Genomic DNA, 230,686 nt, shown 5'->3' on the forward strand with positions numbered 1-230,686 from the left:
CGGCGGCGGCTACCCGACCAGATTCAGCTATTCGCTGACAGCGGAACTTAAAGCGGTAATGGCCGACCCCTTGAACGAAGGCGCGACGTACTGGTTTGTGCCGTGGGCTTACGACCTGGCGCAGAACCGGGAATTCGGGGCTAACACCGGCGATCCGGCGCTGGAAACGGATATCCCGGCAACGGTGGGCACGCGTATAAATTACGACAATGTCCCTCCCGCTGCCAGAATAGTCGTTCCCTACGACGCCAATAAGGGCGGCATAAGGTCGCTGCCTTCCATTTCCGGCACGGCGCTGGACGGCTACCTGAACTCAAAAGTGCAGATAGCCATAAAACAGTACAGCCCGACCCCGTACTGGTTTGACGGCACTGGTTTTTCGTCGGCTCAAAGCGACCCGAACTGGATAAATATAGTCAGCGGGGCAAGCGGTTTTCTGTCGCCGAACGCCACCTCCTGGATTTACTCGCCCGCCGCTTTGGCCGGCGCTTTCGCTTCCGGCTATAACTACCTTATACTGGTCAGGTCGTCGGATGCGGCCTCTAATATCCAGACGGTGTTCGATAATGACATCTCCTCCATGGTGGTCAAAATAGATAAAAACGCGCCCACTTCCGCTATTATCCTGCCGCTTAGCGACGCGGACGGATACAGCGGCCGCTACCAGGGCGCGCTTATAGGCCAGACAGCCACCCGGTTATCCGGAACGGCTGTTGAGAACCCCGTCGGTGCCGGTTTGCTTGTTTCCAGCATCCCGGCGACCAACAGCATATATATACGGCTTTCGTATCTTTCAAGCCCGGATACCTATTACTGGGACGGCGGAGCTTTCAACAAAACCATTTCTTCTGACTCTGTATCGGCCTGGCGGAACACCACGGTCGGAGGTTCTTTCCCGACCTGGACCTGGAACTATGTGGAGGCCAACATCGCATGGGATGCGAGTGACAGGGAATATACCCTTGAAGTAAAAGCCATGGACGACGCCCGGCTGTCCGACGACTCAGGCCTTGGTAATGTGGAAACGTGGCCCTACACCGCCACGCGCAAGTTCATAGTTGATAGTACACCGCCCACGGTGGGCATAACCACGCCGACCGTCAACGCCCTTACCGCGCTTGACAAGATATACGGCACGGCGGCGGCCGATCCCGCGGGGCATCAATACACGAAGGTGCGCATTTCCACGGGCACGCTTTCTTTCACAAGATACTGGGCCGGTACCGGAACGGGCTGGGTAACGGACCAGAATACGTGGCTTAACACGGTCCGGCAGGGGAACACCTCCTGGTATTACACGGTCGACCAGCCTATGTTCAGCGACGACACGATCTACACCGTGGAAGCCCGCTCGCTTGACTGGGCCGGCAACATGTCCGCCGTTTATTCCACTTCCACCTTCACCTACGATACGACGGCTCCCGCGGTTTCGGTCTCTTATCCGCTTGCCGGGGTGGTTTATTCGCAGATAAAGCTTTCCACGCCCATAGCCGGAAGTTCAAGCCAGCCGGGCCAGTCTTCGCCGTTCGCGCTCGTAAGCACGGTGGCGGTGCAGATAACCCAGAACCCCGGCGGCGCGGAAACCTGTTATAACGGGGCTGGAGGCTACGGCGTGTGCCCCATCTGGCTTGCGATCAACGGGGGGAGCCTGGCCAACTGGCAGTATAACAGCGCGGCGCTGAGTTTCACGAACGACAAACAGTACCGTGTGGACGCCAAGGCCATTGACTACGCGGGGAACAGCTCCGTAAATTCCGTGACATTCGCCTATGACATTGACAAGCCCACTTCCACCATAGTCTATCCGCTTTCCGGCGTAACTACCGGGTTTAGCCAGCTGACCGGCACGGCTTCCGATGAGCGCGTCGCCGTGCGGAATTATGAGGCGTCGCTGGGCACCTACACGATAAAAGTGGCCATAAAGCGCGTTAACGCTCCCGCCGGCTGGTGGAACCAGACCAGCGGTAATTTCGGCGCGTCAAACCCCGTCTGGTACGAGGTTTATAACGCCACCAACACCAGCGGCGGCTACCCGACCAGGTTCAGCTATTCGCTGACAGCGGAAATTAAAGCGATAATGGCCGACCCCTTGAACGAAGGCGCAACGTACTGGTTTGTGCCGTGGGCTTACGATCTGGCGCAGAACCGGGAATTCGGGGCGAATACCGGCGATCCGGCGCTGGAAACGGATATCCCGGCAACGGTGGGCACGCGTATAAATTACGACAATGTCCCGCCCACTACCAGAATAGTCGTTCCCTACGACGCCAATAAGGGCGGCATAAGGTCGCTGCCTTCCATTTCCGGCACGGCGCTGGACGGCTACCTGAACTCAAAAGTGCAGATAGCCATAAGAAAATACGACTCAAACCAATTCTGGTACAATGGCGCGGGCTTTAACCAAAACACCACATACTGGATGGATGTAACAAGCGCGGGAGGCAGCTATCTGTCGCCGGCCGCCACTTCCTGGATTTACGCGCCTGCCACTTTAGACTCCGATTTCGCTTCAGGCTATAACTACCTGATACTGGTCAGGTCGTCGGATGCGGCGGGAAATATACAGAACGGATTCACCGATAATATTTCCTCCATGGTGGCCAAAATAGACAAAGCCGCGCCCACTTCTGTTATCGCGAGGCCCTTTAACGACGCTGATGGGTACAGCGGCCGTTACCAGGGCGCGAATATAGGCCAGACAGCCGGTTCCACCCTGTTATCCGGCACGGCGTACGATAATCCCCCGGCCCTGAATTCGGACATACAGAACGGCTCGGTAACTATACGGCTTTCATATCTGACGGGTACGACGACTAATTACTGGAACGGCGCCGGTTTTACCAATAGTACTTCCTCGGAAACATTCTGGAAAGTCGCCTTGCTCAGCGGTTCCGCCCCTAACTGGACCTGGACCTACATGACGGATATCGCCTGGGCGGCGGGCGACTTGGAATACATACTTGAAGTAAAAGCCATGGATGACGCCCGGTTGTCCAATGATGCCGGAGGCGGTAACTGGGAAGTGTGGCCCTACACCACGCGCAAGTTCATAGTCGACGATACTCCCCCCGCGGTAGGCATAACCACGCCGACCGTCAACGCGCTTAAAGCGCTTACCGGGATATACGGCACGGCCAACGCCGCCCTGGCCGGCCACCGGCTGACCGAAATCCGCATTTCCACAGGCACGGGCGGCAACACCAGTTATTGGAACGGTTCCGTCCCCGGCTGGACAACCGACAACACCTGGAATACTATAAATCCCCAGTTTACCTACCCGACTTCCTGGTATTATGCCGTCAACCCGGCCATGCTGAAGGACGATGTGGCCTACATGGCGGAGGCCCGCGCCACGGACTGGGCCGGCAATGTTTCCGCCGTTTACTCCACTTCCACCTTCACTTATGACGTGTCGTCTCCGGCTGTTTCGGTCTCTTATCCGCTTGACGGGGTGTTTTATTCGCAGATAAAGCTTTCCACGCCTATAGCCGGAACTTCAAGCCAGCCCGGCCAATCTTCGCAGTTTGCGCTCGTAAGCACGGTGGCGGTGCAGATAGTAAGAAGCCCGGGCAGCGGCAGTGAGGCCTGTTTTAACGGCACAACATTTGTCGGCTGTCCCCAGTGGGTCCCCGCGCAGGGCCCGGTTGCCGGCTGGAGTTACTCAAGCGGCAATCTGTCGCTCTCAAACACTACCCAGTACCGCATAGACGCCAAAGCCGCCGACTTCGCCGGCAACGTTTCGGATCTCAAGTCCGTGACCATAATCTATGACATAGAAAAGCCCACTTCCACCATAACCTATCCCCTGGCGGGCTATACCACCGGCTTTACCCTGATAAGCGGTACCGCGAGCGACGAGCGCTACGGCGTCAGGCAATATAACGCCAAACTTTCAAGTTACACGGTTAAAGTGGCCGTCAAAAGAATTGACACGGCCCGCTGGTGGGACGGCTTCGACTTCCCCAGCTATGTCACCAATCCCATCTGGTATGAGGTCACTAACAGCACCAACCCGAATCCGAACCAGTTCGTTTACAATCTGCCGGCCAACCTTATTTCCTATATGTCCGATCCGGCACATCAGACTGCTAGCTATCTGCTGGTGCCGTGGGCTTATGATCTGGCGCAGAACCGCGAATACGGCCCGAACACGGGCGAGCCGCTGAACGCGGACATACCGGCGGGCGTGGGCACGGTTGTCGCCTTTGACAATGAAATGCCGCACTCCTATATAACCGCGCCCTCCATCGCCAGGTACAGGACCCTGGCGAATATTACCGGCACATCAGGCGACAATGCGAAGGTGGTTGAGACCCGTTTGACGATTTTCAATACGACCCTCAACGAATATTACGACCCCGCGCTGAACCCGCCATGGTCCGTGTCCCCCAAGACGGACAATGACGCGCCGTGGCTGGCGGCGCAGCAGTCCCTGTACCAGAGCTCGTCTTCCTGGACTTATAATATACAGGATTCCACCTGGACCAGCGGAGCCTCTTACCGTGTCAGGGCGCGGGCAAAGGATGCCGCCGGCAACTACGACACCGTTTATACCACGGCCACTTTCCTTTTTGATAATCAGGCGCCTGTTTCCACCGTCACCGCGCCGGCTGACGGCAGTTACATTAACACCCAGGCGGACACACTCTCCGGCACCAGCTACGACCCGGGAGCTTCCGGTGTCGCCGGCCTGAACTTTTACATCATCCGCGACGACGGCCGGTACTTTGACGGCGTCAGCGGCTGGAACGTGAACCCGCAGCCGATAGGCGCCAACGCCCCGTATAATAACTGGAGCTGGCCCCTTACCGCCGCGCTATACAACGGCAACGACGGCCGGAGGTTTACCATACAGACCAACGCGACAGATCTCGCGACAAATGTCGAGGGCTACGGGGTCAAGGCGTCTTTTGTCTATGACATTACCAGCCCCACCAGCGCCATAAGCTATCCCTATAACAACGGCTCCATAAGCCAGACCGGCAAAATAACCGGCGGTTCGTATGACGCGCCGAACGGTAAAGTGGATGATGTCTTGGTAGGGATCAAAGAGCTCTCCGGCGGCGCCCATACCGGACACTACTGGGATAGTTCCATTTCCAACTGGCCGGCGGCGGCCACCGTCAACAGCGTCGTCTCCTACGGGACTTTGAGCCCGTCGGCCACCTGGTGGCAGTTGAACGCCGCTCCCTGGGAGGCGGGCGTGACCTACGAAATAAATGCCTATGCCAGGGACAAGGCAGGCAATTACCAGCTGGTTTACGCCACGGCCACAAATGTACAATCCAACTTTACGAAGCCGTCCTCAAGCGTTACCTGGCCTTTGAACGGCAACGTTCTGTCGGCCGAACTGAATGTGGTTTCCGGTTCGGCTTCAGCCACCGCGCCGAGCATACTGGATAAAGTCAGGGTATCCTATTACAAGGTCAGCCCTCCGGCCGGTTACTGGAACCGCGCCGCCATGCTCTGGAATTCCCCGACGGAGCTCTTCTACGACGCCAGTTTCCCCAACGGAGTCGATGGCGGCGTCTGGCTGGCCACCGGCATTTCCACGCCCAGCTGGGTTACCTCCTCTGGCCAGGCTATTGATTACCGGATTTTCGCCAAGGCGGTCGACCAGGCCGGAAACGAGGTGGACAAACCGGCGTCGCCCGGCCCGCTGAGCTCCTACATACAGTTCACGCTGAATCCGCCGCCGCCTGTTACGGGTATAACAACGCCCAACACCGCGATGCCGCATTGGAAGCTTTCGCCTATCCCCCAGATAATAGGCACGGCCGTCTATTCCACCACCGTCCAGCTCCGGATAGTGGACTATGGCCCGAACCTGGTTGAGGGCACGGGCAACGATGATGTGGCCTGGAACGGCGCGCAATGGATATCCACCGGCTCCTGCGTCGATTCCTGCTTCGTGGGAGTAAATACCGTGTGGGACGGCTATTCCTGGGCATGGAGCATACCTTCCGGCTGGAATAACAATCGTAAATACAGGGTCGTCTCAAGAGGCAGAGACCTGAATGTGGGAACTTGGGAGGTCCCGGGGATCGGGAGAGAGTTCATAATTGATCCAACGGCGCCTGCCTCAGGCATAACCGCCCCCGGCACAACTTATTTGAAAACGCTGTCCGCCCTTTCCGGAACGGTTTCGGATACGGCGCCCGGCACTGTGCAAAGCGCGTTTTTCAGGGTAAAAAACGCGGCGATGAACTATTGGAACTGGCAGGCCTCCACCTTTACCGCGCTTGGCGCCAACACCGATCTGCCGGCTACGCTTTCCTGGGACGATGTGCTGAAGACCGGCACTGTGGGCTATACCACCGATTATTTTCTGAACGGGAGCGCCTGGGAAAACGACCATAGCTACACGGCTGAGCTTTATGTGACGGATAAGGCCGGTAATCTCGGCTCGGCGGTGGCGGCGGCGTTCACTTTTGACAGTTCCTCGCCCACGGCGAGGATACTGGTTCCCTACGACGCCAACGGGAGCGGCATAAGATATCTTCCGTCCATATCCGGCACGGCTTCCGATAACAAAGGCAACAAGAGCGTCTATGTGGCCGTGCAGCAATTAAGCAGCCCGCCAATGTGGTATAACGGAACCTCATTCGCCGAAAATAACCCCGTGTGGATATCCGTGACGGATAACGGCTGGCTTTCGCCCTCCGCCACTAGCTGGATTTATGCGCCGCCGGGCTTTGACGCACAATTTACGGCCGAGCCGAACGGTACTAAATATGTGATACTCGCGTACGCCGCCGACATCGCGGGCAATGTTCAGGATATCTTCAACGCCGGCATTTCCTCTACGGTCGTTACGATAGATAAATATCCGCCTTACTCCGCGATAACTTTTCCGGCCGACGATCTGGACGGCGTGCACGGCCGGTACCAGGAAGGCAAGGTCGGCAAATTAGCGACCTCAAGCCGTTTCTCCGGCTCGGCCTCCGACATCCATTACCTCGTGAACAACTCCACTGTGGCGGATGTCAGCGTAAGGCTTTCATATCTTCTGAACGGGGATACTTACTACTGGACGGGGCTGGACTTCAGTTCCTGGACCGTCACTTCCGCCACCGCCTGGAAGCCGGCGTCGATAACCGGTTCGGCTCCGAACTGGGCCTGGGATTATCGCAACGATATAAACTGGCCGGCCGGCGACAGGGAATATAAACTGGAATCAAAAGCCATGGACGATTCCCGGCTTGCGGATGACACCGGCAGCGGCAACCAGGAAAACCCGTCCTCAAGGGGAGTGAACGTAAAATACTTTATTATAGACAACTCGGCCCCGTCCGTGCTTATCACCACCCCGTCCGTAAATGTGCTTAAAGCGCTTACCGGGATATACGGCACGGCCAACGCCGACATAGCGGGGCATCAAAACAGCCAGGTGCGCATTTCCACCGGCGCCGGCGCTTTCACAATGTATTGGGACGGAGCGGCGGCGGGCTGGACAGCGCAACCCAATACCTGGAATAACGCGGTCCGGCTGGGGGACACTTCCTGGTCTTATACGGTCGACCAGTCAATGTTCAAGGATGACACGGTATACACTATATCCGCCCGCGCCCTGGACTGGGCCGGCAATATTTCCGCCGTTTATTCCACTTCCACTTTCACCTACGACATTACCGGGCCGCTGGTTCAGATAAACACCCCCATAAACGGCGCCACTTACTCCCAGGTGCGGCTCTCCACTTTCTCGGGACAGGCTTTCAATAACCAGAGTTCGCCTTACACCGGACCAAGTACCGGCGCCGTGGCCCTCACCGACATTACCGACCCCGCCTACCCCGCCTGTTTCAACGGGACCTATTTCATCCTCTGCTCCGGAACTTTGTGGCTGCCGTCGCAGGGGACGTCGGTGGCTAACTGGTCTTTCCTTGTCCCGGATAGCAATTTCACAAGCGACCACCAGTACAAATATGAAGCCCGCGCCTTTGACATAGTCGGCAACCCCTCCGGTATTTCAAGCGTGATAACCCAGTATGACCTGTATGCCCCCACTTCCACCGTAATCGGGACGGGGGGCAGCTACATTAACGCGCTTACCCAGATAAGCGGCACGGCCTCGGATGAGCGTTACGGCGAGAGCACCTACGAGGCCGGTCTGGGCACTTATACCCTGAAGGTAGCGCTCAAGCTTAAATCCGGCGGCTGGTGGAACGGGGTCGGCAGTTTCGGCGGCGCCTACCCCATCTGGTATGAGGCGGCGGTGGATACCTCTCCATACATCCAGGGAGCCGCGGTGGTTAACTGGAACTGGAACGTGCCGGCCAACATTCAGACCGCGATGAGCGGCATCGGCACTACGGATTATCTGGCCGTTTCCTGGTCTTACGATCTGGCGCAGAACCGGGAATTCAATTCTCCCCCCGGTGTAGACCCCACTACGGTGCCGGGCGGGATCGGCAGCGTGATAAAATTTGACAATGAGCCTCCTTTAGCGGTTGCCACAGCGCCCGCCAATAACAGCTACCTTAATTCCGTAGACACATTATACGGTACCGCTGTCGATAAGGGGGTTGTGGACAGGGTGTATGTGATGGTCAAAGCCAGGGGAGCTTTTAACCAATATTGGAACGGCACCTATAACGGCGATCAGGGGGATTGGGATTATGCTCCCACCACCAAGTACACCCACTGGAACGCCGCCACTTATGCGGGCGGCGCCTGGTCCATACCCCTGCCGCCGCTCACGCCTGTTGACAATTCAAAGATCTCGGTCTGGGTCAGAGCGGTAGATACAGCCGGCAACTGGATGAATATCCCGACTAATCCCCAGTTTGACGGCAACCTGAAAGCCGACGGGTCAACCGCCCAGTTCTTCACGTTTGACCGTACCATACCTTTAACTTCTATTACCGTTCCCGTGTCTTATATCCTGGCCAGATCAACCGGCATTATAAAAGGAGAAGCTCACGATGGAGGCAACGAACCGAGCGGCGTCAACCGCACTAAACTGAGATTCAGGCGGTCAGGCGACGCGTACTGGGATTTCAACAACAACAACTGGCTGGCCGCCCCGAATTTCTATGACTCGGATACTTTCTCGTCGCCGGAGTGGACCAAACTCGTCAACCAGGCCGCCTTTGAGGACGGTTATCAGTATTACATCAACCACTATGCCGTCGATCTGGCGCAGAACAATATTTCCGGCGCCTATTTCTCAACTTTTACTTTCGTGGTGGACTTCACCACGCCGTCCTCAAAGATAACGTTTCCCGCGCACAACAGCTTCCTCGCCTCGGTCCCGGCCATTACCGGCACGGCGGACGATTCGGCGGAAAATCTGCATCCCGGCTGGCCGCCGGAACGGAGTTTTGAATCGGGCATAAGCACCTCGGCTACGGCGGTCGAGCTGGCCATGCAGCGGCTTTCGGACGGCAAATGGTGGAATGGCGCCGGCTTCCTGAACGGCACAAGGCAGTGGTACAAGGCCGATTTCACGGGCGTCTCTTCCGGCACCTGGAGTTACGGCCTCGCCGCCGGGGCCATACAGGACGGAGCCACTTATTACGTGATGTCCAGGGTGGCGGATATAGCGGGCAATCTCCAGAGCGACTATACGACCAACTACTTTACCTTTGACACCACCCCGCCGGTCGGCCTTTCCACTGCGCCCTCCTCCTCCGCCGGCCACGTGATCGGTGTCCCCGGCATCTACGGTACCGCCCAGGACTCTTTGCCGGGCCAGTTAAGAACCTCCGGCGTGGTGCTGATGTCGATCATAATGAGCACCACCCCCGTACAGTGCTATGACCCGGTCGTTAATCAGTTCACGACGGACTGTCATGTCACCGGGGCGTACCCGGGCGACAGGATATGGTTCTCCACCGGCGCCACCGCCAGTCCCGCGGGGCAGCCGGCGGCCTGGAGCTTTGATACCTCCCAGGTGCCCTGGATAAATGAAAGGTTTTACGATATCATAGCGCTGCCCATTGACGCCGCGGGCAACCAAAAAAGCTTCTGTGTCAACGGCATACTGAATCCCTGCAACACGCCGCCCGCGGACATTAATTTTTACCTTGAAACTCCGCCGGCCCTTGTCACTATTAACACCCCCGAAGGATACGATGGCAAGAACTTCATGGCCAGCAACATCCATTCGGTGGGAGGCGGCGGCAGCACTTCGCTCAGGAAGGTGCAGCTCAGGATAAAGCGGCTCAAAGAACCGGTTGCCTGGTGGTATGAGAACGGGGCTGATAAATACTGGCAGGACAGTGATACTTCCACGATGATTTCTTATAACGGCAGCGCGTGGAGCCAGAACCTGTCCGGCGTCGATGCTTTCACGGTGGACAACGCTTCCTACACCCTCTCGGCCTTCGGCTATAACGAGATAGGGGTGATGGGCACTCCGGGCGCCGCGCTCACGATCATCATAGACAATACCAAGCCCGTCGGCACTATACTCGCGCCGAATAAACCCTATGTAAACTCCCTTACTTCCATAAGCGGCACGGCCACGGACCCCAGCAGTATCTCCTTCCTGCCTTCCCTGCAGAAGGATTACTCCGGCAATGTCTTCGTGCGGTTTAAGGAGTTGGACTCGCTCCGTTACTGGAACGGCTCGTCTTTTGCCAACGGCATCTCGGATATTGAAACCGATTACACAACAGCCAACATAGTAAACTGGTCCACCGCCCCCGCAACCCTGAACGGCGCGCTCAAGGACGGCAAAAACTACATGGTCTATCTTAGACCGAAGGATAAAGCCGGGAACATTGAGACGGACGAGAACCAGATGTCCCACTATCAGATCCTGTTCGATACCACGCTGCCGAGCGCCTCGTTTACGTATCCGACGCCAAGGAAGATATTAAGGAGCCTTGATGCCATTACCGGCGCGGCCTATGATCCGATAGGTTCCAATACCCCCAACAGCAAATCCGATCTGGACCGCGTTGAGCTGCAGATGTACTATCTGATGTCGGGCGGGCAGCCTAAATACTGGGATGGAACGTCTTTCAACACCAACTTCTCCTCGTTTAACGTCGTTTCCGGCACCGACACCTGGAGCTACTCGCGGCCGAACTTTAACACGGGCGCCTTCAGCACCGGATATTTTTACGTGGTCCAGGCGCGGGCGGTGGACAAAGCTTCAAATTATCAGAACGGCTTTACGGACAACATTTCCTCCATGACCTTTATCTGGGACAGAACGCCGCCCTCCACCACGATAGTGATGCCCGCAAGCGGGGGAAAATACAAACCCTCGAACCTGGACGGCGGCTCGGCCCTGAACGGCGCCGCGGCCGACGCTGTGCTGCCATTCGCCCCCGACCAGATCAACAGGGTGCAGCTCAACCTGAGCTACCTGGAAGGGAACGACACTTATTACTGGGCCGGTTCGGCCTGGAGCAACCTCGTTTCCTCGGACACAGCCTGGCAGAACGCGCTCGGCGCAGCCGCCTGGAACTATTCATTTAACGGAAGCATGCCGCAGGAATGGGTTTCGGACAGGAACTATACGCTGATGACAAGGGCCTTTGACAAGGCCGAGCCGATGGACGCGAACGGCGGAAACATGCAGGACCCCCCGACTGTCCAGAAATTCGTTGTGGACGGCACGCCGCCGGTCTCAAGAGTTTCCGCGCCCGCGGACGGCAGTTTCATACAGCACACGCTTTCCCAGATATCGGGAACCAGCGCGGGGGGCCTTGCCGGATTGCAGGCGTCCGCCTCATTGGGCCTGAAACTGCGTATTTACTACATTGACGACGCTAAAACATATTATTCGTCCGGGACGGCGCTGGACTGGAGTTCCAGCACGGTATTCAATCTGCCGCTTGAGTATTCGGAGGTCGGCTCCTCTACCAGCACTATTACCTGGAAGTATCCGCCCGTTGGTTATAGCATACCCGTCTTTCCCACCAATAACCATGTTTACTACTTTGGCATAGCCGGCCTTGACGCGGCTGGCAACCAGGAAAGCTTCTCCTCTATGTCGGTGACCACGGACTTCAACTATCCCACCATCACCATCTCCACTCCTATGGCCGGCACCGGCGCTTTCTACAGCGACGCGCGGCCCATTACATCGATCACCGGCAACTCCGCCGACGCGCCCGCCGGCATAGTGCCTCCGATAACGGCCGAGATAAGCCAGCTTCAGGCCGACCAGACCCTGGAAACCAAATGGGACGGCGCTCAGTGGAGCGTGAAGCCGTCCACTTTCCTGATAGTGAATTCCATAAATCCCTGGGATATCCCGGCGCCTTCTCTGACGACGAACAAGCGCTACCGGGTAGTGCTGCGGTCGGTGGATAATGCCGGAAACCTTACCCCCACGGACTTATCGGCCGGCACCGTATTCCGGGACTTTATATACGACGTCAACAAGCCGTCTTCTTCCATCCTCGTGCCCAGCCTGGCGTATCATAACCTGGCGCAGATAACCACCCTTTCCGGAACTTCGGCGGAATGGGTCAGCAAGTCCGCCGAAGCGTATTCGGGTCTCAATTACGTGGAGATGCAGATAGTGGACCACACGGGCTCCGATTACAACTATAACGGCGCCGGCAGCTTTGACGGAGGGGATAACTGGCTCAGGCCTGATATAACCTACGGTGATAATCCGCCGCCCGACAGCAAGTTCGGCGTAGTGCTGCACCGTACGGCCTCGTGGACCTACGGGGGAGGGGCCAACGGCTGGCCGCCGGCCGCCGCGTTGAACGAGGGGTCCCTCTATAAAGTAAGGGTCAGGGCCATTGACCGCGCGATGAATCTGGAAAGTCCTTATATGGAGAAGCAGTTCACTTATGATAATTCGGCGCCTACCACCACGGTCACCATGCCCGGAGCTTTCGCCTATACCGCCATGCCGGTCATAAAGGGCGATTTTACCGAACCCGTGCCTTTGGCATCTGGCCCGAACCCCGGAGACGGGATACAGATCGTGATCATGCAGAACAGCGGCGGCTATTACTGGGACGGCGCCGACTGGACAAAAACCGGTTTCACGGCCGCCAACTGGCTGAACGCGACGAATATATATGCCTCTTCCTGGACATACGTAAATGCCACCCTTGCCAATGTGTTTAATACGCTGTCCCAGTCCAAGATCTTTACCGTTTACGTGAGGGGCAAGGATGTCGTGGGCAACCAGAACAGGGCGGACACGGTCCCCACGGCCGGAGGCGTCACGTTTACAATGGACCGCTTTATTCCTGTGTCCAATTCCACGTATCCCGCCGTGGGCGGGGGGCCCGTGGTTTATCTGAACGCCCCTATTTCAAACATAGCCGGCACTGCCCTGGATGTCGACAACGGCATTAACGCGTCAGGATTAAACAATGTCTATGTAAGGGTGAGGCGCTTTGACGCGCTTGGCACTCCCTGTTATTTCGACTCCTTTGACGACAACTGGGTCGCGGATAATGCTTTGTCCGACTGGATGTCCCAGGACGCGGGGTCGCTGACCACATGGATAAAGAAAATACCTTCCGGAGATTTCCAGGGGGTGAACCACGGAACCTGTTATGACGGCGGCGACAAGGGCAACGGTTTCAGGTTTGAAGTCCAGTCTTACGCGCGGGACAACACTCAACCCGCGCCCGGGACAGGCGGGCCCAATACCGAAGTCGCCTATTCCACGGCGGTTTTCGTGCTGGACTATTCAACTCCGAGCGCGGGAATGTCCGTGCCGTCCCACCTCAGCTATTTCAAGAGTTTATCCTCTTTGTCCGGCACGGCGCTGGACCCCAAGATCTTCAGCAACGCCATACCGAGCGGTCTGAAGACCATCTGGGTGGAACTCTCGGATACCGGCAGGACGCCGAATCAGTATTGGAAATTCGGTTCCCCCGGCTCGTGGCAGACAGGGTACAGTTCGGGCGCCATAACGGCTTCTTCCAACTGGACCGTGGCGGCGTCTTCTCTGCCCGTCAACGCTCCCGCGGGCGCCAATACCTGGGCGCTGGGCAGGTCCAGTTCGACTTTTGTCATTAAGGTGAAAGTGCAGGACGCCGCCGGCAATTATTCCGATTTCAATTTCAACCAGTCCACCGTCACGCTGGACCTGGTGCTGCCGGTTTCCAGCGTCACTACGCCTACGCCGGACAATGGCAGTTTTATCTCCGTTCCCCTCATCTCAGGCACCGCGTCGGACCTTACGCTGGGCGTGCCTATAGCGGATATTTCCGCCGTGCAGGTGAGGATACAGCAGGATCTCGGCGCGGGCCAGGCTTCGGACTGCATGGACACGCACGCCAACGGGTATTACTGGAACGGCTCCATCTGGCAGCCCTCGGAAGTCTGGCTGGGAGTCGACTCATACGATTACGGGACGGATATCTGGAACATGAACTTTTCCGCAGCGGTTTTCAATGCCCAATGCTGGTATATCGTCACCACAAGCGCCACGGACAACGCGGGCAACGCCCAGTCCGCCGCCGCGCCCGGTTACAGGAGGTTCAGGTTCTCTCCGCCGCCCGCCGCCACCGGTATAATGGTGCCCGGCCACATGCGGTATCAGAAGAGCCTTACGGGTATAAGCGGCACGGCTAATTCGGATACCAAGAGTATCGCGCTTGATTTGAGGGATCTGAACAACAACTCCTACTGGAATTTCAACAGCAGGTCCTGGCAGGTAAGCTACAGTTCCACGACCCTTACCACGATCCCGGGCAACGGCAACTGGAGCTATACCAATACCGCGAGTCTGCCGCCATTTCAGGAGAGTGCTGCCGGTTACAATTTCAAGTCCACGGGCTATAATTTATGGGGCGTGGCCGAAACGCCCTACATCAGCAAGGTCTACTTTGACATGACCGCGCCGCTTGCCTCGGTCATGACGCCCGACTCCGGGAAAATGTATTACAACGCCATTCCCGTATTGTCCGGCACGGCTATGGACCCGCCGGGAATCACGCCGCCCGCCGCCGGCATTTATAAGGTCTGGCTCCAGCTGCAGGCCCTGAACGGCGACTTCACGAACCGGTATTGGGATAACGAGGCATCCACTTTCACGGCCGTCTGGAACCAGGCTGGCAGTACGGCCGCGTATTACGGCTCCACCTGGGAATACACGGTGAGTTCTCCCACGGCGGCTTTAATAAACGGCGTGCGGTACGCCGCGAGCGTCAAAGCTTCGGATACGACTTACGCCGACGGCTTCCTTATGGGCACGGAATCCGAGCTGACCGGGGAGAATTATTTTAATTTTGACATCACGGCTCCCACCGCCACGATCACTTCCGTCTATAGCGGGCAGGTAAGGTCGGCGGTCTCAGTGGGCTCGGGCACTATTAAGGAGGACCTGGTTCTTTACAACGCGGCCAACGGCATTCCGGCCGGCGCGCAGATACAGTCCATAAAACTGCATATAAAAGATAATAACGCCAACAGGTACTGGACCGGCTCCGAGTGGAACGATACGGACCCCACGGTTTCAACCCCGGCCGCGGTCTATCAGTCTTCCTGGGTCGTTACCGCGGTTTTGCCGGCCGCGTACTGGCTGGATAACAACAGCTACACTATGTGGGCCGAGGCGCTGGACAAGGCCGGCAATCTCCAGGCTGGTTTCACGGATAACGGGTCTTCAGTCACGTTCACCATGGATAAAAAAGCGCCGCTTGCCGTGATAAACACGCCGAAGGCGAATATAAACATATCCTCGCTGGAACTTGTGAGCGGCACAGCCAACGATCCCAATCCCGCCACCAACTCCGGCATAGCCGGCGCGGGCAATGTGCAGGTGCAGATATACTATGGGGATATATCAGACCCTTTCTATTACGACGGCTCGTCGGATTTCTCCGACCAGATCAGCGGCGGAAGTTCCTGGTGGCCGGCCACCGGCTGGACGGCTTTGAACGCTTCTTCCGGCACCTGGGTTTACGCGCCGCCAAGCCTTGCCGCGGCCGTGGCCAAGGCCGGAGACAATATATACACGGTAAAGGTGCGGGTACAGGATAACGCGGTACCGACGCATAACCCCTACCCGAGCCTCCTGGCTAATGTGGTCACTAACGCCAACATCGTGTATGACGTTACGCCGCCCGTCTCAAGGGTGACGGCGCCCAAAGACAATGCCATAATAAAAACGAATGGCCTGAAATCCATTACCGGCACCGCGCTGGACAACCTGGCCGGCATCTCCGCCGAGGGACAGATAGAGGTGAGCATCTGCGAAAAAACCCCGGGGAATTTCTGCTGGGACGGGCTCGGGCTGGGTACTTTCACGCTGACCTCCGAGGCTTTCCATCCGCTCAGCGTGCAATTGCAGGAGGCTTCTTACAATGTGGCGGACGCGAAGTGGAGCTTTACGGCGCCGTACTGGAGCGACGGCTACACTTATGTGATAAAGGTGCGCGCCTCGGACAATGTTACTCCGCCCAACATCGAGACGGACATTCCATCTGTCACGTTCACCTATGATACTACGCCGCCCGAGGCGGCCATAACCTACCCCTTTAATTTGCCGGATCCCCGCGGCAAACTGAACGCGCTGGCCGCGGTTTCCGGCACCGCCTTCGATCGATTCGGCGTAAAGTCCGTTTCCGTCTCGATGCAGGAGGACGACAGCGGGCTCTGGTACGATACGGACACCTCAACTTTCGACTCCGTCACCCATAAGTGGATCGGCGCCGTCTTATCGGGCGCGGGACCGAACTATACCTGGAGCGCGGATGTGCCTCCTCTGACCGACAACAAGAACTATAACATCCAGGTTACCGCAAATGACCAGGCCGGCAACGTGTTCACGGCTCCCTCTAACGTGGTGGTGCTTTACGACATTTCCCCGCCGGTGTCCAGGGTCTCGGCTCCCCAGGCCAACGGCTTCGTGAAAAGTCTCGCGCTGATAACGGGCACGGCGCAGGACGTCAACTCCCACCCGTCAGGCGTAGTCGGCACACAGCTCACGATACGGCGCGACGCCCCGGGCTTCGAATATTGGAACGGGTCTATCTGGGCGCCCTCAGAGGCCTGGCTGAACGGCGCGTCGGGGTCTCCCTGGACAAAGGACACCCAGCTGCCGCCGGCCGATAATCAGGACGACGGTCTGCAGGACGGGCGCCTTTACACCATGCAGACGCGGGCTTATGACGTGGCGGGCAATACCGAGACGCCCACGGCCTTCAGTTCTTTTGTTTTTGATGTTTCAAGCCCGACGATCACTATAGCCCGGCCGCTTAACAACAACCGCTATAATATCACCGGCAAACCTCTCGTTCTCATCACAGGCTCCGCGGGCGACGTTTATAGCGTCAAGTATCCGTGGGTAAGGATCCACGATCAGCAGCTAGACGCATACTGGCTGGACGCCGCGGGAGACTGCCCCGGGGTAACGCTTCCATCCTGGGTCCAATTCTACAACAACTGTCCGGGTTACCCTGAAATATGGAATGTGGCGCTGGGCTCTGCCCCCGGCGGCGCTTTCAACTGGAGCTACGACTCATCCGGAGTTCCCTGGCCGGACAGGGACAATACTCTGAGCGTGGAAGCGAAAGCCATGGACGAGGCCGGCAACTATCGCATAACCAGTTCCATCTTCAGTTTTGATAAGACGCCGCCCGTCTCCATGATACTTTATCCGCCGACGGACGGCGTTCACTATTCTTCCATGACCGAGATAAGCGGCACTTCAAAGGACTTAGGTTCTCAAATAAGCAACGTCACGATCAAGATGTGGTATCTGAACGGCCCGGACACGTATTACTGGAGCCCCGTTGTTTCGGGCGAAGGCAAGCACTGGTCCAACACTGACGCCGGGTGGTCGTCCATCGCCGGCGCGCCCGGCCCTAAAGGCGGTTCGGATCCCTGGTCCTATTCCATTGATTTCACCGATCCGGGCGAAGATGTATTCGCCTGGAAGCAGGGCACTCACGACGGACTTAACGGCAAAACTTTCCATATACTGACCAAGGCCATTGACGCCACCACGAACGAGCAGGTTGACTTCAGCAGCAGCACCAGGACCTTCGTGTTTGACAATGAGCCGCCGTTGTCGGCGCCCGAACAGCCTGGCCAGGGCATGGCTTATAACTCGCTCACTTTTATTTACGGCACCGCCGCGGACCCTGTAAGCGGAGTCGCCAACGCTCAAATATCCGTCTTAAGCCAGGACGAACCGGGCGGAGCCATGTATTCCTCCGGCTTTGGCTTCACTTTACCCGGCGAGTATTGGATACCGCTTGACAACCTCTATCCTTCTTCCTGGACTTACACGGCGAGCCAGATGCCCTTCGAGGATCAAAAGCATTATATAGTCAAATCCTCGGCCACCGACGCAATAGGGAATGTGCAATCCGCGGTGGGACAGTCCAGATTCCTGTTTGACACGACACAGCCGCAGTCCTCGCTGGTATATCCCGCCAATACCATAGTCTACGAGGATACCGAGCTTATTGAGGGAAATTCCTCGGACCCCGGCTTTAACAGCCAGGACATATACAACAGCACCGGTTCCGGCGTTCATCCGACCCAGGCCTGGCAGAAAGGCAGCGCGGAGATAATGGTGTTCCGGGATACCGCGCCTTACATGGGCGGTTCGGGGCCGCTTGACTTCGGTAAAGGAAAAGGCTGGGACGACACGGGTTACTTCTGGGCCGGCTCCTCCTGGACAGCCGCTTCGGAAGGGCCGAAGTGGGTCCAGGCGAGCGCGCCGGGCAGCGCGGGCAACTGGCAGTATGAAGGGCTTATCTGCGCCGACGACGCCGCGCGCGCCGCCGGTACCTGCTGGGTCCGGGGCAAAGACCCCTACGCCGCCTGGGTAAGGGCGACGGATAACGCGGGTAACCAGCAGGATAATATCAGCATGGGCCCCAAGTTCTATATCGCCGCCACCGCCAAGAGTTTCCTTGTGACCGTGGAGAAGACCAATATCAGCGCCGGCGAGATAGTCAATATGACCGTGGAAGCCAGGGACGCCGAGAACGGGACCGGCTATACGGCAGCCAGTTATCAGAGCACGGTGACTTTCCATATTGACCTCCCCACCGACGGGCCGGAGGTGATGGATGATGATACCTTCATTGACGAGACCCACGGCCTGCCGCAGCAGTATAAATTCCCTGACAGCAAATACGGTGTTTCGACTTTCCCGATACGGCTCAGGAAGAACGGCTCCAGGAACCTGTTCGTGGTGGACAAGGACAACGCGAACATACACGGCGCCGTTGTCGTAAATGTGGGCCCCGCCGCCGCCGACAGACTGCAGGTGATAGCCGACTATGACGCCGGCGAGCTGCCGGATCCCGGCAGTCTGGCCGGCAAAAAGGGCGCCCCAAGGAGCATACCCGCCGGCACCAATGTGTCTTTCCTTGTCCAGGCGACGGACAAGTACTGGAACCTGGTGGTGTCCTCCGCCGTGCACGCCTTTGTTTCCGATACGGATCCCAATAACGATACGGCTTCCCCGGACGGGTTTGTCGATTTCGTGGGCTCCGCCACCATCTCCCGCACTTTCTATTCCGCCGATCCCGCCGGCTGGCACACGATCGTAGCGGGCCAGGGGCTTTATCCCAACCTGAACAACCCGTCCTCCGATGTGCCGATAACCCCCCTGTCGGCCGACCGGCTGGTGGCGCTGCTGCCCGGTGAAAGCCGGGTGCAGGGCAAGTTCGACGTGCCGCCTTTCGGCAAGAGCGGGACGCCCTCCGACCTGCTGGCGGGAACTCCCTTCGCGGTGGCCGTTTACGGGACGGACAAGTACTATAACACCGATCCCGCGGCCGGATTCCAGGTTTCCGCCGACATAACAACCGACCCTTACGACATAAACCCCGCGCAGCAGAACCTTGTTGCGGGCTCCACCGCTTTCATCTTTACGCCCGTGGTGGCTGCCGCGCACACCATAAAGGCGGAAAGCTCCGCCCTGCCGTCCGCCACCTCGGCATATTTCACCCCTAACCCCGCGACGGTCTGGTGGAATATTCCCGTGAAACTGCATTTGCTGGCGGGAGGCCAGTCCGGCGACCCTGGTAAACCGCCTTATACGGCCGATCCCGCTACGGGAGGCAGAAGCGGCTCCGTAACGCCGCTTAAAGCCGGCGTGTACACCAGTATGACCGTAAACCTGGTGGACGACTACTATAATGTGGTGAAAGGAACGACTCCTTTTATGAGCGTCTCCTCCAATACCCCGGTGGTTGAGATGTCTTTCCTGAACGACCCTTATATCAAAGCGTGGGGGCTGGCCTCGTCTGTCTTCCAGCAGGGCCTGGTGAACGGAACTACCATCTTCACTTTCGCGCCCGCGACCAGGAACCAGGGTGCCGGGCTCTCCGTGCAGGTTGCCGACACCGGAGCCACCAAATTCAGCACTGATACGGTCGGCGGTCTGATAGTGGCCCCGAACAAACCCGTGGCCCTTCAGCTCCTTGTGCCGCCGGAAACGGCGGTTGAGGGCTCTCTCACGGGTAAATCCGCCAGTGCCGCCGGACCGCTGACGGCCGGCACCAACTACAGCATTGAGGTGCGTTCGGTGGACGCGTACTGGAACTTTGCATCCGACACCAGAAAGGTGAAGCTGACATCGAATGACGTCTATGCCAGCACTAAACCTGCCACGCCTTTGAACAACGGCGTGGCCATCATTTCCTTTATCCCCAGCGCCGCCACCTCAAACCTGGTGATCAACGCCGTTGACGAGGGCCTGTCGCCTCCTAATCTTGACTCGCAGACTGACTCGGGCGTGACAGTCAACCCCGGCGCGCCCGTGAAAATGATGTTTGTCCTGCCGGACCAGTATCTTGTGCCCGGTAAGACCACGGAGCCTTACGGCGTGGCCGGCGACATTTCCACCCGGACGGCCGGCGTTTATTTCAACGTCGCGGTTTACGCCGCCGACACGCGCTACAACCGGGTTTACGGAGTGAACAAGAGCAATATCAGGGTCACGTCGGACGATATGTTCGCCAGTTATATAGGCGACTTTGACATGACGGACGGCAGCGTTGCGGTCAACAACATCAACCTGAGGAGCGCCGGCCCGGCGATCATCACGGCCACGGACCTGAGCGGCTCCGACCCGTACCTTGTGGGCGCCCTCAGTTCCGAATTCGTTCTTAACCCGGGCAATCCGACCAGGCTGCGCGCCATGGTGCCCGGCGAAAGCAGCGTGCCGGGCGACAATCTGGGCAACGGCCGGAGCGGCACCTCCACGGGCCAGAAGGCCGGCTACCCGTTCAACGTCACGGTTGATATTACCGACGCTTTCTGGAACCTGACCCCGGGTGCCAGCCAGGAAATACGCCTTGTTTCGGACGACCATTACACACAAATCAGCCCTTTATCGCAGGTCATCATCGGGTCCGGCACCTTTATGGTCACCCCGGCGCGCACGGGAGACAACGTCCTGCGCGCGGAGCTGGTGAACGCCGTTCCTCCCTGGGGCCCGACGTTGGCGCCGGATCTGGCCACGACGGTAAATGTGTCGCCCGGAGACCCTGTGCGTCTGCTTCTGTTGATGCCGGGGGAGGATTTTAACCAGGGCTTGCTCCCGGGCACGGGCACGGGCAAGGTCGGCGCCGCCAAGGACCAGACCGCCGGCGCCAGCTTCGGGGTGCGCGTAGGCGTTATTGACGCGTATTCCAACCTTGTGCCGGGCAGGCCCCTTGACGTGAAGGTCGGCACGCCTTCTGATAAATATGCGCCCGCTGTCAGCACGGCGCCCATAAACACCGCCGTCGGCTACACCGACCTTATGTACGTAAGCATGCGCACTGCGGCCACCCATTACCTTACCGCCACCGACTACGGACACTCCGGTATTTCGGACGACACGCAATCTTCCACTTTTACCGTCATCCCCGCGGCGCCGGTGGGGCTGCAGTTGCTGGTGCCCGGCGAAACGGCTGTGCCCGGCTCGGGCGTTTACCCGGCTGGGGGAAAGATGGTTTCCGTTGACACCCGGACTGCCGGAGTCCCTTTCAGCGTGACCGTCAACCTGGTGGACCCGTACATGAACCTTTACAAGGGGTTCGCAAAAGGTCCTACGGTTTACGTGAATACCTCGGACCTGTACGACATAGAACCCTCAAGCGCGATACTGAACCAGGGGACCGCGCAGATGCCGGTGACCCTGGTGACCCGGTCAGCGGCGTCCTCTCTGAAGGCTTACCCGGTCAGCGCCGCCGACAATTATGTCTGCAGCGGCAATGCCCCCGACAGCATCTGCCGCAATGACGACGCGGCGGCAAAGTCTTTATTCAAGGTTTACACCTCAACCGGTGTGCGGCTTGAGGTGGTGCTGCCGGGCCAGTCGCTGGTGGAAGGCAAATGTAATGTCAGCCCGCCCTGCCTCGATCCGCTGATTTCCTGGCCCGGGCGCAGCGGCCCTCCTTCCATTCACGTTATAGGGACAGGCGCGCTGTACGCGAGCGTTTACCTGACGGATATGTATTACAACAAAGCAACATACCTTTCCGGCGCGGCCCAGGATACTTACCCGCCGGCCATGATGCCGGAGGTGAAGCTTTCGCTGCCGCAGGACCCCAAGGCTGTCCCGCCGGCCGCGCAGACGCTGTTTGACGGCCTCGCCGTGTTCACTGTTGACGCGCGGACCTCTGTAAGCTCCTACACCGTAGTGGCGGCCACGACCGCGTTATCGGCCGCTTCCTACACAAGGGGGGTTTCCACTCTCACCGTCCAGACCGGACCCGCCACTCACATGGTTTACGTGCTGCCCTCCACCACGGTCGTGGCCGGCGTACCCTTCTCAGCCACGCTCTATGTTAAAGACGCCTTTGAAAACAACTGCGATACAGGCCCGAATGTCTACCTTGGAACAGCCATTTTTGACCTGGTGGCCTTGGACGACTTTAACCAGCTCCCTAGCCTTTTATCACAGACGACCAATTTTATTCCTTCTGATCTGGGCGTTAAGAACCTTCCCAACTGGTTTACCATGCGCAAGGCCGGGATAAATACTCTGGGCGCCTATGACTCGCTGGAACCCGACGTCGTAAAGGTCTCGCCGCCGGCGAATATTTTTGTCCTGCCCGGGCCTCCCAGCCTTTACCGCGTTGTCCCCGATACCAACATAGAAGTGCCGGCCGGCACAAAAGTCTCGCCCGGGCGCCAGACGCTGACAGCGCAGCTTTCCGACATCTACGACAATCCGATTTCTTCGGCCGGGGTGCCGGTTTACATTTCCATATCCGAAGTTTACGGCTCCACCGGCACGCTGCTGTACAAGAACGGGTTCGACTGGTTTGATATGGGCGTTTCAACCCTCATGTACACCGACGATTCAGGCCAGGTTGGCGTTTCCACTCAGGTCGCCTACATGGTTTCCAGCCACTCTGGCGACTGGGCGCGTATATGGATGGGAACGACCACCGTTACCACCGACCCCGTCGCCTACACCCTGGACCTGGCCGCAAAACAGAACCTCAGCGGCAAGTTGACCACCACGGGCGGCGGGCCTTCCAAGCTGCTGTTCATCTCCAGCCAGCCGGCGGCCACGGTCGGTATACAGGAGAGGGACGGCATCGGAGCCTTCTTTACGATAGAGCGCCGCGATGACTTTGACAATCTTACCAAGCAGGAGGAGACCGACATTCCCCTCACGCTGCCGGACGACCAGTATACGATCCATACCGACCTGGGCCGCATCCGGGGCACCACCACCAATTACGGAGATTACGGCTTCCGCAACATCGGGAACGACCATTTCATCATCCTGGCCAGCATAATGCCAAGCCAGACGCAGGTGTCTTTCCGCTACCATGACAGGACCTCCTCTTATTCCGGAGTGTCCCCGTCCTCCAATACTTTTGAAGGCGCCCGTCCCGGCTACTGGCAGATACAGGCCGGGAAAGGTACCATGCAGATCGTACACCAATTGCGCATGGACCCCATGGAAATATCCAAGGTCTCTTTCAACAACCAGCCCAACACGCTCGTAGCGGGCAAGGTTACCGACTTGCTGGACGTTGTGCGCTATTTCAAGCCTGAGTTGAGGGACAGGTTTGACAACCCCTCAGTGGCCACCGAAACGGTCCGCGTGCAGCTGTCCACTTTCACCCGCCAGGCTTCGGCGCTGAACGATTCTTTTGCTTTTTCGATCTCCAGCCTGACGCTTCCCGGATTGCCGGTGTTCGATTCACCTGTGACTTACCTTGACATTCCGCTGGACGCTTATGCGGCCACTTTCTATTATCTGGATACCACGGCTTCCGGGGTCTACGCTTCTTCCGTGCCTGTAAAGCCGATAATAAGTATCGAGGCGCAGGACCATACCGACTGGACGGCTTCAACCCAGTCCGTTACCGTGCTCCCCGACCAGACTCGCAAGGTTAATGTCACAAAGAACGCCGGCCAGACCATAGTAGCCGGGACGACTTCCCAGATGTTCGTGGTGGCCATAGAGGACCAGTACGGCAATCCTACGCCGCTGGTGGCCGGGCAGGAAGACTCCGAAGGGGCCGGCGTGGCCCTGAAGCTGGATTCTGATTCCCTGGGCCGCGTCACCTTCTCATCGCCGGATGTCTCCAGCTTTACGGCAAAGCCCGGCGTCGCTAAGATGGCGCTGGGTGAGTCCGCGACCAGCTTCTACCTGATAGATACGCTGGTTTCCGCGCCTACCCACACTCTCACCATAAATTCGGTGGTGCCGCAGGGCTGGGAGCCCGCCGTTTCTTCTTACACGATAATCGCGGCTCAGCCCGACCATTTGCTGTTCTACACCCAGCCGCGCCGCCTGGTGGCCGGCACCACCGTGCAGTACCAGGATTACGCGCATAACATTACCACGCCGACCGTAATAACCATGGTGCTCAGGGACCGTTACGAAAACACAACTACCACCGATACCACAACCATGGTGCGCTTCTCCGCCGCGCGCAGCAGCACGTACGGCGGTATAGACGCGGCGAAACCCGTGCAGTCCGGAGGCAACGGCTGGCAGCTGCTCAAAACCAATCCGCTGGACTTCGAAATCTATTCGGGCCGGTCCTATGCCGACATCTATGTGTGGGATACCCAGGTGGGCACGGCTACCATAATGGCCGACACTTCGATCATCTCCACCCAAGGGGTTACTGAGGCAACGCTGCCGCGGGTAACGCAGGACCAGTACATAACTCCCAACGCCGCGTCCTATTTCACGCTGCATCACACGTACACACTGTCCACCCCGCTGCGCGTGAATATCGCCGGCTCGGTGACGATGCGCGCCCGGGATAGTTTCGGAAACATCGCCACCGGCGACGGTATAAACGGCAAATACTATACCGGCAAGATAAATATGGGCACCAACTCCACGGGGTCCGCGGATCTGCGCGACGGGTTTAATAAGACCACTGATTACACTTTCGTGACGGGGGACCGGGGCGAGCGCCAGCTGCGGCTGATGGACACTTTCGTGGAAAGGCTGAAGGTCAGCGTCTGGGACTATTACAAGTCGACGACGACCTACGGCTACACGGGGGACGGCGCCCGCGGCCTGCCCGTGGGTTCGGACCCGGACGTTGAACTGTCGGGCCTGGTAGTAATTCCCACCGACCTGGCGCCCGAGGACCCGGTGCCTTCGGTCAAGCAATCAATAGGCCTTACGCGGCTTTCCCTCTACCAGGGTGACGGAGTTACGAGCGACACCCCGTCGCCCGTGCCCATGCTGAGGCTTACCATGAAGACCTCGCCCGCCGGCTCCCCGTCCGCCTATCTGCAGTCCATTCTGGTAAAGAGCTCCGGCACTTTACCCTACTCGGATGTGGCGGAGGCCGGGCTTTACGCCGATAACCCCGTAAACGGACAGGTCGGAATCTTTGACGGGGAAAACACGCTTGGCGGGCCTCTGACCGACATATTCATCTCAAGCGGCGTTTACGACACGGGCCTCATGGGCTGGCATTTTGACGATCTTAATATAAAGCTTTCCACCGCGGTGCTGATCTCAAATACCCCGAGGAATTTCTTCCTCACTGTGCGCATCTCCACCGGGGCCACCACGCCGCGGAATCTGGCGCTTATCGTGGAGAATCCGACCAGTGTGGTGCTGGTGTCGACTTACGTGGGCGTGGCCGCCAACAATTTCCCAATATTCACCTCCACCTCGCCGGTGCGGAACACTCCCGCCAAGGTGCATATTAAAGGCACCGATATAAGCGCCTGGTGGCAGCCCACGGTGGGCGGCGTCCTGCTCGAGCCGGACCAGTATCCTTACGTTGAGCAGGGACTGGAAAGAGCCGGCATGCTGAAACTGCAGGCCTGGACGGAGGGCTTTGTGGCCACACTGAAGTCCTTCCGGATAATAAAAACCGGCTCCGGTCTGGGCTCCGACCTGTTGAGCGTGAGGGTTTTCCTTGACGCGTCCGGCACGGGCGACGATGCCTGGACGCTGGGTGACGGTATCTTTAATCGCAGCATTGACAAGGAAATTACCGATCCCAACAACCCGCCTGTTTCCGACCCGTCGGATACGGAACTTTTCACGCTGCCGCTGAGCAACGCCGGCATGGACGGCAACATAACCATTTCCACCAGGACCTACTTTGTGGTTTATGAATTCGCGTCGGACGCGGTGCCTTCCCCGGCGGCGCCCGCGGCCCCCATAACCCACGGAGCCAGGCTTGAAACTTCGGGCGTGGGCCTGACCGACGGCGTGATAGTCGCCTTCAGCCCGATCGCTTCCTCGACCGTGCCGCTTTATGCCACCGGCGATGTCGTGTATCTGGCGGCTATGAACAAGGCTGATCCGAATAATTTCTCAAAACCCACATTTGTGACTCAGAATGACGTCAACAAGGCCATAGCCAGGCTTACGATGCAGATAGGCGTGCCTAACGGCTCCACCTTTAAGGGCTCCGCCGTGTGGACGGGACTTAAGCTTGACAGGTGGATAAACTCGTCCGAGAACGGCGGCGACCCCTCTAAATGTTCAGGCGGCGCGCCTCTTTATAATAAAGCCTCCGACGTTAAAAAGATAGACGTGTGGTACGATTCGACCGGCGACGGCCTGCTGGAAACAACCACTACCGTAAAGGACACCGAAGTGCTGCTTGTGGGCGCGAAGAACAGAGTATTCCCTACCGGCGTCCTGGCTTTGCCGTTAGCGCCTGATAGCGGCGCCATAAAAGTGCTGGATATACAGAAATTCTTCCCTTCCGACACCACGTTCCCCATGGCGCCTGGCAGGCTTATAATCAACGACGCTCAGAGCGACCCGGCGCTGAAAGAGGTGGTATATTACTCAAGCGTGAACGTGATTACGAACACCTTTAACGGCCTTACAAGGGGCGCCGAGTGCACCACGGCGCTTAGCTGGTCTTCAGGTACCGTAATATCGGGCCAGGCCATACTGCCCCTTAAAGGCTTCGGCAGCACGCTGGACGGACAGTCTCTGTTCGTTACTCCCAAGGACTACTTTATCACCTACGACATAGATCCGCTTGCCACGGTGGATAATTTAGCCAATCTCGGCCTTTCCATCAGAAGCACCGATTATTTCACCATAAAGGCGCCAAAACAGATGAGCACCTATAATATCGGTCCGAGCCTCTCCGTATCGCTGGTGGGCAAGGTTAAAGAATACGCCGATAAAGTTACGATAAACGCCATCGATACCACCATGGGCGATACTTTGCAGCAGAAAAAGCTGAACCAGCCGATAATTTCGCTTACCGCGAAGACGGATACAGCGGACGCCCTGTGGCGCTGGCTGATCGTTTTCGCCACAGGCGCCGTGGTAGAGGACGGTACCGCAATGAACGACGTGGATGCGGTAAAGGTTTGGTATGATTCCGACAACAACGGCCTTCTGGGCGGCTCCGATGTTCTGATAGGCTCCGGCACTTTCGGAAACACCTCTTATGGCCCGCTGGCTGCCAAAGTGTATATCAGCACGACGGCGCGCCTGCTGAGCGAGTCGCAGGCGCAGGTTGACAATGTTTCACAGCGTTTCTTCATTACCTATGATATGAAGGATTCCGCCTTGCCGAACGACGCTTACGGCCTTCCGAGGTATATCGGCGCTTATTTAACTGCGGAGTCTTTCCCTATGGGAAGCCCGTCAATGGATGACGTAGCAAGGGACGCTTTCTCATGGCCGAACTACTACGACACGGGCTCGCCGCTGCCCTTCACCTCCAGGATGCGCGCCGTAATATCGGCTCCAAGCGTGGTCACGGTGGAGTCCAGGCCGATATTCGCATCCCCGCTTTCGCAAAATACGGCGGCGCCGGTTCTCGCCCAGGACATAGCCACTACGGGGCCGAGCGGGGACCCGGCATGGGTTATAAGTTCCACCGCCGGCCTTAACTCTTCCGGCTATTGCGTGGTTGACAACGAGATCATCCATTACGGCGACACCACCGCCGGCGCGCTCCTCTATGTGGAAAGGGGGCAGTTCGGCTCGGTGATGGTGAAGCACAGTTCCGGAGCCGTTATCGGAACCGAGGTTTTCCAGGGGACTGTAAACTGGCCGATGCTCAAGTTGACCGTGACTACCGACGGCTATGGCGTGCGCTGGCAGGGCGTTAAACTTAAAAGGCTTCAGCCTGACGGCGGAACTTCCGAACCTTCCGACGACCTTAACGGTTACGACTCCGATGTGAGTGAGGTAACTGTGTGGAAAGATAATGGCAACGGGATCTTTGACCGGGACCCGGCAACCGGCCAGAACTACACCGATACCGTGATCGGCCGCGGACATTTCGGCGTGAGCCCCGACCCGGTGGGCAGGGTCACCATAAGCGTCGTAGACCCCGCCCTCAAGGGACAGCCCTACGTGGTGGTAAGCGCCACGTCGACGGTGTTTTTTGTCTCCCTCAGCGTGGACAGGGCCGCCAATTTCTCGCATATAGCGCTTACGCCGCCCAACTCCGTCACGGGCGTGGAAGTGCCCGGTGTAACCAGCTTTATATTCGGGCCAGAGGGTGCCGGGCACACTTCCTATTTCCCGTCCCCGACCCAGAGCCAGGTGCAGGTGCTGCTGCCCGTGTTTAACACGATAACAATGGAGCCGGACGACGTTTCGCCCGTAACCGTGACGCAGAACGACAAGAACGTGGGCTTTCTGGCCATGAACATGTATGTGGATAAAACCTCCGCCAAAGTTCAGGCTCTGCGCGTGAACAGGACCGGCACGGCCAACGATTCAGACATAGACCTGGTAAAGGTGTGGAAAGACTCCAACGGCGACTGCCTGCTCAGCGCGGTGGATGTTTCCACGGACGCTTCCGGCCTTTATCCGAACCTGATGTCTTACGGCAATGAGGCGTTCTCCGCCGGCACGGTCAACCTGACGCTCAAAAAGCCGCTGTTCGTAACAACGGCGCCGGCCTGCTTCTTTATCACTTACGATGTGGCGCAGTACGCCAGCGTGAAAACCACCATGGGGCTGAAGATCCTGTCGGCTTCGGATATGACGATCGGCGTGCCCAATCAGATCATCTTCTCCACCGGAGCGATCACCGCGCAAAGAACGGTCGTGGAGGTGGGCTCAAACATGGACCTGGGCGCCAACGACGTGGCCTCCGAGCTGGTCGCGCAGGGAGGCGCGGGTCAGGCGCAGGAGGGAGTGCCCATGATAAGGTTTAACCTTATTACCGAGGCGGGCAGCGCCCGCTGGTCGGGTATAAAGCTGCAGCGCACCGGCGCCTCTAACGACCCAGGTTCGCCTTTCGCCAAGAACACGGACGTTAAATTCGTGCATATTTTACAGGACTCGAACCAGAACGACGCGCTGGATGTGAACGATACCGATATATCCAGGGCGGAGGCCGCGCTTGAACTGCCTTTTAAGAACACAGACACGGCCTCGGCGGCCGTGCCGTTCAAGCTGGTGGTGGACTCAACTGTCGGCTTCCCGTCTTCGGGCAGGCTGTATCTTGACAACGCCGAACTGGTCACTTATTCCACCGCCGGGTATGACGCGGTTTCGGGGCATCCTTACTTCAGCCTTATCTCTCGCGGAGACATACTTGGCGACCTGCCTACCCCCGTTATTACCCACGACAAGGGCTCCAGCGCGGTGAAGGTCGATCTTTATGACCAGATCAACCCCCTGAACACCCAGCTGCAGATCCAACTGTCGCAGGTGCAGACGATCTCGCCGCTGGCTCAAACCTATTTCGTGAGCTACGACGTGGGCGAAACAGCCGTGAAAAGCAACAAGATAGGCGTCAGTATAGGGGACAAGTCCTGGCTGACCGTCAACACGCCGCATGATGTGGGCCCCTGGGTTTATCAGGGGATCACAAAACTGCTTCCCAAGGGCACGGGTACGGATATCTATCCTTTCAGTTCAAGCCTGGTGCCCATAAAGTCCCTGACGCTCGGCGTTTCCGCCAACAGCATAGCGCCCAAGGCCGCAGAACGCAACACCCAGAATGTGCCGGTGCTCACGCTTGATTTAAAGTCCCTCTCCGACTATGTGAACATCGGCCAGATACACCTGTTCCAGAACGGCACCATAAGCACCGATACCGCCGGCATGGGCGACGGGGATATCTCAAAGATCTCGCTTTGGAAGGACGACGGCGACGGAGCGTTCTCTCCGATGGCGGACTCGCTCATCGGCTCGGTGCAGCATTGCTCTTCCTGTTCTTTCAAGACCGGCGCGACCATAAATATAACGGACGGGAAGCTGCCTTATATAACCGTGGGAACCACTACTGTCATCGTGCATGTGGTGGTTTCCATAGGGAACACCGACATGACCGGCGCGAGCACTCTGGGCCATCTGGCCGGCATCTCGCTGAATTCTTTCTACGATATTAAGGGACCCAACGGCTGGAGCCTTGCCGCCGGGCAGAACTATACCGACAAATTCCCGCTGAGTTCGGGGCTGGTGCTTGTATCCCCCTCGGTCATCCCGCTGACGCCCGTTTATAAAAAAATAATGGTCACCGCCGCCGGCTACCCGGCCTTCGCCTCCATGACGGTGCAGGGCGCGCTGGTGCTGGGCGCCAACAATATGCCCCTGGCCGCGGACAACATGCCGTGGATATACGCCTCATCGTACACCAAATGCGGCCCGTCCGAGCCTCTTATGGACATAAACGGCGACGGAAAGCCGGACAATTTTGACTTCTTCGGCACCGGCAAATGCGTCAATATAAGCCTGACCAACACGGGTATGCCCTCGTTTGATATAGACGGCGACGGTATACTTGACTATGACACCAACAATGACTATATTTCGGATAAAATATTTGACGACGGGTCGGGCAAGCCGCTTTACTTCATAGGCGATAATGTGCAGAACTCAAGCCTGCTGCTGCCCGTTTCCGACATGGGCGCCCTGCCCTCGGCCTGGGCGTCCAAAACCACGGAGCTGTCGGCCATGTGGAACCCGGCTTCGGGCCCCGTGGCGTCCTATGAGCTGACGCTGGGCGGAAATTATTCGGATCCGACCGGCATGAAAGGCTCCTGGCAGCCGGTAGGAGATATCCTTTCCGGCACGGTCAGCAATGTGGCTCTTTCGCCCGGACATTTTACGCACCTGACCACCCGCATAGACGTTAATTCTTCCAGTTTCACGGTGGCCTCAACCGAGGGCTTCGCCCAGGAAGGCCTTGTTTATGTCGGCAATGAAATAATGTCCGTCACAAAGATCGACGCGACTTCTTTCAGAATAGACACGCGCGGCGTGCAGGGCTCGTTTAAAGGGCCGCACACCGCCTGGGGGGAGACGGTCTCCGACAGGGGTTATGTGCTCTCGGTAAGGGGCGTGACCGCGTCCGGCGCTTATATCCCGAGCGAGGCGGGCGCGCCGCTCATGATTTACCGCATAGACACCTCGGCGCCTACCGTGCCCGGTATCCCCGCACCCCAGGTGCCCAAGGGAACGGCTTCCGGCCCCGTTTTCTCGCTTAAGTGGGGCGCCTCGCAGGATAACGAGTCCAATGTGATGTCGTACGAAATTCAGGAGCGCGAGGGAACGAACTCCGTGTGGAAAACCATAGCGGCCGTGCCGGGCTTCAAGACCGGCGGCGCTGTAAACAATGTTTTCAGCGTGGGAGACGTCATAAATCCCGGCCAGAGCCCGACATCGCATCAGCCGGGAAAGTATTACACTTACAGGGCGCGCAGCTGGAACTTCGCCGGTCTGCATTCCGACTGGTCCGGCGCGTCGGACCCTGCCGGCGTTACAATTGACATTGAAAAGGGCCTGTTCGGCGCTTTATATAATGATCAAAACGGCAAGCCTGTTTATGTTTCCAATTATCCGAATCCCGTGGACACCAGAAAGGGCGGTGTGGAGGGGAAAACAGCCATTACCTACGCCTTAAACGACAATGCCGAGGTGTCTATAACGCTTTACGACCTGCTTGGCTATGTGGTTAAAGAGTATCATTTCTCAAGCGGTTCCGACGGCGGAAAACTTGGACCCAATTTCGTTTTGTGGGATGGTAAAAACGAGCTTGGAGGCTTTGTGTCAAAGGGCGGTTATATAGTGCGTGTGAAGGCCTCAAGCCCCAAGGGAAGCAAAACCATACTAAGGAAAGTGGGAATAATACATTAAAGGCAGGGGTTGGGGGCTAGCGGTGAGGGGGGTATAAGGAACTCCTTCCCTAAACCCCTATACGCCAGCCTCTATCCGCTGCTATTGACATGTCAATGGCCTGGGCCTTGACAAATGGTTTATACATGCTATACTATGTATGAGAGCAAAAGTGTAACTAATTTGTAATAGTGCAATGTTACGATAATAGCAAAGCCGGCCAAAGCCGGCGGCGCAAAGCCAAGACCCGCTAAGTACGGCGGGGGTCAGGTTGCCGAAAACGATGAAACGCATAGTATTTCATATACTTGCCCCGTCTGGAATATGGGCCGTTGTAAAGCGCATTGAGCGCTTGGGCCTTTCCACGGGGCTTTTTGTTTCCGTCGGCGCCCTGGAAAAATTCTCTTTCTCCCTGCTCTTTCTTGCCGCAGCCTTAAGCTTTCAGCCTTCAGCTTTGCTGGCCCAGGGCGGCGGACAGCCCGGCCAGTTCATGTCTTACGGCGCCGGCGCGCGCGGGCTTGGCATGGGCGGGGCGTTCTTCGCCGTGGCCGACGACGCCTCGGCCTCTTACTGGAATCCGGCGGGGCTTACGCTTCTTGAGCGCAGTGAATTCACCGCCATGCAGGCGACCATGTTCTCCGATACCACGCTTTCTTTCTTTACCTACGCCCATCCCACCTCCACCAGGGGCACCTGGGCCGTGAGCATGACGCAGATTAAATCCCTGGGTTTTGAAAAAATTTCCATAACGGCAAATCCCGGCGGCGACGAAATAATAGACATAAAGAGCCTCGGCTCTTTTGACAACATGGAGCGCGCCATGGCTTTCTCGTGGGGCCGCGATGTGTCCGACAAGCTTTCCTTCGGCATCATGGCGAAAAATATCACCCGTTCCCTTGACACTTCAAAAGACTCTTTTAACGCAATAGACATCGCCATGATGCAGAAATTTTCCCCAACCTACAGGATGGCGATAGGTGTGCAGAATGTGTTCTCAATGGCATCCGGCGACACCGAAGACAAACTGCCTCTTACCCTGAAATTAGGCCAGGCGCTCAGCCTTTTTAAAGGCAGCCTGCTGTTCGGCCTTGATTTTATCAAACCGCAGAGCTCCGCAATGAACTGGCGTTTCGGAGGCGAGTACTGGCTTATGTACTGGGCGGCTTTGCGTTTCGGCGTAATGGGCGCGCCCGGCATTCAGGAAGCCGATTTCGGAGTAGGCATAAAGTACAAGAGCCTGGGCTTTGACATATCGCAGGGCATTCATGCGCTCGGCACCACCACAAGGTTCTCGGTTACCATGCGCATGGGCCAGTCCAATAAAACCAAGCACGACAGCGATGTGCGCACGATAGTGCGCCAGGCTATGCAATACTTCAAGGCCGGTTATTTCACAAGGGCCATAGAGAAGCTTAAGAACGCCATAGACTCCGATCCCGGCAACATGGAAATAAAACGCATGCTTATACGCTTGAGCGCCGCCGTGGACTATGTGCCCGACGCCACCGGCGTCGAAGAAGTGCCCACGCTCGCCCGGCGCGGCATTATCGCTTATGTGGACGGCAAGGATCTGCACAATGCGGTCAATATTCTGCGCCACGCTTTCAACAAAGACTCCAAAAACGACCACCTGCTCTCGCTCCTGAATATGGTGGAGAAAGAAGCCGGCGTCACCGAACTTTCCCGTAAGCCCGAGGGGCCGGAAATATTCACCTACATAGACCAGCGCACCTACGACGCCCGCCAGGCCATTTATGACGGGAAGTACGACCTGTCCATGAAACGCGCCCAGGATATACTTGAACTTGAGCCGAATAATGAAACCGCTCTTGAAATAATGGGCAGTTCTTTCTATCTGATGAATCAGAAAGATAAAGCCAAGGTGATGTGGGAAAAAGTGTTGGACATCAATCCTGATAATAAGATAGTGAAAGAATTCCTACAGCAGATAAAATAACGGCAGGGGCAATAACTGCAGGGGTTGGGGGCTGGCGGCTAGGGACAGAAAATATTATAAGGAACTCCTTCCCTAAACCCCTAATCCCTAGCCCCTATACCCTATCACTTGTTCTATTTTTGCAACGATTCTGCAATAAGGTAAAGGTAAAATAGTATTGCTATGCGCAGATCACTGCTTGCAATTATTCTGGCGGTCCTGGCCGTCCATCGCGTTTTTGCCCAGGCTAACACGCCCGCCGCCGTACCGGATACCATGGGTGTTTCCCTGATGGAGAAGCAGGCTTCTCTCCGGCTGGAGGTGGAAAGTAAAATAAAAAGCGAGATCCTTGATCCGATCATGGGTCCCGGCAAGTCCTTCGTTTTCGCCGATGTGGAGATGGAAGTGGTCTCAAAAAAGTCGGAACAAAACACAGAGGAAATGGGAGCTATTCAGAAATACAAGGAGAGGGGGGCAAAAACCGGAAGCACCGATACGGATTTTATATTACCGGGAATTCCAAGACAACCGGCTGTTACGGGGGCAGACAATGCCCGCCCGGAGGCCGCGCGGGGCCAGCAGACGCAGCAGCAGAAGGGCATACAGCAGGTGCGCTACGGCCTTGAAACCGACATCACCCGTTTTCAGGTGACCGTTATCCACGATGAGACCGTTTCCCCGGAAAGCCTTAAAACCGCCCGTGAGCGCGTTGACGATTTCCTGATACCTTACAAGATCCACGGCCATGACGCCGCCACGGTCGTTTTCAAACCCACCAGGTTCAAGAGTTATAATATCCTTGAGGATTTAAGGCGCCCGGGGGTTTATCTGCCGCTCCTCTACGCACTGCTTTTCCTGCTGATGCTGCTGTTTCTTTTCGGGCCCCTTTGGGGTTTTTTCAGGAAATATATAAAGGCTATCCTTGCAAAGCCGGGCGCCGAGGTCAATATTGACCAGAAAATGGAAGAAGGCGGCGGCGGCGGCGAAAAAAACGACGCCACTGAAGAAGGGCATCAGCAAATTGACATGAATTTTCTCCAGAAAGAGGAGGAAAAAAAAGATGAAGAGGATGAGCTTATGAAAAAATTTGAGCCGTTTACTTATTTAACCGAGGAAAATCTGAAAAAACTCGTCTATTTTTTTCTGCTTAAAAAGGAAGACCCATGGGTTATAGCGCTGGTATTAAGCTACTTGAAGCCGGAACTTTCCCGTCAGGCGCTTTCCATGCTGCCGCTTGAAATGCAGTCCAGGGTGGCTCTTGAAGCGCTGACCGTGCGTCAGGCCAAGCGCGAGCAGATAGAGGCCATAGACAAGGATATACGGGAAAACGTTGATTTTGTGATGGGGGGCATAGAACGCCTGGCCAAGATGCTTGAGGACAGCGATGCCTTCACCAGAAAAAACATAATAGAGTATCTCAAAACCCAAAAACCAGATGTTTACGAAAAAATTAAAAAGATAATCCTTATATTCGAGAATCTGATCAGTTTCACCGATAAGGATTTGCAGACCATAATAAGGAGCGTGAGCAACGAAGACATAGCCAAAGCGATTTATAAAGCCGATCCCCAGCTGGTGAATAAGTTCTTCGCCAATATGTCGCAGGGCGCGGTCAATGCCATAAAGGAGGTAATGGAATACTCAGGTGAAATCAGCCCTACTCAGGTAGATGAGGCCCAAATGAAGATTTTGGACGCCGTAAAAAGCCTGGAGGCCGAGGGAAAGATAAGCGCCCGCCAGCAGAACACCCAGGAGGTTTATATCATAGACAGCGATGAAGTCGCCTCCGGCGAACAGCGCAGGCAGAAATTGAAGAGTATCGCCCCTGATGTAATTGAAGCCCGGCCGCCTCAGGGACAGGCTTCGAACCCGGAGGAGGCTCAACAAGCGGCTCAGTATCTGTCGGCCGGAATTGAGTTATACAACCAGGGAAAGCTGGCCGAAAGCCTGCAGTATTTTGAGTATGCCTCAGGACTCAACGCCCTGGACGCCCAGATCTGGCAGTGCCTGGGCACGGTTTATTACGCCCTGAACAGAATGGACGAAGCTATGCGGGCCTATGAACGCTACGCTTCACTCTCAAACGACCCGGCCGTGAATGAATGGCTGGCCGGGTTTAAGCAGCAGGCGGGGAAATAACGCAAGCCTGAAGGCTTGCGCGCCATAAGCCATATGCTCTAGGCCATAAGCTATGTGGCTGTTCCAGCCGCGCCATAGGCCGTAAGCTTTTAAGGAGTTCTTTACAAGCCTATGGCATATGGCGTAAAGCTTATGGCAATCCTGTCCACAGCCTGTTAACAATTCTTTAACCTTAGTGCAATGTCGGATTTATAGAATATGGGTGTGGAAGTGAAGTCTGAAATTATATTTCAGCGCCTGCAGGCTTGTAACTTGTAACGGGAACTAATTCTATGGACGACAGTGAAAAGAAACCTCCAAAACCCGGCATACCGCCTTTGCCGCCTGGAATTTTAAGGCCCGGCCTGCCTTTACCCCAGCCGGGCGCGCGTCCGGCCCCGGTCGGCGGCTTGGGGCTGCCCAACCCTTTCGCTCAAAATTCGCCGCCCCAGTTCCAGAGCGCAGCCGCTTACCCCGATGCCCGCGCGCAGCAGGCCGCGAGCGAATCTGCGGCTGAAACCGCCAGAATGAAAGAAGAAAAAGATAAGCTCGAAAAAAAGATTTTAGAGATGGAAAAGCTGCTTTCCCAGGAGAAAGAGCGCGCTCTTTTAGCCACCCTTAAAAACCAGCAGGATGAGACGCTCTCTTCAAAAGTGGAATCTTCCCTCAAGGATATACAGGACCGCATGCGCCGCGATAAGCGCGATCAGGAAGTGGAGGAGGAACGCCTTACTTTTAAAGGCAAGATAAAAGAGCTTGAAACCCGCCTGATGCAGGAGCGCGAAACCTGGATGCAGAGTCTTAAAGGGCAGGTGGCCGAGCGCGAAACACAGGGGCGCGACGTGGAAGGACATTTTATTTACCGTTTGCAGGAGATGGAGCGCCGCTGGCTTGACGAGAAAGCGCAATGGCAGAAGGAAATTTCAAGCCGTGAGGACGCCATCCGTTCGCTCAAGTCCTCGGCCGAGCGGTTGCGTGAAGTCGAGGACGAATTCCGCAGCGTCAGCCTTGAAAAATCCCTGGCTGAAAAGGAAATCTCAAAGCTCCGCGACGATGTCGCGCGCGCGGAAAGAGAAAAAGCGTCCATAGAGTCCTATATCAAGGCCATGCCGGAGAAGGAGCGGGAACTTGCCGAACTGAGAAGCGAAGCCGCGATCTTGAAGATGAAGGAGGAAAGGACGCACAGCGATTTTAAGCATCAGGAAGAAAAATACCTCCTTGAAATAGAAAAGCTGCAGCGGGAGCTGGGCGGCCTCTCCGACAAAAAAAATTCGGAAAAAACGGAGGAACTGAGGGCGCAGATGACCCGCCATGAGGCGCTGCTCCAGGAAAAAGACAAGACCATAGCCGAAGTTTCAGGCGACAAAGTGCGCGCTATTTCAGAGATGCTGAAAATAAAGGGTTTCGTCTCAAAAGTGCAGGCGATAAATGCGGTGCTTGACAAAGAAAGAGGACAGCTGCGCATTGAAAAGATGCAACTGGCCCAGAACATGGCGGCCCAGCTTGAAGAGATCAAAAAACTGCGGCAGGAGCAGGAACTTTTCAAAGCGTCCCACCACGGCGAGATCGAGGAATTTTCAAAAAAATACAGCGAGGACATCGAAAAAATTAAAACCGGAATGGCCTCGGAGTTCGCCCGCCAGCATACCGAGAAAATAGCCGAACTTTCCCGCAAGCAGGCCGAGAAAATAGCCGAACTTTCCCGCCAGCGGGACGAGAAAATAGCCGAGCTTTCCCGGCAGCGGGACGAGAAAATAACCGAGCTTTCCCGCCAGCAGGACGAGAAAATCGGGAAGCTTACACGCGCTCATATGGAAGAGATGTCTTCTTACGCGGCGAAATGTCAGGCGGATCACGACTTGAAACTTTCCGAGTTGCGCTCCAGGCTTGAACGGTCCTCCTCCGATTTTAAAGCCCAGATCGAGGCCGAGTATGCGGCTAAATTTAAACAGCTCAAAGAGCTTGCCGTAATTTCCGAGGGAGAGAAAACACATCTTGAGATTGAAAACCGCAGGTTCTCCGAGAAGTTCAATAATTTTGAAAGGGTCGCCGCTTCAAAGCAGGAAGAACTCGCGGCCAAAGCTGAGGCGCAGTACGGCGCGCTGGCTTCACAAAAGGCCGAATTGGAAAAATACGTCCGCGCCTTTGAAAACGAAAGGTCAAAAATGGCCGGAGACCTTGCCTACGTCAAAAATCAGCTTGAGGCCGAAAGGTCAAAAATGGCCGGAGACTTTTCCGCCGCCAAAAGCCGGCTTGAGGCCCTTGCCGCTCAGAAATCCGCCGCCGAGGCGGAACTCGCCCGGCTTTCAGGCCAGCTCAGGACGGAAAGCGCCAATCGCGCCGGTTTTGAGGCCGAGATGCTTTCGCTTAAGAACAGAGTCCGTGACCTTGAACAGGCCGCCGCTGAAAATGAGAGCCTGTTCGCCTCCGAACGGGATAACGCGGAGGCTATGAAGACTGCCGCCCGGGCTCAGCTTGCGGATTGTGAGGCCAAAATCGCGGAGCTTTCAGGAGAACTGGAAAAATATAAGGCGGTTGAAAGTTCTCTTGGTTCCAGGCTCAAGTGGGCGATTAAGGGTAAGACAAGCGAATAGCAAATAGTGGCCGGCGATTAGCGAATAGTCGTAAAGCATCTCTTGATCTATTTCGCTACTTCCCTGATTCGTGATTTCACTATTCGCTAACCCCCGCCTCTTTAAGTATAATTATTAAAATGATCAAGCTTAAAAAACTTAACGGTTTTGAAATTGTGGTGAACGCCGAGCTTATTGAGAGCGTCGAGGCCACCCCCGATACCGTGATAAATCTTGCCACCGGCAACAGGTTCATTGTCAGGGATTCCGTGGATGAGGTGGTGGCCAGGGTGGTGGAATATAAAAAGAAGGTCTATAGTGAGCGGAAAGTGATAAATCCCATAGAGGGATTTGAAAAGAAGTAATGTAAGTTTGCGAGTTGTGAGTTGTGGGTTAGGAGTTAAAAGATCCTGAACTCTTAAACTCTAAACTCATAACTCTAAACTTACAACTTCCCGGAGAATTTATGGATATAGCCACAATAAGCGGAATAATAGTTTTTCTCGGTTTCATTTTAGGCGCCGTGTATAAACAGGAAGGCTTAGCCGGCTTCAAACCGTTCATGAACCTGGAGGCTTTCCTTGTTGTCATGGGCGGAACTTTTTGCGCCATTTTGGTGAATTATCCGCTTTCCGCTGTTATAGGTGTGGGCAGGGTGCTTAGGCAGGTGCTGACTTCCAAGGGCGAGGATACCTCGCGGCTGGTTTCCACCTTCGTCACGCTTTCCCAGAAAGCCAAAAAGGAGGGGTTCCTGGCGCTTGAAGGGGATGTGAAAGCCCTGGACAATGATTTTTTAAAAAGGGGAGTGCAGCTTGTTATAGACGGGGCGGATCATGAATTTATAAAGAATATGCTGGAAACCGAGCTGGATTTTATAAGGGAACGCCATAAAGTGGGACGGGAAATTTTCAACGCCCTTGGCACTTACGCCCCGGCTTTCGGCATCATAGGCACGGTGTTGGGTATGATACTGCTGCTTGCCAACATAGACGATGTAACCCAGGTCCCGCGGCGCATGGCGCTGGCGCTTTCGTCCGCTTTCTTCGGCCTTGGGGCCGGTTACTGGCTTTTTCTGCCCATGGCCGGAAAACTCAAACACCGCTCCGAGGAAGAGCTTTTCGTCAAAGAAATAATCATAACCGGCGTGCTCCTTTTACAGAGCGGCTCCACGCCCAGCGTGGTGGAAGCGAACCTGAAGGCTTATCTTGACCCTTCAAAACGCGCCGCTGTGAAAAAGGAAGCTAAGCCGTAGCGGAGAATAATATTTTATGTCGTTAAAAGTCAGGGGAATGATCCCGGAAGATGACATCCGTGTGGCGCTAATAGGCCATCCCGCGCCGCCCTGGCTGGTAAATTACGCCGACCTGATGACTGAGATGGTGTGCTTTTTCGTCATTCTTTACGCCCTGTCCGCAGCCCTTAACAAGGAAATGCAAAAAGCCCAGAAGGATATAACGGAAATGATGAAGAATGGCAATATACAGGGCCAGGTTAAAATGGATAAAGAGGGAATGCGCATTACCCTTGAAGAGCAGGGTCAGTTCGCTTTTTTTGAAAGCGGCCGGAGCGAAATAACCGACAACATGCGCTCAAAGCTGGACAAAATAGCCCCTGTGCTTAAAACCCTCGCCGCCAAGCACGATATAATAGTGGAGGGCCATACCGATAACATCCCTATCGGCGCCAACGGCGCCAAACAATTCGCCACAAACTGGGAGCTTTCCACCGCCAGAGCCACCAGCGTGGTGAGATATCTTCTCAGTTCGGATTTTCCGCCCAAAAGGATGGCCGCCATAGGTTACGGGGAGTTTCATCCCATTGCCGCAAACGATACTGAGGAAAACCGCCGCAAGAACCGCCGGGTGGTGTTTTTAGTGAAAACCGGCCCGTACATTGACGCGTCGCCGGAAACTCCCGGGATAAAGCCCGCGGTTCCGGCGTCAACGGTGCTCACTCCCGAACAAGCGCCGTCCGGCGAGGCCAATGAGCAAGCCCCGCCGGGTGCAGCCCCCCAGTAAGCGCGGAGCGGGCTCCGGCAAAGGGAGATAAATGGTGTTTTCTAAGCGTATGGCCGATGGCTTATGGCATACGGCGGTAAGTTAACCGACAGGCGGCGAGAAAATGAAAAACTTCTTCAAATCAGCGGTTTTAATCGCGGCGTTTGCCGTGAGCACCGGATGTTTCGGGGGTCTTCAAGCCCTCAAGGTCACTGATTTTACCGATCAGAGGGTAACTGACCTTTCCCTTACCAAAAAAGTCACCGGCAAGCATGAGTATATTTTCTTTTCCACCACCAAAATGGGAGTGTTCCTGGATGGCAGTATACAGGGGATAGTTACCGACTATCTGGGCAATCCCATAGAAGGCGTGACCGTGAAGATCATCCCTGAAACGGGAAAAAAGGAGGGAGGCAGCGCCGACGTTTTTGCCGTCACGGAGGAAAATGCTAATTCATATATCAATCTTTCTTTCACTCCGGGTATAAGCGACACAATGGGTCTTTATAAGATACATTTTTCCCTGCCGGTGGTGGATAACGAGGTGGATCTGAGAGGCAAGATAGTTTATAACCCGGGCTGGGACCAGCAGAAAATAAATTTAGGGAAAGCCTATGAGCCTCAAGCCAAGGATACTCCCTTTCGCCTTTACTACAACCTGAAAACCGGTTTTCTGGCGTTTGCCGAGGGCGTGCGTAAGATAATAATGCAGCCCGTGGGCGAGGGCGTAGGCCGTATGCAGGTTTTGCCCGGCGCCAAGGCGCCAGTCGAGGTCATCAAGTCTAAGGAGGATGCAGCCCCTGCCCCGGCCGCCGGAAAGGCGGAAGAGGACCTCTTCAAGGGGTTTGATTTCGGACAGTAAAACAAGCCATAAGCTTTAGGCCATAAGCCATAGGCAGAAAAGTTGCCATAAGCTATAAGCCGTATGCCATATGTAATATGCTTTTTAAGAAGTTTCCTTATCGCGTATAGCCTCCGGCATAAGGCTTATGGCGGGTACGGCTCATTAAGGCCTATGGCTTCCCATCTATGAAAGTTGCCGTCGCTATGTCCGGGGGGGTTGATTCCTCGGTGGCGGCGGCTTTGCTTAAACAACAGGGTTTTGAGGTTATAGGCCTTACACTTCGCCTTTTTCACGAGACCGGCCGCGGCGGGATTGCCTGCTGCGGCGGAGAGGCGTCCGTCCTAAGGGCGCGCGGTGCCGCGCACGCTATAGGCATAAGGCATTATTTTAAAAACGCCCGGGAACTGTTCTCTAAAAAAGTTATAGACAATTTTGTGAGCGTCTACCTTGCGGGCGGTACGCCGAACCCCTGCGTGGAGTGCAACCGCCATCTTAAGTTTTCGTATCTTTTTGACCTCGCGCGGGACCTCGGGGCCGGGGCGCTCGCAACCGGGCATTACGCCCGTATTGAAAATGCCGGGGGGGGGCCGGCGTTGCTGCGGGGTCTTGACCCGCTTAAAGACCAAAGCTATTTTCTCTATTGTCTTAAGAAAGAGCGGTTGGGGCGAATACTCTTTCCGCTTGGAGCCATGGCTAAAACCGAAGTGCGCGCGCTGGCCGCCAAACTGGCGCTTCCCACTGCGGCTTCGGCGGAGAGCAAGGATATTTGTTTCGTCACGGAAGGAAATTATGACGCCTGGCTTAAGAAAACAGCGGGAATAAAACCGCGTAAAGGCTCCGTGCTTGACCAAAGCGGAAAAGTGACGGGTTCTCATCTGGGTTTTTTTAATTTCACCGTCGGCCAGCGGAAAGGCCTTGGCGTTTACGGGGCCGAGCGCCTTTACGTGACGGAAATAAGGCCGGGTTCAAATGAGGTGGTTGTGGGGCCGCTTAAACTGGCGCATAAATCCGTCTTCACAATCGCCTCGGCAAACTGGCTGGCCGAAGCGCCGCATCCGGGCGCCCGCCTTTGGGCTCAAATCCGCTACCGCCACAAACCAGCCGCCTGCAGATTTAAAAAAGAAGATAACGCGGGGCTGAAATTTATTTTTGAGGAGCCGCAGTTCGCCGTTGCAAAGGGTCAGTCCGCCGTGTTTTACGACGGAGACAGGGTTCTGGGCGGGGGGATAATAGCGGGGAGCGAATAGTGATCAGTGATTGAGTGATTAAGTGATTAAGCAAGAGATTCAGTAACTAAACGGTAGTTTCAAAACTAAATCACTATTTACTCAATCACTTAATCACTGGGCTAATCCGCCTAGATTCAAGGAGATATTATGAAGAGAAAAATTATCGCTGTGATTTTCGGCGGCAGGTCGCCGGAGCATGAAGTTTCCATAGAGTCCGCAAAGACTGTCTGCGCCGAGCTTTTAAAAGGCGGATTCCTGCCGAAACCTGTTTATATCACAAAGCGGGGCGATTGGCGCCTGGCAAATTACCAGGTCCTTAAGCGGGGAGGAAAACCCGCCGGCGAATTTATTGAGCCTTCTTTTAAGGAGGGTTGTTTTAAAACGGAGAGCGGCGCAAAATTGAAGCCCGCGGCTGTGTTCCCGATAATCCACGGCGCTACGGGCGAAGATGGCAAGTTGCAGGGCTTGCTTGAGCTTCTGGGTATGGCATATGTCGGCTGCGGGGTCATGGCCTCGGCGCTCGGTATGGATAAGATTATTTCAAAAAAACTCGCCGCAGACGCCGGGGCGCCGGTCCTTCCTCATATAATTGTCCGCGCTTCGGATAAAAACCGTATCGGGCCGAAACTCAAAAAAGCCGCGGGACTCGGGTTTCCTCTTTTTGTCAAGCCGGTGACTTTGGGCTCTTCGGTGGGCATACGCAAAGTGAAAAAAGCGGCCGCGCTTAAGGCCGCCGTAAACTTCGCTTTCCGTTATGACACGGCCGTGATGATAGAAAAAGGGGTGGATTACGCCAGGGAGATAGTTTGCGGAGTGCTTGGGGAGGGCGCCGGCGCGCGTGCAAGCGTGTGCGGGGAGGTTCGTCCTGTCGGAGGCCATGAATTTTATGATTATGAGTCAAAATACCTGGATGAAAACGGCATGGAGTTTAATCTGCCGGCCGCGCTTTCAAAGAAGACGGCCGGCAAGCTGAGGGGGCTTTCAACGGCGGTATTCGCGGCGCTGGGCTGCCATGGGATGGCCAGGATCGATTTTCTAATGGACCCGAAAAATGAAAAAAAATTTTATTTTTGTGAGATAAACACCGTTCCGGGTTTCACCTCGCACAGCCTTTATCCGAGGCTCTGGGCCTCCACGGGTCTTGCGCCGGCGGAAACGGTTAAAAAACTGGTTGAGCTGGCCATTAAAAGGCAGGCACAGCAGTCACGACTGAGCACCGACAGGAACACAGGCGCACAGGCGCACAAGAGCACAAGCAAAAGGATCTGATAATCTGATGATTTGAGAGTTGGGGGAACTGCAGTTGCTTCGGGTGCTACAAAACTTCAATGGTGGTTTCTTGCTTCTTACTTGTGCCCTTGTGTTCTTGTGACTTGTGCTCCCCTCTACTTCCCCGTGTCTTCCTCGTCCACATATTCGTATTCATCCGCCGGCGCGGCCTGCTTTTGCGCCGCCTGTAAGTGTTGTTTCGGAGTTGTGGCATGCGTACGGACCGGTTTAGCCTGCCGTTTATTCTTTGCGGCCCTGGCTTTCGGCTGCTTTTTTGACGCAGAGGCCGCTACCAGAGCTTCCATGCCGGCGTTGCCGGTGGTGTCCAGCGGCTTTACGTCGTTTCGTTTGACGTTTGCTTTATAAGTGAAGGCAAGCTGGGACTTTCCGTTTTTGGAAGGAACTACGGCGGAGATCTGATAATATCCTTCGGTTCCGGTGAAGTTACCTTCCCACTCCAGTTTTTCCGAATCCCATCCCGCTTTCGCGGCCTCCTGGCGTATGGCGTTTTCAAGGGTTAAGCCCCCCGGCCGCAGGGTGTAGTTGCGAATGAAATAAATCACCTCGGGAGGGACAGCCTCCACTTTTGCCTGTGAAGTCTGCTTCTGCGCAGTGTCACCCTGGGTATGTTCTGCGTCCGTGTTCAGATTGGCGCCTTCCGTGCCCGTGCTCAGGTTGGGGCCTTCGGCGCCCTGCGGAGCCTGATCCTGGCCTGTGGGGAACTGGGCGGTTTGAGCGTCCTGAACGGCCATTTTTGTGTTCGCGTTATGGTTCGTCAGAAATGGTATGGGAAAAGGGATGTATTTTGTCGCGTCAAATATCTTCTGCTGCTTAAGTACGAAAACAGCGACAAGCGCTATGGCCGCTATCAGGAGCAGTGTAGTTATCAATCTGAAAAGTTTGCCGAAAAAACTCCCTATTCTTATTTTTTTTCTGCCGGTATCAACAATCGCCGGCTTTTTTTCTTCTTTTTTGGATTCTTCGGTCTTTGCATTTTCCTGCGCCGGAGGTTTCCCTACACCGAATACGGAGTCTGAGTTCTTCTCTATTGTGACGGTCTGGTTTTCCTGCGCGGGAGCGAAATTCCCTCCGGGCGCCAGTGAGACCCCGTCCTGCCGCGTGCCGGAGGATAGTGATATTTTTATATCTGAAATCTCGCTTTCAAGTAAACTCAGCCTGCCAAGCAGATCGCGCTGGAACTGGCTGTTGTCAATTGAGGCCAGCACTGTGCCCATTTGTTCAAGTTTCTGCTTTAGCGGTTCCAACTGGGAATTAAGTTCCTGGCGGGTCAGGGTGTTTTCGTCGAAAGTGTGTGTTTTGGACGGGAATGTTTCACCTCCCGCCTGATCGGCCGCCGCGGGAACTTCTTTGGGCGGCTCCGCGACTGAGGCGCCAAAACTTATATCGGCTGCCGGCTTGAAATTTTTAAAAAGTTCTTCCGAGTTTTTTATTTCAGCGGGGGGGGGGGCCTGCTCTTCGGCGGAAATAGCGTCGGCCCTTTTGCCTATCTGGGAAAGCGTCAGCGGGTCAAAACTGGCGGACGCGTTCCTGGCCAGCTCCGTGACCGGATGCTCAATTTTCCCGTCGCTTTTAAGCGCGCCAAAATGGCTCACCTCTATGTTCATGTTTTCCAGAGAGCTTGGCGGGGGAGCCGCGGGTTCAAACGAAGACGCGGCCAGCGGTTTTAATTTTACCGCCTCCGGCGCCGTCGCCGCCCGGCTTTCTTCCTGCGCGGGCAAGCCGGAAATACTTCTGCCGTCGGACCTCTGTATCTCTCCGGCACCGGGGACAGCCGGCTGCTCTTCCGGAGCCGTGCTAAGCGGGTCGGGAACTAAAGATCCTCTCATGGTCATCCCGAAGGCCGGCGTACTCTGGGGTAGAGACGGGCTCTTTACTCCACCACCCGCTTGCCCCTCGCTTTTTCCGACAGGGCCAAAGTGCGGGGCTTGCCCGGCTTCGGCGGGCCCTTCCGGCCTTAAAGTGGGCGGCGGGGTTAATTGGGCCGCGAAATTGCCGGCCGGTTCGGCAGACGGGCTTCGGGACTTCAGGGCGCCTGAAGCGGAAAAATTCAGCATAGCCGAAACTTCGGGGTAAGTGGACGCCTCTTTCCAATCCTCGGTTTTTTCCCCAACCGGGGTTTGCGGGCAGATAAGAGAAGAAGCGCCGAAGTTCGGAAGTTCTGATAATTTCTCTTTTTCAAAAGGGCCGAGGATCTCATTGTTTATGTATGCCCAATATTTCATAAATGCCTTCCTAAATCTTTGATCGCTTTTCGCTTGCTTTAAGACCTGAAACTTGCAACTATCCTTATCTCTCTGCTCTATTCTGTCTTCAGCGGCTGTGCAAAGGAAAAGAAACAAAAAATCAAGATATCTGCCTGAACCGTCTTTAAATTCTAATCCAGTCGTGTTACGGAAATAATAACTTATAGTTAAATTATTATACAATGTAACAGGATTTACCTTATAAGGGGCAGGGACTAGGGATTGGCGACTAGGGGTTTAGGGAAGGAGTTCCTTATTCCTTCAGCCTCTTCCCACTACCCTGGCTGCCAGCCCCTATCCGCTGCCACTGTAATATGGACATAAAGACCATACGCGTTCTTATTTATTTTTTCCTGGCGGTTATCGCCGCTTTCACTTTTTTTATTTTTCTTAACGCCGTGGGCGCCCGTGCGCCGGCCGGCGCCGATGCGCTCGCGCAATCCGCTATGGCAAACGCGCAGTACAGCTTTTCCCAAAAAGAGGCGCTGCCTGTCCCTGTGGCGCAGCATTTTTCCAGCTCAAGCGTGAGGGCCGAGGGCGCCATAATGATAGTGCGGGAGAGTAAATTTCAGGGGGTGGCTGAGCCTCCGAAAAGCGGCATGGAAATGTTAAACGAAATGTCAGGCGCGAACAGGAATAAAATTCAGCCCATAGCCCTTGAAGACAGCGACCTTGAAAGGAAAATAGTTCCTCTGGAGGAGCAGTCTAAAGCTCCGGGTTTGGCGGGTTCGTCGGTGCCAGCTCTTGGCAAGGCCCCAAAGGGAGGACTTGCCATGATAAAGGCCCCGGCGGGCTACGAGCTGTTTACCAGTTCGGAAACATGGGCCGCTTTCGCCGGTTCCCATAAATGTGATCCCGTTAAGGCTGATTTTTTAAAGGAAAATGTGCTGATTTTGGTTTCGCTTTCTGATTTTCCAAGCGGCATTTTCAAAATAACGGCTTTGAAAAATGAAAAAAAAGAGCTGGTTGTGCGCTATAAGGTGGATCCTTTTGCCATGTCGGTCTCAAACAAAGAGGGCACGCAGCAAGCTTATTCGGCCATACCTGTCCCAAAGTCAGGCCGCCAGGTGCGACTTGAACAGGTGCCTTAACGGCAGCATATAGGGGCTAGCGTACAGTGGATAGGGAAGGAGAGGGGCTGGTGGCTGCAGAAATAAGAAACTCCTTCCCTAGACCCCTATCCGCTAACCCCTAGCCACTATAGTATTTAGATCTTTTTTCTAAAGAATCCCTTCTTCAAAGGATCTTCTTCGAAGCCCACGCGCCTCATATAGGCGGAATGTTTGAGCGAGCCGCTTAAAGCGGTGAAGGCTGCGTAGCCTCTGAAAGTTTCAGCGTTCTGCGGCCTGTTGAACAGGTAACGGGCGCTTTTAAGGTCCCTGTAATCTTCCACTACGTAATCCAGGTGAACGCGTATATCAGGGGTTTCTACGGTATAAATGAACAGGCCCACAGGCAACAGGTTCCTTAAAATAAAAACACATCGCGGATTTTCAACCGCTTTAAGCGAGAAATCCGGGAAGAAGGCCCAAATATCTTTGGCGTGATAGGCCAGGAAATTTTCAAGCAGGCGGTCGGAGGGGGGTACATCCATAAGCTGGAAAATGTCTTTACGCGCGCGCAGTTGGATCAGATAGTAAAGATCCACCCCGGCTATAAAAAGATTCACAGTCAGCACCGGCCAGGCTCCCGCCAGAAAACCGTAAAGTGAAAAAATGGCCGCTCCAAGAAAATTAAGCAGCCGCAGCCTCCATACATTGCTGGTTAAAAGAGACACCGCTATCAGCGCCGAGGCCAGATAACCGATAATTTCAATCATATAATAACGGCAGGGTATAGGGTCTAGCGTATAGGGAATAGGGATGGAGTTGCCGATTTTCTTTCCCTAGCCGCTATCCGCTGGCCCCTATCCTCTGCTGTGTGTTGCCAGTTTTACGGCGAAAAGCGCGGCCCCGATCATGCCCTGCGCATCGGCCAGGCCTTTTCCGGCTATGTCAAAGGCGGTGCCGTGTGCGGGCGAGGTGCGGATGAATGACAGCCCCCAGGTCCAGTGCACGGCCGCTTTCTTAATCCCACCACCTGCTTCAAATTGAAGATTTGCCTTCGGCAAATAAGCAGGTGGTGGGATAAGTCCGCAGATCTTTAGCGGGACGAGCGCCTGGTCATGGTAAAGACAAAGCACGCCGTCGGCCTCTCCGTTTAAATGCTTTTCCCAGGCCGTGTCGGAGCCATAAGGGCCGAGGACTCCGAGTCCCCGGGCTTTTAGCTTTCTCAAAGCAGGCAGTATTACCGTTATTTCCTCACGCCCCAGCAAACCGCCGTCTCCGGCGTGCGGGTTCAGCGCGCAAACGGCCACGCGCGGCCTTTTAATTCCCAGGCGCTTCAAAGCGCCGGCAAATAACAGGGCCTTCTGTTCAATGAGGAGGGGTGTTATCTTTTTTGGCAGATCTTTGAGCGGCAGATGTTCGGTTACAAGGGCGGCGTTTATCGCTCCGCGGGAGAAGATCATCAGCGGTTCTTCATTTTCAAGGGCTCTGAAAAGATCTGTATGTGCGAACTGCCGCGCACCCGCCATTTTCCACGCAGCTTTACATATCGGCGCCGTGACTAAAGCGTCAAAGGCGCCGGTTTTTAACAGTTTCCATGCCGCGAGCACCGCTTTATATGAAGCCAGACCCGCCGCAGCTGTCGGGCGCTTTTTTGAGAGGTCAAGACCCGGAGCGTCCACGGCAAGCATCGGGCAAAGTTCCGGACTCCAGCCCGCTCCGACTAAGGCGGACGAGTCTCCCGCAATAAAAAGCTCCGCCGCCGCTCTGAGGGAGGCTGAACGCGCCGCTTTAACGGCGATCTCAGGGCCGATGCCCAAAGGATCGCCCGCGGTAATAAGAAGTTTGGGTTTCAAAGTAATGCCGTGATTAGTCGCAAGTCTCAAGTAAACTTTCATTCTTCACTTGTGTCCTGTGACTTGAGACTTGCAACTGACTAGACTTGTGTCTGGCGGCGCACCGCGCCGCTAGTTCGCCGCCTGCGGCTTTTTGTTTTCCAGGAAAATTTCTATTTTAGCGTCCTTGCGCAGGTCTTTCAGGTAGTCAACCATAGCCTTGGCGAAATTGCCCTGGGCTATTATCTGGCCGAGGTCGTCTTTTACTATATCGTAATTCAGCTTCTGCTGGGCCCGTTTCTCGTCAAGCCGGAGGATGTGGTAGCCGAACTTGCTCGCCACCGGGCTTGAAATTTCTCCGACATTCATCGTGAAGGCCTTGCTTTCCAGTTCCTTGGGCAGAAGGCCCTTAAGGGCGTAGCCCAAATCCCCTCCTTTTTTAGCGCTCTCGGGGTCCTGGGAATATTTCTGGGCGGCGTCCTCAAAATCAAGCCCGCCGTCCAGCTCTTTTTTTATTTCCTCCGCCCTTGTAAGAGCTGCCGTCTTTTCGGCAAGCGTCGGAGCCGCCTCCAACTTTATAAGTATGTGGCGCAGGCGCACGCGCTCGGCCGTTAACTCCCTGAAGCGCTGGGAAACGGCTTTCAGGTCCTGCAGGGCGTCTTCATCCATACCTTTCAGGGAAGCGGTGTCATCTTTCAGAACGAAGTTTATATTATCGAAGTACTTCTTTACATCGCCTTCCGAAGGCATTTTCACCTTCGGCCTTACGACATCATCCACCAGCTTGCGCACCATGAGCTGTTTTTTTATGCGCGCGCTGAATTCCTCAAGCGTGATCCCCTCTTTTTTCAGTTCGTCGCGGAACGCCGAATCGGCGTTTTCCTGGCTCAAGGGCGTGCCCGCCTCATCTTTTGAAAAACGGGTTTTTATTTCATTTAAGCCGTTTTCCAGCTCACGGGGATAGACCTTTATTTTCAGGTTTTCGGCTTTTTGCCTGAGAATAGCCTCGTCTATCAGCTTATCCAGGGTCGCTTTGTCTATCTGGGCGTCCGCGTCTTTCTGGAAGAAAAAATCAGGCATCATGGCGCGGTACTGTTCTATCAAAGCGTCTTTGGTCTTGTTGTATTCGGACATCAGAACAGGTTCGTTGTTAACCTTGGCGGCCAGCCCGTCAAGCTCCTTCGCCAGCGCCGGAGCCGCCATTGCCGCCGCGGCAAGCGCGGCAGCCGCACTATTTATAATTTTCATCTAAAACCTCCACTTTAATTTTGGATTGGAATTCGTTCAGGTAGGCGTCAAATTTCTTTTTCTCCAGGATCCGCTTTATACGCTCTTTTGCCTCGCTGCCGCCTGCTTTATCCTGTGAGATCTTTTTAAGAATGTGGTAACCCAGGCTGGTTTTAACCACGCCCTGCACTTCACCTACGCGCATTGTGAAAGCCATATCCTCCAATTCCGGTATAAATTCCCCGTACATCACCGGCGGCAGACGGATGTTTTCCTTGTCCATGGAGTATTCCTTGGCTGTCCTGGTGAAATCGGCTCCGGCTTTCAGTCTCTTCATGGTTTTTTCGGCTTCTTCCGAATTGTCAAGGATAATGTGGTCCACCACTATTTTATAGGGGTATTTTTGATAGTACGCTTCAGCCTCGTCATCGGTAACCTTAAGTTTGTCGGAACGCAGGCTTTCAACCCACATCTTAGTGAGGGTAAAGTCTTTGTATTCGCCGAGTTTCGCCCGCATCTCCAGTTCCATTTGTTTCACGCGAGCTTTGTATTCGGCTGAATCGGCGACGGGGGATTTCCTTGCGGCCAGCTCGAGCAGCTTTTCATGTATGAGTATGTCCAGAAACTGCTTGCGGCCGGGTTTAGTGGCCAGATACTGCTGAGCGTTCGGGCTTATTTCCATAAGCTTCTCATTAACATAGCTTTCGGTAAGCTTTTCGGAGCCTACCCTTGCTACAACCTTGTCTCCCTGCTTTGAGCAGGAGGCCAGAAACAGCGTTGAAAAGATAAACAATAGGATGGTTTTCATACCTTAAATTTAGCATTTTAAGGCTTATTCCCGCAATTCAAGGAACATGCGAATAACCGGCGAATGAGAGGATATGCGAATAAATGCGAAGACGATACCGATAGACCGTATAGATTTGAAGAAGTGTTCGTGTTAATTCGCATGAGCCGTTAATTCGCATAAAATTCGCATGGGCTACTTTTGATATAATTATTGGCGATGACCCCACCACCTTTTTATGCGCTGAAAGCGCATGTTGAATTTAAAACCTCATGCGAGCGACCTCCGGTTGCTAAAGAGGTGACGGGGTGAAATTTTTGTCCCGCCTTTTCGATTATCTTGACGGCCTTTCGGCGCGCGCGTTGGCGCTTAGAGCGCTGTATATCGTGGGCGTCTGCTCGGCTGTCGTTATTATCGCGGCCTCGCTGATGATGCGCAAGATCGTTTCCGATATCCCATCCATAGACAAGCTGGACGAATACACTCCGTCGCTCGCCACCTATGTTTATGATGTCAATAACCAGATCATAGCCGAGTTCTCGGTGGAAAAGCGGGCCATCCTTCCGCTTTCAAAGATCCCCGTGGATATGCAGAACGCGGTCATAGCCATGGAAGACCAGAATTTCTTCCGTCATTGGGGTATATCCCCGCGCGGTATTTTACGCGCCCTGCTGCGCAATATTCTGCATCGCCGCAGCGCCCAGGGCGGCTCCACCCTCACCCAGCAGCTTTCCCGCGGCATCTTCCTCAAGCCGGAAAAGACCGTTACCAGGAAGGTAAAGGAGATCTTCCTGGCGCTGCAGATAGAGCGCAATTTCTCAAAGCCTGAAATACTGCAAATGTATTTAAACCAGATTTATTTCGGCAACGGCGTTTATGGCGTGCAGTCGGCCGCCAAACTTTATTTCGGCAAGGATGTCGGGGAAATGACCCTTGCGGAATGCGCGCTGCTTGCCGGCGTCATACCTTCTCCTGAGCGCTACTCCCCTTTTAACAGCCCGGAAAAGGCGAACCAGCGGCGCCAGCTGGTGCTTCAGCGTATGCTTGCCGAGAAATTTGTAACTTCAAAGGAAGTGGAGGAGGCGCTTAAGGCCCCCATTCCTCAGTCCAGGTCCACTCTGTTTTCAAGCCACGCCGCCTATTTCGTTGAGAACGTCCGCCAGCAGCTTGAGCCTAAGTACGGCATAGACCAGCTTTGGAAGGGCGGCCTTAAAATTTACACCACGCTGGATCTGTCCATGCAGATTCCTGCCGAAGATGTGATGGAAAAATATCTTTCCAAATACGATCAGGACTCATCTAAACAGAACCCCCCCGATCCGGCTGCCGCCGCCGCCCCCGCGGTTTCCTCAGTCAGCCTGCAGGGAGCTTTTGTCATATTGGATGTCAAAACAGGGGCCATAAGGGCCATGGTCGGCGGCAGGAATTTCCGCGACAGCAAGTTTAACCGCGTTACGCAGGCGGCCAGGCAGGCGGGTTCCACTTTCAAGCCGATGGTATGGATGGCCGCGCTTCAAAACGGCTACACCCCGTCGACCATAATCCAGGATTCTCCGATGGCCTATTATTACGACGGCAAGGATTGGCGTTTGCTCGAGGGGGCGACGGACCAGTACTCCATAAACATGGCTATCCAGCCTTTTGCCGGCAATAAAGATTTTAAAATCTGGGTGCCCAACGATTTCGACGATAAATTCCTGGGCAGGGTAACGCTTCGCCGCGCGCTTGAACTTTCAAGGAACCTGGCTTCCATATACCTGGTTACGCGCATCGGGCCCACACAGGTGGTGGATGTCGCTCACCGCGCCGGCGTAAAGCGCAATTTGGACGCCGTGCCTTCCATAGGCCTTGGCACCTCGCTCGTCAGCCCGCTTGAAATGGCCAGCGCCTTTTCCACTTTCGCCAACGGCGGCATTCACACCGAGCCTTTTTCCGTGCTTAAGGTGGTTGATAACCAGGGCAAAATTCTGCAGGAGTATGTGCCAGAAGAAACAGAAAGCTTTTCGCCCCAGCTTTCGTATGTGCTGGTAAACATGATGAAAGGCGTGGTGCAGCGCGGCACCGGCTCCTACGCCAGCCGCCTCAAGCGGCCCCTTGCCGGCAAGACCGGCACCAGCCAGGAGTCAAAGGATATGTGGTTTGTAGGAATGACGCCTGATCTGGCGGCTGCCGCCTGGATGGGTTACGACGACTTTATATCACTGCCCATGAAAGACTGGACCGGCGGCGGAACTGTGGTGCCATGGTGGACCGAAGTAATGGAAACCGTGCTTAAAGACCAGCCTGTGAGAGATTTTCCGGTGCCTGAAGGCATAACTTTTGCCACCATTGACCCGGAAACCGGTAAACTCGCTCTTCCAACCTGCAAGAAAAGGCTTCTGGAAGCCTTCATCAAAGACACCGAACCACAGGAATTCTGCGATGCGGCGCACTAACGGCAGGGGTTAGCGGATAGCGGTTAGAGATTAGGGAAGGAGTTTCCTTATTCCTAACCGCTCGCCCCTAGCCGCTATATGCTATCCAATATATATTCTCGGTATTCGCGCGTTGGCGGCTGTGCGCCGCACATGAAGGGATACCGGCGCGCCTACTTTCGCTTCAGGTATGTTTGTAACGTCAAGCAGGCTGTGGGCTATGCCGCATTTGCCAGCGAAGAAAGCCTTTTTCCCGTTTATCAGGCCCCAATAGACAAAACCGGCCGTTATTTTGATTGAGCGTTCGGCGGGTTCCATGGTAAGGCCATCCGAGTAGCCCGCCGGTATGGTGGCCACGGTCATGTTTTTTGAAGCGGCGTAAGCGCTTGAGTAGCCTACAGATTCGCCTTTTCTCACTTTCCTTACTGAAATTATCCTTGAGTAAAACTTCCAGGGCCGTTCAAGGCCTTTTATGGGCGGGCCTTTTGCTTTTTCCCGGTAAACATCCGTGGGATAAATACCGTAAATCAGGTTGCCGACGCGCGCCATGTCCAATTGCCAATGCGGCAAATCGCAAAGAAGAGCGCTGTTGGCGGCGTGCAGTTTAATACCGGGAAAAATGGCCTTTGCTTTAATTCCAAGCTTCTGGAACGCCGCAAGTTTTTCTTCCGCCTCGGTCATATTTGTCCTGGGAGCGTAGGCAAGGTGGGTGGAGAGGGCGCAGGGGCGGACTCTTTTAAAACCGGCGGCGGATGCGAGAAAAGCTCCTGATTCGCCCGGGCGCACTCCCCAGCGGCCAAGTCCTGAATCTATGTCTATGTGATAGGGGTAAAGGCTAGAGCCTGGCGCGCTTCGGTCCAGGGCTTTTATAAAAGCGAGAGAGTCCGCCGTGGGAATAAGGCGGTTCTTTATTATTGTCCGCGTTTCTTCGGGAAGGGAGGGAGCCAATAAATTTATTTCCGCCCGGGTCAGAGCCCGCCTTAAAACAGCGCCTTCGTCGGCGGTAAGCACACCCAGGCAGTCGGCGCCGCTTGAGAGCGCCGCGCGCGAAACCGCTTCGGCGCCGTGTCCGTAGCCGTCGGCTTTTACCACCGCCATAAGCTTTACGCCCGGCTTCAAAACGCGTTTAACGGCGCGAACGTTATTTTTGAGAAGTTTAAGGTCAATTTCGATCCATTTAAGCATAGGTTAACTAACAGCGGATAGGGGCGAGCGGATAGAGAATTAGGGATGGAGTTGTTCTTTATCTGTTTTAAGACGTTATTTACAGCTAACTCCTTTGCTATTCTCTATTCGCTATTTCGCTAATCCCTGCCGTTATTATATCATTTAGGTATGGATTTCACGGTTGTAAAGGGCGCTCCCAATGTCGGAGCCAGGGTATGGTTCCTCCTTAAAGAAATGCAAAAGGAGCCTTTATGTATGTTTCTGCTCACAAGTGAGGAGGAACTGCAGCTTTATTCCAACGCTTTTCAGTCGCTGGCCCCGTTTGCCGGACATCTGCCTGATTACGAAGTGGTTTTATGGTCTCAGTTGCCTGAGGTTAAGGCGCGCGCGTTGAAAACCATTTATGGCGGCGCGGCCGCCGGTAAAAAAATATTTTTTATTTCTTCGGTTGAGGCTTTTGGCGATAAGCTGCCTTCCCCTGACTCTTACAAGGCGCTTGGCTTCAGTTTTAAAACAGGCTGGTCTTATTCAAGGCAGGAAATGCAGAACCGGTTCTTGAAAGCCGGCTACCGCCGCGTATCGTTCGTGGAGGAACGGGGACAGTGCGCTTTCAGGGGCTCGGTGGTGGATTTTTTCGCGCCAGATCTCGAAAAGCCGGTGAGGCTTTTTTTCACGGACTCGCTTGAAAGCATAAGATTTTTTGAAATAGACACCCAGCACACCTCGGGCTTCCTTGAAAACGTAAGCGTGGCTCCGGCTTCCGCCGCCGACGCCTCGGTCAGTCCGGCCTCCCTTATGGACGGGGGCTGGAAGTTTTTCGCGGATTCGCCGGTTCCGCCTGAGGCTCTGGCTTTTGAAACCCCCCGTGCCGGCGCTTTCCGGTTTGCCGCTCTCCCGGATGGCGGCGAGGCGCTTGATTTCGGAGCGGTAAAAAACCTCAACTTCAATTCCGACACGGCATTGCTCGCGGGCGAACTTGCCCGGCTTAAAGCGAAGGGCCTGGCAACAACTTTATTCTGCCTTAACCGGGGCGAATCGGAGCGTCTTGCGGAAATGCTATCCGAGCATGGCGCGGGCGGACAGACCAAAATAACTTTGGGCTATCTGGAAGAAGGTTTTGTCCACCAGGGCTCAAAGGCGGCCTTCATCACCTCTTCGGAACTTTTCAGGCGCAGTTACAGCCTTGGCCCCGCTTCCGGAGCGCCGAAGGCCAAATTCTACAAGTGGACCGATCTTAAAATAGGGGATTTTGTGGTGCACGAAGACTACGGCGTGGGCCGCTATCTGGGCGTGAAAAAAATATTTTACCGCGGCCCCGGCGGCGAAGAAGTGGAAGACGCCGACTGCCTTTCCATTGAATACGCCAGAGGCGACAAGCTGATGGTTCCGCTTTACGAATTCGGCCGGGTGCAGAAATACCTGAGCTCGGAGGGTAAGACGCCCAGAGTGTCGCACATGGACACCAAAACCTGGCACGAACTGAAGAACCGGGTTAAAGCCGAGGTCCAGACTTTGGCAAGAGACATACTTCGCCTTGAGGCTGAGCGCGCCGCGCTTAAAACCGAAGGCTTCGCCGGCGGCGGACATCTTGAAGAAGAATTCGCGGGGGCATTCCCTTTTGAGGAAACCCCGGACCAGCAAAAAGCCATAAATGACGTGCTGGGCGAAATGGAAGGCACTCTTCCCATGAACCGGCTGGTGGTGGGGGATGTGGGTTTTGGAAAGACCGAAGTGGCCATGCGCGCCGCCATGCGCGCGGCGCTCGCGGGCAGGCAGGTCGCTGTGCTTGTGCCCACCACCATACTGGCCGACCAGCACTTCCGCAATTTTTCAGGCAGGTTCAGGGAGTTTCCGGTGGTGATAAAGGTCATTTCCCGCTTTGAAACCAAAGCGTCGCAGAAAAAAATACTGGAAGAGCTTTCCCGCGGCAAGGTGGATATTATAATCGGCACCCACCGGCTTTTGCAGAAGGACGTGAAATTCTCCAATCTCGGCCTGCTTATAGTGGACGAAGAACACCGCTTCGGCGTGAAGGACAAGGATACCGTTAAAAGCATGGCCAAAGGCGTGCACGCCCTGATGCTTTCCGCCACCCCCATACCGCGCACGCTGTATCAGTCGCTTTCTTCCCTTAAAGGGATGTCCGTAATTGAAAGTCCGCCCGTGGGGCGCCTGCCCATTTCCACCGTTGTGCGGCCTTACGATGATAAGACCGTAATTGACGCCGTGCGCTACGAGCTTGCGCGCGGCGGGCAGGTTTATTATGTGCATAACCGGGTGCGCACCATAGAGACAAAGGCTGCGCAGCTTAAAAAACTTATGCCGGAGCTGCGGATCGCCGTGGTGCACGGCCAGCTGCGCGCGGAAAGCGTTGAAAAGCATATGTGGGATTTTTTGAATAAAAAATACGATGTGCTGCTTGCCTCCACAATTATAGAGTCCGGACTTGATATACCAAGCGTCAATACCCTGCTGGTGGAAAATGCCCACGAACTGGGACTCGCCCAGCTTTATCAGCTGCGCGGGCGGATAGGACGGGAAAAGCAGAAAGCTTACTGCTATCTTTTTTACCCGACATGGATGAATAAGAAAGTAAATAGCGAAAAGCGAATAGCGAATAGCGTGGAGGGGACAGTAGACAATGTAAGAGAGAGGACTGTTCCCCGCCACCTGTCACCTGAGACCGTCATTTCCGAAGATGCCGCCAAGCGGCTTGGCGCCCTTGAGGAGTTTACGGAGCTTGGCTCGGGTTTTCGTCTGGCCATGCGCGACCTTGAAATCCGCGGCGCGGGCGAGCTTCTGGGGGTGCGCCAGCACGGTTTTATTAATACTATCGGTCTTGAAATGTATATAAAACTCCTGAACGGAGAGATAAACCGCCTTAAAGGGCGTGAGGACCCGAGGCAGGTGAGCGAGCCTAAAATAGATCTGCTCATCCCGGCTTTTATTCCGGAGGATTATGTGGGCGACGAGATGGAGCGGCTTAATTTTTATAAAAAACTGCTGAATGCCGGCGAAGACCAGGTGGATAAGACGCTTTCCGGCTTTGAGGATATTTCGGGGCCGGCCCCGGTTCAGCTCAGAAATCTGGCGGAAATAATAAAACTGCGCAAAAAACTCGGCCGCTGCCTGGTGCGCTCGGTAATGCAGAAAGAGGGGGAAATGGAAATATTGTTCCTTCCGGGGGCGCAGGTCAGCGCCAAGGCGGTCAACAAATGGCAGGAGCTTTTCGGGCCGCGCATTACTTTTTTGCCGTCGCGCCTGGGCGACGGCCTGCGGATAAAATTCTCCGGCGGCCCATTGGAACTGCTTAACCAGGTGCTTGCCGCTTAAGGCGGGGAAAGTTTTTTACGGCCTGAAAAAAGCCCGATGACAACCGCCAGAAAAGTCAGAATGGATATCAGCGAGCCTATCGTAAACGCTACGGGCTTGTAACTGAATTTTATGGTATGCGTTCCCGCAGTGAGATCCGCGGACATGAATGTGTTTTCAAACGGCGCTATAGCGGTTTTTTTGCCGTCCACTTCCAGGTTCCAGCCTTTTGAATAAACCTCGGACCATATTAATTTTGTCTTTTCGTCTAAAACGGTTTTTGCCGTTAAACCGCCGGAGGACGGCATTGCGACGTCTTCTATTTTGCAGTTTTCCTTTTCGCAGAACAGCCACTGTTTTCCCGAAGGCCTGAATTTTATCTTTATGGCTTGCGCCGCGGAATACAGATCTATTTCATGGCTGCACGCGGCAATGTCAAGCAGCCGTTCCCGCTCCGGCCCGGAGGAAGCGCTGATGCGTTCATTATAAGCCGCGGCCGAAGCCAGCCGCAGCGGCTGATAACTTTTAACTTCCGGCAGCCCGAACGCCGTGCCGTAAGAAGGCATAAGGATCTCTTTGATCGTGCCATAATCGCTTTTTTCAAGGAGCATTTTCGATTCGAGGGCGGCTATCAGTTCCTCGGAATGAAATATCCGCTGTCCGGGCCCTTTCCCGCTGAAAACCGAAACCATTCTCGGTTTTTCTTCAAAAAAAGAAGGGTACGCCCAGGCTGTTCTGTTAAGCGTTCCGTGCAGCGCTATTTCAGCGGTCAGCAGGCCGAAAATAATGAGCCTGGTTCTCCCGCTTTTCAGCATCACAAGACCCGCTCCGCCAAGCAGCGCTGAAAACACCGAAGCCGGGAAAAGCCAATGCGCCGGGAACCTGAAAACGGTTATTCCCGGGATAAAACGGTATGCCGGATTGAATTTCCCGAAGCACAGCAGGAGCGACACGAAAATTCCGGCCGCAAGCCACCGTTCTTTTCTGCCGCCTTTGACGGCTGCGTAAATTCCGAGGGGAACCGCCGTGAAAAAAGGATAAAAATACATTACCGCCGGATCACCGGAAATATCCGGCGCGAAGCGGAACCAGAAAGGTATAAATATCTGTTTTAAAAGCTGCAAAGGCGGGACAGAATACTCAAATGCCGTTGTTTTTGCCAAAAAAAGCCCCCGCATTGACTCTGAAAGCATTTGAAGAAAAGGAAGTATCTGAAAAGCCGCCAGCGCCAGGAAAATAATAACCGCCCCTGAAAGGCACAAAACATATTTCCTGCCTTTTGCGAGCGCTGTGGCGGACATTAAAATAACGCTTATCAGAAAATACGGCGGAAAACCCGCAAGCCATTGCATTGTGAGCGCTATGCCGCAGGGTATGGTTTTCCGTTCAAGAAGCAGAAAAAGGGACAATGGAAGCCATGCGGCTGAGGCAAAATATGTCGGCTGCGTCGCTTTTGCCAGGAAAAAGCCTCCGAAGACGAACATGGCGGCCGCCGCGAAAGCTTCTGTTTCGGGGCAGGCATAGAGCTTTTTGAATAAAGCCCTGAAGGACCAGAAGGCGAGTGCCGAATGAAAAAATATCCAGAGCTTCATAAAAGTCCGGAAATCCCCGAACCTGAACAGTTGGAACAGGGGATAGGTAAAAAAATTCTGCGGATCGGCCAGAAACGGCTCACCCATGTTCGAATAATAATTCCAAAGCGGAAACGTCAGGCTTTCCGCGGCGCCTTTCGCCAGTTTCCAGTGCGGATAGTAGAAGGTCAGCATATTCCCGTCAGCGGGTATTAAGCCGCCAAGTAAAAGAGGATGCCAGCAGATAAGGGCCAGAAGAAAGAATCCGGCGATAACGGCTGCCGGTTTTTTCAATGAGTCTCTCATTGGAAAAGGATACAATATTTGTGGCCAAATCGGTGTTTTGCGATATGGAGCCTGCTTGCCGCGCGTGATTTCTTTGCCCATGATTTATAGGCATGGCAGACAGCTTTTTTGCGTGCTATAATATAGGTAGCGAAATAGCGAACAGCGAATAGCGAAGTAGCAAAATAGGCCTTAATCACTATTCGCTAGTTGCTATTCGCTAATCGCTGCAGTAAGATTGGGGGCGAATAGGTTCGACGTTAACTTGTTCTGTCAGATCAGCAGGCCATGGTTGACCAGGCCATGTAAAACAGGGTCAAAAAAACAAAAGCCAACTCCAACGAGATGGCCTGGGCGCACGCTTAAGTGTGCCTCGCTCGCAGACTGCCGCCCGCGCGGAATGTAGAGCGTTACAATGCGGGATGCTGTCTTTTGGGGCGCGCTTCGTCCCTGGAAGGCAAAAGACAATACGGAGCTTGTCCGGTACTTGCCGCCCTGAGCTTAGTCCGGACGAGACACATTCGGGGCTAAGCCTGTAGCGGTTCTGACAAGCGGTTGACGGACCCGGGTGCGAATCCCGGCGCCTCCATAATTTAAAAAGGGCAGAGTGTTGTGACACCTGCCCTTTTTAAATTGTGACTATTGTTGGTTGAAGTTATCCCCGAAGACGGATGCGGCGGAACTGTTTAAAATTTAATAAAAAAGCCCCGCTTTTTGTATTATAGCGAGAGGGAAATGTTTTTGCAAATTTTAGGCGGTTGAAAGCTTAAAGTCTAGGGATAACTTACAATAAGTGCCCTTATGTTGCCTACAGATTAAGTCCCCCCGGCTTTTCGCCGCTTTCTTTCGCTATCCGCCCCTTATTTATTATAAAATTAAAATTGAAAATGAAAAATGATAGGGCGTTGAATCTGTTGGTCGCTTGCGGGCTTTTTGCGGCTGTCTCCTGGCTGCTGTTCGCCCACGGGCGCTATTTTCTATGGATCTTTCCCGCCTACGGGGCGGTTTTTCTGTGGTTTTCCTGGCGCCCTGAAAAAGAGATAAAATTTGTTTTTCTTTTCCTGGCCACGGCTGCCGGCTTCATTATGCCTAAGCTTTCTCCGGAAGCCGATTCCCTGTCCGGCGCCGCGCTGACGCTTGCCGAAATACTCTCGCTTTGGCTTCTGTTTTACGCTCTTTCCAGCTCGGAAAGAGGCAGGGCCTCAAAGCGCGAGAAAATTTCGGCTGCACTCGCCAAGGCCAGCGAGCGGGAAAAAAATCTGCGGGAAGAACTTCAGCGCTATTGTGAACACAGGGAAAGTCTGCTGGGTAAAATAAAGCTCCAGGAGGAGGTCGCTGTTTCCATAAGGCAGATGGCTTCCGCCTCCGGCGCCGCGGAAATAAAGCTGGCGCTGGAAGCCAGAATGAAAAGTGTTTTCGAGGGCTGCGATTCACGCCTTGATTCCGGGGCTCCTGTTGATTTTCTTGAAACCTGGGTGATGGAGCGCAAAATCCCGCTTTTAGTGCGGAATTCGCAGGAGGAAACCCGGTTTTCCCGCGCGCTGTTCGCGCCGTCGCAGCGTTCGCTGATGGCGGTTCCTCTTTATTTTTTCGGTTCCGTGGACGGATTTCTGCGCGTTTCCTCGCCTGAACCCGGCCGTTTTGCGCAGGAGGACCTGCGCGCGGCCGAGCTTTTGGCGACTTTCGCCAGCGTGAGCATGGAAAATATTTATCTTTTTGATAAAGTGCGTGAACTGGCCATAAAAGACGCCTTAACCGGGCTTTACACCCACCGCGCTTTTCAAAGCAGGATAGATGAGGAAATATTGCGCTCCGCCCGCGCGAAAGCGCCTTTTTCGCTTGTGATGGCCGATATAGACCACTTCAAGTCCTACAACGACAATTACGGCCATCAGGCCGGCGACGAAGTGCTGAAGGCCGTCGCGGAAGTTTTTGCGTCGGGAGTGCGCGATATAGATTTCGTGGCCCGTTATGGCGGGGAGGAATTCGCCATAATATTTACCGGCGCCGACAAGCTGCAGGCCGCTGAAGCGGCGGACCAGCTGCGCAGGCGCCTTGAAAGCCGAAAATTCTCCTTTAACGGCAGGCCCTCAGGGGTAACGGCCAGTTTCGGCGCGGCCCAATTCCCGTCCGACGGCGCCATAGCAAGCCAGTTGGTGCGCACCGCCGATGAACGTCTTTATAAGGCCAAAGAAGATGGCCGCAACAGGGTGGTGTATGAATAAGGCCGGACTTCTGGCTGTCCTGGTCGCTTTTGCCCCGCTTGTTTCCTATTTTTTGGGCCGCTTCAACAATTATGCCGGTTTCGCGGCCGGAACTGTATGGCTTTTTGTTTCCGGTTCTCTGCTGTTCGCCGCCGGGGCGACAGCCGGACCCTCCATGGCGCTTTGTCTTTGGAGTTCGGCGGCTCTTTTTCATTCGCTGCTGTTGAATTCGGCAAAAGAGCGGGCGCCCGAGGCTATGACGGGGAAATTAGCGGAAATTAAAAAGCTTGAAAAATCTCTTGCCGGGGAAAAGGCCGCCCTGGCGCTCGCCTCCGGCTCCGAAAAAAAAGCCCACATACTCTATTCCACCATAAAGCTTTTGTCGGAGACCGTTTCCCCTGAAAATGCCAGAAGCAGATTTTCCAAGTATCTGGCGGATTATTTCGAAACAGGGGATTTCGCTTTTTTCCTTGAGGATCTGAATTCCGGGGACGCGCCCATGGAACTTTTTGCCTCAGGCGGAAATAATTCCGGGCTCAATTCCTGGCAAAAACTGAGCGCCGCTTTAACCGCCGCCGGTAAAGACACCCGCTCGCCCTGTGTTCTGGCTTCCCCCGCGCCCTATGTCTGCGTGCCGGTGTCCAATTCCGGAGAGACGCTCGGTTTTTTCGCTTTCAGGCCGCCTGAGGGCGCGGCGCCTGAAGACTCGCTCGCCGCTTCGGCCAGGTTCGTTTCCGAGATCTCGTTCGCCGTGCAGCGCATACAGCTTTTCCGCCGGGTGGAGTGGCTTTCCCTGACGGACGGGCTTACAGGGGTGGGCCGCCGTAACGCTCTGGATGACAAGATGAACGAGGAAATACGCCGGGCGCTCGCTTTCAAAACCACGCTTGGCTTTATGATAGCCGACATTGACCATTTTAAGCGCGTAAACGACATCTACGGCCACCAGTTCGGCGACGCGGTGCTGAAGAAAGTGGGGGAACTGCTGAAAGACGGAGTTTATGAAACCGACTTCGTCGGCCGCTACGGCGGAGAAGAATTCGGCATTGTCCTGCCCAGGGCGGACGCAGCCGGCGTTCTCAGGAAAGCCGAAGCTCTGCGCCTGAGGATAGCCGGGGAAAATTTTCAGTTGGGCTTTGAAAGTGTTAGAATAACGGTGTCCATCGGAATAGCCCATTTCCCGCGCGACGGCCGCAACGCATCAGAGTTGTTTGCCAAAGCCGATGCCGCGCTTTACGCCGCCAAGGAAGGCGGCCGCAACCGCGTTGTGGACGCGGGCAGTGTATAACGGTTGTTCCAACTGCGCCATAAGCCGTATGCTTTAGGCCATAAGCTGTATAGGAAATTACTTAAAAGCGTATGGCATATGGCGTAAAGCTTATGGCAGCCTGTTGCATTAACTTTGTTTTTTGGAGGATTAAATGGAAGACCCCAACATAACCAACCCGACCCCTGCTCCGGCCCCGATTCCTTCCGCGCCGAAGCCGGCGGCGGTTTCGCAGACCAGGATATGGTTGAAGGCAGTGGCTTTGCTTTACGCTGTTTCGCTGTTCGCCGCTTTTACGGTAATCTCAAGGGCCGACACCACGAAAAAACTCAAATCCAAGGATATGGATCTTTCCGGGCTTTCCAGCCTGATGGCGGCCAAAAAAGACGCGGTGGCCGTTATCCCCATTTACGGGGTCATTACACAGAGCGATTCCTCAAGGGTATGGGAGCGCGGCAGCCAGCAGATAGCCCGTAAAATTAAGACCATGGCCGATAAAAAAGAGGTTAAGGCCATACTGCTTGACATAAACTCGCCGGGCGGCTCGGTCGGCGCCGTTCAGGACATATATTCCGCTATCATGAGGGCCAAAAGGGAAACAAAAAAACCTTTTGTCGCCAGGTTCGGGGATGTGTCGGCTAGCGGAGGCTATTATGTGGCAAGCGCCTGCGATAAAATAGTGGCGCAGCCCGGTACCATTACGGGTTCCATCGGTGTTATTTTCAACGCCAGCAACCTGGAAGGCTTGTTTAAAAAAATCGGCGTCAAAAGCGAAGTGATAAAATCCGGCAAGTTCAAGGATATCGGCTCGGTATCAAGAGAAATGACTCCGGAGGAAAGGAAGCTTTTGCAGGCCATAATAGACGATTCTTACTCCCAGTTCGTGAACGCCGTGGCCGAAGGCAGAAAAATGCCGGTTGAGAAAGTTAAGCTTGTCGCCGACGGCAGGATTTTCAGCGGGCGTCAGGCCGTTGATGAAGGACTGGTGGATTCTTTGGGCGATCTGCCGGATGCCCTGAATCTCGCCGGCGAGCTTTCCGGCCTCGGCAAAAATCCGCGCATTATACGGGACACAGACCCTTTTGAGCAGTTCTTTTCCATGATGGACTCAAAATTGTCTTTTTTCGGCTCGGCTAAACTTGGAGAAGCGTTGAATATCTCCCCTAAACTTGAATTCCGCTGGTACGGGATATAGCAGCGGATAGAAAATAGCGATTAGCGAATAGGGAAGGAGTTCTTTATGAATTTTTTTGGCACACTTTCGGGGTTGGTCGATTCCACCAAAGAAACTCTTGAAAACCCCTCCGGCATTGATTTCGCCCGGCCGGGGCTTGCCGGTTATGCCGTGGGGACATTGAGCATATTTGTTTTTTTCAGGATGGGAGCGCTCGTGCCGCCCGGTTTTTTTTCTCTCCTGTCGCTCTTTGCGGCGGTTTTGGCCGTTAATTTTTTGTTTGCCGGCGTCATCCATCTTTTTCTTGAAATGACGGGCGCACCCGGCAGCGCGGGCAGGCTGTTTTCTCTTTTTGGAATAGGGGAATTCTTCTGGACATTGCTTTTGCCTTTCGGATTCCTGGGCAAGCTCGGCTATTTAAATTCTTTTCTCTGGTTTTCGCTCTGCTTTCTTTTTGTTTTTTGCGCCAGGATAGAGTTCATCAGGCGGCTTTATTTTGTTTCCCGCAACAAGGCTCTGCTCGCCGTCTGGCTGCCGTACGCGGGCGTCGCAGCCGCGCTCACGGCCTCTTTCATATACGCCATAGTCTGGCTGGTCTGGCTGGTGGTTTGATAGGCTACAGGCTGAAGGCTGAGGGCTGAAGGTAAAGGCGTATAAAATACAGACTCTCTGGTATTCAATCTTGAATCTATGATCTTTTTCTTCTATCGTTCCTTCAGCCTATTCGTATAAAACGATGTCCGCCGCGCCTGTTGCCAATTCCGAAATAGCCCGGCTTTTTAACGAAGCCGCCGTGCTGCTTGAACTTTCAAACGAAAACATTTTCCGCGTCAGGGCCTATCAGAAAGCGGCCCTGATAATTGAAGGCCTTACCGCAAATGCCGCGGAACTCGGCCCGGAAAAGCTGACGGCTATTGACGGCATAGGCAAAGGCGTAGCCGGGCATATAGCCGAGATCGCCAAAAGCGGCACTTTCCGGGACCTTGAGGTTTTGAGAAAGAAATTCCCGCGCGGCCTTATTGAAATTTTAAAAGTGCAGGGCATAGGCGCTAAAAGAGCCAGACTTCTTTACGAAAAGCTGGGAGTGGACTCGCTTGAAAAACTGAAGGCGCTGGCGCTTAAAGGAAAGATCCGCGCTCTTGAAGGCTTTGGCGCCAAGGTTGAGGAAAATATCCTTGCCGGAGTTCAAAGCCTTAAGGCGGCTTCGCCGGAGCGTATGCTTTACTGGCCTGCCAGGCAGCTCGCCCTTAGCCTGCTTGAACGCCTGGGCGCCCTCGGCGCAGAAAAAGCGGTTTACGCCGGCTCTTTGCGCAGGGGCAGGGAAACGGTGGGCGACCTTGACCTGCTTTGCGCGGGCAGACCCGACGGCGCGCTTACAGCTGAATTTTCGAAATTGCCCGAGGCGGCGAAGGTTTTATCCCTGGGTCCCACAAAGGTTTCCGTAATTCTTTCCGCCGGCATTCAGTGCGACCTGCGCGTGGTGCCGCCGGAAGGTTACGGAGCGGCGCTCAATTATTTCACCGGCTCAAAAGAGCACAATATTATTTTGCGCGAGCTCGCGCTTAAAAAAGGCCTTACCCTGAACGAGTACGGTCTTTTCCGGCTGGAAGACAAGGAGCGCAAACGCCCTGTGGCCGCCAAGACCGAGCAGGAAATTTACTCCGCTCTGGGTCTTAAATATATCGCGCCTGAATTAAGGGAAGGCCGCGGCGAAATTGAGCTGGCGCTCAAGGACAAGCTGCCCAGGCTGGTTGAGCTGAAAGATATAAAGGGCGACGCGCATAACCACACCAGTATTTCAGACGGAAAGAACTCTATGTCCGAGATGCTCGAGGCGGCCAAAGCCATAGGCTATGAGTGGATCTTCCTTGGCGACCATTCAAAATCGCTGGGGGTCGTTCACGGCATGGATTACAAAGAATATCTGTCCAGTAAAGCCGGACTGCTTGAAACTGCAAAACGTTTTCCCGGGCTTAAAGCCGGGCGCTCCATAGAGATGGAGATAGACAAAAAAGGCCGGCTGGAATTTTCAGACGGGGACATAAAAGATGTGGACCTGGTGGTGGCTTCGGTGCATTCCTCCATGCGCCTCGGCGAGGAAGAAATGACCGCCAGAGTCGTTGCCGCGATGGCGAACCCCTGCGTGGACGCAATTGCCCATCCTTCGGGACGCCTGCTGAATAAACGCGAGCCGTACAAAATAAATTACGCCGCGGTTCTTGAGGCCGCCCGCCGCTATGGAACGGCTTTGGAAATAAACGGCCAGCCCGAGCGGCAGGATTTGACGGATGTAACAGCCAGAATGGCTAAAGAGGCGGGGCTGAAGCTTTTACTTTCAAGCGACGCTCATTCGGCCGCCCAGCTTGCCTACATGGAGCAGGCGGTTATTGTGGCCCGCCGCGCGGGCCTTACAAAAGAAGATATTTTAAATTGCCTGTCATTCGAGGATTTTTGCGGATGGATCCGCGAACGAAGGGCCGGAGCAAGAAAACTGCCATAAGCTTTAAGCCATAGGCCATAGGCTATAAGGAACTCCTTAAAAAAAGCCTACGGCATATGGCGTATGGCATACGGCAAAAATTAGTTCTTTTTAAGGAACAACTTATGTCCAAAATACCCCAGATCAAAGAATACCAGGGCCTGCCGGTGGTAACGGCGGAAAAAATGAGATACCTGGATAAAATAGTCTCCATGGAATATTCCATGCCGGAGCTAACGCTTATGGAAAACGCGGGCGCCGCCGTGGCCCGTGAGGCGCTTGCTTTCGCCAAAGCGGCTCTTTTAAAGGATGCCGCCGGTCTGAAGGCCGCTGTCTGCTGCGGGCGCGGCAATAACGGCGGCGACGGGTTAGTGGCGGCGCGCTATCTTAAGGCCGCCGGCGGCGTGCCTGAGGTTTTTATAGTGGCCCCGTCCGAGCGCGGCTACGGCGAGCTGACGGTAAAAAATATTGAGCGGGCTAAAGCTGAAGGCGTAAAAATAACGCTTTTGGCAAAAGAAAATATAGAAAGTCTGGCCGGGGAATTCTTAAAGGCGGACATACTGCTTGACGCTCTTTTGGGGGCCGGCTCGGTAGGCAAACCCACAGGTCCCGTGCGCCGGGTGATACAGCTTATGAACAAGAGCGCCAAGCCTATAATAGCCGTGGATATCCCTTCGGGCTTGAGCCCCGATACCGGCCATCACAGCGGGGTTTTTATAATCGCGAAAGCCACTTTTACTCTCGGTTTCGCCAAATCCGGCCTGATGGCCGCTCACGCCCAGCCAAATACCGGCGAAATAAAAGTGCTGGACATAGGATATCCCAAAGAATTGGTTGAAAAGGCGAGGGGATAGGTTAGTAAATGTAGTTCTTTTGGATTTCCTTTTGGAATTAGATGGCGCGGGTGGCGGGGGAGCTGGATAAGGCCGTCTGTTGCGCATAGCGCTTGATACGGCACGTCCATAGGCCAGCAAAACCCTCCGGAGCCCGACGCTTGCGTAGCGCGGAGGGCGAGGATGGGAAGGGCGGGCACGGTGTGCCCGACCCTGTTTTTGCGTTCCAGTCCCCCGACAGGACCCGCAAACCCCGTCAACAGCTACCCACGCTAAAGTCGGAAGACCCATACATGAAAAAGGCAAAGTGCAAAATGTAAAATGCGGGTATTAAGGGACAACTTACATGCAATTCTTTAACGAAAACACTATTTATTTTCTGGTAGTGGACCGGTTTCTTAACAGCGACCCTTCTAACGACAATTGCCGCAACCCGGAGGCCTTTGACGCCGCGCAAAAAGACTGGTGCAAATACTGGGGCGGCGACCTCGCCGGCGTTATTGACAAACTGGATTACCTAAAAGAGCTGGGCGCCTCGGCTCTGTGGCTTACCCCGCTGTTTGACCAGGCCGACGGACTGGTGGATGTGGAGGGGCGCGGCATAGCGGCTTACCACGGCTACTGGGCCAAGGATTTCAAGCGGATGGACGAGCATCTGGTTTCCAACCAGGAAGACATCAGGGTCTTCGCTTCACATGATACTATTCTTGACCGTCTGGCCGCGGCCATGCACAAAAGGGATATGAAGCTGATACTTGACATAGTCTGCAACCATTCAAGCCCGGCGCATAGGCCGGACGACGGCGGGAAAGTGACGAAAGGCGAGCTTTACGACGACGGCGAACTGCTGACTTCCTACGAGAACGACACGCTCGGCTGGTATCACCGCAATGGCGGCGTCACCGACTGGAACTCGGCATGGCAGGTGGAGAACGAGGAACTCTGCGGCCTGGCGGATTTCAACGAGTCAAAGATCGGCTACCGGACCTATATCAAGGAAGCCATGAAACTCTGGGTGGACAAGGGGGCCGACGGCCTGCGCGTGGATACCGTAAAGCACATGCCGCTCTGGTTCTGGCAGGAATTCGTTTCGGACATGCTTTTCCACAAACCGGAGCTGTTCATTTTCGGGGAATGGTTTCAGGGAGGGGCGAACGACCCTTTCTCCGTGCATTTCGCGAACGCCAGCGGCATGGGTATGCTGGATTTTTCGCTCCAGAACGCCATCGAGTCATGCCTGGCGAAGAACGCTGACGGCGGTTTTTGCTGTATTGAGGCGGTTTTTAAAAAAGACGCCCTTTTCAACAATTGCCACGAACTGGTCACTTTCGTAGACAATCACGACATGCCGCGGTTTTTGTCGGTGGGGGGAACGCCTGAACGCCTGCGTCTGGCGCTGGGCCTGATTATGACCTGCCGCGGCACGCCATGCATTTATTACGGCACCGAACAATATTTGCACAATGATACCAACGGCGGCGCCGATCCCTATAACAGGCCCATGATGGAGCGCTGGGACGCAACAACTCCCGCCTTCAAATTAATAAAAGCTCTTGCGCAGGTGAGAAAAGAAAACCTGGCCGTGCAAAGAGGCAGCCAGCGCGTTAAATCAGCGTCGGAAAATATTTACGCCTATACCCGCGTTTACCTGGACAACTGCTGCCTTGCCGTTTTTAACAAGGGGCCGGCCTCTGAAGTTACGCTTGAAAATATCGAACTGCCGGATGGCGTTTACACTGATGTTTTAACGCAATCGCCCGCGCGCGTGAGCGGGGGGAAAATTGAAAAACTAAGGCTTGAAAAAGACTCTTTGCTTGTTTTCTCGCGCGCGGCCGCGCCGTCGGACGGACACACCCTGATTGTCACGTTCATGCTGAACGGCTTTAAAACGGCCTGGGGGCAGAAAATTTTTGTAACCGGCAACTGCCCCGAGCTCGGAAATTGGGATCTGGACAGGGCCTTCCCGCTTGAATATATAAATGACAACCTGTGGATGGAGGGCCTGCCGCTTAAGCACCCTCCCGGCGCAAGCGTGGCTTATAAGTTCATAGTAAAAAGTCCGGACGGCGCCGTTCTCTACGAGGACCGTCCCGCGCATGTGCGCCGCCTGCCCCCTGAGGGCGGCCTGCTTTTAAAGCACGCCTGGGTTTGAAACGGACTTACTGAGGCCTGCATAAATAATGTCCGTGTTGGAGGCTTGGATTTGAGATGAATGCGAGGCGCGACGAACGAGCATACCGGGGGTCTGTGAGCGAGGAGCAACGAAGCAGTCGCTCAAAGGCAAGCCTCCCTTTCCCTTTGGGAAAGGGCCGGGCGCTTTTGGGCTGCAACTGCGTCACTCGTCACTTACATAGCCCCGCTATGCGCGCTCCTCGTTCCTTGTTTCGCTTCAAAATCAGCCCGGCCAGCGCGGACCTTATTTGTGCAGGCCTCAGTAATCGGCCTGTGCGCCATCCAGTGCTTTTTAGGTTTCCCGATTTATACTATAATTGCGGTATGACTATTTTCTCAAGATCCCTTGTGTTGTGCATATGTGCCTTTCTGGCCGCGCGGTCAAGCGCGGCCATGTCGGGTGAAGCTTTGCGCCAGACCGCGGAGTCCGGCTTAGAGCAGGCTATTGCGGCCGGGGCGTTTGAATCAGCTCCGCCTTCCGCTGTGCCCTCCGCCCAGCCGGCCGGTTTCTCCGGGACCGTGGACTGCTACAAGGCGGCAAGTCCGCTCACGAAGTACCCTCCCCTGCTCTGCGCCGGCGCTAATTCCACGGCCCCGGCCGACTGTTTTTCCGCCGCCAAAGATCTGACCGGCTATCCCGCCATGCTTTGTTCAGGCGCCGTTTCGAACGCTCCCGTGGATTGCTTCAAGGCCGCCAAGGACCTGACCCGGTTTCCGGCACTGCTCTGCGCGGCGGCACGCGATGCCGCGGCTCCAGCCGTCTGCTTTAAAGCGGCAGGTAATGTGACCCAGTATCCGGCTCTTCTCTGCCTGGGAGCGGCCTCCAACGCCCCGATAGACTGTTTCAACGCCGCCAAAGACCTGACGAAATATCCGGCGCTGCTCTGCGCCAAAGCGGCCGACCTAGCGCCGGTAGACTGTTTCAACGCCGCCAAGGGCTTGACCGACTATCCGGCTCTTTTGTGCTCGGGGGCGGCGACGCTTGCGCCGATAGAATGTTTCAAGGCCGCCAAGGGCCTGGCCCAGTATCCGGCGCTGCTTTGTTCCGGTGCCGCCTCTAATGCCCCGGTGGCCTGTTATAATGAGGTCAAGGATGTGACTAAGAACCCCGACCTGCTCTGTTCGCCTAACGGCGTTCTTAAGGGCGTAACACTCGACAAAATAGACCCGTCCTACCAGAAACCGTATCCGTTCCCTTATCCGCATCCGTATCCGTTCTGGTTCCCGTTCCCGGACCCCAATGTGGATCCCAGCCAGCCTCCGCCCCAGCCTCCCCATCAAGGCAGGGCGGCGGCGGATATCGTTCCCTGACCGTTTAAATCATCCGTTTACAGGCAAAAAACAACCCGACAGACCTTCTGTCGGGTTGTTTTGCTATACTTGGAAAAAGGTGTCAGGCGACTTTTTGGCGTATAAAATAAGGAGAGAGTATGAGAAACTTAACCGTTCTAATGATCGCCCTTTGGTTTACGGGATCAACAATCCCGGCGCGGGCCGGAGACCTGAACTGCCGCACTTACTGGAAAAATTCGCTTTCCGGCATGAAAGCCTACACGGACTGCAGCGATGACCCGTACTACACGCCATTCGAATCGGATGGAATATCCTGGTTTTACGGCTTCCGGCGCATGAATAAGTTCTGGGATGACAAAAAGGCCGACCTGCGCTACAACAGGGAGCTTTTCCTCAAGACCGGTATGACTCCCGTGGAGGTGGACGGGCTCATGCGCGCAAGGGATGCCGGCGCGGCCGCGCCGGCCGCAATGGCTCCCGACAAGATAAACCTGGACATGGCGGCTCTGGCCTCCAGCGAGCTTTTTGTGTATTCCTCTACAGCGGCGCAAAAAAGCCTGACCGACCAGTATTACGCCGTCCTCATGGCCCAGCCTCAGATGGCCGCGAAGACCACCGACAAGGACAAATCCGAACTTCGCGAACGTCTGGCAAAGCTTTCGCCGGATCTGGCGCGCCTGCGCGGGATACTGGATTTGTTCGTCTCCACCGAGACCCCGCGCCTTAGCGCCGCCCTTGACGCCTTCAAGGCCTCTAATACCGGCGCGAAAGAAACCGCGCCAAACGTCTACACGGCCTCAAAAGAACAGGAAGCGGCGCGGCTGACGGTAACCCACCGCTTTCTGGAGGGAAAGCTTATCTCCGTTATGCTGTCTTTTGCCCCGCTGGCCAATTCCTGGGTAGAACTTGAGCAGCTGCGCTTGTTGTTGAACCAGAAATACGGCTGGCCGCTATCCTGCGCCGCCGGAGAACATAATGAAATTTCCTGCAGGTGGGAAGATAAGGATGGCAATGCCGCGGCCATAGGAAGCCTCGTTTCCGCGGAAGGCGTGAGCGAGATAACTGTTACCCTGATATCAACAAAAGCTATCGCAGACCTTACGGGAAAACCCGGCAAAGTTTGAATATGGAAAGATAGTATAAATTTTGACAAAAAGGCAGGAGCCCTTTTATATCTTGTTCCGGCACGCACATATCACTCTGATATTTTACTGCTATGCCCTTCCCAGTCTATCCTCATCAGCCCGTCCTTGCCGGCGTATAATATCCCTGAAGCGAGTACGACTGTATGCAGCCTCTTAAGGGGATACCCGGACGAGCTGTATTTATCCGCCAGATCGGTTTCCGCGCGCGCAAGTTCTACGCGGCGGCCGTCGGGCTCAAGTCTGAACAAGGCCTTGCCGTCAAGGAACCAGACGCTTTTGCCGTCGGTTTTTACTATGTCAATGAGGACCTGCGCGCCGCCCGGCCGGCCGGTTAAAGTTGACTCGGGCATGGGGGGCAGAGGTTTTCCGTCCGGAGAAAGCGCGTAGAAATTAATGCCGCCGCCCACCCCCGTTATTACCACCGAACCGTCCGGATTTACTGTGAACCCGGTGAACACGTCGTTGCCGGAATTCCAGAGTTTTTCCGCTTTGCCCGCGCGGCAGAGATAGACCGAACCCGTCTTTCCGTTCTTTGACAGCGCAAGAAAAGACCTTTTATCGTTAAGGCTGAAAGCCGGGAAAAGCCCGTTGTCTCCGCCAAATGCCCCGGCCTCTCCCGGAAGAACGCAAACCGTACGCTCTTTTTTCCCGTCCATGGCCACAATCGCGCGCCCTTTCCCGCCGGGGTAGGCATAAAGGCCTGAGGCTTTCCTGATGTCCTTAAAGTTTTTTTCCGCCTCTTTATTGTTTTCGCTGAGAGTTTTCCACAGCGGCTTTTCCATGCCCGGCGTAAGCCGCGCGTAGGAGAACCGATCACCGCGCTCGCTGTATATCAAAACCGTGCCATCCCCTGTGTCAACCGGATAAGGCAAATGTTTAATTCCCAACTCAATGATTTTTATCTTCCCTTCGGGGCTGCGGCTTAACAGCCTGTAACGGTCCGGCGGCGCGGTTCCGTCGCGTCTATCCAGGCTGTCTTCAGGAACAGAGAGGTTTTCTATTGTGACCCATAATGTGCCGTCCCTTGAGATTGAGTACTTGCATGGCATTACAGGAGGAGGAAAAGGGTGAGTAAGAAGACTGAGAAATCCCCTTGATCCCCCGTTAAACAGGGTTTCCCTGCGGCCTTCCGCGTTTATAGCGTATAAACTTCCGCTTGCCGGACTTTGTGCCAAGGCAAGCGGGCCGCAGTAAGGCCGGCTTTTGATCCAACTAAAGCCTGTAGAGGAAGTCGGTTGAGTGAATTTTCTGTATTCAGACACGGTCATTGCGGTGTATACCATGCTGATAAAAAATGGCGAGAGAAGCAACAGCGCCGCGGGGACGCTTCCTTTGGCGATAGCCGATTTGCGGTCAACCGCGCGTGAGAGCGGTACCAGTGCCGCAGCGGAACCTGCCGCTCCCAGCGTGAACAGAATGGAAAGAAGATACTTATAATTAACGTCGACAACCGACATTACCACGCGCATCACGGAAGCGCTGATAAGAGGCGAGGAGACGATTATTATCCAAACCACACCCGTCAGCGCGCCCTTAAGCGTGTCCTTTGTCAGCAATCCGGCGGCGAAACAGATTATAGTAACCTGCAACAGCAAAGACGTGTAGAGCGTATAGGACGGCAAACTCGGCCTGTAGGGCAGATACATAATAGCCAGCATGGAAGCGACCACGGGAAGGACCGTGATCAGAGCGGCAAACATTCGTTTGACACCGGACACCGGATAAAGAAGTTCGGCTTCACGGGAATATTCAGAAGCCGCTTCGGCTCCGAACGACGCCCCAAGCATTGCGGCGGAGCCCGGGATCCCTATTATTGACCATAGGCTTTTCAATATTCCTTTATGGAAACAGAACCCCGCTAACTTAAGCAGATTTTCATTAAGTGTGTTTTCGAGACTTTCGCGGAACAGCAGCGAAAAAAGCAATACTGCAACCAGAATGGCTATCGCAATGAGTTTTTTCCGGAAATAAAGCTTTATAAGCGCAGTCATAACTCCTCCCTGGTTCCCGAAAGGAGTAAAGTGAATGCTTCAGCCTCGCTCATCCTTTCGCTTTGAACGCTTTCAAAAATTTCAAGCCCTGAAAGTGTTTTAAGGCCGCTCTCGCCGATGACGCCGAAAATCTTCACGGGCCCGTCTTCTGATATAAGCCGCGCGTACGGAGCGCCCGCAACGGCCGCCGCGCCGGGCCTGACCCTGGCGGTCACGCGGTAAACCGAGCTCCTCAGCGTGTCTCCGTCGTAAGTGCTTTGCACCGAACCGCGCGATATTAGCGCGAGCCTGTCTATTATCCCCATAAAGTTTTCCATTGTGTGCGAGGCCAATATTATGGTCTTATCGGCCGAAACAAGTTCGCCTATAAGCCCCTCTATTATCTTTTCCTTAACCAGATAATCCAGCCCCGAATCGGCTTCGTCCAGCAGAAGCAGGGACGGGTTATGGGAAACCGCGCATATCCAGGCGAGCTTCGCCGTTTCGCCTTTGCTCATTCCCTGTATTTTTCTGTCGAGGCGCAGCCCCAGCTTGGCCGCGGTTGAAACGGCTTTTTGCATATCCCATTTTTTATATATCGCCGCGCGGAGTTTCAGGGTTTCCATCACGCTCATAAAATTGTGGAACGAGGGCCTTTCCGGCACATAGCCGATATCCTGTCTTATGCTCCCGCTGCCGTCGGGCGAAATCCCGGCCGCCTGTATTTCGCCCGAGTCGGGGTCCAGCATGTCAAGTATCAGTTTGAAAAACGTGGTTTTGCCGGAGCCGTTCCTGCCCAGCAGCCCGACGACTTCCCCGCGGGCGGCGGTGAAGTTGAGGCCGTCCACCGCTTTTTTCCGGCCGAAGGACCTGGAAAGACCCTTTACGCTTAGAATATCGGGGTTCATTTGACCCTCCTTTTCAGTTCGGACATGGCCGCGTCTATGTCCGTCCAGGAAAATCCGTTCTCAAGCGCGCTTTGGACCGCGGACTCAAGCAGCGAAGCTATTTGCGCGCGCGCGTTTTTTGAAATTTCAAGCGCCCGGCCGGAAATGCAGTTTTCCTCGCCGCGGCTGGAGTCAAAGAACCCTTCGGCTGAAAGCTCCCTGTAAGCCCTTGCGACGGTATTGGGGTTCACTTTTATGTCTAAAGCCAGCTTCCTTATAGATGGGGCCTGGTCGCCGGGCTTCAGCAGGCCTTTCCCGACCAGGCTTTTAAGCCCCAGCTTTATCTGGTCGTATATCGGCATCCGGGAGTCAAAGTTTATTTTTATCATAACTGTATTACCTTACTAGTACAGTGATAGTATAGCAGGACTTCCCGGTTTTGTCAAGGGCTTATCCCGGAGCGCGGTTTTTTGTATCATAATCTCAGCGGCGCAAAACATCCTCATTTAAGGATATATAAAGGAATATATGGATAACCTCCGGGAGATCATTAATTATCTGGAAGGAAAAAAAGTCCGGTTCGCGGACGCGCGGGAACATCTTTTCCGCGAGCGGGAAATTTTAACGGAAGATTTGCGCGTGGAACAGATAACCGAACAGAATGTTTCCGGCGTTGGAATAAAAGTGCTTTATGAAAATGGCTGGGGCTATGCTTCCACCAGCAAGACGGACCTGGCCGCTCTCAGAAAGACCGCCGACAAGGCGCTGGCTTTGGCCAAAAGCGCCGACAGATCGGCGACAGGGACCGTTGAACTTGCCGCGGAGCCCAGGCATGTCGCGAAATTCGCGACAAAAATAAAAGAAGACCCGTTCGAAGTAAACGTAAGCGATGCCGTCGGCGTCCTCCTTCAGGCCGGTGAAACGATACTGAAAGGGAAGGATGTGATCAAAGCTAACTCCCACCTTGTTTTCAGGAACATGGCGAAGAAATACGCCAATACGGAAGGCTCCCTCATTGAAACCGACGTTTATACAGTGCTCCCGGAGATCGAAGCCCTGGCCAGGGTGAATGGCGAGGTAAAATCACGCCATTACTGGCCCGCCCCCATGAACGCCGGCTATGAATATTTCAGGGGACTGGATTTCATAGGCAACGCCGAAAGAATAGCCGCGCAGGCCCGCGAACACTGTTTTGCTAAACCCTGCGAAACCGGCCCGGCCACGCTTATACTTGATCCGGAGCATCTTTCCCTTACCATGCACGAGTCCGTGGGCCATCCGACCGAGCTGGACCGCGTCCTCGGCTATGAGGAGTCCTGCGCCGGCAGAAGTTTCGCCACCATGGAAAAGCTTAATAATTTCAAATACGGCTCCGATCTTGTCAACTTTATCGCGGACAACACCCTTGAGGGGGGGCTCGCGAGCTGCGGCTACGATGATGAGGGCGTTGAATGCCAGAAGTGGCATATGATAAAAGACGGGGTGCTGACGGGATACGGGGTGAACCGGGAACTCGCTCACAAGATGAAGATGGAGCGCGCGAACGGTACCACACGGGCCACCAAGTACTGCGATGTCCCCATCACCAGAATACCGAACCTGTATCTTGCGCCCGGTACCAAGCCCCTCTCCGTTGAAGAACTGATAGCGGACACCAAAGACGGGATATACATCGAAGGTATGGGTTCGTTCAGCATAGATCAGATGCGGCTCAATATGCAGTTCGGCGGGGACGCTTTCTGGGAGATAAAGAACGGGAAAATCACGGGCATGCTGAAGAACGTCGTTTATAACGCGCTCTCCTACGAGTTCTGGCGCAGCTGCGACGCGATAACCGATGAAAGGTTCTTTAAACGGTCCGGGTTCATAACCTGCGGGAAAGGCGATCCCATGCAGCTGGCCCAGATGACCCATGGCGCAAGTCCCGCCAGGTTCAGGAATATCATGGTAAGGAGGGCAAAATAATGAAAAGAACTGATTTAATAATAGAAAAGATATTAAAAAAGCCCGTAACGGACCATGTAGTCATAGGTTACGGAAAAAGCGAGACGCATCATATAAGGTTCTCGAACAATTCCGTGAACAGGGAGAACCTGTTCAAGCTGGAGGAGGAGGTAAAGGTTGAAGTCGGCTATGACGGCAGGACCGGGTCATACAGGACGAACGATCTTTCGGAAGACGGCATAAAGCACGCGGTGAAAAAAGCCTATGAGGCGGCTAAGCTCCTGCCGAAGGACCCCGAATACATGCCTCCCGTGACACAAGGCGAGGCGGAAGCGATAAAGCATTTCAGGCCTGTCTTCGGGAAACTGACCGACAGCAAAAAATACGGCATTCTCCGGCACGCGTTCAAGGAGCTTAAGGAAGCCGGTTTGAATTCCGCCGGAAGCTTTTCCACGAACCCTTTCACGGCCGAAGTCTATAACAACAAAGGCGTGCATGTTTCGCACAGCAACTGCAGCTCGGCATTCACGCTTACGGCCATGACGGAGAATTCCTCGTTCAAGGATTCTCACATTTCAAAGGACTTTTCCGACTATGACGGGGAAGCGTTCCTCTCGAATGTTATCAGCCGCGCGCGGCTTTCTAAAAACCCCGCTTCACTTGAGGCCGGCAAATACACCGTGGTGCTGGGGCCGGCGGCCGTGGAAGAGCTTCTTATTATCTTCCTCTGGTACAATATGGACGCGAAAGCGATAGACGAAGGCCGTTCAGCCTTATCAAAAAGGCTGAACGAACGTATCGCGGACGAAGCGATACATATTTATTCGAAGCCGGACCACGAAAAAGTCAGCCTGTCGCCGTTCTCTCCGGAAGACGCCATGCCTTATATCGGCTTCGATATGATAAGGAACGGCAAACTGGCGAACCCCTGGCACTCCAGGTATTACGCCAAAAAGAAGGGAGTTCAGGCTACGGGCCGATTCCCTGCGAACATCATTTTCCAGGGAACGGATAAACCCATCGCCAGTCTTATTTCCAACGTGGAAAACGGTCTGTACGTCAACAGTTTCTGGTATATCCGGCTGGTCGACCTGATGGACGGCATTTTTACCGGCATGACGAGGGACGGAGTTTTCAGAATAAAGGACGGGAAAATCGCGGGGAGCGTGAACAACTTCCGCTTCAACCAGAGCGTTTTCGACATGTTCCGCAATACGGCCGAGATCGGGAAGGAAAAAGCAATGATCTTTAGCTCGATACCCCCGATAACGGTCAGGGATTTCAACTTTGTCAGCAAAACTGAATTTTAAAAAACCTTTTGACTCTCGAAAGGTTTTTTGTTACAATAATACCTGTTACCTAAAACCTTAGAGCTGTAATCTTTGAAATAAGGTTTGTTTTTATCATAAGGCCGTCGCGTTCTTTACGAATACGGGCGGCCGGTCCTATAGGCGGAGCGGCCTAAATTCCCTCCGACTGCGGACTTTATAATAAAAACAGGAACAAAAAAGAAGTTCGATGGAAGAACCGGAAGCCATGTCGGCCCCGGTCCGGTGTTCTTGTCTATTTTCAGGTAAATATTTTTTAGGAGTTGATCATGACAGAAGAAAATAAAAACGCAGCCGAGCAGCCGCAGACCGAGCCGGAGACCAAAGCGCAGCCCTCCGAAATGCCCGCGGGATTTAAGTTCCTTATAGGCCGCAAGATGGGGATGACCCAGATGTTCGATGCGGCCGGCGAATTATTCGCCGTGTCGGTGATCCAGGCGGGCCCCTGCCGCGTGATGTACACCCGTACACCCGAGAAGGACGGCTACAAGGCTATCTGCCTGGGCTTCGGCCACATGACCGAGAAAAATGTAAATGCCGCCAGAATGGGGATCTTTAAAAAACTTGACATAAAGCCGGTACGCAAGTTCAAGGAATTCCGCGTGGAGGATATCTCCGGCGTGCAGGCAGGGCAGACGGCCAGCCTGACCGCGCGTTTTGCCGCGGGGGAATATGTGGATCTGCAGGGCGTGTCAAAGGGCAAGGGCTTTGCCGGCGGCATGAAGCGCTATAATTTCCGCGGCGGGCCGGCTTCCCACGGCGCATCCGACAGGGAAAGAGCGCCGGGTTCCATCGGCTCGCGGCGCTCTCTCGGTCGCGTACTGCCCGGCCAGCGCATGGCGGGACATATGGGCGTGGATACCGTGAGCATGCAGAAGATAAAGGTAATAAAGATAATTCCAGAAGAGAATATAATGCTTGTGAACGGCAGCGTCCCGGGGGCGGCGGGCAGCCTGGTTTATATCACGAAAACCGTAAAGAAAACGCCTAAACCGCTGGTACTGGTCCCCAAAAAGGGCAAACAGGCGGCAGCGAAGGCGGCCCCCAAGAAACCGGCGGCGCCGGCTAAAAAGTAACAGGAGCGTCCAGGATAAACTATGGAAACAAAACTTTTAAATCTAAAAGGGCAGGAAGTGGGCAAGTATGAACTGCCCGAAGTTATATTCGCGCGTAAAGCCGATCCCTATTTCCTTTACGAGGCGGTAAAATACTACCTGGCAAACCGCAGAAGCGGCACCGCTTCCACCAAAACCCGCGGAGAAGTTTCAGGCGGCGGCCGCAAGCCCTGGAAGCAGAAAGGCACCGGCCGCGCAAGGTCCGGAACTATCCGCTCTCCGCTGTGGCGCAAGGGCGGCGTGGTGTTCGGCCCAAGGCCCCGCTCTTACAGGCAGGACATGCCCGCGGAAAAACTGCGCCAGGCCCTTATAGACGCGCTTTCAGCCATGCATGCGGCCGGGTCCGTGATAGTGGTTGACAATTTAACCATGGAGCAGCCGAAAACCCGCGAGCTTCAGGCTATATTCTCAGCCCTTAACCTGGGCTCAAAAAAAGCGCTTTTCGTGCTTGACAAGGCCGATAAGAACTTTACCACCGCTTCACGAAATCTGGCCCATGTCAAATGGTGTCTCGCCGCCGATCTCAACGCCTATCAGGTTATGAGCGCCGGCAGGCTGGTTTTTACATCTGCGGCTTTAAACTTTGTGAGCGCAAAATTGGCCGTTTAATGCGTACCGTGCCCGTTACGGCGCTTACGCAAGCCCCGCCCTTTTGGCAGCAGCAAAAGGTTAATAGGTTCACTTCGGTGGTAGAGCCTGAAGTGTGCCCCAAAAGAGCGGGGCAAGTCTTGAAGGAGGATCAATATAATGAGCAGAGATTTTACTGATGTGCTTATCACCCCTATTCTAAGCGAAAAAAGCATGATGCTTAAAGATAAAGAGAACCGCTATTCTTTCCGCGTAAACCCGCTGGCCAATAAAGTGGAAATAAAAAAGGCCGTCGAGGCGCTTTTTAAAGTGAAGGTTGAAGCGGTTCGCACGGCCAATATGCCGGGCAAGATGCATCGCGTGGGCCGTTCGGAAGGCAAGCGGTCGGATTGGAAGAAGGCCGTGGTAACGGTCAAGACCGGCCAGAAAATTGACATGACGGACCTGCCGAAATAGGACAGACAGCAGTTAACTTAGGAGACAATATGCCAGTTAAATCTTTTAACCCTTATACCCCTTCCAGAAGAACTATCACTATCAGTGATTTCTCCGACATTACAAAAACCGTTCCGGAGAAAAATCTTACCCGCGGTCTGCGGAAAAACGGCGGGCGCAACAATACGGGCATGCTTATGGTGCGCCACCACGGCGGCGGCCATCGCAGGCTGTACCGGCAGATGGATTTTAAACGGGAAAAATTCGGCGTGCCGGCCAAAGTGGCCGCTATTGAGTACGACCCCAACCGCAATGCCCGCATAGCCCTTCTGTTTTACGCGGACGGAGAGAAGCGCTATATACCGGCGCCTCTGGGCCTTGGCGTGGGGGCTTCAGTGGTAAGCGGACCCAAGTCCGAAATACGGCTTGGCAATGCCCTGCCGCTTTTGAACATACCTGAAGGCACCTTTATTCACGCTATAGAGATGATTCCCGGCAAAGGTGCCCAGTTCGTGCGTTCCGCCGGCACGCAGGCCCAGCTTATGGCCAAAGAGGGCGATTACGCGCTGGTAAAAATGCCTTCCGGCGAAATAAGGAAGATACTTATAGGCTGCATGGCCACCATCGGCCAGGTGGGTAATTTTGAGCACAATACGATATCTCTGGGCAAAGCCGGCCGCTCCCGTCACCTGGGCGTTAAGCCCACGGTCAGAGGCGGCGCCATGAACAATGTCGACCACCCGCTCGGCGGCGGACGCGGCCGTTCCAAGGGCAATAATGTGCCCCGGTCACCTTGGAACCAGCCTTCCAAAGGCTACAAGACCAGGACCAAGAAAAAAATATGGGGCTGGATGATAGTACAGGACAGGCGCAAGTCCCAGATCAGCGCGTCGTAAAGGCCGGTGTAAACCGGTTACCGGTAACCATTAACCGATCTACCGGTCACCGATTACTGATTACCGCAGTTTAAACGGAGGTTTTTTAAAATGAGCAGATCTTCAAAAAAAGGCCCTTTTGTCGACCCGGGGGTCCTTGAAAAAGTGCAGAAGATGAGCCTGGCCGGAGAGAAAAAACCGATAAAAACCTGGGCCAGGGCCTGCACTATAACGCCGGAGTTTATCGGACATACTTTTATGGTGCACAACGGCCGGAAATTTCTGCCTGTTTATGTGACCGAGCGCATGATCGGGCATAAACTGGGAGAGTTTTCTTTCACCAGGCAGTTCAGAGGCCACGGCGCTTCGCATACGAAGGACGCCACAGACTTAACTTAATCGGGAGGAATGAGGAATTAAGCGAATAGCGAATAGCGAACAGCGAATAGGGAAGGAGTTCCTTGAATACGCTTGCCGCCAACCGCAGACCGCTGACCTCTATTTAAACTATGGATGCTATTTGCAAACTGAAATATCAAAGATACGGCCGCAGAAAAGTGGGACAGCTGCTTGACCAGATAAGGGGAAAATCCCTTTTTGAAGCGCAGCAGATACTGTCCGCCATACCGATGCGTTCCACCGAACTGGTGGGCAAAGCGGTCAGGTCGGCCGGCGCCAACCTCGCGGTCAAGCTTGGAAAAAGGCTGGACCTGAAAACTGTGTGGGTAAAAACCGCTTTCGCGGATCAGGGCCCGATGAAAGCCCTGAAAAGGGTGCAGCCCGGGCCTCAGGGCCGGGCCATGCCTTTCAAGAGGAAAATGTGCCACGTAACAGTGACCGTTTCGGATACCAAGGAGGCTAAGAAGAAATAGTGTAGAGCGTGGAGTGTAGGGTTTTTAGAGAACTTCTCTAAACTACGCTAAACCATCTAAACTGTCTTTTAAGATAACTATGGGACAAAAAATTCACCCCCGGGGAATGCGGCTCGGATACATTCAGGACTGGCAGTCAAAGTGGTTCGCCCCCAAGAAAATGCCGGAGCTTATAGGCGAGGATTTTGAAATACGAAAAATGGTAAGCGAACGTTTCCAGCTGGCTTCGGTGAGCTGGGTGGACATTGAGCGGGCCGGCCCTTACCTTAAGCTTACCATACATACCGCCCGCCCCGGGGTAGTTATCGGACGGCGCGGCGCCGACATTGAAAACCTTAAAAAAGACATTGAGGCGCTTACCAAACGCAAGGTTTTCGTCAATGTTTCCGAGATCAAGATAGCGGAAATGGACCCGCGCCTGGTGGGCCAGTCAATAGCCCAGCAGCTTGAAAAACGCATTTCTCACAAAAGGGCCATAAAGCGGGCCATGGAGCGCACCATGGCCTCCGGCGCCCTCGGTATAAAAGTGCAGGTGGGCGGCCGCCTTGGCGGATCTGAAATAGCGCGCCGGGAATGGTTCCGCAAGGGCCGGGTGCCGCTGCAGACCCTGTCCGCCGACATAGATTACGGCCTTACCGAGGCTTACACCGTAATGGGAAAGATAGGCATTAAAGTGTGGATTTTCAAAAAGCTGTTCTTCGCCAAGACCCCGCGCGAGCTTATGGAACAGCTTAAAAAACTTGAGGCCGAGCATCCGACCGAAGTGTCGGTGATGGACGAAGCCGCCGCCGCCAAGCGCGCGGAACCCGCCGAGAACGAGAATAATAAACAAGGAGAATAATTTTCATGCTGATGCCTAAAAGAGTGAAATACCGGAAGACCCATTCCGCGCCCCGCATAAAGGGCAATACCAAGGGCGGCGCGGAGCTGGTGCACGGCGATTACGGGCTGAAGGCCATGGAGCCGCGCTGGATAACGGCCCGCCAGATAGAAGCCTGCCGTGTGTCCATAATGCGCTATGTCAAGAAAAACGGGAAAATGTGGATACGCATTTTCCCCGACAAGGCCGTTACCAAGCACCCGGCCGAAACCCGCATGGGTAAAGGCAAGGGCGCTCCGGACCATTGGGTGGCCGTGGTAAAACCGGGCCGCATTATGTTTGAACTGGAAGGCCTTGATCTGGCGACAGCCAAGGAAGCCATGACGCGCGCAAGCCATAAGCTGCCTATCCATACCAAGTTCATCACCAGGGAAGATTAAGAAAGTGCAAAATGCAAGAGATAAATGGAGTTCTGAACTTATGAAAAGCAAAGAAAGAGAACATTTAAAGAACCTGTCTGTCGACGAGCTGATGGTACAGGGCAGGGATATTGAAAAACACCAGTTCCAGATCAAATTTAAGCGCTCATCGGCGCCCCTTGAAAACCCGCTGCAGATAAGGACCGCGCGCAGAAAAGCGGCCTTAATAAAAACGCTGCTCAGGGCCAAAGAACTGGCGGCCGCAAAAACAGCCGCGGAGGTGAAAAAACAATGAAAGAGAACGCGCCCGAACGACCCAATAGGAAAATTTTCCGCGGAGTGGTGGTTTCAGACCGCATGAACAAGACCCGCGTTATCAGTGTGGAAAGAACGCTGCATCACGCCGCTTACGCCAAAACCATGAAGCGCAACGCCAAGTATTACGCCCACGACGAAGGCAACGAGTCGCATGAGGGAGATACTGTGGAAATCATGAGCACGCGCCCGATGTCCAGCCTTAAACGATGGCGGATTTCGCGCGTTATTCTGAAGGCCGCGAAGTAATCTGGAGAAATTATGATCCAATTAAGAACGATACTGAATGTGGCCGACAATTCAGGAGCCAGGTCTCTTCAGTGTTTTAAAGTTCTGGGCGGAAGCACCCGGACCTACGCTTACCTTGGCGACGTAGTGGTTTGTTCGGTCAGGGATGCCATTCCCCACGGGGCGATAAAGAAAGGCGATGTGGTAAAAGCCGTGGTGGTCAGGTGCACCAAGGAATCCCGCCGCAAGGACGGCTCGTATATAAGGTTCGACGATAACGCCGTGTGCGTGATCGACGAAAACGGCGAACCAAAGGGTACCCGCGTCTTCGGACCGGTGGCCAGGGAACTAAGGGCCAGAAATTATCTAAAGATCGTTTCTCTGGCGCCTGAAGTTATTTAAGGGCGCGTAACGGGCTAATAAAAGGGCAAAGCTATGCTAAAACTGAAAAAGAAAGACACTGTCGTAATACTTATCGGAAAGGACCGCGGCAAGAAAGGCGAGATAAAGGAAATAATTCCCGGTGAGGACTCCGTCAAGGTGGTGGTGATGGGAATCAATATAGTTTCCAAGCACAAAAAAACCACCAAAGACCAGCCGGGAGGCATCCACAAAATCGAAGCCCCGCTTGATATTTCAAATGTCCAGCTGATTTGCCCCAAGTGCGGCAAGCCCGCCAAAGTGAAGATTTCAAATACGCCGGGCGCCGGCAAAATGCGCGCCTGCAAAAAATGCGGAGAAGTGATAATTTAAGAGGTGATTCACAAATGGCTAAAGAAAAAGAATCGGTTGAACAGGCTCTGCCCAAAGACTACAGGGCCCGCTTGAGCGAGGTTTACACGCGCAAGGTAGTGCCGGAACTTATGGCGGCATTAAAACTAACCTCGCCTATGGCTGTGCCGAAGCTGACAAAGATAGTGGTTAATATCGGAGTCAGCGAGGCGAAAGACAATATACAGCTGCTTGAACAGGCGAAAGAGGACCTCTCTCTCATCGCCGGCCAGGCCCCCCAGATACGGCGCGCGAAGAAATCCATTTCAAACTTCAAGCTGCGCGAAGGCATGCCTATCGGCGTGCGGGTGACGCTGCGCGGCATGCGGATGTATGAGTTCCTTGACCGTTTCGTTTCCATCGCCATGCCCAGGATACGGGATTTCCAGGGGATGGATCCGAAATTCTTTGACGGGCGCGGGAACCTGAACGTGGGCTTAAAAGAGCATCACGTTTTCGCGGAAGTCAACACCGAGAAGTCGCCCAAGGCCAGGGGTATGAACATAACTTTTGTCACTACCGCCGGAGACAATGAAAAAGGCAAGGCGCTGCTGGAGCATCTCGGCATGCCTTTTAAAAAACCGGCGCTCAAGACTAAGCAATAAGGCGACCGCTTTGGATAATTCAAAGGAGTAGATATGGCAACATACGCTTGGATGGCGAAGATGCGCAAACCCCAGAAGTTCTCCACGCGCTTTCGGAACCGCTGTCAGATATGCGGCAGGCCGCGCGGATATTACCGTGATTTTGGTTTGTGCAGAATATGCCTGAGGAAAATGGCCCACGAAGGCCTTATCCCCGGACTTAGAAAATCCAGTTGGTAGTATTACGGCAGCACATAGTGAATAGCGAAGTAGCGAATGAAAACAGAAAAAATATCAAAATCCGTGTTTCCGGCCCTATTCGCTATTCGCTGACCCCTGTTCGCTAACGATTTGGTTTTTTGAAGGAGAAAAAAATGGATCCCATATCAAACATGCTTACTTCCGTAAGGAACGCCGTGGCGAAAAAAAAGGAAAGGGTGGATGTGCCGTTCTCGAACATCAAGGTCAATATAGTAAAAGTCCTCAAGGACGAAGGTTTTATCTCAAATTACAAGGTGCTTGACCCTAAAACCGACAAAACCCTGGACAGGCGCGGAGTGATACGCATCGGTCTTAAATATACGCAGGATAAGAAGCCGGTAATCGTGGGCATCAGGCGCAGTTCAAGGCCGGGCTTGCGCATATACCGGCCTTACAGCGAAATCCCCAGGGTTAAAGCCGCTTTCGGCGTTACTATCGTTTCAACTTCAAAAGGCATTTTAACCGGCGATCAGGCGAAAAAAGAAAAAGTCGGCGGCGAGGTGCTTTGCCAGGTGTGGTAGCTAACGGCAGCGAATAGCGAATAGGGGTTAGCGAATAGCGAAGGAAATTAAGAATAGCTTTAAGAGGTAAAAAATATGAGCAGAATCGGAAAACAGCCTATTATTGTTCCTGAAAAGGTCAAAGTCCGCGTTGAGAACAAGAAGGTTTTTATAGAGGGTCCGCTGGGTAAGCTTAACTACTCCCTGCCGGACGGCATAAATGCGGCCGTGGCGGGCGGTAAGCTTACTGTTGCCGTGGATGCGGGCGCCGAGGGAAAGTCCGCGCTTTTCGGCACTTCCCGGGCCAGGATAAATAACATGGTTACCGGCGTTTCCAAGGAATTTGAAAAAGTGCTTGAAATAAACGGAGTGGGTTTTAAGGGCGCGGTGGAAGGCTCAAAAATTACCATGCAGCTCGGCTTCTCTCATCCCGTTATACTTGATATACCGCAGGGCATTAAAATGTCCTTTGATCCAAAACAGGTCGTGCTCACCATAAAGGGCATAGACAAGGAAGCCGTCGGCAACATCGCGGCCCAGATAAAAAGGATTAAAAAACCGGAACCTTACAAAGGCACCGGCATAAAATATCAGGGCGAGCATATCATCCGCAAGGCCGGAAAGACCGCGGCTGGAGCGAGCGCGGGAGTCGGTGGCGGCGCCGCAGCCAAGAAATAATCTGGAGATACCATAATGATAACCAAACAGGAAAGATACCAGTTCCGAAAAGACCGCTCAAGGAAAAAGTTGCTTGAGGGCGGTATCAGGCGGCCGCGCCTCAGCGTGTACAGGAGCGACAAATACATTTACGCCCAGGTCGTGGACGACCTGAAAGGCGGCACTTTGGCCGCCGCTTCAAGCCTGGAGAAGGAATTAAGAGATAAGACCAAGTCCGGCAAGAGCGTTGCAATCGCCAAAGCGGTCGGTTCGCTGCTGGCAAAAAGAGCCATTGAAAAAGGCGTGAAAGAAGTCTGTTTTGACCGCGGCGGCCGAATTTACCATGGCCGCGTAAAAGCCCTGGCGGAAGCCGCCCGCGAAGGCGGGCTGAAGTTTTAAGACGCTGGTAGGCCGGTATGCGGGTAGGCTGGTATGCCTACCAGCCTGCAAGCCTACTCGCCTACTAGCTCGTTAATCAGGAGAATCCAGAATGCTTAAAAATCAGAAACAATTAAGAACCGAGAAGGAACTCAATGCCGACGGCTTACCCAAGGCCGAGGCTCTTGCTTTTGAAGCGGCCCCGGAAGAAAAAGCCGTGGTGGTGGCCGTCAACAGGGTTACCAAAGTGGTCAAGGGCGGAAAAAGATTTTCTTTCAACGCCCTGGTAGTGGTAGGCGACGGCATGGGCACTGTGGGGGTCGGGCTCGGCAAATCGAACGAGGTCCAGTCCGCCATCCAGAAGGCCACTTCAGGCGCGAAAAAAGAAATGTTCACTTTTCCTATTTTGGATACAACTATTCCCCATGAAATTGAAGGCCGCTTCGGAGCCGGGCATGTATGGATGAAGCCCGCTGTGGGCGGCACCGGACTTATAGCCGGCGGCGGAGTGCGCGCGGTGCTTGAGGCGGGCGGCGTGCGTAATGTGCTTACAAAGAACCTGGGGTCCAGAAACGCTTTCAACACCGTTTACGCCACACTGGACGCCCTTAAACGGCTCAAAAGCAAAGAGGCCGTGATGAAACTGAGGGGCCAGTAGGAGCAGCGGCTAGAGGCGAGCGGATAGCGGATGCGGAAAATGAAAAATTAAAGTTTTTAAAATCTGTGTTTCCGCCCCTATTCGCTATTTGCTGACCCCTATACCCTGAACGATTAGACTTTACAAGGAGATAAAACTATGGTCGGTTTAAACAATTTACGGCCCAAACCGGGCTCAGTGCGCAGAACCAAGAGGCTTGGTACGGGCAGCGGTTCGGGACACGGCCAGACTTCCACTAAGGGCCAGAAAGGCCAGAGCGCCACCGCCGGCGGCACCAAACGCAGCGGCTTTGAGGGCGGCCAGATGCCGCTGTCGCGCCGCATTCCGAAGAGCGGGTTTTCCAACAACAAGTTCAGGGTCGTCTGCGAATGGGTGAATGTTTCTTCGCTTGATAAATGTTTTGACAACGGCGCCGAAGTGACGCCGGAGGCGCTGGTCCTGAAACGGCTGGTCAAGCATACAAAGCGCGTAAAAATTCTGGGCGACGGGGAGCTTAAGAAATCGCTGAAGGTCTTCGCGCACGCTTTTTCCGCGTCCGCCAAAGAAAAAATAGAGAAGGCCGGCGGCGCCGCCTCTGTGATAGCCGCGGCGGTCCCGGCGGGGAAATAAATGCAACAATTAGCCGATATCTTTAAAATTCAGGACCTTAAGAAAAGGATAATCTTTGTTGTGATAGCGCTGGCCGTTTACCGGTTGGGCGCTTTTATCCCGATACCGGGCATTAATGTCGCGGCCCTGCAGGCGCTTTTCAACGCCAACAAGGGGACGCTCCTTGGTTTTCTGGATATTTTTTCCGGCGGCGCGCTGGGGAGATTTTCCATTTTTTCAATGGGCGTAATGCCTTACATTAACGCTTCCATCATTATGAGCCTGGTTCAGGGCGCGCATGTATTCCCTTTCCTTGACAGGCTGGCCAAAGAAGGCGGTACGGGACATAAAAAGATAATACAGTACACCCGCGTATTTACCCTGTTTTTAGCCGCTTTCCAGTCGCTCGGCCTTACCATAGCGCTCACCAAAATGTCCGCGGGCGGAGGCCCCACCATTGTCAGCAACCCTACGTTCACATTTTACTTCGTCACCGTGCTTACTCTTGTCACAGGCACTATTTTTGTAATGTGGCTGGGTGAGCAGATAACCGAGCGGGGTATCGGCAACGGTATTTCGCTCATAATATTCGCCGGTATCGTGGACAGGCTGCCCGGCGCCGTGATGGACATGATAAAGCTGATACAGATAGACGAAATGAGCATTCTTTCCGGACTGCTTATAGTCGCGACGGTGCTGGTTATTGTCGGGTTTACTATCTGGGTTGAAACCGCCCAGAGAAAAATACCGGTGCAGTACGCACAGCGCATGGTGGGCAGAAAAATGTACGGCGGAGCAAGCACTTTTCTGCCGCTCAAAGTCGACCAATCAGGCGTTATCGCGGTTATTTTCGCCGTGTCGCTTTTAAGCGTGCCCTACACTATAACGCAATTTAATCCCGGCGCCCCCTGGGCGCAGAAAGTGATGTCCTTCATGAACCACTCAAGCCTGGTATATCAGCTGTGCTACGTGGCGCTCATCATCTTTTTCTGCTATTTTTACAACTCGGTGAGCATTAACCCTAAAGATCTGGCCGAGAATATGAAAAAATGGGGCGGTTTTATACCCGGTATACGGCCCGGTGAACAGACGGCGTCTCATATCGAATGGGTGATGAACAGGATAACGCTCGGCGGCGCGCTTTTCGTTTCCGTAATAGCGGTGCTGCCCGACTATTTGCGGGCTAAATTCAACGTGCCTTTCTATTTCGGCGGGACCTCGCTTTTAATCGTGGTGGGCGTGGCGCTTGACACCATAGCGCAGACGGAAGCCCACCTCATAATGCGCAACTACGAGGGTTTTTACAAGAACTCAAAAATAAAGGGCCGCTGGTTCAATGTGGGCACTTAAGGGAAAAATATAGAATACGGAATTTTAAATTCTATATTCCGACCTTTTGTGTTCTGGACGGACTTTACATGAATATAATTTTGCTGGGATATCCCGGTTCCGGAAAAGGAACCCAGGCCAAGGTTCTCTCCCAAAAATTAGGGCTTATGCATTTCTCCACGGGTGACATCTTTCGCGAGGAAATTTCAAAGCATAGCCCGCTCGGACTTGAAGCGGCGGGCTATCTTTCGGGCGGCCGCCTGGTGCCGGATAAACTGGTTTTGGACCTGATAAAGAGCAGGCTCGCCGCTGAAACGCGCGGCCTTTTATTCGACGGGTTCCCGCGCACTGTGGAGCAGGCGCAGGTCCTGGACGAGTATCTCTCCTCGAGAGGACTGGCGGTGGACATGGTTTTTTTTCTGGACCTGCCGGAACAGGAAGTCGTTTCGCGTCTGGGCGCGCGGCGTACCTGCGTGAAGTGCGGCATGATTTACAACCTTCTTACCAGCGCGCCGGCGAAAGAAAATACCTGCGACGCCTGCGGCGGGGCGCTGGCGCTCAGGGAGGACGATAAACCGGAAGTAATAAAAAAGCGCATTATGGTTTACAGGGACCAGACCGAGCCGCTTCTCGCCTATTACAAGGGCAACGGGGTTTTTTCAGAGGTTAAGGCGGACCTTGCCCCGCAAGCCATAACCGGACAGATTCTTTCTTCGCTTAAAACCGGCTTACATGGTTGAATTAAAGACTCCCGCCGAGCTTGAAAAAATGCGCACGGCATCGGGCATCGTGGCCTCTACGCTCGCTCTGCTGAGGGGAAAAATAAAACCCGGCGTTTCAACTTTGGAGCTTGACCGTTTTGCCGAGGCTGAAATAAGGCGGCGCGGGGCCCAGCCCGCGTTCCTCGGTTACAGGGGCTACCCGGCCACGCTTTGCGTTTCCATAAACGAGGAAGTGGTGCACGGCATTCCGAACGCCGCCCGCTTGATAATGGAAGGCGATGTGGTCAGCCTTGATCTGGGTGCTGTGTGGGAGGGGTTTTACGGCGACGCCGCCATAACCGTGGCGGCGGGCCGCGTGAAACCGGAGTTGGCTAAATTGCTTGAGGTTACGGAAGCGGCGCTTTACCGGGCGCTTAAAACGGTCAAAAGCGGGATTCACATCGGAGACGTTTCACATGCCGTGGAGGAATATGTCGTCCCAACCGGCATGGGCGTGGTGAGAGAGTTCACCGGGCACGGGATAGGCAGGCATTTGCACGAGGAACCCTCCATTCCTAATTTCGGCCGGCGCGGCACCGGCGTGGTTCTAAAACCCGGCATGACGCTTGCCATAGAACCCATGGTTTGTCTTGGAACCGCGGAGGTGGTAATAAAAAACGACGGCTGGACGGCCGTTTCCGCAGACGGGTCCTGCGCCGCGCATTTTGAACATACCGTAGCGGTTACGGAGGACGGCTGCGAAATACTAAGCCTAAGTGAGGGAGGACAGTAATAGTTTTGTATAATATAAACATATGTCAGAAAACAGCGAAAAAATAGAACTTGAAGGGATAGTGAAAGAGTCGCTTCCGAACGCCACTTTCAAAGTTGAGATCGCACCCGGAAAAACCATCCTTGGGATAATTTCCGGCAAAATGCGCATCAACCATATAAAGATTCTTCCCGGAGACAAAGTCCGCCTTGAATTGTCGCCCTACGACCTTTCCAAAGGCAGGATCGTTTACAGGGGAAAATAGAGGTATCCAGATGAAGGTAAGAGCAAGCGTTAAGAAAATCTGCAACAAATGCAAGATAGTTAAAAGAAAAGGCGTAGTCAGGGTGATTTGCACCGATCCCCGGCATAAACAGCGGCAGGGTTAGTTTTACAGCCTGAAGAACTTCAGCGCTTCAGTTCTTCAGCGCTTCAGCACTGAGTTTAAGGAGAATATATGGCAAGAATAGCTGGAGTGGATTTACCGAGGGAAAAAAGAATTGACATCGCCCTCGCCTATGTTTACGGGATAGGCCGGCCCATGGCCAGGAAGATTTTGGAAGGCCTGAAAAACCAGATAGACCCCACGACCAGGGTAAAGAATCTTACTGAGGATCAGGTGGGGCTGCTCAACTCGCTTATCTCAAAGGAATACAAGGTGGAAGGCGAACTGAGGCGCGAGGAAACCGCGCACATCAAGCGCTATGTGGAAATAAGCAGTTATCGCGGCTACAGGCACAGACGCAATCTCCCTGCCCGCGGCCAGCGCACCAAGACCAACGCCAGAACCCGCAGAGGCAGGAGAAAAACCGTGGGTTCGTCTTCAAAGGCGCCGGCGGCGGCGGCAGCCAAGCCCGCGGCGTAAAAAAAGCGCTTAAGCGCTTCAGTTCTGATTTATCCTCAGGAGGATTTGAAAATTATGAGCGAAGAAAAAAAACCGCAGAACGACCAGGCCAAAAGGCCGGAACAGGGAAAACCGCAGAGCGGCATCCCCTCATCAGCTGACGGCGCCAAAGGCCCCCGGCCCGCCGGCGCGGCTCCCGTTGGGAAGGGCGCGGAGAAACCGCAGGCCAAACGCCGCTATCGCAGCGTGCCTTTCGCCCGCGTTTACATCAACTGCTCTTTTAACAACACCATCGTCACCATTACCGACGAAAAAGGCGGGGCCATCGCCTGGTCGACATCGGGCAGTAACGGATTTCGGGGCACCAAGAAGGGAACGCCTTTCGCGGCCCAGATCACGGCCTCAAAGGCCTGCGCCAAAGCCGCCGAATACGGCGTGCGGCAGGCGCAGATTTTTGTGAACGGCCCCGGCCCCGGCAGAGAAACCGCAATACGCGCCATAGCCGCCAGCGGCATACGCGTGGTGTCCATAAAAGATGTTACCGGCATCCCGCACAACGGTTGCAGGCCGCCCAAGGCGCGGAGAGTGTAACAACAACAGCGGCTAGAGGCGAGGGGTTAGTGTATAGGGTTAAGAAATTTCCTTCCCTAACCCCTAATCGTTATACGCTATACGCTGATTTTTACGGAGGTTAAATGTCCAGATATACGGGTCCAAGTTGCAAAAAATGCAGAAAGGTCAGCCAGAAGCTGTTCCTGAAAGGAGTGAAGTGTAATACCAACTGCATTGTGGATAAGCAGAAACAGAAGAAAGACAAAAAATTTTCGTCGGGAGCCGGCAGAAACAAGAAATCCGACTATGCCGTTCATCTGAAGGAAAAGCAGATAGCGCGTATGATGGCGCAGGTAGGTGAAGCGCAGTTCCGCCGGTTCTTTGCCATGGCCTCAAAGGACAAGGGTCAGACCGGAGCGGCGCTTTTGCGCTTCCTTGAAGTGCGTCTGGATAATATAGTGAGGCGCCTCGGTTTTGCGGTATCCATGAAAGCGGCCCGCCAGCTGGTTAATCACGGCCACATTAAAGTCAACGGCAGGAGGGTGGATATAGCGTCGTGTCTGGTCAAGCCCGGAGACTCAGTTTCAATAGACCCGAAGGCTTCCCAGACGCTGCTTGTAAAGCAGGGCCTTGAGAACGCGCAAAAAACGGCCCAACGCCCGAGTTTTCTGGCCTGGGACGAGACCACGCTTTCCGGCAAGCTCGTGCGCTGGCCGGACAGAGCCGAAGTTTCCATACCCGTAAATGAACAGCTCATTGTTGAGTTCTATTCCAAATAATCAGGAGGTTACCAACGCATGCCTACATTTTCAAAACAGCTCATCATTCCTGAAGCCTTAAGCCTTGAGGAAAAAAGCCGGACCGCGAATTATTCCAAATTCACCGCTGAGCCCTATGAAAGGGGTTATGGCCACACCATCGGTAATTCGCTCAGGCGCATCCTTCTTTCAAGTCTTGACGGCGCCGCGGTGGTGGCCGTGCGCATCAAGGGTGCCCGCCACGAATATTCCACCGTCAACGGCGTTGAGGAGGATGTTATAAACATACTCCTGAACCTGAAGAAACTCCGCGTGCGTCTTCACGGCGAAGGGCCGGAGACGCTTCTTATCTCGCTTAAGGGCAAGAAAGAAGTTAAAGCCTCCGATATACGCGAAAGCGCCAATGTGGAGGTAATAAACAAGGACCTCGTAATCGCCCATGTCGAGGCCGGCGCCGAGTTCGAAGCGGAACTTGAGATCGCAAGGGGTGCGGGATATCTCACTTCCGACGAGATCATTTCAGGAATGACTCTGCCGGCGGATTTTATTCCGATGGACGCTTTATTCTCCCCGATAGAGAAAGTGCATTACACCGTGGAAAATGCCCGCGTGGGACATAAGACCGATTACGACAAATTGGTGCTTGAAGTGTGGACCGACGGCACCATTACTCCGTCCGACGCGGTGAACAAAACTGCCGCGCTGCTCCGGCGCTCCATCATCCCTTTCCTGCCGAAAGAAGAGGCCGCTGCGGAAAGTGTTCCTGAAAAAAGCGAAGAAAGCACCGCCGGTTCCGGCGAGCTTAATAACAAGCTGGAACAGGGTGTGGATATGATAGAGCTCTCCTCCAGGGCGTCCAACTGTCTTAAGGTGGCGGGTATCCGCACCATAGGCGAACTGGTGAATAAATCCGAGAATGATCTGCTCGCGGTGAAAAATTTCGGGCAGAAATCGCTTGACGAGATCAAAGATAAGCTCAAAGAGATGGGGCTTTCTCTCGGTATGAAGGAATAGCGGCGCAGCGCGCCGCTGGTCACAGGTCACAAGCAAGAGAAGGACACAGGACAAAGGATCTGCAATCTTATGATAAAGAATCTCGGACACAGAAAACTTTCCAAGACCGGCTCCCACAGGAAGGCGATGTTTTCAAATATGGCGACCAGCCTTCTTCTGCATGAAAAAATAACCACCACGGTGCCTAAAGCCAAGGAATTGCGCCGGGTGGTGGAGCGCGTTATCACCGACGCCAAACATGGCCGCACACTGGAAGTGCGCCGCGCAGTGCGCAGCCGCGAAGTTTATAACAAGGTGCTTGAAGTTATAGCGCCGCGCTATAAGGAACGCCCGGGCGGATTTACCAGGATATTAAGGATCGGCGTAAGAAAAGGCGATGCGACCGAAATCGCCATGATAAAACTGGTTGATTAGGAAGAGATTACAGCGATAACAGAATGATTACGGTGATAATGCTCCGAATAAAATCGCCGATTTTTAGGTTATAATGTTCGACTATTTTTTCAGCCTTTTTTCAAACGATATAGGCATTGACCTGGGCACTGCCAACACGCTGGTCTATGTCAGGGGCAAGGGCATCGTGCTGCGCGAGCCGTCAGTGGTGGCCATAGACAAGAACAGGCACAGGGTGCTGGCGGTGGGTTCGGAAGCTAAGCTCATGCTCGGGCGCACGCCCTCGCACATCGCGGCGGTGCGGCCGCTGAGAAACGGTGTAATAGCCGACTTTGAAGTTACCCAGGAAATGATAAAGTATTTTATCCGGAAAGTTCACAACAGGCGCAGCCTGCTGCATCCCCGTATCGTCATAGGCATCCCCTCAGGCATCACGGAAGTTGAAAAGCGCGCGGTGCAGGAATCCGCCGAGCAGGCGGGCGCGCGGGAAGTTTTGCTCATAGAAGAGCCTATGGCCGCCGCCATCGGTTCCGACCTGCCTGTTTCAGAGCCTCACGCAAGCATGATCTGCGACGTGGGTGGCGGCACCACGGAAGTGGCCGTTATATCGCTTGGCGGCATGGTAGTGGCCAAGTCCCTTGACGTGGCGGGCGACGAGATGGACGACTGCATAGTGCAGTACTTCAGGAGAAAGCACAATTTAGTCATAGGAGAAGCGACCGCGGAAGAGGTAAAGATACAGATAGGTTCGGTTTTTCCTCTGAAAGAAGAAAAGACCATAGAGGTCAAGGGCAGAGACCAGGCAAAGGGCCTGCCTAAAACAATTCTTGTTACTTCAGAAGAGATACGTCAGGCTCTTATGGAGCCTGTGCAGCTTATTGTGGACCTTATTAAGCAGGTACTGGAAGAAACCCCGCCCGAGCTCTCCTCGGATCTGGTTGACAGGGGTATGGTGCTTGCCGGCGGGGGCTCGCTGTTGCGCGGCTTCCCCGAGCTTATCAGGCAGGAAACCGAGTTGCCAGTCCACAGAGCCGCCGACCCTTTAAGCTGTGTCGCCCTTGGCTGCGGGAAGTATTTGGAAGAACTGGACAAGATACAGCAGAAACCCGATTTTTTTAAGTCCTACCGGAACGATTAGCCCGGCGCTCGCGCCGGGTTTTTAATGCCGTTTTCCGGGGCTTGTTTTCCTCCAAACACGGGCGTTTCTGCGTTAAGTCAGGGGCGCCGTTATGAACAAAGAAAAAGACATGGCCAATTACGCTGTGGTCTTTTTTGTCTTTTTGTCGGCCCTGCTGCTTATTTTTCCTTCCTCAAAAATAGCCCACAGCGCGCGTATTATCGTAGGTTACAGCCTTAATCCGTCTCTTCATTACGGCTCAAAATACGAGTATTACGCGCGCAATGTGCCGGAAAATTTTCTGGCGCTGCTGCGCACCGATCAGGAAAACCGCGCACTGAAAGATAAAATAAAAGAGCTTGAAATTTACCGCCAGAGCGCGGCCGCGGTGTTTGACGAAAACGCCCGTCTTTCCTCGGCGCTCGGGCTTTCGGGCCGCCTGCCCTGGAAAGGCGTATGGGCCCGGGTCATAAATAAGGACCCTTCCGACTGGTACGGGTCTTTTTTTATTGACAAGGGGGCCAGGCAGGGGGTGGAGCAAAATGATATGGTCCTTGGGTTTGAGAACGGCCGCGCGGGGCTCGCGGGGAGGATATTTGAGGTTTCTCCGGACTTTTCAAAAGCGCTGCTGGTAACCAACGATCTGTCTTCTGTCATCTGCTCTCCGGAAAAAGGCGGTTTTACGGCCCTGGCCGAAGGCAAGGGAACCTGGCTTTTAAAAATGAATTATGTTCCGGAAGATTCCGCTCTGGCTGCCGGAGCCGAGCTTTTCACCTCGGGCGGCGGATTGTTGTTTCCCGGGGGAGTGTATCTGGGGCGCGTTATAAAAGTTTATCCAAAAGAATCTTTCATGAATTTTATTACGGCGGATATAACGCCCGCGGTCAATGTGAACAATCTAAGGGAAGTGCTCGTAGTCAAGCGGAATTCTCCGTACAGGGAAGAGAAAAGAAAATGAGATATTTCGGCGATGCCCTGCTGTATCTTTTAACCGGAGTTTTTTACTGGTGGTGGACGGGGCATTTGTCGCTTTTCGGCACGGCCCCTAATTTTATTTTTCTGGCGGCGTTGAGCGCGGCCGTGATGGCCCGCCCGGTAAAAGCCATAGCTTACGGTTTTTTTCTTGGCCTGTATCTTGACCTGCTGGGGACCAATATGTTCGGAGCTTACGCGCTCACCTATACATTAATGGCTTATTGCGTATATATAGTGAAACGGCATTTTGACATGTCCGCCCCTTTCGCCCAGCTTGTCACGGCGCCGGTTATGTCGGTGGTCTGCATGCTGTTTTATCAGGTTTTGTCGCTTTCTATGGCTAAAATCAATCCCCTGAGCCTGAAAATTTTTTTGGTTGAGCCTTTCCTGAACGCAGTCGCAGCTCCCGTCGTTTTTTATGTTTTTTCCCGGCTGAAGAGGAAGTTCGAGATATTATGATTGCAGCATTATGCGAGGGGCGAGGAGCGAGGGGCGAGAGGTTAGGGAAGGAATTTTTGATTTCCCTAACCGCTAGCCCCTATCCCCTTTCGGGGATCGCCATATGATAGATCGCCAAATATCGCAGGAAAGGCTTGATTACCTGTGGATACTCGCCTATGCGGCGGCCCTGGTATTTTTGCTGCGCCTTATAAACCTGCAGGTGCTCATGGCTTCCCATTATCGCGAAATAGCCGAAAAGAACCGCACCCAGATCATAGCCCAGACGGCGCCCCGGGGGCGTATTTTCACCTCGGACGACGTCGCCATGGCAACCAGCAAGCCGTCTTTCAGCCTTATATACTTTCCCGGTCAGTTAAAAACAAACTCAGAGATCGATGCCCTTGCTTCGGGACTTTCGCGTCATCTCGCGATGTCGTATGAAGATCTGCGCAACACGCTTTATAGAGCCGCCCGCAGGGAAACGCCGGTGCGTCTGGTGGAAAATCTTTCCTCCAAAACCATGTTTTCTCTTTCCGAGCTGAAAACCATTTATCCCGGAGTGGACATCATAGTCGAAGCCAGGCGGTTTTATCCCTTCGGCTCCAACCTGTGCCACCTCATCGGCTACATAAGCAAGATGGATGCGCGCGAGTGGAGTGCCCGCGGCAAAGATAAAAACTATTTCATGGATTCCCGCGTGGGGAAGACCGGTCTTGAGAAGATTTACGAAAAAGAGCTCAAGGGCCGGGACGGCGGCATTTATCTGGAAGTGGATTCACGCGGCAAGCTCAGCCGCATCCTTGAAAGCCGGAAATGGGTGCCTGGCTCGGATGTCTACCTGACCATAAACTCAAAAGCCCAGGCGGCCGCCGAGGCGGGGCTTGCCGCGTCGGCCACCGGCAAGGGGGCCGTGGTGGCGCTGGATCCGCGCTCCGGGGCGGTGCTCGCGCTTGTTTCAATGCCGGAGTACGATCCAAACATGTTCGTGGCTTACCAGGATGAGCGCGATCAGGGGAAGCTGAAAAATCTTCCTGAATTCAATGTCGCTTTACAGGGCGCATATCCGCCCGGCTCGCCCTTCAAGATCATTACCTCGGCGGCATTGCTCGAAACCGGAAAGGTTTCTGTCTCCGAAACTTTTAATTGTCCCGGCTATTACGACGCCGGCAGCAGGGTATTCAAGTGCTGGCAGAAAAAAGGCCACGGACGAGTCGCTTTTTTGGCCGGTCTTGCCAATTCCTGCGATGTCTATTTTTATAACGCCGGCCTGCGTGTGGGCCCGCTTAGTATAGAAAAAATGGCCCGGCAGTTCCGGCTGGGGCTGCCCACCGGGATACCGCTGCCCGACGAGAAAGCCGGTAATGTTTTCGGCCCCAGCAGGAGGGCCGCAAAAAAAAGCTACTGGTTTATCGGCGATACTTTAAATCTTGCCATCGGCCAGGGCGAGACGCTGGTGACCCCCATACAAATGGCGCTTTTAATGTCCGCGGTGGCAAACGGCGGGATTTTTTACAGGCCCTATTACGTGGACAAAATAGTAAACGGAGAAGGGGAGGCTCTTTACCGCGGCCATACCGAGGAACTGAGCCGCCTTAATTTTAAAAATTCCACCTGGGACCTGATCCATCAGGGTTTAAGGCAGGTAGTGGATGAGGGTACGGGGCAGGTCGCCAAAATAAGCGGCATTGAGGTTTACGGCAAAACCGGCACCGCCCAAAACCCGCAGGGCAAGGACCATGCCTGGTTCGTGGCGTACGCCTCTTTACCAGGCCAGCCGGCCGAAGTGGCGGTTTCGGTGCTGGTGGAGCACGGCGAACACGGCGCCAGCGCCGCCGCGCCCATAGCCAAAGCGGTGATAGAAGCTTTGTTTAAGAATAAGCTGCCCTCAAAGACTTATTCCGCGCCCGATCCAAACGGTAAAACCGGGCCGGAGGCTCCGGCCGGGACAGCGCCGGAAGTTGATTAAATATGATATTTATCCAGCAGGCAGCGCTGAAAAAAAGCCGTATGGACTGGACGCTTTTTATTTCCGTGCTAGTGCTTCTCACTGTAGGCACGGTGGCGATCGTTTCTTCCGTGGCCGTTCTGCCCCAGCAGGCAAAGATAGTGAGAACACACTTTATAGCGCTGCCGCTCGCCCTTATCGCGTTTTCCGCGGCATGGAGCCTGAATTACCAGATTTTCCAGGACCAGTGGAAATTCGTTTACGGCCTGGTGCTCCTGTCGCTTGCGGCGGTACTGCTGTTCGGCGTGGTGGATAAGGGAGCGCGCTCATGGTTTCACCTGCCTTTGTTTTCGGTGCAGCCTTCGGAATTCGCGCGCATAGGTCTGATACTCGTGCTTGCCAATTACCTGGATAAGCGCATTTCAAAGATCCAGGAACTTCCCGTGGTTCTGGGGGCTTTCCTGCTGGCGCTGCCGGTGTTTTTTCTGCTGATAAAGCAGCCGGATTTTTCGGCCATACTGATAACCCTGCCCATAATACTGATAATGCTTTTTGCCGCGGGAGCCAATATTTCCCATCTCGCGATCATACTCGGTTACAGCTTTATTTCAGGCCTTTTCCCGGTGCTTTGGGCGCTGATAAATATGAACCCCGAACTGCTGGACAGTCCGCTGATCAATTATTTTTATCACCTGTCTGATTTCGGCTGGAACGCGTTGTTTTTCGTGGCCGGAACGGGGCTTGCGGCGTATCTGCTGTGGCTGCTTTCCATTAAACTTTATTCGAACATCTCAGGGGTTTATTTCGCGGGAGCCGCCTTGGTCATCTCTTTAGGGTTTCTCTCCGGAGTAATGGTAAAGCATCAGATGAAAGAATACCAGCAGAAGCGCCTTGAGGTTTTTCTATCGCCGGAGGCTGATCCGCGCGGCGCCGGATATAATCTCCTGCAGGCGCGCGTGGCCATAGGCTCCGGCGGCATATTCGGGCGCGGTATTTTTTCCGGCACCCAGTCCCGCCTCGGGTTTGTGCCGGAGCGCCACACTGATTTTATACTGGCTGTTATAGGTGAGGAAATGGGTTTTTGGGGGATGGTGCTGGTGGCGGGGCTTTACGTGCTTGTGCTTCGCCGCATAAAGCTGGCGGCGGGGCTGGCCCGCGACCGCTTCGGTTACCTTGTAAGCTGCGGTATTTTCGGCATGTTTATGGTGTATTTCTTTATAAATTTCGGCATGCTTTTGGGACTTATACCTGTGATGGGAGTGCCGCTGCCGCTGTTGTCTTATGGCGGTTCAAATATGGTCGCCACCCTTATGGCGGTGGGTATAGCGCAGTCCATTTACGCAAGGCGGTATACTTTGGTTTAAAATGTCAGTGATTAGACAGTGGATAGTGGAGAGTAGATAGTGTAGAGAACATAATGGAACTCCTCAAACGCTCTACACTCTCAACTCTACACTCTAAACTATAATTTGGCTTTTAACTCTTATGGAAAACGGCCCCAAGTCCCGGATACGGCTTAAATTCGCACGGCTCAAAGAGGCAAGTTCACTTACCCATTTGGAGCAGATAAGGGCGTTTCGTACAATAGCTCTGTCTTGCGGGCTTAAGTGCCGGCCCGCCAAGGTCGGCAGGAGTGCGGCGCCTAAAATGTCGTTCGGGCCGGCCATTTCCGTGGGCTATGAGAGCACATGCGAATATGCAGATCTTTACCTGGAGGAATTTGTAAAAGCCGAAACCGCCGGCGAAAAGGTGGCGGCACTCGACAGCGGCCGCTTCAGGCTGCTTGAGGCCAGGCGTATTCCCATGTTTTTCCCGTCCATAGAGGCGGGGGTGAACGCAGTCGAATACCTGCTTGAGGGCGGCCTGCCGGATGGATTTTCCCAGGGCGCAGTGGACCGCTTCCTGGAACTTAAAAGCGCAGTTTACGAAAAAGTAAAGCCCTCGGGCGAGAAGAAGTCCGTGGACGCCCGGCCTCTGGTGATCGAGGCCGTGTACGAACAACAGCGGGGGGCGCTGAAGCTTGTGCTGGCGCTGGGACCGGGGCGAAATATCAAGCCTGAGGCCGTGCTAAGCCTTATGGCGGGCGGCCCGACGGTCCCTGCGCGGATAGTGAGGAAGGAATTACTCTGGTTGAATTCCCAAGGCGTGCTGGAGGTTTTTTAGAGGAGATTACAGCGATGGTGAAGAGATGGCCGCAATAAGTAAAGGCTGTCCTGCTCCTTGTGTTTTGTTATCGCCGTGATCTATGCAGCAATCGCTGTGATCAAGTTGTATTATAAGGAGAATGGAATTTATGAGCAATGAAAACAAGATAAACAAGGAAATATTCGCCAATACGTCTTTTGAAGAAACGCGCATAGCGATACTTGACGACGGCAAGCTTTCGGAACTTTTCTGGGAGCGGCGCTCCAGTTCCAATATAGTGGGCAACATTTACAAGGCTGTGGTGGAAAATGTGCTGCCCGGCATTTCAAGCGCATTCATGAATATCGGCCTCGAAAAAAACGCCTATATCTATATTTCGGACGTGTTGGGCGGGCAGAGGGATCCTATAGACCGGCTGCTTAAAAAAGACCAGGAAGTGATGGTGCAGGTGACTAAAGACGCCATAAGCACCAAGGGCATGAAAGTGACCATGGATGTTTCCCTGCCCGGCCGTTATCTGGTGTTGACTCCCTTCCAGGAATTCGTGGGCGTGTCGAAGAACATAGAAAACAACGAGGAGCGCAAGCGGCTGTCGGAGATAATCAAAAAAATAGCCGAGAGCAATAATCTGGGAAAAAACGGCTGCATCGTGCGCACCGAGTCCGAGGGAGCGAGCGAGACCGAACTGGAAAGGGAATTGAAGTACCTCATCCGCCTCTGGGACGGGGTTCAGAAAAGATTTGAAACTTCAAAGCCGCCCTGCCTGCTGCATAAAGACATAGACCTGACCCTGCAGGTGGCCCGCGACATATTCTCCGATGACGCCTCAATTTATATGCTGGACAACAAGGACGATTTTCACAATGTCACGGATTTCGTTTCCAAGCTTTCGCCAGGCCTGAAGGAGCGGGTAAAGCTGTATGACGCTAAAACGCCCATATTCAAGGCGTTCAATATCGAAAAAGCCATTGAAGAGCTGCGCAAAGTAAAGGTGGAACTGGCCAATGGCGGCAGCATCATCATACAGGAAGCCGAATCGCTGTGCGCCATAGACGTGAATACCGGCCGCTACACCGGTTCCAAGTCGCAGGAAGAAACTGTCACCGCCACCAATATTGAAGCCGCCCAGGAAGTGGCCAGGCAGCTGCGCCTGCGCAATATCGGCGGCATCATAGTGATAGATTTCATAGATATGAAAAAGGCCTCGAACCGGCACAAGGTGGTGGACACCCTTGAATATGCGGTCAGGCGCGACCGCGCAAAGATCCGTATACTGCCCATAACCCGCCTGGGGCTGGTGGAAATGACGAGAGAAAGAAAAAGAGAGAGCACTTTCAGCCTGCTTACCGAGGAGTGCAAGGAATGCCACGGCTCCGGCCGCGTACTCTCAAGTGAAAGCGTCAGAATAAAGATCCAGCGCGAAATACAAAACCTCACCCTTGGCCGGCCGGGCGGAAACCTGCGCGTGGTGGTGCATCCGCTGCTTGTGGATATACTTAAAAAAAGGCAGGACATGATGGAAAAAAATGTGCATCGCAGCATAAAGATTTTTTCCGACCCGCAGCTGACCTGGGAGGATTACAGGATAATATTGGAGTAAGAAATGTGAATAGCGAATGGCGAATCGTAAATATCGAGAGGTGTATTTTTATGCTAAAACGGATAATGTTTTGCATTCTTGCGGCGGCGGTATTGTGCGCACCGGCGTGGGCCAGGATGGATGAAATTTCGTACATGAAGAACGGGGTTTACTCGGGCAAGATAGGAACATACAGCCTGGGAGGGAAGCTTTACCTGGACGCGTCAAAGGCTTCCAAGCTGATCGGAGGCAAAGAATATTGGTATCCCGTTTCCGGGCGGCTTATGCTGCAGATACGGGGCAGTAAAGTGGTGTTCGCGATTAAAAACGACGTCGTTTCCTTAAACGATGAGAAAACGGTGTTCTCAAGTCCCATGATAGTGCGCGGGGGCAGGGCCTTCCTGTCCATGGACTTCTTCGTTTCTAAATACTTCGCCAAAGCCTTCGGTTTCGCGCTGAGCTATAATCCGGGCACCGGCGTTCTGTCGGCTCAGCGTAAGATCAACATCACTTCCGTTAATTATTTCTCCTATCAGGATAAAACCAGGGTGGTGGTTTACATGGAGGAACCTCTTGGCTACCAGACTTCGCAGAAAGAAAATAATTTATTCGCCATCACCGTGCCGGAAGGCGTTATAGCCTCGGAGGAAAAAATAAATATAGGCGACGGGGTGGTTAAAACCGTGGACCTTTTTCAGGAAAATAAAATGGTCCGCATCGTGATAACCCCTGACGATAATTTCGGCCATCCGGCTTCTTTCAGACTTTCAAATCCTTCGCGCCTGGTTTTTGATATAACCAAGGCGGAGCATTCGGTGGCCCAGTCCATAGGGGCGCCCGGCGGCGCGCCGGCAGGTCCCTCCATGGCCGGGCAGGTCCCGCTTGAAATAAGCCCCGACACAGCTACCGCAGAAGGGGAAGCTCCCCGGGGTTTTGCCGTTTCCACGCAGGCGTCACAAGTAAATATTCCGGACAGGATGGTGCTTGAGAAGACCGGCACCAAGAGAATAGTGATAGACGCGGGCCACGGCGGCAAGGATGCCGGCGGCAGAAGGGCCTTCGGTCTCAAGGAAAAAGAGATCAACCTGCTGGTGGCAAAGGAACTTTATTCCCTTTTCAGTGAAAACCCCATGTTTGACGCGCTCCTTACCAGGACCTCCGATATCTTTATACCGCTTTCCGAGCGCTCCCGCATCGCCAACGAGTTCAAGGCTGATATTTTTATTTCCATACACGCTAACGCTTCACGGGACAGGCGGGAGAAGGGTTTTGAAGTGTATTTCATGTCTGAAAAAGCTTCAGACCCCGGGGCGGCCGAAGTGGCGGATTTTGAAAACTCCGTGATCGGCCTTGAAGACGGAGAGCAGCGGCCCGACCCCGCGTCGCTGCTGCTGCATTCGCTCGCGAGAAATGAATACGTAAACGAGGGCAGCAAGCTTGCCGGCCTTATTTCAAAGGAAATGGAAAAAAGCACGCCGTTCTCAAACCGCAATGTCAAGCAGGCGGCGTTTTACGTCCTGCGGGGCACCTACACGCCGGGGATATTGGTGGAAATCGGCTTTATGAGCAATCCGCACGACCAAAAAAACATGAATGACAAAAAGATCCGGGCAAAAATGGCCGCCGCGATATACAAAGGAGTGCTGAAATACGCGGAAATGAAAGGCTGGAAATAGATGGGATCAGGAATTAAAGATTAGAGATTAGGTACAATAAACTTACATCACTTGATCCTTGCGGCAGGGAGTGAAAAGGGATTGATTTATGAGCGGTAAAAGCAATGATCGGGCCATTGGCATTTTTGACTCCGGCCTTGGGGGGCTTACAGTCTTCAAAGCGGTAAGAAAACTGCTGCCGGAGGAAAACCTTGTTTATTTCGGGGACACGGCAAGGGTACCTTACGGCACCAAGTCAAAGGAAACAGTAATAGCTTTTTCAAAAGAAGTGGCCGCCTATTTACTGTCAAAGGATATAAAATTGCTTATAGTGGCATGCAATACGGCTTCTTCGCTCGCTCTCGCGGAGATAAGGAAAATTTCAGAGGTTCCTGTGATCGGCGTTATAGAGCCGGGGGTAAATGAGGCCCTTGCCGGGTCACGTCCGGTTGCGGACCGCGCGTCAGGGGCGGAGCAGGCTGTTCCCGCGAAACGCGTTCTGGTAATAGGCACTTCCGCCACCGTGAACAGCCGGGCTTACTCTATTGCCATTAAGAAAAAGGACCGCCGTATTTTCACCGCTGAAAAGGCCTGTCCTCTTTTAGTGCCGCTGGCGGAAGAGGGCTGGTGTTCAGGCAGTATAGCCGCCTTAGCGGTTGAAAAATATCTTGGCCCGCAGAGAAAAAAACATTTTGACACCGTGATACTCGGCTGCACGCATTATCCGCTGCTTAAAAAAACCATTTCAGCCGCGTTTGGCTCCGAAGTGAGGGTTGTGGATTCGGCCATGGCCGCCGCCCGGGGGGCGAAGGCGATGCTTGAGGCTGAAGGCCTGTTTAGGCATCCAGCCGCCAGTTTCGAAACAGGGAAGTTCCTCCAGCGCCGGGCCATCGGGCGCGGGGGGCATGCCGTAAAGGGCAGAAGCGAATTTATAGTCAGCGACGCGCCTGAAAAATTCAAGGCCCTGGCTTTAAAACTGCTTAAAATAAAAACAGGCAATGTGAAAGTAAAGCGGTTTTGATATAACCGCTCACTCGAGGGGTTCTTAGGAGGTAACATGAAAAAGTATTTGTTCGCAGCTGCAATGCTTCTCTGTGCCGGAGGGCTTAGCGCCCGGATTCCGGGCGCGGAAGTAGTTCCCGGCCCTCGGACAGGGCGGGAAAAACAGAGCTCCGCGTCCAAACAAGCGGCAGTCCCCGCATACGCCGCTCCCAGTCAAAGCACGCGGGGCCGGATAGTAGTCGCCCAGGTCCCGGCGGCTCCTGATGCGGCAAAAAAATACCAATCGTCCGCTTCGGCCGCCAAAAAAGAGGCCGCAAAAGCCGCCGAGCAGGACAGCGAAGAAGCCGGGGTAATGATAGACTCTAAATCGGAAGATACAGAAAGCGACGCGTCTCCGTCTTCCTCCATGACCGGAACCGAGCGCCAGGAGGATGTGACCTTCGCTTCTTATATTCCATCTTCATACGGCCAAATGAAGGGCGTTTTGAATGAGCAGGGTCGCAGTGTGCTGATTTTTGAAAACGAAGAAGGGATCCTCAGTTTCGTGCAGGTTTCAGTGGGAAAAAAATCGGTCGCTTGGAAATTGCTGGCAAGAGTAGCCAGAAGCCAGGAATAAAGCTGGCAGAAACAACCCCCGCACTTTGGCGGGACCCTTTCCGACAGATTTACCCACAGGCGGACACCGCTATGCTCCTTCGTCGCGCCTTGCATCCGGCTCAAATATGGGCCTCCAAATGTGTCTATTATTTTTTAACGAGCCCTTAATGCTAAAATATATTTAGCGGGCCGGCCCGGGGGTAGAGGTTCCGGTTCCGTCAAGAGGTGTTTATGAAGAGAAAAGATCTTGTAAGGTATCTTATGCAGAACGGCTGCGAGCTTTCGCGGGAGGGCGGAAAGTATTCCGTCTTTTCAAACCCGGTTTCAAAAAAGGAAGTTCCCGTTACCCGCCACACTGAAATAGCGGATTTCACGGTTAAAAAAATATGCAAGGAACTGGGCCTGCAGCCTCCGCACTGAAAGGTTCTTTTTTAGCGGCCGGCCTGATCCTGTGCGGCGCCTGCGCGTCGGCGCGGCTTGACATTATACAGGTGGGGCCATGGTCTGAGCCGCACAGTTGGAAGCAGGTTCCCGTTTTTACCTCCCGCGAGCAAACCACCCGGCCATGGGGAGGGGTGGCTATTATCCACAGCGACAAAATCCAGGCCAGCGACTCCAACAGCATAGAACAGCGGAAGATCAAGGCGCGGAAAATGGCCGCCGAAATAGGCGCTGACGCCATAATAATCACCATGGAATCGGTCGCATCGGGGCCTGAAATGGGAGTCTATCAGGCTCCGGAAGTTTACTTAAGCGCTCTCGCCATTAAATATGTCACAGTCGTTTCCACTGCCACCCAAAAATAAAATCCGCGTCGCTTACGATATTTCCGAAGCCGGACTTTGGCGCCACCGGAGCGTGGTAATAGACCTTTTCCGGTTTTCAAACACGGTTTGCGCGCTTCTTAAAAGCGGCCGCCGAGATGTGCGCGTTTACTCAAGCCCCGCTCACGCCATAGCGGTCGGAAAAGTGGAGAAAAAATCCGATCTGTTTTCGGAAATTGACTTGGGGCCGGATGTTGTCAGGTATGACAATTCGCCATATACCGCTCTTTACTCTTCCGACAGTTCACGACCGGCGCTGGTTGTGACCAACTCAGGGTCGCCGGCGGTTATGTCGCTGGCATTCTCAAAGGAGATTTTGATCGGCTGCTTTGCCAACGCCTCGGCGCTCGCCGCATATTGCCGCGCAAATCCCATGCCTACTCTTATAGTGCCGGCCTGCCTTTATTATGACAGGGCGCATGTTGAGGATTTCATCTGCGCGAGGTCGCTCGCGGAAGAAATAGAGGGAAAGGATTCTTTCCCCGGCGCGCTTGAGGAGATACATAAAAGCGGCAGAATTATGGACTTTATGGCCCTGCGGCCCGAAACCGGGAAAAGGGATATTGAAATAGTTTTAAAAAAAGACGCTATGAATGTTTTGCCAAGAGTAAAAATAATGGAGGCTTACGGAGTGGTGGAAAATGCGGCATTAGCACTGAAGAGCTGAAGCTCTGAAGCGCTGAAGTTACGGAGGGAGTGAAGGGCTGAAGTTTGGAAACCTGTAAGTTTTTTTCTTCAGCTCTTCAGGCTTCAGCGCTATAGTTAGGGTTTAATTATGAAAAAGAAAGCTGTGGTGCTTTTTTCCGGCGGGCTGGACTCAACCACGGCTTTGTGCTGGGCGCTTGACAAAAGCTATGACTGCCGAGCGGTTTCTTTTAACTATGGTCAGCGGCATTGCCGGGAAAACGAGAGCGCGCGTAAAATTGCCGGACTGCTTAAGGTGCCGCTTCATGAAATACGCCTGTCTTTCCCGTGGCTTAAAGTCAGCTCGCTGGTCGATTCAAGCCGGAAACTTCCGGATACCGGGTCTTCAAAAATAGGCGGCGGAAAAATACCCGGCACCTATGTCCCGGGCAGAAATCTTGTTTTTGCCGCCATAGGCGTATCGCTCGCGGATTCAATCGGGGCTTCGGCCGTGGTGCTTGGCCCGAATATAGTCGATTATTCAGGCTACCCGGATTGCCGCCCGGAATTCTACAGAGCGCTTGAAAAAGCGGCTAATGCCGGAACCCGCTTAGGCGCCGAGGGCGGCGCAATAAAATTTCTCACTCCCCTTATCCGCCTGAGTAAGGCTGAAATTGTAAAGCTCGCGTTGAAACTGGGCGCTCCGCTTGGGTTCACCTGGTCCTGCTACTCAGGCGGAAGAAGACCTTGCGGCCATTGCGATTCCTGTAAGCTCCGTGCGAGGGGGTTCAAAGAAGCCGGAATAGCCGACCCGGCATTAAAAAGCCATAGGCCTTAAGCCATAGGCCATATGCTTTTTTAGGAGTTCCCTTATAGCTTATGGCTTAAAGCCTATGGCGTATGGCAGAAACTTTAAAATGCTCACCGCTAAAATATCAGAAATATTTTTTTCTATCCAAGGTGAGGGGCTTTATTGCGGGCAAAAACAGGTTTTCCTGCGGTTCGCCGGATGCAACCTTAATTGCGCGTATTGCGACGAACCGGCAGCCCTTGTAAAAAGGAGCATGGCTCCTTTTTACAGTCACAAGTCGCAGGTCACAGGTCACAAGCAAGAAAAAAAAACAGGAGAGGGAATTTCGGATTATAGGGAAATCTCCGCGGCGGCGGCGGCCGCTGAGGTAATTAAACTTGCCCGGAAAAACCGGGCAAAAGCGGTCTCTCTTACAGGCGGTGAGCCGCTGCTTAACTGGAAATTTATTAAAGTGCTGGCGCCAGCTCTCAGAAAAGCGGGATTGGCCGTCCACCTGGAAACCAACGGCACTCTTTATCGCGAACTTTTAAAAGTAAAGAGTCTGGTGGATGTTATAGCCATGGATATAAAGCTGCCTTCTTCAACCGGGCAGCAGCCTTTCTGGCGCGAGCACGCAGGATTCATTAAGGCCGCGCCGGAAAAAACATTTGTAAAGGTTGTGCTGACCTCAAAAACCAGCTTTTCCGATTTTAAAAAAGCCGTGGAATTGACCGCTTCGGTTCCGGGAATAATCCCGTTTTTTTTACAGCCGGCCACAAGGCGGCCCGCCGCCGTGCGGCCGCCGGCCGCCGGTTTTTTGGAAAAGGCCTGTTGCGAGGCTTCCGCCAAACTTCCGGTAGTAAGGCTTTTGCCCCAGCAGCACCCGAAGTGGGGGGTAAAGTAGGGAGAAGCGGAAGCTGCCATAGGCCGTAAGCCGTATGCCATACGCTTTTTTAGGAGTTCCTTATAGCTTATGGCTAACTCAGGAGGAAATATGGGCGATGGGACTTTTCTTATAGACTGTCCGTGCTGCAAGGCGCGCATTGAAGTGGACAGAAAAAACGGCCATGTGCTTCGTCACTGGGACAAGCCGGAAGTTAAAAGCGGGGCGGACCCGATAGCCGAAGCCCTCAAAAAAATTAAAGATGATAAATCTCGGCTCGACAATTATTTTTCCGGCGCCGGCGCGTCTATGGAGGAGAAGAAAAAAGAGCTTCTGGATAAGTTTGAAGCTGAGAAAAAGCGCATAAAGGATTCCGGCGACACCTCCAAGCCCTTTAATCCAATGGATCTGGACTAATCAATAGCTGCAAGTCACAAGTGAAGAATCAGGGTTTGCTTGAGACCTGTGACCCGAAACCTGAGACTAGGCTGACCGGTGACTATTCTTTGTCCCGAGGGCGCGCGGGTTTCTATTGGAAAAACTCTCCAAAAAACCTAGAATATAGCTTCCATGCACAAAGATTTGGAAGAAATTCTTGTTTCCGCGCCCGAATTGGACGCCAGAATAAAAAAACTCGGCGAGCGGATCTCCGCGGACTATAAAGGCCGCTGCCTGACTTTGGTCGGGGTCCTGAAAGGCTGTGTGCTTTTTTTATCGGACCTGCTTAAAAATATCAGCATTGACACCAATGTCGATTTTATTATGCTTTCTTCCTATTCGGGCAAGCAGTCAACCGGGGTTGTGCGCACCATCCTTGACCTTAAGCAGAATATAGAGGGGCGCGATGTGCTGATAGTGGAGGATATAGTGGATTCGGGCCTTACTATGAGTTATATGCTGAAAAACCTGAAGACCCGCCGTCCCCGCTCGCTTGAAATCTGCACTATGCTGGACAAACCGTCCTGCCGCAAGGCCAGGGTGCCGATAAAATATTCCGGCTTTGTCATACCGAATAAATTCGTTGTGGGCTACGGCCTTGATTACAACGAGCTTTACCGCAATTTGCCGTATATCGGAGTTTTAAAAAAATCCGCCATTACGAGCCCTAAGGTTAATAAAATATGCCGCTGAAAAAAAATTTAAGGCAGATGCTTTTTTGGATACTCGCGTTCACGCTTTTGGTGGCCGTGTATCAAAATGTGAAATCCGTTGAGCGGGAGAAACAGATCCCCTACTCCGAATTCAAGGTTAAGCTGAAAGCCAAAGAGATAAACAAAGTCCTGATAAGCCAGGATATGATAAAGGGAGAGTTTAAGGAAGGCGATAAAACGGTTTCTTTTAAAACCATCCCCTTGAGCGATCCGAAGCTGATAGAAGACATGGAAACCGCCGGCGTGCAATCTTTTTCCGGCGAGGCGGACAAGAGCTGGATAACCAGCCTGATACTCAATTTGGGCTGGATATTGATCTTTGTTTTCCTGTGGTGGTTTTTGTTCGTGCGCCAGGCTCAGATGGGAGGCAAACAGGCCATGTCTTTCGGCAAATCCAAGGCTAAACAGCAGGACCTGAAAAAGCAGAAAGTTACCTTCAAGGATGTGGCCGGCTGCGAAGAAACCAAAGAGGAATTGAGCGATATAGTCGATTATCTGAAAAATCCCAAAAAATACCGCAGGCTGGGCGGCGAGCTTCCGAAAGGCGTTCTGCTTTACGGCGCTCCGGGTACCGGCAAAACCCTCCTTGCCCGAGCCATCGCCGGCGAGGCGGGCGTGCCGTTCTTTACCTCCTCCGGTTCGGAATTCGTGGAGATGTTCGTCGGAGTGGGGGCCTCGCGCGTGCGCGACCTGTTTGAACGGGCTAAAAAAAGCGCGCCCGCCATCGTGTTCGTGGACGAGCTTGACGCAGTGGGGCGCTCTCGGTTCGCGGGCATAGGCGGCGGCCACGACGAGCGCGAGCAGACGCTTAACCAGATGCTGGTGGAACTCGACGGCTTTGAAGCGAATGAAGGCATTATACTTATAGGCGCTACCAACCGGCCCGACGTGCTGGATACGGCCCTGCTGCGCCCTGGCCGTTTTGACAGGCGCATAAATGTTCCCGTGCCCGACATCAAGGGCCGCCAGGAGATTCTTGAGGTGCACGCAAAGAAAGTGAAGCTCGCGGAGAGCATGGACCTGTCGGTAATAGCGCGGCATACCCCCGGTTTTGTGGGGGCGGATCTGGCAAATATAGTAAATGAGGCGGCCATACTCGCCTCCAAAAAAGAAAAAAAAGGCGTTGAGCTCAGTGATTTTGAGGAGGCGATAGAAAAGATGATAGCCGGCCCTCAGCGCAGGTCGCGCATTATTTCAGACCGCGAGAAAAAGATAGTGGCTTACCACGAGGCGGGCCACGCCCTGGTGGCCAGGTCCCTGCCCGGCTCGGACCCCGTGCATAAGATTTCCATAATTCCGCGCGGGCCCGCCCTGGGCTACACTTTGCAGCTGCCGCTGGAGGATAAATACCTTACCAGCAAGACCGAGATTCTAAATAAGCTTTGCGTGCTTCTTGGCGGCCGGGCGGCTGAAGAACTGGTTTTCTCCGAAATCACCACCGGCGCGCAGGATGATCTGTCCAAGGTTACCAACTACGCCCAGAAAATGGTGCTTGAGTTCGGCATGAGCGAGAAAATAGGTCCCATCTCGCTTAAAAAAGACGAGGCGGAAGTGTTTTTGGGCCGCGACATAGTGAGGCAGCCAGGGTACTCGAACGAAACCGCTAAAAATGTGGACGACGAAGTTACGCGCATAGTGGCGGAATGTCATGTTAAAGCAAGCAGCATACTGACCTCGGGCCGCCTGGTGCTTGACGCCATAGCGGCAATGCTTATTGAAAAAGAGGTCGTGGACGCCTCGGAAATGGAAGCTTTGTTTAACGGCGGAACGAACGCGGCGGTTTGATAGCAAATAGCAAGAAAGCGAATAGCGAATAGTAGAAACCGGAAAAACTTTACTATTTGCTCCTTCCCACTCTCACTATTTGCTATTTGCTTTCTTACTATTCGCTGGTCTTTAAGGGGTTTGGATGTATTTAAACTACGCTATAAATATTATAGATGTTCTGGCCGTCTATTATATAATTTACCGCCTGATACTGCTGGTCAAGGGCACCAGGGCCATGCAGGTTATCTGGGGCGTTTTTATTCTGGCCATCATCACCGCGCTTGCCAAATATTCACATCTGGCCGCTACCGTGTGGCTGCTTCAGCAATTCTGGCTTGCGGGTATTTTCCTTTTAATCGTGGTGTTCCAGCCCGAGATACGCTTCGCGCTGGCAAATATCGGCTCCAACCCGCTCGGCCGTTTAATGATGTCGCAGGAATACAAGTTCATTCCCGAAATGATGGAAGCCCTGAGGCTGGCCGTGAAAGAAAAAATGGGCATGCTCATCGTGCTTGAGCAGGATATGGGCCTGCGCGACATTGAGGAAACCGGCGTGCGGCTTAACGGCGAAGTGTCCAAAGAACTTCTGCTTACCATCTTCCACGACAACACTCTGCTTCATGACGGGGCCGCGGTTATCGCCAACAACCGGGTTGTGGCGGCCGGCTGCATCCTGCCGCTTACCGAACAGCAGGAGCTTTCCAAGATACTCGGCATGCGTCACCGCGCCGCCATAGGCCTGAGCGAAATGACGGACGCCATAATTATCACGGTGTCGGAAGAAACCGGGCAGCTCAGCCTTGCAAGGAACGGCCATCTGCAGCAGTCCGTTGAACCCGCGGACCTGGAAGCCATGCTTTACCAGCTTTACCGCTCAAAGGCGGAAAAAACACTGCTCAGAAAGGCCCAGCGTCCGGAGGCGCCGCCGACCGTATGAATATTCCGGAGATGTTTACAAGGAACTGGACCATAAAGCTTATAGCTTTCGTTATTGCAGTGCTCATCTGGTACTTCATCGTAGGAACGATTTAACTTGGGATATAGGGGCTAGCATAGAGCGGATAGCGTGCAGAGATAAGAAACCTCCCTCCCTATATACCCCCTAAACCCTATACCCTCTCCCCTGCCTTTTGCCTGCCCACTTGGGTACTCAAGCATAGGTCCTAAAACGTCTCAAAAATTCCCTAAAGACCCTTATAAAACCTCCCGTTTTTTTGTCAGACTATGTGTATAGTTGAAATGGGAGAAAGTTAATGCCAAAGATCTTAAAGCTATTGCCGTTTCTGCTCTTGTTTTCTGTTTTTTCCGCCGCCGCCGAATTTGAAAAAGACCTCACGCTTGAAAGTGCCGCCAGGCAGGAAGTTCCGGCGCCTCCGGAAGCGTCCGCCATAGACAGAACCGCGCCGGATTACGGCGGGTATTTAGCGGCGCTCTCCTACTATTCCGATGTCGCGTATAAGGGCGTTCCCGGTACCGAGGCTTATCTGGAGGCCTCTATAGCCGGCGATTATCTGCGGGGCAAGGTGGACGAGATTGAAACCGGTTTGCGGGCAGCCGGGAAACCGATCCCTTCGGAGGGTGTTCCGGGCCGCGATTGCCTGCCGTCTGAAAAAGTCATGGCGGAATTGCGCGGGGTGTTTGGTTTCGGGACGGGTGGCGACAGGGGTGAGCCCGTCTCCATCAAGAAAGGTTTTGCGAAAATAGTATATGTTAAAGGGACCACTCCTTTTCTGGTGCAGGAAGACTCTTTTTTAAACAAGGGAGAGGTCATCCTCACTTTTGACGACGGGCCCGCGCCGGGGGAATATTCCAGGGAAGTGGCGGACAACCTGAAAGCTAATTCCGCGCAGGCCGCCTTTTTCGTGCTTGGCGAGAAACTCGGGTCTTCAGGAAAGGCCATGATAAAAGCCGAGGCGGAGGACGGCCATTTCGTTTCCGTGCACGGTTATCACCACGCCACGGAAACCGGCAAACCTTTTACCGCCTACACCACGGAAAAAACCCTGGACCAGCTTGGCCGGGTGGCGGGTTCTATCATTGCCGCAACAGGCGTCAAACCGGCGCTGTTCCGTCCGCCGTACGGCGTTATAGGGGCGGACGCGCTTAAGGCTGTTATTGCGGATTTAAATCTGGCGCCGCTCGGTTGGACCATCGACACTATGGACTGGTCCATAAAATCGCCCGACGAGCTGTATGCCAAAACCATAGCTCTTATAAAACAGCGCGGAAAGGGCATAATCCTTATGCACGATATCCACCCGCAGAGCCGCGAAACGGCGAAACGTCTTCTCCAATGGTTTAAAGAAAATAATTATAAAGTGGTTTCGCCTGACAGGATAGTCCAGGCTTTTCAAGCGCAGTAAGAAAACAAACTCTCCAACGGCTGCGGCCGGCTCTGACTTTTTCAGCAGTCTCAAAATATATTAAAATTCATCTACCATGGCAAAACCGCTGGTCCTGGCGCATAGGGGGGCTTTACTCAATGCTCCCGAAAATACGGCGGCCGCTTTTAAGCTGGCTTTCTCAAACGGCGCTTCAGCCGTTGAATGCGATATAAGAAGGACCTCGGACGGCCAGTTTATAGCGTTCCACGACGGCGACGCCCGCCGGGTTTGCGGCAAGTCCTGGCGGATAGCCGGCACTTCCTATTCCCACCTCAAGACGCTGAAAGTTTTCGGCAAAGAACCGATAGCGCACCTTGACGATATCCTGAATATGATGATACTCGGGCCCGCCAGGGTTTTTTATTTTGAACTGGGCATGGATAGTACGGAGGATGCCGCGACGCTGGCGCTTGAAATAAAAAAGGCGGGGGTGCAGAACAGGGCTTTCATTCTAACATTCTCGCACAGAGCCCGCCTTCTTAAGGCCGCAGGCGCGGCGGTTCCGGGCATAGGAATAGCCGTAATGCCGTTCCTGCCGGGCGCTGTTTTGAAGACGGCGGCGGATGCCGGAGCCTCAAAGGTGTGCGCCGGGTGGGTCAATTGGCCGCTGGCCAGGCAGGTGTTTAAAGGCTACGCGGCTTTGTGCAATTTCAAGGAACAGGTCCTGGCCGCGGCCGTTGCCGGCGTGGGAGTTTCCGCGGGAGTGGCCAACAGCTACTATGACATAAGAGACCTTGCGGAACTGGGTGTTGAAGGGGTTTGGACCGATGATGTGCCGCTGGCCGTAAAAACCCTTTACGGCGGATAATTGCCGGACATTTTTATATAATATTAAAGAGTCAAAAAGCCCGTTACGCCTGAATACAACACCGGCGCGGCAGGCCTTAAAAATCGGTTATGGAGGGAGAATGTTTAAATTTTTAAGTTTGCTGGTTCTGTCAGTCTGTCTGCTATACGGCTGCGTGTTTTATTGGCCGGGTATTTTTTTTAACAGCCGGCTTGAGCACGGAAGTTATACTATGGTTTCCCGGTCCCCGGCACCTGTCTCGGCGGAGAGCTTTATGGAAACCGCTCTCTCTAAACTTAAAAATTCACCGTTGTCCGCCGAAGGACAGAAATTTGAGGTTTACGTCGCGGCAACAGCGGGGCAGTACGCCTTTTTCGCCCCTTTCTGCCGCAAGGACTTTGCCTGCCTGCATCCTTTTAAGGACATAATATTCATGGCGCCCGCGGATTTTGAAAAAGGCCTGGTGGCTTCGCCTCTGGATCCTAAAAACACGTTCGCTCTTGAAAAGCTGCTGGCGCGCGAAGCGGTTATGCTGCAGATGAGATGGAAAATGGGGTCGCTTACCTACGCCATGGCGGGCGACTGGAAAAAAGACGGCTACTCCGAGCATGTGATTTCTTTGGACGACAATACGCACCATCCGGAGGATATCTGTCAGGGCGACGCCGCAAGCGATCCTGATCGCGCTCCCTACCTTTACCGCCTGGTAGTGGAATACATGATGGACGAAGATAAGCTGGGTTTAGACGAAGTCCTTTTTAAAGACCGTGATCCGGCGCCGGTTATAAAAATACTCAAAGATCGTCATTGTGCTAAGTAGTGTAGTGCGTCCGACGCTTATTTACATTCGCCTGCCTGCCGGCAGCTGTACCATTGCCCATTGCGCCGTAAATCTCTTGATGTGCGTATCCCGTTAGGATGCATTGTTGCCAGTCCAATAACCAGGCCGTGGCTGTTTATGGCCGGAGGCCTTTCAGACACACCTCCCCTCCTTCAGAGAATTGCCATTGCGGGCGGTTTTAGCCTTTAGCCGCAAGCGAAGCGTGGCGGGAAGCAATCTCGTAGTATAAACGACGGGATTGCCATGGGCAACCATCTCCCTCGCAATGGCTCATTGCGCCGTAAATCTCTTGATTATGAGAGCGATAATAAAAAGCAGGCTGAAGGCGGAATGCAGCTGCGCGGTCATGGCGTCTATTGAAGCAAAATCCTTTTCGCCGGCGGCTTCTTTGTTCTTCACTGTTTTTATCAGCTTTACCGCCAGCGGCAGTGAGAGAAAAGTTATAAGTGAAAGCCAGGTAAGCCCCGCGAATATCACGAACAGAAGAGTAGTTGTGTAGGCGGCGGCTAAAAGAAAGTAATACATTCTTTTTGCGCCTGTATCTTTCAGTATTATCGCCACGGTTTTTATGCCGGTCACGCTGTCGGTCTTTATATCGCGCAAATTATTGCTGTGCACTATGGCGGCAACTATGAGTGCCACCGGGAAAGAGTAGAAGAACGGCTTCCACGAATATGCGCCCGCCTGCGTGAAATACGCCCCCAGCGTCATTAGAGGACCGAAGGCCAGAAAAACGGCTATCTCGCTGAGGGCGTGGTATTTTATCACGAACGGCGGGGTGGTGTAGAAAAATCCGAGGAAAGCCCCGAAAAGCACCAGCCAGACGAGCGCGGTTCCGTTCGGGAGTGTCGCCATCAGATAAAGCCCCGCCGCGGCGGCGATAGAAAATCCGGCCGCCGGTACAAGAAGCAGCTGCTTTGGCGTAAGCAGATTCTCTACCAGCACGCCGCTTGAGCCGTAGGTGCCGGGCCTGTCAACGCCTTTTTTGTAGTCAAAATAGTCCGAAAACGCGTTCGCGCCCGCGTGCGTGGCGACGCAGCCGGTGAGCGTAAGGAAAAAACAAGTCCAATTAAATGAAAGTCCGGTGTTTTCATTCAAGGCTATTATGCTTCCCAAAACAGGGGGAACAATGCTGACCGTGAACGACCACGGTCTGGTGGCCCGCAACCAGATTTTGATGTTTTTCATTACAAAAATTATATAACTTTTCCCCGCGTCCAGCATTAGCCGTCGGATTTTATGAAATTTTCACTTTGGTCATAGACGATTAAAGCCCCACCCTAGCGCGTAGCACCAGGGTGGGGCTTTCTGTAATATTGGTTCTCCACCGGTCAGAGGCATAAATGGCAACAAGCAAGAAGCTAAGACCGGGACAGCGTGGGGGTGAATTGGCAAAACAAAAATCAGCCAAGTCCAGCATGTAAAGTGGATAATTTTGTACCATAATAATACGGGGTTCTTTTATCTTCATTACACTACTTTACCTTGAGTACGCTAGCCGTTTTTTATGATAGGGTGAACTATTTCTCATGTCATTATGGCGTTTGCTTTTCAAAAGAAAATATAAATAAAGGAGTTTTTATTATGAAAAAAATTATACTTTCACTTCTTCCGTTATGTATTTTCTTCACAATTTCCTGTAGTAATAGTGATAAGCCGTTAAACCGGTTTTCTGTTATACAAAATGGAAAATATGGATATATCGACAATGAAGGGACAATTGTAATTGCCCCGCAATTTGATCAAGTAAGTGATTTTAAAGAGGGTTTGGCATTAGTAAAAAATGGCGACAAGTGGGGCTATATAGATAAAACCGGAAAATATGTAATCAACCCGCAATTTGATGTCGCCCAGGATTTTAGCGAAGACTTGGCAGTAATAGCGATTGGATGCAAGATGGTTGGGCAACCGGGCCCAGCAATGAAGATTGGTTGCAAGTGGGGTTACATAGATAGGACTGGCAAATACGCAATTAATCCGCAATTTGATTACGCGCAGGAATTTAGCGAAGGTTTGGCAAGCGTAAATATTGGGGGAATTGGGGGAGAGGACACATATATTGCGCTAGTTGGTTTTGGTCAATTTGGCGGCAGGTGGGGCTATATAGATAAAACTGGAAAATATATGATCAACCCGCAATTTGATCAGGCGAGTGATTTTAGAGAGGGCTTGGCAGTCGCAAAAAGTGACAGTAAATCTGGTTATATTGATAAAACCGGAAAATATGTAATAACCCTTGAACATGCTGGTGTTTTTAAAGATGGCTTGGCAGTAGTCTTTCAAGTAACAACTGAAACCTTCGGCTATATTGATAAAACCGGAAAATATATAATCAACCCGCAATTTGATCGGGCGAGGGCTTTTAGTGAAGGCTTGGCGGTAGTAAGAATTGGCGGCAAGTGGGGTTATATAGATAAAACTGGGAAATATGTAATCAACCCGCAATTTGACGATGCGCTTGATTTCAGTGAGGGCTTGGCACTAGTAAAAATTGGCAGCGGGTGGGGCTACATAAATAAGACTGGCAAATACGCATTCACCTCGCGATTTGAAAGTGCTCAGGGTTTTAAAGAGGGCTTGGCACTAGTAAAAATTGGCAGCGGGTGGGGCTACCTAGATAAGACCGGGAAACTTATTTGGATTTCCCGAAACTGATGCACTTAGACCACCGGCAGAAACATTCCAATGTAATGAAGGAGCAATAAAACAATATGCATAAAAATTGCGCTGTACTTAATAGTAGTAAAGTTGTGAACAAGTGCCTTGATGAGGTCGTCTCAGAAAACGAAGAAATTGTAGCACAAGACTCGGATTCCCGAAGAAGAAGCCACAAGGAGAATCTATGCAAAAGCATATTAATATCGTTTTATGGGTTATAATATTTCTTATTTTTTCGGGGCATCTTCAAAGCACTTTAGCATCAGAAAAACCATGGGTTAAAACCACAAAAACAAATAAGAATATCACTACTAAGGCAGTGTCTCCGGAAGTCGTTACTAATTACAAGACAACTTCAAATCAGCAATTTATTGCCAGGGTAAATCACATACTGGAAACATTGAGAGATAGTGGGACTGACGTTAATGCATCGGTTCAAGAAGAAGTTAAACAACAAGTTTCCAGGGAAATGCTAATTGAGGAATTATGGTCACGACAGGCAACGAAAATGGGCATGGTCGTAACTGATTTTGAAGTAGCTGTTGAAATCCAAAATACTCCACAATTTCGCAAAGATGGTCTTTATAATCCTAGTCTTTATCGCCAGATAATCCTAGGGCAGTTCAAAATGTCGCCGGAAGAATATGAGTTGTGGAGAAAAAAAGCGCGGCTTGCAAGCAAGTATAAACAGTTTGTGTTTTCAACTATAAAAATAACTCCAGATGAATTAAAAGAGTCTTACCTTGCAAAAAATGGAAACTTGGTAAATTTTGACACTAATAAAGAGAAATATATGCAGGAATTAACGCAGGAAAAGTTTGGAATAATTATGAACGATATTCTGAGACAGCTCAGCAAACAAAGAGAAAAAGAGCCGGGGGTTGTGGAGATTAAGCAAGAAGCGGCCTCAAACGCTGCCTGGAAAAATCTTTTTATAGCCCAAGAGATCGCTCTTGGCGGCAATCCGGTTGTAGCTCAAACGCAGTTAAGCTCCATTGAAACCACTTACTCAAATACCAGCGCCTGCGGCTATGCGATACTTGCGAATGGAGATATCTTTTTCGCCCAGGGCAAGTATAAGGAAGCGGAAGCCCAATACTCAAAACTACTCCCCGCCGGTGTAAAGGGACTAAGACCATTTGCACTTTACAACATAGCAAAGACCAAAGAAGCGGCCGGAGAACTAGCGGCCGAGGCCCGTGACAAGGATTTACTTTCCGCCTTCCTGGCCCCGGAAGGCCACTGGGCGCTGGCTCATTGCTATGAAGCGACTGGAAACACAACCGAAACAAAAGACGCCTGGAATAAGGCGGCAGGAGCTTTAAGTTCTATTAGAGGCGCACTTCAAGTATATTATGGGGATCACAATGGTGTTTTTCCTATAAAACTAGATGAGCTAACTGTAAAACCGACTGATTTAACGCAGAACCCCTATATAAATGAAATTCCTCTAATTACATTGCCCAACCACCAGGGAACCGATGTTGTTCAATATGTTGATTCAAATGAAATTTCGCCCAATGACTTTACCGATAGCGGTGGATTTGTTTATTATGGTTCCAAAAAAAATGCGAAAACGTGGGGAACGATTATATTTAATTGCACGCATAAGGATGCTTCTGGGAAACCTCTCTATGAATATTAGTGAGAGCGGGCTAAGGGGGACGTTGCTTAAATACTTAAATGTTATATGATTGCTTAGTGAATTTGGTTTAACGTTGAATGGAAACAGTGGGCATGACCTAACTTCATGGTGTCAGCAATTTGTCATAAACTTATCGGTAATTTAAAAGCCCCTTTCGGGGCTTTTAAAATTTTCGGAAGGGGAGGGATTCGAACCCACGGTACGCATAAGCGTACACCGGTTTTCAAGACCGGCGCCTTAAACCACTCGGCCACCCTTCCACTTGTCGCGCCCTTCGCATACTCACGCTCAGGGTTGATTAGCAACCGGGCTTTATAAAGAGACGCCCGGCGCTCTACGAGGGGAGCTAAGCTCCCCTTTGTCGTTCGCTTCGCCGCTATTCGCGGTCCGCTCACTTAACCCCTTCTATAAGGTACCCGCGCTCACTAGCCTATGGCTGTGCCGTATAAAGGGCTATGCCCATCAGACGGCCTAACGAAGGTAATCGCACGGGCTTATCGCACCCCTTAGTCTATAACGATTATATAAAATCGGCGGGAAGCGCGCTTATTTACCGGCGATTCTCCGCCGCTTTTTGTAATACTTTCCTGGCTGTTGCGTATTTACTAGTATAGGGGTTATGCAGGAAGCTATGGATTTTGCTGACATCTATGACCGCTATTTTACGAAAGTCTACAACTACGTGCGCTACCGCGTGCGGTTGCCGGAGGCCGCGGATGATGTTACCGGCAGGATATTCGAGGCGGCGCTTGCGGGAATGGACACTTACGACGCCGCCCGCGCCCCGGTGCAGGTTTGGCTGTTCGGCATAGCGCGCAACGCGGTGATAGACTGGTTCAGGGCGCTGAACCGCCGGGAAGAGGTCTTTTTGGACGATATAGGGGAACAGGCTGACAAAGAGCCGCGCATCGAGGCCCTTATGGAAACGAAGGAAGAATGTGACCTGCTGCTTAAAGCCGTATCCGCGCTGGACGCCCGGTCGCGGGATATAATAGCGCTGAAATTCAGCTCCGGCATGACTAACCGGGACATAGCGCAGGTGACGGGGCTTGGCGAGAGCAATGTCGGTATTATAATTTATCGCGCGGTAAAACAGCTGCAGGCAACGCTTGCTCCGCACTTTTTCCAAACGGGCCAAAGTGCGGGACAAGCCCCTGAGAGGGAAATATGAACGGTAAAGATCCGGCTGAGCGGTTCAACAGTGAACTGGACGGGCTTTTTGCCGGCAGTCGCCCGGGCGGCGACGAGTCCGATCCCGCCGCCATGGAAACGGCTAGAAAACTTTTCCGCGCGGATTTCAGCGGGGATTCCAAAATAAAGGAATCGCTCAGGGCCGAATTGTTGGCGCGCGCCCGCAAGACCTCAGGGTTCGGCAAAGTATTCCGCCTGTTAGGACATAATACCTGGCTTCAGGCCGCTATGGCGGCGGCATGCCTTCTGCTTGTTCTTCTGCCGATCAGGCGCACGACCGGGCAAAGAGCCGGCGTTCCCGGCATGGCGCCGGTTCAATACGCGCGTTCCGGCTTTGCTTCGCCCTTCCAGTCAAGCTCCGTTACCGTTTCCGGCGGAATAGTAACTGCCCGGCTTCAGGAACCGGCCCCGCACTTTCCCCAAAAGGTAGGGGAAACCGCGGCGGCGGTGTCCGCCTGTGGGGAAATCTGCCGGAAGGGGTCCCGCCAAAGTGCGGAGCAAGCCCATCCACCTGAAACAGGGAGTGTTTCCGGGATTTTCCGCGGTGTGCCCATGGCTGCGCTTGCCGGCGGCCGGCCCGGTAAATTTCCCATAGAAATTAAAAAAGGCGCGGGCCCTATAAAACAGTTAAAAGGGCGTAGGCTGGCGCTTCCAAAAGGTTCGGGGGTTGTATGGGAAACCGAACACGCCGTTTTCACGCTTGAAAGACGGGCGATATCGCCCGAAGAGTTTTTCCAGCGGAAAGTAATATAGATCAAGGAGGCTGTTATGAAAACTGTAACGATAGGACTTGCGTTAGTAGCGTGTCTGGCGGCATGCGGGGCGCTATACGCTAACGAGAACAAAGCGCCGGCGAAGGACGCAAAATCCGTATCGGAGAGCGGCAGCGCGCCGGCGCTGGATCCGTCGGACATGCCGGCTTTAAAAGACAGGGTGGAATACGCCGGAGACGCCGAGGTCTCTACCGGACCCGTGGAGTATCCCTATATCGGGCTTGTCCCCGGCTATCGCGGAACCTCCATACCCGCGCCGGGCGACCAGCTTCTGTATGTCAAAAAAGGAGACCGCGTGGATGTGCTTGTGACTTTTGACACCGTGACCGCGAAGGAAGTGAAAGAGAAGGTGACCGCCACCATACTTCAGAATGTCATCGTGATAAATGTTAAAAGACCGGACAATGTGAAGGATATGGGTGCCATAGAGCTTCTCTGTAATCCGAACGAGGCGCAGTACCTGGCGCTGAGCGAGGCGCAGGGAAAAACCAGCATCGCCGTGCGCGCGCCCGGAGATGTCGAGATGCATCCGATGGAGATGGCCAGCTTCCGTAAGCTGATAAAATAGAGGAAAAATTATGAAGATATTTAAAAAGCTGTTGTGCGTTCTGCTGCCGCTCGCCGCTGCGCTGCCCGCTTACGCGGCCGAGCCCGGACTGACCCCGGAAAAGATAAGCTGCGCCGCCGAGGATATGCAGCTTTTCTATCACTATCTGAACACGGGAAGGGATAATGCGCTGAAAGAGTTCACGCCCAAATGCGGCGGCCAGCAGGGAAAGGTGATAATGCCCGAGTGGCTGGACAAAGCCGTCCCGGCCATGGCGGAGCGTAAGGTCTGGAACGACCCCGAGGAGGGGAAACTCAGCGAGGCTGTGGTCTGGCAAACCCCGTTCTCCATCCTATATGAGTTCGCCGATACCACGCGCAAAACTCTTGTCGGGACGGGGGATAAGGGTCCGGTGTCGCCTTTCATATGTGAAAAAGAGTACAACGATATCCGCATGCGCTTCATGCTCAGCGTTGACCGTATCGCCAGGTCCCGGCTGAACGACTCCTTTGAAGGCAGGGGAAAGGGGCTGTTTTCCACCCTAAATATGATCATGCAGCGTATGGACGGCGTGACCGGGGCCATATCCGCGCATGACAAAGCCGGATTTGATAGTAACGCGGCGGAAGCGGCGGAACTTAGCCGGGACCTGTTCTCGCAGCTGTTTTCGGCGCCGCGCCAGGAGCCGGTTTACAGGTACCGGCCGGAGCCCAGAGTGCTGCCCGGTTACAGAGGGGTCAGCCTGCCTGTTCCGGGCTATCAGACGCTTTTCCTTAACAGCGGAGAGCGCATTGACCTGCTTGTCACGTTCGAGGCTGTCACCGGAAAAGGCGCAAAGAATATGGTTACGGCCACTATACTCCAGAACGTTGTTGTGCTGAAGATCTCCAAACCGGATGCGATGGACGGCTTGTCGGTCGTTCAGCTGCTGTGCAACCCGAATGAGGCGCAGTACGCCGTGTTGAGCCTGGCGCAGAGCAAGAGCGTCAATATTATACGCCGTTCTCCCGGGGATGTTGAGATGCATCCGATGGAGATAGCCAGTTTTGTGAAATTGTTCAGGTAGTTACACTATGGTTCGCCCGGCTGGGACAAACATATGGCTCACAGGGATGCGGGTAGAACGGGCTTTACGCTTCCGGCATTGTTTGCCGCGACTCTGGCTTGTTCCGTATGTGCGCCGCCTGTATGGGGCTTGCCCGAGAACGAGGATCGTCTGCCGGATTTTAATCTGGGTTCAATGAGAGTCGCCGATGTGCTGAAATACATGAGCGTCACTAAGTTCCCTGTCTCTCCGCCGGCCCGGGTGACGGAGAATGCGGACTCGGATTCCGGCATTCTCCCTGAGACCTACCCGTTGTATGGCCCCCATAAGGCCGGGCGTGTGCGGCTGACAAGCCTGATAAAGCTGACGATTGACGGTAAAAAGGGGAAAGCGGAGGTGAAATTCCCCGATGTTCGGTTTGAGGGCGCGTGTCCCGGCGACAGGTCAGTTCTTTTCATCAAGGTGGCGGAGGAAAACCTTTCGCCCGCGCTGTCATGGGCCGCTGTAATATGTTCCGGACGCAGCTACCTCGGTTATAAAGGCGCCAACCTGAAGCTGCCGGAGAAGTCCGGTAACTTTTCCATAACCGAAACTATGGCGCTGGGTTGCCAAAAAACGCTTGTGAGTGAAACGCATCCCTGGCTTGCCGCCGGCCTGGCCGGTGAGGGCGGACGGGACCTGGACCGTCTGTGTTCGCGGGCCTTCCGTGAAAAGATGATGGATTACAATGTAAAAACCCTGCCGAGGCAAATGGAAGGCTTTGATTTCCAGTATAACCCCGAAAAAAACACGCTGAAAATAACCTGGTAGGCGGTCAGGTAAGGGCCAAAGAATACACGATTCCGGATTAAAGATTTAAGATTCAAGATTTAGGATTTAAGATCCCTACTTCCCAGTTTTCAATCTTGAATCCGGAATCTTGAATCTTTAATTGCCCCGCCCCCGCCGCCTGCCTGCACGGCAATAATGTTATAATATAGAATCATTGAGACGTACCGTTCGCTTAAAGGCGGATTTTTTTAACTATGGAAAGACTGTTCGGCACTGACGGGATCAGGGGCGTCCCCTGGAAATATCCGTTTACCGTTGATTTTATAAGGAAAATCGGCTCCGCCGCCTCGCTGGTCCTTTCAGGGTATAAAAGGGGCCCCCACGCGCGCCCGGTAGCGCTGATAGGCATGGATTCAAGGGTCTCCGGCCGGAGTATAAAAAAAGCTTTGGTCGAGGGCTTGTCGGCTCATAATTTCAAAATACTTGATCTGGGGATTATCTCCACTCCCGCGGTTTCCTACCTTGTTAAAAGAGAAAACGCCGATTTCGGCATAGTTATTTCCGCAAGCCATAATCCGCCTGAATTCAACGGTATAAAGTTCTTTTCCGGCGCCGGCCTCAAGCTCAGCGACGCGATCGAGGCGAAAATAGAAAAGCTTTTGCTTTCCGGCCGTGATCTCCCTTTTAAAACTTCAGGGCTGGATATCCATAAAAAAGATTATTCCGCCGACTACGAGGATTTCATAAAAAGCACCCTGCCGCCCGGGTTCAGTCTTAAAGGCCTTAAAATCGTTTTAGACTGCGCCAACGGCGCCGCTTACAAAATAGCGCCGCGTATTTTCAGGGATCTGGGGGCCGATTTAAAAGTGATCGGCGACAAGCCGAACGGCAAGAACATAAACCTGGGCTGCGGGGCGCTGTATACCGATAAAATGGCGGCCGCCACCGTTCGGGCGGGGGCTTTCTGCGGCGTAAGTTTTGACGGAGACGCGGACCGCTGTATTTTTTCGGATGAAAAAGGCATGGCGCTGGACGGGGATCATCTTATGGCCATGGGAGCCGCGTATCTGCTTGAAAAGGGCCGCCTTACCAACCGGAAGGTGGCCCTTACCTTTATGTCGAATTATGGCCTGATAAAATATCTTGAAACCCTTGGCGTGAAAACGGCGCAGGTGCCTGTGGGCGACAAAAATGTGACCGACGCCATGGAAAAAGAGGACCTGAAAATAGGCGGGGAGTCCAGCGGGCATATAATTTTCCGCGAGTTCTCGGCCACGGGCGACGGGATACTTACCGCGGTGCAGATCCTGGCCGCCGCGCGCGACCTGGGCAGACCCCTGAGCTGGTTTAAAAACCGCTGGAAGCGGTTTCCCCAGCGCCTGGATGCGCTCCGGGTAGCCCACAAACCGCCGCTTCACGCGGTGCGCGGTTTCAGCGATAAGGTCTCCAGATTTGAAAAGCAGCTCAAGGGCAACGGGCGTATTTTTATCAGATATTCCGGCACCGAGCCGCTGCTGCGGATCTTGGTGGAGGGGAAATCCCGGACTGAAATAAAAGATATAGCCGAAGATCTGCTGTCGCATTATAAAAAGCATTCCGGCGCGTTAGCAGGTAAGAAGTAGACAGCGGTGAAAAAGCGAATGGCGAAGTAGCGAATAGCGAAGTAGGGAAAGAAAAACAGAAAAAGATAAATATTCGTCTGTTCGCTATCAGCTAACCCCTATTCGCTGCAGTCATTATACTGGAGGACTTTTATGAAAAGCGTAAAACTGGGTGTCAACATAGACCATATCGCCACGCTGCGTCAGGCCCGGAAGGAAAAAAATCCGGACCCGCTTGAAGCGGCGCGCGTGGCCTTAAGTTCCGGAGCCGATATGGTGGTAATGCACATAAGGGCTGACCGGCGCCATATACAGGATTGCGACGTTGAGCATGTGCGCCAGGATATGCGGGGGATTTTGCACCTTGAAATGGCCGCCACTGCCGAAATGGAAAAATTCGCCTTAAAATACCGCCCCGATTCCGTGTGTCTCGTGCCTGAGAGCGCGGCGGAAGTTACCACACAGGGCGGAATGAAAATGACGGGCAAACTTGTCGAGCTTGAAAAAATAGTCAAAAGCCTTTCCCGCGCCGGCATAGAGGTGAGCCTTTTCCTGGACGCGGAGCCGCAGGCCATAAGGGCGGCCCATAACATAGGCGCCGACACCGTAGAATTGTGTACCAGCAAATATTCCGAGTCCTGGGGAAAGAAGCTGCAGGTCAAAGAGCTGGAAAAACTGCAGCTGGCTTCCTTCCTGGTCAAAGAGCTTGAAATGCATCTGCACGCCGGCCACGGCCTTGACTATTATAACGTGTCTGCGGTCGCGCGCATTGACGGCATGGAGTGCATGAATATAGGATACTCCATAATCTCCCGCGCGATGTTCGTTGGCCTGAAAAACGCAGTGGCCGAGATGAAACGGCTGATACAATAACAGCAGCGTATAGCGTATAGCGTATAGGGGTTAGGGTAGGGTATAAGAAATGCCTTCCCTAACCCCTTGCCCCTAATCCCTATCCCCTATTTATGTGCGGAATAATCGGCTACATCGGCGATAAAAAAACCTCTGACATACTTATAGACGGTCTCAGGCGCCTTGAGTACCGCGGCTATGATTCCTGCGGCATAGCCGTGGTAAGCGGCGGCGGGCTTTATTTAAAGCGCGTCAGTGGCCGCGTTGACGCTTTGGACGCTCTGGCGGCCAAGGACCCGGTTAAAGGCGCCAGGGCCGGCATAGGCCACACCCGCTGGGCCACGCACGGCGCGCCGTCGGAGGACAATGCCCATCCTCACACCGATTGCTCCGGCTCCGCGGTGGTGGTGCACAACGGAATTATTGAGAATTACCTTGAGCTCAAGGAAGTCCTTTTAAAGGCGGGCCATAAATTTAAGTCCGAAACCGACACCGAAGTTATAGTCCATCTGCTTGAAGAAAAACTGAAAAGTCTGAATGTGGCGGAAAAAAACGCCCGTTCCGAAATGCTGGAGCCGGTCTTTTTCGAGGCTGTGCGCCGGACCGTTGCCGAGCTGAAAGGTTCCTTCGCCCTTTCAGTCGCCTGGACGAAGTGTCCCGGCATGCTGCTGGCCGCCCGCCAGCACAGCCCGCTGGTGGCGGGGCTCGGGCTCGGTGAAAATTTTATTGCCTCGGATGTTTCCGCTTTCCTGAAACACACCAAGCGCGTGGTGTTCCTGAACGACGGGGAAATGGCCGCGGTGAAAAAAGACGGCGTGACATTTTTTGATTTCAAGGGCAGGAAGCTTGACCGCGACTCCGTTGTCATACAGTGGGATTCCACCATGGCCGAAAAAGGCGGCTACAAGCATTTCATGCTGAAAGAAATCCACGAGCAGTCCGAATCCGTGGAAAATACCCTGCGGGGCCGCCTGCTGCCGCTTTCGGGCGAACTGCTTGAGCGCGAGATAAATCTGCCCGCCGGGCTGATAAAAAGTTTCAAGCGTCTGCAGGTTATCGCCTGCGGCACGGCTTATCACGCCGGGATGATCGCCAGGTACGTATTCGAGAATTTCGGCATCCCCACCGAGGTCGATTTTGCCTCTGAATTCTCGGACCGGGCCAAAATAACCGACCGTGACACGCTTGTAATAGCCATTTCACAGTCCGGCGAGACCGCCGACACGCTATACGCCGCGCGCGAAGCCAAAGCTTCAGGCGCGAAGGTTCTTGCCATTACGAACACTGTGGGCTCGACTCTTACCCGCGAAGCCGATTTCGTGCTTTACACCCACTGCGGGCCCGAGATAGGCGTGGCTTCCACCAAGGCCTTTCTGGGCCAGTTGGCCGCCGTTTATCTTCTGGGTGTGCATTTCGCGGCCGCGCGCAAAAAGCTTACCTCCGCCGAGGCCAGGGCCTACGCCGAAGAGCTGTTAAAACTGCCGCGCCTGATAGAAAAGCTGCTCGCCGGAGAAAAAAACATAGCGGCGCTTGCCGAGGTCTTTGCCGCGAGCGAGCATTTTTTGTTTATCGCGCGGCACATTAATTTCCCCATCGCGCTTGAGGGCGCACTTAAAATAAAAGAAATTTCCTATGTGCACGCCGAGGGCTACGCGGCCGGCGAAATGAAGCATGGCCCGATAGCCATTATTTACAAGGACATGCCGGTGCTTGCCGTGGCCACCGCCTCCAAGTCGCTCAGCCTTATGGCCGGCAACCTGGAAGAGGCCAAGGCGCGCGGCGCGCGGATTATAGCCATAGTTGACGAAGATTCGCGCAAACTTATAAAAGCTGCGGATTACATACAGGTGCCTAAAACCATGGAACTGCTCTCACCCATGCTGAATGTCATTCCCCTGCAGCTTTTCGCTTATTATGTGGCCCTGGCTAAAAAATGCGACATAGACAAGCCCCGGAACCTGGCCAAGAGCGTTACGGTGCGGTGAATCGATAGGCTAAAGGCTGAGGGCTTAAGGTTTACAAGGGAGTTTTATCAACTTCAGCCTTCAACCATAAGCCTTAAGCCTAAAAACAACAAATATGAAACCAATGCTCGTTTACGGCGTGGGGATAGATATGACCGAAGTTTCGCGCGTGAAGCGGCTATACGCTAAAAACCCGGCATTTCTTAAAAGATTTTTTACTCCTGAGGAAGCGGCTTATTGTCTTAAAGGTAAGAATCTTTACGAGCGCATAGCGGCGCGGTTTTCAGCCAAGGAAGCCGTTATAAAAGCTCTGGACAGAAAAGACCTTTCATTTAAATCCATCTCCGTTTCAAAGGCCGAAACGGGCCGTCCCGTGGTTGCAATCAAGGGGCTTAAAGGCGTCTCGGTGATGCTTTCTATCTCCCATACGGCGCATTACGCCTGTGCCGCGGCTATTGCGCTGAAAGGCTGAAGGTTTAAGGTGGCTAAGGTAGTCAGAATCCAGAAGTCAGAATTCAGAATGGGGGGTCTTTGAGTCTCCGGCTTCCTAATTCTGATTCCTGAATTCTGACTTCTGTCTACTTGAATGGTTGTAAACAATGAAAACAGAAAAACTCACGCCGTCTTTTATTAAAAAACTGTTGCCGCCCAGGGAAAAAAACACCCACAAGGGCGATTACGGCAGACTGCTTATTATTGCCGGCTCTAAAGGCATGACGGGCGCCGCGGTCATAGCGGCGCGGGCGGCGCTTAGGGCTGGAGCCGGTCTTGTAACACTCGCCTGCCCGGACAGCGAACAACCGGTAATGGCCGCCTGCGCGCCTGATGTTATTACTTTCCCGGCTTCCTCCAGCGGCGGCGTTTTTTCCCTTAAAGCCGCGGCTGAAATACTCGATTGGCAGAAAGAAAAAAAATACGACCTGATTTTGATAGGGCCCGGCCTGTCTATTAAGGGCCAAATCCCCGATTTTGTCATCAACCTTGTTCATAAGTCCGGTTTGCCCGCTGTTATAGACGCCGATGCCCTGAACGCTTTGGCGCTGACAGGCGCTTTGGAACTGTTGAGAAAAGGCCTGCCCAAAATAATTACGCCGCATGAAGGCGAAGCCGCAAAGCTCCTCGGAGGAGCGGTTGAAAAAAGGTCCGCGGCGGCTTTGAAGCTGGCGGAACTTAGCGGTTCCGTTGTGGTTCTTAAAGGACCTAAAACACTTGTCGCGTATGACGGGCGGTTAATTGAAAATAATACCGGCGGTCCCGCTCTCGCAAAGGGCGGTTCAGGCGACGCGCTGGCGGGTCTTATTTCCGGCTTTTTCGCTCAGGCCGGGGTAAAAAAGGGATTTACCTCCAAAACCGCTTTTGAAAGCGCGGCCGCGGGCGTTTACCTGCATGGCCGCTGCGGCGATCTGGCCGCGCGCGAATTTACCGAACGCTGTGTGCTTGCTTCGGAACTTGCGGATTTTTTGCCGGAGGTCCTTCGTTCGCTGGGGGCGCGATGAAACTTTCAGACCTCGGCGAAGCCGGCCTGCTTACGCGCATAGAAAAACATTTTAAATTCCCGAAAGATTCCCGCCTGCTGCTTGGGCCGGGCGATGATTGCGCGGTTTTACGCCAGTCTTCAGGCAAAGCTCTGGTTATTACCACGGACGAGATAGTGGAAGGAACCCATTTTTTGATGCGTTTTTCCACGCCTGAGGATCTGGCGGCCAAGCTTATACGCATAAACTTAAGCGACTTGGCCGCCATGGGGCCGGTGCGGCCGGTTTCCTGCGTGGCAGGCGCGGGTCTTAACAGCGGTCTGCCGCTTTCCTTTATAACCCGGTTTTTAAAGAAGCTGAAAAGCGAAGCTCTGCGCTTCGGCATAACCGTGGCCGGCGGCAATCTGGCGGGCGCCAGAGAAAACCATTTCTATCTTACCGTATGGGGTGAGGCCGTGTTTTCAGGCCTGATTACGCGTTATGGAGCCCGGCCGGGAGACTTTATTTTCAATGTGGGTCCGCTTGGCGAAGCGGCCGCCGGGCTTGAATTGCTTAAGTCGTCTGATAAAAAAAATATTGAAAAATTCAAAAGGCTCGTGAAAAGTTTCTGGCGGCCCGAGCCCCAGCTTCGCGCGGGGCGGCTTTTGGGCGAAAACAAATTAGCCTCGGCCATGCTTGATAATTCCGACGGCCTCGCGCGCAGCGCGGTGATAATAGCCGGGCTGTCAAAATGCAGAACGGCGCTTGATCTGCCCGAGGAGGCGGCTTCAAAAGAGCTTAAACGCTACGCCGCAATGAAGGGCCGCGACTGGCGTTCTTACGCGCTTAAAGGCGGGGAGGATTTCGGCCTGGTGTTCACCGTTCCGGAGCGAAAGACCGCGCTTTTAAAAAAACTTCTGCCGGCGGCGGTTTGCGTCGGACGGATCGAGAAAGGCCGCGGCTCGGTTATTGAAAATTATGCTGGAAAAACCCCGGCTTTCAGCCACTTTTAAAAGCGCCTCAACCGCCGATACTCTGCGCCTGGCCGGGCTGTTCGCCCGCGGGTTAAAAGGAGGGGCCGTGCTGTCGCTTGAAGGGCCGATAGGCGCGGGCAAAACCTTTTTCGTAAAAGGCCTGGCAATCGCTCTCGGAGCGAAAAAGCTGCCTGTCAGCGCAAGTTTCAATTTAATGAGAACCTATGCGGCCGGACTTAAAATTTACCATTTTGACCTGTTCCGTGTGGCGCCGGAAGAAATTGAAAACGTAGGTATTGAAGATTATCTGGGGCTTGAGGACGGGGTGAGCGCGCTTGAATGGGCCGCTCCCGCCCGCCGGCTTTTTGAAAGGCTGGATTTCACGGAACTTTCGTTCTCTCTTCTTGGCGGAGATTCCAGAATGGTGCTTGCGCAGGCCCACGGCCCGGAAAGCCGCCGACTGATCGAGCGGGTAAAAAAAGAATGGGAAAAGAAATAACTTTGGGTGTATGCTCCACCGGCTCAAGGCTTAAGCTGGCGGTTTTTGACGGCAAAAAATTTTATTGCGCCCAAAGGCGGGTATTTAACCAGGAAAAACCGCTCTTCCCGATGATAGCCAAACTGATGAAGGGCGCCGGCCTTCGGAATGTCAAATTTTTTTGCGCTGTAAGGGGGCCGGGAAGGTTCACCGGCATAAGGATAGGCCTTACGCTTGGAAGGGTCCTTGAGGCGCTGGCCGGTGCAAAAATTTATTCTGTCACGCTATTTGAAATAATGGCCTTGCAGGCCTTTGATAGTCCGGCCTTTAAAAACTGGTCAGGAAGCCGCCGAAAGCCCAGAATAGCGGCGTTAATGCGCGCATTCAAAGACGAGTATTTTTGCCAGGTCTTTGACGCCGGAAAGCGTCCGGTCCCGGCGCTTGAACCTCAATGGTTGAAGGCCCCGGAAATGAAAGTCTATCTTTCGGCTCTTGGGCCGGAACTTTTTGTGATTGGCGATGCCGAAGAAGATCCGTCTGTTTACGCTTTAACCCCCGCTTATTGCGAAAAGGCGGCCCCCGGGATCTCGAAGATAATTCCCGCGTATTTGATCAAGACCGCCATGTCCCTGAAAAACAGGAACGCCGCCCCGCTTTACCTGAAACCGGCCAGGTATGAGGTCGAAGCGATGAAGCGAATAGCGAATAGCAAATAGGGATAAGCGGCGGAACGGCAGATTTTATAAGTTGCAGGGCTCATTAATACTATTCGCCATTCGCTGATCGCTATTCGCTGCCCTTATATGCTTATACGCCGAGCTTTAAAGGAAGATCTGCCCGCCCTGGCTGAAATAGAGCTTGAGCACCCGTTTTATCCGGCCTGGGGTTTAAAGGGGCTTCAAGGCGAACTCTCCAACCGCAATGCCGTAATTTTACTGGCCGAAAACGAGAAAAAACCCGCCGGCTTTATTGATTTCTGGATAGTGCGGCCGGAGGTGCAGCTTAACGCGGTGGTGGTTTCAAAAGCGGGTTTAAGGCGCGGCGCGGCGACAGGACTTCTGGCTAAAATGTATGAATACGCAAAAAAAAACGCCTGCTTTTATATTGACCTGGAAGTGAATGCCGCCAACCTGCCGGCCATAAAATTATACGAAAAGCACGGTTTTTCCGTGGTGGGCCGCAGGCCAAAGTTCTATAATAATTCTGAGGACGCGTTGTTGATGCGCAAAGCCCTTGACAGCGCGCCTGGAGAAAAAAATGATTAAAAACAAACTGCTCGCAGCTGTATTCTGCTTTTTTTGCGCGTTTGGCGCCGCTCACTCTTCAGACAAGGATTCTTACCTGCATTTCATGAACGGGCTCGCGCTGGAGCGCAAGGGCAATTACGATTCGGCCCTGCAGGAATACAAGCGGACCCTGCTGCTTGACCCGCAGTCAATTTTTGTTTATAAGCAGGCGCTTAACCTGGCCCTGCACATAGGCAGGGTGGACGACGCCGAAAAATGGGCCATGTTCGTCGTGAACGCCGACTCCGCCACCGCAGACAACTGGGTGCTTTACGGCAATGTGTGCTGGGCTAAAAACGATCTGGACGGCGCGCGCAAGGCCTATGAAAAAGCCCAGGAGATAGACAAGGACAACGCCGAGGCGCCATACCAGTTGGCGAGCTTATGGAGTTCCAAAGACCCGGACAAATCCATAAGCTTTCTTAAACGTTTTTTAGAGCTGAAGCCGGATGAAGAGGCGGATGTGCGCTACCAGCTCGCGGTGCTATACAACCTTAAAGGCGATTATGAGGCGATGAAGGAAAATCTGCTCAAATCAAAGGAAGTTGACAGCCTCTATTTACAGCCCCGCTATATGCTTGCCAATTATTACGAGATGAAAAGCGACACGTCGTCGGCCCTGGCCGAATATCTGGACCTGGTTTCATTGGAAAACAACAACCTGGATCTTTTTAATCACCTGGGCGAACTTTACGCTTCACCCGCGGTTTCAAATCTGCCTGAGGCGGAAAAGTATTTTTTAAAAGCCTACGGTTTGGACAAAACCAACGCCTCAGCCTGTTTCTGGCTTTCCGTGATAAGCGAGCAAAGGCGCGATTTCGCCGCGGCTTCAGGCTATCTTGAAACCTCCCGCGACCTCAAGGACAACCCCTCAAGCGTCCTGCGCCTGAGCTACTACTATACGCAGAGCGGGCGCTACGCAACGGCCGTTAAAATGCTTGAGGACGCGCATAAAAGATGGCCGGATAACAAGGAAGTAACCTATTTTTTCGCTCTCGGGTGCGACGACACGCACAACACGCCCAAGGCATTGGAACTGCTTAAAGGCCTGATAGCGGGCGACACCGATTATCCGGAGGCGCGCATGCAGTACGCCGTCATCAACGAGCGCGAGGGAAATATGGCTGAGGCCGAGGAAAGTTTCCGCTTCCTGATCAAGAAAGACCCCGCGAACGCCAATATTCTGAACTATCTCGGCTATTCGCTGGCTGACCGCAGCCTGAAACTGGCCGAGGCTGAAGTGCTTGTTTCAAGCGCGGTTAAAATCGAGCCCAACAACGGCGCTTACCTGGATTCGCTCGCCTGGGTGTATTTCCGGCAGGGCCGCAACCCGGAAGCCCTTGCGCAGATAAACAGCGCGCTTAAACTCGTTTATGATGATGCCACCCTTTGGGAGCACGCGGGTGAGATATACGCCTCCACCGGAGATTACAAGAACGCCTGGCGGGCTTTCAAAACCTCATTCGCGCTGGACCGTTCCGAAAAACGCAAGGCCACCGCGGATGAGATAAAAGACATGCAGAAAAAAATAGACCCCAAAGAAGCCGCTGCGCTGGAGACGGAGCTTATGAAAGGCCTGCTGCTTCAGGGCAGGGAATTTTCCGCCTTCGCCAAACTTTACGCCAAATTCAAGGGTAAGCAGGTGAAACTTGACGCCGTGGTCCATTTCTCCCCGCCGGATGATTTTTCGCTCATTGTAATGGGTCCGCTGATGGCGCCGCTCTGGAAAATTAAACTGAGCGGTTCCGAGATCGAAATGGACGAATTCTCGCTTAAAGGCCTTGACGAAGACGCATTTAAATACTGGGCGCCGCTGATGGCGGAAGAAATGCGCGGTTACTTTTCAGGGGCCTGGCTGGATGAGGCGGCTCCGGATGAGCCGGGCTGGGACCTGGAGCGCCTGAAAAATGCGCAAAGGGAAGTGCGTCTTGACAAAACCCTGACTTACCCGGAGAGCTCCGAACCCGCGAATGAAAGCAAGCTTACGGTGAAACTCGGGGATTATTTTCTTGGCAATCTTTTCCTCATCCCGCAAACTTTTGAATTTAAAATGCCGTTCTTTTCCCTTAAACTGGCGCTGGACAAGAGCCAGCTCAACCTTAAGGATTACAACAGGCTGCAATTGCCGCAGTAGGGCGCAGGAAAAGTTGAGAGTGTAGAGTATGGAGTGTAGAGTAAAATCAAGAACAACTGGACACCAAAGAACTCTACACACTACACTATCTACTCTACACTGGCTTTTAATTGAATTATGCGCACTGTCGAAATTAACGCATACGCGAAAGTCAATCTTTTTCTGGAAGTAACGGCCCGGCGCGGCGACGGCTATCATGAGCTTGCCACGCTGTTTGCCAGGGTAAGCCTTTGCGACCGCCTGCGCCTTGAAAAAATAAAAAAGCCCGGCATAGCTCTTAAGCTCGCAAACAGCTCAAACCTCAAACTCTCCAAACCCTACGATAACATCGTTTATAAAGCGGCGGAAAAATTTTTCACGGCTTTCGGTATCGAACCGGCTGTTAAAATCACTCTCCTGAAGCGAATCCCCGTTGGCGCGGGCCTTGGAGGGGGCTCCTCCGACGCGGCGGCGGCGCTTTCGGGGCTCATGCGCCTTTACGGCATTAACCCCAAAAAAAGTTCCAAAAAACTTTCGCGCCTGGCTTCGGAACTGGGCTCTGATGTGCCGTTTTTCCTTTTGGGCGAAACCTTCGCCCTGGGCCGCGGCCGCGGAGAAATTTTGAGCCCGCTAAAAGCGCGCGGCAAGTTTCCGCCGGTTTTACTGGTTTATCCCGGCGAGCCGGTTTACACCAAAGAAGTTTACGGCCGCCTGAAATTGGGCGTTGCGAGTGAAATAGCCGCTAAATTAAAAAATTTAAAAAAGCTTGCCCGGCTGCTCAAAAACGGGCGGTTTAATGCGGCGGCGGCCACGCTTCTTTTTAACCGCCTGGAAACTCCGGTTCTGCCAAGGCATAAAAAAACGGCGGAGGTCAAAAAAAATCTGCTTGCTCTCGGAGCCGGCGCGGTTTTAATGTCCGGTTCCGGGGCCGTAGTGTTTGCATTGGTCTGGGACAGGGCGGAGGCGCGGAAAATGGCGCTCCGCATGTCTAAGCAAAAAGGTTACAGGGTTTTTTTGTCTAATTTTTGCTAAAATTTTCAGGAACAGTAAGGCTTACTGTGTTGTCTTGGAAAAGTCGTGGGGTAAACCAGAGACACTGACCTGTTTCGGCGGATGGGACAGTCTGCAACTGAGGGGGAAAAAACATGGAAGTCACAGAGATAAGGATACACCTGCGTAATGAGGCGCGGCTCAAGGCATTTGCCACCGTCACCTTTGACGGCGCTTTCGTGGTTCATAACATGAAAGTGGTAAATGGAAATAACGGGCTGATAGTCTGCATGCCTTCGAGAAAGATCAAAGACGGCACTTACAAAGATATAGCCCATCCGATCGATAACGAGTTCCGCAGCAAGCTTGAGGGAATAATCCTCAAGGCCTACAAAGAAGAGACGGAGAAAAGCGGGACTTCAGTGGACGAAATTCGTCAGCCTGCGGCAGGCGCGCCGCGGGTTGATGGCGCTGTTTGATATTCCCGGGTGGTGTAATGGTAACACAGCGCCCTTTGAAGGCGTTATTCATGGTTCGAATCCATGCCCGGGAGCGCAGACTTTGTCCCCGCGGGCGAGGGAGCAAAGCAGGCGTTCTTAAGCTGGTTCGTATAGCCGCGCTGCCATAATTGCCTCAGCCATCGTCGCCCGATATCCTCTTCAAAAAAACTTATTCAGCCTGGCCACCCGTCACAATTTATACTCAAATCGTAAATTTCTGAACCGTATTTCCCGCTCAAGTTTCACGCCGTTGAGGCGTAATTGTCTTGCGTCTTTCTCCAGGGGTGTCCAACAAACCTGGCCGTTCAATATTGCCGGCAGATCGCAGAGTCGAGTCTTTGGTTCTAAAATTCTGAAAAGTTTTTAAATAAAAATTGGCGAAACAGGGGGCTTACTGATGAGGCAGAGCTAATGCGGAACTGGTTCCTGTGTTATGGGGCGGGAGATGTCCCTTTTGGCGAAGCCGCCGGCGGCCATGGCCAGCATCATGCGGGGGTGCCTGAAGATCCAGGTGAAGCGTTCGGCGAACCGCAGGGGCAGTTTGTTCCTGAAATAGCCTGATAACTCCTGTATAGCGCTTTGTACGCCGGCTTCCAGCTCTTCCGGGGTCATGTTTTTCGGTTTGAAGACGGCGTTGGCCCAGCCGAAGTTGTGGCGGCCCTTGCCTTCCAGCAGGCGTCCCTCGCGCCTGAACTGCTCATAGATCTTTGTGCCGGGATAGGGAGTGAGAATATAAAGATTGGCATCATCCAGTTCTATTTCGCGCGCCATGCGGACGGTCCGCTCAAAAATATCCCTGCCGTCGGTGTCAAAGCCCAGCATCAGGAAGCCGGTGACCAGTATTTTATGGCGGTGCAGAAGCGCGACGGTTTTTTTATATTCCGCGATATTATTGTGGTCTATGGCCGCCCATTTGAGCGAGTCGGGGTTGGCGGTTTGGAAGCCCATCTGAACGTGGAAGCAGCCGGATGCGGCCATCTTCTCCACGATGACGGGATCCCGGCCTATGGTGGTGGGCGCCTGGAGCGAGTAAATCTTTTTAAGCGGGGTAAGTTTTTCAAACAGGGCCATGGCGTAAGCCGGGTCAGCGAAGAGGTTGTCGTCCACAAAAAAAACCACTTTCTGTTTTACGCTCTTTATTTCCTCGTAGACCCGGTTGATGTCCCTTTTGCGGTAAATATGCCAGGGAACTTCCGGCAGGTAGCAATAGAGGCATTTGTTGGGGCAGCCGCGGGTCGCCTGCACGGAGGCCATCCAGGAGTTGTCGTTCAGCAGGTCCCGTCTTGGCTCGGGGACGTCGTCCATGTCCACCGGCCGTCCTCCGTTATATATCTTTTTAAGCGAGCCCGCGCGCGCGTCCGCAAGCACCATTCCCCATACATATTCCGCCTCCCCCACAACCACGGCGTCGGAGTGCGCCAGACATTCTTCCGGCAGAAGGCTGGGGTGCGGCCCGCCCATAACCACTTTTGCGCCTTTGGCCCTGAACCGGTCCGCTATGTCGTAAGCCTGTTCCGATGTGAAGGTGGAGACGGTTATGCCTACGAGGTCAAAATCGCCATGGTACGGGATGGGGTCCCAGTCCCCGTCGGCGACCGTGACTTCATGGCCGCCGCTCAGCGCGGCAAGGATCCCCAGGCTTATCGGCGTGAATTTAATGTTCTCAAGCGGGCGGTAGACGCCGCCTTTGACGAACCACCGGGGTTTTATAAGAAGTATTTTCATTATGAACAGGCCTGTGGAATCAGCCTGAAATCCGACAATGGCGGATTCAAAAAAAAGATTTCCAGGGGTTTTTGGTTTTAATGAACTTTACGAAGCGGGCGACATTCCTGTTCTGAAATTCCTCGTGCTCGGAGCGGGTGGTTTCGTCCACGGGCTCGAAAAAGCAGGTGGGATCTTCGGCCAGGCAGTCGCCGGTGCGGTAATAAGCCAGCGCCCGGCAGCCGCCGCAGGTTTGTTTATAGCGGCAGCGCCCGCATTTGCCTTTCAGGTCTTCGCGGGACCGCACGGCGTTGATAATCGGGTTATGGCGCAGGATCTCGGTAAGCGGCTGGTCCCTGACATTGCCGCATTCAAGACCGTTATCCAGCAGGTGCACGCAGGGTGCCACATTACCTTCGGCCGAGACTCCCACGAAGCCGCGTGCGGCCTGGCAGCCTAGCTGGTCCAGTTCCATATTCATCTCGGCCCATTTGGCCCTTAGAAATTCCGGCCCGGCAAAAAAAGGCGTGTAGCTGACATAGCTTCTGTAATAGTTTCTGAGAATGGGGTGTATTACGTCCTTCATGTCCCCGGGGGTCAGCGCCAGTTCCCGGTGGCTGTCGCCCATGCCCCTCATGACGAAGGGCGAGCGGAGAAGGGGCAGGCCGGCCAGCTTCAGTAATTTGACTGTGGCGCCAAGGCTTTTCAGGTTGTTCCTGCTGACGGTGGTTATGACGAAAAAGTCCACGCCCGCCTTAAGACAGAGGAGCATGGACCTTATAATGGTCCAGAGGCTGTCGTTTCGGCTCCATTTCTGGATGTCGGGCAGAATAGAGTTAAGCGAGAATACGAAAATAACCTTTCCGCCCGTGACTTTTTTTACGCGCTTCACCAGGTCGGCGGTAAGCAGCGAGCCGCTGGTGTTGATAAAGGACCACAGGCCGGCCCCGGCGGTGTACTCCAGTATTTCCAGCGCGTCCTTTCTGAGAAGATGCTCCCCGCCGGAAAACGCGATGGCGCCGTGGGTGCAGTACTTTTTCACCTCGTCCACCACCAGCCGTTTTATCTCATCCGTGGAAAGCTCGGTGGTATGGTCCCTCGGCGGCTTGCGGGGGTTTTTGGTCATGCAGTAGCGGCAGTTGAGGTTGCAGGCGCGGGTACTCTCAAAGTAGCACATGAAGAATTTTTTGCGCGGTTCCCCGGTGTTCATATTTCAATATAATACAATACTTATGCAGTTGATATCGTCCCCCCAGGCCTGGACGGCTGTCCATGACACTGGCTCCTTCAACTGAAGAATTCGGGTTGAATTCCCCGCTAAAATAGCGCGGACGGTTTTATTTCTCTTTAAAAGGACAAGGCCTATTTTGTAACATCTTAGCGTAGTCATCCCGTCACTTGGCAGGTGTATAAGAAATAAACAGGCGGCGGGGGAATCCCCTCTGTTTCATAGGTCTTCTTTTTTCGTATGCCTGAAAACAAAAACTTCGCAGCGGTTATCCTGGCGGCCGGCCTTGGCACCAGGATGAAGTCCGAACTGCCAAAAGTCCTTCATTACCTTGGCGGCATGTCTCTTATTGAACGCGTGGTCCGCCGCGCAGCGGCGCTGTCGCCTGAAAGGATAATCATCGTAACCGGCCACAAGGCCGAAATGGTGGAAGCCGAGCTCTCCGGAAAATTTGAAAAAGAGCCCTTCAGGCGCAAAATAATCTTTATCAGGCAGAAGCTGCTTAAAGGCAGCGGCCGGGCGGTGCAGGAAGCTCTCCCGCTTATACAAAAACACGCCCACGCCCTTGTGATCTGCGGCGACGCCCCGCTTTTCCGGGAGGCCACCGTAAAGAAGATGGTTTCTGTTTATTTTAAAGGCAGGCCGGATTGCCTGGTCATGACGGCCGAGCTTTCAAGTCCGGGCTCTTACGGCCGCATAAAGCGCGGCCATAACGGCTCGGTTGCGGCCATAGTTGAAGCCGACGGAGGGTCTGACGGCGAACTTGCCATAAAAGAGGTAAATTCAGGCACTTACGTTTTTAAAGTGAAAGCGCTTGCCGCCGCGGTTAAAGACCTTAAAAAGAAAGGCTCAAAGGGCGAGTATTACCTGACCGACGCGCTTGAAAATATACTGTCCGCCGGCGGAACTGTTTCGGCTTTCAGACTTAAAGACCCCGCGGAAATGGCCGGCATAAACTCACGGAGCGGGCTTGCCGAGGCTTATAAAATGCTGAACGAGCGCAAGAACAGCGAGTTGATGGCTTCCGGCGTCACCATTGTCGACCCGGCGAATACCTACATAGACGAAAGCGTTAAAGTGGGACGCGACAGCATTATTTTCCCCGGAGTGTTCCTTAAAGGCCGCTCGGTAGTGGGAAAAAATTGCCGTCTGGGGCCTTACGGGATAATAGAAGATTCAATTATTGAAAACGGCTGCGAGATAAAATTCGGCTGCTGCGTTTACCAGAGCCGCGTGCGCGCGCTTTCCGTGGTGGGGCCGGTTGCGCATTTGCGCCCCGCTTCAGATATCGGACCCGGGGCCAAGGTGGGCAATTTTTCGGAAATAAAAAAATCGAGGATAGGAAAGGGCTCAAAAGTGCCGCATCTGAGCTATGTGGGCGACACAGTCATGGGGGAAAAAGTAAATGTGGGCGCCGGCACCATAACCTGTAATTACGACGGAAAGAATAAAAATAAAACGATCATCGGGGACGGGGTTTTTATCGGTTCTAATACCAATCTGGTGGCTCCGGTAGAGATAGGCGCCGGCGCGCTGATAGCGGCCGGCTCGACCATAACGGATAATGTTCCGCCCGGCAAACTTGCCCTTGCCAGGGCCCGTCAGGTGCTGAAGGATAAGAGGTAAAACCATGATGAGCGATGCTTGGAAGACCGGAACGCTTAAAATAATCAGCGGCAGCGCCAATGCGGAGCTTTCGCAAAAGATCTGCGCCATACTTGCGGAGCCTCTCTGCGAGGCTAAGGTGGGGCGGTTCGCCGACGGAGAGATAGACGTGCAGATAATGGAAAATGTGCGCGGAGACGATTGCTACGTAATTCAGCCCACCTGCCCGCCGGTGAACGAAAATGTTATGGAATTGCTTATTACCCTCGACGCTTTGCGGCGCGCTTCGGCGGGCCGCATTACCGCCGTTGTTCCTTATTACGGCTATGCCAGGGCGGACCGCAAGCCGGCCCCCCGCGTGGCCATAACGGCGAAACTGGTGGCAAATCTTATCACTTCCGCCGGCGCGGACAGGGTTATCGCCATAGATCTGCACGCGGCGCAGATACAGGGTTTTTTTGACATCCCCATGGACCACTTGTACGCCAGGCCCGTGGTGCTGGAGCACATAAAGGGCAGGGATATAACGAACCTGGTGGTGGTGTCCCCCGATGTGGGCAGCGTGGAGCGGGCCAGGTCTTTCGCCAAGCGTCTTAACGCGGGGCTTGTCATCATAGACAAAAGGCGGCCCCGGCCCAACGAGGCCATGGTTTACAATATCATCGGCTCAGTGGAAGGAATGACCTGCTTTATTTTTGATGATCTGGTGGATACTGCGGGCACCCTTACCCAGGTGGCGTACGCCCTGAAAGAGCGCGGCGCTACCAAAATAGTGGCCGCCTGCACCCACGGCGTTTTATCAAGGGATGCGTTCGAAAAGATCAACGTTTCCCCCATAGAAGAGCTGATCTTGACGGATACCATACCCGTAGATGCCTCAAAAAGTGCTAAAATTAAGGTAATATCGGTGGCGCCGCTTCTGGCGGAGGCCATAAAACGAAATCACATTGGCAAGTCTATCAGTGAGCTTTTCAAGTGATGGAAGAGATTACAGCGATCGATTAGGGAAAGGTAAATCGATGTAATCGGGAGCGTTTTTCAGCGCCCCAAATTCACCGGGAGAAAAAATTATGGAACAAATAATCGTGGAAGCGCAGCTCAGGGATAAAATAGGCGGAAAAAAAGGCCTGTCTCTTTTAAGGCAGGGCGGAAGCATCCCCGCCGTTATTTACGGAACCGGCAAGCCCGCGGTACATGTTACCGTTGGGGAGAAAGAAATACTCTCCGTGCTGAAGAAAGGCGCCAATTCCGTTGTGAAAATAAAGTATGCGGACAACGAGGATACCGCCATCCTTAAGGAAGTGCAGAAGCATGTGGTTACCGGAAAGCTTTTGCATATAGATTTCCAGCGCATCTCCATGACCGACAAGATAAAGGTAAAAGTGCGCGTGAAACTGGTGGGAGACGCTTACGGGGTAAAGGTGGAAAGCGGAATTGTTGAGCATAACATGAGGGAACTGAACGTGTTGTGCCTGCCGACCGATATTCCCAAAGAAATTGAGGTTAATATCGCCGAGATGCATCTTAACGATGTTATCCGCGTCAAGGATATTAAATCGGATAAAGCCGAAATAATTGAAGATGCCGAACATATTGTTGTAAGCGTGGTCGCGCCCAAGGAAGAAAAGGTTGAAACGCCGGTTGCGGCCGCCGGAGCCACCGCTGCGGAACCTGAAGTTATCGCCAAAGGCAAGAAAGAGGAAGGCGAAGAGGGCGCGGCCCCTGATGCCGCCAAGGGAGCCAAGCCGGCCGATGCCGGTCATGCTGCGGGCAAGCCGGAAGACAAAAAACCGGCGGCCCCCAAGAAATAGGCCTTTAGGGTTCGTGACAGAATAATATGAACATTTGGCTGAGTCGATTTTGGAGCGAGCCGAAGCGGCGTGAAGCGACGCGTACTACATGTACGTTAGCGGAACGGCGCAAAGGCGCAGCCCAAAAGCGGCCAGCCCCCCGGGGGAGGCCCATCTTTGAACCGGCTGCCGCGTTGCTCCTCAGTCACATAGACACCGCTATGCTCCTTCGTCGCGCCTTGCATCCGGCTCAAATATGGGCCTCCAAATATCCATATTATTCTGTCACGAGCCCTTAGGAGCGGAAGTTGAATTTCGGCGTATCCGGGATTTGTTCAGCTTCCGCTCCGTCTTTTTCCAAAGGGGGGACTAAAAGTGGTCCGGCGCGTAACACTGGCTGTTTTCCTGGGTAATCCGGGGCGTGAATACGAGGCAACCAGGCACAATATCGGGTTCATGCTGGGGGACCTGGCTGCTCAAAAACTGGCCCCGCAGTTTTTTTGTTCCGCAAAAAAAGGCGGGGGCTGGCGTGATTGGAGGGGGGCTGGGCTTTACCTTGAAGCCCGGCGAAACGGGCAAAAACTTTACCTTTTAAAACCCACCACTTTCATGAATGCTTCAGGAGAAGCCGCGCAAAGTCTGGCCGGTTTCTATAAAATTCCGCCGGAGGAAACACTGACTGTGTCCGACGATATATCCCTGCCGTTTGGCCGCTTGAGGGTGCGGGCCGGAGGCTCTTTCGGGGGGCATCGGGGAATATCCTCATTAATAACCGCGCTGGGCACTCAGGAATTTCCCCGCCTGCGCCTTGGGATCGGCCCAAGGCCCGCGCGCATGGACGCCAAGGATTTTGTGCTTGGAAAATTTTCAAAAGAGGAGGCGGTTTTACTGCCCGCTTTTCTGGGCAGGGCGCTTGAAGCCCTTGAGGCGATCATGGATCTGGGCACTGAAAGCGCCATGAACCGGTACAATAATGTTGGCGATACATCCATATCTTAAAATTTTTTTCGGCCTGGTGTTTTTGCTTTTGGGGCTGGGCTATGTGTATAAGCCGGAAATAATAGAGCGCTTAAACCGTCTGCTTAAAGAAACTCTGTTAAACGATTCATATGCCGCCCTTCACCGCAAGGAATTGGGGTTGCTGTTTGTACTCATGGGCATTCTGCTGTTGTATATGGGTTTCTCGCACCTGAACGGGTGATAGGGCCAAATTCCTCAAGCGGCCCCTGAGCGCCGCGAACGGAAAAATTCAACCCTATGGCCTTCAGCCGGCCAACTGAATCTTTATAGATAGAACGAAAAAAGCCTTCCGTTTTTGAAACGGGAGGCTTTTTTGTCTTAGGCGCAAATACGTCAACTGTTTTTTACCGGTTTTGGCTTCGCGGAGTTTGAGAGCATAAACAGCCACACCAGCTTGTCGGTTGAACGGAGCAGACGGCCCCAACTTTGCTCCAGTTTCGGAGTTTTGGGCAAAAGCTGGCGTTTGCCGTTTTCAGTATCGTACTTTTTTGTTATTTCTTCCCAGGTCATATACCCCCCCCTGCTATCTTCCCCTGAAAATATTATACAACAATCTTTAAGAACGTTCAGGGCCTTTTGGCCCAAATGTCAATAGGACTAAGGGGCAGTCGGGGGGGGCAGGTTACCGGTAACTGATTGCCGATTACTTAGGCTCTTCTCACCTGGCCGCAGTGTCCAGGATCAATTCAATATCCTTTTTTCTGAACAATACCGGCCTTTTGAGTTCGCCTTTTATATCCCCCGGCTTGAAAACTCCCAGCTCCCCGTGGGTGTTCAGGAACGCTTCCAGAAAAAGCGATTTTGTCAGCAGCTCCGGCAGTATCAGATTTTCAGAAGCCATCCTGAAATCGATCGGAAAAACCGGGTTGATGATTTTTGTAACGGCTACAGGCACCCCGCCCATGTTACGGGCCACCACAAAAAGCATGGTGTTTGGACGGGAAGCCGCCTCCGCCAGGCGCTCCGTTATTTCCACCCTTCCTCGAAGGTCGAAAGCCTGTTTAAGAAAATACGGATAGCCAAGCCGCACCATGGCAAAAAGCGCGGAGCCGGAGAGCAGCAGATAAAAAAATTTCTTCATAATACAGATTCTATAAAATAACCCCGGCTATAAACGAGATTCAAACCAACAACGACCCCCTCCTGTACCCGCCTTTTCCCTATACGCAACAATTTGTTAATAATCATTTAATATTCCTTTTATTGACTTCAACAGAGGGCTATATTAGACTCTATATGTAAGATTTATCAGGTCGCAATTATCAGCCTAATTGTGTTTTAGTCGCGGGCAACGCCAGGCCAGTGTCACTGCTTCTTCTCTACAGCTTATCCAACTGAGCACTTAGCGCGATTTAAAAGGAAACAGATATGGCAAACGAATACAGCGAACTTGAACAGCTTGTAAACGATGTTACCAGTCTTGATACGGCCCGCATGACGCTGCGCTGGGCGCTTGAACGCCTGAATTCCATTGAGAAAGAGAAAGCCGACCTGAAAAAAAACCTTGCTCTGGCTGAGGATTCCTCAAAACAGATGCAAATCAAACTGGGCACGCTTGAGGAATCTTTTAAGGGCCGTTCCAAATCTCTGGGGGAAAAAGAAAACTTTTACACTAAACTGGAAGCTACCATGTCGCTTCTGGGCGAGGGAAAACTGGATATACAGCAACTTTTAAAAAAAGAGGCCCGCCTGGATCAACTGAGACAGGGGCTGGAAAACGAATATCAGGACAAATTCGAGGAACTGGACCGCAATCAGAGATCTGTTATAGAACGCTGGAATGCCCGCCTGCTGGAGGTGGAAAGTCAGTACGCAGCCAGACTTAGCGAGTCGCAGAAAAAATACGACAACTTACGTTCAGACCTTGAGGCCGACTACCAGGGGCGGCTTTTGACCCTGCAAAAAAACTTCGGCGCCCGTGAACGTGAACTGACTGAAAGGATCAACCTGCTTGAAACCTCGGTGAAAGCGGGCGAACGCAACCTTGAAGACAGGAAAAGAGAGCTTGAAACTGAATTTTTAGCTAAAAAACGGGAAGTGGATGAAAATTACAGGAAACTTAAAAATATGCTGGAGCAGGGTTTGGACGAAAAACTGCGTTCCATGGATGCCGACCACGGTGGGCAGGTTAAATCCCTGGAACTTTCCTGGAAGACGGAGCGCAGCCGCCTTCTTGAAGAGCAGCGGGTGCGCGAAGAGCAGTTCGCCTCAGCCCAGTCCCGCATAAAGGAAGTTGAGAATTTACTGGCTTCGCAACAGGAAAGCCACCACGGAGAGCTTCTAAAGATAATAAACGAAAAAGAGGCGGCTTTCCGCGCCAAGCTGGAAGCCCTTGAAAGTGAAAAAGAGGCCTACTCCCGGACGGTTACAAAAATGCAGGAACAGATCGGGGTAAAAGAGACGCAGTGGGCCCGGGAAAGGGAAAAACTGAACGCGGAATTAGGCCAACGGATTCCCTTTAGCGACTCATCCGTTCGGGAACGCGCGGCCGTACTTGAAAAGGAGTATGCCGCCAAAAAAGGCGAGCTTGACAAGGTCGTGGCCGCCGTCAGACAGGAATTCGATGGCCAGTTGAAGTCCAGACTGGCATTTGAGCGTTTGAGCCAGGAGGAAGAAAAAAACAGGGCTAAAGACTCGCTATTGTTCGGGGAAGAGGCTCTTAAGAAAGCCGATGAAAAGATAAAAGAATTGGAAGCTGCGCTTTCCGTTTCAAAAAGCGAACATAACGGGGAGTTGATGGCGAAACTCGCCGCCGGCGAGACGGCTTTCATGGAAAAAATGGCTCAGGTTGAGGCGGAGAAAAAGGCCTATAACCAGACTATAGAAAGGCTTACAGGGGAACTGAGGGCAAAAGAAGAGGCGCTGCTGGCTGAAAAAGAGAAATTTTCAAAGCAGGCCTCAGATAAAGCGTCCGTTTATCAGGCGCAGCTTTCCGAAAAAGAAGGCATTTTCGATCTTGAAAGAATGGCGTTCGATGAGAAAATATCGAAGTTGAGAGCCGAGTTTTACGATAAAGAACGTGCCCTTGTGCTGGAGCGTGAGAACCTTTCAAACGCATTTTCCAAGGTATCAGTCGAGGCCAACGCCATGGTTGAGGAGCGGGTGGCCGCTATACGCGCTCAATATGAGGAGCGCAGGGCGGCGCTTGAGAAAGAATTTGAGGCTAAATTCGCCGATCGGATGAAAACTCTTGAATCTGAGAAAGCGCGCGTAGACGAAATGGCCGCGGTAAAAGAAGGACAGCTCAACCGCGCCTATGACAAAGTAAAGGCCCTTGAAAGAGAGATGGAGACTCTAAAAGCCGAGCATTCAAACGAGAAGGCCGGACTTGCTAAATCCCAGGAAGAGAAGCTCAAAGCTCTGGCGGCGAAGTTTGATATCGAACGCGCCGGTTATGCCAAGGAATCGTCTTTAAAAGAAGCTGCTTTAAAGGAGCAACTTGAGGCGGAAAAGAAGGCCTATAACCAGATTATAGAAAGGCTTAGAGGGGAACTGAGGGCAAAAGAAGAGGCGCTGCTGGCTGAAAAAGAGAAATTTTCAAAGCAAGCCTCAGATAAGGCGTCCGTTTATCAAGCGCAACTTTCTGAAAAAGAAGGCATTTTCGATCTTGAAAGAATGGCGTTCGATGAAAAAATATCGAAGTTGAGAGCCGAGCTTTCCGATAAAGAGCGTGCCCTTGTGCTGGAGCGTGAGAACCTTGCAAACGCGTTTTCCAAAGTATCAGTTGAAACCAACGCCATGGCGGAGGAGCGTGTGGCCGCCATACGCGCTCAATATGAAGAGCGCAGGGCGGCGCTTGAGAAAGAATTTGAGGTTAAATTCTCCGATCGGGCGAGAACTCTTGAATTTGAGAAAGCGCGCGCGAAAGAGCTGGCGGCCGCCGCGCAGGATAAAATCGTTGAATTCAAGAAAGAATGGGAAGTTGAAAGAAACTTGCTTATTTCCGCTTACGGCAAAAAACTGGTTTTCATGGAACAGGAACTTATAAAGGAGCAAAACAGCAACAAAGAGGAATTGGCTGCAATACAGGCGAATGTTTTAAGGGAAAGGGAACGCATGCGGGAAGAGATTAAGAAGTGCGACCGCTATGCGGAAACCGCGGATCTTAAAATCCAGAAACTTGAAGATGCGCTGATAGCCGGCCGGCAGGATGCCTCAACGGTCCTTATGGACCAAATAGCCTCCCAGGAAGAAAAATTCAAGGGCCTGCTTGAGGAACACCGCTCAAGACAGGGCGCTTTGGAGCGGGATTACGCGGTTAAGTTCGAGACCTCCAGAAAAGAGGCCGCTTCGCGGATAAAACAGCTTGAGGAAATGCTTTCGGCCAAAGAAAACCTGATGGCTGAAAGCGATAAATTATACTCCGCCAAACAAGCCGAGCTGGATAAACGCCGCGCGGAGCTTAACCTGCGCCTCAGCCGTATTAACGAGGAGATGTCCGCACAGAAACATGTGCTGGATGAGAAAGAAAAAGAGTTGAACGAACACCGGTTGGAACTGGAAAAGGAACATGCCGCTAAAATGGCTTCGGCCGAGAAACTTAAAGCCGAACTTACCAGAACTATACTAGAATACAAGAACAGGCCGTCTGAAGGCCATAGGCCCTGAGACGGCATCTGTGTAGGTATTGGAAATGACTATGGAAAAAGAAATACTTGTGACGTGCGTGCCGGTTGAAATGCTGGAACGGCTTAAGAAGCTTGCCAAAAAGCTGTGGGATGAGAGTAATCCGGTATCCGTGCGCCTGAACGTCATTTTAGATGAGTTCGAGCAGGAAACCAGGGTTTTGGATAATTTAGCGCAGGAGTATGAGGCTGATTATTCCATGCGGCATGAATTCGCGAAAAAAGAATATGAGGAAAAAATCGCCAGGATGGGGCGCGAGACCCATGAACTTAAAACCCGACTGGCCGGCCTTAAGAAGGAAGGCGAAGCGGATCGCGCGAAGATGGCCAAACTAAACTCGGTTCTAAGGAGCAAAGAGGCGGAGATAGACGCGATAAAGATTTCAGTTTCGGAAGACGAGGGCCGGCTGAATTCAAAATTTATCATAAAAATGCAGGAGCTGTACGATAAAGTGAACAAGAAGGAGCTTGAGATACTCGCGCGCTGGGAGGAAAAAAACCGGGACCTTGAAACTAAATTGCAGACTGCCGGAAGCGAAGCCGCTGAGCGGCTAAAGCAGTTAAAACTCAGGGCTAAGGCGCTGGAAGAAGATTTTAAGATGAGAAAGGCGAAGCTGAGCAAGACTTTCGGCACGGCGAGACTGGAGCTGGACGCCAAGGAAAAGGCAATAAGCGCCAGGGAGGAAAAGCTGGGTTCATCGGAGATCAAAGCTCAGCTGTCAGATCTTGAAAAAAAATGCGATGAGTACAGAGAAAAAATAGCCGAACTGACCTCGGCTCTGAGGCGCAAAGACGAGGAGATAGACGCTTTAAAGGTTTCCGCTTTGGAAAGCGAAGGACAGTCAAATTCAAAATTTGCCGCAAAAATGCAGGAGCTTTACGATAAGGTAAATAAGAAAGACCTTGAAATGCATGCGCGCTGGGAGGAGAAAAACCGCGAACTTGAAACCAAATCACAGGCCGCCGAAAACGAATACGCAGCGCGGCTGAAACAGTTGAAACTGAGGGGGAAGCTGCTTGAAGAAGATTTTAACATGAGAAAAGCCGAGCTTATTCAAACTTCCGAACGTATGCAGATTGAACTGGACGCCGGTAAAAAGGAAATAAGTGCGAGGGAACAAAAGTTGAATTCATCCAGGAAGAAGCCCGGGTCCGAGAAATGAGGTAATAGGGGAAGTAACCGGTAAAGTAAAAGGTAAGCGGTAAATTAAAAAATTTGCGCTATCCGGTATATTGCGTTTTGCGCTATTTGCTATTATGACTGAAAACGGCGAACTGAAAGATTTGCGGGAACGCCTTAAAGGGGAGGTCCACTCCCTGGCGCTGGACTCCTCCGCCGGCTGTTTGGCGGAGGCGGGCAGTCTATAAACCTCAGTAGTTACTATGAATCCATATATTTCCGCGGCTTTAGCCGAAATGGACAAGGTGGTGATTTCAAAACTTGAATATCCCGGACCTTGGGCGCTGGACCCGGCCTCCTGTTGTTTTTTAGCCGCTTTCATCCGCGCCGCCGGTTTCCGCAAAGTGCTTGAATTCGGCTCAGGCTTTTCTTCCCTTATGATAGCCCGTGAAATAGGCGCTTTTGAGGGCAACTATCTGCTTTCCATCGACGACTCCAAATACTATTCGGACATTGCGCGGGAAAGTTTTGAAAATTCCGGCGCGCAGGCCCGCGTGGAATTCCGCGTGGCGCGGCTTAGGCCGAAATTTTACGGTTCGCGGCTGCTGCTTTCTTACCGCCTGCCTAAAGGCCTGCTTGAGGCCCTGGGGCCTTTTGACCTGGTCCTGATAGACGCGCCGTATAACGGCTGCGGGCGCGAGGCCGTTTTTTATGACGCTTTCCCGGCTGTCAGTCCCGGCGGATATATAATACTTGACGATGCCAACAGAGAAGGTATGGAAAAGGCGAATGTGCGCAGCTGGCGGACCGCTTATGGGAGCGCCATAAGGCCGGTTCTGCTTGAAGGAATAGGCAATGGCCTTAATGTGATCGAGAAATTTGAGGATACGCGCCCCGCGCCCCTTCCGCTTGCAGAGTCGTTTTTAACCTCCCTTAAAACCCTGCGCAACATGGGCCGTCTGCTGCTGAGCCGGGGAAAAGAATCAGGTAAGAACGCATAGGGTTTGGAAGTCAGAGTAGAGTGAAAAAATGAGAGATATTGGCTATAACAAGCCAAGGCCGGTTTATAGCCTAAAATTTCCGGCCTGTTTGTCCGCTCCGCGTTAAAACGCTCAGCGGTTTCCCCAACATTTTGGGAACAAGTGAGGGGTTTACTGCTTTACCAGCTTTAACACCGGTATTTCCGCGGGAGCCAGCCAGCGCATGGGCGGACCCCAGGTTCCGGCGCCGGAAGTTACATAAAAAACGCTGTCTTTAAGCCGGTATAATCCGTAGAAGTATCTATAGAAGGCTTTTGTGAATATGTTGAACGGGAAGATCTGACCTTTGTGGGTGTGGCCGGAAAGCACAAGGTAATCGCCGGTTTCGGCCATCAGCTCGTAGTAAAGCGGCTGATGGCACATTACCACCGTAAATTTGCCGGTCTTATATTTTTCCAGCATGTTTTTCACATCGGTTTCGGAAAGATTTTCGTTGTGAATGTCGCCAAGGCCTATAAGGCGCAGGTCTTTTCCGCCAAACGGTCCGGCGGAAAGGTCGGAATAATCATTATGCAGTAATTTTATGCCGAAAGCTTTGTAGCAGTCTATGGCCTTGTCAAGGCCGTAATAATACTCGTGATTGCCAAGCGAGCCGAATAATCCCAGCCGGCTTTTGATCTTAGCGGTCAGTTCCCCAAGGCGCTCGGGGCTGGGCAGGCCCGGGTCTATAAGGTCGCCGGTTATCAGCACCAGATCCGGGGAGGCTGCGTTTATCCTTTCCACTACTTCCGCGAACTGGCGCAGTTTCCAGGCTGAATCTATGTGCGTGTCCGATATCTGCGCTATTTTAAAGCCTTCAAGCGCGGGCGGCAAATTTTTAACCGGCACGGTGATTTCTTTTATGTCCGGAATTTTAAAGCCGCCGTAAAAAGCCCAGGCCAGTATAAAAAACAGCGCTGCCAGAGTCAACTGTGTCAGGCGGTCGGGCGAAATAATACCGGGAGTCCGGCGCAGAGCCAGAACTGCCAGATCGGAGCAGGCAAATACAAAAGCCGCCGCCATTATTACTCCCATCCAGGCGTAACCGAGCGTGTAGAGCGGTTCCAGTCCGGGGCTTTGGAACTGCCGCTTCAGATACATTGTAAACGGGGAGAAAAAGGCCGCCAGCAGAAAGGCGATGCGCAGACAGGCGGCGCTGGACTGGCTTAACGAGAAACTTTTGGCCAGCCAGCGGGCGGCGTAGAAGTGCAGGCCGATATAGGAGACGATGAGCGTTACAAAAACCGGAAAGAAATGATGTTGTTTCATGCTGCTACTTCCGTAACCGGGAAATTGCGCTTTTGTACCGTCCGCGCATCAATGAAAGACAGCAGCAGCAGCGATTTTCGGGTTACTGAGCCACTCGTAAGTAATGTCCCCGTTGGAGGCTTGAATTTGAGATGAATGCGAGGCGCAACGAATGAGCATACCGGGGGTCTGTGAGTGAGGAGCAACGAAGCAGTCGCTCAAAGGCAAGCCTCCCTTTCCCTTTGGGAAAGGGCCGGGCGCTTTTGGGCTGCAACTGCGTCACTCGTCACTTACATAGCCCCGCTATGCGCGCTCCGCGTTCCTTGTTTCGCTCCAAAATCGTCCCGGCCAGCGCGGACTTTACTTACGAGTGGCTCAGTAGTGGACGCCACCGGCAGTTCTACCAGGATAAAAGTCCTTTTTACTGCTCATCCCAGTTGTTGCCTTTAACGTCCTGATGAGTGCAGTTGATCAGGGCAGTGCCCCATTCGTGTGACGCGGTGTCGTTAACATAGAGCCAGCCGCCGGTGTCGGTTACCGAGGTTGTGCTTGAGCCGACGGTTACCTGGCGGCTTTCCGGGTGGGACGTTCTCGGCAGCTTTACTGTAGGCAGGTTCTCCAGGTACTTTCTTGCTGCGACCAGAGAGTCAAGGTTGTCGGTGGGGAAGGCCAGAGTGTCGCCGTAGTATATGCCAAGGGCGGAGCGCAGGGTGGTAAGCCCGCCTTTGGTGGCGCCTTCTTTTGACTTATCAATAAGCCCGGTAAATTTTGGAAAGGCGATAGCGACAAGTATACCGATTATCGCAACGACTATCATCAGTTCTATAAGGGTAAAAGCGCTCTTTGTTTTCATGTTTTACAACCTTTGCCCGCCGTCGCGGGAAATTTAAGTTTCAGCGCCTGCGGGCGGTTATTTTTTCAGCTGATGTCACGGGTCCGAAGCTCGTCCTCAAAAAAGCGCGGCTGAAATAAAGAGAGCCGCTCGTTCCATTTTAAGCCCGCCTGGGACCGACTAGAATATTATATAAATATTTAAGCAGCTGTCAGCGTCCGGCGGCGCGGTTGTCCGGGTCCGCTTTATCGGGTGTAATTCAATGCAGCGGGAAAAATCTCTGATTGCGAGGCGTAATCTAGCCCGACCCTGGCGAGAGTCATTTGAAAAAGAGCTCATAATTTAATAAATTGTATATGGGGTCTGCTGAAAAAAATCAGCAGATCCCTGATTACAGCGGCCATAGAAATATTACAGAGATAATAAGTCGGCAAAAAATCACTGTAATCTCTCTTTAATTCTTGTAATCATGGTTCCTGCGGCTTTTAGTGACACCGGCCTGTGGCGCTGTCAGCGGCTGAGCAGGAACTACTTACGGAGGAAACCATGAGAGTGCATATAGTAGCCAGGAAACTGAAACTTACCGATACCATAAAGGATTTCATAGAGGCCAGGCTTTCAAAGCTGGGTGAATACCTTGATAACATTGTCTGGGCCCAGGCCATAGTCAGCGTGGAAAAGAAAATACACACGGCCGAGGTCATACTCCATGCCGGGCATCAGACCATGAAAGCAAGCGCCCAATCGGACGATTTGTATTCCGCCATAGACAAAGTGATGGCTAAAATCGAGATACAGGTGAAAAAATACAAGGAGCGCCATGCCCAGCACCGGGGGCCGGAAACCGATTACGGCGGGTTTACCACGCTGGTCGGCCCGGAGATCCGGTTCTCAGTGGTGAAAGATGTACCCATAAAACCGCAGGGCAGGGAAGACGCCGTGGCGGAAATGGAAAAGCTGGGATACAATTTCTGGCTTTTCCTGGACAAAGAATCAAAGCAGATGAGGGTGGTGTTCAAACGGCTTGACAGCACCTACGGCCTTTTGCAGCCAGTGAAAAAATAATGGCAGAAGTCTCCAAAAGCGCCCAGAAAATATTTACCGTCAGGGAATTGCTGCAGCACAGGGGCAAGATCCTGGGGCTGGAAGTGGTCGGCGGAGCTAAAAATCTTTCCCGCAATATACCCGTAAGCGAGATAAACCGCCCGGGGCTCGCTATCGCGGGCCACATGGAACGGTTCCGCTCCGAACGCATACAGATAATAGGCCAGGGTGAATACGCCTACTGCCTGAAGGAAGACCAGCGCCGGGTGCGCTCAAACCTTCAGAAGATGTTTTCGTTCTCCGATATCCCATGCCTGATAGTTACCGGCGGCCTGCGTCCCTTGCCCGTCATAAAAGCGGCCTGCGCGCGCGCGGGCGTGCCGTTGCTTACAAGCTCCTTCGACACCTCCTCTTTTATCCGGGAACTTACCATATTCCTCGACGATAAATTGGCGGCTGTAACTTACGCGCACGGGGTGCTGGTAAATGTTTACGGTCTGGGTGTGCTTATACAGGGCGACTCGGGCGTAGGCAAGTCGGAATGCGCGCTGGAGCTTTTAAAGAGGGGGCATGTCCTGGTAGCCGATGACGTAATAGAGATTAAAAGGCGCATCGGCTATATGCTGGTCGGCAATTCCCCGAAAAATATTAAGCACTATATGGAAGTGCGGGGGCTCGGCATTATAGATGTGGAACTTCTGTTCGGCGTGGGCTCCATAATGGATCAGTCCATAATAGAAATGCATGTGCATCTTGAATCTGTGGCCCCGGGAAGTCTTGCCAATTACGACCGCACGGGACTGGAGTCGCGCGAGATAACCCTGCTTGAAGTTCCCATGCCTTCATTGCGCCTGCCGGTCACGCCCGGCCGGAACCTGGCCGTGCTGATAGAGGTGGCGGCCTTGAACCAGCGACTCAAAAACCAGGGATATTTTGTGGCAAAAAAATTCAACGAAAGTCTTATAAAGCAAATGGCCAAAAAGTGAAAAAAAGACTGCCATAGGCAGAAAGGTTGCCATAAACTGTAAGGAAACTCCTGAAAAGCATACGGCATAAGGCGCATAGCCTATGGCGAAAAGACATAATACCATGAAACAAAAGAGAGCTGACGGTAAGATCTTTATTGTTACCGGCATGTCCGGCGCGGGCAAAAGCCAGGCGCTTAAATGCTTTGAAGACTTCGGATTCTACTGCGTTGATAATTTACCCATAGGGCTGATCCCTGAATTCTCGGAATTTATAAAAACACAGAAGCATTTCCGCTTCGTGGCGCTTGGCATAGACATGCGTGAAGGGCGGTTTTTCAAGGGCTTTACCCGCTCCCTGGCCGGCCTGAGCGCGCTTGGCCTGAACTACAAGGTTATTTTTCTCGATTCCACGGATGGGGCGCTTCTTCAGAGATTTTCGGAAACCCGCCACCGCCACCCTCTGGGTAAAAATGTGGCCGCCGCGATAAAAGTGGAGCGCAAGATCCTCTGTGAGCTTAAGGGCGGGGCGAACAAAGTAATAGACACCTCAAAGCTTACCTTGGGCGAGCTGAAAGAGATACTTTCCGGAATGCTTGAGCTTAAGCGTTCAAAGGAAATGAAGCTGTCCATTATCTCTTTCGGCTATAAATACGGCCTGCCGCTTGATGCGGACCTGGTTATGGATGTGCGTTTCCTGCCCAATCCCAACTACATTCCGGCCCTGAAGACAAAAACAGGGCTGAACGCGGCGGTGTGCGATTATATCAGTCGGCGTCCGGCTTTCCGGATTTTCCTGAAACAGTATCTGGCCCAGATAAATTTTTTGCTGCCATACTATATAAAAGAAGGCAAATCTTACCTGACCATAGCCATAGGCTGTACCGGCGGCCGCCACCGCAGCGTTTTTATAGCTGAACAGGTGGCCCGCTCACTTTCAAAAAGCGGTTTCTCGGTTTCCAAGTATCACAGGGATATCAGGAAGTAGAAGCTGCCATAAGCTTTAAGCCGTACGCCATAGGCTTGCTGAGGAAACTCCAAAAAGCTTATGGCCTAAAGCATATGGCATATGGCGATACGACCGGTTAACATATGATCAACATAGTCGTAATCACCCACGGGGAATTCGGCGCCTACCTGATAGAGGCGGCGGAAACTATCGTGGGCGTTCAGAATGAGGGTCTGAAAAATGTTTCCATTTCCCCAAGACTGTCGCTGGAAAGGGTTAACGCCCTGATAACCGAAGCTTCCGTGGAAATGGCTTCGGGCGACGGGCTGATTTTTCTTATAGATATGCCTGGCGGCACGCCAATGAATGTGACGCTTCCCATAGTGCGTGACATACCAAAAAGCGCGGTCATCTGCGGCGTGAATATAAACATGATGACCTCCGCTTTCGCCTACCGTAAAACGCTTGAGTTCGAGGCGCTGGTGAAGAAAATAATGGAAGACGGTAAAAAAGCCATCTGTGAAGTTAAAAGCCTGTTGCTCGGAACGTGAAAAAACAGGGGTTAGCGTATAGCGTAAAGGGTATCAGGGAAGGAATTTCCTACCCTAACCCCTAGTCTCTAGCCCCTAGCCGCTGCCCTTAATTATGCCCATAACTCTTTACCGCATAGACGACCGTCTGGTACACGGACAGGTGGTGGAAGCCTGGGTGCCGTACCTGCACGCGGGTGAAATAGCCGTTATTTCGGATGATATAGCGCACGATGCCATGCGACAGACTATAATGCGCTTTGCCGCGCCGGAAGGCGTGGGTCTGAAAATACTGCCTGTGGCGGAGGCTCCCGCTTACCTGTTGACGGCGGAAGCCTCCGCCTCCAACATGCTTGTGCTTTTACCCGGGCTTGCCGAGGCGGTGGATCTTATAAAAAAAGGCGTAAAAATAACCAAACTCAATGTGGGGGGTATGCATTACTCGGCGGGCAAGAACCTCTCCATAGGTAAGGCGATTTTCTTAAACGACGCCGATTGCGCGGCGCTTCGGTTCCTTTCCGATTCCAACGTTATTATAGAGGGCCGCGGCGTGCCTTCCGACAGCCCCTTGGACCTTATTGCGGCTATAGCAAGCTAGCGGCTAGAGTAGAGGGGGCAGGGGTTCAGGGAAGGAGTTCCTTATTTCTCTCTCCCCTCTGCCTTAAACGCTCGCCCCCATATGCTAAGTTCCATATGATTTTAATCTTAAAAGCCCTTATCTCAAGCGCGCTCGCCGGTCTGCTTGAACTTGACACCGTGCAGGCGGGGCAGTTCCTGTTGTCGCGTCCGGCCCTTGTGGGGCCGCTGCTGGGCGCCTTAAACGGGTGCGTTCTTGAAGGCGCGCGCCTTGGCGTTTTAATTGAACTCATTTATATTGACTTCATACCGGTGGGCGGGGTGGTGCCCCCGAACGGCGCTGTAGCCGCGGCGGTGGGAGTGCTCGCGCATGCCTGGGCGGGACTTGCCCCGTCGTTGGCTTTTTTTACGGGACTCTTTGCCGGAGGCTTATACTCTTTTGTGGAATATCATCTGCGCTCCTCACGCTCGCGCCGCAACAGTGTGATTGAAGCCGGGGTTAAGGCGGGCAGTGAACGGATGAATTACTGGGTCGCGGACGCTCTGCTTGGCGAAAGCGCGGCTGTTTCACTTTACGTTTTCCTTTTTTCCGGGGTGATTTTTTTAGCGGGACGATTTTTTAAGCTGGAAACTCTGACTCCCGCCATGAACTTCGCTTATTCGCTAATGCCCTGGCTGGGCCTAAGCGGGCTGTATTTCAGGTTCAGAGCGCAGATATATAAAAAGGGCAGCGGCTAGGGTAGTGACTCTGGCCTGTCGCGGGACTCTGTCGCCGTCCGCGACTAAGGGGATAGGGTTTAGGGTGCATACTAAATATAGCGAAACGAAGAACATATGAGCATGGAAACAGAAGAAAAAAAGTCACTGCCTTATACGCCAGCCGCCGGCCCCTATCCCCTGTTCTCTATATTCCTGCGCTCTTTCTTCATACAGGCGGGCTGGAATTACGAACGCAGTCAGAATGTGGGTTTTGCTTTTGCCCTGCTTCCGGCGCTCCGCAGGGTTTACGGTAATACTGCGAGTTTTTACTCGGCGCTTTTGCGGCATTTGGAGTTTTTCAATACCCAGCCTTACATGGCGGGTTTTGTTCTGGGCAATGTGGCAAAAATGGAGGAAAAACTGTCCGCAGGCACCGAAAATGAGGGGGACATACGCACGCTGACCGGAGTTAAGCAGGCGTTAGCGCAAAGCTTCGCGGCAATAGGCGACAGAATTTTCTGGGGCCGCCTCAAACCGATGACTATCCAGGTTTGCCTGATAGTGTGGACGCTTGGCGGTTTTTACGGGTGGCTATTAACCTCGCATCAGGAAACGCCTTCCCTTTGGCTGATCCTCGCGGGGCCGCTTTCTGGGGCCGCCGCCTATTCGGCCGTCGCCGTTTACTGGCGCTGGAAAGGCATAAAACTCGGGTTTGAATGCGGCGGGTCCTCAAGCTGCGGCCTTGAAGCCCTGAACTGGTCGCGCTTTATACGGCGCCTCAGCGTGGCAGGTTTCGCCTTTTCCCTGTTAATAACGCTGGCGGCCCTCGCCCTGTTTATAATTTTTAACTGCCTCAGGTGCTCAGGTTCCGGCCTCGTTCTTCGCCTTTGCCTGCCGGCGGGCGTTTTAATCTTGCACCGCATAGCGCGCAAATTCGGCTATTCTGTTTTTTTTGTAATCGGTCTGGTGCTTGCGGCTTCGCTATTTCTTTTTTTGGCGCTTAAACTAAAACCATTCAGTCTCTGCTTATGATTAAAAAGGACATTCGCATAATCAACGAACTAGGCATACACGCCCGGCCCGCCGGCATGCTTGCCAATACCGCTTCAAAATTCGCCTGCGAAGTGATGCTTATAAAAGACAAAATGGAAGTGAACTGCAAGAGCATTATGGGCATAATGACGCTCGCAGCGGGAAAGGATTCAACGCTTACCGTGGTGGCTAACGGCCGGGACGAAGCGGCCGCTATTGCGGCCATAGAGGAATTGTTCGCGAGGAAATTTGACGAGGACTAACAACGGCAGGGGTTGGCGTATAGGGAATAAGGTTTTAAAGTAGGTGGTCAAGTGAAAGGGCCAATGGAGGAATAGATGAAAAATTATAAGATCGGTATTCATTCGCTATCCGCCCGCCGCTATCCGCCCGCCGCTATTCAGTGGAGAAAATTATGCTTATAAAAAAAGGTATCGCGGCCAGCCTCGGCATAGTCATAGGCAAGGCGCACATCATTAAAGAGGAAAACATCCTCATAGAGCAGAAGGAGATCCCGCCTGAAAAAGTGAAAGCCGAGATAAAGCGTTTCAGGGAAGCCCTTGAAAAAACAAAATCCGACCTGGACGCCATCCGCACAAAAGTGCTTGCGGTGCTCGGCAAACAGCATGCGAAACTGATAGATTCCCATCACCTTATTTTAAGCGACCCGCTTATCACCAAGGAAGTACCGAAGCTTATAGCCGAAAAGGGAGTGAATGCGGAATTCGCACTGTCGGAAATACTTGACAGCGCCGAACAGGAATTTGAAAAAATAGAAGATGAATTTTTTCACGAGCGCAAACACGATATTTTTGACGTCGGCAAGAAAATCATTTCAAACCTGGTAAACAGCGAAAAGGTTTCCCTTAAAGACATCAAAGAGCCGGTTATCATAATCGCCCACAATCTCTATCCTTCCGATACCCTGCATATCAGGGAGTCAAATAAGGTGCTGGGCTTCTGCATGGATCTGGGCTCAAAGTCAAGCCACACGGCCATTTTCGCGCAGAGCATGGGAATACCGGCCGTGGTCGGGCTCTCGGATATCAGCCGCCAGATACAAAGCGGGGATCTGGTTATAGTTGACGGCGAGCAGGGCATGGTAATAATCTCGCCCACGGCTGAGATAATCGCCAAGTACAAGCTGCGCCAGGCGGAACTGCATAAGCAGGAGATCTTTTTCCACCGTCTGAAAGGCTTGCCCACCGTCACGCGCGACGGCCACAAGATAAGCCTGATGGTGAACCTGGATTCCTCCGCCGACGCCCAGGAGCTGGCCGCGGCAAAATCAGAGGGCGTGGGGCTTTTCAGAACGGAATTCCTTTACATGAACCGCAATGCCGTGCCCACGGAGGAGGAGCAGTTGAAGGCTTACTCGAATGTGGCGCGCGCGCTTGGGTCGCTGCCGCTCACCATAAGGACGGCCGACATAGGCGGAGACAGGGCCACCCAGCTTGGCATAAAAGGACTGAAGGACGAACGCAATCCTTTCATGGGTTTCCGGGGTATAAGGCTTTTTATCAAATACCCGGAATTATTAAAAACCCAGCTGCGGGCCATTTATAAGGCCAATGCCGACGCGACTATAAAGATAATGATCCCGATGGTCTCCTCCCTTGACGAGGTAACCACCGTGAAGAAAATGGCCCAGGAAGTGAAAACGGAGCTGTCTGAGGAGGGCTTTGCAATAAAAAAAGATCCCGAATTCGGCGTGATGGTGGAAATTCCGGCCGCCGCCATTATTCTGGACTCGCTCCTGGGCGAGATAGACTTTGTTTCCATAGGCACCAACGATCTGGTGCAGTACACACTGGCCGTGGACAGGATAAACCAGTATGTTTCCGAGCTTTACGAGCCTTTCCACCCCGCGGTGCTGCGGCTTATAAATCTTGTGGTGCAGACGGCGCATAAAAAAGGCAAGCCCGTAAGTGTTTGCGGCGAGATGGCCTCGGACCCTTACGCTATACCGTTGCTTGTCGGCCTTGGGGTGGACATCCTTTCGGTGCCTCTGAAAATGTATCTGCGCGCGAAATATTCCGTGCGCATAATGAATTTTGAGCGGTTTTCCGCCCTTGCCCAACAGGCGCTGGGTCTTCCCGCCTCGGAGCAGATAAGGAAAATGGTGGAGGACGAACTGAAGTAAGCGGGCAGTCTGAGAGTCGTAGCTTCAAAGAGTCAAGAATCCAAGATGCAAGATTGGAAAACTCTCAGACCCTCAGACTCTAAGACGCTAAGACGCTAAGACTTACGGCCATACAATGTCATGAACATCCGCAACTTCTCCATTATCGCCCACATTGACCACGGCAAATCAACGCTGGCCGACCGTTTTATAGAGATCACGAACACCATCCCGGAAAGGATGATGAAAGAGCAGTACCTGGACGGGATGGAGCTTGAACGCGAGCGCGGCATCACCATAAAAGCCAAGGCTGTCAGGATGCTCTACACTTCCGGGGTGGACGGCAAGGACTATATCCTTAACCTCATTGATACCCCGGGCCACGTGGACTTCTCCTATGAGGTTTCGCGCGCGATGGCGGCCTGCGAGGGGGCTATATTGCTCGTTGACGCTTCCCAGGGAGTAGAAGCGCAGACGCTTGCCCACGCGCATCTGGCGCAGTCGCTGGGGCTTACCATCATCCCCGTCATCAACAAAATAGACCTTGAACACTCAAACCCCGACGCCACCGAGGAACAGATCTGGGAAGTGCTTAAGAATCCGGCGGAATCATCGCGCATCAGCGCCAAGGACGGACGCGGAGCCCGCGAAGTGCTTGAGCGCGTAATCAGCGAGATCCCGGCGCCCCGCGGAACCGCCTCCAAGCCGCTTAAAGCGCTCGTCTTCGACTCATTCTATGATGTGTACAAGGGCGTCATTATTTTCACCAGGGTGGTGGACGGGGCCATTTCGGCCGGAAAGCATATCTCATTTTATTCGAACGGGGCAAGCTATAAGGTTGAGGAGGTAGGTTACCTCACGCCGAAGCTCGTGAAAGCCGGTTCCATCAAGACCGGCGAGGTGGGCTATATTATCGCCGGCATCCGCGACATCCATGAGATCAAGATGGGCGATACGATGTTTGAAAAAGAACACCCCATAGACAAGCCCCTCTCAGGCTACAAAGACGTCAACCCGGTGGTGTTTGCCGGTTTTTATCCGGTCAACACCACGGATTACACCGCGCTTAAAACCGCCATAGAGAAGCTCAACCTTACGGACTCCTCGTTCAATTTTCAGGGCGAGACTTCCAAGGCCCTCGGTTTCGGGTTCCGGCTCGGTTTCATGGGGCTTCTGCACCTGGACATCATCCGTGAGCGCATTGAGCGCGAGTTCAACATCCCCCTGATAGCCACCAATCCCAATGTCATCTATAAAGTGCTCGCAAAGACCCATTCCAACTCCAAAGAGAGCAAATATATTGAGGTTACAAATCCAGCGGATTTCCCGCATTACGGCGATGTCATGGACATAATGGAACCATATGTGCGCGCCAATATTATAGCCCCGCTGATCTATATGGAAGGCATAATGAATCTGCTCAAGGAAAAACGTGGCGAGCACATAAAGATAGAGTATATCACCGCCACGCGGGTCATAGTGGAGTATTACCTGCCTTTGAGCGAGATCATCATAGACTTTTACGACAAGCTCAAATCCGTTTCCAAGGGCTACGCCTCCTTTGACTACGAACCCTATGAGTACAGGTCATCGGATATGGTGAAAATTGAAATACTCCTTCACGCGGAAGTGGTGGACGCGCTGTCATTCATCGTGCACCGCTCCAAAGCGCTTCACAGCTCAAGGCTGCTTTGCGAGAAACTGAAGGAACTTATACCGAGGCATATGTTTGAAATAGCGGTGCAGGCCCAGGTGGGCGGCAAAATTATAGCCCGCGAAACCATCGGGGCCATGCGAAAGGATGTGCTTGCCAAGTGCTATGGGGGCGACATCACCCGCAAGCGAAAGCTGCTTGAAAAGCAGAAGGAAGGCAAGCGCAAAATGAAAACGCTGGGCTCTGTGGAAATACCGCAGGAAGCGTTCATGTCGCTGTTAAAGATAAGCCAGAACAAGTGAAAATCCGGGTTGCCGGCTTTTCACGCCGCAGGCCATAAGCCGTAAGCCATAGGCGTAAAGGCTGCCGGGCTGAAGGCCGGAGTCGGGAAATGAAACTCTTTTACGGGTGTTTGCGTATTCTGGAGTAAGCCGTAAGCAGAAAAGCTGCCATAGGCTTTAAGTCATACGCCATAAGTTTGTAAGGAATTCCTTAAAAGCTTATGGCCTAAAGCATACGGTTTATGGCGGGCGCGGCGCCCTTATGGCTTATGGCAAACGATTTTATTGTGCTGTGACTTCAATAGGAGAAAATTCATGGAAGAAAAACTTTTTTGGGTCGGTATTTTGGTGGGAATTCACTTTTTTTTAACCCAGCACTTCAGGGATACGAACAAATTCGTTGGGAAAGCGGCTTTCACGCGCCTTTGGCACGCCGTCTTTATGGCGCTGCTCGGTTTTGTGGGCGGGGCTCTGCTTTCCGTAAGCCTTGACAACCGCAGCGGCGAAGTGGTAGCGGCGGTGCTTTTCAGCGCGCGTCAGTTTGCCTGGGGGGTCGCGGCGGCTGTCGTACTTGGCTTTTACGCCTTTTTTAAAGGCGACAAAACCCGCTATCAGGGGAAAGGGTCAGGGAAACCGCAAAGCGGTGTTACCCCAGCCTCGGATAGCGCCAAAGGTGCGCGTGTCACAGCCGTTAAGAAGGGGTCAGAAAACGAAAATCTGCCTCCGGCCATAAAGGAAGACCTTGAGTGGTCCGAAACCGTGTTCTCGGCGGTATTGCTTGCCTCGGTGGTGATGTATTTGTTCGTGCAGGCTTTCAAGATCCCGTCCGGTTCCATGAGGACCACTTTTCTTGAAGGAGACCACCTTTTTGTCAACAAATTCGTTTACGGTTTTCGTGTTCCCTATACCCATAAAAAATTCCTCGCTCTGAAAAAAATAAAACGAGGCGACATTGTTATTTTCCAGTTCCCGTCTCGGGACCCCGATGAGTTCCAGTGCGGCGGCAGGCAATACGGCAAGGATTTTATAAAGCGCGTCATCGGTCTGCCGGGCGACAGGGTGGAGTTGAAAGACGGCAAAGTGTCTGTAAACGGCGTGCCCCTGAAAGAGGAGGCCTATGTGAAGTACCTTGATGATTTCCGCTATCCCGCCGACAAAAGTAAGGTTCCGCCGGGCGATTATCAGGTATACTGGGAAAAAAGGATGCTGGGCAAGATGTTCGCGGAGTATATAAAGGATAATTTCGGGCCCGTGATCGTGCCGCAGGGCCACTACATGATGATGGGTGACAACCGCGACCGTTCCTGCGATTCCCGCTACTGGGGGCCGGTGCCGGAATATCTCATAAAAGGCAAAGCAATGGTTATTTACTGGCCGCCCTCAAGAATGGGGTTCCCGGAATGAGTGGAAGAGATTACAGCGATAAAGAGTAGATGACGGTGCAGAAATTACGGCGATGGGGAAGAGATAAAGGTGATAGTTAAAGAATATTAGATTAACGAATTGTTGTTTCATCGTTGTAATCATGTTGTTTTATCGCTGTAATCTCTTAATTAAATGAAAATTTCCGAAAAACTGAAAGGACAGGAAAGGGTTTTCTCCTTTGAATTTTACCCGCCTAAAAAAGAGGAGGATATACCGCTTCTCAAAACCGCCGTTGCGGAACTCAAGTGTCTGGCTCCGGATTTCGTCTCCATCACCCAGTCGCCTTCGAGCCTGAGCGGGCCGAGTTACGCGAGCCTCTTAAACACATTGGTTCTCAGCGGCGTGCTCAAACACGAGTTTTCGCTTGAGGTAATGGCCCATCTGACCTGTATTACTTTGAAAGACAGGGAAACTCTGGACGAAGCCGTGAAAGTGATGAGATTGCTGGGGCTTGAAAATGTCCTGGCGCTGCGCGGCGATCGCTCCGGCGGGGGAGGGGAGCCTCTCCTGTTCTCAAGGGCTTGGGAACTCGCGGCCGAGCTTAAAGGCCGAGGAGTTTTTGATATAGCCGCAGCCTGTTATCCTGAAAAACACCCCGAAGCACCAAGCCTTGAGGCTGACATTGACAACCTTAAAAGAAAAATAGACTGCGGCGCGTCTTTTGCTATTACACAACTTTTTCTGGATAACGCCTCTTATTTCAGTTTCAGGGAAAAATGTGCGGCCAGAGGCGTTACCATACCCATAATACCCGGCATTATGCCGGTAACGGGGGTTTCGCAGCTTGCCAATTTTGCCGAAAGGATAAAGGTTAAGATCCCTGCCAGGCTTTCAGGGGCCCTTGCGAAGCTTTCTCCCGGCGGCACGGAGCCGGGGCCCGCCGCCAAGGCAGCCATAAGGGACTTCGGCGTAGCCTACGCAGCCGAGCAATGTATGGAACTGCTCAAAAACGGTGCTCCCGGTATTCACTTCTACACACTGAACCGCTCAAAAGCCACAGCGGCAGTGCTGAATCTGGTGAAAAAAGGGATAAGCCGGAAAGAATATTGAAGATTTTAGATTCAAGATCGGAAAACTCCCGGATTCCCGGACTTCTCCGTGTTCGCTTGTAACTTGCAACTTAGTATAATTTAACCAGTGTAATAGGAAAAAGCGAGGATAAAATGGCCTTGATACATACCTTGGAAGCCAGGACGCTGATAGAATTACAAAACAAAGACAGCGCCATTGACGCATTGCAAAAGCACCTTGACGCCGCGCCCGCGGAGATCAAGGCCCTTAATGACACTTTTGAGGAACGCAAAAAAGCCATGGATACGGCTAAGCAGGAGCTTGTAAACTTGCAGGTTGAAAAGAAAGAAAATGAATTAAAGATAGCCGAAAAAGACGAAGCGGTGCGCAAGCACCAGCGTGAACTTAACATGGTGAAAGAGAACAGCGCTTTCAAGGCGCTTTTGACTGAGATAGAAAACGATAAAAAAGAGAAAGATGATATTGAAACCGTCATTCTTGAATTGCTTGAAAAAGTAGATAAGGTCTCGGCTCAGGATAAGGCGCTGAAGGCGGAAGTTAAAAACCTTGAGGAGACCAAAAATACTCGCGTCAAACAGCTTGAAGCAGGTATCCTTTCCATGCGGGAGCAAATAGAAGCCGCAAAGATCGAGCGCGCCGCTTTCGCCTCACAAATAGGCGCGGAAGTTATGGAGCAATATGAATTTATCCGTTCGCAGAAACAAGGCCTTGCCATAGCAAAAGTTCACGAGGATCCGGCCGGAGGAAAGATCTCTTGCGGCGGTTGCAACATCTCCCTCACTCCGCAGAAAGCGGTGGATGTAAAAAGACGGGATGTGCTTGGAATTTGCGACAATTGCGGGCGTATGCTCTACCTTGAGAAAACGGTGTTTGGCTGAAAAAGGCAGGGGCTGGAGGTTAGGGGTCAGGGTAGAGGGTGAGGAAATAAGGAACTCCTTCCCTAAACCCCTATACGCTAGACTCTCGCCCCTTTAGATTCATGAAAGAGCCTAAACTGATCATTTACATTGACGGCGGTTCGCGCGGCAACCCGGGGCACGGCGCTTGCGCCGCCGCCATATTTGGCGCAGGAGGCCGGCTGTTGGCGGAAGAAGGCAAATATCTTGGCCGCTGCACTAATAATTTTGCGGAATATAACGGACTTTATCTGGCTCTTTACGCAGCCAGGCGCCTTGGAGCGCATAGCCTTGAGATTTTTTCAGATTCGGAACTGCTGGTCAAGCAGTTTGCCTGCGAGTATAAAATTAAAGATGCCGTTTTGCGGGGGCTGATGGAGGAAATTAAAAAAGCCGCGTCCCATTTCGGGAAACTTACTCTCTCCCATGTACCGAGAAGTAAAAACATCCACGCCGACACGCTGGTCAATGAAATACTGGATAACACGGCCCGCGCCGGCGTCGCGCTTAATAAGTCCGTCGCCATGGAAAACGCGAAAAAAATACGACAGCCGGAACTGTTTTAGCATAAGTGCTGCCTTATGCCGTAAGCCCTATGCCATAGGCTTTAAGGAGTTCCTTATAACTTACGGCTTCAAGCATATGGCTTATGGCAAATAGTCGTGTCTTAAATTTTCAGACTGCGGATGGAGGGCCGCTCTTCCCGTAAGGGAGGGGAGGAACTTCCGAACTTCACAGGGCAGGGTGCCGGCTCAAAGCCGTTAAGCGGCCATAAGCCGGGAGACCGGGGCTATATCCCCGGCCGACGGACAGCGCCACAGAGAACATACCGCCCGCAAGGGTAAGGGTGAAAAGGTGCGGTAAGAGCGCACCGCCCGCCGGACGACCGGCGGGGCAGGGCAAGCCCCTCCTGAAGCAAGGCCAAACATGCGCCTTGGATAGCCCGTCCGTCCGCCTAAGGCGGACAGCGCAGAGTGGGCCGCACAAGATAAATGGTCCTCCAGGCGCCGTAAGGCGCCGGACAGAATTCGGGGTATAGTCCGCAGTCTGAAAATTTCAGCGGGAAGCGACATCGGAATAATAGAGGCGTAGCAGTTTAGATGCATAACAATCTGAAGCTTAAGGGTTTGCCGCAATCTTCTACGCTTCTACGCCTCCGCGCATCTATGCATCCTCAAGGAGCAATTCATGGACTCAATGGGCGAAAAGATACCTGAGATAAAATATTCTTCCGACGCCGCCGAAGTTCCGTGGGAAGACGCCGTGGTATGGACCATAATGCCAAGGGTGGGCCCCCGGGTTTACGAGTGGATCGGGATGGCGCACATACGTTACGTGAGCTGGACAAACGGTATTATTTCAATAATGCCTGAAAATTCCTCCATGTTAAGCGGCACATGCCAATGCATCCTGCTGCCCTCCGCGTTTGTCTGGATAGGAAAGCACGTGAAAGTGGCATAAACCGAGGTCGTTGCGCCTTGTAAAAATATCCGCCCCCGACCCGGGCGGATATTTTTTACCCTGCGGTTATTATGGCCTTGAGTTTGGATACGCAAGATGCCCAGCCCGGATTCTGACGGCGGATCTGTCTGAGGGGGGCGGGTCCTCCGGCGCGGGTGTAAGAGTGAACAGCACCGTATGCGTTCCGGTGACTTCTACGCTGTACGGGTGGTAGGTGATCATCTGGGCCAGTTCGAGTTTTGCCCCTTCAAGGCAGACCTCGAAAACTTCGGTCATCCCGGGAGGCAGCTGCCGCGGGCGCGCCAGCAGGCTTACGGAACGGGTCCAGGTCCGGCCGGGGCTGTGAAAGCAGTGTTCGATGATAAGCCCGGTATCACCTGACGGCACCGGGGTGCAGATCTCGGTGAATTCCTGCGTGGTAAGAGAGGCTTTTATGGATTCCACCGGGCCTTCGGCTGGGCCCAGTTCCAGCCTGGCGCAGTCCCGGCTGAAGTATTTGTGCCCGTTGTGCGGCGTTGCGGGTGGCGCCGGGATAGCTATCTCCCGTGCTGTCTCCATGAAAGACTTAAGGCCGGACCCGTTATCTTCAGCCGCGGCCGCCGCGGGCAGCATAACCGCTGTCAGCATTAACACACATGTTCTTGTACCCATTTGTTTTCTCCTTTTCTCCGCCGGGAAAAACAAAAACGGGAAAGACCGGGGCTTAAAGCCTCATGTCTCTCCCGTGGGTACACCCCGTTAAGGCGGGGTCGCGTTTCACCCCGGGACCGATTTCCCGGGTTACACAGAGTTTCTGTTTACAGCCAACAGAGAACTGAAGTTATTTTAACTCTTTGATCTTTGAATATCAAGCCCCAGTCAGTCCTCTTCGCCGTCCGAACCGAAGATGTCGCAGGCCAGGTCCGGCGTGAAAGGATCTTGCAAAATTTCATCAAAAAGTCCCCGCTTTTTTATTCTAACGGTAGCGCCCTACTTTTGCCGATTTTTTTAGATATCCGGAAGCTTCAGATGAGGAAAGAACTTGTGATAAAGGGCCTTGTGTTTCCCGCTGAACTAAGGATATAATTGACGGCAGATGACGCGCATTATAAAATCCAGGGGATTTGTTTTTCTGGGCCTTGCCGCCGGTTTTTTGGCGCTTTATCGTTTTACCGCCTCCTGGTTGTTCAGTTATGACGGGGTAACGCACGCTTTAAGCGTAGAATACGGCCCCACTGCGTTTCTCTTCCATCCCAACCACCTGCTGCACGGAGTGTTCGGCAGGCTTGTTTTTAACGTGGCCGGTTATTTCGGCCATTTCCGCGCTATTTTCCTGCTCCAGAAGATAAACGCCCTCGTGGCGGCGGCGGCGCTTGGTGTTTATGGATATTTTTTGTCAAAACGGTTCGATATGAAAACCGCGTGCCTTGCGGTTTTCGCTCTGGGCACTTCATACGCTTTTTGGAGCCAGGCCGTGGACCCCGGCGCTTACGCCTGGGTGGCTTTGTTTACCAGCCTTTTAATGGTTCCGCTGCTCGCTACGGAGACGGGCAGTCCCGCCGCCTGGGGCGCGCTGCATGGGGCCGCTATCTTATTTCACCAGATGTTCGTCCTGGCGGTTCCGGCAATGTTATGGCGAATGCCTAAGGGACAACGGAAACGATTTCTTGCGGCGCTTTTTTTAACCGCCGGCGTGCCTTACGCGGTTATAGCGCTGGCATTTCACGGTCATTCCCTGAATTCCGCCATATTCTGGCTGTTCGCTCCCGCCGGCCCGCGCCCGAACAGCGGAATTTTTACCAATTCCTGGTGGAGCACCGATCTGCCGGACAACGCGCTGAGAACCGCAGAAAGCCTGCGGCAGATGTGGATCGCCCCTTCGTCCGGGCTGAAGGGCCCGTTTTCGCGGCTGCTGGACGCGGCCCTGTGGGCGGCGGTCCTATCTACTGCGTTCAGGAAGTGGCGCCTTCGCACCGGGATGGACCGTGTTGTTATAGAGCGCCTGTTTATCTGGGCATTCGTTTTTTACGCTTTCCAGTTCTTCTGGCTTTCCGGAGAACCGCGTTTCAGGATTTTCACCGCGCCTGTGCTGCTCTTGGCGCTTTTGGAATCCGGCCTTCCGGGGCGCTCCACAGCGCGCCTGACTGCCGCAGCTGCATTATTCCTTGCCATCGCGGCAATAAATTTTAAGCCGCTGCTTTTTCAATCGGTTCCCGATAACAATCCAAACATGGTCCGGCTGCACTGGGCCAGACAAACGCTCAACGCCGAAGACTTTCTGCTCTATTACGGCGGAGGAGAGCGTTCCGTCACCAATGTTTATATGGTCTATTTCGCGGGAGATCGCAACGCCCGCTCCATGCAAGGCTACGTATTCGATCATCTGCACGGGGATTTTAAAAATCTGGACGGCTGGATAGAGCAGGCGCGGCGCGCCGGGGGAAAAATCTGGATGGAGGAATCTCTTTACTCCGCCGAAACGCAGGCCGGCCTCTCCGCGGCGGCGGAAATGCCGCCGAAAAAAATGGCCGACTGGATGGCGAAGTGGAAGCCGGTCCAAAAACTGGAAGGACCCTCGGGTTTTAATATACTGCAAGTCCGTCAGGCGGAAACGCTGCGCAAATAGAACCCGCCCCGCTCTTTTGGCGCATAGCTTCAGTCGGCAGGCGTAGCATGGCGCCATAGAGCTTTGCCTTGCGGCCAAAAGGCGGGGCCAGCCCCGGCACAAATACTATAATTTAACTTTAAATACTGTAACAGGAAGGTGCCGATGACAAAGAGACTCTTTTTCAGGTTTACGCGCGGAGCGGCGGCAGCTTTGGCGTTTTCGCTGTGTTCCTGCTCATTGCAACCTGCCCGTACCTTTTTTTCCACAGACACCGGTTACCGCGGCGACGCCGCGTCCGATGACCACGCCGTCCTGGGCCTCAAGCCGGTCTTTATCGACCACCTGGGGCGCCACGGATCCAGGTACTTTACTTCCGACAAACGCCTTAAGAAAATGCTGAACACCCTTGAATACGCCGAGTCGCGGAAAGCGTTGAACGCGCGGGGGCTTGAGCTCAAGAACGCCATCCTGGATTTCATCAGAATAAGCGACTTTGAAAACATCACCCCGCTTGCGGCGGTGCAGCAAACGGGGATAGCGGACAGGATGTACGAGAATAACAGGGAACTGTTCGGCAATCCCGGATCCGCGAAAAAGATACATACGCTGGCGACGTTCAAGAGAAGGACGCAGGACACAAGGGATGCCTTGGTGGCGGAGCTGGCGTCCCGGACCGGGACCGACCCGAAGAAAGATTTCATCAACGAGGTCAGCAGCGCCTGCCAGCCGCTGAGGTTCTTCGACTGTGACCAAAAATACCAGGATTACAAAAAGGCCCGGGCCTGGCTGGCCCTCCCCGCCTTTAAGGGGCTGGAACGCAAGACAGTGGCGATATCCCGCGAGGTCCTGGAACAGTTCCTGACCGGGGATTTCGTCGACCGGCTGGACGGTAAGGACGCCGGAGCCGCCGGCCCGGAAGACGGGGGGAATACCTTCGGTTCCGCCGTTGAGATGGCGTCATGCCTGTACGAGATCACTGTGATGGAAAAGAACCTGGAAAAGGACATCTTCGGTTTCCGGAAATTATTCAGCGACCGGCAGTTGGAATGGTTCGAGTACCTCGCTGACTACAACGATTTTTACGAGAAAGGCCCCGGGGTCCCGGGCGACACAATAACTTTTGCCATGGCCAAAGAGCTGCTGCGGGATTTCTTGGCGACCACGCAACGCGCTATCGACGACCCGGCCGGTTCCCCGGCGGCCGAATTGAGGTTCGCCCATGCGGAAACTTTAATACCGTTCGCCGCTCTGCTGAAACTGGAAGGCGCATCGGAACAAAAGGCGGAATATCCTTTCATGCCGGTACGCTGGAAAGGCGCGGACGTATCCCCCATGTCGGCCAACATACAGTGGATACTCTACAGGCGGAAAGCCGGGAGCGGATACAGGCTGAAAATACTGCTGAACGAAAGGCCGGTAAAAATAGTCGCTTCTCTTCCCTCCGACGGTTTCTACTACGACTGGGAAACGGCCAGGAAATTCTACGAGAATCTGCTGGTTTCGCTGCCGTAAATCCTGCGAAAGTCCCTGCGCCTTTTTAAAACCTCCGGCTGCGGGCATACCCGGCGCCTGGCGTGCAAAAATTTATAAAAAAACTGTCACTTTTGGGCCGTCTGAGGCATATCGTGCTTTGGTAAATGACCCCTTCCCCGCTGCTTAAGGAACTCGGCATGGCGGTTTCCGCCCTTTCCCAACAGCTGAGGGGACACCGCATAGCGGTTTCCCCTCCTAATGCAAGTCTCGCACTTTGGCCCTTTTTAGGGAAAAAGAGCGGGGCAAGTATTGTGTTCTAACGATAGTGCCATGCTTTTGCGAATTTTTCATGTGTTAGGAAGCTTCAAATGAGGAAAGAACTTGCGATAACGGGCCTGTGTTTTATACGGAATTGTGCCGGATCGTTCGTGAGGGAGAACAGGCCGGATTTTTATTTGTATAATAAAATTAAGATTTTTGTGAAGATTATACGGAGGAACTTCAATGGCTAAATTCAAGGTCAATTCGGAGGTGGTAAAGAAGAACGCGGCGCTGTGCAAAAAACGCAAGATCGTCATTCCCACTTTCGCCCAGATGAAAGACCCCGCCCGCATCCCCGACAAAATAAAACAAACCCTCAAACCCGTCGGCCTCTGGGACATAGATCCCGTCAACCTCTTCCGCATAACCTGGAAGAACGACACCAAGACCGGCCTCTTCGGCGGCGTAAACTACCTTGAAATCCCCAAAGAAATAACCGGCATAAAAGCCCGCGTTATTGGCCTGGTTGGGAAATATTTTCCCACCGGCGCCCACAAAGTAGGCGCGGCTTTCGGCTGCCTGGCGCCCCGTCTTGTCACCGGCGAATTCAACGCCGTTGACCAGAAAGCAGTGTGGCCCTCAACCGGCAACTACTGCCGCGGCGGCGCCTTCGATTCAGCCCTGCTTGGCACAACAGCCGTGGCCATACTGCCGGAAGGCATGTCCAAAGAGCGCTTTACCTGGCTTAAATCCATAGGCGCGGAAGTTATAGCGACGCCTGGCACCGAATCCAATGTAAAAGAAATATATGACAAATGCTGGGAAATAAAGAAGACCCGCAAAGACTGCGTTGTTTTCAACCAGTTCGAGGAATTCGGCAATCCCACCTGGCATTACCATGTAACCGGCTCGGCGCTGGAAGAGGCTTTCAACGCCATAAAAGGCCCGAAGAGCCGCCTGGCAGCTTTCACCTCGGCCACAGGCTCCGCCGGCACCATAGGAGCGGGCGACTACCTCAAAAAGAAATTTCCCGGCATGACCATTACCGCCTCCGAAGCCCTGCAGTGCCCCACAATACTTCAGAACGGCTTTGGCGAGCACCGGATAGAAGGCATAGGCGACAAGCATATCCCCTGGGTGCATAATGTGCGCAATACCGATGTGGTAACCGCCATAGACGACGAGGCCTGCATGCGCCTGGTCCGGCTTTTCAACGACCCCGAGGGAAAAAAGGTCTTGGCGCAGTACGGCGTGAAAAAAGAAGTGCTGGAAAAACTTAACCTGCTGGGTATTTCGGGCGTGTCCAATATGCTGAGCGCCATCAAAACCGCCAAGTATTACGAACTCGGACCGGACGACGTGGTGCTTACTGTGTTCACGGATTCCATGGAGCTTTACGGCTCCCGCCTGAAGGAACTGGAGGCGGAACACGGCAAGTACACCCGCGAAAACGCCCTGGTTGACTTTGAACGCCACCTGCTTGGCGCTTCCACCGATTATATGAAGGAGCTCACCTACACCGATCGCAAGGCCGTGCATAACCTTAAATACTTTACCTGGGTTGAACAGCAGGGCCGCACTTCGGACGAACTGCGCCGTCTGTGGGACCCCGCTTTCTGGGACGAGACCTTCGCAAAGGTGGGTGAGTATGACAGGCTGATAGAAGAATTTAATAAAGAAGTGGGGCTATAACTGCCATAGGCCGTAAGCCATACGCCATATGTTTTAAAGGAATTCCTTAAAAGCTTATGGCCTAAGGCAGATGGCTTAAGGCGCGGCTGGAACAGCCGCAGCCTATAGCAAAGGCTGTACCATAAACGCATGTCCACCAAAGGCTTGATTAATATTGAATGTCCGCATTGTGGGGAGCGCTTTGACGCTGATTTCTGGACCGTTGTCAGGGGCGACATTGACGCGGAAGTAAAAGACCTGATCATAAGCGGGGAATTCGACCTGCTGGCATGCCCCAAGTGCGCCACCGTGTTTTCCCACGAAGAGCCGTTTTTGTATCTTGACCCGCGTTTTGAACTGCTGGTTTTCGTGATGCCTGAAAACTATCTTCCGGAAAAAGAAAAATGGCTGGCTAAAATGAAGGAAGACTACGCGGCGCTTGGTTCCGCCGGCCTCGGCGGGTTTTTGGCGGGTATCAAGCCGGAATATTTTTTCGGGGTTGGGGAGTTGTGCGCCAAACTTGCCCGTGACCGTGATATGGAAGAAGAAAGCGAAGTTCTTGCCTGCCTCGCCGGGGAAAATAATTTTAAAACGGTCAAGGTTAAAGCCGGCGAAGCCAGGCTCAGGGACCTGCCGTTTTGCCTGCCATATTCGGGGCCGGGCCCTCTTAGAGGAGGGGCGCTTTCAGCCGTAAAAAAACTGCTCTCCGTGAACGACGCCTTACCCCGCCTGAAAAACCTCCTCAATGAGCTGGAGGCCCTTAGTGCGGAAGAAATACCTTTTATTTAAAAAATTAAATGAAAATAGAGCCTTTGAACGATTTAACTCTCCTGCGTGAAACGGGGGAGGCGGCGCGGCGCCTCGGCTTTGAGCTTTACGCCGTGGGCGGTTGCGCGCGCGACTGGCTGTTGGGTTTTAAAAGCGCGGACATAGATTTTCTTTGCGGCGCGGATCCGAAGGATCTGGTATCAGAGCTTGCCGCGAGGTGGCAGGCCCCGCGCTTTGGCCCTTTCGGAAAAAGTGCGGGGCAGGCAGGTGGCGGGGTCACACGCTTCGAACGGTTTTTAACCACCAGACTGTTTTTAGCCGACGGCAGGCGGTTTGATTTCGCGGTTTTCAGGAAAGAGTCCTACGCTAAACCGGCGTCCCTGCCCGTGGTGTCGCCTGCGGCTTCGGCCTCTGAAGACTTAATACGGCGCGATTTTACCTGTAATGCGCTCGCGGTTTCGCTGTTCCCTGTCTCATTCGGCGAGCTTCTTGACCCCTGCGGAGGTTTTAATGACATTCAGCAGGGGGTGTTAAGGGTTTTGCATGAGCGGAGTTTTTTAGATGACCCGACCCGCCTTTACCGTGCGGCGCGCTTCGCGGGCCGTTTTGGCTGGAAGCTTGAAACAAAAACCTGCCGGCTGGCCGTTGAGGCCGTAAATGCCGGTTTGCCGGCCCTGCTCTCGCGCGAGCGCCTGCGCAACGAGCTTCTGAAACTGCTTTCCGAGAAAAATCCGCTGCCGGCCTTTGAACTCTTAAAAGAGCTGGACGCGCTTAAGTTTTTCCACGAAAAATTTGTTTTCAGCCCTGAGGTTTCGGCGGTTTCGGGGTTGGCCGCGCGGCTCTCCGTTTTGGCCCGGTTGATGGGCAGTGCCGGGGGGGATTTTATAAAAAGTCTGAAGCTCACAAGAGCCATGGTCAGGGAAATAAGAGAAGGATGAAGCAATAAGCCGGAAGCGGGAATATCGAAAAGCAGGCAATGGTCAGTTGCCGGGAAAAAAGAAGCCGGATTTCCTCTGTCAAGCCTGCGCGAGCCGCAAACGCCCCACGGTTATCCTGAAAAATGCGGTTGGCCGGACTTTCTCATGTGAAAGCCGGCAATTTTTTTTTATTCCTTTGTATATAGCAGGTGCGTCGGGAGGCCGGCGGATTATTCGGTTATGCGGACTGCTTTTTTTCCGGACGTATTTTCGGGTTTCTGGCGTATTTTTGCAGCTTGGCGGTTATTTTAGCGGCTCTTTGAACACCTTTTATTATCATGGCTATCTCGGGTTTTATCGGGTTTTTTGTGTCTAGATCCTCGTCTATAAGGGTGGCGTAGCCATTTATAGCCGCCAGCGCGTTATTGAAATCATGGGCTATGGGCCTGGTTTCCCGGCTTACCGCCTCGCGGGCCCTGGTAAGCGCAAGTTCAGACTCCATTTTTTTAATTTTTGTAATATCGCGGACTACGCCCAATACGCCGGTTATTTCGCCATGTGCGTTGCGCAGGGGCGTTTTTATCCCATTGAGGTAATACTTGCCGGAGGGCATTGTTATTTCCTTATTATAAACAAGGGTTTTTCCGGTGCGAAACACTTCAGCGTCCTCTTTAAACACTTTGTCCGCTATGTCGGGGGGGAAAATATCGGCGTCGGTTTTACCCGGCATTTCCTCAGGCGTTAAGAGAAAAATATCGGCGCAGGCCTTGTTCGCCGTAATATACACTCCGTCAATATCCTTTATGAAAATGATGTCTTTTGCGGTGTCAAATATTCTGCGCATCAGCTCTTCATTTTCCTTTAAGATGTTTTCCAGCCGCCTGCGCTCGGTGATGTCGCGGCACAACGACACTATCCTCAGAGACTCGCCCGCGCCTTCCACGGTCGCGTTGACCTCCACCGTCGTTATACGTCCGTCTGGGCCGGAGTAGTCTAGCAGCAGGTTGCGGGCGCATCCGCTCCGTGCGCATTCGGCGACCGCTTCCGCGTTCTTTTCCCGCTCGTAAGGCGCTGTCCACTCCAGCACGCTTTTGCCGAGGATCTCGCTGAGCTGGCGGCGTCCCGTAAGGCGGACGTATTCCTGATTCGCGTCCACTACCCTGCCTTCGCGGTCAAGGATCAGGAACCCCGTGTCGGTCGTCTCCACGATGGAGCGATACTTGTTTTCGCTGGCTCTCAGCGCCTCTTCCATGTGCTTGCGCCTGGTAATATCCCTGTCTATGCCTCTGTAACCGGTAAGCTCGCCCTTTTCGTTTAAAATCGGATTTCCGTTCGTTTCCACTACTATCAGGCGGCCGTCCTTGTGGCGGTTGATATTTTCCAGGTTCCGGAACGGCGCTTTCCGGATGAGATAGCTTTTGAAAACAGCGCCCACCCGCTTTGCCTCTTCAGGCGGCATAAGATCGAACGGTTTTTTACCGATCAACTCGGAGGCTTCGTAACCGAGAAGTTCTTTTATCCTGGGGCTGGCGTAAGTATAGACGCCGTTTGCGTCCACTTCCCATATCCAGTCGGGAGTGGTTTCCGTCAGGTCCCTGAACTTTTGCTCGGACAGCTTTAAGGCGTTCTCTATACGCCGGCGTTCGGTTATGTCTTCAAATATGCCCTGGATCACTTTCCTTCCGCCGACCCTTGTTACAGCGGCATTTATCAGCACGGGGACAGGGGTTCCGTCTTTCCTGACAATTACCGCCTCGGAAAAGTTTACTGCCCCGTGTTTAACATGATCTTGAAAATGCTTTTTATAATGTTTCGCTTCGTCCGGCGGATGCAGTTTAAGCCGGTCCATGCCTATAAGTTCTCTTTTCGTTCTGCCAAACAGGCGTTCGGCCTGTCTGTTCGCGTCCAGCAGCGTTCCGGTGCCGGCATCCGCGAGCAGGATAGCGGCATTCGCGTTTTCAAAAAGCGTTCTGTATTTTTCCTCGTTTTCCTTTATCCGGTTTTCCAGGCGTATGTGTTCGGTGACATCTCTTGCAACGCAGGAGATCATGAACGGTTTGCCGTTTTTTATTATTACGCCGCTTTTCTGTTCCACGTAAAAATAAGAACCGTCCTTTTTCTTTATCCTGTAAGGGAGGATGGGGAGGGTATGGCCGGTCTTCAGAGCGTTGGCAAGAGCCCGTTTGAGTAAATCTCTGTCGTCAGGATGCGCGAATTCCAGCACATGGCGGCCCGTTATTTCGTCCGGTGAGTAGCCGTATTTTCCGGCCTGCCGGCTCATATAGGTTACAATCCCTGCAGTATTTACTGTGTAGATTATGTCCCTGGAGGAATCTATTATGGCGCTCTGTTTCTCCGCGCTTTCCTTGAATTTGTCTTCGGCGAATTTGCGTTGTATTATTATGGCGTAAACACGGGAGAGCTTGTTTACCGCGGCAAGGTCGGAAGCCGTGTAGTCGCGTCCGCTGTTGGCAAGGGCTATCATTCCGGTCAGCTTTTTGTTGAAAACAGCCGGCGCGGCCAGAAATTTTTCTATTTTTATGTGCCCTTTCGGCACGCCGCTTGAACGCGGGTCGGCGGGGGCGTTATTGGTAAGGATAGGCCTTTTATGCTGAAGCACCCAGCCCCATAATCCGTTGAATTTTTTAAAGATAATGGATTTGTTCTTAACGCGGCATTTCTTCCAGATATCGCGCGTCAGGGTGGTGGAAACCATCCACCCGGTAGCGGGGTCTATGTACGCGGCAAAACCGTATCGGCTGCCGGTAATAAGCTTGGCTTCTTTCAGCACTTTGTCCGATAGAGCTTCTATGGAAAGGGTGGCGGAGGAAAGATAGGCGTTTTCTATTGCCGTGACCGCTTTGTTCAGCGTTTTTGTTGCAACAATATCGCTGTGCCAACGCGCAAGGCGGTCCCCTTGAGCAACAGCGATACCAAGCGGTTTTTTTACCCTGCGTTTTGCACGGTCTGTTTTCATTTTGCCCGGACCTGACCCGTAACCATTATATAAAAAAATATAGCGCTGTCTATCCTGAATTCTTCAGTCGAAGAATTACCCTTCGCAGTGCTCAGGGGCCGCTTCGCGGCGGATACGCCCTCGGTCGTCCGATGGCCATAGGCCTTTATACGGCACCTACGCAGGTATTGCACTTTTTTGTTCACCTGCTTCACTATGGAAACTGGCTTAAATTGCAGGATTCGGGCTATATCTTTCACCGCCAGCGGGGTGAAAAGTATGAAGTATGAAGCGGGAGGGTGGAAAATCTTTAACTTGTGACCTGCAACCTGTGACCTGTCACCTGCCCCTTTGGGGCTTACTCAAACTTATACCCGTGTCCGGCAACCGCCTTTATGCGTTTGCCGAACAGGCCGAGTTTTTTGCGCAGGTTGGAAATGTGAACTTCCACTGTGTGCGGGTCGTTATAATCGGCAAGGTCGTGTCCCCAGACCGTTTCCAGCAGGACGTTAAAAGTAAGAACCTTGCATTCTTTCGAAACAAGTGAAACCAGAATGTCAAACTCTTTGGAGGTCAGCTTTAAAGCCCTGCCTTTGAGCTTAGCCGAACGTCCTTCAATGTCTATTTCAAGCCCGGCTTTTTTTATTTTTGCCGCTTTGACGGGATTTTTTCTAACCCTGCGCAAAAGAGCCTTTGCCTTGGCCAGCAGCACCTGGTAAGAAAAAGGCTTGGTAACATAGTCATCGGCCCCAAGGCCGTAGCCCGAGACCTGGTCCAGGTCCGAGATCTTTTTGCCCGACATTATAATTACAGGAATGTTGGCCAGAGCCTGCGAGTCTTTGATCTTTTTGCAGAGGGCGAACCCGTCCATGAGCGGCATTTCAACATCTGTGATCACAAGGTCCGGCCTTTTTGCGAGAGCGGTCTTAAATCCCTCCGCTCCGTTTTTGGCGGTGAGTACGGCAAAACCGCGTCCGCCCAGATAGCGGACAAGTATTTCCGACAGTTCCTTGTCGTCATCAACAATTAGAGCGGTTTTTTGGGGAGTCGTTTCTTTCATGGTCAGATTATATTATTTTAGGGGCTGCTGAAAAAGTCAGCAGCCCCTTGATTGTTGTGATACTGGAACGATTACGGAGATAATCCCGCCACCCGCTTCCCCCGCTCTTTTGGTTCGGAGGCTATCGTTTATGAACATAATTCCGATAATAACCCGTTGCTTTGCCCCAAAAGGGCGGGGCCTTCGGCAAGTAAGCAGGTGATGGGTTGGAGGGCGCTTTCGGTCCCGAACCGCGGGGCGGGATAAGACTCTGACGAAAATCGCTGTAATCTCTCTTTTATCGCTGCGATCTCCCCCCAAAAAAATCGCCCCGCCGGAAATTGTCATGTTGAGCAGTCTGTTGTCTTACTCGAAGTTCAGTCTGATGTTTATCCGGCGGGGCTAAAATAGACCAGCGCTGCAGAAGCTAAGCATACGGTCGTTAAAGACCTTTTGCTTTGGGGGTTTGGGTTAGGGGGGCGCTTCGTACAGCGCTGGAGATCTTTTAAATTTTAAAGAGCGATGCTTCTTACTTCTTTCATCCTGCATATAAAGTATAACACACAGCGTTCAAGAATCGCTCAAGTCCGGCTCAAATTATGCTCAAGCGATAGGGATTCCTTTTTTGGACATGCTATGTAAGCGGCTGCAGCGTTAACCCGAATTCTTCAGTTGAGGAATTAGGGTTAATTGCCGTTTGCTATTCGCTATTCGCTTCACTATAATATTACTTTCCTTAAGGATGCGGCGCTAAAGATGACTTCAATACAGTATTTAAAAGGCGTAGGCCCGAAAAGGGCGGAACTTTTGGGCAAGCTCGGCCTGGAAACCGTGGAGGACCTGCTTTTTTATTTTCCACGCAAGTGGGAAGACCGTCGCCTTGACGCGAAACCCGAAAACCTGCCTTTCATCGAAAAAGTTTCCGTGCTGAAGGGGCGCATAGCCTCGGTAAAGGACCTTTACACTTCTGGCCGTCTGCGTATTTTTAAAACCGTGCTGGATACGGGGTTGTTTAAAGCGGAAGTCACCTGGTTTAAGCGCCACAACCCCCGTTTTGATGTGTTCGGCCCCCTGCGCAAGGACCTTAAAGAGGGCGCGGAAGTATGGGTGGTGGGGGAACCGGAGGATCCGCTTTTTAAAACTCGCCTGCGGGGCGAAGAATATTATCTGGACGGAGACGCGGCCGCCAAACTTAATCACATCGCGCGCCTGGTGCCGGTTTACCCGCTCACGGCCGGCCTTTCCTCAAAGTTCATGCGCGAAATTTCAAGGAAAGCTCTGCAGGAACGCGCCTGTGCGGCTGGGGACTTCATGCCGGCGGGACTGCTTGCTAAAAGGGGCCTGCTTGACAGGATTTCCGCGCTCCGGGCGCTTCATTTCCCTGAAAACGGCTTTCAGCTTACGGCCGCCCGCAAGCGGTTTATTTATGAGGAGCTTTTTTTGATGGCGTTGGCTTGGGCGCTGAAGCGCCGCCAGACCCTGAGCGTGCTTAAAGGATTCAGCTACGAAATTAAAAAACACCTGCTTACGCCTTTTAAGGAGCGCCTGGGCTTTGAGTTCACCTTTGACCAGAAGCGGGCCATAAACTCCATTTTCGCCGATATGCGCGCGCCAAGCCCCATGGCCCGCCTGCTTGAAGGAGATGTGGGCTCCGGTAAAACCGTTGTGGCTTTAAGCGCGCTTCTGCTGGCGGTCGAGAACGGCGGGCAGGGGGTGTTTTTGGCGCCCACGGAAATTCTGGCGGAGCAGCATTACCTTACTTTTTATAAATTCCTTAACGGGCTTAAGGTTAATTTCGCCCTTCTCACCTCAAGCGTGAGGCCGAAGGAAAAACAAAAAATAATCGAGCGGCTGGCCGCCGGGGAAATCGATATTCTGATCGGCACCCACGCGGCGCTTGAGGAGGGCGTGAAATTCAAGAACCTGCGCCTCACGGTGATAGACGAACAGCACCGTTTCGGCGTACGCCAGCGCGCGGCCCTGCGCCTGAAAGGCGACAAAGCCGATATGCTGGTCATGACGGCGACCCCCATACCGCGCACTTTGTTTTTGGCGCTTTACGGAGATCTGGACCTGTCGGTTTTAAGGGAAATGCCGCCGGGCAGACAGCCGGTCAAGACCGAGCTTGCCGACGAGGCAGGAGCTTTTGAGGCGGTTCGGGAGGAGTTGTTGAAAGGCCGTCAGGCCTACATTGTCTATCCCGTTATCGAGGAGGACGGCGCGCGGGGACTTAAGTCGGTAAAAGAGCAGTTTATCCGGTTGAAAGGAGTTTTTGAAAATTCATGCGTGGACATGCTGCACGGCCGCATGCCGGGCGAGCTGAAAAAAAAGGTGATGGATGATTTTGTTTCCGGTAAAAGTTCGGTGCTGGTAGCTACCCAGGTGATCGAAGTGGGCATTGATGTGCCCAATGCCACGGTGATGGTTATAAACAACGCCGAGAATTACGGTCTGGCGAGCCTGCACCAGCTGCGCGGAAGGGTGGGCAGGGGCAAACACGGCGGGAAATGCCTTTTGGTCACGGGGCAGGCCGTTACGGAAGAAGGGGGCTTGCGCCTGGACGCGCTGCGGTTTTCCGCGAGCGGTTTTGAGCTGAGCGAAAAGGATATTTATATGCGCGGCGCGGGCGACATAATGGGTTTGCGCCAGCACGGAGACATGGATTTTAGAATAGCGGACCTTTCAAGGGATTCAGGTCTGCTTGAGGCCGCTATCGCGGACAGAGAGGAGCTTTTACGCGCCGACCCGAACCTGCGCGCGCCGCAAAACGCGGGGCTCAGGCGCAAATTGATAGAGCTCTACGGCAAAAAGTGGGATCTGATAGATCTTTCGTAAGCCTTCAGCCTTAAAATTTCAGCAAATCAGTGGTTTTGAGAGTCGTTAAATATTCGATCAAACGCCTGTGTCTTTCAAAACCCGATTTTTTTGTTTTTTGATAAATATAAAAATAATCCTCCAGAAGTTTGAGCTGCGGAAAAACGTTTATCAGCATTTTGGCCCTTAATTCCTTCAAAACGCAGTATTTGGGAACAAAACCTATCCCGAGCGACTCTATGGACGCGTTTATTATCCCGCGGATATGAGTAAGCTCCGTGATATGTTTAAATTCAGGTTTTTCATTCCCGGGCAGCGCGTTTAAAAAATTCCCCCACCAGGCCCCGGCTTTATCGAACGAAAGAACATTGCAGGAGGACAGATCAAGCGGGGTCCTGATCTTATTTTCCCTGATAAACTCCTTTGACGCTATTACGGCGTATTCTTCCCTGAAAAGCGGTTTTTTTTCTATGCCGTCCGCTTTGTGGTCCCTGCAGTCGATGATGATATCGACCTCATCGTCCAACAGCGGTTTTAATAAGCCGTTCTTAAACCTGAAATCAATGTGAATGTCCGGATTCTTATTTATGAACCCCTTTAGATATTTCACCAAAAGCGTGGTCCCGAATTCCACCGTGGAGCCAAGATGGATGGTCCCTATATCCTTGTTTTTGCTTTTAGCCAGCAATTCCTCGGTTTTTTCCAGCTCATAAAAGATGGTTTCGCACGTTTTGTAAAGGATCCTTCCGGTTTCCGTCAGGGAAAATTTATTCCCGGTTTTATGGAACAGCTCATCGCCGGCGCTCCGCTCAAGTTTCCTGACGGAGTGGCTGACCGCGGACTGCGTGACATACAACCTGCGTGCCGCCTCGGTGAAATTAAGCGTTTGCGCGACGGTAAAAAATGTTCTCAACTGATACAGGTCCAGGCTCATGGCCGCCCTCCGATTGCTCCCTGTGGATATCCGGCATTATTACTTTAACTCATATCAACTATGAACACTATGAATTATAATAATAAATCCTGATTTTATACCATTAAAATAATGCCGGCCCGGTCGGGCTGGTCTTTAAGCCGGTCGTTTGCGGTAAATTCACGGTAAAATCGCGCCGCAGATGATATAAAATAGTTCAGGCGGAGTAGATATAGGAGATACATTGTAATGAAAACGGAAAAAACCGTGATATGCGGTATGTTCGCGGGTTTAATGCTGATATCGCCGGCCCGCATACGGGCGACGGACATAGCTATCACCGTTGTAACACCCGCCAGAACCTCGCGCGCCATCGCCGATGTGCCCGGTGAAGTGGAAGTGATAACCAGGGAGCAGATGGAAAACATTTCCGGCGCTACGCTTAACGATAAGCTGGCCGGCATTATACCTGGCGTGGCCAGCAGCAGGACTAACGGCATATACTCATTTACCTCAGTAGTCACCATGCGCGGCCTGCCGTCAACGGAGCAGGGCCGCACCTTGATACTGCTCGACGGCGTGCCGCTGAACACAGGCGCCACCGGCGCGGTGAACTGGAACCGCCTGGCCTTTGAGGAGATAGACCGCATAGAGGTGTTCAAAGGGCCGGTCTCTTCGCTCTATGGCTCCAACGCCGCGGCCGGAGTGATAAATATAATAACCAAAAAAGCCGTTTCGGGTTTCCGGCTGGGCACGTCATACGGAACATACAATACTTTCGGGGCCAATGTGGGCGCCGGCGCCAGAATAAAGAAATTCGCGCTGTCCGCTGATGGCAGCTATCTCTCAAGCGACGGTTATAACTCCACGCCGGAAGCCTTCCGCACGCCATACACGGTCAATAAATATGTGCGCGAGAAGAACGCCTCGGCCAAGGCCGAACTTGACCTGGGAGAGGCCGGCATTGTTGACGCGCAATATTCGCGCGACGAAGGATTGCGCGGCGAGGGCACACGCATAAGAACGGTTTACGGGGTAAGCAGACAGTACAACACGGATTTCGCGCGCGCCGCCTGGCACGGTGATAACGGCACTGTGGCCTGGCAGACTCAGGGTTATTACCAGCTTGAGGATTACTCGCGCCTGAACGAATCGATCAAAGGCAGCGTTTACACCCGTATAGACACGGATGCGTTGCGGAAAGACACCGGCGGACAGGCCGCGGTTTCCATGCCGCTTGCCGGCCTGACCGCCACGCTTGGCGCAGACTATAAGCTCGGCTCCGTTGACGCAACCGACCACAATTGGGCCGTTGGTTCTACGCCGGCGTATGACGACAGGGACCGCGGCCGGATGAGCCAGTATGCGCCCTACGCACAGGCCGAAAAGAAACTTTTTTCCGACAAAGTAAAGCTGCTGGCGGCCATGCGCTACGACAACGCGCGGTATTTTGACGGCTACTTCTATAATCCGTCCAATAGCGTGTATAATGCGGTCAACGGTCCGCAGAGTGTTCATTATTGGGACAGGTTCTCGCCCAAAGTGGCCGCGTCGTGGCATTACTCAGATTCCATGGAGCAGTATCTTTCCTACGGCCGCGGCTTCAGGCCGCCGGCCCTTGAGGATATGTGCCTTACCATGCTGAAAGGGAAAAATGCTTCCCAAAGATTTAACGTCGCCAACCCGGACCTCAAACCGGAAACAGTGGATACCGCGGAGACCGGCTTCAAGCTGGCCCCGGCGACCGGGTTGTATATAGACCCCGCCGCCTATTACACCATAGGGCGGGATTTTATGTACACCATCGACACCAGCGATTATGTGAATGGCGTAAGAGTATCAAAGAAACAGAATATAGCCAGGGTGAAGATATACGGGGCCGAACTGCCGGTTAAATTTTACTCCGGGAGTTTCTCTTTGTCCGCGGCTTATGCCTGGTCTAACAGTGAAATAGAAAAATACGCCGGCAACACGGCCCTGGAAGGCAAAACCCTTGCGTATTCCCCGCACCACACCGTCTCGGCTTCCCTCGGTCTGAAGACCGCGCCGGCGGACCTGATGCTGGCCTGGATATACAAATCCAAGCAATTTACCGTGGACGACAACAGCGCCTGGGTCGGCTGGTATCACACTTTTTCGGTTTCGGCCACGCGTTACCTCACGCGCACCATAAGTGCTAAACTTTCCGTGGAAAACATCTTTAACAGGCGCTACCAGGAAAAACTTGACGACCTGGCTCCCGGCAGGACAATAACCGTTTCAGTAGCGGGTAAATTTTAGGAAAAATAAGGATCTTTATGAAAAACATCATTGTTGTCAGCCTTGCTTTTTTATTTGCCGCGCCTTACAGTGTAAATGCCGGAACTGACAATGCCGTGGCGCCGCATTGGAATTCTGCGCCGGATACTTCCGATGCCACCAATGATTTTTACGACAATACCGAAACTAAAGAGCTGGCCGTGAAAAAACTTGAAATAACGGGCGAGATAGAAAACCCGGGGCCGGTGGATTTTTCCGGGCTTGCCAAACATTCGGTGATCGTGAAAGAAGCGGTTTTGGACGAGAACGGCAAGAATAGGTTTATCGGGGCTTACCGGTATGACGGCTACTCCCTGTTCGATATTTTAAACAACAGGGTCCTTAATAAGAAAAACAAGCAGGATTTTCATCCGATAATAGACCTGTATGTGGAAGTGGAAAACGAAAAAGGCGAAAAAGTCGTTTTCAGCTGGGGGGAGATTTACTATCCGAATAATTTGCACAAGATAATTATTGCTACGGGTGTTTCCCGGATCGTGCCTTCAAAAACCAAGGATTTGTGGGTTCTGCCGGAACAGTCAAAGCTTGTGGCGGCAAACGATCTGGTTACTGAAAGGAACATCTCAAACCCTGTTAAGATCACCGTTAAGTCTTATCCCATGTCGTTCAAAGTGGAGAAGGGGATGTCGCCCATGTTCTCTCCTTCGATAAAGCTCTTTTCCGGCACGGACAAGGCGGCGGAGCTGACGGATTTCCCGGCGGGCCTTAACACGAACACCTTTAGCACGGTTTTTTACGGACGGGGAAAAGGGATACACAGCACGACGCCGTTTACCGGGGTAATGCTGAAAGACGTGTTGAGGTCGTATTATCCATTTAACCGCGCCGATCTGCGGTCCGGCCTTTTATGCGTAACCGCGAAGGACGGCTACCGGTCAGCCATTTCTTATTCCGAACTTTTTAATCGTAATGACCAGCAGGAGTTCCTTCTTGTGAAAACTGAAACGGATAAGGACGGCGGCCTGTTCAGCCTGTTCCCGGCCTCCGATTTCTTCTCCGACAGGGCCATAAAATCCATAACTGAAATACACTTCGGCGATTAAGAACTCTTGAAGGTTTCTCCAGATTGTTTATTGGGTTTCCATTGGCTATGGCATTTGATATCATTATTTATATAATCTGTGAATTCCGCATAAAAGAGGTCTACTACCATGAAATATTTAAAGAGCGTTATCCCGGCGGTTTTAATCACTTTCCTGGCTTTCGGCTGCCAGAATAAGCCCGCCCAGCAGAACATCGTGCGACTGGCCACCACTACAAGTGTCCAGGACACCGGCCTGTTGGATGTGCTGACGGACGCTTTCCAGAAGGATGGTAAGTACACACTTCAGTCTATAGCCGTGGGTTCGGGCCAGGCTATGCAGCTTGGCAAAACCGGCGAAGCCGACATACTGTGGGTGCACAGCCCTGACGACGAGGCGCAGTTCGTGGCGGAAGGGTACGGCACCGGCCGCACCACGTTCATGCATAACGATTTTGTAATACTGGGCCCCGCCGCGGACCCCGCCAGGGTTAAAGGCGCTAAGAAAGCCGCCGACGCCTTTAAAAAAATCGCCGCGGCCAAAGCGCTGTTCGTTTCCCGCGCCGACAATTCCGGCACTAATAAAAAAGAACTCAAACTATGGGATGAAGCCAAGGTAAAGCCGGCCAAAGAGGCTTATGTGGAAGCCGGTCAGGGTATGGCGGCCACATTATCCATGGCCAACGAGAAAAAAGCCTATGTTCTGGCGGACCGCTCCACGTATCTCTCGATGAAGAATAATATCGGCCTTGTAATACTCAGCGAAGGCGACGACGCCCTTATAAACCGCTACAGCCTGATACTTGTTAATACCGCAAAGTTCCCCAAGGTCAACGCCGGGGGCGCCAAGGCGTTCTTTGATTTTGTGCTTTCAAAACCGGCCAGGGAAATGATAGAGAAGTACGGCCAGGATAAATACGGCCAGCAGCTGTTCTTCTACGATTACAAAATTCAGGGGTAAGCGTATAGAGGTCAGAGGACAGGGATAGAGTTCCCCGGCCAGCTATACGCTTTCCGCTATACGCTGGTTTTTAATATGGGCTTCATTGCTGACGGCTTCCAGAAAGCCCTGCACCTGATATTTTCCGGCAACGCGGAGATACTCGCCATCGCCAGGCTGTCGCTGTCCGTTTCGGCGCTGGCCACTGTCCTCTCCGTATTGATAGGGGTTCCCCTCGGAAGTATAATCGCGCTGAAAAAATTCCCGTTTAAAAAAATAGTTATTTCCCTGGTGAACACCGGCATGGGTTTCCCGCCGGTGGTGGTGGGCCTGTTCGTCATGCTTTTCCTTTCCAGGAACGGCCCCCTGGGTTTTCTGGACTGGCTGTATACGCCACTGGGGATGATACTCGCGCAGGTGATCATCGCCACCCCGGTCGTGGCCGGCTTGTCCATGTCGGCAATGCAGAGCCTTGACCCGAAGTTTTACCTGCAAATCATGACTTTGGGGGCAAGCGAACGGCAGGCGGTAATGGTGTGTCTTAAAGAAATAAGGCTTTCAATTCTTGCCGCTGTTATTGCTGGATTCGGCAGTATTATATCGGAAGTCGGAGCGGTAATGATAGTTGGCGGGAATATCCGGCATCAGACGCGTGTATTGACAACGGCAACGGTGCTTGAAACCCAGATGGGAAATTACGACAGCGCTATAGCTTTAGGATTGATCCTGCTGCTGCTGACGTTCCTGATAAACCTGGCGCTTACTTTTATCCAGCAGCAGAAGGTGCAACCCCGATGCTGAAACTTAAAGATTTGAATTTTTGCGTCGCTCCCGGGTTTAACCTTTCAATAGACAATCTTGAGGTCGGAGAGGGCGAAATTTTAGCCGTCATCGGGCCCAACGGCGCGGGAAAGACTTCATTGCTGAATGTTTTAGCTTTGTTCCGGAAAGCCGGCGCGGGAAGCCTGGAAATGTTCGGCAAAAACGCTTATAACCCCGCCGATAAGATGTTTTTACGGCGCTCGATGTCATTCGTGTTTTCCCAGCCGTATCTTTTAAACGATACGGTATACGACAATGTCGCCTTGCCGCTGAAGTTAAGGGGGGGCCGCGACGACGCCCGGGTTTCCGGTATGCTGGAGCTTTTTAAAATAGCCGGCTTAAAAGACCGCAACGCTAATTTGCTTTCGCAGGGAGAGAAACATCGCGTGGCGCTCGCGCGGGCGTTCGTAACGCGGCCGAGACTTATTTTGCTGGATGAGCCTTTTTTAAGCCTGGACGCGCGCGTTAAAGAATCCATAATGCGCGATCTGCGCCATATTATCAAGGCATCCGGCGCAGCCGTGATATTTGTCACGCAGGATCAGACTGAAGCGCTGGCTCTTTGCGATTCCATGGCGGTAATGATGAACGGCCGGATAGTGCAGCGGGGCAGTCCGCAGGAGGTGTTTGCCAGGCCCGCGTCAAAAGAGGCGGCTGATTTTGTGGGAGTGGAGACGATCCTTGAAGGGAAGATAGTCAAAAAAAGCGAAAACCTTTGCTCTATTAAAGTAAACGGCCAATCCCTTGAAGTGGTATCCGAATATAACGAGGGCGACAGCGTATTCGTGTGCGTGCGGCCGGAAGACGTGTCGGTGTCAAAAAGCGCGGATGTGAACAGTATGCGCAATCATTTTAAGGCTAAAATAACTTTCATGGAACCCTGGCGGCTGGAATATAAATTAAGCCTTGATTGCGGTTTTAGTTTAATTGCCGCCGTGACCAAACAGTCGGTGGAAGGACTGGGTTTCAAAATGGGCGCGGAGGTCTTCGCTTCGTTCAAGGCCACAGCCGCGCATTTGATAAAGAGGTGAGATGAAATGATAACTTTTGAGACCGCTTTAAAAAATATATTCAAGAACACGCTCCCTCTGCGCGCGGAAAAGATCAGCATTGAACACGCCGTTGGCCGGGTATTACTGGAAGACATTTGTTCAGCGCTGGATATGCCGCCTTTTGACAAATCGGCAGTGGACGGCTATGCGGTGAAAGCGGCGGATTTGCGCAAGACGCCCGAAACCCTGCGATGTATCGGCCTTGTGCAGGCCGGGGACGTTTTTAAAGGAAAAGCAGGCGGCGGTGAATGCGTGAAGATAATGACCGGCGCGCCGCTGCCGGCCGGTATGGACAGCGTGGTGATGGTGGAGGACACGGCGGAGGCCGGCGGCCTTGTGAAATTTTCAAAAGCGGTAAAGAAGGGAGACAACGTCTGTGTGCTGGGGGAGGACATAAAGAAAAGTTGTAAAATCCTCGCGCGCGGTACGGTTATTTCAGTCTCACACATTGCTGTACTGGCGGCGGTGGGACGAAGTTTAGTCAAAACCGGCGCCATGCCCAAAGTAGCCTTAATAAACACCGGAGGCGAGATAGTTCCGCCGGGCGCCAAACTTGGGAAGAACCGGATATATAACAGCAATGGTCCCATGCTTTGCACCCTGCTTAAGTCCGACGGTATAGCCGCCGTCCCGATAATTGTAAAGGACGACGCAAAAAAATTGAAAGCGGCTTTCGCCAAAGCCCTGAAATCCGACATAGTCCTTATCTCTGGCGGGGTGTCCATGGGGGATTATGACCTGGTGCCCGCGGTTTTAAAAAGTCTCGGCGTGCGCGAAATTTTCCACAAGGTTAAGGTCAAGCCGGGGAAACCTCTTTTTTTCGGCAGAAAAGGCGGAACCATCGTTTTCGGTATACCGGGAAACCCTGTTTCCAACTTTCTGGCGTATCTTGCGTTTATACGCCCCGCGATACTTAAGATGAGCAGGCGCGGGGTTTACGCCCCGGAATTTAAGACGGGAGTTTGCGCCGGGCGTTTTACCCCGAATACCCCGCGCAAGGCCTTTGTGCTTTCAAAAGTCCGGGAAAAAGAAGGAAAATACACTCTGACCGCCGTATTAAACAACGGTTCGGCCGATATACTGGCACTTTCGCGGGCTGACGGATTTACTGTTGTAGATGAGGGCAAAGTCCTTGAGAAGAATGAAAAGGCGCGGTTTATTTCATGGAAAGCAGCGTAAACTATCTCAGGCTTTCTCTAACTGACAGGTGCAATTTAAACTGCATCTACTGTACCCCTTTGGAAAAAAGCCGCTTTCTGGCCCGCGGAGAAGTATTAACACACGAGGAAACGGCCCGGGCGGCCCGGGCTTTTGTTAAGGCTGGAGTGCGCAAGATACGCCTGACAGGCGGAGAGCCTTTACTAAAAAAAGATATTATTAAACTGGCTGGTATGCTGAAAGCGCTCCCGGGGCTGGAAGAGCTGGCGCTGACCACTAACGGGGTTTATCTGGAGGACATGGCCGGCAAATTGCGCGCGGCGGGGCTTGACCGGGTAAACATCAGCATTGATACGTTGAAAAAAGAGAAATTTAAAATGATCACCGGTTCGGACGAATTCGATTCCGTTTGGCGCGGTATAGAAAAATCCCTTGAAACCGGGTTTACGGCTGTAAAACTGAACGTTATTTTAATGAAAGGGATAAACGATGACGAAATAGCCGATTTCACCCGACTTTCTATCGATTATCCGCTGGTCGTCCGCTTTATAGAATTTTTCCCTACCAATAAGAGGTCCATAAGGCTTACCGGCGCGCTTATCAGGACGGAGGAAGTAAAAAAACGGATCGAGGCTTCTTTCGGGTCTTTGTCGGAGACAGTTCCCGTAAAAAGCGGCGGCCCGGCTCGCGGCTATAAACTTAAAGGCGCGAAGGGGGAACTGGGTTTTATAAGCGGGCGCAGCGATAATTTCTGCGGCGCCTGCAACCGGGTGCGGATGGACTGCTCCGGCAAGGTTTACCCGTGCCTGTTCGCGGGGGCCACGCACGACCTGCGGCCCTTGCTGCGGGGTGCGGCCGACGATGCGGCCCTGGTCAAATATATAAAAGGCCTTTTTTTAGTAAAATCTAAATACAATAAAGCCTCAGCCTCGGGGCATATTGAGATGAGCAGCATAGGCGGCTAAAATGATCGATGTCGGCGCGAAGAAAGATACTAAGCGGACAGCCAAGGCACAGGCTTATGTTAAACTGAACGGCGAAATTATCCGGCTTATCCGGGCGGGTAAGATTCCCAAGGGCAATGTTTTGGAAGCAGCGCGTTTTGCCGGCATACTTGCCGCCAAGAATACCGCCAACCTGATCCCTCTCTGCCATAACCTTCCGCTCAATTATGTGGGAGTAGAATTTGAATTGGACAATACCGGCGTGCAGGTAAAAACCGAGGCGCGCTGCACAGGCAAAACCGGCGTGGAAATGGAGGCGCTCGTAGCGGCTTCCGTGGCGGCACTCACAATTTACGACATGTGCAAAATGTTCGCCCAGAATTTGGAGATAGGCGAAGTCTTTCTGCTCGAAAAACGCGGCGGCAAGAGTGGCGTATATTTGAGGAAAGGCGGCAAATAACCGTCACTAACGTTAGAATTGGGGAATCTGGAGGGGTGGCGAGGGCGTTGCCCTGTAGCCGCATAGCGGATGGGGGGCCCCGTTTCGGGGGGAAACCACGGGAGGGTTTCCTACGCGGCGCAAGGGCAATCCCTCGACAGGACCCCGACTGGGCATCTCGCGGATAGTAAATTTGAAACTATGGGTAAGATTTTTTCAATCAATTACAGCAAAGTAAAAGGCGTGCCTAAAACACAGGCTCAAACCGCCGTGCTCGTAAAAAACCGCGGCATCAAAGACGACGCCCATGCCGGCACCCCGGTCCGCCAGGTAAGCCTGCTTGCTATGGAAAGCATTCGCGGCCAGATAGAAACCGCCAAAGCCAAAAACGCCACGGTGAAAATACGCCCCGGCATATATGCCGAGAACATCACCACCGAGGGTGTCAGCTTGGTCGCACTAAAGCTCGGCGACAGACTCCGCGTAGGCAAAACAGCCGTGCTTAAAATTTCAAAAATAGGCAAAGAATGCCATAATCATTGTGCCGTCTACCAACAGGTGGGAGACTGCATAATGCCGCGCGAAGGCATATTCGCCGAAGTGCTGGAAGGCGGCGAAATAGCCGTAGGGGATACCATTGAAACCTATTGAAATCGCAGTCCTGACCTCCAGCGACCGCTGCTCACACGGAGAAACCGCCGACGAAAGCGGCAAACTGATCTCTGAAATGGTAAAAACCATAGGCGGCCGCACCGCCGCCTACGACATAGTCCCGGACGAAATAGCCGCTATAAAAGAAAAACTCCTGCATTACTGCGACGAACTCAAGGTGAATCTGGTGATCACCACCGGCGGCACCGGTTTTGGCGGCAGGGACATTACCCCTGAAGCCACCGGACAGGTTATAGAGAAAGTAATACCGGGCTTGAGCGAGCTGATGCGTGCCGAAGGCCTTAAAAAGACCAAAAAGGCCGTGCTGTCGCGCGGTATCAGCGGCATACGCAAGAACACCATCATAATCAATTTACCGGGGAGTCCCAAGGCGGTCAAAGAATCCCTTGATGCGGTTTTAGATCTTATCCCGCACGCTTTGGAAATGTTAGCAGGCGGCGGGCACTAACTGCTGAAGTTAGGAGTTTGGAGTTGTGAGTTAAAAATTACAGATTCATGGAGGCATATATGAAAGGATGGACCGGAAATATACTCAGGGTAAACCTGACAAACAAAACTTATAAAAAAGAATCTTTTACCGAAGAATTCGCCACAACCTGGATCGGCGGACGCGGCTTTGCCGTGAAGATCTTATACGACGAACTAAAACCCGGCATTGATCCGCTCGGCCCGGAGAATAAATTGATAGTCGCCCTCGGGCCTATCTCCGGAATACCGGCTCCTAACACCGGTAAAGCCGTGGTGGCCGCGAAGTCGCCGCTTACGGGTTTTTACGGCGACGGGAATCTGGGGACCAAAGTCTCGGAGCAGCTCCGTAAAGCCGGATACGATGCCATGATAGTGGAAGGCAAAGCCGACAAGCCGACGATGCTTTATATTGAGGATGATAAAGTGGAATTTTTGAGCGCCGAAGAAGTGTGGGGAAAGGGGACCTACGCGACCAACGACTGGGTCTACGGGAAATATGGAAAGGGAGTGGGCGTTTTAAACATCGGCCAAGGCGGAGAGAATATGGTACGCTACGCCGTGATCCGCAGCCTTGAAGGACGCGCCGGCGGACGGCCGGGCATAGGCGCGGTTATGGGCTCGAAGCTTCTTAAGGCCATAGTAGTTAAAGGCACCAAACCCATCCCACAGGCTAACCCGGAAGCCATGAAGGCGCTGGGCATCGGGGACCTGAAGAAAGTTTATGAGATGGATAAAAAGTCAGGCTGGACCAAACAGAGCACGAATGCCGTGCTTGCCTGGTGCAACGAAGTGGCGGGGCTGCCGGTGCAGAATTTCCGCAAGACCAGCCATAGCGAAGCCTGGAAAATAGACGGCGAGCGGCTTAACGATGCCAGGGTGGCCACTTACGGCTGCCCCAACTGCACGATGAAGTGCGGCATAACCATCCACGACAAAGAGGGGAGAGAGTCCGAACTTGATTATGAAAATGTCGGTTTGCTGGGCAGTAATCTCAATATCTTTGAACTGAACCAGGTCGGCTCGCTGAATTACTTGTGCGACGAATACGGCCTGGATACGATGTCGGCCGGCTGCACCCTCAGTTTCTACGCCGACGCTATTGAACAAGGCGCTACTACCGGCGACTTCAAGTTCGGCGACGCGGAGAGGGCCAAAGAACTGCTGCGGCTGGCCGCTCACCGCGAGGGGAAAGTGGGAAACCTGCTTGCCGAGGGCTCGCTGCGGATGGCGCGGGAATTCGGGCATAACTCCGAGGCTTACGCCATGCAGGTGAAGGGGCTTGAAGTTGCTGCTTACAACTGCAAGTTCATCCCCGGGCAGGCTTTGTCGTTCGGCGTCGCCGCCATAGGCGCCCACCACCGCGAGGCGTGGATCATCTCATTTGAGCTTAAAAATACCACGCGGGAATCCTTCGGCCCGGAGAAGGCCGCCAAGGTGATAGAGCTTCAGCGCATCCGGGGAGGGATGTTCGAGACCCTTGTCGCATGCAGATTCCCCTGGATAGAGGAAGGCTGGTCGCTTGATAATTATCCCAAGTATTTCAACACGGTCACCGGCTTGAACTGGACGCTGGACGATATGTGGACTGTGGCCGACCGGATATATGCCATGATAAAGCTTCATTACATCCGCGAGTTCCCTGAGGCGACGCGCAAGGGCGACTATCCCCCGGCCGTCTGGTTCGATAAATCCAATGTGGACACCGAAGGACCCATCGCCGGCAAGTGCCTGGATGTCGACAAATACGACCAGCTCCTCCAGCATTATTACGACCAGCGCGGCTACGACCAGCGGGGTATACCCCCGAAGAGCCTGCTGGCGAAGCTTGGCCTGTCCAAAGAGGCGGCAGCCGCGGAAAAGTACGCGAAATTAAGCTAGAAGGGCAGGCTGAGGGCTGAAGGAAAATTGAAAACTATTTGACATACTGTTTCTCTTTTTTACCTTCAGTCTGATAGTTCCGATAAAGATGTTATGAGGATAATTGTCAAATTGATCGGCCCGCTCATTTATGAGTGCGGATTCAGCGAGAAGGAGCTGTCGCTCCCCGGTCCGATGACGGCGGGTGAGCTGCCGGCTTATGTTAATGTGGACAAGAAGCGGCCTACCATTATTACGCGCAACGGCAAAGCTGTGGCGCCGGGCGACGCGTTTGAAGACGGAGATCGCGTGGTTATCTCGCACATCTACTCGGGAGGGTAGGGTGTGAAAAATGCCGGCGGGCTGCAGATTTGGTTAGGGAGACACGGTTTAAGGTGAGCGCGCTGCTAAAACTGAATAAATCTTTAGACTGAATTTTTCAGGTTAAAAACCGTCCTCAACCTCCAAAACCGCCCCCGTAGCGATCCCCTCCAAAGCCTCTTTTAAACCCGCGGCAAAATCTTTGCGGAAATCGGCGTATAATTTATACTTTAAAGGCGGTGGCATTTCGCAGTCTTCCATTAAAACGGGAATAATTATCGCGTGTTTTTCAGCTAATTCGTGTGTCAGCGCCGTCAATTCTTTTCCGCACCAGGCGGCTGAAATAGATGTTTTAGATATAACGATCAATAAAGCATCCATAGCCGTTATCCCCACTTGTGACCTGGCGAGAAGAGAATCTCCGGCCTGTAATTCCCATTTCGCCATCCAAATATAGTTATTGCGTTTGATCAGTTCGGAAGCAAGGTGATTGGCGAAATCAGCATCTTCTTTGGAATAGCTAACAAAAACCGACATAATTTTCCTTCACTGTTTGTTCTATACCCAAAACACTTGAGAGCCCTTCACAGACCACCACAGCCGTTACATGAAAATATTATCGTAAAACGGGCCGCGGCTGTCAATGCTGATTCTAACATTTTCGGCAGCAAGCCTGCTTGTGAAACTTTAGCTCTTAATCTGGCTTCCCTGGCCGCGATTGACGATTTCCGGCTTCCCATATACCGTGCCATGCTTCTCACCCGGTGCTTCCACCCAGAAATCGCTTTGCCGCGTATTTGGCCGTTTATAAGCCACCCCGCCACCTGCCAAAAGCTTGCGCTTCGCACCCTGAAAAAATTGATAAAAATACCGCCGCTTTTTGTATTATAGTGGTAAGGCGGAAATAGGGAGATACTTGTTTTGTGTGACAATAACAGGCTCCTGATTGACGAACTTATTGAAAAAGAAGTGGTGAAGGAGAACCATGTCGATTTATATCAGCTATCCTAAAGAAAATGCTGATTTTGCCAATCACCTAGCTTCTGAATTGGTCCGGCGTAACCACTGTGTCTGGGTGGAAAAATGGGAATTACAAGCCGGAGATTCTCTTATTGAGAAGGTACAAGGAACTATAACGGATTCGGACGCTTTGTTGGTCGTTATATCTAAAGCATCTGTTGCTGCTGCCTGGTGTAGAAGATCATTGGCGGCAACACTGACGCGGGAGGTAGCTGCAAAACATGCAATAATTGTTCCCGTTTTAATGGAAGACTGTGAAATACCGTTATTTGTAACAAATTACCTGCGTGCCGATTTCCGCAAAGGTTTTGACGCGGGTTTTAAAAATATTTTTGAGGGGATTGCCGCGGGTGCGAGGCGTGATATCGGTGAGGATGAGCCCGGGGACGATTCTTGAGCGCGCTAATCTGAATCTTGGCCGTCCGATGGCCATAGGCCCGTATAGTGGACGACCCTTTCCCAACACCTTAAGGGACACCCCCCCAAGCTTGGCGGGGGTTTCCCCTCCTACACAGGCCACGCCCTTTTGGTTCCAATATATATCCAAAAGAGCGGGGCAGGTATTGCAATATTTCTGTTCCCTGTGTTTCTTAATGAAAACTATCTTGAATTGCAAGATTCATGCTATCGGAAATGGTCTCTCAGCATTCTGACCAGGCCTTCGGTGGCTTTTTCCGGGATCTCTTCGCCTTCCCAGTTTATTGAGAAGTGGGCGTTTCTCTGGGTGGGTTTTACATAGGTCTCATACATCGGCATCACCGTGGTCAGGATCTGGTGCTTGGTATCTTCAATGGTGCGGCCCCTTTCTACGATATCTCTCTGCACCCTGCGCAAAACGCCCGTCACCATCCCTGTGGAAATGAATATTTTGTAGTCGCAAAGAGCCAGGAATTTTGGGAAATAAAGAGTGTAAAGCCCCTCAAGTATGATCAGCTTTGTCGGGCGGCAGATGACGGGTTCTTTTTCCCGCGTGTGCAGCTTGAAATCATATACGGGCTGGCTGATAGATTTGCCCGCGCAGAGCATTTTTATGTGTTTTAAGGCGAGCGCGGAATCTATCGCGTTCGGGTGGTCGAAGTTGTAAGCCTTCCTCTCCTCAAATTTCAGATGGTCGAGCGGCCTGTAATAGTTGTCCAGTGATAAGATCTGGCCGGCAATCCCTATTTTTTCGCATTCTTCTATAAGTTTCTTGGCCAGAGTAGTCTTGCCCGATCCCGATCCTCCGGCGATGCCGACCAAAAACCTGGTTTTTGTTTTTGTGTCCATAATAACCTTATCCGAATTCTTCAGTTGGCCGTCTGGTGGCCATAGGCCCTGATACGGCACCTACACAAGTATTGAAGAATCCCCGTTCCCAGCGCTCGCGGATCGCTGCGCGACGGATACACCCTTGAGAATTTCCGCGCATAGCGCTGGAAATTCTAAACCCGCTACTGCGGGGAATCCTGCATTTTTTTATCATCCGATTTCCCAATGGCCGTCTGTTGGCCATAGGCCTTGAAACGGCACCTATGCAGGTATTGAAAATCGGGTTTAATTGCCGGATTCGGGTTATCACACATACAAACACAGATACGCGGATTCTTCGGTAACTTTCAGCTGGAACTTTTTGTCGGGCGCAACAGTGAAGGTTTCGCCTTTCAGGTAATCCTTCCAGGCGGTTTCACCCGGGAGTTTCACCGTCAGCTTGCCGCTGACAACCGTCATGATTTCGTTCTTGGCGGTGCCGAACTCATACTCTCCTATGGCCATTACGCCTATCGTCGCCGGGCCGGTGAAAGTCGTAAAGGCGATGGATTTAACCTTGCCGTCGAAATATTCGTTGACTTTAAACATGTAAACTCCTTGCTAGTGTAGAGTAGATAGTGGATAGTGTAGAGAAGAATTAAAAACTCCGTAAAATCTCTACACTCTACACTCGTTACTATCTACTTCCCTTCAATTTTACTAATAGTTCAACCGCTAAATTGGCCTGCATATTGGCGACTATCGCCACGCGCGGCGCCATGGGGCTTATTCCCGCCAGGCACTGGGACTCGCCGTCGCCGCAGACATAGAGGCTGCCCATCTTACGGGTGCGGAGTCTGGCGTTTTTGCCGTAACCCGCAAGGCCCGAAGCCGCTATTACGGGCTTTTTGGGGTAAAGCGACAGCCATGTATTTATCAGCATGCCCTTTTGTCCGGCCTTGTCAAAAGCTTCTATCAAAATGTCCGCCCCGCCGAAGATACTGCCGGTGTTGGCGCGGGTCACCTTCACGTCGTGGATGATATATGACGCAAACGGGTTTATTTTTTTAAGGCTCGCGCGCAGGGCTTCAACCTTGCGCAGGCCGATCTGTTCGACGAAATACTGCTGCCTGTTAAGGTTAGAGGTTTCTATTTTGTCGAAATCGGCTATGATGAGCTTTCCTACTCCCGCCCGGGCCAGGGAAACCGCAACATTGGAGCCCAGTCCGCCGGCTCCCGCGATGCCAACCGTGCTGCGCTGAAGGGCCGTGAGAACTTGCGGATCGTGTCTGGAGAACAGGTCTTTAAAAAGGTCTGCCATTCGTGCACCATCTCTGTAATCGGTCTGCCATCACTGTAATCGAGGGGCTGCTGGTTTCAGCAGACCCCGCTAAAACCCGTATATTTTTGAATATTTGTTCCTGATGTAATCAAGGAAAGGTTCAACGCGCAACTTGTCGTTTAAAGCGTTTTTTACCAGTTCCTCAGGCAGGTACTTCCGGCCGTGCGCGTGAATGTTCTTTCTAAGCCAGCCGAGCACGGGTTTGAAATCGCCCTTTTCGATCAGATCGCCGGCGCCGGGTATATCCGCCGAGATCTTATTGAAAAGCTGTGCGGAGAGCAGATTGCCGATGGCGTAAGTCGGGAAGTATCCCATCATGCCGTACGCCCAGTGGATGTCCTGCAGCACGCCGTGCGCGTCGTTTTCGGGAGTAAGGCCGAAATACTCGCGCATTTTTTCGTTCCACAGTTCCGGCGCGTCTTTTACCTTCAGCTTTTTTTCAAGCAGCAGCGTTTCCACCTCAAAGCGCAGCATTATATGCAGGTTATAGGTCACCTCATCGGCTTCAATGCGCACAAGCGAGGGTTCGGCCATGTTTACGGCCTTGTAAAGTTCTTCCGGGGAAGCCTTGGCAAAATTCCCGGGGAAATATTCGGCTAAAACGGGCAACAGCCAGCGGCAGAAAGGCTCACTGCGGCCTATTATATTTTCCCAGAATCGCGACTGCGATTCATGCACGCCCAAAGACGCGCCGCCTGAAAGCGGGGTAAATTCGAACTCGCGCGTTATGCCCTGGCCGTAAAGCGCGTGGCCGCATTCATGAATAGAACCGTAAAGAACCGCGCCAAGATAATCGCGCTGGGTGTGGGTGGTGATGCGCACATCGTCAATTGAGAAATCGGTGGTGAAGGGGTGGGCGGAACGGTCCTGCCTGCCGCGCTTGAAATCGTAGCCGAGGGCGGCCGTCACCTCGTTTACCAGTTCAAGCTGAGTGTCTTCGTCAAAGCCGCCTTTGAGCATTGCGTTCGACACCCGGCCTTTCCGTGAGCTGATTTCCTTTATAACAGGTTTAAGCCCCGCGGCAAGTTTGGAAAACAGCGGTACCAGGGCCGACTTTTTTAAGCCAGGCTCGTAGAGGTCAAGCAAGGCGTCGTAGGGAGACTCTTCAAAACCCAGCAGCTCGGCTTTTCTTATATTCAGGTCGAGTATTTTCTCAAGGTTGGGGGAAAAAAATGAAAAATCGGATTCTTTCTTCGCCTTGGTCCAGGCTTCTATTCCAAGCGAGGACTCCCTGGACATCTCGGCCACAAATTCCGGCGGCAATTTTACGGCTTTGTCGTAATCGCGCTTTATGGCGCGCAGATAGCCGGCTTCAAATGAATCATTGCCCTTGCTTTGGGCCCAGTCGAAGGTTTGGCTAATCAGGCGGCCTGTGTCTGGGGAGGTGAACTTGCGGTGGGTAATTTCTTCAAGGGCGCTTATGGCCCGGGCTCTGGCTCCCGCGCCGCCGGGCGGCATATAAACCTGCTGGTCCCACTGGATGACGGCGTTGGCTGAGCTTATGGCCGCCACTTCTTCGTATATCCGGCGCAGTTCCTTGAATTTGTTTTCCATGATACAGTGATGGGAGAACGATTAGGAGGAAGAGATCGCAGCGATAGGGAGAGATTGCTTACGGCAGATAACAATTATCACGATAATAATCGCTGTTACAGGGATGATTCTTCAACTGCAATCACTGCAATCTCTCTTTAATCGCTGTAATCCGGGCCCTAGCCTCCGCAGCCGCAACCGCCGCCGCAGGTATGCCCGCCTTTGTTCATGGGGCATGCGCCTTCAAAAGAGCCGCCCTTCTTAAGCCCGACCACTTCGTCCGAGACTTTTACCACTTTGCCCAGTTTCTTGTCGTAGACATAGCGGCCGGTGGCTTTTTCTTTGTTTTTTTCCTGAGTATCTTTTTGTGTCATTCGGGTTGTCCGGATAATAGCGTATAGGGGCTAGGGTGCAGGGACTGCATTTTACAAATGGTTTGGTTTTTTAATCGCTAACCCCTATTCGCTATTCGCTGAAATTTACGTGCGCCCACCTGGAATCGAACCAGGACAACCAGCTTCGCAGGCTGGGACTCTATCCGTTGAGATATGGGCGCATCTGTCGCATCCCGCGCCGCACAGCGCGCGGGACGGATTATCCGCCGGCCTTTAAGCGGTGGCGGCCGGTGCTCCACGAGGGGAGCTAAGCTCCCCTTCGTCGTTCGCTCAACCGCTTTTAGCGGTCCGCTCACTGAACCCCTTCTATAAGGTCCCCGCACTCACTAGCGAAGGTAATCGTGCGGGCTTATCGCACCGTCCGCACTGTACAGCGTTCGGGGCCGACTACTTATTGCTTTGATATATTTTATAATTATAGCGGGCGGGATAACAATGTATGTTTTGCGGGTTGGGCTTTCAGATAATAAAAATTGTCGGTATTTGGCAAATAAGCGGGTGGAGGGGTATTGTTTATCGGTTAATAGTTCCTCTTGTTACTATAGTCCCAGCACTTTTCTCCATAAGGCTTTTCCCTCTTTTGTTTTTTTGGGTTCTGTAATTTGGTGTATCGGCTGACTGCGGTATACCGGCAGACCCACGCGGAAAGTGGCTCCCCTGCCCGATCCGCTTTCAATCGTTATCGTACCCCCCTGCATTACCGTCATAGCCTTTGTGATGGCAAGCCCAAGGCCGGTGCCGCCCACATTTCCCCCGGCGGCCACCTGCACGAATTTTTCAAAAACTTTATCCTGGTCTTCTTTTTTTATGCCGCAGCCGGTATCTTTCACGGAAAAGAAAATAAAGCCGGCAAGGGCTTCCTTGCCCGAGTCGGCGCTTATCTCTATTTTGCCGCCGGCCGGAGTGAATTTAATGGAATTTGAAATAAGATTTAGCATTATCTGCACTGTGCGGCGTTTGTCGGCGTAAACACGGCCCAGTTCCGGCTCGGGGATTGCCGTAAGACTTACGCCCTTTGAAACGGCCCAGGCTTTCATGGCGTCCGCCGCCTCTTTGATTATTTCTCCGGCGGGCACGTCCTCGGGATGGAAAGTCAGTTTGCCCGACTGCAGTTTGGAGAAATCAAGTATATCGGTGATGACGGAATTGAGGCGCTCCGAGTTGCGTATGGCGGTGTTAAGTATGGTTTTAGTGGAGTCTTCAAGCCTGCTTTCCCCGGCAAGCAGCTTAAGCGCCATGTGTATGGAGGTCAGCGGCGAGCGCAGTTCGTGCGTCATGTTGGCCATAAAATCCCGCTGCATCTGTTCCACCTGTTTTAATTTTGCCGAGTCGGTCGCGACCGAAACGGAACCCACTATTTTGCCGTCCTCATTTTGTATGATGGCGGTGGCGTTCTTTATGGTTTCGCCCAGTTCTTTTTTGCCTTTTCGTTCGAGGTCTTTTGAAATATCTCCGTTGTTTTCGCTTCCTATTTCTTTGGCGAGCGACAGGACCAGGTTTTCAAGCTGGGTGACGTCAAAAATTTTCTTGCCGGAAAGTTCGGAAAGCGTTTTGCCTGAAATGGTCTCCGCCTGCGGGTTCATCATTAAAATCTTGCCGTCCTTGTCCACGACCACCACGCCTTCGGCAATGTTTGAGATTACGGTCTCGGCGCGGGCTATGTCGTTTTCTATTTTCTTTTTCTCATGTCTTATTCCTTCAACAGCCTTTGAAACATTGGTCTCGATCTCATCCTTTAATTTTTTAACCAGCAGTTCCGTTATGACGCGCCGTTCCCCGGCGTTGGGAATCGCCCTGGCCGCCAGTGTGGCCAGGGAATTTTCAAGGTTCTGGCCGGCCAGCATTTTGCCCAGCGGCTCAAATTGAGCCTGCCCCCTCGCGCTCCGTGCCGGGTTTGCCGCGGTTTCCGCCGCGGCTTTGTCACCCTGCACGTAAACCGCCGGACTGACTGATATTTTCTTCACCCCGCGCTCTTTAAGGTAGGCGACGGGGTCAATTTCCAAGGCCTGCATCTGGCAGAGAGCGAGCAGATCATCTTTGGAGACTTCGTCCAGGAAAGAGAGCGTTTGAATGTGGAAGTTCGAAAAAAGGTTCTTCAGGGAATTGGGCAGCTTGTCGGCTGTCAAAAGCGGGGAGCCGTTGACTATAAGCTTGTTGTTATCAAGGGTAAGGGAAAATTTGCCTCCCGGCGAGCCGGCTGTTATTTTTGCAAGGAGCGCCTGTCCTTCGTCCAGGGCCTGCCGCGCCTGCGGGGAGTCCGGCTTATAAAGGTTTATCTGCACCAGCGCCCTTGTGAAAGCTTTAAGAAACCCGATCCAAAGCAGGCGCGCGTCTTTATTTTCTGTCATTGTCATAGACGGTAAAGATTACTTCCTTTAAGCCCTTTTGTCGCGTTCCTGGTGTCAAAAACCAGTTTTGAGTTTTTGACCAGTTTGGGGTAATCAATGGCTGAGTGAGGGGTTATTATAAGCACGCAATCATAGGCTCCCAGCGTTTTTGCGGTGAGGGGCTTTGAACGGTAAAGGCCGCCCTCTATGTTTATATTCGGAACAAAAGGGTCGTGATAGTCCGTTCTGGCGCCGGTGCGCCGTAGCAGTGTGAACACGTCTTTGGCGGGGGATTCGCGCGGGTCCGAGATATCCGGCTTGTAGGACATGCCTATCATAAGGATTTTAGACCTGCTGAGCGCTTTGCCCTTTAAATTAAGAAGTTCACCCAGCCGCGCCACCACATGCTCCGGCATAGAAGAATTTATAACACCCGCGAGCTCTATGAAACGCGGTTCAAAATTAAGGGTTTTCATTTTCCAGCCCAGATAATGCGGGTCAAGCGGAATGCAGTGCCCGCCGATGCCGGGGCCCGGGTAAAAGGGCATGAACCCGAAGGGTTTTGAAGAAGCCGCTTTTATCACTTCCCACACGTCCAGGCCCAGCTTGTGGCACATAAGGGCCATTTCATTCATCATGGCGATGTTTACCGCGCGGAAAGTATTTTCAAGCAGTTTTACCAGTTCCGCTGCTTCCGTGCTTGAAACCTCTATCACAGTGTCTATTACCTGGCCGTAAAGCAGTCCGGCAAGCCTGGTACAGGTTTTGGTAAGCCCGCCCACCACTTTCGGGGTGTTCTTTATTCCGTATTTGGAATTGCCGGGGTCCACGCGTTCGGGTGAGAAGGCCAGATAAAAATCCCTGCCGGCCTTAAGGCCGGTTTCTTCAAGAATGGGGCTGACCAGGTCCTTGGTGGTACCGGGGTAAGTGGTGCTTTCAAGGATGATGATCTGTTTTTTGCGCAGGTATTTTTTTATCTGCAGGGCGGCCGACACGATATAGGAGACATCAGGGTCTTTACTTTTCCTTAAAGGGGTGGGAACGCAGACTATCACCGCGTCCATTTTTTTCAGCCCGGAAAAATCCAGGCTGGCTTTAAGCTTTCCCGCTTTTGAAAGCGCGCGCACTTCGCCTGAGGTGATATCGCCTATATAGGAAACGCCCCTGGCGATGGCTTTAACTTTTTTGGGATCCACTTCAAAACCGGTGGTTTCAAAGCCGCCTTTGGCAAATTCCACCGCCAGCGGCAGGCCGACATAGCCCATGCCTATGATGCCGACTTTAAAGCGCCTGGTTTTTATTGCATTTTCCAATTCTTTCATATAAATATTCCTCAAATATTGAAAGGTATTAAAAAACCGTCCGTCCTGAAAATTATACTAAAAAAGACCGCTTTTCATTCCCGCCTTTTACTTCAGGGCCATATAATAATATAATTAGAACGATGGAATGGATTTTACAGGCTCCGGTGCTTTTCTTTTCCGTGATCTTTCACGAATTCGCCCACGGCTTTACCGCTTACAGAAAAGGGGACGATACCGCGTACTTATCCGGCAGGCTTACCTTAAATCCCCTGCCCCATATAGATATCATGGGCACGGTGGTAATGCCGGCCATTTGCGCGATGTCGCACTTCCCCATTATAGGCTGGGCAAAGCCCGTACCTGTAAACCCGTATCGTATGGGGCGCCCGCGCCATGACATGGCATTGGTGGCTTTAAGCGGTCCGTCAGCCAACATCCTTCTGGCGATGCTTTCTTTTGTATTATGGAAAATATTTGCTCTGGGCTTTTTGGGCGCGGATCTGACTTTCACGCTTTTAAAGGCTTTACAGTTCGGAGTAATTATAAATCTGGCGCTCGCGCTTTTCAACCTTATTCCGGTATATCCGCTGGACGGCAGCAATATAATGCTCGGCTGGCTTACCGGGCGCTGGCTTGAAAATTACGAAAAGCACCTCCCCTATGGAATGTATATAATACTCGCCCTTGTGCTTACGGGGATGGTGCAACACATCATATGGCCTCCCATTTCGCTCGCTCTTACCGCACTGAGCTGGCTTGGGTTTGTGCCTATGCCATTTTAATTTATGGAAAATGAAAAGAAAAAAATAGTGGTTTCAGGCATGCGCCCCACAGGACGCCTTCATTTGGGCAATTACTGGGGCGCCCTGAAGAACTGGGTGGACCTCCAGGAAAAATACGATTGTTTTTTCTTCGTAGCGGACTGGCACGTGCTTACCACCGCGACCGAGAAAACCGAAGCTATCAGGGAAAACGCCCGCCTGATGGTGATCGACTGGCTGGCGGCCGGGCTTGACCCCCGGAAGTGCGTGTTTTTCAGGCAGTCCGAGATAAAAGAGCATGCCGAGCTTTACCTGCTTCTTTCCATGGTAACCCCGGTCAGCTGGCTTTTACGCAACCCCACTTTCAAGGAAACGCTGCTTGAGCTTCACAAGCAAAAATACAAAGGCCAGGAGGACAAGGCGAAAGCGGTTGAAGGCGCGTCAAAAAAACTGTTGGAGGCCCACTCCGGGGTCGAAGAGGATCTGGCCGTAACCTCCGAACTGTCCACTTACGGCTTTTTGGGCTATCCCGTTCTTATGGCGGTTGACATCGTTATGTACGGGGCCGATTTCGTGCCGGTAGGAAAGGACCAGCTGCCCCATCTTGAACTTACAAGGGAAATAGCCCGTAAGTTCAACCGCGTTTTCGGCACGGGCCTGCTTAAAGAGCCGGGCGCGCTTTTGACCCCGTCGCCTATGGTGCCGGGCCTGGACGGCCGCAAGATGTCCAAGTCCTACAATAATTCAATAGAACTAGGCGAAGCGCCTAAATCCGTTGAGGCTAAAATAAAACGGATGTTTACCGACCCGCTCAAAATTAAAGTGAACGACAAAGGGCACCCTGAGGGCTGCGTGGTATTCGCTTTCCATAAAATCTACAATCCGCTCTTCGCCGCACGCGAAACTGAATGTCGCGGAGGCGCGATAGGCTGCGGCGCCTGCAAGAAACATCTTTTTGAGCTTATGTCCCCAAGCCTTGAAGCTTTCGCCGCGCGCCGAGCGGCTTACGAGGAAAACCCCGACAAAGTGGACGCTCTGCTGTCTGCCGGCTCGGCCAAAGCCCGCGCAGCAGCGGCCGCGGCGCTTGCACGTATAAACGGAACTCTTAAATTATGAACGAACTTGATATCCATATCGAGGTTTTTGAAGGCCCGTTGGATTTGCTGATGCATCTTATACGAAAGAACAATCTGGATATCTACGATATTCCCATTTCCCAGATAACCAAAGAGTATCTGTCCTACCTGGAAGTGATAAAGACGCTGAATCTGGAGGTGGCCGGGGAATTTCTGGTAATGGCCACGACCCTCATGCAGATAAAGGCCAAAATGCTCTTGCCCGCCAGGGAAATGCCCGGAGAGGAAGGCACAGGCCCCGACCCGAGAGGAGCCCTGGTTTCCATGCTTGAGGAATACCAGCGTTACAAGGAAGCCTCAAAGGATATGTCGCAGCGTTTCGCGCGCTACAAGGATGTTTTCTACCGCGGTTCCCCCGTGTTTACAAGTGAGGAAAAATTTCTGGAACTGGATTTTTACTCGCTTATCGACGCCGTAAAGCGCGCCTTTGAGAGGGTTGAGGGCTCGGAAGAAGTTGAGGCGGACCGTTTCCCGATAGAATCGCGCGTGGAAAAAGTGCTGAATATGCTTGAGGGCCGCGAGTGGCTGCTGCTGGATGATATTTTTGCCGGCGAAACGCATAAACTCGGCGTAATTACCTGTTTTATAGCCATGCTTGAGCTGATAAAACAGCGTAAAATAATCGTTTCCCAGGATGACGTTTGCGGCGAAGTGCGGGTTTACCCGGCGCCTGAGCCGGTGGCAGAAAAAATGCCATAAGCTTTAGGCCATCTGCCATAGGCGTATTTAAGGAATTCCTTGAAGCATATGGCATACGGCTTATGGCTTATAGCAGATAAAACACCGTCTTAACCGCTATTTTTACATGAGGTACATATGGAAGACACTGAACTGAAAAAAGCGCTTGAAACTTTGCTTTTTATCGCGGACCATCCCCTGCCTGTTGAAAGTCTGGCACAGCTTTGTGAGGTAAAAAATCAGGAGCGCGTTAAAGCGCTGTTGGATGAGCTGAAGGCGGTTTACGACGGTGAGGAAAGGGCGCTGCAGGTTATGCAGGTGGCCGGCGGCTGGCAGATGTCCACCAGACCCGCCTACAGCCTGTGGGTGAGAAAACTCTACCACAATAAAATGACCGTTCGCCTTACGCAGGCGGCGGTGGAAACGCTTTGTATCATAGCTTACAAGCAGCCGCTCACCCGCGCGGAAATAGAGGCCATAAGGGGTGTTGAAGTAATAGGCCCGCTGGACACTCTTACCGAGCGCAGGCTGATTACCGTGGTCGGCAGGAGGGAGACCACGGGCCGCCCCATACTTTACGGCACCACCACCGAATTCCTGCGGCAGTTCGGGCTTAATACGCTTTCCGATTTGCCGAAACTTGAAAATTTCACCGTTGAAAATCCGGCGGCCTCTGCCCAGGCCACGGCGGTGGAACTGGTGGAAGAAGAATCCGCCGCGGCTCTTGAAGCGGCTCAGTCCGCCAAAGAAACCGCCGACGGCCTGAGCGCCGGAGAAGAAAATCAAGCCGTTAAGCCGGAAGCCGCTGCCGCTCCGGAGCCTGTTGAAGCGGTACAGAACACTGAAAACACCGCAGAAAAGGATAAAGGGAGTAACCAGTAACCAGTGACCGGTAACCGGTTACTGATTACCGAGTTGTTACCGCCGTTTACGCATATGCCTGAAATAAGAAAAGACCCGGTTTTCGGCCGTTGGGTGATAATAGCTTCAGAGCGCGGATTGAGGCCTAATGAGTTCCTGACCGCTTCCGAAGCCGGCGACTACAAATGCCCTTTCTGCCCGGGCAATGAGCGTCTTACCCCTCCGGCGGTCTATTCGCTCCCTTCTACGGGCGGCGACTGGCGGTTGAGGGTGGTGCCTAACAAGTATCCGGCCCTGGTTTCCGGCGGTGTGGGAGGGGAGCAGCCGGACGGAATTTATTATCGCATGGACGGCATCGGCTCTCATGAGGTGCTTATAGAAAATACGCGCCATGGCCTGCGCCTTGAGGAAATGGAGGTTGAGGCCATAGCCGATGTCCTCAGGGCCTTTATCCTGAGAACGCGCGAAATAAAAAAAGACCCCGGTGTGAAGTATGTGATGATCTTTAAAAACCACGGCAGGAACGCCGGAGCCAGCCTCGCGCATCCGCATTCGCAGATAATAGTTCTGCCCATGGTTCCCATAAGGCTGGTGGAAGAAATAGACGGAGCTAAAAATTATCTTGAAAAAAAAGGCGCCTGCGTGTTCTGTGATATTATAAAAGAGGAAACCCGCGTTAAGAACAGGGTGTTGGATGAAAACGAGCATTTCCTGGCCATAGAGCCGTACGCCAGCAGGTTTTCTTTTGAAACCTGGCTGCTGCCAAAAAAACACCTGAGCCATTTCGAAGCTATGCCGGATGCGCTTGTTTTGGACCTAGCCGCTATTTTAAAAGGCACCCTGGGCAAGCTTTACGCAACGCTTCCTGATTTTTCCTATAACCTGGTAGTTCATTCCATGCCGGTCCAGGAGCCGCAGGCGGCTCACTATCACTGGCATATTGAGATAATGCCCAAATTAAGCCAGGTGGCGGGCTTTGAATGGGGCACCGGTTTCTACATAAACACGGTTTCCCCGGAAGACGCGGCCGACATGCTGAATACAGGGAAGAAGTTTAAAATTTAGCGAGTAGCGGATAGCAAATAGTAAATAAGGAGTGATGTTAAGCGGATTTGAAATGGAATTTATTTAAGGAACTCCCTCCGCTATTCGCCATTCGCTATACGCTAATCGCTGTCTTATGGAGCCATCATGAAAATTCTCATTGCCGCAAGCGAGGCTTTCCCTTTCGCCAAAACCGGCGGGCTGGCGGATGTGGTGGGCGCGCTTTCCCAGGTGTTTTCCCGGACCGAGGATACGGAGGTGGCGCTTTTTCTGCCCAAATACCGCAATGTCGGCGGCGGGGCGTTTTCGCTTAAAGCCGTTGGCGGCAGTTTCCTGATCCCGATGTCCGGCCGAGTTGAAACGGCCACCATGTCCCAGGTACAGTGGGGCCGTGTGTCGGTCTATTTCATCGAAAACCGCAAATATTTTGACAGGCCAGGTATGTACCGGGCTAATTTCGGAGATTACGAAGACAATGATGAAAGGTTTATTTTCTTTTCCCGCGCCGTGCTTGAGGGGGCGAAGTTTATAGGTTTCAAGCCCGATGTCATTCATTGTCACGACTGGCAGACGGGGCTTGTAAGCGCCTATCTTAAAACCATTTACCGCATAGATTCCTTCTTCTCCAAAACCGCCGCGATATTCACCATAAACAACATCGCCTACCAGGGGATGTTCCCCAAGGAAACCCTTTTAAAAGCCGGGCTCTCATGGGCGGATTTCACGCCCGACAAGCTCGAGTTTTACGGCGGGATGAACTTTATGAAAGCGGGGCTCGTATTCTCGGACATTCTCACCACAGTCAGCCCCACTTACGCGAGCGAAATCCAGTTCAGACCCGATTTCGGCAAGGGGCTGGAGGGCGTTCTACGGGCGCGAACCACGGATCTCTTCGGCGTCCTGAACGGCATAGACGAGGAAATATGGGACCCCGCCACCGACACATTCCTGGAGCGCGGCTACGATATAAAAAGTTTCCAGCGGGGCAAGGCCGCGGCCAAAAAAGCTCTTCAGCGGGAGCTGGGCCTTGAGGAAAACAAAGATTTGATACTTGCGGGTGCGGTATCGCGCCTGGATCAGCAAAAAGGGCTGGATGTCCTGTACAAAGTGATGCAAGAGCACCTGGGAAAAATACAGTTCGTAGTGCTTGGCGCGGGCGATCCGGGGCTTACCGAGGCCTTCTCAAACCTGGCCAAGGCCGAGCCTAAAAAAGTGTTTTTTGAAACAGGTTTCCATGAAAGCCTGGCGCACAGGATATACGCCGCCTCCGATATTTTCGTGATGCCCTCCCGCTTTGAACCCTGCGGGCTCTCGCAGATGATAGCCATGCGCTACGGAGCGCTTCCGGTGGTAACGCGCACCGGCGGACTTAAAGACACCGTCAGCTATAACGGCGAGCCTAAAGACTCAAACGGGTTCGCCATTGACAACGCGGATGAAGGTGAGCTTAGATCCGTGCTGGGCCACATTATCTCGCTTTACGGCTGGCGGGAAAACTGGGACACTATGGTAAGGAACGCCATGAAAAGCGATTTTTCCTGGACCAGGTCCGCGCAGGAGTATTTGAAACTTTTTAATATCGCTTATCAGAAGAAGCAGTTGTAAGGGCAGCAAATAGCGATTAGCGAATAGCGAGCAGGGGATGAAATATCTGATTATCGGAGGGGATTATGGGTATCCTGACTAAAATTTTCGGCGGAACAGAAAAACGGAAAGGGACAAACGGAACCGCGCTGCTCGAGGCGTTCGTCATGAAAGTGGACAGGGATATATTCCCCGTTATTGGGCGGGGAGTGGTGGTGAAGGGCACCGTTGAAAGCGGGACTATTTCTTCCGGCGACAAGGTCTGCCTTACAACTAAAACCGGCAATAAGATAGTCTGCGGCGCGGATATCCAGGCCGGGGGCGAAGGAAAAGGATCCTCTCAGACGGCTTCGGCGGGTATGGTAATAGCGCTGCTGCTTAAATGCGCGGACTACCGCGACATCGAAGAAGGCACGGTGATCTCCGGACGCCCTTAAGCAATCGGGCTGTCGAAATTGCGGGAGCTGCCTCGCCGTTCAGCCGCCTGGCTGCTTAGGAGGTTTGCATGAAAGTGGTCTTCTATACTAACGAATATCCTCCCTACACTTATGGCGGCGCGGGGGTCGCGGTGGAGTACCTCACTCGCGAACTCGCCAAGCTCATGGACGTGGAAGTGCGCTGTTTCGGCGATCAGCGCGCGAAGCGGCCGCACCTTGAGGTTACAGGTTTCAGCCCCTGGGCGGAACTGGCCAAAGGCGCACATAAAGGTTTTGACAAGGCTCTTGAAGCTTTAAGCGTCAATCTGCAGTTCTGCAAGAATAATACGGCCGACATCGTCCACTGTCACACCTGGTACACTAATCTGGGAGGGTTCTTCGCGAAGGTCCTGCACAACATCCCCTTCGTAATGACCACCCACTCGCTTGAGCCGCTGCGGCCCTGGAAGAGGGAGCAGTTGGGCCGCGCCTACGACCTCAGCAGTTGGATAGAGGAGAACGCGGTGCGTTCAGCCGACGCCGTTATCGCGGTTTCTCAGGGCATGAAAGACGATATCCTTTCCTGCTACGACGTTCCCGCCTCCAAAATACATGTCATCCACAACGGCATAGACCTCGCCGAGTATCGCCGGAGCAACAGCGTCAAAGCCCTCCGCCGCTGGGGGGTGAACCCGGACAAGCCCTATGTTCTTTTCGTCGGGCGCATAACAAGGCAGAAGGGCATCATCCACCTTGTAAATGCCATCTCTCATATAGACCCGGAAGCGCAGATCGTTCTCTGCGCCGGGGCGCCTGACACAAAAGAAATAGCGGCCGAGATGGAAGCCCGAGTCGCAAAGATACAGAAGACGCGCAAGAATGTCATCTGGATACAGAAGATGCTTCCCAAAAATGAAATTATCGAACTCTACAGCCATGCCGCGGTTTTCTGCTGCCCGTCTATTTACGAGCCTTTCGGTATAATTAATGTGGAGGCTATGGCCTGCGGCACTCCGGTAGTGGCCTCGGCCGTGGGCGGCATCTGTGAGGTGGTGGTTCCGGAACGGACCGGACTGCTGGTGCCTTTCGCGGCGCGCCGGGACGGCACCTATGAACCGCGGAATCCCGAAAAATTCTCCCGTGACCTCGCCGTTGCGCTCAACAGGGTGCTGCGTCAGCCGTCTCTGCGGAGCAGGTTCGCGGAACTTGGCCGCCGCCGCGCCGAAACGCACTTCAGTTGGGCCGGCGTCGCCAAAAAAACGCACGCCCTTTACCGGCGTCTGGTCTAATATCATTCCTAAAGCATTGCAATATGGAGGAGTTCTGAAAAGCCGGCATATTGAAGCCCGCCTCCCGCGTGCGGCACTGCCAGAAAAAAAGGAAATGCCTGCCAGTCTTGGCGCGCGTTACTTAGGCTCAGGCCGTTGCGAATTTTTAGTATGGGCTTCGCGGGCTAAGCGAGTCCAGCTGCATCTTATTGCCCCCCGCCGTAAACTGATTCCTATGGTTACGGACGGCTCCGGTTATCACTGGACGGTCCTTTTGGATGTGAAGCCGGGTACGGAATATAGCTTTCGCCTCGATAGCGGTCTTGAAAGGCCCGACCCGGCCTCCCGCTGTCAGCCACACGGCGTCCACGGCCCCTCCGCGGTAGTGGACCCGGCGTATAACTGGAAGGACAAAACCTGGAAAGGTCTGCCTATTGAGCGCTTTGTCATCTATGAACTGCACACAGGGACCTTCTCCCCCGAGGGAACCTTTGCCGGAATCATCCCCTGGCTGGATACCCTCAAAGACCTGGGCGTGACCGTTCTGGAAATTATGCCGGTGGCGCAATTTCCCGGCGCGCGCAACTGGGGATATGACGGGGTGTATCCTTTCGCGGCGCAACAGTCCTACGGCGGCGCGCCTGAACTCAAGCGCCTGATAGATGCCTGTCATCAGCGGGGGCTCGCCGTAATGCTGGATGTCGTATACAACCACATGGGCCCTGAGGGGAATTACCTGCGGGATTTCGGGCCTTATTTCACGCGTAAATACCGGACGCCGTGGGGGGAATCGCTCAATTTCGACGGCCCGGCCTCCGGCGAAGTGCGCCGCTTCTTTAGTGAAAGCGCCATGCGCTGGCTGGATGAGTTCCATATTGACGCGCTGCGCCTTGACGCCGTCGACGCCATACGCGACTGTTCCGCCAGGCATTTTGTGGGGGAGCTTGTTGTGGCCGCGCGCGAAATAGGCCGCGCTCAGGGCCGCCGGATACAGATAATCGCGGAGAGCGGCCTTAACGATCCGCGCGTTATCCGGCCTCTTGCCGACGGCGGCTGGGGCTGCGACGCGCAGTACTGCAGGGATTTTCATCATTCCCTGCATGTCGCGCTGACCGGCGAACGCTCGGGGCAATACAGGGATTTTGCGGGGCTGAGCGATCTGGCCCGTTCATACCGCGACGCCTTCGTTTATACCGGCCAGTATTCGGCTTACAGGCGGCGGAACCACGGCCGCAGCGCGGCCGGCAGGCCCGCTTCGCAGTTCCTCGTTTTCGCACAGGAACACGACGAGGCGGGCAACAGGCCTTTCGGCGAGCGTCTGGCCGCTTTAGCGGATTTTGAAACTCTTAAACTTGCGGCCGGCGCGGTGGCTCTGTCATCCTTCATTCCGTACATGTTCATGGGCGAAGAATACGGGGAGAAGGCGCCGTTCCTTTATTTCACCAGCCATTCCGACAAGCGGCTCGCCGAAGCCGTTCGCATAGGGCGGCGCAAGGAATTTAATTCATTTGCGCGTAAAGGGGAGATCCCGGATCCTAACGACGAGAAGACCTTTCTGCGTTCCCGGCTTGACCAGGGGTTGCGCCGCAAAGGGCGGCACGCCCTCCTGCAGAATTTCTACCGCCGCCTCTATGCTCTGCGCCGGGAACACCCGGCGCTTGCCCGGCCTGACCGGGAGAATCTTGACGTTACGCTATATGAGAAGGCCGGAGCCCTTGCGGTGCGGCGCCGGTCCGGAAACGACGAGGCGGTTTTTATACTGCATTTCGCAAAGAAGCCCGGCCGCTTAAAGCTGGAACTGCCCGGCGGAACCTGGATAAAACTTTTGGATTCGGCCGAGGCGAAATGGGGAGGCCCCGGCAGTAAAGCCGCCCGGCGCATTGCCGGGACTCAAGTGGAAATGCCCCTGGCGCCGCTTTGCGTAGTGCTTTACGGTAAAGAGATTTCAGCGATAAAGAATTGATAACAGTGCAGAGATTACGGCGATGGGTAAGAGATGACGGCGGTAGTTTAAAGAATATTAGATTAACGAATTGTTAGTTCATCGTTGTAATCGTGTTGTTTTATCGCTGTAATCTCTTTTCATGGAGGAATTATGCCGAAAAAATCCGAGAAAATCGTTAAGTGCGCGGCGGTGACAAAAACTACTTTTCCGGAGAATCCCCGGCGCGTCGTTATTGAGAATGTCCGGCCTGAAATAGACGGAGGACTGTTTCCCATCAAGCGCGTTACTGGCGACCAGGTTTGTGTTGAAGCGGACATTTTTACGGACGGTCATGACGAATTGGCATGCTTCCTGCTTTACCGCAGGGAGAACGACTCAATATGGACACAGGTTCCGATGCGGCCGCTGGGCAATGACCGCTGGCGGGCTGAATTTAAGGTGACGGAATTGGGTTCGTACCGCTACACTGTCCAGGGCCGCATTGACCACTTTACTACATGGCTGAGGGATTTAAAAAAACGGCTGGACGCCGGGCAGGACGCCCGCCTGGAACTGCCGGCCGGCGCCGAACTCATCGCCGCGGCCGCGGCCAGGGCTGTTGCAGTTAAAGCTGATGCCAGGCAGCTTAAAAAATTGGCGCGGGACCTTAAAGCCGGCGGCGACCCGCGCGCTTTGGCGAAGCGTCTTTCGGACCCGGAAGCGGGCGCTTTAGTCTCCCGCTGGGGCGCCGACAACGATTTTGTCCGTTCCGGGCGCGAGCTTGAGATCTGGGTGGACCGCGTAACAGCCCGTTTCGGCGCGTGGTATGAACTGTTCCCCCGTTCCTGCTCTTCCAGGCCGGGTCGGCACGGTTCTTTCAAGGACCTTATTGCGCGGCTGCCCTACATCGCTGAAATGGGTTTTGACGTGCTCTACCTGCCGCCCATCCATCCCGTAGGCGGTACCAACCGCAAGGGAAAAAATAACACCTTATCGGCGAGGCCGGGCGAGCCGGGCAGCCCCTGGGCTATCGGCGATAAAACCGGCGGCCATAAAGCCGTACATACGGAGTTAGGGACTTTGCAGGACTTCCGGCGGCTGGTCGCGGCGGCTAAAGAAAAGGGTTTGGAAGTAGCCCTGGACATTGCTTTGCAGTGTTCGCCCGACCATCCCTGGCTGCGCGAGCATCCGGAGTGGTTCCGGCGGCGGCCGGACGGGAGCCTGCGTTACGCCGAGAACCCTCCGAAGAAATATGAAGATATTTATCCGCTGGATTTTGCCTGCCGGGATTGGCGGCCTTTATGGGAGGAGGTCAAAAGCGTATTCCAGTTCTGGATGGCGCAGGGAGTGCGGATCTTTCGCGTTGACAACCCGCATACCAAGCCCTTCGTGTTCTGGGAGTGGCTCATCCGGGAGCTGAGGCGCGAGAACCCCGACCTTATTTTCCTTGCCGAGGCTTTTACCCGGCCCAGGGTGATGGGCCGTCTGGCCAAGGCGGGTTTCAGCCAGTCCTACAACTATTTTCCCTGGCGCAATTCCAAACGGGAGCTGGAAAGCTATTTCACCGAACTGACACGCACCGAGGTGAGCGAGTTTCTCCGGCCGAACTTGTGGCCCAACACGCCTGATATTCTTACGGAGTATCTGCAGTCCGGCGGGCGTCCGGCCTTTATGATACGCCACGTTCTTGCGGCCACGCTTGGCGCCAGCTACGGGATATATGGTCCGGCATTCGAGCTGTGCGAGCGTATACCCCGGAGCCCCGGCCACGAGGAGTACCTGAATTCCGAGAAGTACGAGATAAAGAACTGGGACATAAACCGGGCGGACAGCATACATGAGCTTATCGCGCGCGTAAACCGCATTCGCCGGGAGAATACGGCGCTGCACAACGACGCGAGCCTGCGGTTCTTCCACGTGGACAACGAGCAGCTGATATGTTATGGCAAACAGTCCGGCAGCAACCTGATAGTGACGGTGGTTAATCTGGACCCTAACTACAAGCAATCCGGCTGGGTGGAACTGCCTTTCCGGGAGTTCGGTCTGGCGGTTGACAGGCCGTATCAGATGCACGATCTGCTGGCGGACCGGCATTTCCTGTGGAGGGGGGCGAAGAATTATGTGGAGCTCGATCCAAAAGTGTGTCCGGCCCACATCTTCCGCCTGCGCCGCTATGTCAGGACCGAACAGGACTTTGATTATTTTCTGTAACTGCCCGGCTGGAATAGGCTGTGGATTAGTGTGGAGCCAGGCAAACATCCTCTATTCTTTGCGTTCTTTATCGCTACACTAGCTTCAGCCTGCAGCCTAAACAACCCGGGTGGTTGCTGAAAGATGTATTTTCAAGCATGGGGAAAAATGTCCGAAGATTTAGAGCTAACTAAAAAAAAGTTTGTAAACAGATTGGCGTTGTCCGCTGTGATACTCGGCGGAGCGTTAAATCTTATCCCGAAAATTATTTTCTTCTGGCAGCCCGATAATGGATTTAAGCTTGATCTAAAAAATTTCGCGTGCATATTGTTCTGGTGGTTTTATTTGTCAATACCATTCATCATGTTGGCGGTCGTTGTAAAATTTGTTTTGCGCCGCTCAAACATGGGGCAGCGTGCGTTTTTTATGCGGATGTCGGGGATCGCCGGCGCGTTCGCTTTTATGCAGGCGTTTTATTTTATTTATGACAAGTATTTTTGTTCGGGGCGGGGAGCGGACATAATACTTTACGCCTTATATGCTTTTTCGCCTCTTTTGAATATACTGGTATTGCCGTTCGGTTATTTTATTGGATTTTTTTCGGCCTACATTTTTTGCATATTTTACGGGAAAAAGCAGCTTTCGGAAGGCTTAAGGCTTAGGGCTGAAGACTGAAGTCGGGAAAATTCCCCCGTAAGCCTTCAGCTATAAACAGGACCTAAAAAAGGAGCGTTATATGCCGATACTTTCACGGATTCAACTTGAAAAATACGCGGATGTGCTTATATGGGGTCTTAAAACCGCGCGGCCGGGGTTTAAAAAATACGACGCCATACTTATCCGCTGCGACCTTGAAGGCCGCGAGCTTGGAGAGGTGGTGAACCGCAAGCTTGTGCAGGCCGGATACAATGTCACTTTCCGCTTCCTGATGAGCCCGCGGCTGGAGCGCGGCTTTTATGAATTTTCAGACAACAGGCAGCGCGCTTTTGTGGCGGCCGGGGAAAAAGAATTTTCCGCTTCCCTGAACGGCAATATTTATATTAACGCGCCGGCTTCGCTTACAAATCTTAAAGGCATAGACACCGGACGGCAGTCCCAGGTGGCCATAGCAAGAAAGCCGCTCCGCGACCTGATGACCAAAAACGAGGAAAAAGGTAAATTCGGCTGGACGCTTTGCACTTATCCTACTGAAGAACTGGCCCGTCAGGCCGGGCTCTCCGTTAAGGAATACGCGGCCCAGATAACCAAGGCCTGCTTCCTGGGAGAAAAGGATCCGGCTAAAAAATGGGCGGAAATTTACAAAGATTCCATGGCTATAAAAAAATGGCTCGCGGGCCTGAATATAGACACCATCCGCACTGAGTCCAAATCCATGGACTTTGAAGTGAAAGTGGGCGAAATGAGGCGCTTCCTGGGAGTGAGCGGGCATAACATACCGTCTTTTGAAATATTCACATCGCCGGACTGGCGCGGCACTAAAGGCGTATATTTCGCGAATCTCCCCGCCTTTCGCGGCGGAAATTATGTGGAGAACATCCGCCTGGAGTTTAAGGCAGGCCGCGCGGTAAAGATCTCGGCCAAAAAAGGCGATGAATACGTTAAAAAAATAATGGCCACCGACAATGGCGCCTCTCAGATCGGCGAATACTCGCTTACCGACCGCCGCTTCTCCCGGATAGACAGGTTTATGGCCGACACGCTGTTTGATGAAAACTACGGCGGCAAGCACGGCAACTGCCATGTGGCAGTCGGCGACTCCTACTCCGACACCTACGCCGGAGATGTCTCAAAGCTTACCAAAGAAAAAAAAGCGGAACTGGGCTACAACAACTCGGCCGTGCACTGGGATATGATCAACACCGAAGATAAAAAAGTGACCGCCGCGCTTAAGAACGGCAAAAAGGTCGCCATCTACGAAAAGGGACAGTTTAAATACTAAAGCGTATAGGGGCTAGCGTATAGAGGTTAGGGAAGGAGTTCCTTGCCACCCCTAGTACCCTCACCCCTAGCCCCTGACCCCTACTATGTCAACACTTCTTGCGGCTTTAAAAACTGAACGAGGGCGGCATGTGGCCGCGGCGGCGGGACTCGCCGGCCTTTCGGCCTCCTTCCTTTTCTGCGGCTATGAGTTTATACGTTCGCCTATAGAATCCATATTCATAGATAACTTCGGCGCGGCGGCAAAACCTTACGCCCTGAGTTGCGTGCCGGTGATGATGGGCCTGCTCATTTACCTCTACGGCAGGGCGTTGTCGGCTTTTGGCGCCGCACGGTCCATGGCCGGGTCCATGCTTTTGTCAGGCGCGATGTTTGCCGCCGCCTATTTTTCTCTGGATTGGCTTGGCAAGCCGATGGTGTTTTTTTTGTTTATTTTCAAGGAATCCTATGTGGTAATAATTTCAGAGCAGTACTGGTCTTTCATCAACAGCGTAGTCAGGGATGAAGAAGGCAAGGTGTTTAACGGGCCGGTGGCGGGCTTGGGCGCTCTTGGCTCTTTGATAGGCGGTTTTCTGCTGGGTCATTACGCTGTGCGTCTGCACACGGAGTCTTTTATACTGCTGTCCGCTATATGCTTCCTGCCGGCTATGGCACTGATGTGGAAGGCTTACGGTCGGATCGCCGAGCCTAAGCCGGCGGCGGCTGAGGAAGGCGGTAAAAAGGGGCACCTCCATCTAAGCATACTCAGGGAGAACCGCACCATTCTTTTTATAGCTTTGATTATTTTCGCCACGCAGGTTGTGGCCACCGCCCTGGATCTGCGGTTCTCGCTGCTGGTGCAGGACGCTCTGCCGGATAAGGATTTGCGCACGGCATTCCTTGGCGGTTTCTGGATGAAGGTGAACATCTTTTCTTTTTCAATGCAGTTCCTGCTTGCGCCGCTTTTATTGCGCTACCTGTCGGTGCGCCGCATACAGACCGCCATTCCGGTAGTTCATGTGGCTACCTGCGTTCTGCTGCTTATCTACCCCAGCCTGTGGCTTGGCTCGGCGGCGTTTCTGCTGTTTAAAGGCATGGATTATTCTATTTTCCGCGCCTCAAAAGAAACCCTCTATATACCTTTCTCCTACGATACGCGTTACCGCGCCAAGCAGGTGGCCGATGCCTTCACATACAGGTTTTCAAAGGGTCTTACTTCCGTGGTGCTTTCAGTTATTAAATCTTTCAGCGCCATACCGGTTGCGGCCTACGCCGCTATGGGACTTGCGTTTTCAGCCGCCTGGCTGGGCCTCGCATTTCCGCTTACAGCCAAAAGAGCGACAAAAGTCTAAGCGTCTGGGAGTCTGAGAGTCAGGAAGCTCTACTTTTTGACTCCTAGACTCTATGACTCTCGACTCTTAGACTTTTCCTGCTGATTACTGTTTTTTAGAAGTTCCAACTGGCCGAAATCCTGTGCACCGAGCCCAGGTCGCCGAAAGGGGACAGGGCGTAGTCTATGGAGTAGACGCCATATCGCAGCCCTGTACCCAGGGTTATATTGTGAAATCCGCCTACGGCGCTTATACTGCGGGTATTAAATCCCGCGCGCAAAGCGGCGTTAATTTTTTCCGAGAGCCCGATTTTTATTTCGCCGCCCATTGCGAGATAAGGCAGATTGTCTTTTTGCGCCACCACATCGGCTGTAATTGCGAAGTATTTTGTAAGTGTGGTCACGCTGCCAAAGCGCAATATCAGAGGCAGAGGGGTATCTTCCTTGTCGTAGCGCAGCGTTCCCATTATGTTCTGGGCCGACATGGCCAGGCGGAAGCGGTTGTCAAACAAATATGGAAACAGCAGGCCGATATCGGCTGAAATGGTGTTGTCGGAGGAATATAATTTTGAACGCACGAATTTGCCGGTTGCTCCGAGTATAAAGCGTTCTTCCGGCTCTTTGTTATAGCCGGTGATGTAGGTGGCAAAGCTTACCGAGGCGGAAATGTCGTATGGGGTGAATACGCCCAGATCAAAGCCGCTTGAGTCTGTTTTATGGATGGCGCCGAAGTTCATGTATTTGACAGCCACTCCCCAGGCTCCCACCTCGCCCGCGTTTTCGGCATAACCGAAATAATCCACAAAAGTTCCCGCCAGGTATGGGGCGTGCATGAATACCATTGATTTCTTTTTAATGGCCACAATACCCGCCGGGTTCCAATCCAGCGCGAAGGCGTCGTCGGCAAGAGCCGAATAGGCCTCGCCAAGGGCCGCTCCGCGCGCGCCCGAGGCTACCTTTAGAAACTGCGCGCCCGATGTGCCCACGGAACTGCTGCCAAACCCTGCCTGAACGGCAGGAGTCAGCGAGGGGGTAGCGTATAGCGCCAGCAGGACGATACAAAATGTCCCTCTGCCGCCTATGCTTTTAAAAACCGGTTTTTTCATAATAACTTCACTCCCGCTGTCCCATTATCGCTACCCTGTCCCCTGACCCCTATTCTCTGCTTTTTCATCTTTCCACTACTACTTTAAAAACCTTGCCCGATTTTTTGTCGCTTGTCTGTATCAGCGCTATGTAAACGCCGCTGGCCGCTTTCTGTCCGGAATCGTTCTCTCCCGCCCAGGCAGCCATGCCGTTCGCATCCGCTTTTATATCGCGCACCAGCTCGCCCAGGAAAGTGTAAATCTTTAGTTTTGCGTATGGCGGCATATTGGTGAAGTGTACGATATCCGAAGCGCTTGAAGGCCTGTAAGGGTTCGGATAAATTTTTACGCCCGCAAGTCCGGCGGCCGGGTTGGATTCCATTATCTGAAAAATTGAAAGGTGCCAGCTTTGGGCTATAACGCGGTTTGCGGCTGTGTCTGAAACCGAGGGTAGCGGAACCCACACTTCGTTGGTTTCGTCGTAAAGCGCCAGTATCAGCTTGCTGTGGTCGGTGCCCGGCGGCAGGTCGGACACCCGGTAAGAAACGGTAAGGGTAACCGGTTTAAACAGGAGAGTGGGGGGAAAATAAGTGATTTCAAACCCTATATTGGTGGCTTTAAGCGAAGCCACGGCGGAAACCGGCGGGGCGAAGGAAATTTTAGGCTGCAATTTCATTTTGGTTGAACTTCCTATTGACCCGCTGGGCAAAAATATAGAAATGGGGCCGTAAGAGGTCTCAAGCGTTATTGTATTGTCCTGAAAAGCCACAGCTGGAGACTGGGTATAAAGAAGAGTTTTGGTCGAACCGGCCGTAACAAAATGCGAAGTCAGCTCCGATTGTCCCACGGCCTGTATCTGCACCCAATAGGTGGTATCTGTAAGCAGGTTCGATAAAGCGCAGGTTTTTGCGTTCACTAAAACCGAGGTGCTGATAATCAGGAAATCGGAGGTAGTGGATGCCTGCACCGTGTAAAGGGTGTGGGAGGAATTGCCGTTGTCTTCCCAATTTACTGAAAACCCGTCGGTTAAAAAGCCGGAGAAGGTCTTGTCGGGCAATAGCAAATATGGCGTTGTGGGAAGCGTAAGCGCTGTTCCAAGGGACACCGGCGGATCTGTGGGCACATTGGTCAGGTTAAGGGCGGAAACCTGCAGATAGTAGGAAGCATTCGGGACCAGGCCGGTAAATGTGGCCGTAAGACTGGCGGTAACGGAAGACAGCACCGTGCCGGAAAACGCGGCTTCGGAAGAGATCTTCGCCAGATAATAGGTGATGTCCGGCGGGTTTGAGCCGCGTTTCCAGTTGATTGTTATGGAAGATACTCCAATGTCCAAAATATCCGAAAGCGGGTAGTGGCTGGCAGGGTCGTAGGCGCCGGTGGCCATAGGTGAAAATATCACTGTGGGGCTTGCGCGGTCCAGGCGGTTTACCGCCGTCACGCGCGTGTAATAGGTGGTATTGGAATATAAATCGGAAAAAGTGGCCGAGGAAAGTGTTGTGGTGGCGGAAGACAGAAAGGATGTAAAGCCGGAATCGTGATAAAATTCCGCCCAATAGCGCGTGTCGGCCGGGTTTGAATTGGTCTGCCAATTAAATGTTATGGCTGAAGGTGTCAGATCTGACGGCTTTGGAAGCTGTTGCGTAGGCGCGTTGGCTAAAGTTGATGTTGACGGAGTATAAACAAAATCCGGAACATTATCCCAGTTAAGCGTGCCGGCTCTGAAATAATAGCTTGCATTGGGGGAGAGCCCCGCAATGCTCAAAGCCGCGGTCTGCGGCATATTGGAGCGCGAAGAAAAAATCACCCCCTGAAAATCGGCGGAGGTGGAGGTCTCTAAAAGATATTTTTCCCCCGTAAAGTCCGGCGGCCAGGAGGCCGGCAAAGTCCAGCCGACCGTTACGCTCGAATAAAACACGCCGCTTATCAGCTGATTGAGAAGGGGCGGGGCCAGAGTTGATTTTTTTGACGGGGTGGTGTTGCTGTAAACGGTTGTGCCGCTGTATAATGAGCCCGCCCTGTAATTGAAGACGGTATTCGCCGGCAGTCCCTCCACGATCAGGCCGGCGGCGTCGCTGTTTACCGTGGCGGAGCTCGCGAAAACCCAGCTGAAATACTGGTAGGTGGAGGCTTCAACCACATAGCTGTCCGCTCCCGCGCTCGTAAATGACACGGCCGCGCTTGTTACCCAGACCGAGCCAAGGACTACCGACTCAAGCGGTCCCGGCAAAGAGGTTTTTGCCACATTAAGGTCAGTGTAATGCGGAGCTTTGTTCCAGGTGAGCGTTCCAAGGCGTAAGTAATAGCTGGTATTCGGTTTCAGTTCCGAAAGCGTCAGGGAATTTAACTGGTTCAGGTCTGTGGAGGAAGAATGAACTATGGAGCCCGCGCCGAACGGGGCGGAGGAGCCTTCAAAGCGGTAGCCCTCGCAGGAGAAAGCCTGCGGTGAGGCGGGGAGCGGAGTGAAAGTCACTGTCAGGGATCGCGGGCCCGGGAGCGTAGCCGTGGTGTTGGAGGAAAACGGCAGGGCAAGCGTTATAGTGGAAGGCGCGCCCGTGTAGTTGGCATCCAAATTCCCGTTAAGCGAAGCCGCCCTGAAGTACCAGGTGGTGTTCGGTTCAAGGTTTTGAACGGTGAGCGTGCTGCGCGTCATGTCATAGACGGAAGATGAAAGGATAATACCGGAACCGTTGAAATTGGTTGATGATGCCTCAAGGCGGTAACCAAGCGCCGACGCCGCGGGAGGACTTGCCGGGAGCGCTGTCCAGCCAAGCGATGCCCACTGGTCGCTGAAGTTCAATAGCTGCGGATTCTGCAATTTGGCGGAGAGCGTGACGAATTGGCCGTAATCAAAATTGGCGGCTCCGTTCCAGTTAAGCGCGCCGACCTTGTAATAGTATGTGGTATTGCGGTCCAGGCCGGTAAGACCAAAGCTTGAGGTGTAGTGTTCGGCGCTGTTCAGCGCTATTGGTAAACTGTCGAAAATATTCGAGGTTGAAAGCATAAGCCGGTAGCCCTCGGAATCCTGCGCCTGGGCGGGGCCTGAAACAGCCGTCCAGGAAACCGTGGCGCTGGTTTCGTAAACCATATTGCTCAGCGTGCGCAGGTTAAGGGCCATGGTAGCCGTGGAAATATCAGGTGCGGTGAAAACGGTTTTGTTTCCGTAAAGGTTCACGGCCCGCACCCTCAAAAAATAGGTGGTGTTCGCGGCAAGACCGCCTAATATAACCGGCGGATAGTTTTCAGCGTAGGTTTTTGAATTTGAAAAGCCGGAATTGTCGGCGTATTGGATTTCATAATCGGTCCAATCCGGATTGCCGTTGATCTCCCAGGCAACGCTTATCTGCGCGGTGACCGATGAATCAGCTGTGAAATATTCCGAGATAAAATAAGGGGTTGTCGGCGCGGCGGCGTAAGTTACGGATGAAATCTGGTTGAGCGGATTATAGGAGGCGTCGCTTTGATTTTTTACACGGAAATAATAAATGGTGTCCGGGTTCAAGTTCGTATAAGCGGCGCTGTTGGTTAACACCGTGCCTGTCGCTGTAAGAGCGGAGAAATCGGTTGCGGTCGAGAGGGCGGCTATAAAAGATGTTCCGGCGTCCCAACTGAAAGACAGTGTGTTCGCTGTGACGCCGGTATTGCCGGGGTGTAAATTGATCTGGGCTGCGAGGCCGCCCGAGAAAACAAAAAAGAACCCCGCGGCCAAAAAGAACAACGGAAATCCGCGCCGGGGCGAATTGTAACTGGGCATAATAGTATAGTTTAGCAAAGAGGTATTAAAAATCAATGGCAAATATGTTACAGAGTAAACGGGGGCGCCCCCGCCTTTATTGAAATGACTGCCATTTCTATTATATTATAGGGTCAGAGCACTAGCCGTGCGAGTTTTTAAAATGAAAGTGGAAAGTGCTTAAGTCGATCGAAAAATACTGCTTTTTTTGAACCGTACCGGAACTCTTAAAATGAAAGTAAAGACCGTCCTTTTTTCCGCGTTAGTCATTTTGTGCGGTTTTTCAGAAGGCGCGCGGGCTGCGGACAATACGGGGAGCCCCGCCAAGCTTGGGTTGGTTCAGGGAGAACTCCCGCACCAGCAGGCCACCATAGGCGCGCGCCAGGAAACCACTATAGGCCCGGCGGAGGGTTTACCGGTACGGCCGGCCCGGACGCCGGAACACAAAAGCCTTGAGTTCTCCGTGAAGCAGGTCGGCCCTCTTTTTGAAGTTAAGGGGGCTTCCACCCAGGTAATAGGCCAGGGCGGAAATTACGCGGTTGCCGCCGGCGGGGGGAAAACAGTCTGGTTCCTTAACAATATCTGGATCGGCGAGGTCCCGGCAGCCGGCCAGCCTGCCCGTTGGGGCATAATTGAGGGCGGGGTGGCCCTGTCTGCCTCCAGTTCCCCATACTCTTTAAAAAGCGGTCTGAATTATGTGCTGGATGAAAACCGCTGGCCGATACCGTTTCTTTCCTCGGATTTCAGGGAATACATTCAGGTGCGTAAATTCTGGCCGCGCGCCGGTCTTAAAACCGAAAAGAAGTATTACGCGTTTTACTCCATCCTGAATAATTTCGGCAGCGGCCCTTATGATTATTTCCGCGTCGGGCAGGGGCTCGCTTTTTCCGACAATCCCGAGGGCCCTTACAAAAAAGTGGAAATCGGCCTGTCATACGCCCTATGGAGCGATGTGGAACCCGCCTTCGGCTCGGCCGCTTTTTCCGACAGCGACGGCTGGCTGTATATTTACGGCCGGGTAATGACCGAGCCGGGCAAGTATGCCGCGGCGCTCTCAAGAGTAAAGCCCGCGGATATAGAGAGCAGGGAAAAGTACGAGTACTACAGCCTGGACGCCTCAAGCGGGGTGTGGACCTCCGATTTGACCGAACTTACTCCGGTCATGGAAAATATGCCGGAGGAATTTTCTGTTTCTTATAATGAACATCTGAAAAGCTACCTGGCTCTTTACCTGGACATCGAAGACACGGAAATTTTATTGATGAGAGCCGACTATCCCTGGGGACCGTGGAAAGACCCCGTGAAAATAACGGCCTGTTCCAAAGAAGAGTACTGCTCCGGCGGCAAGGAGCAGCCCCTGTTCTCGCTTGAAGAAGGAAAAAAGACCTTTTTCACTCTTGAAAAAAAGAATATGCCGTATATCTACGAACTCACGTTTCAGTAAATCACGAGAGGCGCGCATGGCTGACTATAACATACTGGTGATAAACCCCGGCTCCACCTCCGACGAGGTGAGTTTTTTCCGCGGCGAAAAACTGGTTTTTCATAAGGTAGTCCGGTACAACCCGGAGGACCTGAAAGCCTACGAATTTAAAAAAGTAACCGCCCAATATAAATTCAGGAAAGGCTTGGTGCTTGACACCCTGAAAGAGCACAAGGTGGAGCTATCGGAGCTGCATGCCATTATAGGCCGCGGCGGGGTACTCCGGTCCATAGAGGGCGGGGTTTACGCGGTTAACGAAAACATGCTTAAAGACCTTAACGAAGGCGTAATGGGAGACCACCCTTCAAATCTGGGGGGAATACTCGCCTACAACATAGCCGCCATGTGCGGCGCCGCGGCGTTTATAGCCGACCCGGTGACGGTTGACGAGATGGAGCCTTTGGCCAGGTATTCGGGCATGCCGGAGAACCCGAGGATTTCAATTTTTCACGCGCTTAACCAGAAAAGGGTGGCCCGCCACGCGGCCCGCCAGCTTGGCAAACCATACGAAGACTGCCGCCTGATCGTAATGCACGGCGGCGGCGGCGTTTCGGTAGGGGCGCACATAGGCGGCAGGGTGGTGGATGTAAATAACGGGCTTGAGGGCGACGGGCCCTTCACGCCGCAGCGCTCCGGCAGCGTGCCGGCTGCCGGGCTGATAAAAATGTGTTTCTCGGGCAAATACACTTTGGCCGAAATGAAGCTCAAGCTGAAAGGCCGCGGCGGCCTTGTGGCTTACACCGGCACCTCCGACTGCATAGCCCTTGAAAAATATATCCTGACCGGCGAGATAAAGCCTAATTCCGGCCTTGACCCGGCAAAAATTTCGCGCGAAAAGGCCAAAGAGGCGGTGCTTGCCATGGCCTATCAGATTTCAAAAGAGATAGCCTCCCTGTCGGCGGTGCTTGAAGGCAAGGTGGACGCTATAGTACTTACAGGCGGGCTCGCCTACGACCAGATAGTGGTACCTGAAATCAAACGCCGTGTGGACTGGATAGCCCCGGTGCTAAGCTACCCCGGCGGCGATGAAATGCGCGCCTTGCGCGTGGCGGCGCAAACCGGCCTTAAGCATCCCGCCAAGGTAAAGGTGTACTAACTGCCGTATGCCATAAGCCGTAAGCCATAGGCAGAAAAACTACAGGAGAAAAATCATGAAATTCCGTAACTTTGAAGAGTTGATGCGGCTTGTTAAAGACAAGCCGAACCGGATAGTGGTGCCCGGCGCGAATAATGAGGAAGTGCTGGAAGCCATAAAAATGGGGGTTGAACACCGCATAATTTCCGGCGGCATACTTGTGGGACCGAAAGCCCAGGTTGAGGCTGCGGCGGCGAAAGTCGGAGTAAAACTGGACATTTTTGAAATCATAGACATGTCCGATTGCGCCGAAATGTGCAATAAGGCCGTGGACCTTGTAAAAGCCGGCAAAGGAGACTTCCTTGTCAAGGGCCTGGTGGACACGAAGTTCTACATGAAGGCCATACTGCGCAAGGAAGTCGGCGCGGTGGCCGAAGGGACGGTGCTCAGCCATTTTGTGCTTTTTGAACTGGCCAACTATCACAAGCTTTTCGCCGTTACCGACGCGGCCATAATGATAAACCCCACACTGGAGCAGAAGGCGAAGATCACCCGCAACGCCGTGGATATGATGCGTATGCTGGGAGTGGAAAAGCCCAATGTGGCCGTGATCTGCCCGGTGGAAAAAGTAAACCCCAATATCCCCAGCACTCTGGACGCGGAGGCCCTTGTGAAGATGAACAGGGAGGGGACTTTAAAGAATTGTGTGGTGGAAGGTCCTTATGACATTTACATCTCATTCTCCAAGGAACTGGCGGCGGAAAAAGGCATAAAAGGCGCCGCCGTTCCCGGCGAAACCGACATAGCGCTTTTTCCTAACCTGGATTCGGCCAACCCGGTGTATAAATGCCTGTCGTTTTTCGGCGCGGGCGTGAAATCGGCCGCTCTGCTTGCCGGGTCCAATATCCCGGTAATACTGCCGTCCCGCACCGACTCGCCTGTGACGAAGCTGCACTCCATAGCGCTGGCGGGTTTTCTTAAGACCCAGGCGAAGGTCTGCGCCTGACAGGGACGGAGGCGAGCGAATAGGGAAGGATTGATTTATTTTTGCAGCTCTACACTAGTTAAAGTCGGAAGCTTTGATTAGTCTGCCGGAACTTCAGCGCTTCAGAGCTTATAGCTCTTCAGCTCTAGCTTAAGGAGACACTTATGGTTTGGAATTTTTTAAAGAAGATACTTAACAAGAAGGAAGAAAAGCGGTCGGAGACGGAACCCCGGGCCGCTTTCCGGCAAAATACGCGGATCCAGCAAGCGGCCTCTCCGGCTCCATCGGCAGTTCCCGCCGCTGTAGCGCCGGCTGCGGCGGAAGCAGCCCCCGCACCTGCGGCAGATGTGGTGATAAATCAAACCGTCGCGCCGTCCGCGACTCCGCTGGCCGAAAAGACCGCCCCGGCTAAAGAAAAGTCTCCCGCTGAAAAAACTGATGATGAGCTGGCTCAGGAACTTAATGTTATTTCCCCTGAAATTCTTTCCCAGGCCAAAACCCCGCAGATGCGCAAGCTGATAATAGACATCTACCGCAAGATGCTTATCGAGGGCGTGGACATAAACGACGAAAAAGAAGTGAAAAAATGGCTTAAAAAGCATCCCGAAGTGGTGAACGGGGGCGAAGCCCACAAAATAGAGACCTTTAAAAGAGAGGAGCCGAAAGTGGGCCGCAATGACGCCTGCCCCTGCGGCTCCGGCAGGAAATACAAGAAGTGCTGCGGAAAAGGAAAGTAAATTCTGGTCACCCCCGATGGGTTCGCAGGGCCTGCCGCCGGACCGGAACGCGGGGACAGCCGCCCACACCGTGGCCGGCTTCCACCACTCATCTTCGGCGCTTATGCAAGCCTCAGATTCGCGAAGGCCCCGCTAACCCGGCTCCGGCGTCACCCGCTCCATTTATTCCCGACCTATTCCTTATATCAAGTTTCTCTCTGTTAACGTCCTTTTCACAATAAAACCGACTTCTTATGTTTAAAAAAGCCGGCGGCGAAAACACCTAGCTTGCGCGGGTGACGGGGGACTGGGTAAGCAAAACACTCCGGAGCCCGACGCTTGCATAGCGCGGAGGTGAGGCACGGCTTCAGAGCGAAGCATAATTATGCTTCGCGTCCGGGCCGCAAGGGCGGAGGCGGTTCTCTGCGAAGCAGAACCGCTGAGCCGGGGCCGCGCAAAACCGCTATGCGGTTTATGAGTGGCGAGGAAGTGAAGGGCGGGCACGGTGTGTCCCGACCCTGGTTTTGCGTTCCCAGTCCCCCGGCAGGACCCGTGCCAGTTTATAATGCTTCTATGCGTAAAATGTCGAGTGTCCAATTGCGGAAGGCGGGAAGTGCTGTTGGAAGGGAAAGTAAATTCTGTCTCAGCTCACGTGAGAAAGAAGGATCGTTTTCAGCCGGTTGAAATCGGCCGGTATGGCGGAGCTTTTGTCGCGTTTTCTCATGCAGGACGCAAGCCGTGAAGGGGCCTTTACCGCAAGCCCTGTGTTTCTTGAAACGATATCGGGGAATTTCGCCGGATGAGCCGTAGCTAAGACTATCTTCGGGCCCGCGATATTGCAATTAAGAGCGGCGGCTATGCCGGTGGCGGTATGCGGGTCGGATACGTAGCAGAATCTTCTGAAAGCCATTCTTATGGTTTTTTCAATTTCCGCATCCGTAACGGTGACGGAGTCAATATCCCGTTTAACCGCAATGCGGTCGTTATGATACAGATCAAGGATCCGGGTGAAGTTGCTGGGTATGCCCACATCCATGGCGCTTGAAAGGGTCATCCGGGTCTTTGCGCGGGGCAGTATTCCCGTAGCAAGGTAACGCGGCACCCCGCTGTTGATATTAACCGCGGCAATAAACTTACGCACGGGCAAACCCATTCTTTTCGCGAACAGTCCGGCGGAAAGATCGCCGAAGTTTCCGCTGGGGACGACAAATACCGGCTTGCGTTTTCCCCTTTCTTCGCTCAAGACTTTAAGCTGTGAAACAGCGCTGAAATAATAGAACATCTGAGGGAGAAGCCTGCCTATGTTGATAGAGTTGGCGGATGAAAGGGCCATTTTCCCGCG

184 protein-coding genes, 3 tRNA genes, 2 other RNA genes, 1 pseudogene and 1 riboswitch (1 of these 191 cut by a window edge) are annotated in these 230,686 nt (G+C 53.2%); of the genes and pseudogenes, 156 read left to right on the forward strand and 34 right to left on the reverse strand.

Annotated elements, in window-relative coordinates; all coding sequences use genetic code 11:
* Positions 1-58: 58 nt before the first annotated feature.
* The 10 genes from NTX59_03235 to NTX59_03280 all read left to right on the forward strand — a co-directional run bounded on the left by NTX59_03235 (position 59) and on the right by NTX59_03280 (position 44,364).
* Positions 59-32,419, forward strand: a complete 32,361-nt coding sequence (locus tag NTX59_03235) for an Ig-like domain repeat protein (protein MCX5784681.1) — start codon at positions 59-61, stop codon at positions 32,417-32,419.
* Positions 32,420-32,597: 178 nt separating this feature from the next.
* Positions 32,598-32,677: riboswitch (cyclic di-GMP riboswitch) on the forward strand.
* Between the two features lie 4 nt (positions 32,678-32,681).
* The gene (locus tag NTX59_03240; GenBank protein MCX5784682.1) at positions 32,682-34,355 is read left to right on the forward strand and encodes a PorV/PorQ family protein; all 1,674 of its coding nucleotides are present in this window, start codon (positions 32,682-32,684) and stop codon (positions 34,353-34,355) included.
* Positions 34,356-34,517: 162 nt separating this feature from the next.
* Positions 34,518-36,473, forward strand: coding sequence for a hypothetical protein (locus NTX59_03245; GenBank protein MCX5784683.1), 1,956 nt, complete (start codon positions 34,518-34,520; stop codon positions 36,471-36,473).
* A gap of 272 nt (positions 36,474-36,745) precedes the next feature.
* Positions 36,746-39,046 carry a hypothetical protein gene (locus NTX59_03250; GenBank protein MCX5784684.1) on the forward strand — a complete coding sequence of 767 codons (2,301 nt, stop codon included), beginning with the start codon at positions 36,746-36,748 and terminating at the stop codon, positions 39,044-39,046.
* Positions 39,047-39,165: 119 nt separating this feature from the next.
* Positions 39,166-39,390 (forward strand): flagellar FlbD family protein, encoded by a 225-nt coding sequence (locus NTX59_03255; protein MCX5784685.1) that lies wholly within the window; start codon positions 39,166-39,168, stop codon positions 39,388-39,390.
* A gap of 101 nt (positions 39,391-39,491) precedes the next feature.
* Positions 39,492-40,277: a MotA/TolQ/ExbB proton channel family protein gene (locus tag NTX59_03260; GenBank protein ID MCX5784686.1), complete on the forward strand. Its 786-nt coding sequence runs from the start codon at positions 39,492-39,494 to the stop codon at positions 40,275-40,277.
* 16 nt (positions 40,278-40,293) lie between these two features.
* Entirely contained in the window at positions 40,294-41,043 is a 750-nt protein-coding gene (locus NTX59_03265; protein MCX5784687.1) for a flagellar motor protein MotB, read from the forward strand.
* A 103-nt stretch (positions 41,044-41,146) separates the two neighbouring features.
* On the forward strand, positions 41,147-41,884 hold the full coding sequence (locus NTX59_03270) for a hypothetical protein (GenBank protein ID MCX5784688.1): 738 nt from the start codon (positions 41,147-41,149) through the stop codon (positions 41,882-41,884).
* 167 nt (positions 41,885-42,051) lie between these two features.
* Entirely contained in the window at positions 42,052-43,113 is a 1,062-nt protein-coding gene (gene mnmA, locus NTX59_03275) for a tRNA 2-thiouridine(34) synthase MnmA (GenBank protein MCX5784689.1), read from the forward strand.
* A 129-nt stretch (positions 43,114-43,242) separates the two neighbouring features.
* On the forward strand, positions 43,243-44,364 hold the full coding sequence (locus NTX59_03280) for a D-alanine--D-alanine ligase (GenBank protein ID MCX5784690.1): 1,122 nt from the start codon (positions 43,243-43,245) through the stop codon (positions 44,362-44,364).
* Between the two features lie 116 nt (positions 44,365-44,480).
* Here NTX59_03280 and NTX59_03285 read toward each other — a convergent pair whose 3' ends face one another.
* Positions 44,481-46,607 carry a hypothetical protein gene (locus NTX59_03285; protein MCX5784691.1) on the reverse strand — a complete coding sequence of 709 codons (2,127 nt, stop codon included), beginning with the start codon at positions 46,605-46,607 and terminating at the stop codon, positions 44,481-44,483.
* A 335-nt stretch (positions 46,608-46,942) separates the two neighbouring features.
* On the opposite strand from NTX59_03285, the gene NTX59_03290 reads away from it, so the two are divergent.
* Positions 46,943-47,719 (forward strand): hypothetical protein, encoded by a 777-nt coding sequence (locus NTX59_03290; protein ID MCX5784692.1) that lies wholly within the window; start codon positions 46,943-46,945, stop codon positions 47,717-47,719.
* A gap of 116 nt (positions 47,720-47,835) precedes the next feature.
* On the opposite strand, the gene NTX59_03295 is transcribed toward NTX59_03290, so the two are convergent.
* The 4 genes from NTX59_03295 to NTX59_03310 form a co-directional block, all read right to left on the reverse strand.
* Positions 47,836-48,447: a hypothetical protein gene (locus NTX59_03295; GenBank protein MCX5784693.1), complete on the reverse strand. Its 612-nt coding sequence runs from the start codon at positions 48,445-48,447 to the stop codon at positions 47,836-47,838.
* Positions 48,448-48,534: 87 nt separating this feature from the next.
* A complete protein-coding gene (locus NTX59_03300; protein MCX5784694.1) occupies positions 48,535-49,572 on the reverse strand; it encodes a 4-hydroxythreonine-4-phosphate dehydrogenase PdxA in 1,038 nt (345 codons plus the stop codon).
* 69 nt (positions 49,573-49,641) lie between these two features.
* On the reverse strand, positions 49,642-50,757 hold the full coding sequence (locus NTX59_03305; protein MCX5784695.1) for a peptidylprolyl isomerase: 1,116 nt from the start codon (positions 50,755-50,757) through the stop codon (positions 49,642-49,644).
* Positions 50,741-51,544, reverse strand: a complete 804-nt coding sequence (locus tag NTX59_03310; protein ID MCX5784696.1) for a peptidylprolyl isomerase — start codon at positions 51,542-51,544, stop codon at positions 50,741-50,743. The genes NTX59_03305 and NTX59_03310 overlap by 17 nt, the downstream gene beginning before the upstream one ends.
* A 287-nt stretch (positions 51,545-51,831) precedes the next feature.
* Between NTX59_03310 and NTX59_03315 the strand changes: the two genes are divergently transcribed.
* The gene (locus NTX59_03315; GenBank protein ID MCX5784697.1) at positions 51,832-53,958 is read left to right on the forward strand and encodes a PBP1A family penicillin-binding protein; all 2,127 of its coding nucleotides are present in this window, start codon (positions 51,832-51,834) and stop codon (positions 53,956-53,958) included.
* An 81-nt stretch (positions 53,959-54,039) separates the two neighbouring features.
* Here the strand turns inward: NTX59_03315 and alr are convergent, their stop codons facing one another.
* On the reverse strand, positions 54,040-55,122 hold the full coding sequence (gene alr / locus NTX59_03320; protein ID MCX5784698.1) for an alanine racemase: 1,083 nt from the start codon (positions 55,120-55,122) through the stop codon (positions 54,040-54,042).
* Positions 55,123-55,272: 150 nt separating this feature from the next.
* On the opposite strand from alr, the gene NTX59_03325 reads away from it, so the two are divergent.
* Positions 55,273-58,437, forward strand: coding sequence for a DEAD/DEAH box helicase (locus NTX59_03325; GenBank protein MCX5784699.1), 3,165 nt, complete (start codon positions 55,273-55,275; stop codon positions 58,435-58,437).
* Here NTX59_03325 and NTX59_03330 read toward each other — a convergent pair.
* A complete protein-coding gene (locus NTX59_03330; protein MCX5784700.1) occupies positions 58,434-60,293 on the reverse strand; it encodes a YfhO family protein in 1,860 nt (619 codons plus the stop codon). The two genes, NTX59_03325 and NTX59_03330, sit on opposite strands and share 4 nt — an antisense overlap.
* 219 nt (positions 60,294-60,512) lie before the next feature.
* Between NTX59_03330 and ssrA the strand changes: the two genes are divergently transcribed.
* The 10 genes from ssrA (at position 60,513) to NTX59_03380 (ending at position 72,818) form a co-directional block, all read left to right on the forward strand.
* Positions 60,513-60,864, forward strand: a transfer-messenger RNA (tmRNA) gene (gene ssrA, locus NTX59_03335).
* Between the two features lie 295 nt (positions 60,865-61,159).
* Positions 61,160-62,497, forward strand: a complete 1,338-nt coding sequence (locus NTX59_03340) for a sensor domain-containing diguanylate cyclase (protein ID MCX5784701.1) — start codon at positions 61,160-61,162, stop codon at positions 62,495-62,497.
* Positions 62,490-63,764 carry a GGDEF domain-containing protein gene (locus tag NTX59_03345; protein MCX5784702.1) on the forward strand — a complete coding sequence of 425 codons (1,275 nt, stop codon included), beginning with the start codon at positions 62,490-62,492 and terminating at the stop codon, positions 63,762-63,764. The genes NTX59_03340 and NTX59_03345 overlap by 8 nt, the downstream gene beginning before the upstream one ends.
* A gap of 133 nt (positions 63,765-63,897) precedes the next feature.
* A complete protein-coding gene (gene sppA, locus NTX59_03350) occupies positions 63,898-64,938 on the forward strand; it encodes a signal peptide peptidase SppA (GenBank protein MCX5784703.1) in 1,041 nt (346 codons plus the stop codon).
* Positions 64,939-64,983: 45 nt separating this feature from the next.
* The gene (locus tag NTX59_03355) at positions 64,984-65,529 is read left to right on the forward strand and encodes a hypothetical protein (GenBank protein MCX5784704.1); all 546 of its coding nucleotides are present in this window, start codon (positions 64,984-64,986) and stop codon (positions 65,527-65,529) included.
* A gap of 124 nt (positions 65,530-65,653) precedes the next feature.
* Positions 65,654-67,417 carry a DNA polymerase/3'-5' exonuclease PolX gene (gene polX / locus NTX59_03360; protein MCX5784705.1) on the forward strand — a complete coding sequence of 588 codons (1,764 nt, stop codon included), beginning with the start codon at positions 65,654-65,656 and terminating at the stop codon, positions 67,415-67,417.
* 104 nt (positions 67,418-67,521) lie between these two features.
* Positions 67,522-68,250 carry an NAD(P)H-hydrate epimerase gene (locus tag NTX59_03365; GenBank protein MCX5784706.1) on the forward strand — a complete coding sequence of 243 codons (729 nt, stop codon included), beginning with the start codon at positions 67,522-67,524 and terminating at the stop codon, positions 68,248-68,250.
* Positions 68,251-68,575: 325 nt separating this feature from the next.
* Positions 68,576-70,381, forward strand: coding sequence for an alpha-amylase family glycosyl hydrolase (locus NTX59_03370; GenBank protein MCX5784707.1), 1,806 nt, complete (start codon positions 68,576-68,578; stop codon positions 70,379-70,381).
* A 368-nt stretch (positions 70,382-70,749) separates the two neighbouring features.
* A complete protein-coding gene (locus tag NTX59_03375) occupies positions 70,750-71,712 on the forward strand; it encodes a hypothetical protein (protein MCX5784708.1) in 963 nt (320 codons plus the stop codon).
* A gap of 119 nt (positions 71,713-71,831) precedes the next feature.
* Positions 71,832-72,818 carry a hypothetical protein gene (locus tag NTX59_03380; GenBank protein MCX5784709.1) on the forward strand — a complete coding sequence of 329 codons (987 nt, stop codon included), beginning with the start codon at positions 71,832-71,834 and terminating at the stop codon, positions 72,816-72,818.
* Positions 72,819-72,889: 71 nt separating this feature from the next.
* Here the strand turns inward: NTX59_03380 and NTX59_03385 are convergent, their stop codons facing one another.
* From NTX59_03385 to NTX59_03395, 3 genes are read right to left on the reverse strand one after another with little or no spacing between them, the layout of a single operon-like run.
* Positions 72,890-74,830 (reverse strand): hypothetical protein, encoded by a 1,941-nt coding sequence (locus NTX59_03385; GenBank protein ID MCX5784710.1) that lies wholly within the window; start codon positions 74,828-74,830, stop codon positions 72,890-72,892.
* Positions 74,827-75,717 (reverse strand): ABC transporter ATP-binding protein, encoded by an 891-nt coding sequence (locus NTX59_03390; protein ID MCX5784711.1) that lies wholly within the window; start codon positions 75,715-75,717, stop codon positions 74,827-74,829. Before NTX59_03390 ends, NTX59_03385 begins: the two co-directional genes overlap by 4 nt.
* Positions 75,714-76,085, reverse strand: coding sequence for a GntR family transcriptional regulator (locus NTX59_03395; GenBank protein MCX5784712.1), 372 nt, complete (start codon positions 76,083-76,085; stop codon positions 75,714-75,716). The genes NTX59_03390 and NTX59_03395 overlap by 4 nt, the downstream gene beginning before the upstream one ends.
* 139 nt (positions 76,086-76,224) lie before the next feature.
* Here NTX59_03395 and NTX59_03400 point away from each other — a divergent pair, with 139 nt between their 5' ends.
* The 53 genes from NTX59_03400 (at position 76,225) to NTX59_03660 (ending at position 116,881) form a co-directional block, all read left to right on the forward strand.
* On the forward strand, positions 76,225-77,661 hold the full coding sequence (locus NTX59_03400; GenBank protein ID MCX5784713.1) for a TldD/PmbA family protein: 1,437 nt from the start codon (positions 76,225-76,227) through the stop codon (positions 77,659-77,661).
* Positions 77,661-78,950 carry a TldD/PmbA family protein gene (locus NTX59_03405; protein ID MCX5784714.1) on the forward strand — a complete coding sequence of 430 codons (1,290 nt, stop codon included), beginning with the start codon at positions 77,661-77,663 and terminating at the stop codon, positions 78,948-78,950. Before NTX59_03400 ends, NTX59_03405 begins: the two co-directional genes overlap by 1 nt.
* Positions 78,951-79,237: 287 nt before the next feature.
* The gene (rplC, locus tag NTX59_03410) at positions 79,238-80,044 is read left to right on the forward strand and encodes a 50S ribosomal protein L3 (GenBank protein ID MCX5784715.1); all 807 of its coding nucleotides are present in this window, start codon (positions 79,238-79,240) and stop codon (positions 80,042-80,044) included.
* 21 nt (positions 80,045-80,065) lie between these two features.
* Positions 80,066-80,692 (forward strand): 50S ribosomal protein L4, encoded by a 627-nt coding sequence (gene rplD / locus NTX59_03415; protein MCX5784716.1) that lies wholly within the window; start codon positions 80,066-80,068, stop codon positions 80,690-80,692.
* A gap of 138 nt (positions 80,693-80,830) precedes the next feature.
* Complete coding sequence (rplW, locus tag NTX59_03420; protein ID MCX5784717.1) at positions 80,831-81,127, forward strand: 50S ribosomal protein L23; 297 nt, start codon at positions 80,831-80,833, stop codon at positions 81,125-81,127.
* Between the two features lie 29 nt (positions 81,128-81,156).
* Entirely contained in the window at positions 81,157-82,002 is an 846-nt protein-coding gene (rplB, locus tag NTX59_03425) for a 50S ribosomal protein L2 (protein MCX5784718.1), read from the forward strand.
* A 90-nt stretch (positions 82,003-82,092) separates the two neighbouring features.
* Entirely contained in the window at positions 82,093-82,380 is a 288-nt protein-coding gene (rpsS, locus tag NTX59_03430; protein ID MCX5784719.1) for a 30S ribosomal protein S19, read from the forward strand.
* A gap of 110 nt (positions 82,381-82,490) precedes the next feature.
* Entirely contained in the window at positions 82,491-82,853 is a 363-nt protein-coding gene (locus tag NTX59_03435; protein ID MCX5784720.1) for an uL22 family ribosomal protein, read from the forward strand.
* 79 nt (positions 82,854-82,932) lie between these two features.
* The gene (gene rpsC, locus NTX59_03440; protein MCX5784721.1) at positions 82,933-83,694 is read left to right on the forward strand and encodes a 30S ribosomal protein S3; all 762 of its coding nucleotides are present in this window, start codon (positions 82,933-82,935) and stop codon (positions 83,692-83,694) included.
* 5 nt (positions 83,695-83,699) lie between these two features.
* Positions 83,700-84,113 carry a 50S ribosomal protein L16 gene (gene rplP, locus NTX59_03445; GenBank protein MCX5784722.1) on the forward strand — a complete coding sequence of 138 codons (414 nt, stop codon included), beginning with the start codon at positions 83,700-83,702 and terminating at the stop codon, positions 84,111-84,113.
* 40 nt (positions 84,114-84,153) lie between these two features.
* A complete protein-coding gene (gene rpmC / locus NTX59_03450; protein ID MCX5784723.1) occupies positions 84,154-84,387 on the forward strand; it encodes a 50S ribosomal protein L29 in 234 nt (77 codons plus the stop codon).
* Positions 84,384-84,656, forward strand: coding sequence for a 30S ribosomal protein S17 (gene rpsQ, locus NTX59_03455; GenBank protein ID MCX5784724.1), 273 nt, complete (start codon positions 84,384-84,386; stop codon positions 84,654-84,656). Before rpmC ends, rpsQ begins: the two co-directional genes overlap by 4 nt.
* A gap of 12 nt (positions 84,657-84,668) precedes the next feature.
* Positions 84,669-85,037, forward strand: coding sequence for a 50S ribosomal protein L14 (gene rplN / locus NTX59_03460; protein MCX5784725.1), 369 nt, complete (start codon positions 84,669-84,671; stop codon positions 85,035-85,037).
* A 33-nt stretch (positions 85,038-85,070) separates the two neighbouring features.
* Positions 85,071-85,388 (forward strand): 50S ribosomal protein L24, encoded by a 318-nt coding sequence (gene rplX, locus NTX59_03465; GenBank protein MCX5784726.1) that lies wholly within the window; start codon positions 85,071-85,073, stop codon positions 85,386-85,388.
* Between the two features lie 14 nt (positions 85,389-85,402).
* Positions 85,403-86,011 (forward strand): 50S ribosomal protein L5, encoded by a 609-nt coding sequence (rplE, locus tag NTX59_03470; GenBank protein ID MCX5784727.1) that lies wholly within the window; start codon positions 85,403-85,405, stop codon positions 86,009-86,011.
* A 33-nt stretch (positions 86,012-86,044) separates the two neighbouring features.
* A complete protein-coding gene (locus tag NTX59_03475) occupies positions 86,045-86,230 on the forward strand; it encodes a type Z 30S ribosomal protein S14 (GenBank protein MCX5784728.1) in 186 nt (61 codons plus the stop codon).
* A 134-nt stretch (positions 86,231-86,364) separates the two neighbouring features.
* Positions 86,365-86,772 carry a 30S ribosomal protein S8 gene (rpsH, locus tag NTX59_03480; GenBank protein ID MCX5784729.1) on the forward strand — a complete coding sequence of 136 codons (408 nt, stop codon included), beginning with the start codon at positions 86,365-86,367 and terminating at the stop codon, positions 86,770-86,772.
* Between the two features lie 75 nt (positions 86,773-86,847).
* Complete coding sequence (gene rplF / locus NTX59_03485) at positions 86,848-87,429, forward strand: 50S ribosomal protein L6 (GenBank protein MCX5784730.1); 582 nt, start codon at positions 86,848-86,850, stop codon at positions 87,427-87,429.
* A 15-nt stretch (positions 87,430-87,444) separates the two neighbouring features.
* A complete protein-coding gene (rplR, locus tag NTX59_03490; protein ID MCX5784731.1) occupies positions 87,445-87,807 on the forward strand; it encodes a 50S ribosomal protein L18 in 363 nt (120 codons plus the stop codon).
* A gap of 91 nt (positions 87,808-87,898) precedes the next feature.
* Entirely contained in the window at positions 87,899-88,444 is a 546-nt protein-coding gene (gene rpsE, locus NTX59_03495; GenBank protein ID MCX5784732.1) for a 30S ribosomal protein S5, read from the forward strand.
* A gap of 138 nt (positions 88,445-88,582) precedes the next feature.
* Positions 88,583-89,053, forward strand: coding sequence for a 50S ribosomal protein L15 (gene rplO, locus NTX59_03500; GenBank protein ID MCX5784733.1), 471 nt, complete (start codon positions 88,583-88,585; stop codon positions 89,051-89,053).
* Complete coding sequence (gene secY / locus NTX59_03505) at positions 89,054-90,382, forward strand: preprotein translocase subunit SecY (GenBank protein ID MCX5784734.1); 1,329 nt, start codon at positions 89,054-89,056, stop codon at positions 90,380-90,382.
* 68 nt (positions 90,383-90,450) lie between these two features.
* Entirely contained in the window at positions 90,451-91,101 is a 651-nt protein-coding gene (locus NTX59_03510) for an adenylate kinase (protein ID MCX5784735.1), read from the forward strand.
* Positions 91,094-91,855 carry a type I methionyl aminopeptidase gene (map, locus tag NTX59_03515; protein MCX5784736.1) on the forward strand — a complete coding sequence of 254 codons (762 nt, stop codon included), beginning with the start codon at positions 91,094-91,096 and terminating at the stop codon, positions 91,853-91,855. The genes NTX59_03510 and map overlap by 8 nt, the downstream gene beginning before the upstream one ends.
* Positions 91,856-91,877: 22 nt before the next feature.
* A complete protein-coding gene (infA, locus tag NTX59_03520) occupies positions 91,878-92,099 on the forward strand; it encodes a translation initiation factor IF-1 (GenBank protein MCX5784737.1) in 222 nt (73 codons plus the stop codon).
* 10 nt (positions 92,100-92,109) lie between these two features.
* Positions 92,110-92,223 carry a 50S ribosomal protein L36 gene (rpmJ, locus tag NTX59_03525; protein ID MCX5784738.1) on the forward strand — a complete coding sequence of 38 codons (114 nt, stop codon included), beginning with the start codon at positions 92,110-92,112 and terminating at the stop codon, positions 92,221-92,223.
* A gap of 68 nt (positions 92,224-92,291) precedes the next feature.
* The gene (gene rpsM / locus NTX59_03530) at positions 92,292-92,699 is read left to right on the forward strand and encodes a 30S ribosomal protein S13 (GenBank protein MCX5784739.1); all 408 of its coding nucleotides are present in this window, start codon (positions 92,292-92,294) and stop codon (positions 92,697-92,699) included.
* Positions 92,700-92,822: 123 nt separating this feature from the next.
* Positions 92,823-93,269, forward strand: coding sequence for a 30S ribosomal protein S11 (rpsK, locus tag NTX59_03535; protein MCX5784740.1), 447 nt, complete (start codon positions 92,823-92,825; stop codon positions 93,267-93,269).
* A gap of 104 nt (positions 93,270-93,373) precedes the next feature.
* Entirely contained in the window at positions 93,374-94,009 is a 636-nt protein-coding gene (rpsD, locus tag NTX59_03540; protein ID MCX5784741.1) for a 30S ribosomal protein S4, read from the forward strand.
* Positions 94,010-94,027: 18 nt separating this feature from the next.
* Complete coding sequence (locus NTX59_03545) at positions 94,028-95,002, forward strand: DNA-directed RNA polymerase subunit alpha (GenBank protein ID MCX5784742.1); 975 nt, start codon at positions 94,028-94,030, stop codon at positions 95,000-95,002.
* A gap of 69 nt (positions 95,003-95,071) precedes the next feature.
* The gene (gene rplQ, locus NTX59_03550) at positions 95,072-95,416 is read left to right on the forward strand and encodes a 50S ribosomal protein L17 (protein ID MCX5784743.1); all 345 of its coding nucleotides are present in this window, start codon (positions 95,072-95,074) and stop codon (positions 95,414-95,416) included.
* A gap of 73 nt (positions 95,417-95,489) precedes the next feature.
* Entirely contained in the window at positions 95,490-96,533 is a 1,044-nt protein-coding gene (locus NTX59_03555) for a rod shape-determining protein (GenBank protein ID MCX5784744.1), read from the forward strand.
* Between the two features lie 91 nt (positions 96,534-96,624).
* Entirely contained in the window at positions 96,625-97,470 is an 846-nt protein-coding gene (locus tag NTX59_03560; GenBank protein ID MCX5784745.1) for a rod shape-determining protein MreC, read from the forward strand.
* Positions 97,467-97,946, forward strand: a complete 480-nt coding sequence (gene mreD, locus NTX59_03565; GenBank protein MCX5784746.1) for a rod shape-determining protein MreD — start codon at positions 97,467-97,469, stop codon at positions 97,944-97,946. The genes NTX59_03560 and mreD overlap by 4 nt, the downstream gene beginning before the upstream one ends.
* 103 nt (positions 97,947-98,049) lie before the next feature.
* A complete protein-coding gene (gene mrdA, locus NTX59_03570) occupies positions 98,050-99,894 on the forward strand; it encodes a penicillin-binding protein 2 (GenBank protein ID MCX5784747.1) in 1,845 nt (614 codons plus the stop codon).
* A 2-nt stretch (positions 99,895-99,896) separates the two neighbouring features.
* Positions 99,897-101,237, forward strand: coding sequence for an FtsW/RodA/SpoVE family cell cycle protein (locus tag NTX59_03575; GenBank protein ID MCX5784748.1), 1,341 nt, complete (start codon positions 99,897-99,899; stop codon positions 101,235-101,237).
* Positions 101,238-101,358: 121 nt separating this feature from the next.
* On the forward strand, positions 101,359-102,036 hold the full coding sequence (locus NTX59_03580; protein MCX5784749.1) for a TIGR03936 family radical SAM-associated protein: 678 nt from the start codon (positions 101,359-101,361) through the stop codon (positions 102,034-102,036).
* Between the two features lie 130 nt (positions 102,037-102,166).
* Complete coding sequence (locus NTX59_03585; GenBank protein ID MCX5784750.1) at positions 102,167-103,618, forward strand: Rne/Rng family ribonuclease; 1,452 nt, start codon at positions 102,167-102,169, stop codon at positions 103,616-103,618.
* Positions 103,619-103,668: 50 nt separating this feature from the next.
* Positions 103,669-105,273: an N-acetylmuramoyl-L-alanine amidase gene (locus NTX59_03590; protein MCX5784751.1), complete on the forward strand. Its 1,605-nt coding sequence runs from the start codon at positions 103,669-103,671 to the stop codon at positions 105,271-105,273.
* An 88-nt stretch (positions 105,274-105,361) separates the two neighbouring features.
* Positions 105,362-106,273 carry a glutamate racemase gene (gene murI / locus NTX59_03595; protein MCX5784752.1) on the forward strand — a complete coding sequence of 304 codons (912 nt, stop codon included), beginning with the start codon at positions 105,362-105,364 and terminating at the stop codon, positions 106,271-106,273.
* Positions 106,274-106,309: 36 nt separating this feature from the next.
* Complete coding sequence (locus NTX59_03600; protein ID MCX5784753.1) at positions 106,310-106,870, forward strand: hypothetical protein; 561 nt, start codon at positions 106,310-106,312, stop codon at positions 106,868-106,870.
* A gap of 212 nt (positions 106,871-107,082) precedes the next feature.
* Positions 107,083-107,271 carry a type II toxin-antitoxin system HicA family toxin gene (locus NTX59_03605; GenBank protein MCX5784754.1) on the forward strand — a complete coding sequence of 63 codons (189 nt, stop codon included), beginning with the start codon at positions 107,083-107,085 and terminating at the stop codon, positions 107,269-107,271.
* Positions 107,238-107,657: a hypothetical protein gene (locus tag NTX59_03610; protein ID MCX5784755.1), complete on the forward strand. Its 420-nt coding sequence runs from the start codon at positions 107,238-107,240 to the stop codon at positions 107,655-107,657. Before NTX59_03605 ends, NTX59_03610 begins: the two co-directional genes overlap by 34 nt.
* Positions 107,623-108,342: a 2-phosphosulfolactate phosphatase gene (locus NTX59_03615; GenBank protein MCX5784756.1), complete on the forward strand. Its 720-nt coding sequence runs from the start codon at positions 107,623-107,625 to the stop codon at positions 108,340-108,342. Before NTX59_03610 ends, NTX59_03615 begins: the two co-directional genes overlap by 35 nt.
* A 108-nt stretch (positions 108,343-108,450) precedes the next feature.
* A complete protein-coding gene (queC, locus tag NTX59_03620) occupies positions 108,451-109,137 on the forward strand; it encodes a 7-cyano-7-deazaguanine synthase QueC (protein ID MCX5784757.1) in 687 nt (228 codons plus the stop codon).
* Positions 109,138-109,192: 55 nt separating this feature from the next.
* Positions 109,193-109,993, forward strand: a complete 801-nt coding sequence (locus NTX59_03625) for a 7-carboxy-7-deazaguanine synthase QueE (protein ID MCX5784758.1) — start codon at positions 109,193-109,195, stop codon at positions 109,991-109,993.
* 69 nt (positions 109,994-110,062) lie between these two features.
* Positions 110,063-110,389 (forward strand): hypothetical protein, encoded by a 327-nt coding sequence (locus tag NTX59_03630; protein MCX5784759.1) that lies wholly within the window; start codon positions 110,063-110,065, stop codon positions 110,387-110,389.
* 153 nt (positions 110,390-110,542) lie between these two features.
* On the forward strand, positions 110,543-111,103 hold the full coding sequence (gene hpt, locus NTX59_03635; GenBank protein ID MCX5784760.1) for a hypoxanthine phosphoribosyltransferase: 561 nt from the start codon (positions 110,543-110,545) through the stop codon (positions 111,101-111,103).
* Positions 111,094-112,908 (forward strand): ATP-dependent zinc metalloprotease FtsH, encoded by a 1,815-nt coding sequence (ftsH, locus tag NTX59_03640; GenBank protein ID MCX5784761.1) that lies wholly within the window; start codon positions 111,094-111,096, stop codon positions 112,906-112,908. Before hpt ends, ftsH begins: the two co-directional genes overlap by 10 nt.
* A 124-nt stretch (positions 112,909-113,032) precedes the next feature.
* Positions 113,033-113,827 (forward strand): diadenylate cyclase CdaA, encoded by a 795-nt coding sequence (gene cdaA, locus NTX59_03645; protein MCX5784762.1) that lies wholly within the window; start codon positions 113,033-113,035, stop codon positions 113,825-113,827.
* Positions 113,828-114,143: 316 nt separating this feature from the next.
* The gene (locus tag NTX59_03650; protein MCX5784763.1) at positions 114,144-115,253 is read left to right on the forward strand and encodes a polysaccharide deacetylase family protein; all 1,110 of its coding nucleotides are present in this window, start codon (positions 114,144-114,146) and stop codon (positions 115,251-115,253) included.
* Positions 115,254-115,329: 76 nt separating this feature from the next.
* Positions 115,330-116,082 (forward strand): glycerophosphodiester phosphodiesterase family protein, encoded by a 753-nt coding sequence (locus NTX59_03655; protein ID MCX5784764.1) that lies wholly within the window; start codon positions 115,330-115,332, stop codon positions 116,080-116,082.
* 100 nt (positions 116,083-116,182) lie between these two features.
* Positions 116,183-116,881, forward strand: coding sequence for a hypothetical protein (locus NTX59_03660; protein ID MCX5784765.1), 699 nt, complete (start codon positions 116,183-116,185; stop codon positions 116,879-116,881).
* Positions 116,882-117,172: 291 nt separating this feature from the next.
* On the opposite strand, the gene NTX59_03665 is transcribed toward NTX59_03660, so the two are convergent.
* On the reverse strand, positions 117,173-118,090 hold the full coding sequence (locus NTX59_03665; protein ID MCX5784766.1) for a prenyltransferase: 918 nt from the start codon (positions 118,088-118,090) through the stop codon (positions 117,173-117,175).
* A 396-nt stretch (positions 118,091-118,486) separates the two neighbouring features.
* Between NTX59_03665 and NTX59_03670 the strand changes: the two genes are divergently transcribed.
* On the forward strand, positions 118,487-119,557 hold the full coding sequence (locus NTX59_03670) for a WG repeat-containing protein (GenBank protein ID MCX5784767.1): 1,071 nt from the start codon (positions 118,487-118,489) through the stop codon (positions 119,555-119,557).
* A 187-nt stretch (positions 119,558-119,744) separates the two neighbouring features.
* Positions 119,745-121,205: a SurA N-terminal domain-containing protein gene (locus NTX59_03675; protein MCX5784768.1), complete on the forward strand. Its 1,461-nt coding sequence runs from the start codon at positions 119,745-119,747 to the stop codon at positions 121,203-121,205.
* 173 nt (positions 121,206-121,378) lie between these two features.
* Here NTX59_03675 and NTX59_03680 read toward each other — a convergent pair.
* A tRNA-Ser gene (locus NTX59_03680) sits at positions 121,379-121,465 on the reverse strand.
* A 371-nt stretch (positions 121,466-121,836) separates the two neighbouring features.
* Between NTX59_03680 and NTX59_03685 the strand changes: the two genes are divergently transcribed.
* The 18 genes from NTX59_03685 (at position 121,837) to NTX59_03770 (ending at position 137,797) form a co-directional block, all read left to right on the forward strand.
* The gene (locus tag NTX59_03685) at positions 121,837-122,376 is read left to right on the forward strand and encodes a sigma-70 family RNA polymerase sigma factor (GenBank protein ID MCX5784769.1); all 540 of its coding nucleotides are present in this window, start codon (positions 121,837-121,839) and stop codon (positions 122,374-122,376) included.
* Positions 122,373-123,149, forward strand: coding sequence for a hypothetical protein (locus NTX59_03690; protein ID MCX5784770.1), 777 nt, complete (start codon positions 122,373-122,375; stop codon positions 123,147-123,149). Before NTX59_03685 ends, NTX59_03690 begins: the two co-directional genes overlap by 4 nt.
* A 15-nt stretch (positions 123,150-123,164) precedes the next feature.
* A complete protein-coding gene (locus NTX59_03695; GenBank protein MCX5784771.1) occupies positions 123,165-123,737 on the forward strand; it encodes an RcpC/CpaB family pilus assembly protein in 573 nt (190 codons plus the stop codon).
* A 10-nt stretch (positions 123,738-123,747) separates the two neighbouring features.
* Positions 123,748-124,782 carry a hypothetical protein gene (locus NTX59_03700; GenBank protein ID MCX5784772.1) on the forward strand — a complete coding sequence of 345 codons (1,035 nt, stop codon included), beginning with the start codon at positions 123,748-123,750 and terminating at the stop codon, positions 124,780-124,782.
* Between the two features lie 33 nt (positions 124,783-124,815).
* Positions 124,816-125,571, forward strand: coding sequence for a hypothetical protein (locus NTX59_03705; GenBank protein ID MCX5784773.1), 756 nt, complete (start codon positions 124,816-124,818; stop codon positions 125,569-125,571).
* A 215-nt stretch (positions 125,572-125,786) separates the two neighbouring features.
* Entirely contained in the window at positions 125,787-127,154 is a 1,368-nt protein-coding gene (gene glmM / locus NTX59_03710) for a phosphoglucosamine mutase (GenBank protein MCX5784774.1), read from the forward strand.
* A 132-nt stretch (positions 127,155-127,286) separates the two neighbouring features.
* The gene (locus NTX59_03715) at positions 127,287-128,006 is read left to right on the forward strand and encodes a pyridoxine 5'-phosphate synthase (GenBank protein ID MCX5784775.1); all 720 of its coding nucleotides are present in this window, start codon (positions 127,287-127,289) and stop codon (positions 128,004-128,006) included.
* 92 nt (positions 128,007-128,098) lie between these two features.
* Positions 128,099-129,970 (forward strand): glutamine--fructose-6-phosphate transaminase (isomerizing), encoded by a 1,872-nt coding sequence (glmS, locus tag NTX59_03720; protein MCX5784776.1) that lies wholly within the window; start codon positions 128,099-128,101, stop codon positions 129,968-129,970.
* Positions 129,971-130,064: 94 nt separating this feature from the next.
* A complete protein-coding gene (acpS, locus tag NTX59_03725; protein MCX5784777.1) occupies positions 130,065-130,421 on the forward strand; it encodes a holo-ACP synthase in 357 nt (118 codons plus the stop codon).
* A 127-nt stretch (positions 130,422-130,548) separates the two neighbouring features.
* The gene (locus tag NTX59_03730; GenBank protein MCX5784778.1) at positions 130,549-131,445 is read left to right on the forward strand and encodes an NAD(P)H-hydrate dehydratase; all 897 of its coding nucleotides are present in this window, start codon (positions 130,549-130,551) and stop codon (positions 131,443-131,445) included.
* On the forward strand, positions 131,442-132,416 hold the full coding sequence (gene thiL, locus NTX59_03735; protein MCX5784779.1) for a thiamine-phosphate kinase: 975 nt from the start codon (positions 131,442-131,444) through the stop codon (positions 132,414-132,416). The genes NTX59_03730 and thiL overlap by 4 nt, the downstream gene beginning before the upstream one ends.
* Positions 132,382-132,876: a tRNA (adenosine(37)-N6)-threonylcarbamoyltransferase complex ATPase subunit type 1 TsaE gene (gene tsaE, locus NTX59_03740; GenBank protein ID MCX5784780.1), complete on the forward strand. Its 495-nt coding sequence runs from the start codon at positions 132,382-132,384 to the stop codon at positions 132,874-132,876. Before thiL ends, tsaE begins: the two co-directional genes overlap by 35 nt.
* Complete coding sequence (locus NTX59_03745; GenBank protein MCX5784781.1) at positions 132,861-133,571, forward strand: hypothetical protein; 711 nt, start codon at positions 132,861-132,863, stop codon at positions 133,569-133,571. Before tsaE ends, NTX59_03745 begins: the two co-directional genes overlap by 16 nt.
* Positions 133,572-133,658: 87 nt before the next feature.
* Entirely contained in the window at positions 133,659-134,120 is a 462-nt protein-coding gene (locus tag NTX59_03750) for a GNAT family N-acetyltransferase (protein ID MCX5784782.1), read from the forward strand.
* On the forward strand, positions 134,113-136,275 hold the full coding sequence (locus NTX59_03755) for a tetratricopeptide repeat protein (protein MCX5784783.1): 2,163 nt from the start codon (positions 134,113-134,115) through the stop codon (positions 136,273-136,275). The genes NTX59_03750 and NTX59_03755 overlap by 8 nt, the downstream gene beginning before the upstream one ends.
* A gap of 117 nt (positions 136,276-136,392) precedes the next feature.
* The gene (gene ispE, locus NTX59_03760) at positions 136,393-137,286 is read left to right on the forward strand and encodes a 4-(cytidine 5'-diphospho)-2-C-methyl-D-erythritol kinase (protein ID MCX5784784.1); all 894 of its coding nucleotides are present in this window, start codon (positions 136,393-136,395) and stop codon (positions 137,284-137,286) included.
* A gap of 113 nt (positions 137,287-137,399) precedes the next feature.
* Positions 137,400-137,723 carry a septation regulator SpoVG gene (spoVG, locus tag NTX59_03765; protein MCX5784785.1) on the forward strand — a complete coding sequence of 108 codons (324 nt, stop codon included), beginning with the start codon at positions 137,400-137,402 and terminating at the stop codon, positions 137,721-137,723.
* 3 nt (positions 137,724-137,726) lie between these two features.
* Positions 137,727-137,797, forward strand: a tRNA-Gln gene (locus NTX59_03770).
* Positions 137,798-138,152: 355 nt separating this feature from the next.
* On the opposite strand, the gene NTX59_03775 is transcribed toward NTX59_03770, so the two are convergent.
* Entirely contained in the window at positions 138,153-139,469 is a 1,317-nt protein-coding gene (locus NTX59_03775) for a radical SAM protein (protein ID MCX5784786.1), read from the reverse strand.
* A gap of 46 nt (positions 139,470-139,515) precedes the next feature.
* A complete protein-coding gene (locus NTX59_03780; protein MCX5784787.1) occupies positions 139,516-140,658 on the reverse strand; it encodes a radical SAM protein in 1,143 nt (380 codons plus the stop codon).
* Positions 140,659-140,916: 258 nt separating this feature from the next.
* On the opposite strand from NTX59_03780, the gene glmU reads away from it, so the two are divergent.
* The 5 genes from glmU to NTX59_03805 all read left to right on the forward strand — a co-directional run bounded on the left by glmU (position 140,917) and on the right by NTX59_03805 (position 145,272).
* Positions 140,917-142,302 (forward strand): bifunctional UDP-N-acetylglucosamine diphosphorylase/glucosamine-1-phosphate N-acetyltransferase GlmU, encoded by a 1,386-nt coding sequence (gene glmU, locus NTX59_03785; protein MCX5784788.1) that lies wholly within the window; start codon positions 140,917-140,919, stop codon positions 142,300-142,302.
* Between the two features lie 7 nt (positions 142,303-142,309).
* Positions 142,310-143,260 carry a ribose-phosphate pyrophosphokinase gene (locus tag NTX59_03790; protein MCX5784789.1) on the forward strand — a complete coding sequence of 317 codons (951 nt, stop codon included), beginning with the start codon at positions 142,310-142,312 and terminating at the stop codon, positions 143,258-143,260.
* A 91-nt stretch (positions 143,261-143,351) separates the two neighbouring features.
* The gene (locus tag NTX59_03795; protein MCX5784790.1) at positions 143,352-144,092 is read left to right on the forward strand and encodes a 50S ribosomal protein L25; all 741 of its coding nucleotides are present in this window, start codon (positions 143,352-143,354) and stop codon (positions 144,090-144,092) included.
* 354 nt (positions 144,093-144,446) lie between these two features.
* Complete coding sequence (gene pth, locus NTX59_03800; GenBank protein MCX5784791.1) at positions 144,447-145,070, forward strand: aminoacyl-tRNA hydrolase; 624 nt, start codon at positions 144,447-144,449, stop codon at positions 145,068-145,070.
* Positions 145,045-145,272 (forward strand): hypothetical protein, encoded by a 228-nt coding sequence (locus NTX59_03805; protein MCX5784792.1) that lies wholly within the window; start codon positions 145,045-145,047, stop codon positions 145,270-145,272. Before pth ends, NTX59_03805 begins: the two co-directional genes overlap by 26 nt.
* Positions 145,273-145,424: 152 nt before the next feature.
* On the opposite strand, the gene NTX59_03810 is transcribed toward NTX59_03805, so the two are convergent.
* Entirely contained in the window at positions 145,425-145,601 is a 177-nt protein-coding gene (locus NTX59_03810; protein MCX5784793.1) for a hypothetical protein, read from the reverse strand.
* A gap of 148 nt (positions 145,602-145,749) precedes the next feature.
* Entirely contained in the window at positions 145,750-146,172 is a 423-nt protein-coding gene (locus NTX59_03815; GenBank protein ID MCX5784794.1) for a hypothetical protein, read from the reverse strand.
* A gap of 287 nt (positions 146,173-146,459) precedes the next feature.
* On the opposite strand from NTX59_03815, the gene NTX59_03820 reads away from it, so the two are divergent.
* The 3 genes from NTX59_03820 to NTX59_03830 all read left to right on the forward strand — a co-directional run bounded on the left by NTX59_03820 (position 146,460) and on the right by NTX59_03830 (position 151,837).
* Positions 146,460-149,699 (forward strand): hypothetical protein, encoded by a 3,240-nt coding sequence (locus NTX59_03820; protein ID MCX5784795.1) that lies wholly within the window; start codon positions 146,460-146,462, stop codon positions 149,697-149,699.
* A gap of 31 nt (positions 149,700-149,730) precedes the next feature.
* Positions 149,731-150,879 (forward strand): hypothetical protein, encoded by a 1,149-nt coding sequence (locus NTX59_03825; protein MCX5784796.1) that lies wholly within the window; start codon positions 149,731-149,733, stop codon positions 150,877-150,879.
* A gap of 220 nt (positions 150,880-151,099) precedes the next feature.
* On the forward strand, positions 151,100-151,837 hold the full coding sequence (locus NTX59_03830; protein ID MCX5784797.1) for a class I SAM-dependent methyltransferase: 738 nt from the start codon (positions 151,100-151,102) through the stop codon (positions 151,835-151,837).
* A 150-nt stretch (positions 151,838-151,987) separates the two neighbouring features.
* On the opposite strand, the gene NTX59_03835 is transcribed toward NTX59_03830, so the two are convergent.
* Together NTX59_03835 and NTX59_03840 are read right to left on the reverse strand one after the other, a co-directional pair.
* Positions 151,988-153,124, reverse strand: coding sequence for a metallophosphoesterase (locus tag NTX59_03835; GenBank protein MCX5784798.1), 1,137 nt, complete (start codon positions 153,122-153,124; stop codon positions 151,988-151,990).
* A 742-nt stretch (positions 153,125-153,866) separates the two neighbouring features.
* Positions 153,867-153,956: pseudogene (locus NTX59_03840) on the reverse strand (prepilin-type N-terminal cleavage/methylation domain-containing protein).
* Between the two features lie 525 nt (positions 153,957-154,481).
* Between NTX59_03840 and raiA the strand changes: the two are divergent.
* The 16 genes from raiA (at position 154,482) to NTX59_03920 (ending at position 168,601) form a co-directional block, all read left to right on the forward strand.
* Complete coding sequence (gene raiA, locus NTX59_03845) at positions 154,482-155,000, forward strand: ribosome-associated translation inhibitor RaiA (protein MCX5784799.1); 519 nt, start codon at positions 154,482-154,484, stop codon at positions 154,998-155,000.
* Positions 155,000-155,965 (forward strand): HPr(Ser) kinase/phosphatase, encoded by a 966-nt coding sequence (gene hprK, locus NTX59_03850; protein ID MCX5784800.1) that lies wholly within the window; start codon positions 155,000-155,002, stop codon positions 155,963-155,965. The genes raiA and hprK overlap by 1 nt, the downstream gene beginning before the upstream one ends.
* Before the next feature lie 103 nt (positions 155,966-156,068).
* Positions 156,069-156,932, forward strand: a complete 864-nt coding sequence (gene rapZ, locus NTX59_03855) for an RNase adapter RapZ (GenBank protein MCX5784801.1) — start codon at positions 156,069-156,071, stop codon at positions 156,930-156,932.
* Between the two features lie 104 nt (positions 156,933-157,036).
* A complete protein-coding gene (locus NTX59_03860) occupies positions 157,037-157,444 on the forward strand; it encodes a hypothetical protein (protein ID MCX5784802.1) in 408 nt (135 codons plus the stop codon).
* 94 nt (positions 157,445-157,538) lie between these two features.
* A complete protein-coding gene (locus NTX59_03865; GenBank protein ID MCX5784803.1) occupies positions 157,539-158,021 on the forward strand; it encodes a PTS sugar transporter subunit IIB in 483 nt (160 codons plus the stop codon).
* 95 nt (positions 158,022-158,116) lie between these two features.
* Positions 158,117-158,737: a PTS sugar transporter subunit IIC gene (locus NTX59_03870; GenBank protein ID MCX5784804.1), complete on the forward strand. Its 621-nt coding sequence runs from the start codon at positions 158,117-158,119 to the stop codon at positions 158,735-158,737.
* Between the two features lie 96 nt (positions 158,738-158,833).
* Positions 158,834-159,730: a PTS system mannose/fructose/sorbose family transporter subunit IID gene (locus NTX59_03875; protein ID MCX5784805.1), complete on the forward strand. Its 897-nt coding sequence runs from the start codon at positions 158,834-158,836 to the stop codon at positions 159,728-159,730.
* Positions 159,727-159,993, forward strand: a complete 267-nt coding sequence (locus tag NTX59_03880) for an HPr family phosphocarrier protein (protein ID MCX5784806.1) — start codon at positions 159,727-159,729, stop codon at positions 159,991-159,993. The genes NTX59_03875 and NTX59_03880 overlap by 4 nt, the downstream gene beginning before the upstream one ends.
* A 152-nt stretch (positions 159,994-160,145) precedes the next feature.
* Positions 160,146-161,873 carry a phosphoenolpyruvate--protein phosphotransferase gene (gene ptsP, locus NTX59_03885; GenBank protein ID MCX5784807.1) on the forward strand — a complete coding sequence of 576 codons (1,728 nt, stop codon included), beginning with the start codon at positions 160,146-160,148 and terminating at the stop codon, positions 161,871-161,873.
* 120 nt (positions 161,874-161,993) lie between these two features.
* On the forward strand, positions 161,994-163,808 hold the full coding sequence (gene lepA, locus NTX59_03890; GenBank protein MCX5784808.1) for a translation elongation factor 4: 1,815 nt from the start codon (positions 161,994-161,996) through the stop codon (positions 163,806-163,808).
* A gap of 294 nt (positions 163,809-164,102) precedes the next feature.
* Positions 164,103-165,191, forward strand: coding sequence for a signal peptidase I (gene lepB, locus NTX59_03895; protein MCX5784809.1), 1,089 nt, complete (start codon positions 164,103-164,105; stop codon positions 165,189-165,191).
* Between the two features lie 153 nt (positions 165,192-165,344).
* Positions 165,345-166,262: a methylenetetrahydrofolate reductase gene (locus tag NTX59_03900; protein MCX5784810.1), complete on the forward strand. Its 918-nt coding sequence runs from the start codon at positions 165,345-165,347 to the stop codon at positions 166,260-166,262.
* A gap of 119 nt (positions 166,263-166,381) precedes the next feature.
* Positions 166,382-167,122, forward strand: a complete 741-nt coding sequence (locus NTX59_03905; protein ID MCX5784811.1) for a C4-type zinc ribbon domain-containing protein — start codon at positions 166,382-166,384, stop codon at positions 167,120-167,122.
* Between the two features lie 101 nt (positions 167,123-167,223).
* Complete coding sequence (locus NTX59_03910; GenBank protein ID MCX5784812.1) at positions 167,224-167,706, forward strand: ribonuclease HI family protein; 483 nt, start codon at positions 167,224-167,226, stop codon at positions 167,704-167,706.
* A 112-nt stretch (positions 167,707-167,818) separates the two neighbouring features.
* Positions 167,819-168,192, forward strand: an RNA gene (gene rnpB, locus NTX59_03915) — RNase P RNA component class A.
* 145 nt (positions 168,193-168,337) lie between these two features.
* Positions 168,338-168,601, forward strand: coding sequence for a hypothetical protein (locus NTX59_03920; GenBank protein ID MCX5784813.1), 264 nt, complete (start codon positions 168,338-168,340; stop codon positions 168,599-168,601).
* Positions 168,602-168,670: 69 nt separating this feature from the next.
* Here the strand turns inward: NTX59_03920 and NTX59_03925 are convergent, their stop codons facing one another.
* The gene (locus tag NTX59_03925) at positions 168,671-169,252 is read right to left on the reverse strand and encodes a hypothetical protein (GenBank protein ID MCX5784814.1); all 582 of its coding nucleotides are present in this window, start codon (positions 169,250-169,252) and stop codon (positions 168,671-168,673) included.
* A gap of 424 nt (positions 169,253-169,676) precedes the next feature.
* On the opposite strand from NTX59_03925, the gene NTX59_03930 reads away from it, so the two are divergent.
* The 5 genes from NTX59_03930 (at position 169,677) to NTX59_03950 (ending at position 176,299) form a co-directional block, all read left to right on the forward strand.
* A complete protein-coding gene (locus NTX59_03930; GenBank protein ID MCX5784815.1) occupies positions 169,677-171,206 on the forward strand; it encodes a hypothetical protein in 1,530 nt (509 codons plus the stop codon).
* 144 nt (positions 171,207-171,350) lie between these two features.
* On the forward strand, positions 171,351-172,700 hold the full coding sequence (locus NTX59_03935) for a hypothetical protein (protein MCX5784816.1): 1,350 nt from the start codon (positions 171,351-171,353) through the stop codon (positions 172,698-172,700).
* Between the two features lie 465 nt (positions 172,701-173,165).
* Positions 173,166-174,614 carry a pyridoxal-phosphate dependent enzyme gene (locus tag NTX59_03940; GenBank protein ID MCX5784817.1) on the forward strand — a complete coding sequence of 483 codons (1,449 nt, stop codon included), beginning with the start codon at positions 173,166-173,168 and terminating at the stop codon, positions 174,612-174,614.
* A gap of 129 nt (positions 174,615-174,743) precedes the next feature.
* On the forward strand, positions 174,744-175,382 hold the full coding sequence (locus NTX59_03945; GenBank protein ID MCX5784818.1) for a CpXC domain-containing protein: 639 nt from the start codon (positions 174,744-174,746) through the stop codon (positions 175,380-175,382).
* Between the two features lie 8 nt (positions 175,383-175,390).
* The gene (locus tag NTX59_03950) at positions 175,391-176,299 is read left to right on the forward strand and encodes a hypothetical protein (protein ID MCX5784819.1); all 909 of its coding nucleotides are present in this window, start codon (positions 175,391-175,393) and stop codon (positions 176,297-176,299) included.
* Positions 176,300-176,516: 217 nt separating this feature from the next.
* Here NTX59_03950 and NTX59_03955 read toward each other — a convergent pair whose 3' ends face one another.
* Positions 176,517-179,255: a PAS domain S-box protein gene (locus NTX59_03955; GenBank protein ID MCX5784820.1), complete on the reverse strand. Its 2,739-nt coding sequence runs from the start codon at positions 179,253-179,255 to the stop codon at positions 176,517-176,519.
* Positions 179,256-179,592: 337 nt separating this feature from the next.
* Positions 179,593-180,294, reverse strand: a complete 702-nt coding sequence (locus NTX59_03960) for a response regulator transcription factor (GenBank protein ID MCX5784821.1) — start codon at positions 180,292-180,294, stop codon at positions 179,593-179,595.
* A 735-nt stretch (positions 180,295-181,029) separates the two neighbouring features.
* Here NTX59_03960 and recG point away from each other — a divergent pair.
* Positions 181,030-183,108 (forward strand): ATP-dependent DNA helicase RecG, encoded by a 2,079-nt coding sequence (gene recG, locus NTX59_03965; GenBank protein ID MCX5784822.1) that lies wholly within the window; start codon positions 181,030-181,032, stop codon positions 183,106-183,108.
* A gap of 10 nt (positions 183,109-183,118) precedes the next feature.
* Here the strand turns inward: recG and NTX59_03970 are convergent, their stop codons facing one another.
* On the reverse strand, positions 183,119-184,021 hold the full coding sequence (locus tag NTX59_03970) for a LysR family transcriptional regulator (GenBank protein MCX5784823.1): 903 nt from the start codon (positions 184,019-184,021) through the stop codon (positions 183,119-183,121).
* Between the two features lie 228 nt (positions 184,022-184,249).
* On the opposite strand from NTX59_03970, the gene NTX59_03975 reads away from it, so the two are divergent.
* The 12 genes from NTX59_03975 (at position 184,250) to NTX59_04030 (ending at position 196,034) form a co-directional block, all read left to right on the forward strand.
* Entirely contained in the window at positions 184,250-186,280 is a 2,031-nt protein-coding gene (locus tag NTX59_03975; GenBank protein ID MCX5784824.1) for a TonB-dependent receptor, read from the forward strand.
* A 17-nt stretch (positions 186,281-186,297) separates the two neighbouring features.
* Entirely contained in the window at positions 186,298-187,362 is a 1,065-nt protein-coding gene (locus NTX59_03980) for a hypothetical protein (protein MCX5784825.1), read from the forward strand.
* A gap of 108 nt (positions 187,363-187,470) precedes the next feature.
* Positions 187,471-188,301 (forward strand): substrate-binding domain-containing protein, encoded by an 831-nt coding sequence (locus tag NTX59_03985; GenBank protein MCX5784826.1) that lies wholly within the window; start codon positions 187,471-187,473, stop codon positions 188,299-188,301.
* A gap of 75 nt (positions 188,302-188,376) precedes the next feature.
* On the forward strand, positions 188,377-189,081 hold the full coding sequence (locus tag NTX59_03990; GenBank protein MCX5784827.1) for an ABC transporter permease: 705 nt from the start codon (positions 188,377-188,379) through the stop codon (positions 189,079-189,081).
* Positions 189,075-190,133, forward strand: a complete 1,059-nt coding sequence (locus tag NTX59_03995; protein MCX5784828.1) for an ABC transporter ATP-binding protein — start codon at positions 189,075-189,077, stop codon at positions 190,131-190,133. The genes NTX59_03990 and NTX59_03995 overlap by 7 nt, the downstream gene beginning before the upstream one ends.
* A gap of 6 nt (positions 190,134-190,139) precedes the next feature.
* The gene (locus NTX59_04000; GenBank protein ID MCX5784829.1) at positions 190,140-191,333 is read left to right on the forward strand and encodes a molybdopterin molybdotransferase MoeA; all 1,194 of its coding nucleotides are present in this window, start codon (positions 190,140-190,142) and stop codon (positions 191,331-191,333) included.
* Positions 191,318-192,277 (forward strand): GTP 3',8-cyclase MoaA, encoded by a 960-nt coding sequence (gene moaA / locus NTX59_04005; GenBank protein MCX5784830.1) that lies wholly within the window; start codon positions 191,318-191,320, stop codon positions 192,275-192,277. The genes NTX59_04000 and moaA overlap by 16 nt, the downstream gene beginning before the upstream one ends.
* A 1-nt stretch (position 192,278) precedes the next feature.
* Positions 192,279-192,716 (forward strand): cyclic pyranopterin monophosphate synthase MoaC, encoded by a 438-nt coding sequence (gene moaC, locus NTX59_04010; GenBank protein ID MCX5784831.1) that lies wholly within the window; start codon positions 192,279-192,281, stop codon positions 192,714-192,716.
* Positions 192,717-192,896: 180 nt separating this feature from the next.
* Positions 192,897-193,346, forward strand: coding sequence for an MOSC domain-containing protein (locus tag NTX59_04015; protein ID MCX5784832.1), 450 nt, complete (start codon positions 192,897-192,899; stop codon positions 193,344-193,346).
* Positions 193,333-193,815 (forward strand): MogA/MoaB family molybdenum cofactor biosynthesis protein, encoded by a 483-nt coding sequence (locus tag NTX59_04020; protein ID MCX5784833.1) that lies wholly within the window; start codon positions 193,333-193,335, stop codon positions 193,813-193,815. Before NTX59_04015 ends, NTX59_04020 begins: the two co-directional genes overlap by 14 nt.
* Before the next feature lie 59 nt (positions 193,816-193,874).
* Positions 193,875-195,713: an aldehyde ferredoxin oxidoreductase family protein gene (locus tag NTX59_04025; GenBank protein MCX5784834.1), complete on the forward strand. Its 1,839-nt coding sequence runs from the start codon at positions 193,875-193,877 to the stop codon at positions 195,711-195,713.
* A 93-nt stretch (positions 195,714-195,806) separates the two neighbouring features.
* Positions 195,807-196,034, forward strand: a complete 228-nt coding sequence (locus NTX59_04030; protein MCX5784835.1) for a hypothetical protein — start codon at positions 195,807-195,809, stop codon at positions 196,032-196,034.
* A 102-nt stretch (positions 196,035-196,136) separates the two neighbouring features.
* Here NTX59_04030 and NTX59_04035 read toward each other — a convergent pair whose 3' ends face one another.
* Positions 196,137-196,550 carry a toll/interleukin-1 receptor domain-containing protein gene (locus NTX59_04035; GenBank protein MCX5784836.1) on the reverse strand — a complete coding sequence of 138 codons (414 nt, stop codon included), beginning with the start codon at positions 196,548-196,550 and terminating at the stop codon, positions 196,137-196,139.
* 448 nt (positions 196,551-196,998) lie between these two features.
* Here NTX59_04035 and NTX59_04040 point away from each other — a divergent pair, with 448 nt between their 5' ends.
* On the forward strand, positions 196,999-197,430 hold the full coding sequence (locus tag NTX59_04040; protein MCX5784837.1) for a toll/interleukin-1 receptor domain-containing protein: 432 nt from the start codon (positions 196,999-197,001) through the stop codon (positions 197,428-197,430).
* Positions 197,431-197,657: 227 nt separating this feature from the next.
* Here NTX59_04040 and udk read toward each other — a convergent pair whose 3' ends face one another.
* The 8 genes from udk to NTX59_04080 all read right to left on the reverse strand — a co-directional run bounded on the left by udk (position 197,658) and on the right by NTX59_04080 (position 205,179).
* Entirely contained in the window at positions 197,658-198,299 is a 642-nt protein-coding gene (gene udk, locus NTX59_04045; protein MCX5784838.1) for a uridine kinase, read from the reverse strand.
* Between the two features lie 288 nt (positions 198,300-198,587).
* Entirely contained in the window at positions 198,588-198,869 is a 282-nt protein-coding gene (locus NTX59_04050) for a pyrimidine/purine nucleoside phosphorylase (protein MCX5784839.1), read from the reverse strand.
* Positions 198,870-198,957: 88 nt separating this feature from the next.
* Positions 198,958-199,581 carry a sulfur carrier protein ThiS adenylyltransferase ThiF gene (gene thiF, locus NTX59_04055; GenBank protein MCX5784840.1) on the reverse strand — a complete coding sequence of 208 codons (624 nt, stop codon included), beginning with the start codon at positions 199,579-199,581 and terminating at the stop codon, positions 198,958-198,960.
* A 69-nt stretch (positions 199,582-199,650) separates the two neighbouring features.
* Positions 199,651-201,156 (reverse strand): carboxypeptidase M32, encoded by a 1,506-nt coding sequence (locus NTX59_04060; GenBank protein ID MCX5784841.1) that lies wholly within the window; start codon positions 201,154-201,156, stop codon positions 199,651-199,653.
* Positions 201,157-201,314: 158 nt separating this feature from the next.
* On the reverse strand, positions 201,315-201,509 hold the full coding sequence (locus tag NTX59_04065; GenBank protein MCX5784842.1) for a hypothetical protein: 195 nt from the start codon (positions 201,507-201,509) through the stop codon (positions 201,315-201,317).
* A gap of 110 nt (positions 201,510-201,619) precedes the next feature.
* A tRNA-Arg gene (locus NTX59_04070) sits at positions 201,620-201,691 on the reverse strand.
* A gap of 378 nt (positions 201,692-202,069) precedes the next feature.
* Positions 202,070-203,878 (reverse strand): ATP-binding protein, encoded by a 1,809-nt coding sequence (locus NTX59_04075; GenBank protein ID MCX5784843.1) that lies wholly within the window; start codon positions 203,876-203,878, stop codon positions 202,070-202,072.
* Positions 203,879-203,880: 2 nt separating this feature from the next.
* Entirely contained in the window at positions 203,881-205,179 is a 1,299-nt protein-coding gene (locus tag NTX59_04080; GenBank protein ID MCX5784844.1) for a nucleotide sugar dehydrogenase, read from the reverse strand.
* Between the two features lie 122 nt (positions 205,180-205,301).
* On the opposite strand from NTX59_04080, the gene NTX59_04085 reads away from it, so the two are divergent.
* From NTX59_04085 to NTX59_04145, 13 genes are all read left to right on the forward strand, one after another.
* Positions 205,302-205,943 (forward strand): site-2 protease family protein, encoded by a 642-nt coding sequence (locus tag NTX59_04085; GenBank protein MCX5784845.1) that lies wholly within the window; start codon positions 205,302-205,304, stop codon positions 205,941-205,943.
* 3 nt (positions 205,944-205,946) lie between these two features.
* On the forward strand, positions 205,947-207,038 hold the full coding sequence (trpS, locus tag NTX59_04090; protein ID MCX5784846.1) for a tryptophan--tRNA ligase: 1,092 nt from the start codon (positions 205,947-205,949) through the stop codon (positions 207,036-207,038).
* Positions 207,035-207,757, forward strand: coding sequence for a segregation/condensation protein A (locus tag NTX59_04095; GenBank protein MCX5784847.1), 723 nt, complete (start codon positions 207,035-207,037; stop codon positions 207,755-207,757). Before trpS ends, NTX59_04095 begins: the two co-directional genes overlap by 4 nt.
* Positions 207,758-207,874: 117 nt before the next feature.
* A complete protein-coding gene (gene scpB, locus NTX59_04100; GenBank protein ID MCX5784848.1) occupies positions 207,875-208,618 on the forward strand; it encodes an SMC-Scp complex subunit ScpB in 744 nt (247 codons plus the stop codon).
* A gap of 54 nt (positions 208,619-208,672) precedes the next feature.
* Entirely contained in the window at positions 208,673-209,662 is a 990-nt protein-coding gene (galT, locus tag NTX59_04105; GenBank protein ID MCX5784849.1) for a galactose-1-phosphate uridylyltransferase, read from the forward strand.
* 126 nt (positions 209,663-209,788) lie between these two features.
* Entirely contained in the window at positions 209,789-211,246 is a 1,458-nt protein-coding gene (gene glgA, locus NTX59_04110) for a glycogen synthase GlgA (GenBank protein ID MCX5784850.1), read from the forward strand.
* A 65-nt stretch (positions 211,247-211,311) separates the two neighbouring features.
* Positions 211,312-211,662, forward strand: a complete 351-nt coding sequence (locus NTX59_04115; GenBank protein ID MCX5784851.1) for a hypothetical protein — start codon at positions 211,312-211,314, stop codon at positions 211,660-211,662.
* A 68-nt stretch (positions 211,663-211,730) separates the two neighbouring features.
* Entirely contained in the window at positions 211,731-212,930 is a 1,200-nt protein-coding gene (glgA, locus tag NTX59_04120; GenBank protein ID MCX5784852.1) for a glycogen synthase, read from the forward strand.
* Positions 212,931-213,024: 94 nt separating this feature from the next.
* Entirely contained in the window at positions 213,025-214,872 is a 1,848-nt protein-coding gene (gene treZ / locus NTX59_04125) for a malto-oligosyltrehalose trehalohydrolase (protein ID MCX5784853.1), read from the forward strand.
* Between the two features lie 132 nt (positions 214,873-215,004).
* The gene (locus NTX59_04130; protein MCX5784854.1) at positions 215,005-217,044 is read left to right on the forward strand and encodes an alpha-1,4-glucan--maltose-1-phosphate maltosyltransferase; all 2,040 of its coding nucleotides are present in this window, start codon (positions 215,005-215,007) and stop codon (positions 217,042-217,044) included.
* Positions 217,045-217,191: 147 nt separating this feature from the next.
* A complete protein-coding gene (locus tag NTX59_04135) occupies positions 217,192-217,698 on the forward strand; it encodes a hypothetical protein (protein ID MCX5784855.1) in 507 nt (168 codons plus the stop codon).
* A 67-nt stretch (positions 217,699-217,765) separates the two neighbouring features.
* The gene (locus NTX59_04140; GenBank protein MCX5784856.1) at positions 217,766-218,962 is read left to right on the forward strand and encodes an aminopeptidase; all 1,197 of its coding nucleotides are present in this window, start codon (positions 217,766-217,768) and stop codon (positions 218,960-218,962) included.
* A gap of 85 nt (positions 218,963-219,047) precedes the next feature.
* Positions 219,048-220,292, forward strand: coding sequence for a hypothetical protein (locus NTX59_04145; protein ID MCX5784857.1), 1,245 nt, complete (start codon positions 219,048-219,050; stop codon positions 220,290-220,292).
* A 94-nt stretch (positions 220,293-220,386) separates the two neighbouring features.
* Here the strand turns inward: NTX59_04145 and NTX59_04150 are convergent, their stop codons facing one another.
* Both NTX59_04150 and NTX59_04155 read right to left on the reverse strand, forming a co-directional pair.
* Positions 220,387-221,376 (reverse strand): PorV/PorQ family protein, encoded by a 990-nt coding sequence (locus tag NTX59_04150; protein ID MCX5784858.1) that lies wholly within the window; start codon positions 221,374-221,376, stop codon positions 220,387-220,389.
* Between the two features lie 64 nt (positions 221,377-221,440).
* Positions 221,441-225,106, reverse strand: coding sequence for a fibronectin type III domain-containing protein (locus NTX59_04155; protein ID MCX5784859.1), 3,666 nt, complete (start codon positions 225,104-225,106; stop codon positions 221,441-221,443).
* A 211-nt stretch (positions 225,107-225,317) separates the two neighbouring features.
* On the opposite strand from NTX59_04155, the gene NTX59_04160 reads away from it, so the two are divergent.
* From NTX59_04160 to NTX59_04175, 4 genes are all read left to right on the forward strand, one after another.
* Positions 225,318-226,529 (forward strand): DUF4185 domain-containing protein, encoded by a 1,212-nt coding sequence (locus NTX59_04160; GenBank protein ID MCX5784860.1) that lies wholly within the window; start codon positions 225,318-225,320, stop codon positions 226,527-226,529.
* A 16-nt stretch (positions 226,530-226,545) separates the two neighbouring features.
* Complete coding sequence (gene buk / locus NTX59_04165) at positions 226,546-227,664, forward strand: butyrate kinase (protein ID MCX5784861.1); 1,119 nt, start codon at positions 226,546-226,548, stop codon at positions 227,662-227,664.
* Positions 227,665-227,719: 55 nt separating this feature from the next.
* Complete coding sequence (locus tag NTX59_04170; GenBank protein MCX5784862.1) at positions 227,720-228,649, forward strand: phosphate acyltransferase; 930 nt, start codon at positions 227,720-227,722, stop codon at positions 228,647-228,649.
* 143 nt (positions 228,650-228,792) lie between these two features.
* Complete coding sequence (locus tag NTX59_04175; GenBank protein ID MCX5784863.1) at positions 228,793-229,365, forward strand: SEC-C metal-binding domain-containing protein; 573 nt, start codon at positions 228,793-228,795, stop codon at positions 229,363-229,365.
* Between the two features lie 622 nt (positions 229,366-229,987).
* On the opposite strand, the gene thrC is transcribed toward NTX59_04175, so the two are convergent.
* A protein-coding gene (gene thrC, locus NTX59_04180) for a threonine synthase (protein MCX5784864.1) crosses the window boundary here: on the reverse strand, positions 229,988-230,686 show its 3' portion. 633 nt of this gene lie beyond the right edge of the window; only the last 699 of its 1,332 coding nucleotides appear in the window; its start codon lies off the right edge, out of view — the gene reads right to left on this strand; the stop codon is at positions 229,988-229,990.

The sequence above is a fragment of the Elusimicrobiota bacterium genome, assembly GCA_026388155.1.
GTDB lineage: Bacteria > Elusimicrobiota > Elusimicrobia > Elusimicrobiales > UBA9959 > UBA9634.

Coding starts and splice junctions, on each gene's coding strand:
- treZ (MCX5784853.1), top strand. CDS start 213,025: ATGCCTGCCAGTCTTGGCGCGCGTTACTTAGGCTCAGGCCGTTGCGAA.
- NTX59_04060 (MCX5784841.1), bottom strand. CDS start 201,156: ATGGAAAACAAATTCAAGGAACTGCGCCGGATATACGAAGAAGTGGCG.
- lepB (MCX5784809.1), top strand. CDS start 164,103: ATGGAAGAAAAACTTTTTTGGGTCGGTATTTTGGTGGGAATTCACTTT.
- rplW (MCX5784717.1), top strand. CDS start 80,831: ATGAGCAGAGATTTTACTGATGTGCTTATCACCCCTATTCTAAGCGAA.
- NTX59_03650 (MCX5784763.1), top strand. CDS start 114,144: ATGCCAAAGATCTTAAAGCTATTGCCGTTTCTGCTCTTGTTTTCTGTT.
- NTX59_03745 (MCX5784781.1), top strand. CDS start 132,861: ATGGGAAAAGAAATAACTTTGGGTGTATGCTCCACCGGCTCAAGGCTT.
- glmS (MCX5784776.1), top strand. CDS start 128,099: ATGTGCGGAATAATCGGCTACATCGGCGATAAAAAAACCTCTGACATA.
- NTX59_03960 (MCX5784821.1), bottom strand. CDS start 180,294: ATGAAAGAAACGACTCCCCAAAAAACCGCTCTAATTGTTGATGACGAC.
- rplN (MCX5784725.1), top strand. CDS start 84,669: ATGATCCAATTAAGAACGATACTGAATGTGGCCGACAATTCAGGAGCC.
- cdaA (MCX5784762.1), top strand. CDS start 113,033: ATGTATTTAAACTACGCTATAAATATTATAGATGTTCTGGCCGTCTAT.
- NTX59_03280 (MCX5784690.1), top strand. CDS start 43,243: ATGAAGAGAAAAATTATCGCTGTGATTTTCGGCGGCAGGTCGCCGGAG.
- NTX59_03730 (MCX5784778.1), top strand. CDS start 130,549: ATGAAAACAGAAAAACTCACGCCGTCTTTTATTAAAAAACTGTTGCCG.
- NTX59_03810 (MCX5784793.1), bottom strand. CDS start 145,601: ATGACCTGGGAAGAAATAACAAAAAAGTACGATACTGAAAACGGCAAA.
- acpS (MCX5784777.1), top strand. CDS start 130,065: ATGAAACCAATGCTCGTTTACGGCGTGGGGATAGATATGACCGAAGTT.
- NTX59_03870 (MCX5784804.1), top strand. CDS start 158,117: ATGATTTTAATCTTAAAAGCCCTTATCTCAAGCGCGCTCGCCGGTCTG.
- NTX59_03705 (MCX5784773.1), top strand. CDS start 124,816: ATGGCTCACAGGGATGCGGGTAGAACGGGCTTTACGCTTCCGGCATTG.
- NTX59_03285 (MCX5784691.1), bottom strand. CDS start 46,607: ATGAAATATTGGGCATACATAAACAATGAGATCCTCGGCCCTTTTGAA.
- mrdA (MCX5784747.1), top strand. CDS start 98,050: ATGATAGATCGCCAAATATCGCAGGAAAGGCTTGATTACCTGTGGATA.
- NTX59_03625 (MCX5784758.1), top strand. CDS start 109,193: ATGGCGTATGGCAGAAACTTTAAAATGCTCACCGCTAAAATATCAGAA.
- lepA (MCX5784808.1), top strand. CDS start 161,994: ATGAACATCCGCAACTTCTCCATTATCGCCCACATTGACCACGGCAAA.
- NTX59_03325 (MCX5784699.1), top strand. CDS start 55,273: ATGGATTTCACGGTTGTAAAGGGCGCTCCCAATGTCGGAGCCAGGGTA.
- NTX59_03555 (MCX5784744.1), top strand. CDS start 95,490: ATGTTCGACTATTTTTTCAGCCTTTTTTCAAACGATATAGGCATTGAC.
- NTX59_04155 (MCX5784859.1), bottom strand. CDS start 225,106: ATGCCCAGTTACAATTCGCCCCGGCGCGGATTTCCGTTGTTCTTTTTG.
- NTX59_03820 (MCX5784795.1), top strand. CDS start 146,460: ATGGCAAACGAATACAGCGAACTTGAACAGCTTGTAAACGATGTTACC.
- NTX59_03675 (MCX5784768.1), top strand. CDS start 119,745: ATGCAAAAGCATATTAATATCGTTTTATGGGTTATAATATTTCTTATT.
- NTX59_03385 (MCX5784710.1), bottom strand. CDS start 74,830: ATGACTGCGCTTATAAAGCTTTATTTCCGGAAAAAACTCATTGCGATA.
- scpB (MCX5784848.1), top strand. CDS start 207,875: ATGGAAGACACTGAACTGAAAAAAGCGCTTGAAACTTTGCTTTTTATC.
- rplO (MCX5784733.1), top strand. CDS start 88,583: ATGGTCGGTTTAAACAATTTACGGCCCAAACCGGGCTCAGTGCGCAGA.
- NTX59_04150 (MCX5784858.1), bottom strand. CDS start 221,376: ATGAAAAAACCGGTTTTTAAAAGCATAGGCGGCAGAGGGACATTTTGT.
- NTX59_03860 (MCX5784802.1), top strand. CDS start 157,037: ATGATCAACATAGTCGTAATCACCCACGGGGAATTCGGCGCCTACCTG.
- NTX59_04160 (MCX5784860.1), top strand. CDS start 225,318: ATGAAAGTAAAGACCGTCCTTTTTTCCGCGTTAGTCATTTTGTGCGGT.
- NTX59_03305 (MCX5784695.1), bottom strand. CDS start 50,757: ATGAAAATTATAAATAGTGCGGCTGCCGCGCTTGCCGCGGCGGCAATG.
- NTX59_03950 (MCX5784819.1), top strand. CDS start 175,391: ATGAAAATAGAGCCTTTGAACGATTTAACTCTCCTGCGTGAAACGGGG.
- NTX59_03370 (MCX5784707.1), top strand. CDS start 68,576: ATGCAATTCTTTAACGAAAACACTATTTATTTTCTGGTAGTGGACCGG.
- NTX59_03365 (MCX5784706.1), top strand. CDS start 67,522: ATGTCCAAAATACCCCAGATCAAAGAATACCAGGGCCTGCCGGTGGTA.
- mreD (MCX5784746.1), top strand. CDS start 97,467: ATGAGATATTTCGGCGATGCCCTGCTGTATCTTTTAACCGGAGTTTTT.
- NTX59_04130 (MCX5784854.1), top strand. CDS start 215,005: ATGCCGAAAAAATCCGAGAAAATCGTTAAGTGCGCGGCGGTGACAAAA.
- NTX59_03630 (MCX5784759.1), top strand. CDS start 110,063: ATGGCTAACTCAGGAGGAAATATGGGCGATGGGACTTTTCTTATAGAC.
- NTX59_03805 (MCX5784792.1), top strand. CDS start 145,045: ATGTTGGCGATACATCCATATCTTAAAATTTTTTTCGGCCTGGTGTTT.
- rplF (MCX5784730.1), top strand. CDS start 86,848: ATGAGCAGAATCGGAAAACAGCCTATTATTGTTCCTGAAAAGGTCAAA.
- NTX59_03615 (MCX5784756.1), top strand. CDS start 107,623: ATGTCACAGTCGTTTCCACTGCCACCCAAAAATAAAATCCGCGTCGCT.
- polX (MCX5784705.1), top strand. CDS start 65,654: ATGTCCGCCGCGCCTGTTGCCAATTCCGAAATAGCCCGGCTTTTTAAC.
- NTX59_03270 (MCX5784688.1), top strand. CDS start 41,147: ATGAAAAACTTCTTCAAATCAGCGGTTTTAATCGCGGCGTTTGCCGTG.
- NTX59_03245 (MCX5784683.1), top strand. CDS start 34,518: ATGCGCAGATCACTGCTTGCAATTATTCTGGCGGTCCTGGCCGTCCAT.
- murI (MCX5784752.1), top strand. CDS start 105,362: ATGAGCGGTAAAAGCAATGATCGGGCCATTGGCATTTTTGACTCCGGC.
- NTX59_03560 (MCX5784745.1), top strand. CDS start 96,625: ATGAACAAAGAAAAAGACATGGCCAATTACGCTGTGGTCTTTTTTGTC.
- rplD (MCX5784716.1), top strand. CDS start 80,066: ATGGAAACAAAACTTTTAAATCTAAAAGGGCAGGAAGTGGGCAAGTAT.
- tsaE (MCX5784780.1), top strand. CDS start 132,382: ATGCTGGAAAAACCCCGGCTTTCAGCCACTTTTAAAAGCGCCTCAACC.
- rapZ (MCX5784801.1), top strand. CDS start 156,069: ATGAAACAAAAGAGAGCTGACGGTAAGATCTTTATTGTTACCGGCATG.
- rpsQ (MCX5784724.1), top strand. CDS start 84,384: ATGAAAGAGAACGCGCCCGAACGACCCAATAGGAAAATTTTCCGCGGA.
- NTX59_04050 (MCX5784839.1), bottom strand. CDS start 198,869: ATGTTTAAAGTCAACGAATATTTCGACGGCAAGGTTAAATCCATCGCC.
- rplQ (MCX5784743.1), top strand. CDS start 95,072: ATGATAAAGAATCTCGGACACAGAAAACTTTCCAAGACCGGCTCCCAC.
- thiL (MCX5784779.1), top strand. CDS start 131,442: ATGAAACTTTCAGACCTCGGCGAAGCCGGCCTGCTTACGCGCATAGAA.
- NTX59_04135 (MCX5784855.1), top strand. CDS start 217,192: ATGTCCGAAGATTTAGAGCTAACTAAAAAAAAGTTTGTAAACAGATTG.
- NTX59_03865 (MCX5784803.1), top strand. CDS start 157,539: ATGCCCATAACTCTTTACCGCATAGACGACCGTCTGGTACACGGACAG.
- NTX59_03925 (MCX5784814.1), bottom strand. CDS start 169,252: ATGGGTACAAGAACATGTGTGTTAATGCTGACAGCGGTTATGCTGCCC.
- NTX59_03260 (MCX5784686.1), top strand. CDS start 39,492: ATGGATATAGCCACAATAAGCGGAATAATAGTTTTTCTCGGTTTCATT.
- map (MCX5784736.1), top strand. CDS start 91,094: ATGGTTGAATTAAAGACTCCCGCCGAGCTTGAAAAAATGCGCACGGCA.
- NTX59_03475 (MCX5784728.1), top strand. CDS start 86,045: ATGGCAACATACGCTTGGATGGCGAAGATGCGCAAACCCCAGAAGTTC.
- NTX59_03700 (MCX5784772.1), top strand. CDS start 123,748: ATGAAGATATTTAAAAAGCTGTTGTGCGTTCTGCTGCCGCTCGCCGCT.
- NTX59_04000 (MCX5784829.1), top strand. CDS start 190,140: ATGATAACTTTTGAGACCGCTTTAAAAAATATATTCAAGAACACGCTC.
- thiF (MCX5784840.1), bottom strand. CDS start 199,581: ATGGCAGACCTTTTTAAAGACCTGTTCTCCAGACACGATCCGCAAGTT.
- rpsS (MCX5784719.1), top strand. CDS start 82,093: ATGAGCAGATCTTCAAAAAAAGGCCCTTTTGTCGACCCGGGGGTCCTT.
- sppA (MCX5784703.1), top strand. CDS start 63,898: ATGGAAGACCCCAACATAACCAACCCGACCCCTGCTCCGGCCCCGATT.
- NTX59_03790 (MCX5784789.1), top strand. CDS start 142,310: ATGAGCGATGCTTGGAAGACCGGAACGCTTAAAATAATCAGCGGCAGC.
- NTX59_04080 (MCX5784844.1), bottom strand. CDS start 205,179: ATGAAAGAATTGGAAAATGCAATAAAAACCAGGCGCTTTAAAGTCGGC.
- rplR (MCX5784731.1), top strand. CDS start 87,445: ATGATAACCAAACAGGAAAGATACCAGTTCCGAAAAGACCGCTCAAGG.
- NTX59_03715 (MCX5784775.1), top strand. CDS start 127,287: ATGAAAAGCGTAAAACTGGGTGTCAACATAGACCATATCGCCACGCTG.
- glgA (MCX5784852.1), top strand. CDS start 211,731: ATGAAAGTGGTCTTCTATACTAACGAATATCCTCCCTACACTTATGGC.
- rplE (MCX5784727.1), top strand. CDS start 85,403: ATGGCTAAAGAAAAAGAATCGGTTGAACAGGCTCTGCCCAAAGACTAC.
- raiA (MCX5784799.1), top strand. CDS start 154,482: ATGAGAGTGCATATAGTAGCCAGGAAACTGAAACTTACCGATACCATA.
- secY (MCX5784734.1), top strand. CDS start 89,054: ATGCAACAATTAGCCGATATCTTTAAAATTCAGGACCTTAAGAAAAGG.
- glmU (MCX5784788.1), top strand. CDS start 140,917: ATGCCTGAAAACAAAAACTTCGCAGCGGTTATCCTGGCGGCCGGCCTT.
- NTX59_03610 (MCX5784755.1), top strand. CDS start 107,238: ATGCAAGGAACTGGGCCTGCAGCCTCCGCACTGAAAGGTTCTTTTTTA.
- rpsM (MCX5784739.1), top strand. CDS start 92,292: ATGGCAAGAATAGCTGGAGTGGATTTACCGAGGGAAAAAAGAATTGAC.
- NTX59_03600 (MCX5784753.1), top strand. CDS start 106,310: ATGAAAAAGTATTTGTTCGCAGCTGCAATGCTTCTCTGTGCCGGAGGG.
- NTX59_03590 (MCX5784751.1), top strand. CDS start 103,669: ATGCTAAAACGGATAATGTTTTGCATTCTTGCGGCGGCGGTATTGTGC.
- NTX59_03545 (MCX5784742.1), top strand. CDS start 94,028: ATGCCTACATTTTCAAAACAGCTCATCATTCCTGAAGCCTTAAGCCTT.
- NTX59_03995 (MCX5784828.1), top strand. CDS start 189,075: ATGCTGAAACTTAAAGATTTGAATTTTTGCGTCGCTCCCGGGTTTAAC.
- queC (MCX5784757.1), top strand. CDS start 108,451: ATGAAAAAGAAAGCTGTGGTGCTTTTTTCCGGCGGGCTGGACTCAACC.
- NTX59_03585 (MCX5784750.1), top strand. CDS start 102,167: ATGAGCAATGAAAACAAGATAAACAAGGAAATATTCGCCAATACGTCT.
- NTX59_03830 (MCX5784797.1), top strand. CDS start 151,100: ATGAATCCATATATTTCCGCGGCTTTAGCCGAAATGGACAAGGTGGTG.
- NTX59_03935 (MCX5784816.1), top strand. CDS start 171,351: ATGACAAAGAGACTCTTTTTCAGGTTTACGCGCGGAGCGGCGGCAGCT.
- NTX59_03345 (MCX5784702.1), top strand. CDS start 62,490: ATGAATAAGGCCGGACTTCTGGCTGTCCTGGTCGCTTTTGCCCCGCTT.
- NTX59_03795 (MCX5784790.1), top strand. CDS start 143,352: ATGGAACAAATAATCGTGGAAGCGCAGCTCAGGGATAAAATAGGCGGA.
- NTX59_04145 (MCX5784857.1), top strand. CDS start 219,048: ATGTCAACACTTCTTGCGGCTTTAAAAACTGAACGAGGGCGGCATGTG.
- NTX59_03300 (MCX5784694.1), bottom strand. CDS start 49,572: ATGAAAGTTTACTTGAGACTTGCGACTAATCACGGCATTACTTTGAAA.
- trpS (MCX5784846.1), top strand. CDS start 205,947: ATGGAAAATGAAAAGAAAAAAATAGTGGTTTCAGGCATGCGCCCCACA.
- NTX59_04095 (MCX5784847.1), top strand. CDS start 207,035: ATGAACGAACTTGATATCCATATCGAGGTTTTTGAAGGCCCGTTGGAT.
- NTX59_03265 (MCX5784687.1), top strand. CDS start 40,294: ATGTCGTTAAAAGTCAGGGGAATGATCCCGGAAGATGACATCCGTGTG.
- recG (MCX5784822.1), top strand. CDS start 181,030: ATGACTTCAATACAGTATTTAAAAGGCGTAGGCCCGAAAAGGGCGGAA.
- rplX (MCX5784726.1), top strand. CDS start 85,071: ATGCTAAAACTGAAAAAGAAAGACACTGTCGTAATACTTATCGGAAAG.
- NTX59_03945 (MCX5784818.1), top strand. CDS start 174,744: ATGTCCACCAAAGGCTTGATTAATATTGAATGTCCGCATTGTGGGGAG.
- udk (MCX5784838.1), bottom strand. CDS start 198,299: ATGGACACAAAAACAAAAACCAGGTTTTTGGTCGGCATCGCCGGAGGA.
- ispE (MCX5784784.1), top strand. CDS start 136,393: ATGCGCACTGTCGAAATTAACGCATACGCGAAAGTCAATCTTTTTCTG.
- NTX59_03930 (MCX5784815.1), top strand. CDS start 169,677: ATGACGCGCATTATAAAATCCAGGGGATTTGTTTTTCTGGGCCTTGCC.
- NTX59_03990 (MCX5784827.1), top strand. CDS start 188,377: ATGGGCTTCATTGCTGACGGCTTCCAGAAAGCCCTGCACCTGATATTT.
- rpsD (MCX5784741.1), top strand. CDS start 93,374: ATGTCCAGATATACGGGTCCAAGTTGCAAAAAATGCAGAAAGGTCAGC.
- NTX59_03750 (MCX5784782.1), top strand. CDS start 133,659: ATGCTTATACGCCGAGCTTTAAAGGAAGATCTGCCCGCCCTGGCTGAA.
- NTX59_03330 (MCX5784700.1), bottom strand. CDS start 60,293: ATGAGAGACTCATTGAAAAAACCGGCAGCCGTTATCGCCGGATTCTTT.
- NTX59_03395 (MCX5784712.1), bottom strand. CDS start 76,085: ATGATAAAAATAAACTTTGACTCCCGGATGCCGATATACGACCAGATA.
- infA (MCX5784737.1), top strand. CDS start 91,878: ATGTCAGAAAACAGCGAAAAAATAGAACTTGAAGGGATAGTGAAAGAG.
- NTX59_03780 (MCX5784787.1), bottom strand. CDS start 140,658: ATGAACACCGGGGAACCGCGCAAAAAATTCTTCATGTGCTACTTTGAG.
- rplB (MCX5784718.1), top strand. CDS start 81,157: ATGCCAGTTAAATCTTTTAACCCTTATACCCCTTCCAGAAGAACTATC.
- NTX59_03835 (MCX5784798.1), bottom strand. CDS start 153,124: ATGAAACAACATCATTTCTTTCCGGTTTTTGTAACGCTCATCGTCTCC.
- NTX59_03605 (MCX5784754.1), top strand. CDS start 107,083: ATGAAGAGAAAAGATCTTGTAAGGTATCTTATGCAGAACGGCTGCGAG.
- NTX59_03580 (MCX5784749.1), top strand. CDS start 101,359: ATGGAAAACGGCCCCAAGTCCCGGATACGGCTTAAATTCGCACGGCTC.
- ptsP (MCX5784807.1), top strand. CDS start 160,146: ATGCTTATAAAAAAAGGTATCGCGGCCAGCCTCGGCATAGTCATAGGC.
- NTX59_03240 (MCX5784682.1), top strand. CDS start 32,682: ATGAAACGCATAGTATTTCATATACTTGCCCCGTCTGGAATATGGGCC.
- NTX59_04175 (MCX5784863.1), top strand. CDS start 228,793: ATGGTTTGGAATTTTTTAAAGAAGATACTTAACAAGAAGGAAGAAAAG.
- alr (MCX5784698.1), bottom strand. CDS start 55,122: ATGCTTAAATGGATCGAAATTGACCTTAAACTTCTCAAAAATAACGTT.
- NTX59_04040 (MCX5784837.1), top strand. CDS start 196,999: ATGTCGATTTATATCAGCTATCCTAAAGAAAATGCTGATTTTGCCAAT.
- NTX59_03980 (MCX5784825.1), top strand. CDS start 186,298: ATGAAAAACATCATTGTTGTCAGCCTTGCTTTTTTATTTGCCGCGCCT.
- hpt (MCX5784760.1), top strand. CDS start 110,543: ATGCACAAAGATTTGGAAGAAATTCTTGTTTCCGCGCCCGAATTGGAC.
- NTX59_03975 (MCX5784824.1), top strand. CDS start 184,250: ATGAAAACGGAAAAAACCGTGATATGCGGTATGTTCGCGGGTTTAATG.
- ftsH (MCX5784761.1), top strand. CDS start 111,094: ATGCCGCTGAAAAAAAATTTAAGGCAGATGCTTTTTTGGATACTCGCG.
- NTX59_03575 (MCX5784748.1), top strand. CDS start 99,897: ATGATATTTATCCAGCAGGCAGCGCTGAAAAAAAGCCGTATGGACTGG.
- NTX59_04170 (MCX5784862.1), top strand. CDS start 227,720: ATGAAATTCCGTAACTTTGAAGAGTTGATGCGGCTTGTTAAAGACAAG.
- rpsE (MCX5784732.1), top strand. CDS start 87,899: ATGCTTAAAAATCAGAAACAATTAAGAACCGAGAAGGAACTCAATGCC.
- moaA (MCX5784830.1), top strand. CDS start 191,318: ATGGAAAGCAGCGTAAACTATCTCAGGCTTTCTCTAACTGACAGGTGC.
- NTX59_04025 (MCX5784834.1), top strand. CDS start 193,875: ATGAAAGGATGGACCGGAAATATACTCAGGGTAAACCTGACAAACAAA.
- NTX59_03690 (MCX5784770.1), top strand. CDS start 122,373: ATGAACGGTAAAGATCCGGCTGAGCGGTTCAACAGTGAACTGGACGGG.
- NTX59_03920 (MCX5784813.1), top strand. CDS start 168,338: ATGGGCGAAAAGATACCTGAGATAAAATATTCTTCCGACGCCGCCGAA.
- NTX59_03435 (MCX5784720.1), top strand. CDS start 82,491: ATGGATGCTATTTGCAAACTGAAATATCAAAGATACGGCCGCAGAAAA.
- NTX59_03655 (MCX5784764.1), top strand. CDS start 115,330: ATGGCAAAACCGCTGGTCCTGGCGCATAGGGGGGCTTTACTCAATGCT.
- rpsC (MCX5784721.1), top strand. CDS start 82,933: ATGGGACAAAAAATTCACCCCCGGGGAATGCGGCTCGGATACATTCAG.
- NTX59_03295 (MCX5784693.1), bottom strand. CDS start 48,447: ATGATTGAAATTATCGGTTATCTGGCCTCGGCGCTGATAGCGGTGTCT.
- NTX59_03380 (MCX5784709.1), top strand. CDS start 71,832: ATGAGAAACTTAACCGTTCTAATGATCGCCCTTTGGTTTACGGGATCA.
- NTX59_03235 (MCX5784681.1), top strand. CDS start 59: ATGGCCGACCCCTTGAACGAAGGCGCGACGTACTGGTTTGTGCCGTGG.
- NTX59_03875 (MCX5784805.1), top strand. CDS start 158,834: ATGAGCATGGAAACAGAAGAAAAAAAGTCACTGCCTTATACGCCAGCC.
- rplC (MCX5784715.1), top strand. CDS start 79,238: ATGACAGAAGAAAATAAAAACGCAGCCGAGCAGCCGCAGACCGAGCCG.
- glmM (MCX5784774.1), top strand. CDS start 125,787: ATGGAAAGACTGTTCGGCACTGACGGGATCAGGGGCGTCCCCTGGAAA.
- buk (MCX5784861.1), top strand. CDS start 226,546: ATGGCTGACTATAACATACTGGTGATAAACCCCGGCTCCACCTCCGAC.
- NTX59_04075 (MCX5784843.1), bottom strand. CDS start 203,878: ATGACAGAAAATAAAGACGCGCGCCTGCTTTGGATCGGGTTTCTTAAA.
- NTX59_03355 (MCX5784704.1), top strand. CDS start 64,984: ATGAATTTTTTTGGCACACTTTCGGGGTTGGTCGATTCCACCAAAGAA.
- NTX59_03670 (MCX5784767.1), top strand. CDS start 118,487: ATGAAAAAAATTATACTTTCACTTCTTCCGTTATGTATTTTCTTCACA.
- NTX59_03900 (MCX5784810.1), top strand. CDS start 165,345: ATGAAAATTTCCGAAAAACTGAAAGGACAGGAAAGGGTTTTCTCCTTT.
- NTX59_03405 (MCX5784714.1), top strand. CDS start 77,661: ATGAAAAGAACTGATTTAATAATAGAAAAGATATTAAAAAAGCCCGTA.
- rpmJ (MCX5784738.1), top strand. CDS start 92,110: ATGAAGGTAAGAGCAAGCGTTAAGAAAATCTGCAACAAATGCAAGATA.
- NTX59_03695 (MCX5784771.1), top strand. CDS start 123,165: ATGAAAACTGTAACGATAGGACTTGCGTTAGTAGCGTGTCTGGCGGCA.
- rpsH (MCX5784729.1), top strand. CDS start 86,365: ATGGATCCCATATCAAACATGCTTACTTCCGTAAGGAACGCCGTGGCG.
- NTX59_03255 (MCX5784685.1), top strand. CDS start 39,166: ATGATCAAGCTTAAAAAACTTAACGGTTTTGAAATTGTGGTGAACGCC.
- NTX59_03955 (MCX5784820.1), bottom strand. CDS start 179,255: ATGAAAACAGACCGTGCAAAACGCAGGGTAAAAAAACCGCTTGGTATC.
- glgA (MCX5784850.1), top strand. CDS start 209,789: ATGAAAATTCTCATTGCCGCAAGCGAGGCTTTCCCTTTCGCCAAAACC.
- NTX59_04035 (MCX5784836.1), bottom strand. CDS start 196,550: ATGTCGGTTTTTGTTAGCTATTCCAAAGAAGATGCTGATTTCGCCAAT.
- NTX59_03390 (MCX5784711.1), bottom strand. CDS start 75,717: ATGAACCCCGATATTCTAAGCGTAAAGGGTCTTTCCAGGTCCTTCGGC.
- NTX59_04065 (MCX5784842.1), bottom strand. CDS start 201,509: ATGACACAAAAAGATACTCAGGAAAAAAACAAAGAAAAAGCCACCGGC.
- moaC (MCX5784831.1), top strand. CDS start 192,279: ATGATCGATGTCGGCGCGAAGAAAGATACTAAGCGGACAGCCAAGGCA.
- NTX59_03340 (MCX5784701.1), top strand. CDS start 61,160: ATGAAAAATGATAGGGCGTTGAATCTGTTGGTCGCTTGCGGGCTTTTT.
- NTX59_03775 (MCX5784786.1), bottom strand. CDS start 139,469: ATGAAAATACTTCTTATAAAACCCCGGTGGTTCGTCAAAGGCGGCGTC.
- NTX59_03660 (MCX5784765.1), top strand. CDS start 116,183: ATGTTTAAATTTTTAAGTTTGCTGGTTCTGTCAGTCTGTCTGCTATAC.
- NTX59_03250 (MCX5784684.1), top strand. CDS start 36,746: ATGGACGACAGTGAAAAGAAACCTCCAAAACCCGGCATACCGCCTTTG.
- mnmA (MCX5784689.1), top strand. CDS start 42,052: ATGAAAGTTGCCGTCGCTATGTCCGGGGGGGTTGATTCCTCGGTGGCG.
- NTX59_04030 (MCX5784835.1), top strand. CDS start 195,807: ATGAGGATAATTGTCAAATTGATCGGCCCGCTCATTTATGAGTGCGGA.
- NTX59_03940 (MCX5784817.1), top strand. CDS start 173,166: ATGGCTAAATTCAAGGTCAATTCGGAGGTGGTAAAGAAGAACGCGGCG.
- rpmC (MCX5784723.1), top strand. CDS start 84,154: ATGAAAAGCAAAGAAAGAGAACATTTAAAGAACCTGTCTGTCGACGAG.
- NTX59_03290 (MCX5784692.1), top strand. CDS start 46,943: ATGGACATAAAGACCATACGCGTTCTTATTTATTTTTTCCTGGCGGTT.
- rplP (MCX5784722.1), top strand. CDS start 83,700: ATGCTGATGCCTAAAAGAGTGAAATACCGGAAGACCCATTCCGCGCCC.
- hprK (MCX5784800.1), top strand. CDS start 155,000: ATGGCAGAAGTCTCCAAAAGCGCCCAGAAAATATTTACCGTCAGGGAA.
- NTX59_03665 (MCX5784766.1), bottom strand. CDS start 118,090: ATGAAAAACATCAAAATCTGGTTGCGGGCCACCAGACCGTGGTCGTTC.
- NTX59_03970 (MCX5784823.1), bottom strand. CDS start 184,021: ATGAGCCTGGACCTGTATCAGTTGAGAACATTTTTTACCGTCGCGCAA.
- NTX59_03910 (MCX5784812.1), top strand. CDS start 167,224: ATGAAAGAGCCTAAACTGATCATTTACATTGACGGCGGTTCGCGCGGC.
- NTX59_03755 (MCX5784783.1), top strand. CDS start 134,113: ATGATTAAAAACAAACTGCTCGCAGCTGTATTCTGCTTTTTTTGCGCG.
- NTX59_03985 (MCX5784826.1), top strand. CDS start 187,471: ATGAAATATTTAAAGAGCGTTATCCCGGCGGTTTTAATCACTTTCCTG.
- NTX59_03310 (MCX5784696.1), bottom strand. CDS start 51,544: ATGAAAACCATCCTATTGTTTATCTTTTCAACGCTGTTTCTGGCCTCC.
- NTX59_04015 (MCX5784832.1), top strand. CDS start 192,897: ATGGGTAAGATTTTTTCAATCAATTACAGCAAAGTAAAAGGCGTGCCT.
- NTX59_03815 (MCX5784794.1), bottom strand. CDS start 146,172: ATGAAGAAATTTTTTTATCTGCTGCTCTCCGGCTCCGCGCTTTTTGCC.
- NTX59_03880 (MCX5784806.1), top strand. CDS start 159,727: ATGATTAAAAAGGACATTCGCATAATCAACGAACTAGGCATACACGCC.
- NTX59_04085 (MCX5784845.1), top strand. CDS start 205,302: ATGGAATGGATTTTACAGGCTCCGGTGCTTTTCTTTTCCGTGATCTTT.
- NTX59_04115 (MCX5784851.1), top strand. CDS start 211,312: ATGGGTATCCTGACTAAAATTTTCGGCGGAACAGAAAAACGGAAAGGG.
- NTX59_03400 (MCX5784713.1), top strand. CDS start 76,225: ATGGATAACCTCCGGGAGATCATTAATTATCTGGAAGGAAAAAAAGTC.
- NTX59_03825 (MCX5784796.1), top strand. CDS start 149,731: ATGGAAAAAGAAATACTTGTGACGTGCGTGCCGGTTGAAATGCTGGAA.
- galT (MCX5784849.1), top strand. CDS start 208,673: ATGCCTGAAATAAGAAAAGACCCGGTTTTCGGCCGTTGGGTGATAATA.
- NTX59_03685 (MCX5784769.1), top strand. CDS start 121,837: ATGGATTTTGCTGACATCTATGACCGCTATTTTACGAAAGTCTACAAC.
- NTX59_03510 (MCX5784735.1), top strand. CDS start 90,451: ATGAATATAATTTTGCTGGGATATCCCGGTTCCGGAAAAGGAACCCAG.
- spoVG (MCX5784785.1), top strand. CDS start 137,400: ATGGAAGTCACAGAGATAAGGATACACCTGCGTAATGAGGCGCGGCTC.